At 64.5% G+C, this 230,686-nt stretch carries 173 protein-coding genes, 27 pseudogenes and 1 riboswitch (1 of these 201 cut by a window edge); of the genes and pseudogenes, 92 read left to right on the top strand and 108 right to left on the bottom strand.

Features of this window, described 5'->3' with window-relative positions:
- The 5 genes in view from ACVWW3_RS06505 to ACVWW3_RS06485 are tightly spaced (each overlapping or abutting the next) and all read right to left on the bottom strand, a layout consistent with a single transcriptional unit that may run on beyond the window.
- Positions 1-573 carry the 5' portion of a precorrin-8X methylmutase gene (locus ACVWW3_RS06505; RefSeq protein WP_456650564.1) on the bottom strand. It extends 57 nt beyond the left edge of the window, so the window shows 573 of its 630 coding nt (coding positions 1-573); it begins with the start codon at positions 571-573; its stop codon lies beyond the left edge, outside the window.
- Entirely contained in the window at positions 573-1,736 is a 1,164-nt protein-coding gene (gene cobG, locus ACVWW3_RS06500; RefSeq protein WP_456650565.1) for a precorrin-3B synthase, read from the bottom strand. The genes ACVWW3_RS06505 and cobG overlap by 1 nt, the downstream gene beginning before the upstream one ends.
- Positions 1,733-4,981: a cobaltochelatase subunit CobN gene (gene cobN, locus ACVWW3_RS06495; protein ID WP_456650566.1), complete on the bottom strand. Its 3,249-nt coding sequence runs from the start codon at positions 4,979-4,981 to the stop codon at positions 1,733-1,735. The genes cobG and cobN overlap by 4 nt, the downstream gene beginning before the upstream one ends.
- Positions 4,981-6,015 carry a cobalamin biosynthesis protein CobW gene (gene cobW, locus ACVWW3_RS06490; RefSeq protein WP_456650567.1) on the bottom strand — a complete coding sequence of 345 codons (1,035 nt, stop codon included), beginning with the start codon at positions 6,013-6,015 and terminating at the stop codon, positions 4,981-4,983. Before cobW ends, cobN begins: the two co-directional genes overlap by 1 nt.
- Positions 6,012-6,386 carry a DUF1636 family protein gene (locus tag ACVWW3_RS06485; RefSeq protein ID WP_247350160.1) on the bottom strand — a complete coding sequence of 125 codons (375 nt, stop codon included), beginning with the start codon at positions 6,384-6,386 and terminating at the stop codon, positions 6,012-6,014. Before ACVWW3_RS06485 ends, cobW begins: the two co-directional genes overlap by 4 nt.
- Positions 6,387-6,481: 95 nt before the next feature.
- Positions 6,482-6,701: riboswitch (cobalamin riboswitch) on the bottom strand.
- 40 nt (positions 6,702-6,741) lie between these two features.
- Here ACVWW3_RS06485 and cobO point away from each other — a divergent pair.
- Positions 6,742-7,377, top strand: coding sequence for a cob(I)yrinic acid a,c-diamide adenosyltransferase (gene cobO / locus ACVWW3_RS06480; protein WP_354105825.1), 636 nt, complete (start codon positions 6,742-6,744; stop codon positions 7,375-7,377).
- A gap of 10 nt (positions 7,378-7,387) precedes the next feature.
- Positions 7,388-8,836, top strand: a complete 1,449-nt coding sequence (locus ACVWW3_RS06475; protein WP_456650568.1) for a cobyric acid synthase — start codon at positions 7,388-7,390, stop codon at positions 8,834-8,836.
- Here the strand turns inward: ACVWW3_RS06475 and cobD are convergent.
- Together cobD and cbiB are read right to left on the bottom strand one after the other, a co-directional pair.
- Positions 8,825-9,790 (bottom strand): threonine-phosphate decarboxylase CobD, encoded by a 966-nt coding sequence (gene cobD / locus ACVWW3_RS06470; protein WP_456650569.1) that lies wholly within the window; start codon positions 9,788-9,790, stop codon positions 8,825-8,827. The two genes, ACVWW3_RS06475 and cobD, sit on opposite strands and share 12 nt — an antisense overlap.
- A gap of 11 nt (positions 9,791-9,801) precedes the next feature.
- Complete coding sequence (gene cbiB / locus ACVWW3_RS06465) at positions 9,802-10,743, bottom strand: adenosylcobinamide-phosphate synthase CbiB (RefSeq protein WP_456650570.1); 942 nt, start codon at positions 10,741-10,743, stop codon at positions 9,802-9,804.
- Between the two features lie 121 nt (positions 10,744-10,864).
- Between cbiB and cobU the strand changes: the two genes are divergently transcribed.
- Genes cobU through bluB form a run of 3 tightly spaced genes read left to right on the top strand, consistent with a single transcriptional unit; the run spans position 10,865 to position 12,784 of the window.
- On the top strand, positions 10,865-11,368 hold the full coding sequence (cobU, locus tag ACVWW3_RS06460; RefSeq protein ID WP_456650571.1) for a bifunctional adenosylcobinamide kinase/adenosylcobinamide-phosphate guanylyltransferase: 504 nt from the start codon (positions 10,865-10,867) through the stop codon (positions 11,366-11,368).
- Entirely contained in the window at positions 11,365-12,147 is a 783-nt protein-coding gene (gene cobS / locus ACVWW3_RS06455) for an adenosylcobinamide-GDP ribazoletransferase (RefSeq protein ID WP_456650572.1), read from the top strand. The genes cobU and cobS overlap by 4 nt, the downstream gene beginning before the upstream one ends.
- Positions 12,148-12,151: 4 nt before the next feature.
- A complete protein-coding gene (gene bluB / locus ACVWW3_RS06450) occupies positions 12,152-12,784 on the top strand; it encodes a 5,6-dimethylbenzimidazole synthase (RefSeq protein ID WP_456650573.1) in 633 nt (210 codons plus the stop codon).
- An 18-nt stretch (positions 12,785-12,802) separates the two neighbouring features.
- Here the strand turns inward: bluB and ACVWW3_RS06445 are convergent, their stop codons facing one another.
- The 4 genes and pseudogenes from ACVWW3_RS06445 to ACVWW3_RS06430 all read right to left on the bottom strand — a co-directional run bounded on the left by ACVWW3_RS06445 (position 12,803) and on the right by ACVWW3_RS06430 (position 31,683).
- The gene (locus tag ACVWW3_RS06445) at positions 12,803-13,507 is read right to left on the bottom strand and encodes a ShlB/FhaC/HecB family hemolysin secretion/activation protein (protein WP_456671907.1); all 705 of its coding nucleotides are present in this window, start codon (positions 13,505-13,507) and stop codon (positions 12,803-12,805) included.
- Positions 13,444-14,502: a ShlB/FhaC/HecB family hemolysin secretion/activation protein gene (locus ACVWW3_RS06440; protein WP_456671906.1), complete on the bottom strand. Its 1,059-nt coding sequence runs from the start codon at positions 14,500-14,502 to the stop codon at positions 13,444-13,446. Before ACVWW3_RS06440 ends, ACVWW3_RS06445 begins: the two co-directional genes overlap by 64 nt.
- An 11-nt stretch (positions 14,503-14,513) precedes the next feature.
- A pseudogene (locus ACVWW3_RS06435) lies at positions 14,514-30,873 on the bottom strand (leukotoxin LktA family filamentous adhesin).
- Between the two features lie 72 nt (positions 30,874-30,945).
- Positions 30,946-31,683, bottom strand: coding sequence for a hypothetical protein (locus ACVWW3_RS06430; protein ID WP_456650575.1), 738 nt, complete (start codon positions 31,681-31,683; stop codon positions 30,946-30,948).
- 293 nt (positions 31,684-31,976) lie between these two features.
- Here ACVWW3_RS06430 and ACVWW3_RS06425 point away from each other — a divergent pair, with 293 nt between their 5' ends.
- Together ACVWW3_RS06425 and ACVWW3_RS06420 are read left to right on the top strand one after the other, a co-directional pair.
- Positions 31,977-33,008, top strand: a complete 1,032-nt coding sequence (locus ACVWW3_RS06425) for an ABC transporter substrate-binding protein (protein ID WP_247350138.1) — start codon at positions 31,977-31,979, stop codon at positions 33,006-33,008.
- Positions 33,005-35,681 (top strand): annotated as a pseudogene (locus ACVWW3_RS06420) (ATP-binding protein). Before ACVWW3_RS06425 ends, ACVWW3_RS06420 begins: the two are co-directional and overlap by 4 nt.
- Positions 35,682-35,691: 10 nt before the next feature.
- On the opposite strand, the gene ACVWW3_RS06415 reads toward ACVWW3_RS06420, so the two are convergent.
- Positions 35,692-36,618 (bottom strand): LysR family transcriptional regulator, encoded by a 927-nt coding sequence (locus tag ACVWW3_RS06415; protein ID WP_354105815.1) that lies wholly within the window; start codon positions 36,616-36,618, stop codon positions 35,692-35,694.
- 129 nt (positions 36,619-36,747) lie between these two features.
- Here ACVWW3_RS06415 and ACVWW3_RS06410 point away from each other — a divergent pair, with 129 nt between their 5' ends.
- Positions 36,748-37,686, top strand: a complete 939-nt coding sequence (locus ACVWW3_RS06410; protein WP_456650577.1) for a ring-cleaving dioxygenase — start codon at positions 36,748-36,750, stop codon at positions 37,684-37,686.
- Positions 37,683-38,309: an alpha/beta hydrolase gene (locus ACVWW3_RS06405; RefSeq protein WP_247444925.1), complete on the top strand. Its 627-nt coding sequence runs from the start codon at positions 37,683-37,685 to the stop codon at positions 38,307-38,309. The genes ACVWW3_RS06410 and ACVWW3_RS06405 overlap by 4 nt, the downstream gene beginning before the upstream one ends.
- 43 nt (positions 38,310-38,352) lie before the next feature.
- On the opposite strand, the gene ACVWW3_RS06400 is transcribed toward ACVWW3_RS06405, so the two are convergent.
- The 32 genes and pseudogenes from ACVWW3_RS06400 to ACVWW3_RS06245 all read right to left on the bottom strand — a co-directional run bounded on the left by ACVWW3_RS06400 (position 38,353) and on the right by ACVWW3_RS06245 (position 74,494).
- Positions 38,353-39,327 carry a magnesium transporter CorA family protein gene (locus ACVWW3_RS06400; protein ID WP_456671905.1) on the bottom strand — a complete coding sequence of 325 codons (975 nt, stop codon included), beginning with the start codon at positions 39,325-39,327 and terminating at the stop codon, positions 38,353-38,355.
- Positions 39,328-39,688: 361 nt separating this feature from the next.
- Positions 39,689-41,185 (bottom strand): ABC transporter substrate-binding protein, encoded by a 1,497-nt coding sequence (locus tag ACVWW3_RS06395; protein ID WP_456650578.1) that lies wholly within the window; start codon positions 41,183-41,185, stop codon positions 39,689-39,691.
- A 53-nt stretch (positions 41,186-41,238) separates the two neighbouring features.
- Positions 41,239-42,244, bottom strand: a pseudogene (locus ACVWW3_RS06390) (ABC transporter ATP-binding protein).
- Complete coding sequence (locus ACVWW3_RS06385; protein ID WP_456650579.1) at positions 42,241-43,254, bottom strand: ABC transporter ATP-binding protein; 1,014 nt, start codon at positions 43,252-43,254, stop codon at positions 42,241-42,243. The pseudogene ACVWW3_RS06390 and the gene ACVWW3_RS06385 overlap by 4 nt, the downstream one beginning before the upstream one ends.
- Before the next feature lie 2 nt (positions 43,255-43,256).
- Positions 43,257-44,150 carry an ABC transporter permease gene (locus ACVWW3_RS06380; protein WP_247350121.1) on the bottom strand — a complete coding sequence of 298 codons (894 nt, stop codon included), beginning with the start codon at positions 44,148-44,150 and terminating at the stop codon, positions 43,257-43,259.
- On the bottom strand, positions 44,147-45,097 hold the full coding sequence (locus tag ACVWW3_RS06375) for an ABC transporter permease (RefSeq protein ID WP_456650580.1): 951 nt from the start codon (positions 45,095-45,097) through the stop codon (positions 44,147-44,149). Before ACVWW3_RS06375 ends, ACVWW3_RS06380 begins: the two co-directional genes overlap by 4 nt.
- Positions 45,098-45,386: 289 nt before the next feature.
- Positions 45,387-46,808 carry an amidase gene (locus ACVWW3_RS06370; RefSeq protein ID WP_456650581.1) on the bottom strand — a complete coding sequence of 474 codons (1,422 nt, stop codon included), beginning with the start codon at positions 46,806-46,808 and terminating at the stop codon, positions 45,387-45,389.
- A 126-nt stretch (positions 46,809-46,934) separates the two neighbouring features.
- Positions 46,935-47,870, bottom strand: a complete 936-nt coding sequence (locus tag ACVWW3_RS06365; RefSeq protein ID WP_456650582.1) for a carbohydrate kinase family protein — start codon at positions 47,868-47,870, stop codon at positions 46,935-46,937.
- A complete protein-coding gene (locus ACVWW3_RS06360; RefSeq protein WP_456650583.1) occupies positions 47,864-49,513 on the bottom strand; it encodes an FGGY-family carbohydrate kinase in 1,650 nt (549 codons plus the stop codon). The genes ACVWW3_RS06365 and ACVWW3_RS06360 overlap by 7 nt, the downstream gene beginning before the upstream one ends.
- Before the next feature lie 38 nt (positions 49,514-49,551).
- Complete coding sequence (locus tag ACVWW3_RS06355; RefSeq protein WP_456650584.1) at positions 49,552-50,325, bottom strand: SDR family NAD(P)-dependent oxidoreductase; 774 nt, start codon at positions 50,323-50,325, stop codon at positions 49,552-49,554.
- 41 nt (positions 50,326-50,366) lie between these two features.
- The gene (locus tag ACVWW3_RS06350) at positions 50,367-51,374 is read right to left on the bottom strand and encodes an ABC transporter ATP-binding protein (protein ID WP_247350112.1); all 1,008 of its coding nucleotides are present in this window, start codon (positions 51,372-51,374) and stop codon (positions 50,367-50,369) included.
- Between the two features lie 16 nt (positions 51,375-51,390).
- On the bottom strand, positions 51,391-52,221 hold the full coding sequence (locus tag ACVWW3_RS06345) for a carbohydrate ABC transporter permease (RefSeq protein ID WP_247444940.1): 831 nt from the start codon (positions 52,219-52,221) through the stop codon (positions 51,391-51,393).
- A gap of 3 nt (positions 52,222-52,224) precedes the next feature.
- Positions 52,225-53,097, bottom strand: a complete 873-nt coding sequence (locus tag ACVWW3_RS06340) for a carbohydrate ABC transporter permease (RefSeq protein ID WP_354044324.1) — start codon at positions 53,095-53,097, stop codon at positions 52,225-52,227.
- A gap of 91 nt (positions 53,098-53,188) precedes the next feature.
- Positions 53,189-54,502: an ABC transporter substrate-binding protein gene (locus ACVWW3_RS06335; protein WP_456650585.1), complete on the bottom strand. Its 1,314-nt coding sequence runs from the start codon at positions 54,500-54,502 to the stop codon at positions 53,189-53,191.
- Positions 54,503-54,828: 326 nt separating this feature from the next.
- A complete protein-coding gene (locus ACVWW3_RS06330) occupies positions 54,829-55,779 on the bottom strand; it encodes a sugar-binding transcriptional regulator (protein ID WP_456650586.1) in 951 nt (316 codons plus the stop codon).
- Between the two features lie 8 nt (positions 55,780-55,787).
- A complete protein-coding gene (locus tag ACVWW3_RS06325; protein WP_456650587.1) occupies positions 55,788-56,453 on the bottom strand; it encodes an HAD family hydrolase in 666 nt (221 codons plus the stop codon).
- Between the two features lie 115 nt (positions 56,454-56,568).
- A pseudogene (mmsB, locus tag ACVWW3_RS06320) lies at positions 56,569-57,761 on the bottom strand (multiple monosaccharide ABC transporter permease).
- Positions 57,758-59,336, bottom strand: a pseudogene (mmsA, locus tag ACVWW3_RS06315) (multiple monosaccharide ABC transporter ATP-binding protein). The pseudogenes mmsB and mmsA overlap by 4 nt, the downstream one beginning before the upstream one ends.
- Positions 59,337-59,566: 230 nt before the next feature.
- Positions 59,567-60,640 (bottom strand): multiple monosaccharide ABC transporter substrate-binding protein, encoded by a 1,074-nt coding sequence (chvE, locus tag ACVWW3_RS06310; RefSeq protein WP_247350094.1) that lies wholly within the window; start codon positions 60,638-60,640, stop codon positions 59,567-59,569.
- A gap of 72 nt (positions 60,641-60,712) precedes the next feature.
- Positions 60,713-61,591: an SMP-30/gluconolactonase/LRE family protein gene (locus ACVWW3_RS06305; protein ID WP_247350272.1), complete on the bottom strand. Its 879-nt coding sequence runs from the start codon at positions 61,589-61,591 to the stop codon at positions 60,713-60,715.
- Positions 61,591-62,668, bottom strand: a pseudogene (locus ACVWW3_RS06300) (aldose epimerase family protein). The gene ACVWW3_RS06305 and the pseudogene ACVWW3_RS06300 overlap by 1 nt, the downstream one beginning before the upstream one ends.
- A 2-nt stretch (positions 62,669-62,670) precedes the next feature.
- A complete protein-coding gene (locus ACVWW3_RS06295) occupies positions 62,671-63,597 on the bottom strand; it encodes a Gfo/Idh/MocA family protein (protein WP_456650590.1) in 927 nt (308 codons plus the stop codon).
- On the bottom strand, positions 63,594-64,370 hold the full coding sequence (locus tag ACVWW3_RS06290; RefSeq protein ID WP_456650591.1) for a FadR/GntR family transcriptional regulator: 777 nt from the start codon (positions 64,368-64,370) through the stop codon (positions 63,594-63,596). Before ACVWW3_RS06290 ends, ACVWW3_RS06295 begins: the two co-directional genes overlap by 4 nt.
- On the bottom strand, positions 64,367-65,347 hold the full coding sequence (yjfF, locus tag ACVWW3_RS06285; RefSeq protein WP_456650592.1) for a galactofuranose ABC transporter, permease protein YjfF: 981 nt from the start codon (positions 65,345-65,347) through the stop codon (positions 64,367-64,369). Before yjfF ends, ACVWW3_RS06290 begins: the two co-directional genes overlap by 4 nt.
- Positions 65,344-66,336 (bottom strand): ABC transporter permease, encoded by a 993-nt coding sequence (locus tag ACVWW3_RS06280; protein WP_247350086.1) that lies wholly within the window; start codon positions 66,334-66,336, stop codon positions 65,344-65,346. The genes yjfF and ACVWW3_RS06280 overlap by 4 nt, the downstream gene beginning before the upstream one ends.
- On the bottom strand, positions 66,333-67,877 hold the full coding sequence (locus ACVWW3_RS06275; protein ID WP_456652057.1) for a sugar ABC transporter ATP-binding protein: 1,545 nt from the start codon (positions 67,875-67,877) through the stop codon (positions 66,333-66,335). The genes ACVWW3_RS06280 and ACVWW3_RS06275 overlap by 4 nt, the downstream gene beginning before the upstream one ends.
- A gap of 121 nt (positions 67,878-67,998) precedes the next feature.
- Positions 67,999-68,964: a galactofuranose ABC transporter, galactofuranose-binding protein YtfQ gene (ytfQ, locus tag ACVWW3_RS06270; RefSeq protein WP_456650593.1), complete on the bottom strand. Its 966-nt coding sequence runs from the start codon at positions 68,962-68,964 to the stop codon at positions 67,999-68,001.
- 385 nt (positions 68,965-69,349) lie between these two features.
- Positions 69,350-70,522: a fumarylacetoacetate hydrolase family protein gene (locus ACVWW3_RS06265; protein ID WP_456671904.1), complete on the bottom strand. Its 1,173-nt coding sequence runs from the start codon at positions 70,520-70,522 to the stop codon at positions 69,350-69,352.
- Between the two features lie 111 nt (positions 70,523-70,633).
- On the bottom strand, positions 70,634-71,611 hold the full coding sequence (locus ACVWW3_RS06260; RefSeq protein WP_247350082.1) for a HEAT repeat domain-containing protein: 978 nt from the start codon (positions 71,609-71,611) through the stop codon (positions 70,634-70,636).
- A gap of 2 nt (positions 71,612-71,613) precedes the next feature.
- A complete protein-coding gene (locus tag ACVWW3_RS06255) occupies positions 71,614-71,847 on the bottom strand; it encodes a 4Fe-4S dicluster domain-containing protein (RefSeq protein ID WP_008141081.1) in 234 nt (77 codons plus the stop codon).
- A gap of 29 nt (positions 71,848-71,876) precedes the next feature.
- Positions 71,877-73,619, bottom strand: a complete 1,743-nt coding sequence (locus ACVWW3_RS06250; protein ID WP_247350080.1) for a fumarate reductase/succinate dehydrogenase flavoprotein subunit — start codon at positions 73,617-73,619, stop codon at positions 71,877-71,879.
- Positions 73,620-73,720: 101 nt separating this feature from the next.
- Positions 73,721-74,494 carry a ferredoxin--NADP reductase gene (locus ACVWW3_RS06245; protein ID WP_456671903.1) on the bottom strand — a complete coding sequence of 258 codons (774 nt, stop codon included), beginning with the start codon at positions 74,492-74,494 and terminating at the stop codon, positions 73,721-73,723.
- Positions 74,495-74,701: 207 nt separating this feature from the next.
- On the opposite strand from ACVWW3_RS06245, the gene ACVWW3_RS06240 reads away from it, so the two are divergent.
- The 5 genes from ACVWW3_RS06240 to ACVWW3_RS06220 all read left to right on the top strand — a co-directional run bounded on the left by ACVWW3_RS06240 (position 74,702) and on the right by ACVWW3_RS06220 (position 79,368).
- Positions 74,702-74,998, top strand: a complete 297-nt coding sequence (locus tag ACVWW3_RS06240) for a gamma-butyrobetaine hydroxylase-like domain-containing protein (RefSeq protein WP_456650594.1) — start codon at positions 74,702-74,704, stop codon at positions 74,996-74,998.
- Positions 74,999-75,233: 235 nt separating this feature from the next.
- Positions 75,234-76,007, top strand: coding sequence for a Crp/Fnr family transcriptional regulator (locus ACVWW3_RS06235; RefSeq protein ID WP_456650595.1), 774 nt, complete (start codon positions 75,234-75,236; stop codon positions 76,005-76,007).
- 165 nt (positions 76,008-76,172) lie between these two features.
- Positions 76,173-77,594, top strand: coding sequence for an ABC transporter substrate-binding protein (locus ACVWW3_RS06230; protein ID WP_456650596.1), 1,422 nt, complete (start codon positions 76,173-76,175; stop codon positions 77,592-77,594).
- On the top strand, positions 77,591-78,499 hold the full coding sequence (locus ACVWW3_RS06225) for an ABC transporter permease (protein ID WP_456650597.1): 909 nt from the start codon (positions 77,591-77,593) through the stop codon (positions 78,497-78,499). The genes ACVWW3_RS06230 and ACVWW3_RS06225 overlap by 4 nt, the downstream gene beginning before the upstream one ends.
- A complete protein-coding gene (locus tag ACVWW3_RS06220; RefSeq protein WP_247350070.1) occupies positions 78,496-79,368 on the top strand; it encodes an ABC transporter ATP-binding protein in 873 nt (290 codons plus the stop codon). Before ACVWW3_RS06225 ends, ACVWW3_RS06220 begins: the two co-directional genes overlap by 4 nt.
- Before the next feature lie 200 nt (positions 79,369-79,568).
- Here the strand turns inward: ACVWW3_RS06220 and ACVWW3_RS06215 are convergent, their stop codons facing one another.
- The 7 genes and pseudogenes from ACVWW3_RS06215 to ACVWW3_RS06185 form a co-directional block, all read right to left on the bottom strand.
- Complete coding sequence (locus ACVWW3_RS06215) at positions 79,569-80,627, bottom strand: YeiH family protein (protein WP_456650598.1); 1,059 nt, start codon at positions 80,625-80,627, stop codon at positions 79,569-79,571.
- A 130-nt stretch (positions 80,628-80,757) separates the two neighbouring features.
- Entirely contained in the window at positions 80,758-80,937 is a 180-nt protein-coding gene (locus tag ACVWW3_RS06210) for a hypothetical protein (protein ID WP_354107510.1), read from the bottom strand.
- A 202-nt stretch (positions 80,938-81,139) separates the two neighbouring features.
- Positions 81,140-81,853 (bottom strand): ABC transporter ATP-binding protein, encoded by a 714-nt coding sequence (locus ACVWW3_RS06205; protein ID WP_354044402.1) that lies wholly within the window; start codon positions 81,851-81,853, stop codon positions 81,140-81,142.
- On the bottom strand, positions 81,850-82,605 hold the full coding sequence (locus ACVWW3_RS06200; protein ID WP_456671902.1) for an ABC transporter ATP-binding protein: 756 nt from the start codon (positions 82,603-82,605) through the stop codon (positions 81,850-81,852). Before ACVWW3_RS06200 ends, ACVWW3_RS06205 begins: the two co-directional genes overlap by 4 nt.
- Positions 82,606-82,607: 2 nt before the next feature.
- A complete protein-coding gene (locus ACVWW3_RS06195; RefSeq protein ID WP_456650599.1) occupies positions 82,608-83,627 on the bottom strand; it encodes a branched-chain amino acid ABC transporter permease in 1,020 nt (339 codons plus the stop codon).
- On the bottom strand, positions 83,624-84,526 hold the full coding sequence (locus ACVWW3_RS06190) for a branched-chain amino acid ABC transporter permease (RefSeq protein ID WP_456650600.1): 903 nt from the start codon (positions 84,524-84,526) through the stop codon (positions 83,624-83,626). The genes ACVWW3_RS06195 and ACVWW3_RS06190 overlap by 4 nt, the downstream gene beginning before the upstream one ends.
- Positions 84,527-84,616: 90 nt before the next feature.
- Positions 84,617-85,877: pseudogene (locus ACVWW3_RS06185) on the bottom strand (ABC transporter substrate-binding protein).
- Between the two features lie 170 nt (positions 85,878-86,047).
- Here ACVWW3_RS06185 and ACVWW3_RS06180 point away from each other — a divergent pair.
- The 4 genes from ACVWW3_RS06180 to ACVWW3_RS06165 are packed head-to-tail and all read left to right on the top strand — an operon-like array spanning position 86,048 to position 90,750.
- Complete coding sequence (locus ACVWW3_RS06180; protein ID WP_456650601.1) at positions 86,048-87,541, top strand: AMP-binding protein; 1,494 nt, start codon at positions 86,048-86,050, stop codon at positions 87,539-87,541.
- The gene (locus ACVWW3_RS06175) at positions 87,538-88,185 is read left to right on the top strand and encodes a TetR/AcrR family transcriptional regulator (RefSeq protein ID WP_456650602.1); all 648 of its coding nucleotides are present in this window, start codon (positions 87,538-87,540) and stop codon (positions 88,183-88,185) included. Before ACVWW3_RS06180 ends, ACVWW3_RS06175 begins: the two co-directional genes overlap by 4 nt.
- The gene (locus ACVWW3_RS06170; protein ID WP_456671901.1) at positions 88,182-90,056 is read left to right on the top strand and encodes a flavin-containing monooxygenase; all 1,875 of its coding nucleotides are present in this window, start codon (positions 88,182-88,184) and stop codon (positions 90,054-90,056) included. Before ACVWW3_RS06175 ends, ACVWW3_RS06170 begins: the two co-directional genes overlap by 4 nt.
- 58 nt (positions 90,057-90,114) lie before the next feature.
- Positions 90,115-90,750: a DsbA family protein gene (locus ACVWW3_RS06165; RefSeq protein WP_456650604.1), complete on the top strand. Its 636-nt coding sequence runs from the start codon at positions 90,115-90,117 to the stop codon at positions 90,748-90,750.
- A gap of 9 nt (positions 90,751-90,759) precedes the next feature.
- Here ACVWW3_RS06165 and ald read toward each other — a convergent pair whose 3' ends face one another.
- Positions 90,760-91,875: an alanine dehydrogenase gene (gene ald, locus ACVWW3_RS06160; protein ID WP_456650605.1), complete on the bottom strand. Its 1,116-nt coding sequence runs from the start codon at positions 91,873-91,875 to the stop codon at positions 90,760-90,762.
- A gap of 133 nt (positions 91,876-92,008) precedes the next feature.
- On the opposite strand from ald, the gene ACVWW3_RS06155 reads away from it, so the two are divergent.
- From ACVWW3_RS06155 to ACVWW3_RS06140, 4 genes are all read left to right on the top strand, one after another.
- The gene (locus ACVWW3_RS06155) at positions 92,009-92,488 is read left to right on the top strand and encodes an Lrp/AsnC family transcriptional regulator (protein WP_247350047.1); all 480 of its coding nucleotides are present in this window, start codon (positions 92,009-92,011) and stop codon (positions 92,486-92,488) included.
- Positions 92,489-92,626: 138 nt separating this feature from the next.
- On the top strand, positions 92,627-93,118 hold the full coding sequence (locus ACVWW3_RS06150; RefSeq protein ID WP_247350046.1) for a (2Fe-2S)-binding protein: 492 nt from the start codon (positions 92,627-92,629) through the stop codon (positions 93,116-93,118).
- Positions 93,115-94,131: an FAD binding domain-containing protein gene (locus tag ACVWW3_RS06145; RefSeq protein ID WP_456650606.1), complete on the top strand. Its 1,017-nt coding sequence runs from the start codon at positions 93,115-93,117 to the stop codon at positions 94,129-94,131. Before ACVWW3_RS06150 ends, ACVWW3_RS06145 begins: the two co-directional genes overlap by 4 nt.
- 7 nt (positions 94,132-94,138) lie before the next feature.
- The gene (locus ACVWW3_RS06140; protein ID WP_456671900.1) at positions 94,139-96,343 is read left to right on the top strand and encodes a xanthine dehydrogenase family protein molybdopterin-binding subunit; all 2,205 of its coding nucleotides are present in this window, start codon (positions 94,139-94,141) and stop codon (positions 96,341-96,343) included.
- Between the two features lie 37 nt (positions 96,344-96,380).
- Here ACVWW3_RS06140 and ACVWW3_RS06135 read toward each other — a convergent pair whose 3' ends face one another.
- Both ACVWW3_RS06135 and ACVWW3_RS06130 read right to left on the bottom strand, forming a co-directional pair.
- A complete protein-coding gene (locus ACVWW3_RS06135; protein ID WP_247350040.1) occupies positions 96,381-96,593 on the bottom strand; it encodes a hypothetical protein in 213 nt (70 codons plus the stop codon).
- Positions 96,594-96,720: 127 nt separating this feature from the next.
- Positions 96,721-97,777, bottom strand: a pseudogene (locus tag ACVWW3_RS06130) (hydroxyacid dehydrogenase).
- Positions 97,778-98,043: 266 nt separating this feature from the next.
- Between ACVWW3_RS06130 and ACVWW3_RS06125 the strand changes: the two are divergent.
- From ACVWW3_RS06125 to ACVWW3_RS06115, 3 genes are all read left to right on the top strand, one after another.
- Positions 98,044-98,610: a thiamine pyrophosphate-binding protein gene (locus ACVWW3_RS06125; RefSeq protein WP_456650609.1), complete on the top strand. Its 567-nt coding sequence runs from the start codon at positions 98,044-98,046 to the stop codon at positions 98,608-98,610.
- A gap of 11 nt (positions 98,611-98,621) precedes the next feature.
- Positions 98,622-99,227, top strand: a complete 606-nt coding sequence (locus tag ACVWW3_RS06120) for a thiamine pyrophosphate-dependent enzyme (protein WP_456671899.1) — start codon at positions 98,622-98,624, stop codon at positions 99,225-99,227.
- 76 nt (positions 99,228-99,303) lie between these two features.
- The gene (locus tag ACVWW3_RS06115; protein ID WP_354107521.1) at positions 99,304-99,681 is read left to right on the top strand and encodes a VanZ family protein; all 378 of its coding nucleotides are present in this window, start codon (positions 99,304-99,306) and stop codon (positions 99,679-99,681) included.
- 42 nt (positions 99,682-99,723) lie between these two features.
- On the opposite strand, the gene ACVWW3_RS06110 is transcribed toward ACVWW3_RS06115, so the two are convergent.
- From ACVWW3_RS06110 to ACVWW3_RS06075, 8 genes and pseudogenes are all read right to left on the bottom strand, one after another.
- Complete coding sequence (locus ACVWW3_RS06110) at positions 99,724-100,107, bottom strand: DUF1236 domain-containing protein (RefSeq protein WP_354044452.1); 384 nt, start codon at positions 100,105-100,107, stop codon at positions 99,724-99,726.
- Between the two features lie 98 nt (positions 100,108-100,205).
- Entirely contained in the window at positions 100,206-101,108 is a 903-nt protein-coding gene (locus tag ACVWW3_RS06105) for a 2-hydroxy-3-oxopropionate reductase (protein ID WP_456650611.1), read from the bottom strand.
- 12 nt (positions 101,109-101,120) lie between these two features.
- Positions 101,121-101,906 carry a hydroxypyruvate isomerase gene (gene hyi / locus ACVWW3_RS06100; protein WP_247444984.1) on the bottom strand — a complete coding sequence of 262 codons (786 nt, stop codon included), beginning with the start codon at positions 101,904-101,906 and terminating at the stop codon, positions 101,121-101,123.
- Between the two features lie 11 nt (positions 101,907-101,917).
- A pseudogene (gene gcl, locus ACVWW3_RS06095) lies at positions 101,918-103,710 on the bottom strand (glyoxylate carboligase).
- A 151-nt stretch (positions 103,711-103,861) separates the two neighbouring features.
- Complete coding sequence (locus ACVWW3_RS06090; RefSeq protein WP_456650613.1) at positions 103,862-105,664, bottom strand: adenine deaminase C-terminal domain-containing protein; 1,803 nt, start codon at positions 105,662-105,664, stop codon at positions 103,862-103,864.
- 84 nt (positions 105,665-105,748) lie between these two features.
- Positions 105,749-106,542: pseudogene (locus tag ACVWW3_RS06085) on the bottom strand (NYN domain-containing protein).
- 110 nt (positions 106,543-106,652) lie between these two features.
- Entirely contained in the window at positions 106,653-107,501 is an 849-nt protein-coding gene (locus ACVWW3_RS06080; protein WP_247444988.1) for an IclR family transcriptional regulator, read from the bottom strand.
- A gap of 57 nt (positions 107,502-107,558) precedes the next feature.
- Entirely contained in the window at positions 107,559-109,688 is a 2,130-nt protein-coding gene (locus ACVWW3_RS06075; RefSeq protein ID WP_456650614.1) for an acetate--CoA ligase family protein, read from the bottom strand.
- Positions 109,689-110,038: 350 nt separating this feature from the next.
- On the opposite strand from ACVWW3_RS06075, the gene ACVWW3_RS06070 reads away from it, so the two are divergent.
- The 4 genes from ACVWW3_RS06070 to ACVWW3_RS06055 all read left to right on the top strand — a co-directional run bounded on the left by ACVWW3_RS06070 (position 110,039) and on the right by ACVWW3_RS06055 (position 114,419).
- The gene (locus ACVWW3_RS06070) at positions 110,039-110,731 is read left to right on the top strand and encodes a GntR family transcriptional regulator (RefSeq protein ID WP_456652058.1); all 693 of its coding nucleotides are present in this window, start codon (positions 110,039-110,041) and stop codon (positions 110,729-110,731) included.
- 78 nt (positions 110,732-110,809) lie between these two features.
- Entirely contained in the window at positions 110,810-112,543 is a 1,734-nt protein-coding gene (gene oxc / locus ACVWW3_RS06065) for an oxalyl-CoA decarboxylase (protein WP_456650615.1), read from the top strand.
- Between the two features lie 64 nt (positions 112,544-112,607).
- On the top strand, positions 112,608-113,885 hold the full coding sequence (gene frc / locus ACVWW3_RS06060) for a formyl-CoA transferase (protein WP_456650616.1): 1,278 nt from the start codon (positions 112,608-112,610) through the stop codon (positions 113,883-113,885).
- 351 nt (positions 113,886-114,236) lie between these two features.
- On the top strand, positions 114,237-114,419 hold the full coding sequence (locus ACVWW3_RS06055; RefSeq protein ID WP_247444991.1) for a hypothetical protein: 183 nt from the start codon (positions 114,237-114,239) through the stop codon (positions 114,417-114,419).
- A 66-nt stretch (positions 114,420-114,485) separates the two neighbouring features.
- Here the strand turns inward: ACVWW3_RS06055 and ACVWW3_RS06050 are convergent, their stop codons facing one another.
- The 3 genes from ACVWW3_RS06050 to ACVWW3_RS06040 all read right to left on the bottom strand — a co-directional run bounded on the left by ACVWW3_RS06050 (position 114,486) and on the right by ACVWW3_RS06040 (position 115,314).
- Positions 114,486-114,710 carry a hypothetical protein gene (locus tag ACVWW3_RS06050; RefSeq protein ID WP_354044482.1) on the bottom strand — a complete coding sequence of 75 codons (225 nt, stop codon included), beginning with the start codon at positions 114,708-114,710 and terminating at the stop codon, positions 114,486-114,488.
- A gap of 54 nt (positions 114,711-114,764) precedes the next feature.
- Positions 114,765-115,007, bottom strand: a complete 243-nt coding sequence (locus ACVWW3_RS06045; RefSeq protein ID WP_247350006.1) for a transcriptional regulator — start codon at positions 115,005-115,007, stop codon at positions 114,765-114,767.
- Positions 115,008-115,104: 97 nt separating this feature from the next.
- Positions 115,105-115,314 carry a cold-shock protein gene (locus tag ACVWW3_RS06040; protein WP_007593324.1) on the bottom strand — a complete coding sequence of 70 codons (210 nt, stop codon included), beginning with the start codon at positions 115,312-115,314 and terminating at the stop codon, positions 115,105-115,107.
- Between the two features lie 466 nt (positions 115,315-115,780).
- Here ACVWW3_RS06040 and ACVWW3_RS06035 point away from each other — a divergent pair, with 466 nt between their 5' ends.
- A complete protein-coding gene (locus ACVWW3_RS06035; RefSeq protein ID WP_354044488.1) occupies positions 115,781-116,224 on the top strand; it encodes an SRPBCC family protein in 444 nt (147 codons plus the stop codon).
- A gap of 126 nt (positions 116,225-116,350) precedes the next feature.
- Here ACVWW3_RS06035 and ACVWW3_RS06030 read toward each other — a convergent pair whose 3' ends face one another.
- Positions 116,351-117,682: an Hsp70 family protein gene (locus ACVWW3_RS06030; RefSeq protein WP_456650617.1), complete on the bottom strand. Its 1,332-nt coding sequence runs from the start codon at positions 117,680-117,682 to the stop codon at positions 116,351-116,353.
- 301 nt (positions 117,683-117,983) lie between these two features.
- Here ACVWW3_RS06030 and ACVWW3_RS06025 point away from each other — a divergent pair, with 301 nt between their 5' ends.
- From ACVWW3_RS06025 to ACVWW3_RS05965, 13 genes and pseudogenes are all read left to right on the top strand, one after another.
- Entirely contained in the window at positions 117,984-118,121 is a 138-nt protein-coding gene (locus tag ACVWW3_RS06025) for a hypothetical protein (RefSeq protein WP_247496438.1), read from the top strand.
- 236 nt (positions 118,122-118,357) lie between these two features.
- A complete protein-coding gene (gene oxlT, locus ACVWW3_RS06020) occupies positions 118,358-119,644 on the top strand; it encodes an oxalate/formate MFS antiporter (RefSeq protein WP_247350002.1) in 1,287 nt (428 codons plus the stop codon).
- A 255-nt stretch (positions 119,645-119,899) separates the two neighbouring features.
- A complete protein-coding gene (gene oxlT / locus ACVWW3_RS06015; RefSeq protein WP_456650618.1) occupies positions 119,900-121,222 on the top strand; it encodes an oxalate/formate MFS antiporter in 1,323 nt (440 codons plus the stop codon).
- Positions 121,223-121,405: 183 nt separating this feature from the next.
- Complete coding sequence (locus ACVWW3_RS06010; RefSeq protein ID WP_354107530.1) at positions 121,406-121,834, top strand: CBS domain-containing protein; 429 nt, start codon at positions 121,406-121,408, stop codon at positions 121,832-121,834.
- 234 nt (positions 121,835-122,068) lie between these two features.
- Positions 122,069-123,088, top strand: a complete 1,020-nt coding sequence (locus tag ACVWW3_RS06005; RefSeq protein ID WP_354107531.1) for a 2-dehydropantoate 2-reductase — start codon at positions 122,069-122,071, stop codon at positions 123,086-123,088.
- Positions 123,089-123,165: 77 nt separating this feature from the next.
- Positions 123,166-123,874, top strand: a pseudogene (locus ACVWW3_RS06000) (fumarylacetoacetate hydrolase family protein).
- Positions 123,875-124,131: 257 nt separating this feature from the next.
- Positions 124,132-125,538: a hypothetical protein gene (locus tag ACVWW3_RS05995; RefSeq protein ID WP_456650620.1), complete on the top strand. Its 1,407-nt coding sequence runs from the start codon at positions 124,132-124,134 to the stop codon at positions 125,536-125,538.
- Positions 125,539-125,748: 210 nt separating this feature from the next.
- Positions 125,749-125,949 carry a hypothetical protein gene (locus tag ACVWW3_RS05990; RefSeq protein WP_007608336.1) on the top strand — a complete coding sequence of 67 codons (201 nt, stop codon included), beginning with the start codon at positions 125,749-125,751 and terminating at the stop codon, positions 125,947-125,949.
- Between the two features lie 66 nt (positions 125,950-126,015).
- Positions 126,016-126,666 carry a hypothetical protein gene (locus ACVWW3_RS05985; protein ID WP_456650621.1) on the top strand — a complete coding sequence of 217 codons (651 nt, stop codon included), beginning with the start codon at positions 126,016-126,018 and terminating at the stop codon, positions 126,664-126,666.
- 1,019 nt (positions 126,667-127,685) lie between these two features.
- Entirely contained in the window at positions 127,686-128,681 is a 996-nt protein-coding gene (locus tag ACVWW3_RS05980; RefSeq protein WP_247349989.1) for an NAD(P)H-dependent flavin oxidoreductase, read from the top strand.
- Between the two features lie 25 nt (positions 128,682-128,706).
- Positions 128,707-129,678, top strand: a complete 972-nt coding sequence (locus ACVWW3_RS05975; protein ID WP_456650622.1) for a quinone oxidoreductase family protein — start codon at positions 128,707-128,709, stop codon at positions 129,676-129,678.
- A gap of 192 nt (positions 129,679-129,870) precedes the next feature.
- Positions 129,871-131,244, top strand: a complete 1,374-nt coding sequence (locus tag ACVWW3_RS05970) for a cation diffusion facilitator family transporter (RefSeq protein ID WP_456650623.1) — start codon at positions 129,871-129,873, stop codon at positions 131,242-131,244.
- A 225-nt stretch (positions 131,245-131,469) separates the two neighbouring features.
- On the top strand, positions 131,470-133,800 hold the full coding sequence (locus tag ACVWW3_RS05965) for a PAS domain-containing sensor histidine kinase (RefSeq protein ID WP_456650624.1): 2,331 nt from the start codon (positions 131,470-131,472) through the stop codon (positions 133,798-133,800).
- A gap of 3 nt (positions 133,801-133,803) precedes the next feature.
- On the opposite strand, the gene ACVWW3_RS05960 is transcribed toward ACVWW3_RS05965, so the two are convergent.
- The gene (locus ACVWW3_RS05960) at positions 133,804-134,697 is read right to left on the bottom strand and encodes a LysR family transcriptional regulator (protein WP_247349978.1); all 894 of its coding nucleotides are present in this window, start codon (positions 134,695-134,697) and stop codon (positions 133,804-133,806) included.
- Positions 134,698-134,919: 222 nt separating this feature from the next.
- Between ACVWW3_RS05960 and ACVWW3_RS05955 the strand changes: the two genes are divergently transcribed.
- Genes ACVWW3_RS05955 through ACVWW3_RS05935 form a run of 5 tightly spaced genes read left to right on the top strand, consistent with a single transcriptional unit; the run spans position 134,920 to position 140,888 of the window.
- Positions 134,920-135,396, top strand: coding sequence for a formate dehydrogenase subunit gamma (locus ACVWW3_RS05955; protein ID WP_456650625.1), 477 nt, complete (start codon positions 134,920-134,922; stop codon positions 135,394-135,396).
- Complete coding sequence (locus ACVWW3_RS05950; protein WP_456650626.1) at positions 135,393-136,949, top strand: formate dehydrogenase beta subunit; 1,557 nt, start codon at positions 135,393-135,395, stop codon at positions 136,947-136,949. Before ACVWW3_RS05955 ends, ACVWW3_RS05950 begins: the two co-directional genes overlap by 4 nt.
- Positions 136,950-136,959: 10 nt before the next feature.
- Entirely contained in the window at positions 136,960-139,833 is a 2,874-nt protein-coding gene (gene fdhF / locus ACVWW3_RS05945; protein WP_456650627.1) for a formate dehydrogenase subunit alpha, read from the top strand.
- A 4-nt stretch (positions 139,834-139,837) separates the two neighbouring features.
- Positions 139,838-140,665, top strand: a complete 828-nt coding sequence (fdhD, locus tag ACVWW3_RS05940; RefSeq protein WP_456650628.1) for a formate dehydrogenase accessory sulfurtransferase FdhD — start codon at positions 139,838-139,840, stop codon at positions 140,663-140,665.
- Positions 140,655-140,888, top strand: coding sequence for a formate dehydrogenase subunit delta (locus tag ACVWW3_RS05935; RefSeq protein ID WP_247349973.1), 234 nt, complete (start codon positions 140,655-140,657; stop codon positions 140,886-140,888). The genes fdhD and ACVWW3_RS05935 overlap by 11 nt, the downstream gene beginning before the upstream one ends.
- On the opposite strand, the gene ACVWW3_RS05930 is transcribed toward ACVWW3_RS05935, so the two are convergent.
- The 13 genes and pseudogenes from ACVWW3_RS05930 to ACVWW3_RS05870 form a co-directional block, all read right to left on the bottom strand.
- A complete protein-coding gene (locus tag ACVWW3_RS05930) occupies positions 140,845-143,832 on the bottom strand; it encodes a bifunctional [glutamine synthetase] adenylyltransferase/[glutamine synthetase]-adenylyl-L-tyrosine phosphorylase (protein ID WP_456650629.1) in 2,988 nt (995 codons plus the stop codon). The two genes, ACVWW3_RS05935 and ACVWW3_RS05930, sit on opposite strands and share 44 nt — an antisense overlap.
- A pseudogene (locus ACVWW3_RS05925) lies at positions 143,829-145,290 on the bottom strand (ATP-binding protein). Before ACVWW3_RS05925 ends, ACVWW3_RS05930 begins: the two are co-directional and overlap by 4 nt.
- Positions 145,274-145,954, bottom strand: a complete 681-nt coding sequence (locus tag ACVWW3_RS05920; RefSeq protein ID WP_038944287.1) for a response regulator transcription factor — start codon at positions 145,952-145,954, stop codon at positions 145,274-145,276. The pseudogene ACVWW3_RS05925 and the gene ACVWW3_RS05920 overlap by 17 nt, the downstream one beginning before the upstream one ends.
- Before the next feature lie 295 nt (positions 145,955-146,249).
- A pseudogene (locus tag ACVWW3_RS05915) lies at positions 146,250-147,832 on the bottom strand (Do family serine endopeptidase).
- Positions 147,833-148,057: 225 nt separating this feature from the next.
- Entirely contained in the window at positions 148,058-148,540 is a 483-nt protein-coding gene (locus ACVWW3_RS05910; protein ID WP_456650631.1) for a cytochrome c-type biogenesis protein, read from the bottom strand.
- Positions 148,541-148,544: 4 nt separating this feature from the next.
- Positions 148,545-150,527 carry a heme lyase CcmF/NrfE family subunit gene (locus tag ACVWW3_RS05905; protein ID WP_456650632.1) on the bottom strand — a complete coding sequence of 661 codons (1,983 nt, stop codon included), beginning with the start codon at positions 150,525-150,527 and terminating at the stop codon, positions 148,545-148,547.
- Complete coding sequence (gene ccmE / locus ACVWW3_RS05900) at positions 150,524-151,033, bottom strand: cytochrome c maturation protein CcmE (protein WP_247349965.1); 510 nt, start codon at positions 151,031-151,033, stop codon at positions 150,524-150,526. Before ccmE ends, ACVWW3_RS05905 begins: the two co-directional genes overlap by 4 nt.
- Positions 151,034-151,070: 37 nt before the next feature.
- The gene (gene ccmI, locus ACVWW3_RS05895; RefSeq protein ID WP_456650633.1) at positions 151,071-152,186 is read right to left on the bottom strand and encodes a c-type cytochrome biogenesis protein CcmI; all 1,116 of its coding nucleotides are present in this window, start codon (positions 152,184-152,186) and stop codon (positions 151,071-151,073) included.
- A 131-nt stretch (positions 152,187-152,317) separates the two neighbouring features.
- A complete protein-coding gene (locus tag ACVWW3_RS05890) occupies positions 152,318-152,587 on the bottom strand; it encodes a hypothetical protein (protein WP_247350265.1) in 270 nt (89 codons plus the stop codon).
- Positions 152,588-152,687: 100 nt separating this feature from the next.
- A pseudogene (locus ACVWW3_RS05885) lies at positions 152,688-154,086 on the bottom strand (hypothetical protein).
- 159 nt (positions 154,087-154,245) lie between these two features.
- Positions 154,246-155,622 carry an ATP-binding protein gene (locus tag ACVWW3_RS05880; RefSeq protein WP_456650634.1) on the bottom strand — a complete coding sequence of 459 codons (1,377 nt, stop codon included), beginning with the start codon at positions 155,620-155,622 and terminating at the stop codon, positions 154,246-154,248.
- Positions 155,623-155,743: 121 nt separating this feature from the next.
- Positions 155,744-156,415: a response regulator transcription factor gene (locus ACVWW3_RS05875; protein ID WP_247349962.1), complete on the bottom strand. Its 672-nt coding sequence runs from the start codon at positions 156,413-156,415 to the stop codon at positions 155,744-155,746.
- Positions 156,416-156,643: 228 nt separating this feature from the next.
- Positions 156,644-156,799, bottom strand: a complete 156-nt coding sequence (locus ACVWW3_RS05870; RefSeq protein WP_247447728.1) for a hypothetical protein — start codon at positions 156,797-156,799, stop codon at positions 156,644-156,646.
- A 236-nt stretch (positions 156,800-157,035) separates the two neighbouring features.
- Between ACVWW3_RS05870 and ku the strand changes: the two genes are divergently transcribed.
- The 3 genes from ku (at position 157,036) to ACVWW3_RS05855 (ending at position 159,018) form a co-directional block, all read left to right on the top strand.
- Complete coding sequence (gene ku, locus ACVWW3_RS05865) at positions 157,036-158,007, top strand: non-homologous end joining protein Ku (protein WP_456650635.1); 972 nt, start codon at positions 157,036-157,038, stop codon at positions 158,005-158,007.
- Between the two features lie 59 nt (positions 158,008-158,066).
- A complete protein-coding gene (locus ACVWW3_RS05860; protein WP_354047175.1) occupies positions 158,067-158,303 on the top strand; it encodes a hypothetical protein in 237 nt (78 codons plus the stop codon).
- A gap of 550 nt (positions 158,304-158,853) precedes the next feature.
- A complete protein-coding gene (locus tag ACVWW3_RS05855; RefSeq protein ID WP_247349953.1) occupies positions 158,854-159,018 on the top strand; it encodes a Flp family type IVb pilin in 165 nt (54 codons plus the stop codon).
- A 38-nt stretch (positions 159,019-159,056) separates the two neighbouring features.
- Here ACVWW3_RS05855 and ACVWW3_RS05850 read toward each other — a convergent pair whose 3' ends face one another.
- Entirely contained in the window at positions 159,057-159,440 is a 384-nt protein-coding gene (locus tag ACVWW3_RS05850; RefSeq protein ID WP_456650636.1) for a phosphatase PAP2 family protein, read from the bottom strand.
- Positions 159,441-159,579: 139 nt separating this feature from the next.
- Positions 159,580-160,026, bottom strand: coding sequence for a phosphatase PAP2 family protein (locus tag ACVWW3_RS05845; RefSeq protein ID WP_456650637.1), 447 nt, complete (start codon positions 160,024-160,026; stop codon positions 159,580-159,582).
- Between the two features lie 174 nt (positions 160,027-160,200).
- Between ACVWW3_RS05845 and ACVWW3_RS05840 the strand changes: the two genes are divergently transcribed.
- The 3 genes and pseudogenes from ACVWW3_RS05840 to ACVWW3_RS05830 all read left to right on the top strand — a co-directional run bounded on the left by ACVWW3_RS05840 (position 160,201) and on the right by ACVWW3_RS05830 (position 163,594).
- Positions 160,201-161,763, top strand: coding sequence for a hypothetical protein (locus tag ACVWW3_RS05840; protein ID WP_456650638.1), 1,563 nt, complete (start codon positions 160,201-160,203; stop codon positions 161,761-161,763).
- Positions 161,764-161,904: 141 nt separating this feature from the next.
- Positions 161,905-162,902: pseudogene (locus ACVWW3_RS05835) on the top strand (glycosyltransferase family 2 protein).
- Positions 162,903-162,910: 8 nt separating this feature from the next.
- Positions 162,911-163,594 (top strand): class I SAM-dependent methyltransferase, encoded by a 684-nt coding sequence (locus ACVWW3_RS05830; protein WP_456650639.1) that lies wholly within the window; start codon positions 162,911-162,913, stop codon positions 163,592-163,594.
- A gap of 1 nt (position 163,595) precedes the next feature.
- On the opposite strand, the gene ACVWW3_RS05825 is transcribed toward ACVWW3_RS05830, so the two are convergent.
- On the bottom strand, positions 163,596-165,041 hold the full coding sequence (locus ACVWW3_RS05825) for a hypothetical protein (RefSeq protein WP_456650640.1): 1,446 nt from the start codon (positions 165,039-165,041) through the stop codon (positions 163,596-163,598).
- 197 nt (positions 165,042-165,238) lie between these two features.
- On the opposite strand from ACVWW3_RS05825, the gene ACVWW3_RS05820 reads away from it, so the two are divergent.
- From ACVWW3_RS05820 to ACVWW3_RS05805, 4 genes and pseudogenes are all read left to right on the top strand, one after another.
- Positions 165,239-165,661 carry a hypothetical protein gene (locus tag ACVWW3_RS05820; RefSeq protein ID WP_456650641.1) on the top strand — a complete coding sequence of 141 codons (423 nt, stop codon included), beginning with the start codon at positions 165,239-165,241 and terminating at the stop codon, positions 165,659-165,661.
- A 195-nt stretch (positions 165,662-165,856) separates the two neighbouring features.
- On the top strand, positions 165,857-167,512 hold the full coding sequence (locus ACVWW3_RS05815) for a thiamine pyrophosphate-requiring protein (protein ID WP_456652059.1): 1,656 nt from the start codon (positions 165,857-165,859) through the stop codon (positions 167,510-167,512).
- 107 nt (positions 167,513-167,619) lie between these two features.
- Positions 167,620-170,122 (top strand): annotated as a pseudogene (locus ACVWW3_RS05810) (GAF domain-containing protein).
- Positions 170,123-170,140: 18 nt separating this feature from the next.
- A complete protein-coding gene (locus ACVWW3_RS05805) occupies positions 170,141-171,844 on the top strand; it encodes an alpha/beta hydrolase (protein ID WP_456650643.1) in 1,704 nt (567 codons plus the stop codon).
- A gap of 3 nt (positions 171,845-171,847) precedes the next feature.
- Here the strand turns inward: ACVWW3_RS05805 and ACVWW3_RS05800 are convergent, their stop codons facing one another.
- Positions 171,848-173,431 (bottom strand): MDR family MFS transporter, encoded by a 1,584-nt coding sequence (locus tag ACVWW3_RS05800; protein ID WP_456650644.1) that lies wholly within the window; start codon positions 173,429-173,431, stop codon positions 171,848-171,850.
- Between the two features lie 155 nt (positions 173,432-173,586).
- The gene (locus tag ACVWW3_RS05795) at positions 173,587-174,102 is read right to left on the bottom strand and encodes a YcgN family cysteine cluster protein (protein ID WP_354047161.1); all 516 of its coding nucleotides are present in this window, start codon (positions 174,100-174,102) and stop codon (positions 173,587-173,589) included.
- Positions 174,103-174,396: 294 nt separating this feature from the next.
- Here ACVWW3_RS05795 and ACVWW3_RS05790 point away from each other — a divergent pair, with 294 nt between their 5' ends.
- The 6 genes and pseudogenes from ACVWW3_RS05790 to ACVWW3_RS05765 all read left to right on the top strand — a co-directional run.
- The gene (locus ACVWW3_RS05790; RefSeq protein WP_247447743.1) at positions 174,397-176,685 is read left to right on the top strand and encodes a transglycosylase domain-containing protein; all 2,289 of its coding nucleotides are present in this window, start codon (positions 174,397-174,399) and stop codon (positions 176,683-176,685) included.
- Between the two features lie 9 nt (positions 176,686-176,694).
- The gene (locus tag ACVWW3_RS05785) at positions 176,695-177,273 is read left to right on the top strand and encodes a DUF1214 domain-containing protein (protein ID WP_247447744.1); all 579 of its coding nucleotides are present in this window, start codon (positions 176,695-176,697) and stop codon (positions 177,271-177,273) included.
- Positions 177,270-177,854: a DUF1254 domain-containing protein gene (locus tag ACVWW3_RS05780; RefSeq protein ID WP_247349934.1), complete on the top strand. Its 585-nt coding sequence runs from the start codon at positions 177,270-177,272 to the stop codon at positions 177,852-177,854. The genes ACVWW3_RS05785 and ACVWW3_RS05780 overlap by 4 nt, the downstream gene beginning before the upstream one ends.
- 939 nt (positions 177,855-178,793) lie before the next feature.
- Positions 178,794-179,975 (top strand): HlyD family secretion protein, encoded by a 1,182-nt coding sequence (locus ACVWW3_RS05775; protein ID WP_456650645.1) that lies wholly within the window; start codon positions 178,794-178,796, stop codon positions 179,973-179,975.
- A 61-nt stretch (positions 179,976-180,036) separates the two neighbouring features.
- Entirely contained in the window at positions 180,037-181,686 is a 1,650-nt protein-coding gene (locus tag ACVWW3_RS05770) for an efflux transporter outer membrane subunit (RefSeq protein WP_456650646.1), read from the top strand.
- Positions 181,687-182,317: 631 nt separating this feature from the next.
- Positions 182,318-182,566: pseudogene (locus ACVWW3_RS05765) on the top strand (caspase family protein); the annotation flags it as partial.
- A 157-nt stretch (positions 182,567-182,723) separates the two neighbouring features.
- Here ACVWW3_RS05765 and ACVWW3_RS05760 read toward each other — a convergent pair.
- From ACVWW3_RS05760 to ACVWW3_RS05750, 3 genes are read right to left on the bottom strand one after another with little or no spacing between them, the layout of a single operon-like run.
- Positions 182,724-183,317 (bottom strand): hypothetical protein, encoded by a 594-nt coding sequence (locus ACVWW3_RS05760; RefSeq protein WP_456650647.1) that lies wholly within the window; start codon positions 183,315-183,317, stop codon positions 182,724-182,726.
- 57 nt (positions 183,318-183,374) lie between these two features.
- Positions 183,375-184,283: a DUF1259 domain-containing protein gene (locus ACVWW3_RS05755; protein WP_456650648.1), complete on the bottom strand. Its 909-nt coding sequence runs from the start codon at positions 184,281-184,283 to the stop codon at positions 183,375-183,377.
- A gap of 17 nt (positions 184,284-184,300) precedes the next feature.
- The gene (locus ACVWW3_RS05750; RefSeq protein WP_247349925.1) at positions 184,301-184,534 is read right to left on the bottom strand and encodes a hypothetical protein; all 234 of its coding nucleotides are present in this window, start codon (positions 184,532-184,534) and stop codon (positions 184,301-184,303) included.
- Between the two features lie 459 nt (positions 184,535-184,993).
- Here ACVWW3_RS05750 and ACVWW3_RS05745 point away from each other — a divergent pair, with 459 nt between their 5' ends.
- Complete coding sequence (locus tag ACVWW3_RS05745; protein ID WP_456650649.1) at positions 184,994-186,073, top strand: Cj0069 family protein; 1,080 nt, start codon at positions 184,994-184,996, stop codon at positions 186,071-186,073.
- A gap of 20 nt (positions 186,074-186,093) precedes the next feature.
- On the opposite strand, the gene ACVWW3_RS05740 is transcribed toward ACVWW3_RS05745, so the two are convergent.
- The 3 genes from ACVWW3_RS05740 to ACVWW3_RS05730 form a co-directional block, all read right to left on the bottom strand.
- Entirely contained in the window at positions 186,094-187,275 is a 1,182-nt protein-coding gene (locus ACVWW3_RS05740; RefSeq protein ID WP_456672400.1) for an MFS transporter, read from the bottom strand.
- A gap of 115 nt (positions 187,276-187,390) precedes the next feature.
- Positions 187,391-188,755, bottom strand: a complete 1,365-nt coding sequence (locus ACVWW3_RS05735) for an NAD(P)-binding domain-containing protein (protein WP_456650650.1) — start codon at positions 188,753-188,755, stop codon at positions 187,391-187,393.
- 49 nt (positions 188,756-188,804) lie between these two features.
- Positions 188,805-189,122: an ArsR/SmtB family transcription factor gene (locus tag ACVWW3_RS05730; protein WP_247350255.1), complete on the bottom strand. Its 318-nt coding sequence runs from the start codon at positions 189,120-189,122 to the stop codon at positions 188,805-188,807.
- A gap of 139 nt (positions 189,123-189,261) precedes the next feature.
- Here ACVWW3_RS05730 and ACVWW3_RS05725 point away from each other — a divergent pair, with 139 nt between their 5' ends.
- From ACVWW3_RS05725 to arsC, 4 genes and pseudogenes are all read left to right on the top strand, one after another.
- On the top strand, positions 189,262-189,624 hold the full coding sequence (locus ACVWW3_RS05725; RefSeq protein ID WP_456650651.1) for an ArsR/SmtB family transcription factor: 363 nt from the start codon (positions 189,262-189,264) through the stop codon (positions 189,622-189,624).
- A pseudogene (locus tag ACVWW3_RS05720) lies at positions 189,617-189,775 on the top strand (arsenate reductase/protein-tyrosine-phosphatase family protein); the annotation flags it as partial. The gene ACVWW3_RS05725 and the pseudogene ACVWW3_RS05720, both read left to right, overlap by 8 nt.
- A gap of 15 nt (positions 189,776-189,790) precedes the next feature.
- A pseudogene (gene arsB / locus ACVWW3_RS05715) lies at positions 189,791-190,847 on the top strand (ACR3 family arsenite efflux transporter).
- A gap of 61 nt (positions 190,848-190,908) precedes the next feature.
- Positions 190,909-191,310: an arsenate reductase (glutaredoxin) gene (gene arsC / locus ACVWW3_RS05710; RefSeq protein ID WP_456650653.1), complete on the top strand. Its 402-nt coding sequence runs from the start codon at positions 190,909-190,911 to the stop codon at positions 191,308-191,310.
- A 14-nt stretch (positions 191,311-191,324) separates the two neighbouring features.
- Here the strand turns inward: arsC and ACVWW3_RS05705 are convergent, their stop codons facing one another.
- Together ACVWW3_RS05705 and ACVWW3_RS05700 are read right to left on the bottom strand one after the other, a co-directional pair.
- Positions 191,325-192,089 carry a hypothetical protein gene (locus ACVWW3_RS05705; RefSeq protein ID WP_456650654.1) on the bottom strand — a complete coding sequence of 255 codons (765 nt, stop codon included), beginning with the start codon at positions 192,087-192,089 and terminating at the stop codon, positions 191,325-191,327.
- Between the two features lie 16 nt (positions 192,090-192,105).
- Positions 192,106-192,294, bottom strand: coding sequence for a hypothetical protein (locus ACVWW3_RS05700; RefSeq protein ID WP_354107178.1), 189 nt, complete (start codon positions 192,292-192,294; stop codon positions 192,106-192,108).
- 254 nt (positions 192,295-192,548) lie between these two features.
- On the opposite strand from ACVWW3_RS05700, the gene ACVWW3_RS05695 reads away from it, so the two are divergent.
- A complete protein-coding gene (locus ACVWW3_RS05695) occupies positions 192,549-193,523 on the top strand; it encodes a DUF2336 domain-containing protein (RefSeq protein WP_456650655.1) in 975 nt (324 codons plus the stop codon).
- Positions 193,524-193,526: 3 nt separating this feature from the next.
- Here the strand turns inward: ACVWW3_RS05695 and ACVWW3_RS05690 are convergent.
- The 3 genes and pseudogenes from ACVWW3_RS05690 to ACVWW3_RS05680 all read right to left on the bottom strand — a co-directional run.
- Positions 193,527-193,865 (bottom strand): annotated as a pseudogene (locus ACVWW3_RS05690) (DUF1491 family protein); the annotation flags it as partial.
- 69 nt (positions 193,866-193,934) lie between these two features.
- Positions 193,935-194,637: pseudogene (locus ACVWW3_RS05685) on the bottom strand (peptidoglycan-binding domain-containing protein).
- Positions 194,630-196,510 (bottom strand): PAS domain-containing sensor histidine kinase, encoded by a 1,881-nt coding sequence (locus ACVWW3_RS05680; protein WP_456650658.1) that lies wholly within the window; start codon positions 196,508-196,510, stop codon positions 194,630-194,632. Before ACVWW3_RS05680 ends, ACVWW3_RS05685 begins: the two are co-directional and overlap by 8 nt.
- A gap of 407 nt (positions 196,511-196,917) precedes the next feature.
- On the opposite strand from ACVWW3_RS05680, the gene ACVWW3_RS05675 reads away from it, so the two are divergent.
- Together ACVWW3_RS05675 and ACVWW3_RS05670 are read left to right on the top strand one after the other, a co-directional pair.
- Positions 196,918-197,343 carry a DUF5330 domain-containing protein gene (locus tag ACVWW3_RS05675; RefSeq protein ID WP_456650659.1) on the top strand — a complete coding sequence of 142 codons (426 nt, stop codon included), beginning with the start codon at positions 196,918-196,920 and terminating at the stop codon, positions 197,341-197,343.
- A gap of 67 nt (positions 197,344-197,410) precedes the next feature.
- The gene (locus ACVWW3_RS05670) at positions 197,411-197,842 is read left to right on the top strand and encodes a SufE family protein (protein WP_247349912.1); all 432 of its coding nucleotides are present in this window, start codon (positions 197,411-197,413) and stop codon (positions 197,840-197,842) included.
- A 135-nt stretch (positions 197,843-197,977) separates the two neighbouring features.
- Here ACVWW3_RS05670 and ACVWW3_RS05665 read toward each other — a convergent pair whose 3' ends face one another.
- Together ACVWW3_RS05665 and ACVWW3_RS05660 are read right to left on the bottom strand one after the other, a co-directional pair.
- On the bottom strand, positions 197,978-198,394 hold the full coding sequence (locus ACVWW3_RS05665) for a MucR family transcriptional regulator (protein ID WP_036005917.1): 417 nt from the start codon (positions 198,392-198,394) through the stop codon (positions 197,978-197,980).
- 159 nt (positions 198,395-198,553) lie between these two features.
- Complete coding sequence (locus ACVWW3_RS05660) at positions 198,554-199,420, bottom strand: DUF308 domain-containing protein (protein WP_456650660.1); 867 nt, start codon at positions 199,418-199,420, stop codon at positions 198,554-198,556.
- Between the two features lie 313 nt (positions 199,421-199,733).
- On the opposite strand from ACVWW3_RS05660, the gene ACVWW3_RS05655 reads away from it, so the two are divergent.
- Together ACVWW3_RS05655 and ACVWW3_RS05650 are read left to right on the top strand one after the other, a co-directional pair.
- Positions 199,734-201,383, top strand: coding sequence for an ArnT family glycosyltransferase (locus tag ACVWW3_RS05655; protein WP_456650661.1), 1,650 nt, complete (start codon positions 199,734-199,736; stop codon positions 201,381-201,383).
- Between the two features lie 112 nt (positions 201,384-201,495).
- Positions 201,496-202,275, top strand: coding sequence for a class II aldolase/adducin family protein (locus tag ACVWW3_RS05650; protein WP_456650662.1), 780 nt, complete (start codon positions 201,496-201,498; stop codon positions 202,273-202,275).
- A 210-nt stretch (positions 202,276-202,485) separates the two neighbouring features.
- On the opposite strand, the pseudogene ACVWW3_RS05645 reads toward ACVWW3_RS05650, so the two are convergent.
- From ACVWW3_RS05645 to ACVWW3_RS05635, 3 genes and pseudogenes are all read right to left on the bottom strand, one after another.
- Positions 202,486-203,881: pseudogene (locus tag ACVWW3_RS05645) on the bottom strand (M20/M25/M40 family metallo-hydrolase).
- A gap of 17 nt (positions 203,882-203,898) precedes the next feature.
- Entirely contained in the window at positions 203,899-205,227 is a 1,329-nt protein-coding gene (locus ACVWW3_RS05640) for a glycosyltransferase family 87 protein (protein ID WP_456650664.1), read from the bottom strand.
- 147 nt (positions 205,228-205,374) lie between these two features.
- A pseudogene (locus ACVWW3_RS05635) lies at positions 205,375-207,001 on the bottom strand (helicase HerA-like domain-containing protein).
- 348 nt (positions 207,002-207,349) lie between these two features.
- On the opposite strand from ACVWW3_RS05635, the gene ACVWW3_RS05630 reads away from it, so the two are divergent.
- The 16 genes and pseudogenes from ACVWW3_RS05630 to ACVWW3_RS05555 all read left to right on the top strand — a co-directional run bounded on the left by ACVWW3_RS05630 (position 207,350) and on the right by ACVWW3_RS05555 (position 222,431).
- The gene (locus ACVWW3_RS05630) at positions 207,350-207,715 is read left to right on the top strand and encodes a DUF2267 domain-containing protein (RefSeq protein ID WP_247349904.1); all 366 of its coding nucleotides are present in this window, start codon (positions 207,350-207,352) and stop codon (positions 207,713-207,715) included.
- A 26-nt stretch (positions 207,716-207,741) separates the two neighbouring features.
- A complete protein-coding gene (locus tag ACVWW3_RS05625; RefSeq protein ID WP_247447773.1) occupies positions 207,742-208,149 on the top strand; it encodes a DUF4332 domain-containing protein in 408 nt (135 codons plus the stop codon).
- Between the two features lie 249 nt (positions 208,150-208,398).
- The gene (folP, locus tag ACVWW3_RS05620; RefSeq protein WP_456650666.1) at positions 208,399-209,259 is read left to right on the top strand and encodes a dihydropteroate synthase; all 861 of its coding nucleotides are present in this window, start codon (positions 208,399-208,401) and stop codon (positions 209,257-209,259) included.
- Positions 209,256-209,624 carry a dihydroneopterin aldolase gene (gene folB / locus ACVWW3_RS05615; RefSeq protein ID WP_426610100.1) on the top strand — a complete coding sequence of 123 codons (369 nt, stop codon included), beginning with the start codon at positions 209,256-209,258 and terminating at the stop codon, positions 209,622-209,624. The genes folP and folB overlap by 4 nt, the downstream gene beginning before the upstream one ends.
- Position 209,625: 1 nt before the next feature.
- A complete protein-coding gene (gene folK, locus ACVWW3_RS05610) occupies positions 209,626-210,117 on the top strand; it encodes a 2-amino-4-hydroxy-6-hydroxymethyldihydropteridine diphosphokinase (RefSeq protein ID WP_456650667.1) in 492 nt (163 codons plus the stop codon).
- Between the two features lie 81 nt (positions 210,118-210,198).
- Positions 210,199-212,071 (top strand): annotated as a pseudogene (locus ACVWW3_RS05605) (methylmalonyl-CoA mutase family protein).
- Complete coding sequence (locus ACVWW3_RS05600; RefSeq protein ID WP_456650669.1) at positions 212,068-212,532, top strand: GFA family protein; 465 nt, start codon at positions 212,068-212,070, stop codon at positions 212,530-212,532. Before ACVWW3_RS05605 ends, ACVWW3_RS05600 begins: the two are co-directional and overlap by 4 nt.
- Positions 212,533-212,555: 23 nt before the next feature.
- Complete coding sequence (gene scpA, locus ACVWW3_RS05595) at positions 212,556-214,712, top strand: methylmalonyl-CoA mutase (protein WP_456652060.1); 2,157 nt, start codon at positions 212,556-212,558, stop codon at positions 214,710-214,712.
- A 94-nt stretch (positions 214,713-214,806) separates the two neighbouring features.
- The gene (locus ACVWW3_RS05590; RefSeq protein ID WP_456671898.1) at positions 214,807-215,541 is read left to right on the top strand and encodes an RsiV family protein; all 735 of its coding nucleotides are present in this window, start codon (positions 214,807-214,809) and stop codon (positions 215,539-215,541) included.
- Between the two features lie 132 nt (positions 215,542-215,673).
- The gene (locus tag ACVWW3_RS05585; RefSeq protein ID WP_247447780.1) at positions 215,674-216,666 is read left to right on the top strand and encodes a tripartite tricarboxylate transporter substrate binding protein; all 993 of its coding nucleotides are present in this window, start codon (positions 215,674-215,676) and stop codon (positions 216,664-216,666) included.
- Between the two features lie 97 nt (positions 216,667-216,763).
- Complete coding sequence (locus ACVWW3_RS05580) at positions 216,764-217,258, top strand: tripartite tricarboxylate transporter TctB family protein (RefSeq protein ID WP_247349896.1); 495 nt, start codon at positions 216,764-216,766, stop codon at positions 217,256-217,258.
- 4 nt (positions 217,259-217,262) lie between these two features.
- Positions 217,263-218,777, top strand: a complete 1,515-nt coding sequence (locus ACVWW3_RS05575; protein WP_247447781.1) for a tripartite tricarboxylate transporter permease — start codon at positions 217,263-217,265, stop codon at positions 218,775-218,777.
- 51 nt (positions 218,778-218,828) lie between these two features.
- Positions 218,829-219,819 (top strand): annotated as a pseudogene (gene meaB / locus ACVWW3_RS05570) (methylmalonyl Co-A mutase-associated GTPase MeaB).
- Complete coding sequence (locus tag ACVWW3_RS05565; protein ID WP_456650671.1) at positions 219,816-220,469, top strand: pyroglutamyl-peptidase I family protein; 654 nt, start codon at positions 219,816-219,818, stop codon at positions 220,467-220,469. Before meaB ends, ACVWW3_RS05565 begins: the two are co-directional and overlap by 4 nt.
- A 92-nt stretch (positions 220,470-220,561) precedes the next feature.
- Positions 220,562-221,932 carry a TIGR03808 family TAT-translocated repetitive protein gene (locus tag ACVWW3_RS05560; RefSeq protein ID WP_456650672.1) on the top strand — a complete coding sequence of 457 codons (1,371 nt, stop codon included), beginning with the start codon at positions 220,562-220,564 and terminating at the stop codon, positions 221,930-221,932.
- A gap of 203 nt (positions 221,933-222,135) precedes the next feature.
- Positions 222,136-222,431 (top strand): annotated as a pseudogene (locus tag ACVWW3_RS05555) (GIY-YIG nuclease family protein).
- Between the two features lie 128 nt (positions 222,432-222,559).
- Here the strand turns inward: ACVWW3_RS05555 and ACVWW3_RS05550 are convergent.
- From ACVWW3_RS05550 to ACVWW3_RS05530, 5 genes and pseudogenes are all read right to left on the bottom strand, one after another.
- Positions 222,560-222,952, bottom strand: a complete 393-nt coding sequence (locus ACVWW3_RS05550) for a hypothetical protein (protein ID WP_456672455.1) — start codon at positions 222,950-222,952, stop codon at positions 222,560-222,562.
- Between the two features lie 59 nt (positions 222,953-223,011).
- A pseudogene (locus ACVWW3_RS05545) lies at positions 223,012-223,233 on the bottom strand (TIGR03809 family protein); the annotation flags it as partial.
- 469 nt (positions 223,234-223,702) lie between these two features.
- A complete protein-coding gene (locus ACVWW3_RS05540; RefSeq protein ID WP_456671897.1) occupies positions 223,703-225,415 on the bottom strand; it encodes a S8 family serine peptidase in 1,713 nt (570 codons plus the stop codon).
- Between the two features lie 16 nt (positions 225,416-225,431).
- Positions 225,432-226,127: a hypothetical protein gene (locus ACVWW3_RS05535; RefSeq protein WP_456650675.1), complete on the bottom strand. Its 696-nt coding sequence runs from the start codon at positions 226,125-226,127 to the stop codon at positions 225,432-225,434.
- On the bottom strand, positions 226,124-226,693 hold the full coding sequence (locus ACVWW3_RS05530) for a sigma-70 family RNA polymerase sigma factor (protein WP_247349887.1): 570 nt from the start codon (positions 226,691-226,693) through the stop codon (positions 226,124-226,126). Before ACVWW3_RS05530 ends, ACVWW3_RS05535 begins: the two co-directional genes overlap by 4 nt.
- A gap of 436 nt (positions 226,694-227,129) precedes the next feature.
- Here ACVWW3_RS05530 and ACVWW3_RS05525 point away from each other — a divergent pair, with 436 nt between their 5' ends.
- Complete coding sequence (locus ACVWW3_RS05525) at positions 227,130-228,287, top strand: GGDEF domain-containing protein (RefSeq protein ID WP_456650676.1); 1,158 nt, start codon at positions 227,130-227,132, stop codon at positions 228,285-228,287.
- A 63-nt stretch (positions 228,288-228,350) separates the two neighbouring features.
- Entirely contained in the window at positions 228,351-229,454 is a 1,104-nt protein-coding gene (locus ACVWW3_RS05520; protein WP_247447789.1) for a DUF2336 domain-containing protein, read from the top strand.
- Positions 229,455-229,464: 10 nt separating this feature from the next.
- On the opposite strand, the gene ACVWW3_RS05515 is transcribed toward ACVWW3_RS05520, so the two are convergent.
- Both ACVWW3_RS05515 and ACVWW3_RS05510 read right to left on the bottom strand, forming a co-directional pair.
- Complete coding sequence (locus ACVWW3_RS05515) at positions 229,465-230,103, bottom strand: NrsF family protein (protein ID WP_247349884.1); 639 nt, start codon at positions 230,101-230,103, stop codon at positions 229,465-229,467.
- Between the two features lie 2 nt (positions 230,104-230,105).
- Positions 230,106-230,651: a sigma-70 family RNA polymerase sigma factor gene (locus ACVWW3_RS05510; RefSeq protein ID WP_456650677.1), complete on the bottom strand. Its 546-nt coding sequence runs from the start codon at positions 230,649-230,651 to the stop codon at positions 230,106-230,108.
- Between the last annotated feature and the right edge of the window lie 35 nt (positions 230,652-230,686).

Genomic DNA, 230,686 nt, shown 5'->3' with positions numbered 1-230,686 from the left:
GAGGCGGCCCTCGACCGTGAGCGCCGGCACCGGCGGTTCGGCCATCAGCGCAGCCTTGGATTCGGCGGCGCCGACGAAGCCTACGGGACAGCCGATGATCGCCGCTGGCCGGGGACAGTCGCGGTCCTCCAGCATGTTGAGCAGATGAAACAACGCGGTCGGCGCGTTGCCGATCGCCACGATCGCGCCATCGAGATGCGGGCGCCACAATTCGAGAGCCGCGGCCGAACGGGTGTTGCGCATGGATTGCGCGAGCGCGGGAACGGTCTCGTCGCCCAACGTGCAGATGACAGCATTGGCCGCGGGAAGCCGCGCGCGCGTAATTCCTTCGGAGACCATGCGCGCGTCGCACAGGATCGGTGCGCCCTTCTGCAAGGCTGCGCGCGCGGCTGTCGCCATGCCGGGCGTGAAGCGGATATGCGCCTCCAGGCCAACCATGCCGGCGGCATGGATCATCCGCACCACCACCTGCTCCTCGTCCGGCGTGAAGCGCGCAAGATCGGCTTCGGCCCGGATGGCCGCAAAGGATTGTCGGTAAATCGCCGCGCCGTCGGTCTCGTACGAGTGCGGCATCAGTGTCCCCCCATCAGGATTGAGGGATCTCTGACGATATCGTCGCGGCTCAGCCCCCGCAGGATGGGCTCATCGCGTGTCGACCCACCGCGCACGAGATCGAAGCCTGCGCCGGTCGCGACCAGAGTGATGGCGGCCGCACCGGAATGGGCGCAGCCCTTGGCGCAACCAGAGACGTGGAGCCGTGCGGCCGCGCCGATGTTCGGAGCCAGGGCCGCGGCCAGATCGCGGGTATCGGCATGCGCCTCGCGACAGCGTGGCGCACCGCTGCAGGCGATCACGCGCAGCGCAGGATCGTGGGCCTCGGTGATCAGGCCAGTCGCGTTCGGCATCACGCGCTTGCCTTCGCTCAAAACCATCCGCCAGGGCGTCATGCGCAGCGCATGTCCGAAACCGGCGAACTGGTCGAGCGTCGCATGCGCCATCTGTCCGAAGGCGACGCCGACCATCGCACCTTGCGAATAGAGGCCGGGACGCGCCGCGGCCATGATCGGCGCCGGCTCGGCAGCGCCGAGCAATGCCGCCGGCAGGATTGCACCGGCGGCCAGATGCGCCGCCATCCGCCCTCGCCCGCCCCTGGCGCCGCCTGAGATCGCGAACCAGTTGGCGAGCGCGAGCGCGGTGGTCACGGCTTCGCCGCGCGCGACGGAGCGGCCGAGTTTGTCGCCATCGGCCCGCACCAGCAGTCCGCCGGATCGATCGCGTTCGATTCGTACGTCCGCGGAATCGCCCGCAAGCACGCGTGAGGTGCCGTCATCAATGGCGAAGCCGAACTTGGTTGGAAGTTCGAGCTTGCTGTCAGCGAGCGCCTCCTCAAGCTCGGCGGCGAGCGATTGTGTCGTGTCTCCGGCACGCCAGAACGGCGTCACAAGAATGTTGCGACGGGATTCGGTGTCAGAGTCGGGGTCGAGCAGCGCCAGTTCCGAAAGGCCGTCGAGCAGCAGCCTGTGGCTGGTGTCGCTGACGCCCCTGATCTGGAGATTGGCCCGACTGGTCACGTCGATCAGGCCGTTGCCATGGCGTTCGGCGAGACGGGCCAGTCCGGAGATTTGTGCAGCATCGAGCCGTCCGCCGAACGGACGTACACGAACCACGAGCCCGTCGCCCGATTGCATCGGGCGCAGCGCGCCGGGACACCAGCCCTTGACCACGGAAGCGCTCATGACGCCTCCCGCAGCGCAGCCGCGATCGAATTGCGGCGCGTTCGCCAGAGCGAGACCTCATGCAGGCGCGTGAAACATGTCTCCATCGCTGCCAGCGCTGCCGGATTTTCGCGGGCCATGAAGGCGCGGACGTCGTCATGGCCAAGCGTCGCATCATAGTAGAGGTCGAACAGATGCGGCGGCACCGCGCCGGCCAGATGCGCGAAGGCCGCCATGTGCTCGAGCGTTGCCGTGATCTCGGCCGCCCCGCGAAAACCGTGGCGCATCATGCCGGCGATCCAGGCCGGGTTGGCCGCGCGCGCGCGGACCACGCGCGAAATCTCCTCGGTCAGCGTACGCGCATGCGGCTGCTCGGGTCGCGTCGTGTCGAGATGATAGAGCGATGGTCCTGCCGCGCCGAGATGCGCTGCGGCCGCCGCAATGCCGGCTTCATGGGCGGCATAGTCGGCCGCGAGCAGAAGATCGGTTTCCGGCAAATCTTGCACGTGCACGAAAGCATCGGCGGATGCGAGCCGCGATTCGATGCCGGCGCGATCGGGCTTGATCGCGCCGTCCGCGGAGAACGCCCAGGACGATGCCGACAGCCAGGCTTCGCCGGCGGCTTCGCGCGTCTCGGGCGTGAAGGCGTCAGGGATCGCCGAGAGGCCGACGCCGTATTGTCCGGGGCGCGGCGCGAACACGCGCGACGTACGATGGCGATACGGATTTTCATCGCCCTCGTCCTCACGGGTCGCCAGCGCCTCGGAGGCGGCTTCGAACAATTGCGCGAGGCCGGCGAAGACATCGCGAAACAGGCCCGAGACACGCAGCGTGACGTCGATGCGGGGCCGGCCAAGCTCGGCCGGCGCGATGATGTCGTAGCCGGTCAGACGGCCGGAGGCGTGATCCCAGCGCGGCGAAAGACCGGCCAGATGCAGCGCCATCGCAAACTCTTCGCCCGCGGTACGCATCGTCGCCGAGCCCCAGAGATCGACGACAAGGCCCTTCGGCCAGTCGCCGTGATCCTGCAGGTGACGACGTAGCAATTCTTCCGCGAGCTTGACGCCCTGGGCATGCGCCGACGGCGTCGGCACCGCGCGCGGATCGACGGCAAAGAGATTGCGTCCGCTGGGCAGCACGTCCTGACGCCCGCGATAGGGCGAACCTGACGGCCCCGGCGCGACACGCTGTCCTGCAAGCGCGGCCCGCAAAGCGTCTCGTTCCGCGTCGCCGCAGGGTCCGCGGCCGAACACGTGCAGGCCGTCGCCGAACTGGCTTTCCTTGAGATCGCAGACGAAGCGGTCGATCCGCGGGATCGCTTCGGCCGGTGCGGCCGCAGCATCGAGACCAAGATCGTCTTCGAGGCCTGCCGCGCGCGCCTCATCGCGGATCGCGGCGATCAGACGCTGGCGGCGGGCGGGATCGAGGCCATCGGCCGTCGAATATTCGTCGAGAAGCTGTTCGAGCCTGCGCAGCCCGTCTGGCACCACTGATGCTGCCAGCTGTGGCGGCAGATGGCCGATCGTGACGGCACCCAAACGCCGCTTGGCCTGCGCGGCCTCGCCAGGATCATTGACGATGAAGGGATAGATGACGGGCAAATCGCCGATCAGGGCTTCCGGCCAGCACGTCTGCGACAGCGCCACGGATTTTCCGGGCAGCCATTCCAGCGTGCCATGCGCGCCCATGTGCACGACGGCATCACAGCCCTGCCCCCGCAGCCAGAGATAGAACGCGACATAGGCGTGGCGCGGCGTGCGGGCGAGATCGTGATAGTCGGAATCGCGCGTGGTCGCATCGCCACGCTCCGGCTGAACTGCGATGATCGACCGGCCGCATTGAATCGCGGCGAAATGGAACGCGCCGTCGCGACAAGACGGATCGGTCGCCGGTGCACCCCAGGCTTGCGCGAGATCATCCTGCAAGACTTGCGGAATGCGCGCGAGCGCCGCGCGGTAATCGGCAATGCTCCAGCTCAAGGTCTGCTTGAGCAGCGTTTCGCCGAGTCCATGGACCGGCGCGACATCGAAGCCGGCCTCCGCGAGGTCGGACAGCAACGCTTCGACCGAAGCAAGCGCATCGAGACCGACCGCATGCGCGATCTGGTGCGGACGACCCGGATAGTTCGAGAGCACGAGCGCCAACCGCTTGCCGGCAGCCGGCTTCTCGGCAAGGCGCCGCCAGGCTGCAACGCGCGCGGCGACGGCGTTCACGCGCTCTTCATCCGCGCGATGCGCAAGATGCGAGAATTGCAGATCGGGATCGCGCATCGCGGCCGATTTGAAGCTCACCACGCCCGCGAACAGGCGGCCGTCGACCTCGGGCAGCACCACATGCATCGCGAGATCGCCGGGCGACAGACCACGCAGCGACTCGGTCCAGTCCTCGCGCCGCACCGATGAGAGCGCGACCTGGAACACCGGACAGGATGCAGCATCGAACGGCGTCGTGCCGTCCTCGCCCATCGCCGAGAACGCCGTCGCATTGACGATCGCAGCCGGAGGGTTCTTCGCGAAATACGTCCCAAGCCAATCCGCAACGCCTGCAGCCTTCAGCGAGGTGACGAATACGCCATGCGCATCAAATCCCTTCTCGCGCAGCGCGGCAATCAGGGCATCGACCGGGGCGGTGTCCGCGGCGGTGAGATAGGAGCGATAGAACGTCACCAGCGCGCGCGGCTTCCCCTCGGAGGCCGACGGCGCCGCAATGACGCCCCGCCCGGGGTCGTAAAAACCCATCTCGGGAACGTTCATCTCGCCGATAACCGGCCCGGCATAGAGACCGGAGGCCAGCGCGAGCTGCGCGATCGCCGCCTGCGCCGCGACAGGACCGCCGGTGTCGCAGAGCACCTTGAGCCGCCGCAGCGTCGAGACCGGCAAGGTCGAATACGCATCCAGCCGCGTGTCGTCGCGGCCGTCGGCCGGCAGCACGGCCAGCACGATGCCGCGATCCCTAGCCAGTTGCTGCAGGGCCGCGAGCCCATACGCCCAATAGGACTCACCGCCGATCAGACGCACCAGAATGCCGCGCGCCTGCGACAGCGTGCGCTCGATATAAGTGTCGATCGAAAGCGGATGACGGAGCTCTGCGAGATTGACGAGCCGCAGCGATGGCAGAGTGTCGCGGCCACGGCGCCAGCCGGCCGCGAACGCCGCAAGATCGGAATCCGAATACGAGAGCACCACGAGATCGGCCGGATCCTGGCCGATGTCCCTTGGCGTCGCGGTCTCCTCGAGACCGCGGCTCTCGCGGAAGACGACGTGCATCAGATACCGAGTCCCGCCTTGATCGCGGCTTCATCAATATTTCCGTGCTCGCCGATCACGACGAGCTTTGACTGCCTGTGACCCGCGCCCCAGGGCTTGTCGAACTGGTGGCGGACGCGTTCACCGACTGCTTGCAACAACAAGCGCATCGGCTTGCCCGCAACCGCGATGTAACCCTTGGCGCGCAGCACGTTTTGCTCGCGTGCGAGACGCTGGACCGACGCGACCAGCGCATCGACATCGGCGACTTCAGGAAGATCGATCACGACCGAAGCAAAATCATCGTGCTCGTGCTCTTCCTCGCCGTCATGATGCGAGGGGCGCGCAGCAAGATCATTCTCGGCGGCAGCGCCGAGACCGAGGATGAGGCGCGCGTCGATCGCACCATCGGTCACCGGCAACATCGGCACGCAACGCGGCATCTCGGCGGTGATCGCCGCCTTGGCCGCTTCGAGGCCTGCCGCGCCCGCAAGATCCGCCTTGGTCAGCAGCACGATGTCCGCGCAGGCGATCTGGTCCTCGAACACCTCCGACAGCGGCGTCTCGTGATCGAGATTTTTGTCCGCCGCGCGCTGCGCTTCGACAGCAATCGCGTCGGGCGCGAAGCGACCAGCGGCGACAGCTTCGGCATCGGCCAGCGCGATCACGCCGTCGACCGTGATGCGCGAACGGATCTCCGGCCAGTCAAATGCCTTCAGCAACGGCTTTGGCAGCGCCAGGCCCGAGGTTTCGATCAGGATGTGGTCGGGCCTTACCGGCCGCGACAGCAACTTCTCCATGGTCGGAATGAAATCGTCGGCAACGGTGCAGCAGATGCAGCCATTGGCGAGCTCGATGATGTTCTCTTCCGGACAATTCGCGTCGGCACAGGATTTCAGGATCTCGCCGTCAACGCCCTGGCTGCCGAACTCGTTGACGAGCACCGCAAGCTTCTTGCCGTTGGCGTTGGCGAGCAGATGCTGGATCAGCGTCGTCTTGCCGGAGCCGAGAAATCCCGTGACCACCGTGACCGGGACTTTTGCGAGCGAATTCATTCGGCGGCCTCCGGCACGACGGCCATGGGGGGAATGCGGGCAAGCGATTGCTTGCGGAAGATCTCGGGACGGCTGCGCCAGGGCACGAGGCCGTCGGGCGCGGCGGCATAGGCGGCGGCGCCCGCGACCACGTCGGGCGCATTCGCATCCGACAGGCGACCATAGACATAAGACCAGCGGCCGGGCGCGCTGAGCGCGACCGAGCAACCCTGGCTGCATGCAGACAGGCATTCGACGGGAACTACATTGACGCCGTCGGGCACGCCGGCATCAAGGATCGCACCATGCAGGCGCTTGCCGGGTGTCGCCTCGCCCTCGCCGAGCGTCTCCCCGGCACGGCAGGTGATGCAGACGTGAAGTGTGACGGTCATCGCCTCTTCCAGAATAAATAGCGGGAAGCGAAGAGGCGCACGAACCATTCTTGCGAAGGCCCGCTTCCCCGTCGCGGAACACCCCGTCCGCCGGTCCAAAATCGTCCGCGCTGGCAGGTCTCCCGGCTTCCGGAGCAGGGTTTCCCCCTTCGATCCCCGCCTTCCCGATCCCCAAGGGGGTCAGTGGCTTCGGGCATCTCTCCGGTCACGGTCGCGGGGGCGGCTGCATTTTGGAACCAAATCTTGCCGATTCGGACCCTATCGCATTCCCTCTTCGCCTGTCGTAGGACAGGAACCAACGCCGGGCCACCATTTGCCCCCGGCCGCCTCTTGTCAAGCCGAAGGACCCCGTCCGATGACGCCTGAACCGGATACCCAAACGGTCGACGAGACCGACGCCCGCCACGCCTCGAAAATGGCGAAGAAGAAGGTCGCCCGCGACAAGATCATGGCGACCAAGAGCGGCGAAAAAGGCCTCATCATCGTCCATACCGGCGCCGGCAAGGGCAAGTCCTCCTCCGCCTTCGGCATGATCGTCCGCTGCGTCGCCCACGGCTTCCCCTGCGCGGTCGTGCAGTTCATCAAGGGCGCCTGGGATACCGGCGAACGCCGCATGCTCACCGGCCATTTCGGCGACCTCTGCCAGTTCCACGCCATGGGCGAAGGCTTCACCTGGGAGACGCAGGACCGCGCCCGCGACATCGCCGCAGCGCGCGCCGGCTGGGAGAAGGCCAAGGAGCTGATTCTCGACCACAACCTGCGCATGGTCGTGCTCGACGAGATCAACATCGCGCTGCGCTACGACTATCTCGACATCGCCGAGGTCGTCGATTTTCTGGCTACGCAGAAGCCGCCGATGACGCATGTCGTGCTCACGGGACGCAACGCCAAGGACGAGCTGATCGAGATCGCCGATCTCGTCACCGAGATGACGCTGGTCAAGCATCCCTTCCGCTCCGGCATCAAGGCGCAAGCCGGCGTCGAGTTCTGAGCACGACGCGATGGCGCGCGCATTGATGATCCAGGGGGCCGGCTCGGACGTGGGCAAGTCGCTCATCGTCGCCGGCCTCGCGCGCGCCTTCACGCGACGCGGCCTGCGCGTGCTCCCGTTCAAGCCGCAGAACATGTCGAACAATGCGGCCGTGACCGTCGACGGCGGCGAGATCGGCCGCGCCCAGGCGCTCCAGGCGCTCGCCGCCGGCGTCGAGCCGCACACCGACATGAACCCGGTGCTGCTGAAGCCCGAGACTGATGTCGGCGCGCAGGTGATCGTGCAGGGGAAACGCATCGCGACCGCGCGCGCGCGTGAATATGCGGCGATGAAGCCGTCATTGATGGGCGCCGTGCTGGAGAGCTTTGGGCGGCTGAAGGTGCGCGCCGATCTCGTGCTGGTCGAAGGCGCCGGCAGTCCGGCCGAGGTGAACTTACGCAAGGCCGACATCGCCAATATGGGTTTTGCACGCAAGGCTGACGTGCCGGTCGTGCTGGTTGGCGACATCGACCGCGGCGGGGTCATCGCGCAACTCGTCGGCATCAAGACGGTGATCGACCCGGACGATGCCGCGATGATCCAGGGTTTTGTCATCAACAAGTTCCGCGGCGATCCCACGCTGTTCGACGACGGCTACAAGCTGATCGAGCAGAAAACATCATGGCGCGGCTTCGGCGTGCTGCCCTGGTTCACGCGCGCCGGCGAGCTGCCGGCCGAGGATGCGCTGGGCCTGAGCGATGCGCGCAAGCCGGGGCAATGCAAGATCGCATGTCTCGCGCTGTCGCGGATCGCCAATTTCGACGATCTCGATCCGCTAAAACTCGAACCTGGCGTCGATCTCGTGATGGTGCGGCCGGGCGAAGCCATCCCCGGCGACGTCAGGCTCGTCATCATTCCCGGCTCGAAATCCACCCGCGGCGACCTTGCCTTCCTGCGCGCGCAGGGCTGGGACATCGATCTCCTGGCGCATTACCGCAGAGGCGGCCATGTGCTCGGCCTCTGCGGCGGCTATCAGATGCTCGGACGCAGCGTCACTGATCCCGATGGGATCGAGGGCTCCGCCGGCGACACACCCGGTCTCGGACTTCTGGACGTAGAAACGGTGATGAGCTCGGAGAAGACGCTGACGCGCATCGCGGCCGTGCACGCCGCCACCGATCAGCCGATCGAAGCCTACGAAATCCACATCGGCCGCACCGACGGGCCCGACCGCGCGCGGCCATTCGCAAAGCTGAATGGTGAACCGGAAGGCGCGATCTCGCGCGACGGACGTGTGCAAGGCAGTTATCTGCACGGCCTTTTCAGGTCGGATGATTTCCGCAAGGCGTTTTTGGCAAAGCTAGACATTCCCGCAGGCGACGAGCCGTATCACGCCAGGATCGAGAGTGCGCTCGATGCCCTCGCCGATCACATCGAGCAGCATCTCGACGTCGACGGCCTGCTCGCGCTAGCGCGCTAGAGCCGCGGCCAGACGCGTCCATTCGGATTCGCTGCCCGGAAGCCCGAGGCGTAGCCATGTCGGCTCTCGCGCGAACACGCGCGACCAGATCTGGCTACGCGCCAGCGTTTCCTGCGCGGCGAGCGCGTCGGGTGTCTCGTAGAGACGAAACAGTGGCGTCCCGCCAACGAGCGTCCAGCCTTGCGACTGCACCATGGCGTCGAGACGAACGCAGTCTCGCGCGAGCCGCGCGGACGTGGCTTCCGCCCAGGCATCGTCACGCAGAGCGCGGCAGCCAATCGCGATCGCCGCTCCCGAGACCGGCCACGGCCCCGACAACGCCGCGAGCCTGGCAATATCGGACGAATTGCCGAGCGCAAAGCCAAGCCGCAGGCCGGCAAGGCCATAGAACTTTCCGAAGGAGCGCAGGATCAGCAGCCCCGGCCGATCTGCTTCCGGCGCGAGCGACAGTTGCGGGTCCATATCGGCAAAACTCTCGTCGATGACGAGACGGCCGACGCGCGGCAGCAGCTCCAGCAAATCCTTTGACGGATGGCACCGGCCGTCGGGATTATTGGGATTGACGACAATGGCGAGGTCCGCGCCGGCCAGCGCCTCGAGCGCGCTGACCTCTTCCACCTTCCAGCCCGCAGCCGAGAGCACCCCGGCATATTCGTTGTACGTCGGCGCGAGGATGCGCGCGCAGCCGGGTGGTGCGAGTTGCGGCAGCAATTGAATTGCGGCCTGTGCGCCGCCAAGCGCAACGACCGCCGCGCTGGTGCGGTAAGCGTGCCGCGCCGCCTGATGCAGCGCCTCGATCTCGGATCGCGACGGTAAGGCATTCCATGCGCGCGAGCTCACCTCGCCCACGGGATAAGGCAGGCGGTTGATCCCCGTCGACAGATCGATCCAGTCCTCCGCGCGTCCGCCGAAACGCTGCTGGGCCAGATCGAGATTTCCACCGTGCTCGCGCATGCGCTGTTCTTTCACGCGAAGACCAGGATCGCAAGGATGCCGGCGAGCAGCAGCATGGCGCGGCGGTAAACCGTCAATCCCCGATCGACGTCGGCAGCAAGCGGATCGCGCGCACCTTCGTTCAGCCATGGCTCGTTCGTGGTGCTGCCGTGATAGATGCGCGGACCGCTCAGCCGCACACCAAGCGCGCCGGCCATGGCCGCTTCCGGCCAGCCGGCATTGGGCGAGCGATGTCGGCTTGCATCCCGCATCATGCACGACAGCGCCTCCGATCGTTTTGTTGCCAGCAGCACGAACAGAAACCCGGTCAGCCGCGCTGGAATGAAATTGGCGACATCGTCGATGCGCGCCGCCGCCCAGCCGAAGGCTTCGTGCCGTTCGTTGCGATGACCGATCATGGAGTCCAGCGTGTTGATCGCCTTGTAGCCCAAGATGCCGGGCAGACCGAACAGCGCGCCCCAGAACACGGGTGCGACAATGCCGTCGGATGCATTCTCGGCGAGACTCTCGATCGCCGCGCGCGCGATGCCGGCCTCGTCGAGCGTCATGGGATCGCGGCCAACGATGCGCGAGACCGCGTCGCGTGCGGCGGCGATATCACCGGCCCGCATGGGATTTGCGACGGCAGCAACGTGGTCGAGCAAGGAGCGCAAGGCGACCAGCGGCCAGGCCAGGACGCCGACCAGCACGACCTGGATCCAGCCCAAGGGAAGCAAGGACTGAAGCGCCCAACCGAGCGCGACGGCGAGCGCGATCACGACGAGTGCGCCGGCAACGCCCGCGGCCCGGCGAAGCGCCGGCGGATCGGACGCACGATTCCAGGCGCTGTCGATGGCAGAGATCAGCCGGCCCAGCCAAGTGACGGGATGGCCGATCCGCGCGAACAACCACGACGGCCAGCCCAACAGGGCATCCACCGCCATCGCCACGACCATCGCACCGGCAAAACCCACGCACGCCTCCTGTCCCGCCCCTGTTGCGCAAACCCCGGCCGGAGCGCAAGCCCCCGGCTGGCGGATTTCGGCTTTGTCTTTGCCCAAGTTTGGTGATTAGTGCTGGCCGACAGGAGACTTTATGGTCGTCATTTTGATCACCGGCGGAGCACGGTCAGGCAAGAGCAAGCGTGCGGAAATGCGCACGCGCTCCTTTCCCGGGCAGCCGGTCTATGTCGCAACGGCCGAGGCTCTCGATGCGGAAATGGAGGCGCGCATCGCCAAGCATCGCGCGCGCCGCGGAACCGACTGGATGGAACGCGAAGTGCCGCTCGATCTCGTGCCCGCGCTCGTCGCAACCGACGGCGGCGGCGCAAGGCTGGTCGATTGCCTGACGCTGTGGCTCTCCAACCTCATGCACGCGGGACGCGACTGGGAGCGGGAGATGACAGAGCTTGCCGGCTCCTTGCCCCGCCTGAAGAGCCCCGTCGTCTTCGTCACCAATGAAGTCGGCCTTGGTATCGTGCCCGACAACGCGCTGGCGCGCAGCTTTCGCGATGCCGCCGGAATCATGAACCAGGCCATCGCGGCGTTGGCCGACGAGGTCGAGTTCGTCGTCGCCGGCCTGCCGATGAAACTGAAATGACGCCGCGCGCCGAGCTTCTGCGGGACATCATCGCCGATCTCAGGATCGCGGCGTCCTTTGTCACGATCCTGCCGGCGGCATCGTCGAAGCCAGCCGGCGACGGGGCCATCGCGCGCGCGACCTGGGCGCTTCCCGTTGCGGGGCTGGCGGTCGGGCTTACCGGCGGTTTGGTTTATGCGATCGCCAGCCGGTTCGGTCTGACACCGAACCTTGCCGCCCTGCTCGCGCTGGCCACGACCGCGCTCGTCACCGGCGCGCTGCATGAGGACGGCCTCGCCGATACTGCTGACGGACTCGGCGGCGGCCGCACCCGCGAGCGCAAGCTCGAGATCATGCGCGACAGCCGGATCGGGACCTATGGCGTCTGCGCGCTGATCCTGTCGTTCGGTCTGCGCTGGAGCGCGCTCGCGGCGATCGCCAATCCGTGGGCAGTCATGCTCGCACTGTGCGCTGCGCACATCGCGGCCCGCGCGGGCGTGCCCGCCTTCATGTCGCTGGTCGCGCCTGCACGAACTGACGGCTTGTCGGCAAGTGCGGGATCTCCGCCGGGCCGCAGCATTGCCATCGCCATCGCTGTTGGAACGCTCGCGCTCGCCCTTACGCTCGGACCGGGCAAGGCGCTCGTCAGCCTGATCCTGCTCTCCCTCGCCGGCCTGATGCTGGCGCGACTTGCCATCCGCCAGATCGGCGGGCAGACCGGCGACATCCTCGGCGCGTTCGAACAGACCGGCGAGATCCTGATCCTGCTGGTTGCCGCATCCCTCCAGATCGGACGCTGACGTCATGGTCGAGTTCGACGACACCTTCCGCCAACACTTGCGCGAGCTGTTCGTGTGGCGCCGGGACGTGCGCCGCTTTCGCAGCGATCCTTTGCAGGACGGCGCCATCGATCGCCTGATCGAGACGGCCTGTCTCTCACCCTCGGTCGGCCTCAGCCAGCCCTGGCGCTTCGTCATCGTCGATGACGCCGCACGGCGCCGAGCCATGATCGACGACTTCAAAGCGTGCAACGCCGATGCGCTGAATGCCTACGCCGGTGAGCGCGCAGCGCGCTATGCCACGCTGAAATTATCGGGTCTCGAACAGGCCCCCGGCCACCTCGCCGTTTTCGCCGACAAGGCCAGCGACATCGGTCACGGCCTCGGCCGCGCGACGATGCCGGAGACGACGGAATATTCCGTGGTTGCCGCAATCACCGCGATGTGGCTCGCCGCGCGCGCCGAAGGCATCGGGCTTGGCTGGGTATCGATCCTCAATCCGGATCGCATCCACGCCATTCTCGACGTGCCTGATACCTGGAAGTTCATCGCCTATCTCTGCATCGGCTATCCCGAAGTCGAATGCGACCAGCCCGAGCTGGAGCAGGCGAAATGGGAGCAGCGCCGCGGCGCGGAAGAGTTCACGTTGCGGCGCTAAGCGCGTCCCCCATACGCCCTACGACTTGCTCCTGCCGGCAATTGCCGCCACCGGCGCGGGACTTTCCTGCTTCTGGAACATCAACAACGGCCGGAGAATGACGCGGCCATAGGCTTCGTAGTGGTTCTGGGTCGAGACGGCCATCTTCAGCGGCGTCGCATAATTGGCCTCGAACGTCAGGAACGACGCGTAGGTCCAGGAAAAGCCGACGCCGACCGAGCCCAGTTCGGTGATGCCGGGAAATGTCGTCGAATATACCGCGCCCCAGTCGGTGAAGATGTAGGCGTCAAATCCCCTGAGCCATGACGACCAATTGTAGTGCAGCTCGGCGTTGAAGTAGTAGCCGCTGTCACCGGACGCCGAGTTGGAGGGATAACCGCGCACGGTGGTGGGGCCACCGATCGAAAAAATCTGGTCGCCCGGCAGCAGCTTTTCCTGCGTGTATTGCCAGCTCGCCAGCACATTGGTGCTGAAATTCGCAGGCCCCGCGGCGCTGGTCGCGATCAACGAGCCGGTATAGGTGTTGAACGCGCGGTTGTTGCCAAGCACATGGTCTTGCCACTCGATGTAGTTCACGGCCGGCGAGACCGTGATCGAATAGGTGTTGCCGGAATTGGTCACCGAGAGGCCCGCCGTGGCCTTATCGTAATGATCCTGGGTCACGGCCACCGTGGCGAAGCGGCTGACCGTCTTGCCCTCGGTCTCCGCGGCGTTGAGCAGCACCAGCCAGTTCTGGGACACCCAGACCGAGGCTGGCTGAAATTGACCGCGGCCTGGCTCGAGCGTCCGGTGACGTCGAGCGCGACGAACGGGCCCTGGATGATCTTGATCTTGCCTTCGGTGTAGCTGACGCCGACGCGGCCACCCCAGGGATTGACCGGAACGCTGTAGGCGGCGTTGCCGTTGAGATTACCGTCGGAACGGACACCATAGAAGGTCAGGCGGTCGTCGACGCCGAACAGACCGTGGCGCTTGTAGAAGGCCCCACCCTCCCAACGCCCGGTGTTTTCCGCGCCCTGGTTGTCGGTGAAAAGCTGCAGGGTGTCGATCGGCGGCTCGATCACCACGAATTGGAGATCGGTCAGGCCGAAGCTCGTGCCGGGCTGGAGCAGCGCCTTGATCTGCACGTCGTTGGTTCGGTTGAACCAGATCACATCGCGATTGAGTTTTGGAACGTCGAGGACCTCGCCTTCAGGCTCTTTCACCCGCTGAAGGATGTAGTCGGTGCGGGTCTGCTTGTTGCCCTCGATGGTCGTCTTCTGGAGCCGGCCTTCGGTCAGCTTGACGCGGACGATGCCGCCCTTGGCATCCTGCTCGGGCAGCGTCGCTATGCCCGTGACGATGCCGCGCTCGGTGTAGATGGCATTGATGTCGGCGACGAGCTGCAACAGCGAGGCGATGTCGACGTTCTTGCCGACATACTTCTTCGCGATCTCGTCGAGCTCGGCCGGCGTGATGAACTTCGAGCCGTCGAACTCGACCTTGCGCAGGCGGAATTTGGGGCCGCCCGGCTTCAGGAGCTGGGACTTTTGCCGCTCACCGCCGATCACCGCCGGCCCGTTGAGCTTCGGCGGCGCGCTCTGCTGTTCGAGCTGCCGGCGCTGCCGGTCGACGTCGTTCTGGATCACGCCGGGATTGATCGAAGGCACCTGCGCGCGTGCGGGAGCGATGCAGCAAGCTGCCAGCCCAACCCCAAATGCTGCCCCCAGAATCCGCATTCCAAATCCCGTTACCATGCCTGTGCCAGACGGCCAATCGCCGGCCTCGCCGTCTCGACCGCCGCATCCTTCCAGCCCGCGCGCCCCACGCGCTGCCCCTGGCGGCGCAGCTTGCGCATGTCGTTCAGTCCTTCGATGTTGACGGCCGGGCCGGACCCGACGGTCTCGACCGGCCGCGGCGTCAGCAGCGCGTCGAGCCGCGCCTGACCGGACAGACCGAGCAGGTAGGTCGTCCCCCCGTCCTTCTTCGCGAGCCAGGTCTCGATGCTCTCCTTGCCCTCGCCGTCAACCGGGATGTTGCGCACCATGCTCGCGCCGGTGAAGTCGTTGCAGCAGGTGTGGGTCGAGCCGTAGTTGGTGACGGTCGCCGAGAGGTCGCCGGTGTAGAACACCACATAGGCGTTGCTGACATTGGCGTTGCCGACCTGGCTCATCGTGAACACGCCGCCCGGCTGATAAAGCTGGAGCGACGGCCCGTTCGTCGGTGCCGGCGAACGGTTGTCCAGCAGCACCTGCTGGGTGGCGGTGGTGAGCATGAGCTGGCCCGGCACATAGCCGTTCAGGATCGTCACGGAGTGCGCATCGGTCAGGAAGTTCGCGTCCACCACCTTGAACTGGTTGACGATGATGGTGTCCGGATCGATCGAGATGTTGGCGTATTTCGCGGTACCGCCATTGTAGCCGGTGATGTTCATGATCAGCGGAACCGACGGGTTCGAGCGGACCTGCTCGCCCTTGACGTTGATGGTATCGGCGGCGAGGTCGAGCTCCTTGACCACGCTGACCCAATTGATGGTCAGGTCGCCCGACGAAATCAGCTTGATCACATTGCCGCTGATCCGGTCGAACGAGACCCCTCCGGCCACATCGAAATGCGTATCGCCGTTGGCGGAGATCGATCCGCCGCGGAGCGAACCGGTGTCGGACTTGACGTCGATGCCGCCGGCATCGCCCGGGATCCCCGTCGTGGTCAGCTGGCTGAAGACGATGTCGTCCACGGCATGCAGGGTCTGCGTGCCGCCGCTCGTGGCGGTGCCGAGCGTGATCCCTCCAGCCGTCGCAGTGATGCCGAGCGTGCCGCCGACATTGAGATTGTCCCACCTGACAACGGTGCCCTGCAGAAGCGCGTTGCCGGTCGAAGCCGTGAGGTTATGACCGGTGTTCGCGCCCGCCGCGAGCAGTCTTGCCGAGCCGTTGGCCGAGACCGAACCCTGCGTCGTCACGCCGCCCGAGATCACCGTCTGCGCCAGGATGAAGCCATTATCGGCCGTGACATTGATGTTGCCGACGTCGCCGCTGTAGCCGGTTGCCGCGAGCGACTTGAACGTCACGTTCTGGGTGGCGTGGACCGTCTGCGACCCGCTGCTGTCGGCGGTGCCGATGACGATGCTGCCGTTGTTCGCCACGACGCTGAAGGAGCCGCTCGCGCCCGCCGCCGTGCCCGCCAGCACCTGGTCGAGCGTCAGGCCACCGGTGCCGAGGATGTCCACGCTGCCCTTGACCGCGGAGAGCAGGCTCGCCTCGGTGTCGGTCAGAGCCTTCAGGTAGATGCCGCCGGCACTCGTGCTTGCCGACAGCCGCGCGGCGCTGAGGATGAACCGGCTTGTCGCGTTGCCGATGCCGTTGGATGCGCTCAGCGCGACTTCGGCGCCCGAGCCGGGTGCGACGAACTTGGTCTGACCATCGCCGTTGTCGATGATCGCCCCCAGCGAGGCGACGCCGCCGGCGGTGACGATGATCGAAGGCGCGTTCGAGGCCGCCGCATAGGACAGCGACGAATTCAGCTGGCCGATGGTCGCGTCGCCGGTGGTGGTCACGGAGATCACGCCGGCCGCGTTGATGGCGGCGTAAGCTCCCATCGACAGTGTCGCGGCCACCAGTGTCACTCCGTCCGAGCTGCTGGCCGCCGTCACAGGCGCCGTGCTGGTGCCGGCCGCGAAAGTCATGCCGCGGTTGGCAAGCAGTTGCATCAGGCCGCCGCTGGTGATGTCCGCATTGATGGTGAGCGCGCCGCGCGGAACGTTCAGCGTCAGTGCTCCGCCAGCCGTCAGCGTTCCATAGGTGCCGCTCGTGCCGACCACGAGATCGCCGGTGACCGCGAGGATGCTGAGATCGCCGACCGCCGAGCCGGTCACGGCGCCGGAGATATTCACCTGCACGGGCTGGAAGGTCGAGCCGTTGAAGCTGATGCTGCCGCCGGCACGCAGATCGAGGTCGGTGCCCAGAATGTGGATTGCGGTACGGTCTGAGAAGCCGGCTTCGGCGTAGATGCTGCCGGTCGCCGCGAGCTGAATTGCATTGCCAGCGGCAATGTTGCCGAGGATGAGATCGCCGGTGGTCTGCTTCACATAGATGCCCTGCGCCGACGAGACCTGGTCGAGCTGATCGTTGCTCGGATCGGCGAATGCGATCTGGATCGCGTTTGCATTGGCTGCGGGATTGCTTCCGGCGGCCCCGGGGGCACCGACATTGCCGTGCTCGGCGATCAGGGTCAGGTTGCCGATATCGCCGGAGATCACGGGCGTACCGGTCACGCCGGCGGCGGCGGTGATGCTGGTCACGGCGTCGAGCTTGACGTCGCCGCGGCCGGTCACTTCGATGCCGTTGGCCTGCGCGGCCGCGACCGGGCCGTAGTTCGCAGTGATGCCGCCGAGTGTAAGGCTGTTCTTGCTGCCGAGATAGACATTCGTCAGCGCCTTGGCCGAGATCGCGATCGGGTTGTCGACAACGACGAGGTTCTGCTGCGACAGGCTGACCGTATATGTCACGACATGGGTCGTCGGGTCGGTGACCGCGCCGACAGTGAGCTGACCGGGGCCGGCGGTCGCGAGCAATCCCCTCTGCTCCGGCGTCAGCGACGAGGAATCGACGCTCGTGAAAGTGAACGCCTGCGGCGCGGCCGAATTGCCGACCGAACCGTGCGGCGCGTAGAGCATGATCTGGTTGGCGCTGACATTGGCCACGACGTTCTCGTCGATCGGCGGCGGTGCGGCGCCGACGGCCGACGACGAGACGGTGTAGGCGAGCTGGGCTCTGCGTCCACTGCGCGCCCGCGGTGATGATGCCGTAGACCCTCTCGGTCGATGCGAGCGTGTAAGTGTAATTCGCACTGTAGGTCGTGAGCGCCGTTTGCAGCGCCGTATTGCTCGGCAGGCGCTGATTGGCTGTCGTTACGCCGTCGAACAGCTTCGTGAACAGGGTCGACGACAACGAGCTGCCGAACACGGTCGCCAGCGGATCTGCCGGTGCGGTGCCGAGCAATGTCGTCAGCGAGGTCTTGAGCTCGTCGGTCGTGATCCTGCCGAGCAGGAACTGATCCCTCAGGAACCGCGTCGTGGCCTCGACCTTCATGTCCGTCGTCGAGACGTTCGCGGGGTCGATGCCGAGCTTGGCGGCCACTTGCGCCCGCAGCACCGTCAGCCCCACCGAAGTCGGGTTGTAGGTGCTGCCGTTCGTGAACGCGATGTTCTTGAGCTGGAAGTAGTCGTTGTAGGCCGACGTCACCATCGACTGGTAGCTGTTGACGGCGTTGGTGGCGGCGTTGCCGCTGAGCAGGTCGAGGCTGGCCCAGACATCCTGCAGATGCTGGCTCTGCGCCTGGGTGAGACCAACCGCGGTCCTTCCGTTCAGGATGCTCGCCTGGTTGCCGTCCGAGCCGGCGGCCTCCAGGAACACCGGGCCGCCGCTCGACTGGACCGTGCCGAGGCGCAAATCGCCCTTGGACTGCACGATGTAGGCGCCGGTGGCCGAGGCGCTGTCGAGAACCCCGCCGTCGATGCTGCCGCCGGCCTGCGTCGTGCCCGTCGCCTGGATCACCAGCGGATTGATATTGGTAAGCGTGCTCGCGCCATTGACGACGCTGCTCGTCGCGCCGATCGCGCCGGCGGTGGAGTTGATCTCGACGTTCTTGCCGATCACGACGGGGTTGGCGACGTCGTAGGGCGAGGCCGAGTTGATGTCCCCGGTCGCCGAGATAAAGACACTGCCCTGCGGCGTGCTGCCCGCCGAATTTACCTTCACCTGATTGATCGAAAGCGAGCCGATGGCCGCGATCGCGATGTCGTGGTCAATCGAACTCGCCGTCAGGCTGCCGCCATAGACCTGCACCTGGACGGGAACACCGTTCGCGCCGATCGTGCCGATGCCGCCATCCGCCGAGAGAATTACGCTCCGGCCCGATATCATCGGGTTGTTCGCATTCGTGCTGCTAGTGATGGCCGAATTGGCCCCGGTGGCGTTGACCGTCGTCGTGCCCGAGAGGTTGTTGATCGGACCGTTGACGACGATGCCGGAGTTCGAAGTGACCAGAACCGTGCTGTTGCCGCCGCCGCTGAACGAGATGTTGATCGGGTTCGACGCCTTGACCGTATTGGTCAGCGTCAGTGTCAGGTGATCGTAGATCTCCTGGTACCAATTGTACTGACCGTCCGCGCCGCAGCACTTCTCGGGATGGGTGTTGCCGCCGCCGGTGTGATAGGAACCGGTCGCGGTGACGACTTCCTGGAAGTTCGAGGTCTGTGGGCCAGTGCTGCCGCCGCCGCCCTGGGCCTGCTGCACGTCCGAAACCAGGCTGATGGTGCGGGTCCAGTTCTGCCCGGTGGCCGCGTTGGGCGTATAGTGCCAGCCGTAGTCGAACTGCGTTGAGTCCGTCGGACGATCCAGCGTAGCCGTATCGACCCACTGGTAGAACATGTTTGCCTTGGTCGCGTACTGGATGCCTGCCGTGCCACTGAGGCTGGTCAGCATCGTGTCGGTGTACTGGCTCGCATTGACGCCGCTCGTTTGATACGTCGATACCTGCTGGCCGCCCGCAGCGGAAGGATTGTAGACGTACCACGTCGTCTGCTGCTTGAGCTGATCGACGATCTCGATCACGCTCGGTGCGCTGACGCCGGTATTGATGGTGTTGGTGACGAGCTGCAGGCCGGTTGTGTTGTTGACCGTGATCGAGCCGGCGCCACCTTTGACCGCGATAGTGCCCTGGGAGACACCATCCTGGGTCGACGTCGAGATGATTTTGCCGTTCAGATAGACGTAGCCGCCCGAGCCCTGCACCACGCCGTTCACGAGGATCTGGTCGGTGAGCGCGTTGTACTTGACCCCGATCTTGATGTCGCCTGCGGCCTCCGTCGTCGCGGAGGCCGTGATGTCGTAATAGCTGCCGTTCCGCGCGTTGACCTGGGCCTGGGCAAAGTCCGCTCCCGCATTGCGGCTCTTGAGGTCGTTGATGGCGGTCAACGTGGTCCCGCCGATGTCGACCGAGTAATCGCTGCTCGTGCCGCTCTGGATCGTGCCGTTGATGTTGATGACCCCCGCCGAGATGATGATCGCCTTGCCGAAGATGAAGGGCGCGTTATCGGGCGTTTGGTACCCCGTGGGCGCGGTCGAGCTCCAGTTCGAGGACGAGTTGGATTGCGCGGTCCTCGGCGTGATCACGTCGGGCTGGATATTGACGACCTGGAAATAGGCAGAGCACCCCGCGCAATTGAATGGCGAGTAGAACGTAGACGTGTGGTTGGTGGTGGTGGTGTGTTGCCCTGGGAATCTGTCGAGGTCGTGGTGTAGTCGTAGGTCGAGTTGCTGTAGACGCCCTGGCCGGTATAGGTATCCCGCTCCCACGGCGCGGTGGTGATGGTCTGGCGCGTCGGCCCTTCCATCTGCCCGAGCACGGTGGTGCTCCCAACGCTGCCGGCGTTGGGGTTGCCGCTACCCGGCGCCCCCGATCCCATCGGCAGGAAGATCGCCGAATAGAGCGACAGGCCGTCGTAATACAGTTCCAGCATGCGCGCAGTGAAGATCGTGCTGTTGGCGGCCGTTTGCTGAACGCCGTTGTTGCCGTCGACGCAGCAGTAGTAGAAATACGGGTGACCGGCTCCCCCTGCGATATGCGGAGCGGTCGCGTAATCGCCATAGGCGCCGAGATAGGTCGCCGCCGCCATCACCGCCGTCAGCGTGTCGTCGTCAGCCGGCTTGAATTCGACGCCGGCCCATTGCGAGAGAACATCGTGGTTGGAGGTGTAAAAGCTGCCAATGCCGCCGAGGAAGACGAACGAGCCGTTGGGCGCCACCATCTGGACGGTCGCGGCATTGAGTGACTGCGACGCGACGATGCTGCCAAGATTGTTGGTGATCTTGAGCAGGCCGTTCTCGTTGTTGACGGCACCGTCGAAATAGATGTCGGGCGTGCGGGTCAGCTGGTTGCCGTTCTGGTCGACGCCGAGCCCGCTGGAGGGATCCAGTCGGTTGTAGGTGGCCGAGATGTCGATGATCGGCGTCGCGCTCGGCGTGGCGGTGAAGGTCACGTTGGAGTGCGAATCCGGGTCGACATGGTCGATCTGGCGGTAGGTGATGTTTCCTCCGGTTACATTGGTGACCGTGAGGTTGGCCAGGTCCATGAAGTCGAGACCCCTGTTCTCGATCTTGATCATCGGCGAACTGCGCGCGATCACCGCCGGCGCAGTCGGATTCGTGCCGCTGTTTCCAGTCAGCTTCTGCGCCAGGATCGAGACGTTGCCGGCGGACACCAGCATATCGCCGAATGCGAAGGCATTGCCGGTGGAGTCGGAGGTGTACGGCGCCTGCTGGATCAACGCGTTGATCTGGCGCTGGAAGTCGCCGGTCGGATCGGTGCCTGACGGCGACATCGTGGCGGGCGCCGCGGGCGTCGCCGCCGCCAGCTGTGAGCGAATTTGCGTCTCGGTCAGGCCGGTCAGCGTGACGAGCTGGTTGACGACGCTCTGGTAGGGATTGAAGCCGCCGACAATGGTGTACTGGACCACCTGGTGGTTCCAGCTCATCATCGGGTTGAAGTGGTCGACGTCGGCGACATATTCGAGGGTAGGTGTCGACGAACCGCCGGACAGCAGTGACGAGTAAGGACTCGTCGTGCTCGCGGTCGGCGCGCTCGCACCTATGTCGATCGTAATGGTGATATCGTTGTTGATGCCCGCCACCACCAGGCCATTGAGCGCGACATCGCCGGTTCCGCTGGTGTGGCTGTGGTTATCGCTGTTCTTGGCGCTGAAGATGTCCAGATACGGATTGTAGTTGCTGCCGTTGCCGGAGGCCGTGACCTGACCCTGGGTCGCTCCCAGGGAAATGTTCTGTACGCCGAGCACGCTCGAGGTGTTGGCGAGCGTCAGGCTTGTGGTGTCATCTGCATTGGCCGTGCCGCGGTAGAGCGTCGAAATCGGAATCGCGGTGTTGTTGTAGACAACCGTCGTTGCGGTTGCCTGCACGCTGCTGAAGATGATGGTATCGCCCGACATGCCGGCAAAAATGTTGATCTGGCCCCAGGCCTCGACCTTGGCGTTGTTGCCGACATTGACGGCCTGGTTGGCGTGCACCCAGGTGTTGGTGCTGGCGCCGACGCCGGCGATCGCGCCGTAGAGGCTGGCATTGGCATTGTTGGCCGCCGCCATCTTCGCCGCCGAACCAATATAGATCTTGCCGACGCTGAAGAGTTCGCGGGCGTTGATGTTGACCGCGAGCGTGGCGTTTGCCGTCATGTTGGATTCGGCGCCGCCGCCCGGCGAAGAAGCTGGCCGTGGCCAGGCTGGCAGTGTCGTTGGTGTTCAGCGTGTTGTAGGCCTCGATGTTGATCACCGCCGCCGAGGTCCGCGGATCGCCGTTGAGGCTCAGGACCGTGCCGGAGCCGATGTTGGTGGTGACGGTCTGGGTGACATGGGAGTCGCTGAGTGCGGCAGCGCCCGAGAACGTGCCGCCGGAGCCCGAACGCGCGCCGCCACCGGCCTGGTTGACGATGTCGTTGGAGATGACGACCATGTTGCCGCCGGCCGAATTGATGATCAGGTGGTTTCCGATCTCGGCAGTGGTGGTCGAGTTGACGTCGTTCTGCGCCTTGCCGGCGGCGACACCGGCCGTGGACGCCTGATAGGCGTCACCGCTGGCGGCATAATTCGTGGTGTGCTTGGCGTTGATGCTGAGGCCGCCGAAATAGACCGTGTCATCCGTCGTGCCACCGTCGAACCGCGCATCGGTGACGGCGGTCGAACTCGTGGTTGCGACCGCAGCGGCACCGGCGTAAGTGCCGCCCGCGCCGACCGTCGCGTTGGAGACGTTGGTATCCTTGCCGGTGGCCGTGATCTGGAGGATGCCGGTGTAGTCGGTGTGATTCAGATGAGCCGCGTCCATATCCACGGGCGCGCCCAGATAGGCGTAAGTGTGCGCGCTCGACGACGTCTGGGCGACGGTCGCACCCAGCGCCAGGAAGCCGGTCGAAAGGCCGGTCGCCTGGGCGTATTGGCTGCTGTCATTTTCGGCCGCAATGACCACGTCGCCGTTGGGAAGCGTAATCCCCGTTCCGCCGTACGCGCTGACCGTCGCGTTCTCGGAAGCCATGGCCAAGCTGCCCTGCGCGCCGATCAGCGAGCCGCCGCCACCTGCGAGCGCCCAGGCATAGGTCGTCGTGCCACTGGTCGGCACCAGCGCCATGGCGGTCACGGCGAGCGCACCGCCCGAGAAGACGGCATTGTCGCCGACATCGGCCGTGACCGTGGCTCCGACCGTGGACTTGGCGACGGCGACGCCGACCGCGCCGCCGCCGACCGAGACGCCGATCGCGGTGCTCGACAGATTGGGCGTGATCGACGCCGTCACGAGCGTACCGACGCCGGCCGCGGAGGTCGTGATCGAGGAGCCCGAACCGATCTCCGCAAGCACCGTCGAATTCTCGTGAGCCTCGGCGTCCGCACCGACGCCGGCGACGATACCGCCGCCAAGCGCCGTCGAGGTCGTGGTCAATTGGCCGGCGCCGGACGCGCCAACCGCCAGGGTCGAGGTATTGACGACGGCGTCGTCAAGAACCTTCGCCGCGACCGAGCTCGATCGTCCCGCGGTGGCGATCGAAGCGCCGACCGCCACGGCACCGCCGGTGACGCCGCCCGTGAAGACGACCTGGGTCGACGAGTCCAGCGCCATGACGGCGACGCCGTCGCCGCCCGTGCCGGTGATTTGGCCGCCGAGCTGCGCGGTCACGGTGTTGGCAACGTTGCCGACCGCCACGGCTGCGTCCGCGCCGAAGTAAAGCGCGGCACCGCCGGCGATCGCCTCGGTGTCGATGGTCTTGCCGGCATAAGGTCCGGTGCTGGCGTCCTTGACCACCGCAGCAACAGCCACGGAAGGCGCGGATACGACCGCGCTCAGATTGGCGAGCACGCTGCTGCTGACGCTGGTGTAGCCGATGCCGGCGCCGATACCGACGTTCTTCGCAAAGCCGGCGCCGAGCAGATACATCTTGGCCGCGTTGGCGCTGGTGGCGGCGACATTGACCTGCGTGCCCGTGACGTTGCCGCCCGCGATCTGCGCCGTGACGCCGTCATTGCCGCCGGTCAGCACGCTGCTGACGTCGTAGGTCGAGGTCACGTTGGCATTGTTCGGATTCCCGGCGGTGCCGCTCGCGACCGCGTTGCTGCCATGCGAAGAATTGGTGCCGGCGTTCACCGACGCGATGGTGCCGTTGCCGCCCTGATTGAGCTGGCCGGTCTGCTCGCCCTGCGTATCCGGATCGGCGGTATTGGTGCCGATGATGATGACGCCGACGGTCGCACCGATGCCGACGCTTCCGCCGATGCCGGCGGTGACCGCGTAGGACAGCACTTCCTTGGTGCTGAGCGCCCCGACATTGATCGCGCCGGACGAATTCAAATTGCTGTTGCGGCTTTCCGCAATGGTCTGGCTCTTGAAGACAATGACGTTCGCCGCGGCACCAACGCCGACGCCGCCTCCGCTGGCCCCGATCGCGAGTGCACCCGCGATCTCCTTGATCGCCACGTCCTCGTTCGCGTTGATAGTGACCGCGCCGGCCGCGCCTCCCGTGGGCGATTGCAGCGTGGTGTCGTAGACGCCGGCGATGGTGGTGTTGTTTGCGATCTCGACGTTCGCCATGCCGGCGATCGCCGCCGTCCCTGTCGAAAGCGCGCCGCCGACTGCATAGGCCTCGAAGCGGTTCTTCGTTTTGGCCTCGACGTCGAGCGCGCCGGTCAGATTGACCGCGGTCGTATGCGCCGCGCCGTTGCCCTGGTAGTGGAATTCGTCGCCGACATAGGCCTCGGTCCGGTTCGCCGAGACCTGGACCAGAAACGCCGCGCCGATCGCGGCCTGGCTGCCATAGGCGCCGGAGCCGTTCGCGGAAAAGATGCTGGTGTTGTTGTTGGCGTTCACCGTCAGTGACGCGGCCGTCAGCGCGCCGCCGTCGACATAGGCTTCCGTCGTGGCCTGGAACACGTTCAGCCCGACCGAGCCGGTGTTGAACCCGATCGCGATCGAGGACGCGTCCTGCTCGGCGTTGGCCTTCACGGTGACGGCGCCGACCGTCGGGCTCGGCGACTGGACGCCGCCGACGGTGGCATTGGTGATGTAGGCGCGCGTGTCGCGCGACATCGTCGTGCTGATGATCGTGGCGCCGCCGCCGCCGTTGCCGGTGGGCGGAATGATGCCGACGCCGAGCGTGCCGGAATAGGAGAAGCTCGACGCGGCCACCTCGATCTGCGGCGCCAATGTCGAGGAGGTCAGGCGCGTGTCGATGGCTGCGCTGTCGATATAGGCCCTGGTCGCCCCGCTCATCACATTGGTGATCGGGTTGATCATGATGGCGATGCCGCTGCTCGCGGCGAGCGACGCAACGTTGGCCACGACCGCCTGGTGCGAGCTTGCCACGACGGCGAGGCCGCGCAAAGCGTCCTGGTTTTCAGAGAGGTCGGGCGTGCTGTCGCTCGGCGCCTGGGCGGTGCCGAGATCGAAGGCATGGACGAGCGTGCCGTTGTTGACCGACAGCGTATCGGTCGCGCTGGTTCCGCGCGCATCGACCTTGGTGTTCGCCCCGCTGATATAGGCCGCGGTGGCCCCGGTGATCTTGTTGGTCACCAGCGAACCGGCGGCGCCGCCCGCGCCCTTGCTGATCGACACGGCGCCCGCGAACACCGCCGCCTTGTCGTTGTTGCCGGCGATCACGCCGACGTTGTTGGCGGCGATCACGTCGGCGCCGTTGATACCGTTGGTGCCGGCAGCGGTGATGTTGGCGGTGACGTTGGTCCCCATCAGATTGGTGGCGACCGAACCGGCCAGGCCGACCTGCGAGGACATCGCGATACCAACGGCGATGGTCGAGATACTGGCGTTCGAGTTCGCGCTGACGGCGACGCTGCCGGAGGCGGTCAGCTTGGAGCCGGTGACGCCGGCGCTGACATTGTTGGCGATGCTGCTGTAGACAAGCGCCAGGCCTGCGGCGCTGCCTTGCGTCGAGGCGCCAGCGATAGCGGCGGCTCCGGTGATGCTGGAATTGTCGCTCGCGCTGACGGAGATGTTGGAGGCCGTCACGGTCGATTGCGTCGGGTCGGACTGGTTGTTGCCGATAGCCGCCGTAACGGTATTGGCGATCGAGCTGATCGTCATGCCGCCGACGCCGGCAAACTGGCTGGTCGCCAGGCCGAATCCGATCGTGACCGACTGAATCTTCGTGGTGTCGAGCGCACTCACACTGACACTGCCGAGGGTCGACATCCGGACGTTGGCGATATAGGCCGAATGCGTCGTCGCGATGGTATCGTACACCATCGAGGCGCCGACATTGTTCTTGCCGGCCTGGATGGTGCCCGCAACGGAGACGATGCTGGCGCCCGGACCGTTACCCGTGCCACCGTTGAGCGCCGCCGCGCTGAAATCGATGCAGTTCTGCGTGCCATTGCCGGCGGCAGCCGTGCACGTGTCCGATGCGAGATGATTGTTGTTCGACTTCTTGACGAGATTTCCGAGCGCCGTATCGAGATCCGACACAGCGCCGCTGTCCGCCAGCACCGTCACGCGCCCGACGTTGATGTTCACCGTCGAGCTGCTGCTGATATAGGCCGTCGTCGTGGGCGTAATCTCGTCCACCACGATCGCACCGGCAAGCCCGTTGCCCCCTGCCCCGCCCGTGGCCGCACCGGCGGCAATGACGCTGGCGCTGTCGGCCAGCACCAGCAGGCTGTCATAGTTCGAGATCGACGTGCTGCGGATATGCGCGTCGGTGGCATTGCCGCCCGCGGGATCGGCAATCGACGCGTAAGTCAGCCCGATGCCGACACCGGCCTTGCCGCCGGACACGTAGAGCGAGCCGCCGCCGATTGCGATGTTCGTGGTCTGGTAGGCATCGACCTCGATCGCGCGATTGGTCCCCGTCGCGTAGCCCGTGATGGTCGAGCTCTCGATATAGGCGTTGGCGCTGTCCGTCATGATGCCGACCGACCCCGACAGCGCGGCCGCATTGGCTGACGTTCCGCCCGCTACGCCGATGGCGACGACGGTTTCCGACCCGCCATTGAGCGCCTGCACCGTCACAGACATCTGGTTCTGCATCGTGGTGCCGTAGATATAGGCGAGCGTGGCATTGTTGGACATCGCAGCCGCGATGGCGGCGCCGATCGCGGCTCCCTGAGACGACGACCCGGACATGTTGGCCGCGGCGGAGCCGGAGCCGTTGCTGAGGATCGTGTCGTTGAGCGCCTGCACGATCGTATTCGTGTTCACCGCGGTCGCCGTGGTGAATTTGTTGACCGACGTATTCCTTATATAAGCACTGGTTCCGAGCGAGACGTCGCTCACGGACGAGCTGCCCGCGAGGTCCATGGTGAAGCCGTTCGTGCTCGATCCCGAGCCCGAGCTGATCTTGTTCGCAGCCAGCGCAATCCCGGCCGGACCTCCGGTCGCGGCGGCACCGGCGGCGCCCGCCTTGTCGGCGAAGCTGGACAATGACGGCTCGGTAATCGAAGCCGCGACGGCCGCTGACGTGATCCGGCCTGAGGTGGTGGCGCTGATCGTGAGGTTGTCGACGTTGACCGAGCCGCTTCCGCCGCTGTTGCCGGCAAACGGATCGTCCGTGCTGAACGGCCCGGGCCGGATGTCGGAATGGTTGTCCCCGATATAGGCGGACGTATCCATATTCGCGCCCAGATAGGCAACGGACAATCCAACCGCCGAACCGCCGCCGACATTGACCGCGCCGGCGATCGTCACGACCGACAGATCCTGTTGCGCCAGGATGTTGAGCGTCGGAGAAAAGACGCTGGCCTGGCTTGAGATCGAGGCGTGCGTCGTGTTGTTGAGGAAGCCGAGCGAGGTGATGCCGTTCAGCGCCAGCGCGCCGGCGGCCTTTCCGGACGACGGCGCGACGGCGATGAACTGATCCGAGGTGATCGCGTTGACGGCGATGTCGTCCGCCGCCCGCAGCGACGCACCGTCCGAAACGCCGGCGATCGTACTGGTGTTGAACTGGACGAAATTGAGCGAGCCGCCCACCGAGGAGCCGCCGGACGTGTTGCCGGGCAGGAAGCCGAGTGTACCGACATTGCCGGCGGCGTCGATCGACGCCGTCGTCGTCGTCGCCGCGATCTGGATGCTGGCGTCGTAGGTGTGGACGTCGCCGTTGTTCACCGTCGCGGACCAGCTGCTGCCGCAAGCCGCCGTGCATGTCGCGGTCAGGCTGGCGCTGCTGGCCACCCACGCCGTGGTGTCGTTGTTCACGACGAAATGGTTCATCGAGCCGGCGACGGCGGCGGTATCGCCCGCGTCGGCCGTGGCGTTGGCATAGCTGGTCAGGATGTTGCCGCCGACGCCGAGATTGCCGTTGAGGTGACTGAGAACCTCGGTCAATCCGTCCCACTTCAGCCAGGTATTGGTGATCGGCATCCAGGTGCTGGCGTCGACGGCGATGTTGGCCGCATTGATCACGGTGCCGCCGCCGATATAGGCGTTCGAATTGTGGTTGAAATTGCCCCATGCGACCGCGGCGCTGATCGCGACTCCCTCGCCGCTCGTGGGGTCCGAGGCGATCGCAGAAGCCGTGGCGTTGCTGCGCACGCCGCGGTCGATGAGAGTGCTGACGACAGCGACATTGCCGCTGACATAGAGGCTTGGCGCGCCGCCGCTCGGATTCTGCCCGATCGACGCGGTGGCGTTTTCGGTGCTGTTGGCCAGCGACAGCGCGGCGGCGGCCTTCAGATCGAAATTCACCGGCATCAGCGGGATCATATGCTGAGCGATGATCGAGCCCGGGCTGGCCGTGGAGACCATGAAATCCTGGATCGCGCCGATCACGGCCGGCGTACCGACGATGGTCGAGGCCATGGTCGAGTTGCTCGTGGTGTTCGACGTCGCCTCGACCATCACGGAGCCGTTCATCCGGGACGACGCGCTGGTGCCCAGTGACGAGCCGAGCTTTGCGGTGGCAGACGTGGTGACGTCGCTGATGGCGAGCGCCCCGCCGATGCCGCCGCTCGCGTTCGGCGTGCTTAGCGCGACCGCCGTGGCACTGGTCGAGAACGAGTTGTTGTTGATCGCACGTACCGTCAGCGAGTTGCCTGATGCAATCACGTTGCCGACGGAAAGGTTCGCACCGGTCGCGACATTGGCCGAGGTCGAGACCGAGCCGGTGGAATAGGCAACGGTCGCGACGAATTGCGCGCTGGACGTCGCCGCGACCGCAGTCACGTTCAGCGTGGCGTCATTGATGGCGTGGATGTTGAGGTTGCCGCCCGCGCTGATCGTGGCGCCGGAGGCCACGTTGGTGGTGACGTTGCCGTCGAGCTTGCCGACGACAGCGGCGGCGCCGATCGGCGAGCCGCCGAGCAAGGTGCTCGCCAGCGCCGGATCCTGCGCCGTTTCCGAGCCGTGCGACGTGATGTCGACGTTGCCGGCGCCGTTGATGTTGGCGTTGCCATTGATGTTGACCACCGCCGTGGCGCTCGCCGCCACATAGCCGCCGTTGAGGCCGAGCAGCGAGGCCGCAAGCGTGGTGCCGACCAGCGTGAAGAGGCCAGGGACCGAGCTCGTGAAGCTCGATGTCGCCGTCGAGGTCGCGCCGATCGAGATGTCGCCGCCAGTGATCTGGCCATCGATCGTGATTCCAGTGGTCGCGGTGGCTTGGCCCGACAACTTGGTGTCGTTCGCCGTCGCCGTCAGCGTGACGCTGCCGCTGGTGTAGGTCGTTCCACTAATATTGATCGCCTGGGCGAGAATCTTCGCTCCGTTGACGATGCTGATGGTCGGCGCGTCGATCTCGACATTGATGGCGTTGCCGACGGAATGAGTCTTGGCGGCGTCGAGGTTGCGGGCATCGATCACCGCATGCGCGGCCAGCGTGACCGAATGGTCGGCCTGAACCAGATAGGTGCCGCTGGCGCTCAGCGCCGCGATGGCGTTGGCGACGGACGTGTTCCCGAGGGTTACGCCAACGTCGCCCTGGCTCATGTCGCCGATCACCACATCGGTCGGGTCGATCAGCAGCGTGCCGGCCCGGCCGTTGGGCGCGGCGAGGTTGATGGTAACACCGCGGCCCACGTCGATGACGCCGTTTCCGCTCAGCTCGACCAGACCCGCGTTGCCCGCTTTCGAGCTGGCATTGATCTTGGCGCCGCTCTTGACGGTCACGTCGTTGCCGGCCTTGACGAGAACGCCGCCGGCATCCGCAGTCTTGCTCGCCGTGCTCAACCGCGCATTCTTGCCGAGCTCGGCCTTGTTGCCGGCCACAACGGTGATGCTGCTCGGCGTCGTGCTCTTGCTGCGTGCCGTCAACCGTCCGTTCACGGTGGCGTTGTTGACGGCGCCGATGTGAATCGAGCCATTGCGCACGGTAATCGCCGCGGCGCTGCGCAGCCCCTTCGAATTGACCGAGGCCGAAAATTTGGCGGCGTGATCGAGATTGGCGATGTCGCGCTGGCTCGCGCCCCCGCCGACGAAGATGTTCTGCCCTGTCAGGCGGACACCGTCCTGGGCGTTGATCCGGCCGTAAATACGGATATTGCCGTCAGGCGAGACCGGGAACGACCCCGCCATCAGATTGCCGACCGCCGAGCCGTTGATCTGGCCCCCCGCGCCGATCAGGCTGTCGGTGAACTCGCGCGTCGGCGTCGAGACGCTGAGGCTGCCGACATTGACCGTGCCGCTGCGGCCGACCACGAAACCCTTGGGATCGGCGAAATAGACGTTACCGCCGATCGCACCGTTCATGTAGGAGTTCAGTGTGCCGTTGACGTAGACCGGAGCGTCGCGAACGATATTGACGAGATTCTGCGTCCCGGTCGGCAGCTGCAAATTGACGGTGTTGCCCTGGCCGACGCTGAACTGCGAGAACGAGTTGAAGGCGCTGTTGCCGGACACCGTCGACGTCGTGACGTTGGTTACGCTGCCGGAGGTCTGAAGGCTGGTCCCGGTGCGGCCGTCCGGCGTGATCACGTTCGCCGGCTGCGCCTGAAGGCGGACGCTGAACACCGGCAGGAAGACCATCTGCATCGCGCAGAGCAGTGACATCGAACGGAAACGCGCAAGTCGGCGCAGCGTCAGCTCGTCATTGTCTCGCTTTGCAGATGGTCGGCGCATTTCAGATCCTCTTCATCGGCATTGGCGCCGATCCACAACCGTGTGGGAGAATGTCGTGGAAACGTTCCGGCATCAGAACTGGCCGGGCGGCAGCTTGAAGATGTCAGGGCTCTTGGCATCGGCGACGTAGAACAGCAGCAGGCTGGTCGGCGTCAGCACACGCTGGTTGTTCTCCTTGTTCTCGAACGTGCCCTGGAGAAGCAGGATGACCGAACGATCCTTGGCGTCGCTGCCGCGGAACATCACGATGCCGCCGCTGACGGGCATGTTGACCGCGATGGAGTCGGGCTTGAAGCCCTCGCTGAGGAAATGGGCGCGCAGGATGTTGGCGTTGGAGAACAGCTTCTCCGCCGTGATCGCCGCGTCGGTGCCCTTCGACCAGACCGCGCCGATCTGGATCAGCGACTTGGACTTGTAGCCGAACACGTAAGACAGCTCGGCGGTGCCGCCGTTCGGCAGCAATTCCGGAACGGAGAGCAGGACGCTGCGCGTCAATTCGGACGCGTTGTCCTGAACCTTGATCGCGTCGGACTTGGCATTGAAGTCCTTCGTCATCGCCGCGCGCACGTCGGCCTCGTTCATGCCGAACTTGGCGGAGCGGAAGCCGTCGATCGCCTTGATCTTGTCGTCTGGGGCTGGCGTCTCGGCGGCGGCGGCCGACGTCGCGCCGGCAGCGACCGGCGTACCGGCAGCGGCCCTCGGTGCCGGCGCAGCTTTCTGCTTCGGCACAGCGCCCTGGGCCGCCAAGGGCCCGGTTGCAACAGAGATGAGCAGGCCAACGAGGGCCGGAACGAGATAGATTTTGCGCATAGGAAACCTTCGAAAAAACTTGAAACAACGATTCAAAAATCGGCAGCTACGAATTGGCTTCCCCGAACCGTCATCGCAACCGAGACGGAAAATGTTGCAGCGCCGCAATGCGTTACAAGGTGTCACGGAGTAGACAGGGTTCGAAACAGCGACTCTTTGGCGGCGTAGGAATACGGTATCGGGCTGCCAAACGCTGCGAATGAACAGTCACAAACGCATTTTTTCATCAATTGTGGATGCCGGCCGTTCGCGCTAAGCATCGGCTTGGGGCAAACCATCATGCAAAGACTTTCATGACCGAACGGCCTTCCGCTCTCGCGGTCGATCGCCGCGGGTTCATTCGCCTTGCGGGCACAACCGCTGCGGGATGGCTGGCGCTCGGCGCAACATCTGATCGCATGCGGGTGGTCGCATCGCTGACCGCATTGCGGCTCGACGACGAATTGACCAGAAGAAGCATGATCGACAGCCCGACCTCTCGCCTGGGTGGCCTCATCGTGGGCTTGAGGCAGCGAGGTTGGGTCGAAGGCGTCAATTTCCGCTTCGAGCTCCGTTCGACTTTCGGCGCACCGGATAGACTGAAGACCGCGGTCCAGGAGTTGCTCGAGCTTAAGCCGGACGTGATCCTGACCGGCTCGACAGTCGAAACCGGGGCCGTCCTCGCAGTCACCAAAACCATCCCGATCGTCTTCGCGACCTCGAATGACCCTGTCGGCAATGGCTTCGTCCAAAGCCTCGCACATCCCGGCGGCAACGTCACAGGCTTCACCAGCAGCACCGCCGAGATGGGCGGCAAATGGCTTCAGCTCGTCCGGGAGGCCGTGCCGGATATCGCGCGCGTTGGTGTCCTGTTCAATCCGGCGACCACGCCCGGCGCCGGACGATTCTACCTCGACTCCCTCGAGCAAGAAGCCGCGGCGTCCGGAGTGGCGGTGGTGCTCGCGCCCGTCAGCACGGCAGCGGACATTGACGGGGCGATCAGCCGCTTTTCCGAACCGCCAAGGGCGGCGATGATCGCGCTCGTCGACAGCTTCCTGGTGGTCAACCGGCAGGCGATCGTCGCGGCAACCGCGAAATACCGCGTGCCCACGATTTACCCGTTCCATTATTTCATGGATGCGGGCGGGCTGATGAGCTATGGGCCGACGCTTGAAGTGCGCTCAGCCGACTATGTCGATCTCATCCTGCGCGGCACCAAGGCCGGCGATCTTCCGGTGCAATCGCCGCGGAAATACGAGCTCCTGATCAACCGCACGGTCGCCCGCGCGCTGGATTTGACGATCCCATTCACGCTGCTCGCACGCGCCGACGAGATCCGCGAGTGAACGAGACGATCGACCACGGACATTTGCGGACACCTCCCGGCCGGCTGTTCCGAAAATACCTCTACTCGATCGCCGCCCTCGCCTTCGCCGCGCTTGCCATCAACACCGGCTTGGACGTCTGGTTCTCATATCGCGAGCAGAAGCAGCTTCTGGCGGCGACCCAGCGCGAGCAGGCAGCGTCCGCGGCCATTCAGATCGGCCAGTTCATCGGCCAGATCGAAAGCCAGATCAGATGGCTCTCCCGCCTGCCCCCCGAGCTGTCCACGAACGAGGACGATCGTCTGAACGCCATCCGCCTCCTGCGTCTCTCGCCCGCGATCGCGGAAATCGCCGAGCTCGACGCGCAGGGCCGCGAGCAGGTGCGCGTGTCGCGCCGTGTCGCGGACAGGATCGGCAGCAAGGCCGATCTCTCCACCTTGCCCGCCTTTCGCGGCGCCAACGAAAGCCGCGCCTATTACGGACCGGTCTACTTCCTCGGTGACACCGAGCCGTTCATGACGCTTGCCACACGCGGAACGGGCCTCGCGCCGAATGTGATTGTCGCCGAGGTCAATCTTCGCTTCATCTGGGACCTCGTCGCCGGAATCAGGGTGGGCAACACCGGCAAGGCCTACGTGGTCGATCGGATGGGGGTGTTGATCGCACATCCCGATTTGTGGCCGGCACTGCGTCGCAGCGACCTCTCCAGCCATGCGGACGTCCGCGCCGCACTCGATGGCGTGGGGCCGCCCTCGGGCGGCCTGGTCAAGGAGGATCTGTCCGGTCAACGCGTGCTGTCGACCTATGCGACGGTCCCTTCACTGGGCTGGCTGGTGTTCGTCGAGCTCCCGCTCAGCGAAGCCTACGAGCCGATCTATGCATCGATCGGACGTTCGACATTTCTTCTGGTCATTCTGCTGGCCTGTGCGGTGCTCGTCTCTTTGTTTCTCAGCCGGCGCATGACCGTGCCGATCCAGATCCTGACGCAGGGCGCGCGGCGGATCGAGAGCGGCGACCTCGGCCTGCGGCTCGCGATCAAGAACCGGCGACGAGCTGGAGGCGCTCGGCGATCAGTTCAACCGGATGGCCGCTCACTTGCGCGAATCCTATGCGACACTCGAACGCAAGGTGATCGAGCGCACCTCGGAGCTGGAGAAGACCCGAGACCAGGCGCTTGCCGAGCACGACGCCGCCGAGCGCGCGCGCAGCGCGGCGGTGGCGGCCAACGAGACAAAATCGCGCTTTCTCGCGGTCGTCAGCCACGAGCTGCGCACGCCGTTGAACGGCGTCATGGGCGTGCTGCAACTGCTCGACGACGGCAGCCTCGGTGAAGCGCAGCGGCGCGGCCTCACGACCGCGGCTGCGTCGGGGGAAACGCTGATCGCGCTGGTCGATGCCATCCTGGAATATGCACGCCTGGAGGCCAGCGCCGAAACTCTGGAAACGCGTGATTTCCGGCTCGACCAGCTCATCGAAACGGCCGTCGATCTGATGCGGCCGCAGGCCTTCGGCAAGGGACTGACCTTCGACCTCGCCTGCGATGCGACAGTCAATACCTCGGTGCACGGCGATCCCGTGCGACTCAATCGCATCCTGCTCAATTTGATCGGAAACGCGATCAAGTTCACCCCGCGCGGCGGCATCGGCCTGAACGCCGCCGCCGAGCATCATGACGATCGTGCCCTGCTGCGCATCACCGTTCGCGATACCGGCATCGGCATCGCGCCCGACATGCACGAGCGGATTTTCGAGGATTTCGTCCAGGCCGACGACAGCATCGCGCGGCGGTTCGGCGGCACCGGCCTGGGGCTCGCAATCGCACGCCGCCTTACCCGCCTGATGCGCGGCGAGTTGACGGTGGCGAGCACGCCGGGTGCAGGCAGCTCATTCATGCTTGAAGTGCCGCTCGGTATTGCCGCGAGCGGCATCGCACAAGGCGCGGTTCAGCCATCATCGCGGCAGCTTCGCGTGCTGCTGGTCGACGACGATCCCGTCAATTGCGAGGTCGGCGAAGCCATGCTGAAGAGGCTCGGCCATCACCCCACGATCGCCACGAACGGCGCGTCGGCTATCGCACTCGCCCGCGACCAGGCGTTCGACATCATCCTGATGGATCTGCACATGCCCGACATGGACGGCGTGGAGGCGGCGTCACGGATCGGCAGGCTTGGTCTGCCGAGAATGCCGCGCATCATCGCCGTGACGGCCGACGTGTCGCGCCGCGCCCGCGAACGGCTTGCAGGGGCAGGCATCGCCAAGATCGTCAGCAAGCCTATCCTGATCAACGCGCTGCGCGAGGCGATCGAGGACGAACCGCAGGACGAGCCGGCAGCAGTGCGACTTGCCGCGGGCGCGTTGATCGACCGGCATTTCCTCGACGAGCAGAAAGAGCTGCTGGGCGCGACGCAAATCGAAAAGCTCCGCCGGCTTCTGCATCAAACGAGCGAGCAACTGATCGGCGACATCGCCAAGGCCGCCGAGATTGGCGAACACACGCAGTTCGCGCGTTGCGCGCATCAACTCGGCAGCGCCGCGAGCGCGCTCGGCCTCGTCCGCCTGTTCGAGCGCTGCCGCGAGATCGAGCTGGCAGCAGCCACGATGTCACCGTTCGAATGCCAGAGTGCCGCCAGCGAGCTGGTCGCGCTTCGGCAGGCCTCGATGAGCGCGCTGGACGAATTGCTCCGGCCGGCCTAACAGCGTCCGGTCAACTGGCCGCGGCGGGTTTGCGCTCGCCTGCTTCGTCGTCCTCTCGCCCAAAACGTTCGACCAGAAAGTCGATGAACAACCGCACCTTCACCGACAGGTGCCGGGTCGGCGGATACACCGCATAGAGCGCGAGCGGCGGCGCTGAATAGTCGTCCAGCACCGTCCGCAGCTGGCCTTTTCGCAACGCATCGGCGGCGATGAATTCGGGGAGCAGTGCGAGCCCCCTGCCCTTGATCGCGACATCGCGCAGCACTTCGGCATTATTGACGCAGAGCGACCAGGCCGGCTGGATCCAGTGATCGCCATCGGCGCCGGTCAGCTTCCACTGATTGCCGGTGAGCAGGAAGCCGTAGGTCAGCGACGCATGCTCGCGCAGATCCTGCGGATGTTTTGGCGTGCCGTGACGTGCGAGATAATCGGGCGAAGCGCAGATCATGCGCGCCACTGGCATGATTTTTCGCGCGATCAGGCTCGAGGACTCCAATTCCGCGATCCGCAACGTCACGTCGAAGCCGTCCTGGACGGGATCGAGCAGGTCGTCGCTGAGGACCAGTTGGAGCTGCAGCTCCGGATACCGCGCCATGAAATCGGCAAGCACCGGCCCGAGCCGCATCGTGCCGAACGACATCGGCGCGTTGACGCGCAACATGCCGCGCGGCGCCGACTGGGCTTGCGTCACCGCCTGATCGGCGGCCTCGATTTCCGAGAGGATCACGACCGCGCGCTCGAAATAGCGCTGGCCGTTCTCGGTCGGGCTCGCATGCCGCGTGGTCCGATTCAGGAGCTGGACGCCGAGGCTCTCCTCGAGGTCGGCGATGTATTTGCTGATCGCCGAGCGCGACAGCCGCAACTGGCGGCCGGCCTCGGCAAAGCTGCCGCTTTCGACAACTTTCACGAAGGCCCGGAGGCTGACCACCTTATCCAAGGGCAGGCCCCCGGGATTGTTTCCAAATTGTAGACATAGACGTCATATTTGCATGGATTGTCTCCAATCCAAAGCGGCACGATATTGACAGCCAGAGCAAGACCGCTCCCCGAGTTTTGGAGGACGACAATGTCTGGACTGCACCACGTCACCGCAATTGCCGGCGATCCCATCAGGAATTTCGGGTTTTACACCAGGGATCTGGGCCTGCGCTTCGTCAAGAAGACGGTCAATTTCGACGATCCCGGCACCTACCACTTCTATTATGGTGACGAGACCGGCCGCCCCGGCACCATCCTGACCTTCTTCCCGTGGGCCGGCGTGCCGGCCGGGCGCCGCGGCGTCGGCGAAACGCACCAGACCGCCTTCCGGGTGCCGCAACGCTCGCTCGGCTATTGGACGCAGCGCTTCACCGAGAAGGGCGTTGCTTACGAGGCGCTGGAGAAGCGCTTTGGCGAGTCCGTGCTGCCGTTCACCGACCCTGACGGCATGGCACTCGCGCTTGTCGGCGTTCCCGGTGCCGAGAACGAGCCCGGCTGGAGCAACGGCGACGTGCCGGCCGAGCACGCGATCCGCGGCTTCCACGGCGTGACATTGCTGCTCGACAGCGCGGCGAAGACGGCCGCCGTCCTCACCGACGTGTTCGACTTCAAGGAGACCGGCCGCGAAGGCTCCGTGATCCGCTTCAAGGCGCCAGGTGCTGTCGAAGGCAGCGTCGTCGACATCTACGAGGCCAAGGGATTTTTGCGTGGGCATCAGGGTGGCGGCTCCGTGCACCACATCGCCTTCCGCGCTGTCGACGACGCCGAGCAGGGCAAGATGGCGCAAAAGCTCGTGAGCAATCACGGCCTGCATCCGACCGAGCAGAGGGACCGCAACTACTTCCGCTCGATCTACTTCCGCGAACCCGGCGGCGTGCTGTTCGAGATCGCGACCGATATCCCCGGTTTCGCCGTCGACGAGCCCGTCGCGACGCTCGGACATGACCTGAAGCTGCCGAGCTTCCTCGAAGCGCAGCGCGAGCAGATCGAGGGTGTCCTGCCGAATTTGGAAGAGAGGGTGTCGTGACCGAGAATTCATTCATCCATCGCTTCGAGCCCGCGACCAGCGCGGGCTCGCCTCCTCTCCTGCTGCTGCACGGCACCGGCGGCGACGAGAACGATCTGCTCGGGCTTGGCAAAATGATCTCGCCCGGCTCCGCCCTGCTCTCGCCGCGCGGACGCGTGCTGGAGCACGGCATGCCGCGCTTCTTCCGCCGCCTCGGCGAAGGTGTATTCGACGAGGAGGACGTTCGCCGCCGCGCCCTCGAACTCAGCGACTTCGTCGCGGATGCACGGCAGCGCTACGGCCTCGCCGCGCCTGTCGCGGTCGGCTTCTCCAACGGTGCCAACATCGCCGCCGCGCTGTTGCTGCTGGAGCCGGATGTGCTGGCAGGAGCGATCCTGCTGCGCGCGATGGTGCCGCTGTCCGCGCCGCCGAAGGCCGAGCTTGCGGGCAAGCCGGTCCTGCTGTTGTCCGGGCAAGGCGACCCGATCGTGCCGGCGAGCAATTCGGCACGGCTCGCCGAGTTGCTGTTGCAAGCTGGCGCGGGCGTGACACACAAGATCCTGCCGGCGGGCCATCAATTGTCGCAAGCCGACGTGACGCTCGCCCACGACTGGATCGGCAAAATCGCTGCCGAAGTCGCCTGATCCCGAAAAGCGGCGCATCGTTTTCGGACGCTGCGCCGCCGCTCTACTCGAACCAGCCGCGCCGCTTGAACCAGATCAGCGGCAGCACGCCGCTTGCAATGATGGCGAGCCACGCCAACGGATAGCCGAACGTCCAGTCCAGCTCCGGCATGTGCTTGAAGTTCATGCCCCAGATGCCGACCAGGATCGTGGGCGGCACACCGACGACCGAGACGATCGTCAGGATCTTGAACAGCTCGTTCTGCTGGATGTTGATGAAGCCGAGCACGGCATCGAGCAGAAGCTGGATTTTGTCGGTCAGCCGCGTCTCGTAGTCGCCGAGCGAAACGACGTCCTTCGATACGGCGTGAAGCCGCTTCTTCGATGCCTCCGTGATCCATTCGCTTCCGACGTCGCCGGCAAACGACGCAATTCGCCCGACGCCTAGCAGGACGTCGCGCGTCTTGGCGAGACGGTCGGCCAGTTCACCGATGTTTTCCAGCGCCTCGCGCATCCTGCGGCTGGACCGGATCGGCCGCTTGGTGCGAACCAGTCCGCCCCTGAAGACGCTCCGCGACAGCGTATCGACTCTCACGGCGAGATGCTCCAGAGCATCGGCGCCGCGGTCGATCATGGCCTCGAGCAGGCTGGTGAACACGCACATGCCGTTCTCGAGGGTGTCATCGGAGCCGACGCGCTGGCTGACCTGGTCGAAGATGGGCAGCTCCGCAAAGCGCACCGTCACCAGCACATGCGGGCCAATGATAAAACCCACCGGCGTAATCTCGGCCTCGTTGTCCTCGTTGAGCCGGACCGCGGGCGAGCCGAGATAAAGCGTGCCGTGATCGAAGATCAGGCGGCTCGACGCCTCGATCTCGCTGAGCGACTCCGCGGACGGAATGCGTATCTTCAGCAATCGCTCGACGAATTGCTTTTCCTGCGCGGTCGCATCCAAAAGATCAGCCCAGATGATCTCGGACGGCATTTCCGCGCCAATGTTCTGCCACTCGTCGGATGGCCACCTGTACAGTTTGAGCAAGAACCGAACTCCGCATACCCTAGCGCCGGATCGCACGGCATGCGGCCATCCTGCGCTGAGCTAACGCATGAGGGTTCCGATCGTTCAAAGCCGGGGAGCATCAGAGGCGGCGTAATCCAACCAAGAGGGCGCGGCCTCCTTCGACGATGCCATCATGCCGGTGTTTTGCCCGACGGGTCAATGGCATCGCGGAACGCGCAGCGCGCAAACCGGTGAATCACGCTACGCGCAAACCATTGAAATGATTATCCCCGGCTACTGTGCATGGGGTTGTTTTTCCGGTTTTTGTTTGGACCGGGTCGTGACGATCTCTTCCGTTGGGAGAGATCGTCACCGAAATCACGCAATCGAGCTGCCCGACCTACTCCCACGCCCATGTCGAGAAATCGTTCTCGTACTGGGGCACGTGCCTCCAGACGCCCTTCAGCTTCTTGTTGGTGATGGTGATCAGCTGCGGCTGGTACAAATAGCCGGAGACTGCGTCGGTTGCCAGCATGCGCTGCGCATCGCCGAGAAGCTTTGCGCGGGCGCCTTCTTCCGGCGTCGACACGATCTGCTTGTAAAGCGCGTTGAACGCCGCGTTGTTGTAGCCGAGGTAGTAGTCCGGCTCGGTGATCTTGACGAGGTCGATCGGCTCGACATGGCTGACGATGGTGAGATCGAAATTGTGCGGACCGTTGCCGGCGAACACCTGCGACAGCCATTGCGCCCATTCGACGTTCTCGATCTTGGCGATGATACCGACCTTGGCGAGCTGAGCCGCCAGGATCTCGCCGCCCTGCCGCGCATAGGACGGCGGCGGAAGTTTCAGCGACAGCTCGAGCGGCGTGGTGATGCCGGCTTCCGCCAGCAGCTTCTTCGCCTTCTCGGGGTCGTAGGGATTGATGCCGGTGGTGTCGACGAAGCCGAGCGCGCCCGGCACGTAGAAGCTGCCGATCGGCGTGCCGAAACCGTCAACCGCGCCGTCGATCATCGCCTTGCGGTCGATCGCGGCGAGGATGGCACGGCGCACGCGGACGTCGTCGAGCGGCTTCTTGCGCTCGTTGATGCCGACGATGGTCTTGGCGCGGGAGCCGCCGACCATGACGTTGAAGCGTGGATCGGCCTTGAACTGGGCGATAGTGCGCTGGGCCGACACGCGTGGGAACGCATCGACGTCGCCGGAGAGCAGCGCCGCGGTCTGCGCCGCCGGATCGGAAATGAAGCGGATCGTCACCTTCGACAGCTTGATCGCGGCGGCGTTGCGATAATCGCCCCATTTGTTCAGTGTGATCGAAGAGCCCTTGGCCCAGGCCCCGAGCTGATAAGGCCCGGTGCCGACCGGCTGCGTGCCGTTGGTGGGTGCGCTCTTCGGCTCGACGATCGAGCCGCTCGCCTGCCCCAGCAGGAACGGCAAGTTCGGCTCGGAATATTTCACCGAGATCACGACCGTATCGGCGTCGGGCGCATCGACCTTCTCGAAGGCCTGGAACAGGCTCTTGTCCTTGTTGGTGCTGGTGGCGACAGCGTTGCGCTCGAACGAGAACTTGACCGCCGCGGAATCGAACGCCTCGCCGTTGTGGAATTTGACGCCCTTGCGCAGCTTGAACGTATAGGTCTTCAGGTCGGGCGAGGCGGTCCAGCTCTCCGCCAGCAACGGCGCGACGGTGCCGTCCTCGTTGATCTTGGTCAGCGTCTCGTAGATGTTGTAGAGCGTGACTTCGGCGATCGCGGCAGCGGCGGCGTTGGTGGGATCGAGGCCGGGTGGCTCCAGCGCCATCGCCATGACGACGCTGTCCTTCTTGCTCTGCGCCAGCACCGGCAAAGGGGCCGCGGCAAGCGCGGCGGCGAATGCAACGATCGATAATTTCCTCAACATGCGTAACTCCCGGCCTTCTCTATTCCCAGCCTACGCTAATCCCGCCGCGGACGCTAACCTTCCACGGGCAATGGCGGCAACGCCATCACGGCCTCCGCCTTGTGGCAGGCGGCGAGATGCGTCTCGCCCACCTTGCGTAGCTCAGGCAGAACCTCGCGGCAATGCTGGTCGGCGAGCGCGCAACGGGTGACATAGGGACATCCGCTCGCGGCCGCCGATTGCGAGGCGATCGCCTGGGCTCCGCGCCGGCGCCGGCCACCGCCGGCGCGCGCCCGAGGCACGGCATCCAGCAATGCTCGGGTGTAGGGATGGGCACAGCGCTCGAACAAATCCTCGGGACGGCCCCTGCTCGACGATCCGGCCGAGATACATCACCGCGACCTCGTCGCAGAGATAGTCGACGACGGCGAGGTCGTGGCTGATCAGGACATAGCTCAGGCCGAACTGCTCCTGGAGATCCTGCATCAGGTTCAAGACCTGCGCCTGCACGGAGACGTCGAGCGCGGAGACCGGCTCGTCGGCGACGATCAGCTTCGGTTGGGTGATCAGCGCGCGCGCAATGGCGATGCGCTGGCGCTGGCCGCCGGAGAACTCGTGCGGATATTTCTCCATGTCGGCGTCGCGTAAACCCACCTGCCGCAGCACCGCAGCGACGCGCGCGCGAAAAGTCCTACGATCGGCGTCTTCCAGCATGGTGAGCGGTTCGGCAACGATGCGCGCGATGGTCTGGCGCGGGTCGAGCGATCCGTAAGGGTCCTGGAACACCATCTGGAAATCGCGGCGGGCGCGGCGCAATTCGTCGGCGGAGATGCGGTTGAGGTCGCGGCCAAGCAGCGCGACCTGGCCCGATGTCGGCCGCTCCAGCGCCATCACCATCCGCGCGAAGGTCGACTTGCCGGAGCCCGACTCGCCGACGATTCCAAGGCTCTTGCCGGCATCGACCCGCACACTGACACCATTGAGCGCGCGCACCTGCCCCGGCGGACGGAACAGGCTCTCGCGCGGCAACGTGTAGCGCTGCTCGAGATCCTTCACGTCGAGAAGAGGCGCCGTGCTCATGCGGACAGCGCTCCGACATTCGCGGCCATGGACACGTCCGTCCGGATGCAGCGCACGAAGTGGCCAGGTCCGACGTCCACCATCGGTGGAAGCGCGGTCCGACACGACTCGATCACGAGCGGACACCGATCGGCGAAGGTACAGCCGGAAGGCAGATCCGCGAGCTCCGGCACCGTGCCCGAGATCGTCGTCAGCCGCGTCCCCTTGCGTGCGCCGAGCTTCGGCCGGGCGCGGAACAGGCCCTGCGTGTAGGGATGTCCCATCCGGCGGAACACCTCGTCGGTCGGCCCGCTCTCGACGACCGTGCCGCCATACATCACCATCATCCGCTGCACGTTCTCGGCGATGACGCCGAGATCGTGCGAGATCAGGATCATCGACATGCCGCGTTCATCGACGAGGTCGGCGATGAGGTCGAGGATCTGGCCCTGGATAGTGACGTCGAGCGCCGTGGTCGGCTCGTCCGCGATCAGAAGGTCCGGCTCGCAGGCGAGCGCCATCGCGATGGTGACGCGCTGGCGCTGGCCGCCGGAGAATTGGTGCGGATAGGCATCGATGCGCCTGGCCGGATCGGGTAGCCCGACGCGGTCGAGCAAGGCGATCGTCTCTTTACGCGCCTGCGCCGCCGAGTATTTCTTGTGACGGCGCAGCGGCTCGGCGACTTGATGGCCGATCGTGTGCATTGGGTTGAGCGCGGTCATCGGCTCCTGGAAGATCATGCTGATGCGGTTGCCGCGCAGGCTGCAATAATCCGCATCCGAAAGCCCGACGAGCTCGCTTCCATCCAGCTTGATGCTGCCGGTGATGACCGCGCTGTCGGGCAGCAGTCCCATCAGCGACAGTGCGGTCACCGACTTGCCGCAGCCGGACTCGCCGACGAACCCGAGCGTCTCGCCGCGTTTCAGGACGAAGCTGACGCCGCGCACCGCCTGTGCCGGCCCGCGGCTCGTGTTGAGGTGTACGCCGAGATTTTCGACCTCGATGAGCGGCATGGTCGAGCGCTCGCTCATCGTCATCGCTCCCGTGCCAGTCGTGGATCGAGCAGATCGCGCAATCCGTCGCCGAGGAGATTGAGGCCGAGCACGGCGACCGCGATCGCAGCGCCCGGATAGACCGCGAGCATCGGCGACTGGAATAGCAATGTCTGTGCGTCGTTCAGCATGCGGCCCCATGACGGCTGCGGCGGCTGCGTACCGAGCCCGAGATAGGACAGCGCGGCCTCCGCGAGGATCGCGAGCGCGAACTGGATGGTAGCCTGCACGATCAGGATCGACAGGATGTTGGGCAGGACGTGCTCGATGGTGATGCGGAAAGATCCCTTCCCCGCCGCGCGCGCGGCCAGCACGAATTCGCGCGCCCAGATCGCGTTGGCCGAGCCGCGCGTCAGCCGGATCAGCGTCGGAATCTGAAAGATGCCGATGGCGACGATCGAGGTCACCATGCCGGGCCCGACGACCGCGGAGAGCATGATCGCGGACAGCACGGCCGGAAAGGCGAAGGTGAAATCGGAGAAGCGCATGATGATCTCTTCGGTCCAGCCGCGCCGGGCCGACGCCACCAGGCCGAGGCAGACGCCGAAGGTGAGACCGATGCTCACCGCAATGATGCCGACCATGATGGTGGAGCGGGCACCCGCGAGCAGCAGCGAGACGATGTCGCGGCCGAAGACGTCGGTGCCGAGCCAGTGCGCGGCCGAGGGCGGCCGGAGCTTCGAGGCGATGTCGATCTCGTAGGGTGACCACGGCGTCCACACCAGCGAGAGCAGTGCGGAGGCGAGCACCAGCAGGCTCAGCGCACCGCCCAGGACGAAGCTGCGATGGCGCAGCGCGCGGCGCCAGAAGGTCCGGGCCGGCAGAGCACGCGTTGCAGCCGGCGCGTCGACGAGGGTGGTCAGTGGCGCGCTCACAGGTCGTGGACCTTGATGCGGGGATCGACGAAAGCATAGAGCACGTCGACCACGAAATTGACGATGACGACCATGGTCGCGAGCAGCATCACGCAGTTGCGCACCACGATCAGATCGCGATTGGCAATCGACTGGAAGATCAGGCGGCCGAGACCCGGCAGATAGAACACGTTCTCGATCACGATGGTGCCGGCCAGCAGATTGGCGAATTGCAGCCCCATCACCGTCATCACAGGGATCATCGCGTTGCGCAGCACGTGGCGCCACAGCACCTCGCGCTTGCCGAGCCCCTTCGCGCGCGCCGTGCGGACGAAGTCTTCGCGTAGCACTTCCAGCACCGCCGAGCGCGTGACACGCGCGAGGATCGCGGCCTGCACCACCGCGAGCGAGACCGCCGGCAGCAGCAGCGACTTGATACCGAGCCAGATGCCGTCCTCCCAGCCGGGAAAACCGCCCGCGGACAGCCATTGCAGCCGCACCGAAAACAACAGCACCAGCAGGATCGCGAACCAGAAATTCGGCAGCGCGATGCCTACCTGCGTTAGCGACATCACGCCGACATCGCCGACCTTGTTGTGGTTGGCCGCGGTGTAGATGCCGGCCGAGAGCGCCAGCGTCACCGTGATCAGCATCGCCATGATCGCAAGCGGAATGGTCAGCACCAGCCGCTCCGCGATCAGGCTCGCGACCGGCGTGCCATAGACATAGGAGTTGCCGAGATCGCCGACGAGAAGGCCCTTGATCCACTGCAAATAGCGAACCGCCAGCGGCTGGTCGAGCCCGAGCTTGACGGTGAGCGCGCGCACCGCGTCGGCCGAGGCATCGGCGCCCATCAGCATCTGCGCGGCATTGCCCGGAAGAGCATCCAGCACCAAGAAAATGATCACGGATGCGCCGACCATCGTCGCCAGCAAAGTCAGCAGACGTCGGAGGACAAATACGCTCATGCGCTCACGAGCTCCGACGTCGTCCTGGCGAAGGCCAGGACCCATAACCCCAGGGCACGATTTGGCGAAGACTGGTCGTCCGGTACTGTCACCGCCCGCCACCGATAGGTTCCGCGGTATGGGTCCTGGCTTTCGCCAGGACGACACCGAGGGGGTTGCGGGCGCCATGCCGCATTGGGACAAATACGCTCATGCGCGCTCGGATTCAGGGATCGTCCGCGGCACGATCAACACGTCCGGGCGCCGGAGGCAAGTCCTTTGCAAACAAGTCCTTTGCATCCCCAACTCCTCAACCCGGCCAGCGGGACAGAAGGTCGTGCGAAGCCTCGAACAGCGCGCTCACGCGCAGCAAGTCCGCATCGCTGCGGAAGCGGCCGACGAGTTGAAGGCCGATCGGCAGGCCGTCGCGGCCGAAGCCGCACGGCAGACTGATGGCGGGGTGTCCGGTCATGTTGAACGGCATGGTCCAGGGGAACCAGTGCGGCCGGACGCTGTCAAAGTGCTTGCCGTCGATCTCGATGGTGCCGAACAGGTCTTGATCGATCGGCAGCGCGGTGCGCGTGAGGGTCGGCATCGCCAGCAGGTGCCCGCGCGCAAGCAGGGATTGCACCCGGCGGAACAACGCCGTGCGCGCGAACATCGCTTCCTGATAGGTGACGCCGCTGACGTTGGTCGCAAGCGCGACCTGCTTGACGAAGGCTTCGCTGAGGGCGTCGCCGTGCTCGGCCACGAGCTTTGAAAAGCGCGTGCGCCAGACGGTGTGATTGATGGCGCGCCAGATCGGTTCGATGTCGAACCCCTCGCCGGAAAATTCCTCGAGCTCGGCACCGAGCCCGGCGAGCCGGTCGAGACTCGCCTTGAAGCCGGCGTCGACATCTGCAGAGACAGGGCGTCCGGGCGGCGACAGGCAGTACAGGATTTTCTGCCCACGCAGATCGCCGCGCGGGGCGGCGGTGCCGATGAAGTCAGGCACGGGAACGCCGATCGACCAGGGATCGCAGGAATCCTCGCCGGCCATCGCCTGCATCATCAGCGCGGTGTCGGCGACGGTTCGCGTCATCGGCGTGACATAGGTCTGGTTGCCGAAGGCATCGAGCGCTTGGCTGTGCGGGATGACGCCGTTGCTCTGCTTCAGCCCGACCACGCCGTTGCAGGCGGCGGGAATCCGTGTCGAGCCGCCGCCATCGGTCGCGATCGCAAGCGGCGCGATGCCGCTGGCAACGGCGACCGCCGCGCCGCCGCTGGAGCCGCCCGACGACCGCTCCGCGCTCCAGGCGTTGCGGGTGCGGCCGAACAGCGGCGAGTCGGTCAGGCACTTGCTCCCGAATTCCGGCGTGGTGGTCTTGCCGATCAGGATCGCGCCTTGCGCACGCAGCCGCGCGACCGCCACGGCATCCTCGTTCGGCACATTGTCCTTGTAGGGAACGGCGCCGAAAGTGGTCTTCACGCCTCTGGTGTTGACGATGTCCTTGACGGTGACGGGGATGCCGTGCAGCAGGCCGAGTGGTTCGCCAGCCATCATTTTGCGCTCGGCCGCGCGCGCCTCTGCCATCGCCTCGCCGCCACAGAGCGTGATGAAGCAGTTCAACCGGGGCTGGAGCGCCTCGGCGCGCGCGAGCACGGCGCCGACAAGTTCGACGGGGGAGACTTCCTTGCGGTCGATGCGCGCGCGCATTTCGGTGGCGGACAGGAAACAGAGATCATCGTTCATAGAAGGACCGCCTCGCGTCAGGATGCGCGGACCTTGCCAGCGTGCACCGATCCTGTCCATTTCGGCTTGCGCATGGCCGCAGTCCACCGAGACAACTCGGAAATGGGGCGAGGCCTGACGCGCTAGCTACCAGCTCCAATTGATCTCGTGGCTCCACGGCGGATCGGCACCGGGACGGGTGCAGGTCAGGCCGGCGCAATTGGCGGCAAAGGACAGCGCACGGCGAAGCTCGTCCGCGCCGATGTCCTTCAACTGTTGTCGGGCGAGACGCCCCTGCTTGTGCAGGGCGAACAACAGCGCCGCCTGAAAACTGTCGCCCGCGCCGATGGTGTCGGCCACCTCGACCTTGGGAGCGGCGACCTCGATCTGCCCTGCACCCGCATGCCACGCGATGGCGCCGCTGTTGCCGCGGGTGATGACGACAAGTCTCGCGCCCCGTGCGAGCAGCGTGCCGGCGCGCTGGTGAAACGGCTCGTCGCCGAACAGGTAGGCGAAGTCGACGTCGGACATCTTGATGAGATCTGCGCTGTCGGCGAACTCCGCCATGCGCGCGAGATAGGCGGGCTTGTCCTTGACGAGGTTGGGCCGGGAGTTCGGATCGAAGGAGATTGTCGACAACGCCCGTGCGTCCGCGATCAGGGCCTTGGTCTCGTCGGCACCCCGGTCATTGACAAGCGTGGTCGAGCCGACATGGACGGCTTCGACGGTCGCGAATGGAATGGTGCCGCGCCGATAGGTCCAGTTCCGCGTCGCAGTCTCGGCATCGTAGAAGGCGTAGTGCGACTCGCCCGCGACGATGCGAACGAAGGCGAGCGTGGTCTGGTGATCGCTGCTTGTGGCGAGAGCGAGTTCGACATTCGACGCTGTCGCGTGATCGGCGATCATGTGCCCGAACAGGTCGGTCGAGATGCCGCCGACGAAGCCTGTCGGCGCGCCCAGCCGCGCCATGCCGATCGCGACGTTGAGGCAGGAGCCGCCGACGGCCGGCATCACCGCTTCGCGCCCGTCGGTGTTTCGCGTCGGGACGAAATCGATCAGCGCATCGCCGCAGGTAATCAGCATTCGCTTCGACCTCTGGCCATCGCTGCACGGCTGCAGCGATCAACCTCGCGCAGCAGCTTGTAGACCTCGCGCTTGCGGGCGTGAAAGGCGGCGATGTCGGGCGCGGTCGGCTCGCTCTTTCGTCCCAGCGTCGACATTTTGGCCATGGTCTCGCCGATCGAGGCATAGGCGCCGCCGGCGACCGCGCCGAGCATCGCGGCGCCGAGCAGCACCGGTTCTTTGGTCTGCGGCAGCGCGACCGTGAGGCCGGTGGTGTCCGCCATGATCTGCCGCACCAGCGGGCTACGGCTCGCTCCTCCGCCCATGATCATGATGCTGGAGCGAACGCCATGCGCGGCAAAGGCCTCGATCACCTCGGCAAGCCCATAGGCGAGCCCGCACAGGCCGGCGACGAACAGCCGTTCCATCGAGGCGATATCGGTATCGAGATCGAGGCCTGCGATCACCGCGCGCGTGTCAGGATCGGCGTAGGGCGAGCGGTTGCCGATGAACTCGGGAAGGACATGGACGTCGGAGGCCAGCAGCGCGGCGCGGCTGGCGCCGCCTGCGCGTGCGATGATGCGGCGCTCGAGGAACTCGATGAGGTCGACGCCCTCACTGCGCGCCGCCGCGCTCGCTTCAGCAAACCCGGGATGCGATTTGAGGAGATGATCGATCGCCGCGCCCGCAGCCGACTGACCGCCTTCGTTGAGCCAAAAGTTCGGCACCATACCGGAATAGTAAGGACCCCAGACGCCAGGCACGAAGCACGGCTCCTTGGTCGTCGCCATGATGCAGGCCGACGTTCCCATGATATAGGCGAGCCGGTCGCTGACATCGGTCGCGCCGTCCGAGTCATCACGACCGCCAATCGCGCCGATGCCGCCGGCATGGGCATCGATCAGGGACGCACCGACCGGTGTGCCCACAGCCAGGCCGAGGTCTGCCGCGGCAGTGCGGGTGAGACCTGCACCCAGGCGCGTACCGGGGGCGACGATCTCGGTGCCAATCCGGGCATATTTCTCGGCGACGAAATCCGAGAGGCCGATGCGCTGGAAGAACGGCACGCTCCAGCCGCCGCCATCATGCGCGAGGTAGTTCCATTTGCAGGTGACGGTGCAGGTCGAGCGCTGCAGCGAGCCGGTCGCGCGCCAAGTCAGGTAATCCGCCAGATCGAAGAAGTGACCGGCGGCATCGAAGCTCGCGCGCATGTGCCGCTTCAACCACAGCAGTTTCGGTATCTCCATCTCGGGTGAAATCGAGCCGCCGACGTAACGCAGCACGGCGTCCTCGGTCTGGTTGATCACGCGCGCCTCGGCCGTAGCGCGGTGGTCCATCCAGACGATGACGTTGCGTTGCTTGTCGCCGGAGGCACTGACCGTGACCGGCTCGCCTTGCCGGTCGAGCACCACGAGGGAACAGGTCGCGTCGAAGCCAATGCCGCCGACGCTGTCGGGCGCGATGCCAGCCTCCGCCATAGCGGCGCGCACTGATCTCACGCAAGCGTCCCAGATATCCTGGGACGACTGTTCGACGATGTCGCCGGCCTCGTGCCAGGTCCTGATCGGATGCCGTGCGATCGCCAGCAAGGTGCCGGCCTCGTCAAACACCCCTGCCCGCGTGCTCGTGGTCCCTACGTCGACGCCGATATACGCTCGCGGCATTGTCGCTCCCGGTCGCTCTCGTCAGTTTTGACGCAAGCCTACCAGCAAGTGTAGCCGCCATCCACCAGCACAATGCTGCCGGTCATCAGGCTCGCCGCCTCTGAGGCAAGGAACAGTACGACGGAGGCGATCTCATCGACCTGCCCCATCCGCGCCATCGGGGTTCCACCAATCCAGGCATCGTACATTCTCGGATCGCTCTTCACGAAGGCATTGAGGGGAGTCTCGATATAGGTCGGCGCCACCGCGTTGACGCGGACGCCGCGCGCGCCCCACTCGGCGGCCAGCGATTTGGTGAGATGGTGCACCCCTGCCTTGGAGGCATTGTAGAAGCACTGCTCCTGCGGCTTGTTGACGATGAAACCCGACATCGAGCCGACATTGACGATGGCGCCGCGCTTGGCGTTGAGCATGTGCTTGCCGAACTCTCGGCAGCACCAGAAGGTGCCGTTGAGATTGACGTCGATCACATTGAGCCAGTGCTCGTCGGTCACGGTCTCCGCCGGCGTCTCGCTGCGGGCAATGCCGGCATTGTTGACGAGGATGTCGACATTGCCATAGCGGGCAACGAGGTCGCTCGCGACCTCCGCCACGCGCTTGGTGTCGGTGACGTCCATGATCGCCGTCTCGGCGTCGTAGCCCTTCGCCTTCAGGCTCTCGTTCGCGCTGTCGGCGACCTTGCTGTCGCGATCGCCGATGACGACCCTGGCGCCGGCTTCAGCCAGCGCCTCGGCGCAGGCGAACCCGATGCCCTGCCCGCCACCCGTGATGAACGCGGTCTTGCCAGTCAGCTTGAATTTTTCCAGGTACATGGTGGTATTTCCGTTTCTTTGCCGTTTCTTGCGGTCTCTTGTCAGCCTCGAATGGCGTTGCCGCTCGCGTCGAAGCGATGGATCCGTGCGGGGTCCGGCACCAGCGACACGTGGTCGCCGGCGTGCAGGCTCAATTCACCGATGTAGCGCGCCGTCAGCATCCCGAGCTCACCGGCATCGACATAGAGGAAGGTGTCGCTGCCGAGATGCTCGGCGACCGCGATCGTGCCCTGCCAGCCGCCAGTGCCGTCGCGTTCGATCTTGAGATGCTCAGGCCGTACGCCGATCGTTGCTGCGCCCTTCTGCAAGGCGTGCCCGCCGGTGACGAAGTTCATCTTGGGCGAGCCGATGAAGCCGGCGACGAAGAGGTTGGCCGGCTTCTCGTAGAGATCCAGCGGCGAGCCATATTGCTCGATCTTGCCGCCGTTGAGCACCACGATCTTGTCGGCCATGGTCATGGCTTCGACTTGGTCGTGGGTGACATAGATCGCGGTAGTGCCGAGCTGCTTCTGGAGCCGCGTCACCTCGATGCGCATTTGCACGCGCAGAGCCGCGTCGAGGTTGGAGAGTGGCTCGTCGAACAGAAACGCCTTGGGTTCGCGGACGATGGCGCGCCCAATCGCGACGCGCTGGCGCTGGCCACCGGAGAGCTCGCGCGGCTTGCGGTCGAGATAGGGCGTGAGGTTCAGCGTCGCGGCGGCAGCCTCGACCTTGCGGTTGGTCTCGTCCTTGGAAAGGCCCGCCATCTTCAGGCCGAAGCCGATATTGCCGCGCACGCTCATATGCGGATAGAGCGCATAGGATTGGAACACCATGGAAAGCCCACGCTTGGCGGGCGGCGTGTCGACGACGTTCTTGCCGTCGATCAGAATCTTGCCGCCGCTGACATCTTCAAGCCCGGCGATCAACCGCAGCAGCGTGGTCTTGCCGCAGCCCGAGGGACCTACGAACACCACGAACGACCCGTCGGCGATTTCAAGGTCCGCACCCTTGATGATGTGCACGGGACCGAAGGATTTTTGCACGTCCTGAAGTGTGATCTGACCCATGATCCGGCAGCCCTTCTTACTTTACCGCGCCAAAGGTGAGCCCGCGTACGAGCTGCTTCTGGCTGAACCAACCGAGGACGAGAATGGGCGCAATCGCCAGCGTCGAGGCCGCCGACAGCTTTGCCCAGAACAGCCCTTCCGGGCTCGAATAAGACGCGATGAACGTGGTGAGCGGCGCGGCGTTCGAGGTCGACAGATTGAGCGTCCAGAACGCCTCGTTCCAGGCCAGGATCAGGTTCAGCAGCATGGTCGATGCGAGCCCTGGGATCGCCATCGGCGTCAGGACATAGATAAGCTCGCGGCCTATTGTTGCGCCGTCCATGCGCGCGGCTTCGAGGATGTCGCGCGGGATCTCCTTGAAATAGGTGAACAGCATCCAGATCACGATCGGCAGATTGCCGAGGCACAGGATGAAGACGAGGCCGATGCGGGAATCGAGCAAGCCGAAGGTCTTGTAGATCAGGTAGATCGGAACCAGCACGCCGACCGGTGGCATCATCTTGGTCGAGAGCATCCAGAGCAGGATGTCCTTGGTGCGCTTGGTCGGCGAGAACGCCATCGACCAGGCCGCGGGGATGGCTATCAAAAGCGCAATCAGGGTCGAGCCGCCGGCGATGATGATCGAGTTCAGCGCGTGGTGAAAATAGTCGCTGCGCTCCTGCACGGTCGCGTAGTTCTCGGTGGTCCAGTGGAAGAACAGGAAGGATGGTGGAATCGCGAAGGCCTCAAGTTCGGTCTTGAAGCTCGCCAGCACCATCCAGAGGATCGGGAAGAAGATCAGGAACCCGAAGAACCACGCCCCGATCGTCGAGACCGCCACCCGCCGCCTCGTCGCCATACGCGCCATGTCTCATGCCTCCAGATTGCGGCCGACGATGCGGACCAGGAAGAAGGCAACGACGTTCGCGATCACCACAGCGACCAGGCCGCCCGCCGAGGCGGTACCGACGTCGTACTGGATCAGTGCCTGCGAATAGATCAGGAAGGCGATGTTGGTGGTTGACAGTCCCGGGCCGCCGCCCGTGGTGACGTAAATTTCAGCAAAGACGGTGAGCAGGAAGATCGTCTCGATCAGGATCACCACCGTGATGGGACGCGCGAGGTGCGGCAACGTGATATAGATGAAGGTCGAGACCGCGCTGGCGCCGTCCATTTCGGCGGCTTCCTTCTGCTCCTCGTCGAGCGACTGCATCGCAGTGAGCAAAATCAGCGTCGCGAACGGCAGCCATTGCCAGGACACGATCAGGATCACCGCAAACAGCGGCGCGTCGGTAAACCAGTCGATCGGCGTCAACCCGAACATCGAGGCGATCCAGGCAAACAGCCCGGATACCGGATGCATCAGCAGGTTCTTCCAGACCAGCGCGCTCACCGTCGGCATCACGAAGAACGGCGCGATCACCATCAGCCGCACGATGTTAAGGCCGATCACGGGCTGGTCGAGCAGCAGCGCCAGCGGAATTCCGAGCAGGACGGTCAGCGCCAGCACCGAGCCGACCAGCACCAGCGTATTCTGGAGCGACGCGAGGAACGCGGGATCGGTGAGGAAGTAGCGGAAGTTTTCCAGCCCGACGAATGATTCCGAGCCGGGATCGAGCAGACTGTAGTGCAGCGTCGAGAAATAGAGCGTCAGCGCAAGCGGGACGATCATCCAGATGAACAGCAGCCCGACCGCAGGCGTCAGGAGCGTCCGTGCGAGAAGCTGCGTCTGCCGGGTTGCCATTCTTGGCTTCTCCGCTTGCGGGAAGAAGGCGGCCATCCATCCCTAGCGGGTGGATGGCCGCAAGTCTGAGCTCAGGAGGGAGAGCTCGGGTTCACTTGATGTAACCGGCCCGCTTCATCTCGCGCTCGGTTGCGGACTGCGCGGCGGCGAGCGCGGCATCGACCGTCATCGAGCCCGCAAGCGCGGCCGAGAACTGCTGGCCGACCTGCGTGCCGATGCCCTGGAATTCGGGGATCGCCGCATATTGCACGCCGACGTAAGGCACCGGCTTCACGGTCGGCTTGTTCGGATCGGCCGCATCGATCGAGGCCAGCGTCAGCTTGGCGAATGGGGCGACCTTCAGATAATCCGGGTTCTGGTAGAGCGAGGTCCGCGTGCCCGGCGGCACATTTGCCCAGCCTTCCTTCGCGGCGACGGTCTTGGTATAGTCCTTGCTCGTCGCCCAGGCGATGAACTTCTCGGCCGCTTCCGTCTTCTTGGAGCCCGCGGGGATCGCGAGATTCCAGGCCCACAGCCAGTTGGCGTTCTTGCCCAGGCCCGTGTTGGGCGCGAGCGCGAAGCCGACCTTGTCGGCGACCTTGGAGTCCTTCGGGTTGGTGACGAAGGACGCCGCGACCGTGGCGTCGATCCACATCGCGCACTTGCCGGCATTGAACAGCGCGAGGTTCTCGTTGAAGCCGTTCGAGCTCGCACCGGGAGGGCCGGCCTGCTTCATCAGGTCGACATAGGTCGACAGCGTCGCCTTCCATTCCGGGGTGTTGAACTGCGGCTGCCACTTCTCGTCGAACCAGCGCGCGCCGTAGGAATTGGCCATGGCGGAGAGGAACGCCATGTTCTCGCCCCAGCCGGCCTTGCCGCGCAGGCAGATGCCGTAGACACCCCCGCTCTTGTCAGTGAGCTTCTTGGCGGCGTCGATGACGAAATCCCAGGTCGGCTTTTCCGGCATCTTCAGGCCGGCCTTGTCGAACAGGTCGGTGCGGTACATCACCATCGAGCTCTCGCCGTAGAACGGTGCGGCATAGAGCTTGCCATCGACGGAGACGGCATCCTTGATCTTGGGCAGGAGGTCGGCGACGTCGTAATCGGCGCCGAGATTGGCGAGCGGCACCAGCCAGCCCTTCTTGGCCCAAATCGGCACCTCATAAGTGCCGATGGTGAGCACGTCGAACTGGCCGCCCTTGGTGGCGATGTCGGTGGTGACGCGCTGGCGCAGCACGTTCTCCTCAAGCGTCACCCATTTCACGGTGATGTCGGGGTTCTTCTTGGTGAATTCAGCCGTCAAACCCTGCATGCGGATCATGTCGCCGTTGTTCACGGTGGCGATCGTCAGGGTCGTTTCGGCCATCGCGGGGACGGCCAGCAACAGGCAAGACGCGCCGCAGACGGCGCCAACGACGTGTTTCACGGGTGACCTCCCTAGGATCGCGCTTTTGAGCATATGCCCACGCGTTGGGCGTATGTTCAACCGAGGGCGGACCGTTGTCAAGCAGGCGCGAGGGCGTTCGCGCAACTTATGAGTGCTGCGGTGCGGGAGTGACTTGTCATGTCGTGCACAAATATGGCGGCTTGCTCACCTCTCCCGCTTGCGGGAGAGGTCGTATCGCATCGAAAGATGCGATACGGGTGAGGGTTCTCTCCTCTCGGGGAGTCTTGCAAGCGGAGAGACCTCTCCCCGGCCCTCTCCCGCAAGCGGGAGAGGGAGAGCAGCGGCGCTGTCGCGCTAGCTCTGCCTCAGCGCTCCAAAATTGCCCTTGCGGTCGTCTCGTCGGTAATGAGCCCGTTGATCAACCGCCCGTTCAGCGCCGCCGCGATCGCCGCCACCTTGGCCGCACCGACTGCGGCGCCGATCGTCGTGGTTTTTGCCGGCACTTCCGGCGGAATGCTGGTCAAGCGTTTGTTGGTGCCGGCTTTGAGCAGGCGGCCCTTGGAATCATAGGCCCAGCCGGTGATTTCGCCGATCGCCCCTTGCCGCATCATCTCGAACAATTCGTCGCGGGTGACGAAGCCGTCGACGTGGACCTGCGCCTTCTGGTCCATCTGGCCGATGCCGACGAGGCGCAAATCCGCCTTGATCGCGACCGCCTTTACCTTGGCGATGGGCTCGATCCGCACCATCTTGTTGCGCTCGTCCTCGGACGACATCAGGAACGGCAGCGGCATCGGATAGTGCCGCGCGCCGGTGCGATCGGCGAGCCGGCCGACAGTATCGTAGAAGCTCGCAGAACCGTCGGCGGAGATGTTGCCGACCAGCGAGACGATCTGGTGGTTGGGCCGGTCGATCGGCGTGACGCGCTCGACCGCGGCGCGCACCGCCCGGCCCGTGCCGAGCGCGACGATGACGGGCGTCTCCGAACGCAGCGTGGCATCGAGCAGATTGGCGCAGCGTTCGGCAATGCCCGCTGTGGCCTGCGGCGCCGCCGGATCGGCCGGCACCACCTCGCAATGGACGAGATCAAACCGTTCCTTCAGCCGCGCCGCAAGTTCCATGCAGGCTGCGATGGGATGTTCGAGCCGGAAGGTAATGAGCCGCTCGGCGAGACACAGCGAGACCAGCCGCTGCGCCGAGGCGCGCGAGACCTGGAGCATTTTTGCGATTTCGTCCTGGGTGTGACCGGCAATGAAATAGAGCCAGCCGGCGCGTGCGGCGTCATCGAGCCTGGACTTTTCGTTCTCAGCGGCCATGGCGGGCGTCAGGCGTCCTTCCAGAAATCGATCATGCGCGCGAACACCCGGTCGGCCCCCGCACCCGACAATATAGCCTGCCCGTCGCGGCCGCGATAATGGCTGCCGCCGACAAATCCCCAGACGGTCATGCCGGCCGCCTTTCCCGCCTGCACGCCGCTGGCGCTGTCCTCGATCACCAGCGTGCGCGCGGGCTCCGCACCCATCTTCGCCGCCGCGTGGAGAAACAGATCGGGCGCCGGCTTGCCGTGCCTGACCATCTGCGCGGTGTAGACCCGGTCGCCGAAATGCGCCCGCAGGCCGGTGACGTCAAGAGACAACGAGACGCGGTCGATGTCGCTGGACGACGCCACGCAAAACGGCGCGCGCAAATCGGAGATCACATCGGCGACGCCGGGAATTGATTGAAGCGTAGCCGCGAACGTCGTCAGTACATGCGACTTCAAGCGCGGCAGAAAGCCTTCCGGCACGGCCTGTCCGAGATCCCGATAATGCTGCTCGACCGCCTTGGTGCTGCGCCCGAGGAAGAGTTCGAGCGCCTGCTCTACGCTGAGCGCGATGCCGCATTCGGCCAGCACGTCGGACAAGCAGCGACAGCTCAACAGCTCACTATCGACCAGCACGCCGTCGCAGTCGAAGATGATCAGATCGGGTTTTGGCCGGCCCTGGTCCATCCGGCCATTCGATCATATACCCAACTCATGGGCAATAGCTCAGCATGCGGCGACCCTCCGCAACCAATGCCGCGGCAGGAAACCGTAGCCCGGGCTCCATCCCGGCTGCGCGGCGTCACCTGCGCTGATTATACACGTCGATGCACACCGCCCCGAGCAGGACCAGGCCCTTGATGACCTGCTGGTAGTCGATGCCAATGCCGAGGATGGACATGCCGTTGTTCATCACGCCCATGATCATGGCGCCGACCACGGCGCCGCCGACGCGGCCGACACCGCCATAGGCCGACGCGCCGCCGATGAAGCAGGCGGCGATGACGTCGAGCTCGAAGCCGAGACCCGCCTTGGGCGTCGCAGTGTTGAGGCGCGCGGCGAAGACGAGGCCGGCAAGCGCGGCAAGCACGCCCATGTTGACGAAGGTGAGGAAGGTCAACCGTTCCGTCTTGATGCCCGACAGCTTTGCGGCTTTCGCATTGCCGCCGACCGCGTAGACCTGCCGACCGATCACGGTGCGGCGGGTGACGAAGCCGTAGAGCGCGATCAGCGCGGTCATGATGACCAGCACGTTCGGGTCATGCCGCGATGCGAGGCGATCAGATAGGTGAAGTAGAGCACGGCGCAGGCCAGAAGAATGCTCTTGCCGAGGAAGAACGCGTAAGGCTCGACCTCGATGCCGTGCAATTGCTCGCGCGAGCGACCCTTGGCGCTGGCGTAGACGAGGCCGAGCGCGAGCACGGCACCGATCAGCATGGATGTCGGATGCAGCGTGCCGGCCTCGGGCAGCATCTCCGGAATGAAGCCCGACGACAATTTCTGGAAGGTCGCCGGAAACGGTCCGAGCGACTGGCCCTGCAACACCGCGAGTGCAAGTCCCTTGAACACCAACATGCCGGCCAGCGTCACGATGAAGGACGGGATCTTGAAATAGGCCACCCAATAGCCCTGCGCCGCGCCGATCGCCGCGCCCAACAGCAGACAGGCGATGAAAGCGAGCGTGTAGTCGATCTTGTACGTCACCATCAGCACGGCGGCCACCGCGCCGACGAAGCCCGCGACCGAGCCGACCGAGAGGTCGATATGGCCGGTGACGATCACCAGCAGCATGCCGAGCGCCATGATGACGATGTAGCTGTTTTGGAGCACCAGATTGGTCAGGTTGAGCGGCTGCAGCAGCGTGCCGCCGGTCATGACCTGGAAGAACAGCATGATCGCGACCAGCGACATCAGCATGCCGTAATTGCGCAAATTGTTCTTGATGAAGCTGCCGTGCCGGCGCTCCTCGGGCAGCGATACCGTCTTGTCGGTCATGGCTGCGATCCTCCCATCTCCGCGCCCGCAAGGACGCTGCTTCCATAATTTCTATCGTTGCGCATGATGGCGCGCATGATCTTTTCCTGCGTCGCTTCAGTGCTCGGGAACTCGCCGACGAAGGCGCCGTCGTTCATGACACAGATGCGGTCGCAGATGCCGAGGAGCTCGGGCATCTCCGAGGAGATCACCACCACGCCGCGGCCGGCTTCCGCAAGCTCGTTGATGATACAGTAGATCTCGTATTTGGCACCGACGTCGATGCCCCGCGTCGGCTCGTCCAGGATCAAGACCTTGGGGTCCGTCATCAGCCATTTCGACAGCACGACCTTCTGCTGGTTGCCGCCGGAGAGCTGGCCGGTCTCCTGGTAGACGTCCGAGCAGCGGATGCGCATCCGGTTGCGGTAGTCGCTGGCGACCTTCAGCTCGGCGATGTCGTCGATCACCCGGCGAGGCGCGACCTGGTCGAGGCTTGCGAGCGTGATGTTCTTGCGAACGTCGTCGGCGAGGATCAGCCCGAGCTGCTTGCGGTCCTCGGTGACATAGGCAAGACCCGCGTCGATCGCGGCCGCGACGTTCGGCAGCACGATCTCATGGCCCTCGAGCCGGATGCGACCGCTGATGGTAGTGCCCCAGGACCGACCGAACAGACTCATGGCGAATTCAGTGCGGCCGGCGCCCATCAATCCGGCAATGCCGACGACCTCGCCGCGCTTCACGCCGAAATCGATGTTCTTGATCACCTGCCGCTCGGGATGGATGGGGGTGATAGACCGACCAGTTCTCGACGGTGAGGACGGGCTCGCCGATCTCTGCGCTACGCTCCGGGAAACGGTGGGCGAGATCGCGGTTGACCATGCTGCGGATGATGCGGTCTTCCTGGATCGGCTCGGCGCGGCAGTCGATGCCGTCGACGGTGCGGCCGTCGCGCAGCACGGTGATGTGGTCGGCGACGCGGGCGACCTCGTTCAGCTTGTGCGAGATCAGGATCGAGCCGATGCCCTGCTCGCGGAAGGCCACGAGACGTTCGAGCAGCGCGGCACTGTCAGCCTCGTTGAGGCTGGCGGTGGGCTCGTCCAGGATCAGCATCCGCACCCGCTTGGACAGGGCCTTCGCGATTTCGACGAGCTGCTGCTTGCCGACGCCGAGATCGGTGATCAGCGTATCCGGCGATTCCTTGAGGCCAACCTGCGCGAGGAGTTCCCGCGTGCGCCGATACACCTCGTCGCGATCGACGACGCCGAGTCTTGAAGGCGGATGCGACAGGAAGATGTTTTCGGCAATCGACATCAGCGGGATCAGCGCCAGCTCCTGATGGATGATGATGATGCCGAGCGCCTCGGAATCGTTGATGTCGCGAAAGCGCCGCTCCTCGCCGTCGAAGACGATGGTGCCCTCGTAACTGCCGGCCGGATACACGCCGCTGAGCACCTTCATCAACGTCGACTTGCCGGCACCATTCTCGCCGACGAGGGCGTGGATCTGCCCGGCGTCAACCGAGAAGTTAACGTCGCGCAGCGCCTGCACGCCGGAAAAGCTCTTGCTGACGTTGCGCATCTCCAGCATTGCGGCCATCGTCGTTGTCCCTTGTTCAACCTCTCCCCATCTTGCGGGGATGATATCGCGGCATCCACATCGTCATTGCGAGCGCAGCGAAGCAATCCAGACTCTCTCCGCGGCGGAAGACTGGATTGCTTCGCTGCGCTCGCAATGACGGAGTGCATAGCAATCACTGCCCGTAGGGAGATGGCCCCTCACCCCGCCCTCTCCCCGCGAGAGCGGGGCGAGGGCGAAGGAGAAAAGTCTTACTGGAATTGCGACTTCTTGTAGTAGCCGCTGTCGATCAAGACCTTCTCCCAATTGTCCTTGTAGACCACGACCGGCTTGAGCAGGTAGGACGGCACGGTCTTGGCGCCGTTCTCGTAGGTCTTGGTATCGTTGACGGTGACCTGCTTGCCGGCAAGCGCGGCGTCGACCATGTCGGCGGTCACCTTGGCGAGATCGCGGGTGTCCTTGAAGATGGTCGAATACTGGTCGCCGCGCAGCATCGCCTTGATCGATGGCACCTCGGCATCCTGGCCCGAGATGACAGGCATCGGCTGGCCGGCGCTGCCATAACCGACGCCCTTCAGCGAGGAGATGATGCCGATCGACAGGCCGTCATACGGCGACAACACCGCGTTGACCTTCTTGTTGCCGTAGTAGGCGCTGAGCAGATTGTCCATGCGAGCCTGCGCGGTGGCGCCGTCCCAGCGCAAGGTCGCGACCTTGTCCATGCCCATCTGGCCCGAAGCCACGACGAGCTTGCCGCTGTCGATGTACGGCTTCAGCACGCTCATCGCGCCGTTGTAGAAGAAGTAGGCATTGTTGTCGTCGGGCGAGCCGCCGAACAGCTCGATGTTGAACGGACCCTTGCCATCCTTGAGGCCGAGGCCCTGCACGATCGACTCGGCCTGGAGCACGCCGACCTGGAAATTGTCGAAGGTCGCATAGTAATCGACGTTCGGCGTGCCGCGGATCAGGCGGTCATAGGCGATCACGGTGATGCCCTTGGCCTTGGCCTGCTTGAGCACGTCGGAGAGCGTGGTGCCGTCGATCGCGGCGATCACCAGCGCCTTGGCGCCCTTGGTCACCATGTTTTCGACCTGCGAGAGCTGGTTCGGAATGTCGTCCTCGGCATATTGCAGGTCGGTGTTGTAGCCGCGTTCCTTCAGCACCTTGACCATGTTGTTGCCATCGTCGATCCAGCGCGCCGACGATTTGGTCGGCATGGCGATGCCGACCGTTGCTTTGTCCTGGGCTGAGGCGGTGACGCCCGCGGCCATCGTCGCGGCGCCGGCCAGCGCCAGCGCGAGGAATGTCGTCTTCAGTTTCAGCATGTTTCACTCCCTTATGGTGTCAGACTGTTTCTTGGCTTCGTCGAGAACGTGCGATGAGCTGCTTCGGGCCTCCTATGCGAGCTTGACGTCCGGCTCCGCGCGACCATGCGCGGAGGCCTCCAACAGAAAGGTGCAGCCGGCCTGCGGATCGGCGGCGCGCGCCGCCGCGTCCATGTCCTGCCACGCCGAGGTGACGAGAATGCGCGATAAATCAGGGCCGACGAAAGCGGGGCAGCTTGCCTGCTTGGCCGGCACGCTGATCGAGCGCAGGCGCTCGCCCTGCGGCGAGTAGACATCGATGCGGCTTGCGCCCCAGCACGCGTTCCAGATCTGGCCATCTGCGTCGCACACCGAGCCGTCGAGGCCGCCGATGCCGGTATGGCGCAGCAGCACCTCGGGCTCGCCGCGCGGCAGGCCGGTCGCGGGATTGAGCGGCACGGAATAGAGCACGGCGCGTGCGGTGTCGGTGAAGTAGCCTGTGGCGCCATCGGGCGAGAAACAGATCGAGTTGGGAATGCTGATACCGGGAAACAGCGTCGATATCTTGCCGCGATGGAACGCATAGATCGCGCCAGCCCCTCGCTCGGCCTTGCGGCCCATGGTGCCGATCCAGAACGTGCCGGATTGGTGCACGCGGCAATCATTGGAGCGCGTCGCGGGATTGTCGGCTTCGAGCGGGCAGAGCAGCGCCATCGCACCGTCGGCGAGCTTGCGGATGTAGAGTCCATCTTCCGCAACGATCAGCTGGCGCTCGGCATCGATGCGCCCGAGCGCGCTCGCCATCCGGCCGAGCGCATGGACGCGAATGCTGCCACGGCCGAGCTGCGCCTCGAACAGCCGCCCCTCGCGGATGTCGAACCACCAGGCCGTGTCGGTGGTCGCGTCATAGGTCGGTCCCTCGCCGAGATGGCAGGGATCGTCCGAGAGGACAGACGTCGGCACCTGCTCCATCATGGCGACCTCACCGCAAAGCGATAGACGGTATGATGGCGATAGACCCCGCCTGGATCGAGGCGCGGGCTTGGAAAATCCGGCCGGTTTGGTGAATTGGGCCACATGTGCGGCTCCAGGCACATCGCGTCCGACTGGCGATACAGCTTGCCGCCCTTCCCCGAGATCGTGCCGTCGAGATAGTTGCCGGAATAGACCTGAAGACCGGGCTGATCGGTGAGCATCTCCATGATCCGCCCCGAGCGCGGCGCCTCCAGCCGCGCCGCGAGCGCAAGCTTGCCGTCGCGGCCAAGACAGTAGGTATGGTCGTAGCCCTTGCCGTTCTGTAATTGCCGATCGCTCTCGCGGATGCGCGCGCCGACGGGCTGGGCGCCGCGGAAGTCGAACGGCGTGCCGGCAACGCTGCGCGGCGGCTCAGGAAGCGGAATGGCGGTAGGATCGATCGCCAGGAAATGTTCGGCGGCAACCGTCAGCTTGTGATCGAGAATGGGCAAGCCCGACGTCGCGCCTTCCAGATTGAAGAAACTGTGGTTGGTCAGATTGACGATGGTCGGCCGGTCGGTCCGCGCCTCCATGGTGAGCGACAGCTCGCTCGGGCCGGTGACGCGATAGGTCAGGCGCACGTCGAGCCGGCCGGGATAGTTTTCCTCGCCATGCGGGCTCGTGTAGGTCAGCGTCACCGCCGACTCGGCGCCGTCGTCGATCTCCGCAATCTCCCAGAGCTTGCGGTCGAATCCGTCGAGGCCGCCATGCAACGCGTTCGGACCGTTGTTGACGGGAAGCTGAACCGTCTCGCCGTCCAGCGAAAATTGTCCGTTGGCGATGCGGTTGGCGTAGCGGCCCACGGTGGCGCCAAAAAACTTCCGCTCGGCGAGATAGCCGGCGAACGCATCGTGACCCAGCACGACATCGTCGTAGCCGCCCCTCGCGTCCGGCCGCGATCAGAGCCTGAATCACCGCGCCGTGGGTGATGATGCGCGCTTCGAACCCACTCTCCCCGCGCAGCACGATGCGCTCCACGCTGCGGCCGTCCGGCAGTGTTCCGAAGACGTCTTTTTCTATTTTTGCGCCAGCCATGTCTAATCCACAAATGGTTCGACGATATTGCGCCTGCCGAGCAGGAAGGCATCCGCGACGAGACGAAGCGGTGCCAGATCGACGTCGCGGGCACCTGTTGCGGCAAGCGTGACGAAGCGCCGGTACAGCTCCCGATATTCCTCATCGGGCGCCTCGGCAACGGTCTTGCCGTCGATCGCCATGATCCGGCCGCCGCGGGATAGCGTCATCCGGCCCTGGTCGGTTTCGACGAGGATATCCCAGCTCTGCGGCCCGGTCTGGCGGAAATCGAACTCGGCGGTAACTCGCAGGCCATCAATATCGGCCAGCGTCAGGTTCGCGGCGATCGGCGCCTGGCGATTGGCGGGGAAGGCGAGCTCGGCCGCGGTGACGAACACCGGCTTCGGCAGGATCCTGGTCAGGATCGACAGCGCATTGATGCCGGGATCGAACACCCCGAGCCCGCCGGGCTCCCAGATCCAGATCTGCCCGGGATGCCAGACGCGGACGTCCTCTTTCCAGTTGATGTGCACGGAGGTGATCCGCCGCGCGGCGAGCCATTGCCGCGCCGGCTCGACGGCCGGTGCATGGCGCGAATGCCAGGTCGCAAACAGCGTGCGCTTCGCATCCGCCGCCATCGCGATCAAGGGATCGAGCTCGGCAACGCCGGTGCCGGGCGGCTTCTCCAGCATGACATGCTTGCCGGCGGCGAGTGCCAAGGCAGCCTGGGTGCGGCGCACCTGCGGCGGCGTGCACAGCGACACCGCATCGATCGGCGGCCCCCTCTCCAGCAATTCCTCGATGGTGGCAAAGTGCGGCAGCCCCGGCAGCGAGGCGTTGCGGCTGGCAACGGCCGCGAGCGTCGCACCCGGCACCGCGGCGATCGCGCCGACATGCTGGTCCCGCGCGATCTTGCCGAAGCCGACGATGGCGATGCGAAGTTCAGTCACGATCTCTCTCCAGTGTCCGCGGACGGCAGCGCCTCGGCCTGTACAGTCTCGGTCACTGTACCCTCATGGCGGCGCATGCCGTTGTGAATGACGTAGACCATCGCCTCCGACGCAGTCGCGGCATCACCCGTCGCGATGGCATCGACGATCTTCTGATGCCAGAGCAGTACGGTGTCGCGGTCCTCCGGTTCGACAGGTGCGCTGAGCAGGAACGAGGCGCGCAAGGCGGCCTCGATGACGTGCCCGATCGAGCGCATGAACAGATTACCGGACGCACGCGCCACGGCGACATGAAGCGCGAGGTCGGCATCAGCAAAGCCGACGGAATCGGAAGCCTCATCCCGCATCCGCTCCATGCAGCGACGCAGCTCGACCAAGTCCTGCTCCGACCGCTGCGCCGCTGCCAGTACGGCCGCGCGCGGCTCGACCGCAAGGCGGATCTCGGCGAGGTCGTTGAGGAAGCGCTTGTCGATGCCGGCGTCCAGATGCCAGGCCAGCACGTCGGCGTCGAACATGTTCCAGGCGACGCGCTCGCGCACGACGGTGCCGACCCGCGCCTTGGTGGTGAGCAGGCCCTTGGCAACCAGCGTCTTCACGCTCTCGCGCAGCACTGGCCGGGACACGCCGAACATCGCGATCATCTCGGCATCGCCCGGAAGGCGCGTCCCTTCCGCGTAACGGCCGGCGATGATGTCGACGCCGATCGAGCGCGCCACTTCCGCGTGGTTAGAATGGGCCCGGCGCGTGGGGATGACGACGATGCGCGAGGTCATGAGACGGCTCCCGCGCGCTTCGCCACCGGCCGGCGCGCGAGCGCGACCAGTCCTTGCTGCAAGGCGATGAAGGCGAACAGCAGCACGCCGGTCGCGATCTTAGTCCACCAGCTCGACAGCGTCCCGTCGAAATTGATGTAGGTCTGAATCATGCCCTGGATCAGCACGCCGAGGAAGGTACCGATCACCGAGCCCTGCCCGCCGGTGAGCAGCGTGCCGCCGATCACGACCGCCGCAATGCTGTCGAGCTCGACGCCGACGGCGGAAAGCGAGTATCCGGCGCTGGTGTAGAAGGAGAAGACGATGCCCGCGATGCCTGCGAGCAGGCTCGACAGCATGTAGATCTTCACCGTCATCCTGCCGACGGCAACGCCCATCAGGCTCGCGGCCTGCCGGCTGCCGCCGAGCGCATAGACGTTGGCGCCGAACCGGGTGAGACGCAGCAGCAATGCGCCGCCGATCGCGATCGTAAGCATGATGATCGCGACCGCGGTCAGGCGCCCGCCGCCGGGTAGCCGCAGCGCGAAGTCCGACACGGTGGAATAGACCGGCGCGGTGATCGGCACCGATTCCGTCGAGAGCAGGAAGCTGGCGCCACGGGCCAGGAACATGCCGGCGAGAGTCACGATGAAAGGCGGCAGATCGAAGACGTGGATCATCGCGCCCATCGCCGCACCAAAGGCTCCCGAAAGCGCGAGGATGGCGACGAAGGCGACCAGGGGCGGAATGCCCCAGCGCTCGATCGCCAGCGCGACGAACACAGTAGTGAAGCCGATCACCGAGCCGACCGAGAGATCGATGCCGCCGGAGATGATGACGAAGGTCATGCCGGTCGCGACGATGCCGAGGAAGGCGTTGTCGGTGAGGAGATTGCCGACCACACGGGTTGAGGCGATGTTGGGGAATTGCACCGCGCAGAGCGCGAATCCCGCGACGAGCACGATGGCGGTGATGAGGACGGGCGGCAGGCCTTTCACGCTTTGGCCCTCCGCAGCCGCGCCACGACACCGGCAACGCCGGACAGTTTCGGTGATTGCAGCAGCAGCACGGCGATCACCACCACTGCCTTGACCAGCAAATTGAACTCCGGCGGATATCCCGATAGCAAAATGCCGGTGTTCATGGTCTGGATGATCAGCGCACCTAACACAGCAAGAATTAGGCTGAAGCGGCCGCCGAACAGCGAGGTCCCACCGATCACGACGGCCAGGATCGCGTCGAGCTCGAGCCAGAGGCCGGCATTGTTGGCATCGGCGCCCATGATGTCGGCAGCCGCGATCACGCCGGCGAGCGCAGCACAGACACCGCACCAGACATAGACCGCCAAAATCATGGCGCGCGTGCCGACGCCAGCGAGTTCGCTCGCCCGCGCATTGCCGCCGGTGGCCTCGATCAGCAGTCCGAGCGCCGAGCCGCGCACCACCGCGCCGGTGAGGATCAGCATGCCCAACGCAATCGCGACTGGCACCGGCACGCCAAGAATGGCGCCATTGCCCAGCCAGACCAGATCGGGCGAGGAGAAGGTCACGATGCGACCCTCGGTGATGAGCTGCGCGATGCCGCGTCCCGCCACCATCAGGATCAACGTCGCGACGATCGGCTGCATGCCAAGCACCGCGACGAGAAATCCGTTCCACAAGCCGCAGATCAAGCCCGCGCCGAGCGCGGCTGCCAGCACCACGGCCAGACTGTGGCTGTCGGCGAGGCTCGCCGCGATTGCGCCCGAGATAGCCATGATCGCGCCGACTGACAGATCGATGCCGCGCGTCGCGATCACCAGCACCATGCCGAGCGAGAGCAGCGCCACCGGCGTGCCGCGGTTGAGCACGTCGATCAGGCTGCCGAAGAGACGGCCGTCCTGGAGACGCAGGTCGAAGAATTGCGGCGACACCACACGATCGACCGCCAGGATAACGATTAACGCAAGGATCTGGGCAAGGCCGCGGCGCGGCAATAGCGCTGTCATGCCCGGCCCTCATGCGCGACACTGCCGCCATCGGCGGCGATGGCGGCGAGAATGCTGCCGACGTCGATCGCCTCCCCCGCGAGCTCCTCGACATGGGCGCGATCGCGCAGCACCACGACGCGATCCGAATAGGTCACGATCTCATCGAGCTCGGAGGAGATCACGAGCAGCGCCAGCCCGTCGTCGCAGAGCTCGCGGATCAGGCGGATGATCTCGGCATGCGCGCCGACGTCGATGCCGCGGGTCGGCTCGTCGAGTACCAATAGTCGCGGCGAGGTCGCGAGCCAGCGTGCCAGCAACACCTTTTGCTGATTGCCGCCGGACAACAGACCAACGGGACGCTCCGGATCGGGCGGGCGGATGTCGAGCATCCTAACGTAACGACTTGCGATCTCGTCCTGCTCGCGCCGCGACAGCGGCCGATGCAGACCGCGCTTGGCCTGGAGCGCGAGCGCGATGTTCTCGCGCACGGTGAGCTCTGCGACGATGCCGTCGGTCTTGCGCTCCTCCGGGCAATAGCCAAAGCCGTGGCGCACGCCGTCGCGCGGCGACTGAAGCCGGACAGGCACGCCTTCGACCCTCGCCTGCCCGCCATCGGCGCGCTCGGCGCCGAACACCAGCCGCGCCGTTTCGGTGCGGCCCGAGCCAAGCAGACCGGCGAGGCCGACGACCTCGCCGTGGCGCAGCTCGAGATTGAACGGCGCGACGTAGCCGGCCTTGCCGTAATTCTCGAAGCTCGCACAGACGTCACGCGTCTTCTGCGCGCCTGCTGATGCCCGGGTGCTGGTGGTCTCCGCAAGCTCGCGGCCGAGCATCATCCGGATCAGCTCGAGCCGCGACAGAGACGCGGTCTCGCGCTCGCCGACCAGGCGGCCGTTGCGCAAGACTGTGATGCGATCGGAAATCTCGTAGACCTGGTCGAGGAAATGGCTGACGAAAACAATCCCGATACCGCGCCCGGCGAGCTGGCGCATGATGCGAAAGAGGATCTCGACCTCGTGGCGGTCGAGGCTCGCGGTCGGCTCGTCCAGGATCAGCACGCGCGCCGAGAGATCGACGGCGCGCGCGATCGCGGTGACGTGCTGCACGGCGACGGAATAGCTGCCGAGCGGCGCCGATACATCGATATCGAGACCGAAATCCGCGAGCAATGTCTTCGCGCGGCGTCGCATCTCGCCTTCGCGCACAATGCCGAAGCGCATCGGCTGACGATCGAGGAATAGGTTCTGCGCGACCGAGAGGTTCGGCAGCAAATTGACTTCCTGGTAGACGGTGGCAATGCCGGCTTGAAGTGCGGCCTTGGCCGAACGCGGCGCGACCTCTTCGCCACTGATCATGACAATGCCGCCATCGCGCGGGAACACGCCGGTGATCACCTTGATCAGCGTGGATTTGCCGGCGCCATTCTCGCCGAGCAGCGCATGGATCTCGCCGGCGCGGAGCGTGAAGTCGACCTCCTGCAACGCATGCACAGCACCAAAACTTTTGCTGATCCCGCGCACTTCCAGCAGGAACGCAGCAGGATCCGAGCTGTTCTCCATCGTGATGTCACTCCCACCGGCGCCCGCTGATGATGCGGACACCCGGCCCATCCGTTCGCGCAGCAGTTTCGAAGGGGGCCGCCGGACTGCCGAAACACGGCCGTCCGGCGACGCACTCGCCTCAGTAACCGAGGCCCTTCTTGCTGTCGTAGATCTTCTGCGGATCGTCGGTGGGCGTGTAGAGCTTCGAGTCGGTCTGGATCCATTTCGGCGGAACCGTGCCCTTGTCCTTGAACGCCGCTATGGCATCGAGGGCGGGGCCCGCCATGTTCGGCGTCAGCTCGACCGTGGCATTGGCTTCGCCTGCGACCATCGCCTTGAAGATGTCGGGGACCGCGTCGATCGAGACGGTGAGGATGTCCTTGCCGGGCTTGAGGCCCGCTTCCTTCATCGCCTGGATGGCGCCGACCATCATGTCGTCGTTGTGCGCATAGACCGCGCAGATCGACTTGCCGCCACCTTCGGCCTTGATGAAGCTTTCCATCACTTCCTTGCCCTTGGCGCGGGTGAAGTCGCCGGTCTGGCTGCGCACCACCTTCAGGTTCGCATGCTTGGCGATGGCGGTGTCAAAACCCTTCTTGCGGTTGGCGGCCACGCTGGCACCGACAGTGCCCTGCAATTCGACAATGTTGCAGGCCTTGGCCCCGACGGTCTTCGCCAGCCAGTCGCCGGCGACCTCGCCTTCGTGCACGCTGTCGGAGGTCACGGCGGTGAGATAGAGCTCCTTGCCGGAGGGATCGATGTCGCGGTCGAGCAGCACGACCGGGATCTTGGCCTCCTTCGCTTCCTTCAGCACCGAGTCCCAGCCGGTCGAGACGACAGGCGCGAGGAAGATCGCATCGACGTTCTGCGCGATGAAGGAGCGGATCGCCTTGATCTGGTTCTCCTGCTTCTGCTGCGCGTCGGCGATCTTGAGATTGACCTTGCGCTTGGTAGCCTCCTGCTTGGAGACCGACGTCTCGGCCGCGCGCCAGCCGGATTCCGATCCGATCTGCGAGAAGCCGATGGTGAGTTCGGCGGCGTTGGCCGGCAGCGCGAGCAGCAACGCGGCGGTCGCGCTGGCCGCAAAGAGGGCTTTGAGGGTCATCAGGCGTGTCTCCCAAAATGTTATCCGGGCGCGCCGATTGGTAGCATGGCACCCGCAGACCGCCCCCTTGGAGGCGGCGGGAGGGACTATTTCACGGAAGTTTGGTTCCGACTAGTCATATTATCTGACTATTTGCGCTGAACACGGCAGTCGGCGGGGAGGGCCATCGTATGACACGCCCAGCGCGATTTTGTTCCGCGGATGCAACGGGAAGATGAAAAGAATGTGTGCGGCCCATCCTTCGAGACGTCCGCTGTTTGCGGGCTCCTCAGGATGAGGTTCATGTTGGCAGCTAAATCCTGAACCTCATGGTGAGGAGCGCCGCTTGCGGCGCGTCTCGAACCATGAGGCCCCGCAAGTGAGATGAAGCGAAGCGAAGCCGGCGCTAGATCAGCTTCCGCTGCGCCAGATTCGTCATCAGCGCACCGATGCCAAAGGTCCAGGGCTCGCACTCGTCGCTGGTCCGCATGCGGTTGACGAGCTTGCCGAGTTGGGGCGCCGAGATCGTGACGATGTCATCGCGCTTGTGGGTGAACCCCTGCCCCGGTGCATCGCGATCCTTGACCGGCGCGAACATCGTGCCGAGGAACAGTACGAAGCCATCAGGGTATTGATGCACCTTGCCGATCGTTTGCTCGACCAGGTCGGTGGGATCGCGGCTGATCATGCTGATCGAGGAGTGGCCGTCGAGGACAAATCCGTCCGCCCCTTTCACGTTCAGGCTGATCTCCAGCTTGCGCGCGTCGTCGAGCGAAAAACTGTCGTCGAACAGACGCAGCAGCGGGCCGATCGCGCAGGAGGCGTTGTTGTCCTTGGCCTTAGACAACAGCAGCGCCGAGCGGCCCTCGAAGTCGCGCAGATTGACGTCGTTGCCGAGCGCGCCGCCGACGATCTTGCCGCGGCTGGAGACGAACAGCACCAGCTCCGGCTCCGGATTGTTCCAGGTCGATTTCGGATGCAGCCCGGCATCCATGCCGGTGCCAACCGAGGACAAGGTCGGCGCCTTGGTGAAAACCTCTGCGTCGGGGCCGATGCCGACTTCGAGGTATTGGCTCCAGGCGTTCTGGTCGATCAGCACCTGCTTCAGGTGTATCGCCTGATCCGAGCCCGGCTTGAGTTTTGACAGATCATCGCCGATCAGCCGCGTCACTTCTTTGCGGATCGCTTCCGCCGAGGCCGGATTGCCTTTCGCCCGCTCCTCGATCACGCGCTCCAGCATCGAGATGGCGAAGGTCACGCCGGCCGCCTTCAGGGTCTGGAGATCGACCGGCGCGAGCAGCCACGGCTTTTTCGAATCGCGCTGATCCGGCGCCGTGTTGGCGACGATGGCATCGAGATCGCCGATGCGCTCACCCCTGGTCGCGGCAAGCGCCTTGGCCGGCTCGTCCTCTTCGCAGAGCGCGCTGATGGTCGGGAATTTCGCGGTGACGTCGAAGACACCGTCGCCGCGCACGGCGACCACGGCCGGGCCATTCGCCTGCGGCAGCCAGACGCGGCCGACAAGCGTTCCCCGCGTGCCGTCCTCGGGGAGAAGGTCCTTAACCGTCAATGTCGTCATGGGCGTGTCCTCGCTCTTTTCGGATCGGCCGCACTCGAATAGGCCGATCACGTTGGCGAAGACCAATAAACGTCTGGGACGGGAAGTCCAGAGCGGCAGCCTGCCGCGCTTCTATGCCTCCGCCCGCGCCTTTCGGGCCGCGATCTGCTGGAGCGCCCAGCGCGCATTCTTGCGCACGTCGGGATCGGCATCATCGGCGATGACGGCGAGGAACGCCTCGCCGTCGGGATGGGCGATCTCGCCGAGAGCCGCGGCCGCCTCCTTCCGCAAGTTCGCTTGCTCGTGATTGACGCAATTGCCGATCGGGCGCACCGCGCGCTCGATCTTCATTCGACCAAGACTGCGGATCGCCTTCAGCCGCACCTGCCAGAATTCGTCGCCGAGCGAAGCGACCAGTTGATCGGCGGCGATCGAACCGTTGACGTTGAGACCCAGCGTCTCCGCCGCCATCTCGCGCACCATCCAGTCCGAATCCTTCAGCGCACGCGTGATCGTCTCGGCCGCCGGCTTCAGCTGCGAGAAGGCGAGCGCGCTGACGGCAGCACGGCGCACATGCGCGTCGGGATCGTTGATCAGCGCGGTCAGCGCCGGAATTGATTCCTCCAGTTTGAGGAAACCGATCACACCGATCGCCTGGACGCGCACGGCGGCGTCCGTATCCTGGAGCGCCTCCAGCGCCGGCTTCAGCGTATCCTTGCAGCGCAGCTCCTTGAGCGCACGCAACGCGCCCATGCGCACGAAGGCGTGGGCATGCTTGACCAGCGGCAGGATGATGTCGGCGCAGGCTGGATCCTTGAACTCGGCCATGCTGTCGGCCGCGGCGGCGGCGACGATCCTTTCGGGATCGACCAGCAGCTTCACGAGCGCACTGGCGGCCTCCGGCCCGTCGAACTCGCCGAGCGCCATCGCCACCTGCTGGCGCACGCCGGCATCGGGATCGGCGACCATGCTGGCGAGATGGCCGACCGCTGCGGGATCGCCGGAATGGCCGAGCGCGATGATCGCGACGCGGCGCTCGGCGGGATCTGCGGCCTGCAAACGCTCGTCGGCGTCTTCGAGGTCGTCGTAGGATTCGAATGGGCTCGACATGATCACCTCAACAGATAAGGAATGTTGACGGTGACGGCGCCGGTCGGGCAATCCGCCTCGCAGGGCATGCAGTACCAGCATTCGTCATAGGCCATGTAGGCCTTGCCGGTCATGTCGCTGATGCGCAGCACGTCGAGCGGGCAGACGTCGACGCACACGGTGCAGCCCTTGTCGGCGATGCATTTGGCGTCGTCAACGACCACCGGAACCGATGTCTGATAGGAAGCGAGAGGCATCGTATGTCTCCTGTTACTCGTGCGGGGGGTCAGGCTGTCGCGCGAATGCGTTGCTTGTCGTAGAGATCCTTCTCGTCGTCGGCGATCGGCACGACGTAGGGCTCCACGGCACGCTTCTCGCTGGTCATCTTGTCGTTCTGCTTGGACAGCAGCGTGTGGCAGAACCAGTTCTCGTTGTCCTTCTCCGGGAAATCCGTGCGCCAATGATAGAGGCCCCAGCGACTTTCCTCGCGGTAGAGCGAGGCATGCACAGCCATGTCAGCGCAGTCCATGATTGATTGCACTTCGAGGGCGCGGAGCAGTTCATGCGCGTTGCGCGCGATCATGTGCTCCTGCATGTCCTCGCGTGCCTCGGCGAGGCGGCGCATTCCGAGCTCGTATTTGCGCGTGACTTTTGGCGGCTGGAGATAGTCGTTGACCAGGCGCCGGGTCTTGTACTCGATCTGGTTCGGCGGAATGCCATCCTCGCGCTTGGTCGGCGCCATCACGCGGTCGCGTTCCCTAGCGACATCGGCTGCATCGAACTCCGCAAAGTCGTGGTTCTCGGCAAACTCCATCGCGTCGATGCCGGCGACCGCCCCGTTGGTGAAGGCGCCCAGCATGTAGTTGTGCGGCACGCTCGCCATATCGCCCGCGGCATAAAGGCCGGGCACAGTGGTGCGCGCGTTGTCGTCGACGAACACGCCGGAGGCGCTGTGACCCGAGCAAAAACCGATCTCGGAGATGTGCATCTCGATCGACTCTTTGCGGTAGTCGATGCCGCGCCCCTGTTGGAACAGGCCGCGCGTCGGCCGCTCCACCTTGTGCAGCGTGGTTTCGATCTCCTCGATCGTGTTCGGATGCAGATGCTTGAGCTGGAGGAACACCGGACCCTTGCCCGACAGGAGTTCATTGTAGAACTCCAGCATCATCTGCCCCGACCAATAGTCGCATTCGATGAAGCGCGATCCCTCGTTGTTGGCGGTGAAGGCGCCGAAAGGACCGGCGACGTAGGCGCAGGCCGGGCCGTTATAATCCTTGATCAGCGGATTGATCTGGTAGCATTCGAGGTTCGCGAGCGCGGCGCCGGCATGATAGGCCATCGCATAACCGTCGCCGGAATTGGCGGCGTTCTCGTAAGTGCCGAACATGTAACCGGAGGTCGGAAGACCGAGGCGACCGGCTGCGCCCATGCAGAGGATCACGGACTTGGCTTTGATCACCAGGATTTCGGCCGTGCGGGTATTGACGCTGATCGCGCCGGCGATGCGACCATCCGCGGACTTCAGCAGCCGCGTTGCCATGTAGCGGTTGGAGATCAGGATGCGGGCGCGGCGAAGCTGGCGATACAACGCTTTCTTCACCGTCTCGCCGTTCGGCATCGGCAAAACATAGCTGCCGATATGATGCACTTTCTTGACGGCGTAATCGCCGTTCTCGTTCTTCAGGAAGCGAATGCCGAAGCTGTCGAGCTCCTCGACGATCTTGTAACAGTTCTGCGCGTATTTATAGACCGCCTTCTGATCGACGATGCCGTCATTGGCGATGGTGATTTCCTTGGTGTACTGCTCGGGCGTCGCGTAGCCGGGGATGACGGCGTTGTTCAAGCCGTCCATGCCCATCGAGATCGCGCCGGAGCGCTTGACGTTGGCCTTTTCGAGCAGGACGACATTGGCCTTCGGATTCTTCAGCTTCGCCTTGAGTGCCGCCATCGGGCCGGCGGTGCCGCCGCCGATCACGAGCACGTCGCAGGAAACCTCCGAAAGTCCGTCGACGATCTGATCTAGTGCCATCGCTTGCTCCTGGTCCGCCGATAGTCGGCGCCTTTGCGTCAGATTTGTTCAGGTGGCTTTCCGGCGATAGCAATTAGTTGTCGCCGGGCCGCGATTTGGCCTCAGCGCTCGACAAAGGCCTTTTCGATGACGAAATGGCCGGACTGGCTGTGATTGCCCTCAATGAAGCCGCGCGCGGAAAACATCGCCGGGAGCTCCTCCAGCATCGCGGGGCTGCCGCACAGCATGATGCGGTCGGTCGTAAGATCGAGACCCGACTGCCCGATATCGTCGAAGAGTTGATTCGAGGCGATCAGGTCGCTGATGCGGCCCCGATTCCTGAACGGCTCGCGGGTGACGGTCGGGTAGTAGACGAGCTTGTCGCGGATCAGCGGCCCGAAAAACTCGTGATCGCGCAGGCCTTCGACGAGGTGCTCGCCATAGGAGAGCTCGGAGACCTGGCGGCAGCCATGGGCGAGCACGATGGTCTCGTAGTTCTCGTAGACCTCGGGGTCCTTGATCAGGCTGGCGAACGGCGCAAGCCCCGTTCCGGTCGAGAGCAGCAACAAGCGCTTGCCGGGAATGAGATTGCCCGTGATCAGCGTGCCCGTCGCCTTGCGGCCGACCAGAATGATGTCGCCTTCCCTGATCTTCTGGAGCCGCGAGGTCAGCGGTCCGTCTTGTACCTTGATCGAGAAGAACTCGAGCGCCTCCTCGTGATTGGCGCTGGCCATGCTGTAGGCTCGCAGCAACGGCTTGCCCTCGACTTCCAGTCCGATCATCGCGAACTGGCCGTTCTGGAAGCGGAAGCCGGGATCGCGCGTCGCGGTGAAGCTGAACAGGGAATCGGTCCAGTGCCTGACCGACAAAACCGTTTCCTTCTGAAATGCGCTCATTGTCTCTCCTGACCTCGATTGCGCCCAAGGTTTCGGAGAGACGGGAATCGGGCAACGCCGAATTGAAATTCCCGGTCGATTAGTTTCACATTTCGTGGGCGGTGATCGAAGAGGAGGCAGCGAAGATCAGCACGCCGCGCCTGCGCCGGCAATTAGTTGCTATCGCGGTGGCGTCACGACGACATAGAGAGAGGTTAGAGATACGTCATGACCTTGGTGGCACCGACCGTGGCAGATTACGAAGCAAGCGCCGACCTCGCCACGCTCCGCGTTCGCACCGCTGGGGACGACGCGCTGGAATTGCCCGCGGAAACACTCCGCCTCTCCTGCAAATGCGCCCACTGCACCCGCGCCCGCTTCGACGGCCGCTTCCCAGAGCGGTTTCCGGGGATCGCGATCACTGAGATCGGCGATCTCGGTTATGGGCTGAACATCTCGTTTTCGGATGGGCACAACCGGGGGATTTACCCCAAGCCGTATCTGTTGAGCCTGGCGGGGCGGTAGGACGGCTTGATCGTTCCTCTTGCTCCGCTGTCATTCCCCGCGCAAGCGGGGAATCCAGTACGCCGTGGCCTATCGGTATCCCACTGACGCCTCTGGAATACTGGATCGCCCGGTCTTCGCCGGGCGATGACGGCGGAGTGAGGGGCACCGCCTCCCCACAAACGCGCTTCCGATCACCCCATCTGGCACGGACATTGCTCTCTTTAGAACGATTTCAACGTTCCGGAGGCAGACGATGTTGCAGGCGGCGAATGCGGTTCGGGGGGCTGGTCCCCCGGCAGTCCGGCCTGCCGGCAGTTCCTCGCTGCTACTCACCGAAAACCAGCAATGGATCGGCGGACCGCCGCCATTGATGGACAAGCTCAGCCAGCGCGAGCGGGAGCTGGTGCTGAAACAGGGCCGCCGGAAAGTGCTCAACCGCGGCCAGACGCTGTTCAGCCAAGGCGGCAAGCATGACGGCATCTGGCTGATCGAGAGCGGCCGTATCCGGGTGTTCTATACCTCTCCGCTCGGCCGCGAGATCACGCTGGCTTACTGGCATGTCGGCAATTTCGTCGGCGGGCCCGAAGTGTTCGAGGGCACCGTGCATCAATGGTCCGGCGTTGCATCCAGCAATTGCAGCGTGGTGCATCTGCCCGGAAAGGAGCTGCGGTCCCTTGCCGTAGAGATCCCGAACCTCGCGATCGGCCTGATCGAGGGCCTGACCTTCAAGGGCAAGTGCTATTCGGCGCTGGCCCAGATGCTGGGAACGCGCTCGATCATACAGCGCCTTGCGCATCTGTTGCTGCATCTCGTCGATCTCTACGGCGTCGAGGACGCCGACGGCCGGGTGATCGCAGCTGCCTTCACCCATGCCGATATCGCCCACATGGTCGGTGCCACCAGGCAATGGGTCACGATCAGCCTGAAGCGCATGCAGGAGAAGGGAATCGTGCTGACCAAGCGCTCGCAGATCGTGGTCTGCCGGCCCGACGTGCTGGAAGAGATGCGGGGGCATGTATCTGAGTAGGGCCGATGCCCAGGCAAGCGGCTTTATAGTGCAGGACTGCTCAAGGAGTATGCAATCAGCTTTTCCCGGCAACTAATCGACTGCGGCGGACATTCCGGATTTGCCCTGTCGGCGCCCTCACCCAATCATGGCAACCACAGCACATCCAACCGAATGAGGATGAGAATGGTCCGCCGTCTTTCCACGCACTCGATCACGATGTCGGTGACGTCGCTGGCGCTTCTCCTCGCGCAGCCGGCCTCGGCGGAAACCGTCACGCTCGGCATCGGAACGCAGGATACCACCACCAACACGGTGACCGCCGGCGTCGTCATCCGCCAGCTCCATCTCCTCGAAAAATATCTCCCGAAGGACGGCAAATACGCCAACATCAAGTTCGAGCTGGAGTGGCAGAACTTCACCTCCGGCCCACCCGTCACCAACGCGATGATGGCGAACAAGCTCCAGATCGGCATGATGGGCGACTATCCGCTGATCGTGAACGGCTTCACCTTCGACAGCAATCCGGAGAGCAAGAGCCGGCTGATCGGCATCGCCGCCTACAGCCTGTCCGGCTCAGGCAACGGCATCGTCGTTCACAAGGATTCGCCCTACTACGATCTCGCCGATCTCAAGGGCAAGCTCGTCAGCGTGCCGTTCGGCTCCGCCGCGCACGGCATGGTGCTGAAGGCGATGCAGGACCGCGGCTACACCTCCGATTTCTTCCAGCTCGTCAGCCAGAGCCCGGAGGTCGGCTCGACCAATCTCCAGGAGAAGAAGATCGACGCGCATGCCGACTTCGTCCCCTTCGCCGAGCTGCTGCCGTTCCGCGGCTTTGCGCGAAAGATCTTTGACGGCGTCGAGACCAATCTGCCGACCTTCCACGGCATTGTGGTCCGCACCGACTTCGCGGAGAAATATCCAGAGGTCGTCGTCGCATATTTCAAGGCTCTGATCGCCGCCAACCAGTGGCTGCGCGACGATCCCAAGCTTGCTGCCGAAAAAATCCAGGAATGGACCGGCATCAACAAGGAAGTCGTCTACATCTTCCTGGGGCCCGGCGGCAACATGACCACCGATCCCACCGTCAAGCCGGCCCTGATCGATGCCGCCACCGCCGACGTCAAGGTGCTGCAGAACCTCGGTCGCATGAAGGAGTTCGATCCCAAAAAATGGGTCGACGACAGCTACATCCGCAGGGCCTATGCCGAGATGAAGCTCGACTATGACGCGCAGCTCGCCAGCACCAAAAATTACGAGATCTCCGGCGAAGACGCTTTCTGCAAGAAACCGATCGCCGATCCGCGCAAGGCCGGCGAGATATGGGTCGACGATTCAGGCATTCTGCCCTTCGCGTCGGCCGCCTGCACGCTCGGCGCCTATGCCGACTTCAAGGCCATGGGCAAGAAGATCAACGTCGCCTACGTCTTCGATACCACCCGCGGCATCAAGCTGTTCGCCGACCAGGCCTTCTTCGCAGTCGGCAATGGCGAGGTTGCGCCGTTCCTGCTGAAGAAGGACGCCGAAGCCTACGCTGCGAAAATCAGCGGCAAGGTGCTCGGCTTCGACGATGCCGTGAAGGTGGCGGTCGGCGGAGGCAAGACGTGAGCAGTCCCGCCCTCCTCAGACATCCCGAGGACAGTATGCCGGCAAGTGCAATCGCGGAAACGACCTCCGTGCCCGCCACCACTCCACCCGCGGCACCGCCCTCGTTCGGCACGCTGGCGCTGCGCTGGTACCGCCTCAACCGGGGCGGGCTGCGCGCGACCGCGATCGGCATCATCTCGCTGCTCGCCTTTCTGCTGGTCTGGCATTTGCTGACGACCAATCGCGTCGTGTTCTTCGTGCGCTTCACCAACGTGCCCTCGCCGCTCGCGGTCTATGCCAGCTTTACCAAGGCGATCCACGATCCGAAATTCCTGCTGCACGTGCTCTTGAGCTGCCGTCGCATCTTCTTCGGCTTTTCGATCGCAGCGATCGTCGCCGTGCCGCTCGGTCTGATCATGGGCCGCTTCAAGCTTGTCCATGAGATCATCTTCCCCGTGGCGGAGGTGCTGCGGCCGATCCCGGCGATCGCCTGGGTGCCGATGGCGATCATGCTGTGGCCGACCAACGAGCAAAGCATCGTCTACATCACCTTCCTCGGATCGTTCTTCCCGATCCTGGTCAACACGCTGCACGGCATGTCGCTGGTCGATCCCGTGCTGGTGCGCGCCGCGCAATGTCTCGGCGCGCGGGAGCGCTGGATCTTCCGCGATGTGTATTTTCCGGCCTCGCTCCCGCACATCTTCACCGGCCTCACCGTGGGCATGGGCGTGGCATGGGTGTCGCTGATCGCCGCCGAGATGATCTCGGGGCAATACGGCATCGGTTACTTCACCTGGGAGGCCTATTCGCTGGTCCAGTATGCCGACATCGCACTCGGCATGATCGCGATCGGCGTGCTCGGCCTCGGATCGAGCATGTTGATCCGGGGGGCCGGACAATTGGTAATGCCGTGGAGATCAAGATGAGCGAGATCGTCGTCAAAGCACCGCAAGGCCATATCGAGGTCAGGAACTTCTCCCTCAGCTACGATAGCATCGAGGGGCCGGTCGAAGCGGTCACCGACACCCAGATCCATGTGAAGCCTGGCGAGTTCGTCTCGATCGTCGGGCCCTCCGGTTGTGGAAAGTCGACGCTGCTCAACGCGGTCGCGGGCTTCCTCAAGCCGACCACGGGCATCGTCACCGTCGACGGCGAGAAGGTGAACGGCCCCAGCGCCGAGCGCGGCATGGTGTTCCAGCAATATTCGCTGTTTCCCTGGAAAACCGTACGGGAGAATGTCGAGTTCGGCCTGAAGATGCGCGGCATGCCGCGTTCGCAGCGCGAGCGCGCCGCGCGGACGTTACTGGGGCTTGCGGGCCTCGAAGCCTTCGAGAAGCATTATCCGGAAAAGCTTTCCGGCGGAATGAAGCAGCGTGTCGGCATTGTCCGCGCGCTCGCGACGGGACCAAAGGTGCTGCTGCTGGACGAGCCCTTCGGCGCGCTCGACGCGCAGACGCGCGTCATCATGCAGCAAATCCTCACCAACATGTGGCAGCGGCTGAAGATCTCGGTGTTGTTCGTCACCCACGATATCGACGAGGCGATATTTCTGTCCGACCGCGTCTATTGCATGACCGCGCGCCCCGGCTCGATCAAGGCGGAGATTCCGATTCCGCTGGAGCGGCCGCGGCAGCAGTCGATGATGATGTCGTCGGAATTCCTGGCGCTACGCCGCGGGCTGATGTCGCTGATCCGCGAGGAAAGCATCAAGGCTATGGGCGGGGAGCTCAACGACATGGGCATGCAGGGGCTGAACATCGAGCTGCACGGGCATTCGCTCGCGGATGTGATTTAGCTCTTCGACACTCGCGAGCAGCCTTCCCTTCTCACCTTGCGGGAGAAGGTGGCGCGAAGCGCCGGATGAGGGGTTCTATCGGCGCGTTCGAAACGAGAGAGAGGCGTTTGCAGATACAGACCCCTCATCCGCCTTGCCTTCGGCAAGGCACCTTCTCCGCAAGGGGAGAAGGAAGAGGAATTCGCGATCGCGGCTCAATCTCACTTGAACCAGTGCACCAGCGCGATGCTGATGCCGAGCAGCAGCATCAGTGACAACGTCACGGCCGCCGTCACCCGCCCGCCGACGTTCGCCAGTACGCGCACATCGACGCCGAGACCGAGGGCCGCCATCGACACCACCGTGAGAAAGCTGGTGATCTTCGTCACCGGACCGACCACCGTGCCCGGCACGATCTCCAGCGAGCGCAATGTCGCCAGCGCAAGGAAGCCGAGAATGAACCACGGGACCAGGCGGAAGAAGCCGACATTGGTCTTCTTGGCGTCGCTCTGCCAGCGCGAGGCCGTCAGCGAGAGGCCGACAACGACCGGTCCGAGCATCAGGACGCGCATCAGTTTCACGAGCGTGCCGATCTGCGTCGAGACGAGCCCAGCCGGCACCGTCGCGGCCAGCACCTGCGGCACGGCATAGACGGTCAGGCCTGCGAGGATGCCGTATTGCGTGGCCGACAGCTGCAGCAGCGGAATCAGCAGCGGCAGGCCGAGCACCATCATCACGCCGAGGATCGCGGTGAAGGAGATCGAGGATGCGATCTCGTCATTGTTGGCGCCGATGATCGGCGCCACCGCTGCAATCGCTGAATTGCCGCAGATGGAGTTACCGCAGGCGATCAGGATCGAGAGCCGCGTCGAGAGACCGAGCAGGCGGCTGATGCCGAAGGAGACGCTGAGCGCGACCACGACGACCGCTGCGATCGATGCCAACAGCGCGACGCCGGACGCTGCGATGGCTGCAAAGCTGATCGAGGCCCCCAGCAGCATCACAGCGACTTCGAGCAGCTGCTTGGCGCTGAATGCGATGCCCGCCTGCCAGCGCGGCGCGGGCTTCCAAAAACTGCGCAGCGCCATCCCAAGCAGAATCGCCATCACCAGCGCTTCGACATAGGGATGCTCGAACACGCCCAACTCGGCCCGCTCCAGCAGGGCCGAGAGACCGGCCACGACGATGCAGAGAAGGATACCCGGAAGCAGCGCGACGATACGGCCAATGGCCGTAGACGGCTTGGCGTCGGCTGGGCTGGATGCTTGATTCTGCGACACAAATCTCTCCCCGAGGAGAAGGATTTATACGCAGCGCCGCTTCGTTGGGGAATAAGTTTTCGACATATCAGGGCCGAGGGAAAGTTCTGTCCTCAGCCTGGAATAGACGGCTCAGAAGATCAGGCCAGCCTTAGAAGAACAGGTTCTTGGCCAGCGAGGCAACACGGCTGAAGCCGTCATAGACGCCGGGCTCGAAGAAGGCCGCACGCGCGAGCACGATGCCGGCGACCAGCGACCAGAACAGGCCGGTGCCAACCCGCAGGAGCAGCTTTGACCCGCGCGAGCGCGGCTGGGTGTCCGTTGCGGACACCAACTGCTCGCCGAAAGGTTCAAATCCAGAGCGTTCCATAGCCGTCGATCCATCGATTTCTGAAGGAAATGTCGTCGTTTCGGCCCGAAACAGCAATGGAAGCGATTGGCTTTTTCGTGCCTCGGAGGGGAAACTCCTTCCGCCGGAGCGACGCGGGGCAATGGTTTTCTTCTTCCGGCCTATCTGGGCACCGGCGCACCGGCTACAACGCCAGATAGCGGCGGCGGATCGACTCGTTGGCCTTCAGTTCGTCGATCCCGGCGGCATAGACGATCTGACCCTTGTCGATGACGGTGGCATGGCTCGCCAGCCCCAGGCAGAAATGCATGTTCTGCTCGGCGATCAGCACGGTCGAACCGATCTTACGGAGTTGCCGCAACAACTCGCCGATCCGCTGCACGATGATCGGCGCGAGACCCTCGCTCGGCTCGTCGAGCAGCAACAGCGCTGGATTCCCCATCAGCGTGCGCGCGATGGCGAGCATCTGCTGCTCGCCGCCTGACAGGCGTCCGGCGATACGGTGGCGCAACGGCTCCAGCAGCGGGAAGACGTCGTAGATGCGCTTGATCGGCCATTCGTCCTGGCCCTCAGGCCCGCGCTTCCTGCCGATGACGAGATTGTCCTCGACCGTGTGCTCCGGGAAAATCTGGCGGTCCTCCGGCACGAAACCGAGGCCGGCGCGCGCGATATGGTGCGGCTTGCGGCCGGAGATCACCGCTCCGCGCAGGCTGATTTGGCCCCGTCGCGGCGGCGCCAAACCCATGATCGCCTTCATGGTCGTGGATTTGCCCGCGCCGTTGCGCCCGAGCAGCGCCATGGTCTCGCCCTGCCGCACCGCGAGGGCGACGCCGAACAGGATCTGGCTGGTGCCGTAGTAGACGTCGAGATCGGCGACTTCGATGACGGCAGCACTCATGCGGCGGCCCCCGCATGCTCGGTGCCGAGATAGGCCTCGATCACCGCGCTGTTGTTGCGAATCTCGTCGGGCGTGCCGGTCGCGAGGATGCGGCCGTAGCAGAGCACTACGATTTTCGGTGCAATCTTGAATACGATGTCCATGTCGTGCTCGATGAAGACGACGGTGATCTTTTGCGTTTCCCAGAGCTCGCGCACCTTGTCGATCATGCGCCAGCGCTCCTCCGGGCCCATGCCGGCGGTCGGCTCATCGAGCAGCAGTACCTTCGGCTCGAGCACCAGGGCGAGTGCGATGTCGAGCAGCTTCTGGTCGCCATGCGACAGCGTCGCCGCCGTGCGATTGCGTTTGCCGGCGAGCCCCAGCAGTTCCATCACATGCTCGGCCCGGTCACGGGTCTCGGGTAACGGAAAACGTTTGTGCAGGACCGCCGAGGAGCGCTGGTCGGCGCTGACGGCGGCGAGCATGGTCTCCTGCACCGTCAGCGATTTGAAGATGCTCGCGACCTGGAAGGCGCGGCCGATGCCGTGTCGCACGATCTCCGGCGGCGAGCGGCCGGCGAGATCGACGCCGTCGAGCAGAACGTGGCCGGAATCCGGCCTCAGCGCGCCGGTGATCAAATTGAAGAAGGTGCTCTTGCCCGCACCGTTCGGGCCGATCACGGCCGTGAGCGAGCCGTCGGGAAAGTCGAGAGAGACGTCGTTGGTCGCCTTCACGCCGCCAAAGGACTTTGCGAGCTTGCGGATCTCGAGCATGGCTAGCGCCCCTCGCCCGCATTGCGCCGGTGCGAAAACCATTCGGCGACGAAATCGAGCAAACCTTTGCGCAAGCCCAGCGCGAAGAACAGGATGACCACGCCGAGCACAATGCCGTGGTACTCGGTGAAGCGCGTCACGGTGTCGTTGAGCAGCAGCAATAGCACGGTGCCGACCATCGGTCCGAGGAAGGTCGAGACGCCGCCGAGCATGTTGATGAAGATGCCCTCGCCGGAGATCGTCCAATAGGCGAATTCGGGATAGGCGCCGGAGACGAACAGCGCCATCACCATGCCGCCCATCGCCGCGAACAGCGCCGCGAGCACGAACACGGTGAGTTTTGCGCGCCAGACGTCGATGCCGAGGAAGCTCGCGCGCGCAGCGTTGTCGCGGATCATGCGCAGCGTGTAGCCGAACGGCGATTGCGCGATCTGGCGCATTGCCAGCAGGCCAAGGATGAGAAGCGCACAGCTCGCGACGTAGAGATGGACGTGATTGGCGAGATTGATGCCGAGGAATGCGGGCCGCGGAATGCCACCTCGCAGGCCCTGGTCGCCGCCGGTGAAGGAGGCCCATGACAAAATGGTGGAATGGATCAGCATCTGGAAGGCGAGCGTGACGAAGGCGAAATAGATATCCTTCAGCCGCACGCAGATCGCACCGATGACGGCGGCGATCACCGCGGTGATCGCGAGCGTCGCGACGAAGGCGACCGGAATGGGCACGCCGAGCTTCTGCATGATGAGGCCAAAACTGTAGGCGCCTAAGCCGAAGAACATGCCGTGGCCGAATGAAGTTAGGCCGGTATAGCCGACCAGCAGGTTGAGCGAGGTCGCGAACAGGCCGTAGGCGGAGCAGCGAATGACGAAATCGAGCAGCGCCTTGCTGCCGGTGAACAGCGGCAGGCTCGCCAGCACGGCGAAGGCGATCAGCGCGATCAGGACATCGCGATAGCGTTGCAGCACCGCGCCGTTGCGCGCCGGCACTAGCGTCCGCGCGCGCCCGGCCTCCAGCTCGGTCATGCCGCCTCCTTGCCGAACAGGCCGGTGGGCTTGGAAACCAGCACGATCACCATGAACAGATACATCAGGCCTTCCGTGAACAGGGGAAAGCCGAGCGAGCCGAACGAGCGGATCAGGCCGAGCAGCAGCGCACCGACCAGCGCGCCCACAATCGAGCCCATGCCGCCGATCACGGTGACGATGAAGGATTCGATCAGCACCGAGAATCCCATGCCGGGCGTGAGCGATCGCACCGGCGCGGCGAGCGCGCCGGCGAGGCCGGCAAGCCCGCCGCCGAGCGCGAACACGCCGCCATAGATCAGGCCGGTATTGATGCCGAGCGCGGAGACCATGCCGGGATTATGCGCCGCGGCACGGATCACCTTGCCGATGCGGCTGCGCGAGAGCCCAATCCCGAGCACGATCGCCGCGACCAGCGCCACGCCGATCAGCAGCAGATAATAAGGCGGCACCACGCCACCTGCGATGAACAGCGGCATCACCTGGAACGCCGCGGGCATGCCCATCGACTTGAATTCCGGACCCCAGATCAACCGCACCACATCGTCGAAGATCAGGACGAAGGCGTAGCAGACCAGCAGCTGCATCAGCACGTCGGCGCCGTAGACGCGGCTCATGAAGACGCGCTCGAAGATCAAGCCAAGGACCGCGGTGCCGGCTGCACCGGCAATCATCGCGAGCGCGAAGCTGCCGGTGAACTGATAGGCGGTCATCGCGAAATAGGCGCCGAACATGTAGAAGGCGCCGTGGCTGAAATTGACGATCTTGAGCACGCCAAAAATCAGTGTCAGCCCAACCGCGACCAGGAACAGCAGCATGCCGATGATGAGGCCGCTGGTGGTTTGCGTCACCAGGCAGGCGGAGCTGGAGAGGCAGCCGGCGAGCGCGTCGAGATCCACGGGAGCACTTTCATTGCGGCGCGCCTGATACGGCGCGGAGAACCAAACGAAACAGGCGGAGACGGTCACCCATCTCCGCCGCGTCTCAGGTCAGGTGTAGCCCTTGCTCTTCTTCCACTCGGCTTCGAGCTCGAAGATGGTCTTCCAGTCGCCGGCCTTGACCTCGGGGACATAGGGCTCCTGCGGGATCGTGGTGCCCCAGCCGATGGCGTAGCCGACCAGCGTGTGGTCGTCGCCGCGCATGGTCACGGTGCCGTCGGCGCCGAACGGGCACTTGATGGTGAGACCCTTCAAGACTTCCGCGATCTTCTTGCCGTCGGTCGAGTTGGCCTTCTTCGCGGCTTCGCTAAGGAACATCACCGCGGTCGCGTTCTGCCATGACCAGTTGGTCGGATACTCGTTGTACTTGGCCTTGTAGGCATCGCCCCAGGCGGCGTTTTCCGGCGTGGTCGGGAACGACTTGATGTAGCGATTGCCGGAGTGGATGCCCTTCGGCAGGTTCTTCACCACGGTGAGCGCGGTGTAGTCGGCCATGTTGACCGCGAACACCTCCATCTGGCCGAACATCGCGTAGATATTGGCCTGGTCGATATAGGAGGTGAGATCGCCGCCCCATAGACAAGAGTACAGCGCCTGCGGCTTGGCCTGCAAAATCTTGGTCACCACTTCGGTGTAGTCGGGCTGGAACAGCTTTGGCCAGGACTCGCTGATGATTTCGACGTCGGGCGCGAAGCGCTTCAGGTACAGAGTGAACTCGCCGGTGGTGTCGCGGCCATAGGCATAGTCGGGCGAGCAGGTCGCCCATTTCTTCAGGCCCTTGGCCTTGGAGATCGACGCGGCGTAGCTGCCGCCGACGATGGAATCGTGGATGCCCTGGCGCACGCAGCGGAACGCGTTCGGGATGTGCTGCTTCGGGTCGGCCGTCAGCGACGACGCTTCCGAGCAGGTGTGGACGCAGAGCACGCCGAGATCGCGCGCCACTTCGTGGACCGCGAACGATCCCGGACGAGGCCTCGCCGTCGATCAGCCATTCGCAGCCGTCGGTGTTGACGAGTTCGCGCGCGACGCGTGCAGCTTCCTGCGGCTGGCCCTTGGAGTCGCGGATCACCATCTCGATCTGCCGGCCGGCGAGCCCGCCGGCTGCGTTGACCTTATCGACCTCGAGCATCACCGCGTTGCGCGACGACGTGCCGAGCTGCGCGACCCGGCCCGACAGGATCGTCGGCATGCCGATCTTGATGGTCTTGGCTTGCGCACGCGCCACCCACGGCGCGGCAACACTGATCGCACCGGCGCCCATCAGCGCCAATGTTGAACGGCGGCTGATGCCCGGCGTGCGGGTTCTCGTCATTTTCCCCTCCCTCTGTCGGGTCGGCGTGTCCTGATCCCTGCCGGAGATCGTCTCGTCTCCGTGTGTCGAAGGATTTCAGAGGGAGGGGGTGACGTCAAGCCAAAGATGAATTATGAGTCATAATTCATCGAAGAGGAAACGGCCCCGGAAATCGGCCCAAAATCCGCGCAATGATCAACCTGTCGAGCTTCATCGCCTTTCATGCCCGGCGCACGCCGGACCGGCCTGCGCTGAAATATCGCGGCGAGGAGATTTCCTACGCGGACTTCGACGCGCGCGTCGGGAAGGTCGCTGGCTGGCTCGCGGCACGAGGCATCGGCGCCGGCGATATCGTGGCCGTGCTGATGAAGAACAGCGCGGCATTCCTGGAGTTGGTCTTTGCCACCAGCCATCTCGGCGCGGTGTTTTTGCCGATCAACTTCCGCCTCTCGCGCGACGAGGTCGGCTACATCGCCGGCAATGCCGGCGCGCGGCTGCTGATTGCCGACGAAGAGCTGGCTGCGAACGCAGCTGGTGCAACCTTAGTCGTACTCGACGAGGCCGCGCAGCAGAGCGTGATGCGCCTCGCGAGCGAAGCGCCGCCCGCCCCGATGCACGTCCGCCAGCCGTCAGATCTGATGCGGCTGATGTACACCTCGGGCACCACCGACCGTCCCAAGGGCGTGATGATCAGTTACGACAATTTCTACTGGAAGTCCGCCGACCAGACGATCGCGCTGTCCTTGAGCGCGGAGACGCGGCTCCTGATCGTCGGCCCGCTCTATCACGTCGGCGCGCTCGATTTGCCCGGCATCGCCGTGCTCTGGCATGGCGGCTTCATCATGATTGAACGCAACTTCGAGCCGGAAAGCGCGCTTGCCGCGATCGCGGAGGACAAGCTCAACGCCGCCTGGTTCGCGCCTGTGATGACCACTGCGATGCTCACCTGCCCCACCCGTGAGCGCTACGATGTGTCGAGCCTGAAATGGGCGATCGGCGGCGGCGAGAAGACGCCGGAGCTGCGCATCCGCGCCTTCGCGGAGTTCTTCCGCAATGCGCGCTACATCGACGCCTACGGCCTGACCGAAACCGTGGGCGGCGACACCTTTATGGACGCAGGCCGGGAAATCGAGAAGATCGGCTCCACGGGGCGCGCCATTGCTCATGTCGAGATCGAGATCCGCGATGAGGATGGCAGGACGCTGCCGCCGAACGTGAACGGCGAGATCTGCCTGCGCGGGCCAAAAATCACGCGCGGCTATTGGAAGGATCCGGAGAAGACGGCGGCCGGCTTCTTCGGCGACTGGTTCCGCAGCGGCGACGTCGGTTATCTCGACGACGATGGCTTTCTGTATCTGACCGACCGCAAGAAGGACATGATCATCTCCGGCGGCGAGAACATCGCCTCCTCCGAGGTCGAGCGCGTCATCTACGATTTGCCTGAGGTGCGCGAGGTCGCGGTGATCGGCCTGCGCGATGCGCGCTGGGGCGAGCGGCCGGTCGCCATCGTCGTGCTGGCTGACGGCGCGAGCCTCGAACTCCCTGCCCTCACCGAGCACTGCCGCACGCGGCTGGCGAGCTTCAAGGTGCCGAAACAGCTCATCATCCGCGGCAGCCTGCCCCGCAACCCGTCCGGAAAGATTCTCAAGCGCGTGCTGCGCGCCGAACTGGAGACCGTGGCATGACGCAAGGCCCCGCCACCGAGAAAATCACAAAACTCAACCGCGTCGAGCGCAACGCCTGGACCAAGCAGAAGATATTCGAGGCCGCCACAAAGGTCGTCGGCAAGCATGGCTATGCCGAGGCCTCCGTCGCGCGCATCACCGAGCAGGCCGGCGTCGCGCAAGGCACCTTCTACAATCATTTCGAGAACCGTCAGGAGTTGCTCGACCAGCTGCTGCCGAAGATCGGCCTCGACATGGTCGAGTTCATCCGCGCCCGCACCGGCACAGCGGATGCGGCACGGCAGGAGATCGAGCGTTTCTCAGCATTCTTCGACTTCATCCGCGAAGTGCCGGAATTTTTGCGCATTCTCAACGAGGCCGAGTTCTTCGCACCTCCCGGTTACCAGAAGCATCTCGACAACATCTCGGTCGCCTATGTCCGCATTTTGCGTCGCGCGCGACGCTCAGGCGCCATCGAGAATTACAGCGACGAGGAGTTCGAGGCCATCGTCCACATGCTGATGGGCTCGCGTGGCTATCTCAGCCGGCGCTACTCCTATTCCGCCGATGGCGTCACCGCCGTACCCGAGCACGTCATCTCCGCCTATCGCAAGCTGATGACGCGCGGCCTCTTCATTGCATCCGGAGATCAGGACACGCCATGAACATCGAATCTCCGCACAAGGCGCTCGACCTCACCTCGACGATTGAAGAAGGCGACGTCCGCTGCCTGCTGATGGTGCTCGTGCATATGACCGGCGACGAGCGCTGGCTGGAGCCGCCCTATCTGCCCAAGCGCGACATCCGCCTCATCCCCGATCCCGAGGCCGGCGTGCCCAGAGAAGTCCAGGACGAAATCCGCGCCGCGGTCGTCAAGCTCTTTGCCGATGGCCCACCCAAGCCTGTCATCACCGATCCCGGCGATGAACTGCTGCTCAAGATGATGCGCGCCTGTCTCGGCGAGAATGTCTCGCCGGAATACGCACCCCTGATGCGCGAGGAGATGGGTTTTGTGCCGCGCGAGGCGCGATGGGCCAAGCGCCCTTCAGACGAAAAACTGGCCGAGCAGCATGTGCTGATCGTCGGTGCCGGCGTCTGTGCCATCGCGCTCGGCGTAGCGCTCGGCCATCTCGGCATTCCTTACACCATCGTCGAGAAAAACGAGGAGCTCGGCGGCACCTGGTGGATCAATCGCTATCCCGGCTGCGGTGTCGACACGCCGAACCACTCCTATTCCTACTCCTTCGGCTCGGGCAATGCATGGACCCGTTACTTCTGCCAGCGCGAGGAGCTGCACGGATATCTGCTCAAGGTCGCGGACGAATATGGCATCCGCAAGCATCTGCGCGTCAACACCGAGCTGACGTCGTCGCGCTGGGACGAAGGCAAGCGTCGCTGGATCTCGACCCTCAGGACTGAGAATGGCGCCGAAACCTTCGAATCCACTGCGCTGGTGAGTGCGATCGGCCAGCTCAACGATCCCTCACGCGCCCGTTTCGAGGGCGAGGAAGACTTCAAGGGAACGATCCTGCATTCCGCGCTGTGGTCCAGCGATACCAACATCGACGGCAAGCATGTCACCGTGATCGGTACCGGCGCGACATCGATGCAGCTCGTGCCGGCGATTGCCGGCCGCGTTGCCTCGGTCACCGTCTACCAGCGCAGTGCGCAATGGGCGCGGCCGGTGCAGGGCTATGCCGATCCGATCAGCGAAGGCGCGCGCTGGCTGCTCGCGCATCTGCCGTTCTATGTGCAATGGTACCGCTTCAACATGTTCTGGCGTTACGGCGACGGTCTGCTGCCGTTCCTGCGCAAGGACCCGGCCTGGCCGCATCCTGAGCGCGCCGTCAACAAGGGCAACGACCGGCACCGCCAGGAGCTGACCGACTTCATCCGATCGGAATTGAAGGACCGGCCGGACCTGATCGAAAAATGCGTCCCGACCTATCCGCCCTATGGCAAGCGCATCCTGCTCGACAACAACTGGTTCAAGACCTTGACGCGGACCGAACGTGGAGCTTGTCACCGACGCGATCGATCATTTCGACCAGGGCGGCATCGTCACCGCGGACGGCAAGCATCGCCCCGCCGACGTCATCGTGGTCGCGACCGGCTTCAAGGTCACGGAGATGGCCGCGCGCCTCAACATCAGCGGCCGCAACGGCAAGGATTTGCGCGAGGCCTGGGGCAACGACAATCCGACCGCGTTTCTCGGCCTCACGGTGCCCGATTTCCCAAACTTCTTCTGCATGCTGGGCCCGAATTCCGGTCCCGCGCATGGCGGCAGCGTCATCTTCCAGTCGGAATGTCAGAGCCGCTACATCTCCGCCTGCCTCGCCGACATGATCGAGCACGACGTCGCAGCGATCGACGTCCGCAAGGACGTGCTGGACGACTACGTCCGGAAGGTCGATGCCGAGCACGAGACGATGATCTGGACTCATCCCGGCATGAACACCTACTATCGCAATTCGAGCGGCCGCGTGTTTTCCGCAATGCCCTGGCGCTTCGTCGACTACTGGCGCATGACGCATGATCCTGATCTGCGGCAGTACAGACTGACGAAGGCGTGAGCTTAAGGGAGGGAGTTGGCTATGCCGAAGCCACGCGTGCGCGTCTACACCGATTACAAGAGCCCCTACGCGTTCGTGGCCAACAAGCGTCTGTTCGAGCTTGAGGAGACGCACGGCGTCGAGCTCGAATGGCGGCCCTACACGCTGCGCGTCGCCGAATTCATGGGAACGGTCGAAGAGCGCACGCCGCATTTCTGGCGCAAGGTGCGCTACGCCTATATGGACGCGCGGCGCTATGCCAATGCGCAAGGGCTTGTCATGAAAGGGCCCCGACGGATTTACGACGCTTTCCATTCCAGCGTCGGCATGCTGTTCGCACAGGCGCACGGCTTCTTCCGTCCGTATCACGACACGGTGTTTCGCCGTTTCTGGAGCCATGAACTCGAAATCGACGACCTCGCCGCAATCACTGACGTCATCAGATCGTGCGGCGGCTCGGCGAGCGAATTCGAAGCCTACGTCCACGGCTCCGCGCGCGCCGAGCATGACCGCATCATCGACGAGGCCGAGGCGCTCGGCGTGTTTGGCGTTCCAACCATGGTGTTCAACGGCGAGCTGTTTTGGGGCGGCGACCGCATCGACATGCTGATCGAACGCATCGAGAAGCCCGAGACGATCGAAGCCGCGCTCGGCAGCCGCCATCGCAAGCCGGTATGAGCAGCAACGCTACGCCGCCAGTCCGCTCTCCACCGGAGCAAACTCCAGCCCGAGGCTTTCCGCCACGGCCTTGTTGGTGATGCGGCCGCGATACACATTCAGTCCGTTGCGCAGATGTGGATTTTCCAGCACCGCGGCAAAGCCCTTGTTCGCAAGCATCAAGCCGAACGGTAGCGTCGCGTTGTTGAGCGCGTGGCTTGACGTCACCGGCACCGCGCCGGGCATGTTGGCGACGCAATAATGCACGATGCCGTCGACCACATAAGTTGGTTCTGCATGTGTCGTCGGGTGCGAGGTCTCGAAGCAGCCACCCTGATCGATCGCGACGTCGACCAGCACGGCGCCCGGCCGCATCGATGTCAGCATCGCACGCGTGACGAGCTTTGGTGCGCTGGCGCCCGGCAGCAGCACCGCGCCGATCACGACGTCCGCGGCGAACACCTCCTCCTCGACCGACTCGATGGTCGAGAACCGGGTGCGCACGCGGCCGGCAAAGAGATCGTCAAGTTCGCGCAACCGTGGAATCGAGCGGTCGATCACCGTGACCTCGGCACCGAGCCCTGCGGCCATGCGCGCAGCCTGCGTTCCCACCACCCCGCCGCCGAGCACGACGACCCTTGCCGGCTGCACGCCGGGAACACCGCCCAGCAGCAGCCCGCGGCCGCCGGCCGAGCTTTTGAGCGCGGCGCCGGCAGCCTCTATGGCAAGGCGGCCGGCGACTTCGCTCATCGGCGCAAGCAGGGGGAGGTGACCGGCCGCGTCGGTGACGGTTTCATAGGCGATCGCAGTACAGCCGGAGGCGAGCAAACCTTTGGCTTGTTCGGGATCCGGCGCGAGATGGAGGTAAGCAAACAGGATCTGGCTTTCGCGAAGCTGGGCCCATTCGCTCTTCTGCGGCTCCTTCACCTTCACGATCATGTCGGAGTTCGCGAAGATGTCGCGCGCGCTCTCGGCAATGATGGCCCCTGCCCGCCGATAAACCTCGTCAGGCGCGCCGATGCCGCCGCCCGCGCCGGTCTCGACCGTCACCTGGTGCCCGGCGGCGATATATTCGCGGACCACACCCGGGGTGAGCCCGACGCGATATTCCTGCACCTTGATCTCCTTGGGCACACCGACACGCATCCTGGGCTCCTTTTGATTCACCTCCTGATCGTAGCGACGGGGCCGGTTTGGTTTCGTGCAAATATCCGCTAGCTTTGGCCTCCCCGCGCCGATTTCCGGCGCTCAAACGCCCTTTCACGCTGGAAACGAAACCTTGGCCCTCGACCGGAAAGATCTCGCCATCCTCGCGGAACTCACGACCAATGCGCGGGCCAGCCACACCGAGCTCGCCAACAAAGTCGGCATGTCCAGCACGGCGCTGGCACGGCGGCAGAAGGCGCTGGAGGACGACGGCTACATCCAGGCCTATCAGGCCGCGCTCGACCTCGCGCAATTCGGCCTCACCACCACGGTGCTGGTCCGTATCGCGCTGGAAAGCCAGAGCGACGAGGCGTTGAAGGCGTTCGAGGCGGAGGTGGTGAAATGCCCCTCCGTGGTGCGCTGCTTCCTGATGTCGGGGACCGACGACTACATCCTGATCGTGCTCGCCCGCGACATCCAGGATTTCGAACGCATCCACCGCACCGAGTTGTCGCGCCTGCCGCGCGTCGCCCGGGTACAATCGAGCTTCGCACTGCGCGAGGTCGTCAACCGCGCCGTGCCGAATGTGGTGTTCGGGGAAGCAAAGCGCTGACTGCGGCCTCTCGGAAAGGCGAACTGCCGCCAAGGAACCAACCGGCCGGTGGTCCGTTGGGCGCTATTGGCCGGCGGAGGCGTCCCCCGCGTCAACACGACTGACGTCCGGCATCGTCGCCGTCGCAGGGAGCAGGACATGGGCGATCTCACGCATCAGATTCCCGAACGCATTCCGATCCATCTTGTCGTCAACGGCGTCAGTCACACGCTTGATCTCGTGCCCTGGACCACGTTGCTCGACGCCTTGCGGGACCATCTTGCGTTGAGCGGCACCAAGAAGGGGTGCGACCATGGTCAGTGCGGCGCCTGCACGGTGCTGGTGGACGGCCGGCGCGTCAATTCCTGCCTCACGCTCGCCGTCATGAATGACGGCGCGGAGATCACGACGGTCGAAGGTCTTGCCAAGGACGGTACGCTGCATCCCCTGCAACAGGCTTTCATCGACCATGACGCCTTCCAGTGCGGCTATTGCACGCCGGGACAGATCTGTTCGGCGGCCGGACTGCTCGTCGAAGGCCGTGCCCGGGATGCCGACGAGATCCGGGAGCTGATGAGCGGAAACCTCTGCCGCTGCGGCGCCTATCCGAACATCCTCGCCGCCATCCAACAGGCAATGGGCCAGCCATGAACAACTTCCAGTATGCCCGAGCCACGGACGTTACCGACGCGATCCGCCTGCTCGCCGCCGATCCCGGCGCCAAACTGATTGCCGGCGGCACCAATCTGATCGACCTGATGAAAGAGAATGTCGAGCGCCCCTCCCGGCTGATCGACATTTCCCGCCTGCCGCTCCGCAAGGTCGAGGAGACGGCGGACGGATCCTTGCGCATTGGCGCCCTGGTGCCGAACTCGGACCTCGCCTACCACCCGCTGATCGAGCAGCGCTATCCTCTGCTCGCCAGCGCCATCCTGGCCGGTGCCTCGGCGCAACTGCGCAACATGGCGTCGGTCGGAGGCAATCTGATGCAGCGAACGCGCTGTGCTTACTTCTATGACACGGCAACGCCCTGCAACAAGCGACGTCCCAGCAGCGGCTGCTCGGCAATGGACGGCCTCAACCGCAACCATGCGATTCTGGGTACGAGCGCCTCCTGCATCGCGACCAACCCGTCCGACATGAGCGTGGCGCTGGCTGCGCTTGGGGCGCTGGTGCACATCGCAGGCCGCTCCGGCGAGCGCACCATCGCGCTGACCGATTTCCACCGGCTTCCCGGCGACACGCCTCATGTCGATACCAATCTCGGCACCAGCGAGATCATCACGGCGATCGAGATCCCGGCCTGCGGCTTTGCTCAAAACTACAGCTATCTCAAAGTTCGCGATCGGATGTCCTATGCTTTTGCTCTGGTCTCGGTCGCCGCCGCGCTCGAACTGGAAGGCAACGCGATCAGCGGGGCACGGATGGCGCTCGGCGGCGTGGCTCACAAGCCCTGGCGCAGCCTCGAAGCCGAAGCGGCGTTGCGCGGCCAGGCCGCGACGCCCGATCATTTCTCGCGCGCCGCGGATCTCTTGCTCCAGGGAGCTACGACCCGCTCACATAACGGCTTCAAGGTCGAGCTCGCGCGCCGCGCCATCGTGCGGACGCTGACGCAGGCGGCGAATGCCACACCGCAATCCCAGGCCCACAAGAAGATCGCGTGAGGGACCGATGAACACCTATATCGGAACGCCAACGTCGCGTGTCGACGGCCGGGCCAAAGTCACCGGGGCCGCCAAATACGCCGGCGAATTCCCGGCCGACGGACTCCTCCATGGCTTCGTCGTCGAGGCCACCATTCCATGCGGCCGCATTGCCCGCCTCGACACCAGTACGGCGCTGCAGGTCAAGGGCGTGCTCGACGTGTTTACGCATGCGAACCGTCCGCCGCTCGCCGACAAGGACGAGGCGTGGAGGGACGAGGTTGCACCGGAGGGTTCGCCTTTCCGTCCACTCTACGACGACACGGTCAAGTTCAACGGCCAGCCGATCGCGTTGGTCGTGGCGGAGGACTGGGAAACCGCGAAATTCGCGGCCACACTCGTGCGGGTCGAGTATGAGCCGCGCGGCTTTGCGACCGACCTCGAAGGCGAGCGCAGCAAGGCTGCCGAGATGGACAAGCCGCATAAGCCTCGCGGCGACGCCGCAGCAACTCTTGCCAAAGCCGGCGTGCGCCACGAGGCGGAGTACGTGATACCGACCGAGCATCACAACCCGATGGAGCTCTATGCGACCACGGCGATCTGGGACAGCAATGGCAAGCTCACGATCTACGACAAGACGCAGGGCGTTCAAAACGTCCACAAATTTCTCTGCGGCGTGTTCGACAAGAAGCCGGATGACATTCGCGTGGCCTCGCCTTACGTCGGCGGCGCCTTCGGCTCCGGCTTGCGGCCGCAATACCAGGTGGTGCTGGCAACGCTTGGCGCGCTCGCGCTGAAGCGGTCCGTTCGCGTCGTGCTGACGCGACAGCAGATGTACGGGCTCGGCTACCGGCCGATGACGATCGAGCGCGTCGGGCTCGGCGCAAAATCCGACGGTACGCTCGACGCGGTCACGCACGAGGCGATTGCCGTCACCTCCCGCTACGAGGATTTCGCACGCAACGACGCCGGCTGGGCCGAACAGCTCTACAGCAGCCCGAACAGCCGTTTCTCCCACAAGCTCGTCCACCTTGACGTCTCCACCCCCTGCGACATGCGCGCACCGGGCGCGGCGTCGGGCGTCTGCGCCCTCGAATGCGCCATGGACGAGCTCTCCGTCGCGCTCAAGCTCGACCCGATCGAACTGCGGCTGAAGTGCTATTCGGATCGCGACCAGAGCGAAAACCTCCCCTACACCAGCAAGCAGTTGCGCGAATGCTACGCGCGCGGCGCGGACGCCTTCGGCTGGAGCAGACGCAATCCTGCGCCGCGCTCGATGCGCGATGGCAAAGAGCTGGTCGGCTGGGGCATGGCGACGGGCGTGTGGGAAGCGTTGCAGATGCCGGTCGCGGTGCGCATCGTGCTGACGTCGAACGGACATGCCGAAGTGTCCTGCGCCGCATCCGACATCGGCACGGACGGTACCTACACCATCGTGGCGCAGGTCGCGGCCGATGCGCTCGGCCTGCCGATCGAGAACATCAGCGTCCGGCTTGCCGATTCCACTCTGCCGCAGGCGCCGGTCGAGGGCGGCTCCTGGATGGCCGCATCGAGCGCGCATGCGGTGCTCGCAGCCGCTGAAGAGGTGCGCAAGGAGCTGTTGCGCTTGGCCGGGAAAATGCCTGGCTCGCCGCTCGCCGGCGCCGAGTTGGCCGATACGGTGCTGACCGACGGCAGCATTGCCAGGGCCAGCGACAACCGCCGTGCGGTCTCGATCGCCGACGCGATGCGCCATGGCGGCGTCGAACGTATCGAGAAGGAAAAGCTCAACCAGTTCGGTGAGGACAAGAAGCACGCGCGCAATACCCATTCGGCCGTCTTTGCCGAGGTCAAGGTGGACGAATTGCTTGGCGTCATCCGCGTCACGCGGGTCGTGAGCGCAATCGCGGCCGGGCGGATTCTCAACACCAAGACCGGCCGCAGCCAGATCATGGGCGGCGTGGTCTGGGGGATCGGGATGGCCCTGCACGAGGAGACGGTGATGGACCACCGCTTCGGCCGGATCATGAACGCGAACATCGCCGAGTACCACATCCCGGTGAATGCGGATGTTCACGACATCGACGTGATCTTCGTCGACGAGCCGGACGCGCACATCAACGCGCTCGGCATCAAGGGACTGGGCGAGATCGGCATCGTCGGCGTCCCCGCCGCGATCGCGAACGCCGTCTATCACGCCACCGGCAAACGCATTCGCCGCTTCCCGATTACATTGGACAAAGTGCTCGACTGAGACGTTGCAGCGGTGGCTCGGAGCCGGCCGCTAGACCTCACGACGGAAAGTCAGCCGGCCTGACCTGGATGCGGTCGGCATGCAGCGACCAGTGGTGCAAGGCCTGGTCCTTGCAAAACCTCGCCTTCGCCCGCTCCCTGGCCTCGTTCTCGTCGGTGGCGTCGATCTCGAGCGAGCCCTGGCACACCTCGATCTGCCGGCCGTACTGGCCGAGCACGTCCTTCATGAATCTGACGACATAAGTTGACATGGGACCTCCTGCTGCCATGGCCAGCCCCGGCGACACTCTAATACCATTTAGCCTGAATGAGGGAGGGAGAATTTGACGCGCATCAAGGCCGGTAGGCGGTTCCACGCTGCCCCGGAATGGCAAGCTCCTAGCCCTGCCCCGGCGTTACCCCGAACGCCTGCTTGAAGCGCTCGGCATAGCGCGGCCAAACCTCGGGATTGATGATGCGCGGCGGGCGTTTGCCGTCGAGCGTGTCCAGCACCTGCTCGGCGGCGATGCGGCCCATGTTCTGGCGCGCCTCGATCGTGACGCCTGCGGTATGCGGGCTCGCCAGCACGTTGTCGAACTGCAGCAGCGGATGCTCCGGCGGCGGCGGCTCCTTGGACCAGACGTCGAGGCCGGCACCCGCGATGCGCTTGTCGCGCAACGCCTGGAGCAGCGCGTCCTCGTCGTGAATGAAGCCCCGGGCCGTGGTGACAAAATACGCATGCGGCTGCATCAGCGCGAACTCGCGCACGCTGATCATGTTGCGGCTGCCCTTGTTGAGGGGACAGGAGATCGAGACGAAATCGGCGCGGCGCAGCAGCTCGTCGAGTTCGACCTTCTCCCCGCCTCGCTCGGACATCACCTCGGCCGTGAGATACGGATCATAGGCCAGCACCTTCATGCCGAGCAGGCCCTTGCACAGCGCGGCGATGCGGCGGCCGACATTGCCGAGCCCCACGATGCCGACGGTCTTGTGCTCGACCTCGTTGCCGACGAGTTCGTTGCGATTGACGTTGGCCTCCCTGCGAAGCTTGCGGTCGGACTGGATGATACGCTTGGACAGCGTCAGCATCATCGCCAGCGCATGCTCGGCGACCGAATGCGCGTTGCCGCCGGACTGGTTGACGACGAGCACGCCCGCATCGGTGCACGCTTCGGCGTCGACAGGATCGAAGCCCGCGCCGTTGCTGGGAAACGAGCAGGAGGTTCGGCGTACGCTTCAGGAAGGCGGCGTCAACATGGAAATGCGGCGCGAGTTCATCGCGAGCAGCCCCGATCTGGTAGACATGGGCCGCGCTCAGGATCGGCGCGTAGAAATCCGCGGGGCTTTCGTTCTCGATGCGATCGAGCCGGACGTCGGGCCGCGCCTTCAGGATGTCGATATAAATCGGATTGGCCAGATATTTGACGTAGAAGACACGCTTGCTGTTGACGGACATCAGGACCCTTCCGGCTCTCTCCAGGAGATCCGCAGGGCCAGCGCAGCGCGCGCTCCTGTCATGCGTTCCTCCGTTCTCTTGTTATTGCCGCTTATGACACGTCGGTACCGGTCGCGGCAGGCCGTCTGGCGCAGATCACGGTGCAGCCCGGACATGTTGACAATCCCGCCCGCCGCGTCAAGTTCGGAGGACCGCCGCGACGGCCAAGACGACGCCTCAGGCAATGGCCAAGACCAAGAAGCATGCGCGGCTGAAGGGAGAACGCAATGGCGATTGCGGAGCAACATACCTCGTCCGAGGCGGCGCAGACCTCCAGTGACAAGAGCTGGCACGGCATCGTCCTGCAAACCCTGAAGCGGAACGAGATCAGCCTCATCCCTTACGTGCCCGACCGCGTGCTGACGCCGCTGATCAAGAACCTGCACGCCGATCCCTTCTTCACCACCTTTGCCACCACCCGTGAGGAGGAAGCCGTCGGCATCGTCTCGGGCGCATGGATGGGCGGACGGCGGGCTGCGGTGCTGATGCAGACCTCCGGCTTTGCCACGCTCGCCAACGTGCTGGCCTCGCTCGCGGTGCCCTACCAGATCCCGCTGATCATGTTCGTGTCCGAGCGCGGCACGCTCGGCGAGTTCAACTACGGCCAGTCGCTGGTCTGCCGCACCATGCGTCCGGTCCTGGATTCGCTGGCGCTCGAGCATCACACCATCACCCGGCTCGACGAGCTCGAATTCATCACCGACCGTTCGATCAAGCAGGCCGTCACGACGCAGGCGCCGGTGGCGCTGATCCTCAACCCGCTGCTCACGGGCGGCAAGACTTTCGACAAGTGAGGCCCGTCCAAATGAATACAGACGCGCGCAACACCAAGGTGATGAACCGCTTCGACGTCACCTCGCGCCTGATCGCGAAACTCGAGCACGAGGAAGCCGTGATCGGCGGCATCGGCAACACCAATTTCGATCTCTGGGCCGCCGGCCACCGTCCGCAGAATTTCTACATGCTCGGCAGCATGGGGCTCGCCTTTCCGATCGCGCTGGGCGTGGCGCTGGCGCAGCCGGACCGGCGCGTCTTTGCGCTCGAAGGCGACGGCTCGCTGCTGATGCAGCTTGGCGCGCTCTCGACGATTGCGGCGCTGAAGCCTGAGAACCTCATCATGATCGTGATGGACAACGGCATCTACCAGATCACCGGCGCGCAGCCGACACCGGCCGCGAACGTGGCTGACATCGTCGCCATCGCCACCGGCTCGGGGTGGCTTGCCAACAGCGCCTGGGCCGCGGACGAAGAAGATTTCGAGCGGCTGGTCGAGGAAGCCATGTCGGCCTCCGGGCCGAGCCTGATCGCCGTCCGCATCGACGACAAGCCGGGCGTCGGCGCCACCCGGCGCGATCCCGTGCAGATCCGGGAACGCTTCATGCACGGCCTTGGCGTGCGCGAGGCACTTTAACTTTTCGTCATTAACTACACGGCGATCTGATCCCCGCCTCACTGCAGGCGCGGCAAATCCGTGCTAAGCGGTGCGTATGTCCATTTTCATCCGCTTTTTTGCCTGGCTGCTCGCAGCCGCCGTCACTTTCGCAACACTCGGCCCGCCCGGCCTGCGGCCCCGCTCCGACCTCGGCCAGGACGGCGAGCATGCTCTTGCCTTTGTTCTGGTCGGATTAGCCTTCGGCCTGGCTTACCGGAACCGTCGCTGGGCTGTGGCTGCCGCGGCGGTAATTCTGATCGGCGTGCTCGAACTGATGCAATTCTGGGCGCCGGGTCGGCATGCGCGGCTGGAGGATTTTTTGGTCGATGCCGGCACCGCCTGCATCGGGTTTGCGTTCGCGGCCGCCGTCGATTGGGTCATGACGCGCTTCCGCGCCAATTCGGCCCTTACAAGCGAAGGCCCCGCGGAGTGACGCTCCGCAGGGCCCAACTGTTCAAGCCTAGGCTCTGATCGATCAGTCGATGATCTTGACGACGCGGCGTGTGCGCGGCTCGACGATCACGCGGCGATCATTGACGACTGCATAGCGATACTCGGTGTAGTTCGGAACGGGGCGCAGCACAACGGTCGGCGGCAGCGGCTCGCCGACAACGACGCGATCCTCGACGACGACGGAATCGCTACGCGGGATTCCGCCCAGGATCGCATTCGGAATTTCCAGGCCGGCGCCGACCGCTGCACCGACGGTGCCGCCGACCATCGCGCCAACCGGGCCGCCGATATCGCCGCCCGCACGTGCACCGTTCGCGGCGCCCTCGGCGGTCGTCGACTGAGCAAAGGCTGCGCTTGACACCAGCAGCGACGCGGCAGCCAACGAAATCGCAAGACGGGTTTTCATGTCCTGACGTCTCCAGTGATTGTTGTGCGCCTTCAACCGCGGGGCCGGAGCATTGTTCCGGTTTCCCGTAGCGAAAGACGCGCCGGAACCGGAGACGGTTACCGCGTAACAGTTCGGGCCGCAGCGATCTCGTGGCCAGCCATCAGTTCCAGCGCCCGCACCATCGCCGAATGATCCCAGCCCTTGCCGCCATGCGCGGTGCAGGACGAGAACAATTGCTGCGCCACCGCCGTGCTCGGCAACGACAGGCCGAGCGCGCGAGCGCCTTCAAGCGCGAGGTTGAGATCCTTCTGGTGCAGCTCGATGCGGAAACCGGGATCGAAATTGCGCTTCACCATGCGCTCGCCATGCACTTCGAGTATCCGCGACGAGGCAAAGCCGCCCATCAGGGCCTGCCGCACCAGTGCTGGATCGGCGCCGGCTTTCGACGCGAACAGCAGCGCTTCGCTCACCGCCTCGATCGTCAACGCGACGATGATCTGGTTGGCGACCTTCGTTGTCTGGCCGTCGCCATTGGCGCCGACCCGGGTGACGTTCTTTCCCATCCGGTCGAAGATCGGCTTCATGGTATTGAAGGCGCGCTCGGGCCCGCCGACCATGATGGTGAGGCTTGCCGCCCTGGCACCGACCTCCCCGCCCGAAACCGGTGCGTCGAGATAATCCGCGCCGAGCGCCTCGATCCTCTTTGCGAACTCCTTGGTCGCCAGCGGCGAGATCGAGCTCATGTCGACCACGATCTTGCCCTTGGAGATGCCGCTCGCGACGCCGTCCGTGCCGAACAGCACGGCTTCCACATGCGGCGTATCGGGCACCATGATGATGACGGCATCCGCCTCCTCTGCGACCTCCTTGCTCGACTTGCAGGCAATGCCGCCAGCCGCGATCAGCTCCGGCGCGACAGGCGCGACGTCATGCAGGAGAGCGCGATGTCCTGCGGCCAGAAGATGGCCGGCCATCGGTCGTCCCATGGTGCCAAGTCCGATGAAGCCAATGTCGATCATGCCCAAATATCCTCAGGTCTCGAATGTCTGCGCCGCGTGCCAGGACAGGCCTTCCAGCGTCGTGGTGCGCGGCTTGTACTCACAGCCGACCCAGCCGCGATAACCGATCGCGTCGAGATGGCGGAACAGGAAGGGATAGTTGATCTCGCCGGTGCCCGGTTCGTGGCGGCCGGGATTGTCGGCGAGCTGGATGTGGGCGATTTGGGGGAGATATTCCTGCATGGTACGGGCGAGGTCACCCTCCATGATCTGCATGTGATAGATGTCGTACTGGACGAACAGGTTGTTCGACCGCACCTCCGAGATGAGCTGCACGGCCTGCTCGGTGCCGTTGAGGAAGAAGCCGGGAATGTCGAGCGTGTTGATCGGCTCGACCAGCAGCTTGATGTTCTCCCGCGCCAGCGTCGAGGCCGCGAAGCGCAAATTCCCGACCAGCGTCTCGTTCAGCTCGCGCGGATCGGCGTCCACTGGCGCGATGCCGACGAGGCAGTTGAGCTGCTCGCAATCGAGCGCCTTGGCATAGTCGATGGCGCGAAACACGCCGTCGCGGAATTCGGCGACGCGATCGGCCAGGATCGCGATGCCGCGCTCGCCTGCGGCCCAGTTGCCGGCCGGCAGATTGTGCAGCACCTGCGTCAGCCCATGGCTGTCGAGCTGCTCGCGCAAAAGCGCCTTGTCGAAATCATAGGGAAAAAGATATTCGACCCCGGAGAAGCCCGCCGCTTTCGCCGCAGCGAAGCGGTCCACGAACGGCATCTCGTTGAAGAGCATGGTGAGGTTGGCGGCGAATTTCGGCATGATGCTGTTCCCTATTCCGCCGGCTGCAGGACGCCGGACCGCGCGCTCGCGACCTCGTCGAGCGGCAGATCCAGCACCTCCTCGAACTCGACGATGTTGTCGATCTCCGTGCCCATCGCGATGTTGGTGACGCGTTCGAGGATGAACTCGACCATCACGGGCACGCGGTACTTCGCCATCCATTCGCGCGCTGTGGCGAACGCGGCCTGCGCGTCCTTGGGATCGGTGACGCGGATCGCCTTGCAACCGAGGCCTTCGGCGACCCCGACGTGATCGACGCCGTAGCCACCGAGCTCGGGCGCGTTGATGTTATCGAAGGAGAGCTGGACGTGATAGTCCATGTCGAAGCCACGCTGGGCCTGGCGGATCAGCCCGAGATAGGAATTGTTCACGACGACGTGGATGTAGGGCAGATTGAACTGCGCGCCGACTGCGAGCTCCTCGATCAGGAACTGGAAATCGTAGTCGCCGGAGAGCGCGACGATGTCCCGATCCGGGCACGCCGCGCGCACGCCGAGGGCGGCGGGCAGCGTCCAGCCGAGCGGCCCCGCCTGCCCGGCATTGATCCAGTTACGCGGCTTGTAAACGCCGAGGAACTGCGCGCCGGCGATTTGCGACAGGCCGATCACCGAGACGTAGCAGGTGTCACGGCCAAACGCCTTGGTCATCTCCTCGTAGACGCGCTGGGGTTTGATCGGGACGTTGTCGAAATGGCTCTTGCGCAGCATCGTCTTCTTGCGATCGCGGCAGGCCGCGGGCCACGCCTGGCGCTCGCGCAACCTGCCTGACCGGCGCCACTCCCTGGCGACGGTGACGAACAGTTCGAGCGCGTCCTTCGCGTCCGAGACGATGCCGAGATCGGGATTGAACACGCGCCCGATCTGGGTCGGCTCGATGTCGACGTGCACGAAGGTGCGGCCCTTGGTGTAGGTTTCGACCGAGCCGGTGTGGCGATTGGCCCAGCGGTTGCCGATACCGAGCACGAAATCGGATTCGAGCATCGTGGCGTTGCCGTAACGATGGCTGGTCTGAAGACCGACCATGCCGGCCATCAGCACGTGGTCGTCGGGGATGGCGCCCCACCCCATCAGCGTCGGCACCACCGGAACATTCGCGATCTCGGCAAAAACTCGACCAGCAGGTCCGAGGCGTCCGCATTGATGACGCCACCGCCCGCCACGATCAGCGGCCGCTCGGCGGCGTTGAGCATCTCCAGCGCCTTCTCGACCTGCTTGCGCGTCGCGGCGGGCTGGTAGACCGGCAGTGGCTCGTAGGTCTCGTCGTCGAACTCGATCTCCGCGAGTTGCACGTCGAGCGGCATGTCGATCAGCACCGGCCCCGGGCGGCCGGAGCGCATCACGTGAAAAGCCTGGCTGAACACGCGTGGCACCAGCGCGGGCTCGCGCACGGTCACCGCCCATTTGGTCACGGGCTTTGCGATCGACTCGATGTCGACGGCCTGGAAATCTTCCTTGTAGAGCCGCGCCCGTGGCGCCTGCCCCGTGATGCAGAGGATCGGGATGGAATCGGCGATCGCCGAATAAAGCCCGGTGATCATGTCGGTGCCCGCCGGCCCAGAGGTTCCGATGCAGACGCCGATGTTGCCGGCCTTGGCCCGCGTGTAGCCCTCGGCCATGTGCGAGGCACCCTCGACATGCCGCGCCAGGATATGGCGGATCGAACCGCGCTTCTTCAGCGCCGAGTAGAGCGGATTGATCGCGGCCCCGGGAACGCCGAAGGCAGTCGAGATGCCTTCCTTCTCCAGAATTCGCACGGCAGCATCGATGGCTCGCATTTTCGCCATATCGGACCTCGCTCGGTTGCATTGGCTGAGCGAGATCATCGGGCGCGCAGGATACGATCTCAACGAGATCGATTTTATTTTCCACGATGCGGCAGCCGCGGAAAAAACGCGGCGGTCTCAATCGGTTAGGTCGAGAAACGCGTGAAAGCGCTCACTCGAACAGCGGCGCCAGCTCCATCTGCGGCACCAGCACGAGACCCTTGTCGGTGATGCGAATTTCCGGAATGACCGATAGCGGAATCAAATTGAAGCCCATGTAGGGGATGGTGCAGCCGGCCTCCGCCCATTCCTTCTTCAGAGCTTTGACCTCCTCGGCCACCTCCGTGACGCGCTTGTCGGACAAGAGCCCGGCGATTGGCAGCGGCACCAGCGCCCTCACCTTGCCGTCGGCGACGACACAGACGGCGCCCTGCTGTGCCTTGATGGCCGATATCGCCGCCTGCATATCGGCCTCGTTGGTTCCGGCAACGATGATGTTGTGGCTGTCGTGCCCGACGCTGGAGGCTACCGCCCCGCGCTTCAGGCCAAAATCCTTCAGCAGGCCATAGGCGACGTTGCCGGCCGATTTGCCGTGGCGCTCGACCACCGTAACGAAGCACAGGCCGTAGCGCGCAAACAGCGACGGCCAGTCTTTTGCGGACTCGATCGCGATCTTCTCATGGATCAGCGTGATGCCGGGCAGCGCGGTCTTGATCGCGTTGACGGTACAGGCCTTCGCCGGCAACTCCGGCGTCAGCTTGACCTTCTCGGGCAGCTTCACGGTCGCATATGCCGCCCTCGGATATTGATAACGCTGCGACAGCGCCTGATCGAGCTTCGGCGTGATCTTGCGGTGCTCGACCACGAGTTCGCCGCCGTACCAGGTGCATTGCGGCCTGAGATTGTCGTCCATCAGCACCAGATCGGCGCGACGACCGCCGCCGAGCCCGCCGATATCGCCATCGACGCCAAAACGCGTCGCACCATGCAGCGACCCCATCGACCAGGCCTGCTCGGGCGACATTCCCGCCTTCACCGCCTCCCGCACCACCCAGTCGAGGCCGAACAGCAGCAGATCATCGGCGTCGCGGTCATCGGTGCACACGGCGGTGCGCTTGTGCGAGGCGCCGAGCTCGGTGATGGTGCGGATCGCCTGCGGCAGCGAGTGCCATGGCGTGGTCGGCGGGCCGCCGCGCAAAAACACCCAGACGCCGGCATCGAGCAAATCGTCGGCGATGTCGCGGTCGATCGCCTCATGGGTGTCGGTGACGCCGGATGCCGCATAGGCCGCAACGAATTCGCGGCCATAGACATGGCCGGACACCGGTCGCCCGCGCTTCAGGGCGGCGGCGAGGATGGCGTGGCTGCGTTCATCGCCCATGGTGACAGGCACAAAATCCATCTTCTCGCCGAGCCCGACTGCTTCCGGCCAGCGGTCGAACAGGCCGGCGATCTTGTCCGGCGTGAGGTCGCCGCCCGCAGTCTCCAGTGCGGCCGAGGTGGCCGGTACCGTGCTCGGCACCGTCAGGAAGATCGAAAGCGGGGCTTCGCGCGCGTCCTCCAGCATGGCCTCGACGCCGGCGACGTCCATGACGTTGCCGATCTCGTGGCTGTCGCAGAAGATCGTGGTGGTGCCGTTGAGCAGAGCCGCCTCGGCATAGGCGCAGGCCGTCACCATCGAGGATTCGATGTGGATGTGCGGATCGACCAGGCCCGGCGCGATGATGCCGCCGGCGGCGTCGTACAGCGGCACGTTGCCGAAGAACCGCTTCGCAGCACCCGCCGGCTTCACCGCCGCAATGCGCCCCCCGGTAATCCAGACCTCGCGGTTCGCGTGGATGCGCTCGGAATAGGTCGAGAGCACCCGCGCACCTGATATGACGAGATCGGGCGCGACGCGCGCGGAGGCGACATCGGCCAGACGCCGCGTCATCGCGTGCAGCGGTGCGACGGCAAAGCGGGTGAGTTTTGTCATGAGCGCTCTCGCGGGATGTTACGGCCCCGCGATGGTTACGCCCTGAGCCAGACCGGGCAAGCTCAAATATAACAGCACGCCTGCTTACGCCTTGGGTGGAACGCCTGCCGTCCCTGACCTTCTGCGCGGGTTCCGCGTTTTCGACGGTGGTGCGGCAGCGGGCTTGACACGAATCCGCATCGACCGCCCCTTCGGCTCATCGATCTCGAAGGAGTTTGTCTTCCGCACGAGGTCACTCAGCTTGCGGAAACCGAACGTCCTCGGATCGAAATCGGACGCCAGATTGGCAAGCTGCCGCCCGACCTCCCCGAGCGTGACCCAGCCGTCTTCGCTCTCCATCTGGGTAATGACCCTCTTGATGATGGGGGTTGCCCCATCGGGCGGCTGAAGTGGCGCTGACCTCGCCGCCGCATCCTGCGTGTTCGCGGGGGCGGGAAGCAGGTTCTCCGTATAGACGAACCTTCGGCAGGCCTGCCGGAAGCTTTCCGGCGTCTTCTGCTCGCCGAACCCAAAGACATCGACGCCCTGCTCGCGGATACGGGCGGCAAGACGGGTAAAGTCGCTGTCGGACGACACCAGGCAGAAGCCATCGAACCGGCCGCTGTGAAGCAGGTCCATCGCGTCGATGACCAGCGTTATGTCGGATGCATTCTTTCCCGTCGTATAGGCGAATTGCTGCTGCGGGATGATGGCGTGTTTCGACAGGATGTCGGCCCAGCCCCTGGACCTGGCATTGGAGAAATCGCCGTAGATACGGCGGACGCTGGCCTCGCCGATCTTGGCGATCTCCTCGAACAGTCCATCCGCGATCTTGGCCGAAGCATTGTCGGCATCAATCAGGACAGCGAGACGGGGCGAAAACGGAGCTCTGACGGCATGACTTTCCCCAAAAGGACGCGACAACGCTGGACGGATATACCGATGTCGGGGCTCCCGCCGCCAGCGCTGATTTCTTTTCAGGGGGGTGGCGGTGGAGCGCAAGCCTGGCTCAACCCGGCTTTACCGCCGGCATCACGCCGCCAAGTGCTGCCGTCAGTTCCGCCGCGACGTCCCGCACGACGCGGCCGATCTCGGGCAGCCGGGCATCGGTGACGCGGCTGGTCAAGCCGGACACCGAGATCGCGGCAAGCGGCTCGGCGCTGGGGCTGTAGACCACGGCTGCGACGCAGCGCAGACCCATCTCGGCTTCTTCATCATCCACCGCAAAACCCTGCTTGCGGATGGTCGCGAGCTCCCTGAACAGATCGCTCGGTCGCACGATGGATTTCTCGGTCAGGCGTGGCATGCCGTGATGGCGGATGACGGCACCGACGTCCTCGTCCGAGTAGGTCGCAAGCACCGCCTTGCCGACGCCCGATGTCACCATGGCGACGCGGCCGCCGACCTTGGTCAGCGAGCGCATGATCTCGCGGCTCTCCATCCGGGTCAGCACGATGATGAACTCGTCGTCGACGACGGCGAGATTGGCGGTCTCGCGGGTGAGATCGCGCAACTTGCGCAAATAGGGAATGGCCTGGGCACTGAAATTGCGCCGCCGGGCAAAGCTCGCGCCAACCGTGAAGCTGCGCACGCCGACATGCCATTTGGATTCGGCGCGGTCGAATTGCACGAAGCGGCGGCTTTCCAGCGTCGCCAGCAGGCGGTGCACGGTTGAGGCCGACAGGCCGGTGCGGACGGCGAGATCGCTGAGGCGATAGCCTTCGTCGTCCTCGGCCAGTGTCTCGAGGATCGACAGCGCGCGGCCGACGGACTGCACACCGCCGTCGCGCGCATCGTGGTCAGCCTCCGATGACGATCGAGGCTCGAGCGATTTACGCCGGATCACGTTCTTGCCCATCGCGACCTGACAATTGTCACCTCTCTCCGCGTGCGGAGAGAGGTGAAAGTCCTCGTGTCAGAGCAGCCCTGCCCCGCGCGCCCATTTGTACTTGGCGCCCAGAACCTCGACCGGCAGTTCAGTCGAATAGGCATAGGCCGGGATGCCGTTCTGGTAGAGATATTCGGCGGCTTCCTCGACCTCGACGTCGCCGGCCAGCGAGGCGACGATCGGCTTCACAAAACCCTTCGCCTCCATCTCCTTCTTCACCTCGACCATGTTACGGGCGAACACCATCGGCGGCGTGACGATAGTGTGCCAGTAGCCGAGGATCAGCGAATGGATGCGCTCGTCCGTCAGGCCGAGCTTGACCGTGTTGACGTAGGTGATCGGCGGCTCGCCACCGGTGATGTCCACAGGATTTCCGGCCGCGCCGAACGGCGGGATGAACTTGCGGAAGGCCGCATCGAGATCCGGCGGCATCGACATCAGCGACAGGCCGTTGTCGACGCAGGAGTCCGACAGCAGCACGCCCGAGCCGCCTGCACCGGTGATGATCAGGACGTTCTCGCCCTTGGGCGTCGGCAGCACCGGCACGCCGCGCGCGAACTCGAGCAGCTGCCGCAGCGAGCGGGCGCGGATCACGCCGGACTGCGCCAGGACGTCCTCGTAGATCTTGTCGTTGCCGGCGAGCGCGCCGGTGTGCGACGAGGCTGCCTTCGCACCGGCGGAGGTGCGGCCAGCCTTGAGCACGATGACAGGCTTCTTCTTGGAGACGCGTTTTGCGGCTTCGGCAAAGGCGCGGCCGTCCTTGAGATCCTCGCAGTGCTGCGCAATCAGGTTGGTGTTCGGATCCTGCTCGAAGAAGGCGAGCAGATCGTCCTCGTCGATATCGGACTTGTTGCCGAGACCGACGATGGCCGACACACCCATTTTTGCCGAGCGCGAAAAACCGATGATGGCCATGCCGATGCCACCCGACTGCGATGACAGCGCCGCGTGGCCCTTGACGTCGTAGGCGGTGCAGAAGGTCGCGCAGAGATTGGCCGGCGTGTAGTAGAAGCCGTAGATGTTCGGCCCCATCAGGCGGATGTCGTATTTCTTGCCGACCTCGACGATCTCGGCCTGGAGCTCCGGCGCGCCGGCTTCCGCGAAGCCCGACGGGATCAGAACCGCGCCGGGAATTTTCTTCTCGCCGCATTCGGTCAGCGCCGCGGCCACGAACTTCGCGGGAATCGCGAACACCGCGGTGTCGATCACGCCCGGCACGTCCTTGACGCTCTTATACGCCTTGTAGCCGAGGATTTCGGCGGCCTTGGGATGGATCGGGTAGATGTCGCCCTTGTAGCCGCCGTTGATGAGGTTCTTCATCACGGAATTGCCGATCTTGCCGTCTTCGGCAGAGGCACCGACCACGGCAACCGCCTTCGGCTGCATGATGCGGCTCATGGCCGCGACGATCTCTTCGGTCGGGCGCGGCTTCGGCTTGGGCACGTAAGCGAAGTCGACGACGATGCGGACGTCGGCGGCGATCGCGTCCTTTGCCGTCGCGAACACCGGGTTGAGATCGAGCTCGACCATCTCGGGGAAATCAGTGACCAGCTGCGAGACCTTGACGATGATATCCGCAAGCGCCGTGCGGTTCACCGGCTCGCCGCCGCGAACGCCCTTCAAAATCTCATGCGCCTGGATGCCGTCGAGCATCGACAGCGCGTCTTGCTTGGTCGCGGGCGCGAGGCGGAAGGTGATGTCCTTCAGGACCTCGACCAGCACGCCGCCAAGGCCGAAGGCAACCAGCTTGCCGAACGAAGCGTCGGTGATCGACCCGACGATCACTTCGGTGCCGCCGGCCAGCATCTGCTGCACCTGGACGCCCTCGATCTTGGCATCGGACTTGTATTTCTTCGCGTTGCCGAGAATGGTCTCGTACGCCTTCTCGGCGTCTTCGGCCGTCTTGAGGCCGACGATGACGCCGCCGGCTTCGGTCTTGTGGAGAATGTCCGGCGAGACGATCTTCATCACCACCGGGAAGCCCATGGACGAGGCCATCTTTCCGGCCTCGCCGGCCGACTTCGCCACGCCCTCCTTCGGCACCGGAATGCCGTAGGCGTCGCAGACCAGCTTGCCTTCCGGCGCGGTCAGGTTGGTGCGGTTGTCCGCCTTGACCTGGTCAAGCACCTTGCGGACGGCATCTTTGGAATTGGACATGTGGCTTCTCCCTGGACCTTGGTTCTTGCGTTCTCAAAGCGCGCGCGTGTTGCGGCTGCCCGTGATGCTTGCCAATCGCCGCGCTCTGTTCCATGTCGCGGAACGGAGTGGCTTAAGCCTGAGACTACTCCGCCGCTTTGGATCAAAAATGGCTGGCGATGGCATTTGGTATGCCAGAAGCCAACTTGTCAAGCTGCAGTGCACCTTAGAATGCTGCAAAAAATAGGCAGCTTGACATTCTGGTATTTGGTATGCCAAAAACTTTCCGGTTAATATTCCTGTAAAAGACGACTCCCACTGGAGGAGATTCGTCGTGTCACTGCGGAAACCAACCAAAGGCGTTGCCGAACATGGCCGAGGCAGATATCGCAATCGTTCGTATTGCCCCGGAGAGCAGCTTCAAGAACAAGGCGTATGACGCCTTGAAGCAAGCTATCCTCAAGATGGACATCTACTCGACGCCCGAGCCGGTGATGCTCGACGAGCGCGCGCTATCCGAACGTCTGGGTGTGAGCCGCACGCCGATCCGCGAAGCCATCGCGATGCTCGAGCAGGACGGTTTCGTGAAAACGGTTCCGCGCCGCGGCATCATGGTGGTGCGAAGGACCAAGACCGAGATCGTGGACATGATCCGCGCCTGGGCGGCGCTGGAGAGCATGGCGGCCCGCCTCATCACCACCACCGCGCGCAAAAAGGACATCACGGCGTTGCGCGACTACTTCAAGGATTTCGGCAAGGACCGCCTGCCCGAAGATCACGTCGAGGAATATTCGCGCGCCAACATCGCCTTCCACCAGGCGCTGATCTCGCTGTCGGAATCGCCGGTGCTGGTCGATCTCACCAACGACCTGCTGCTGCACGTGCGCGGCTATCGGCAGCTGACGATCGGACGGAAGGACCGCACCGCGACGTCGCTACCCGAGCATCTCGGCATGATCGAAGCCCTGGAGGCGCGCGATACCGAACTCGCCGAAAAGCGCGCCCGCGACCACACCCTTGGCCTTGCCGCTTACGTCGAAGCGCATGGTCAGGAACTCTTCTAGCCAGCAACGTTCACCAGAAGGGCGAGGCATTCGCCCCCAAAGCCGAAACGGCATCTTGAGACCAGGGAGACAAGGCCCATGCTGAATACCGCGACCAAGTCCGAAGCACCGGGCACCGAGCAGGAATTGACGGATGGTTTTCATCTCGTTATCGACGCGCTCAAGCTGAACGGCATCAACACGATCTACAATGTGCCGGGCATCCCGATTACGGATTTGGGCCGCATGGCGCAGGCGGCCGGTATTCGCATGATCTCGTTCCGCCACGAGCAGAACGCCGGTTATGCGGCGGGTATCGCCGGCTACCTCACCAAGAAGCCCGGTATCTGCCTCACCGTCTCCGCGCCCGGCTTCCTCAACGGTCTCACCGCGCTCGCGCACGCCACCACCAACTGCTATCCGATGATCCTGATCTCGGGCTCCTCCGAGCGCGAGATCGTCGACCTCCAGCAGGGCGACTACGAAGAGATGGACCAGCTCGCGATTGCCAAGCCGCTGTGCAAGGCGGCTTATCGCGTGCTGCACGCCCAGGACATCGGCATCGGCCTGGCCCGCGCCATCCGTGCCGCCGTCTCCGGCCGTCCCGGCGGCGTCTATCTCGATTTGCCGGCAAAGCTATTCGGCCAGGTGATGAACGCCGATGCCGGCCGGAAGTCGCTGGTCAAGGTGATCGACGCGGCTCCCGCGCAGATCCCCTCGCCCGCTTCGATCAAGCGCGCGCTTGATGTTTTGAAGAACGCAAAACGTCCGCTCATCATCCTCGGCAAGGGCGCGGCCTACGCGCAGGCCGACGAGGAGATCAAAACCTTCGTCGAGAAGAGCGGCGTCCCCTTCCTGCCGATGAGCATGGCCAAGGGCCTCCTCTCCGACACCCATCCGCTATGCGCAGGTGCTGCTCGCTCGACGGTGCTGAAAGAATCCGACGTCGTGCTGCTGATTGGCGCCCGGCTGAACTGGCTGCTCTCGCACGGCAAGGGCAAGAACTGGGGCGAAGCGCCCAAGAAGTTCATCCAGGTCGACATCGAGCCCAGGGAAATGGACTCCAACGTCGAGATCGTCGCACCGGTCGTCGGCGACATCGGCTCGGTCGTCTCCGCCTTCAACCAGGCGATGGCTTCGGGCTGGACCGTCCCGCCGACCGAATGGACCAAGGCGATTTCGACCAAGCGTGAAGAGAACGTCGCCAAGATGGCGCCGAAGCTCATGAACAACAAATCGCCGATGGACTATCACGGCGCGCTCGGCGTGCTGAAGAACGTGATCAAGGATCATCCCGAGGCGATCCTCGTCAACGAGGGCGCCAACACGCTCGATCTCGCCCGCGGCGTCATCGACATGTACAAGCCGCGCAAGCGTCTCGACGTCGGCACCTGGGGCGTGATGGGCATCGGCATGGGCCAGGCGATCGCGGCAACGCTTGAGACCGGCCACCCCGTGCTCGCGGTGGAAGGCGACAGCGCGTTCGGCTTCTCCGGCATGGAGGTCGAGACCATCTGCCGCTACAATTTGCCGATCTGCATCGTCATCTTCAACAATGACGGCATCTATCGCGGCACCGACGTCAACGGCGCTAATTCCGATCCGGCGACGACGGTCTTCGTCAAGGGTGCGCGCTACGACAAGATGATGGAAGCCTTCGGTGGCGTCGGCGTGAACGCGACCTCGCCGGACGAGCTCAAGCGCGCCGTCAACGAGGCGATGGCCTCGGGCAAGCCGACGCTCATCAACGCGGTGATCGATCCGGCTGCAGGTTCCGAGAGCGGCCGCATCGGCAACCTCAATCCGCAGAGCGTTCTGCAGAAGAAAAAGTAAGTCCTCCCCTTCAACCCTTTATTCCCTGCGGTTGGCAGGGGCAGACAGAGTACGGAGCAACACGATGACCAAAGCGCTTGAGGGCGTTCGCATTCTCGACTTCACCCACGTCCAGTCCGGACCGACCTGCACGCAGCTGCTGGCCTGGTTCGGCGCCGACGTGATCAAGGTGGAACGTCCGGGCGTGGGTGACATCACCCGTGGCCAGCTGCAGGACATCCCGAACGTGGACAGCCTGTATTTCACCATGCTCAACCACAACAAGCGCTCGATCACGCTCGACACCAAGAACCCCAAGGGCAAGGAAGTCCTCACCGAGCTGATCAAGAAGTGCGACGTGCTGGTCGAGAACTTCGGCCCCGGCGTGCTCGACCGCATGGGCTTCCCGTGGGAGAAGATCCAGGCGATCAACCCGAAGATGATCGTCGCCTCGATCAAGGGTTTTGGTCCCGGACCGTACGAAGACTGCAAGGTCTATGAGAACGTCGCGCAGTGCACCGGCGGTGCCGCCTCCACCACCGGCTTCCGCGACGGTCTTCCGCTGGTCACCGGCGCACAGATCGGCGACAGCGGCACCGGTCTGCATCTGGCGCTCGGCATCGTCACCGCACTCTATCAGCGCACCCATTCCGGCAAGGGCCAGAAGGTCACTGCCGCGATGCAGGACGGGGTGCTCAACCTCGCGCGCGTCAAGCTGCGCGACCAGCAGCGCCTCGCCCATGGCCCACTGAAGGAATACAGCCAGTTCGGCGAAGGCATTCCGTTCGGCGATGCCGTGCCGCGCGCCGGCAACGATTCCGGCGGTGGCCAGCCCGGCCGCATCCTGAAGTGCAAGGGCTGGGAGACCGATCCCAACGCCTACATCTACTTCATCACCCAGGCCCCGGTCTGGGAGAAGATCTGCGACGTGATCGGCGAACCGACCTGGAAGACTGATCCGAACTACGCCAAGCCGGCCGTCCGCCTGCCGCGCCTGAACGAGATCTTCGGCCGCATCGAACATTGGACGATGACCAAGACGAAGTTCGAGGCGATGGAAATCCTCAACAAGGACGACATCCCCTGCGGCCCGATCCTGTCGATGAAGGAGATCGCCGAGGACCAGTCGCTGCGCGCGACCGGCACCGTGGTCGAGGTCGACCACCCTACCCGCGGCAAGTACATCTCGGTCGGCAACCCGATCAAGCTGTCGGACTCCCCAAGCGACGTGGCGCGCTCCCCGCTGCTCGGCGAGCACACCGACGAGATCCTGCGCAGCGTACTCGGCTTCTCGGACCACCAGGTCGCCGACATTCACAAGTCCGGCGCGCTCGATCCGCCGCAGAAGCAGGCCGCGGAGTAAGCGGAGCCACCCGAGAAAACAGAAGGCCGCCGGTTTCGGCGGCCTTTTTGCTGGCGCCGAGATGAACCATGTCGCGCAATCGGCACGTTTCCTGGGTTGACCCGCCAAAGCGAATAAGGACTAATCTTGGGGAACCGATGCGGCAGCCGGCCGTTGTTATCTCGACCGGTGTGCTCTCAAATGCGGGCGTGCCGCGGCCATAGCGAGTGACTGAACGCCTCGCAAAAGACCTGCATACCGCTGAAGAACTGGCCGCCTTCTCCCTGGAAGGCGAGGCCTAATCATGCAGGATGCGAGACGAAGGCGTCGCGTCCCGGTCGAACCACGAACGTTGATGAAAGTGAGATCGAAATGTTGAAAGATCAATCCCCTGATCGCGCCAAGCGTGAAGCCAACAAGGCGTTCAAGCCAACCACAACCCAAAAGCCGGTGAATGATTATGCGAAGGACCAGAACTCCTTCAACGAGAACCGGGAGCGGCTGAAAGCCGAGCGATTGGCCCGCGAAGCCAAGCCGGGAAAAGATTCCGATTAGGAGCCGCTCTGAACCAGCTTCCGATCGCAAACGCGCTGGAAGCCTGGCATCGAAATCGACCCCGATCTAAAGCATCGAGAGCACGACGATCCCGTCTTCAAGCTCGCCTAGGGCCAGCCGAGTCCGCGCGACGCGCTCTAATTCCGTTCGGTTCTTTTGAAGATAGCTGAAGGCCTGCTTCTGCGTCAGGAACGTGGTGGCAAGTCGACACATTTGCCGGCCCGCGCCAAGCGCGAGAAAGAAAGTGATTGTGCCACCGCTGTCCGACTTTATTCTAGGCACGACCCGCACTCTTTGGCATGTGACCGGCCCTCTCCAGATTTTCGTCGGCGCTTTTAGTGCCGGCTATGGCGGCAGCTTCTTCTTGCGCTTCGCGGGGGCAGGCGCCGGCAACGACGCTTGAAGGGTCGCGTCGGCCGCTTCCTTGGCCCGGCGCAGCTCTCGAAGCCGCGCCATGTTCTTGCGAACATCGACGGCTTGCTTTTCGGCATCCGCCATGGCTCGCACGCCTTCTTCGGCAGCCAAACGCTGACGATTGGTGCGCGCGATGGCTTCAGGTGATGGTTCGGCCGATTTCCTGGCGCTCATTATTCACCCTGCTCTGCAACAGACAAAACCCGCTCAATCCTGGGATCGAGCGGGTGGCGTGGCCGTTTCAGTACATCCGTGAAACGGCACCAGGGCTTTAAGCCAGCGAGAGATTCTCTGCGCTGACCTTGCCCCGCATCTTGTCGGTCTTGAGCTCGAAGTTGACCTTTTGGCCCTCTGCGAGACCCGCAAGACCAGCCCGTTCGACCGCGCTGATGTGAACGAACACATCATTACCACCGTCGTTCGGCTGAATGAATCCAAAGCCCTTCTGGCCGTTAAACCACTTCACAGTACCTGTTGTCATTTTCTTCTCCAAAGCGCATACGCGCGCGCCCCGCGCGATAGTCACGCAGAACCAAGTCAATTCGTCGATGTCTATGGAAAAGGAGCCCGCGGGCGCATTCAACAAGGCACAGCGGCTGAACGAACAGCTCTAACGTATACCACATCTGCCTCATTTGCAAGGCTTGGGCGGATTCCAAGGCGCTTGGCCAGCCTTCATGGCTTGGCCAGCCTTCAAGGCTTGGCCGGATTCAAGCATTGGCCGGACCCCATGCCTCAGGAACTCGACGGCGAGATACGCCCGCGTCAGGACGGACGGAGTAGGCACGATGCCGCAGGATGGCGGCAGTCTGCCAGCTCTCGCCAGGCATCCCCTATAGAAATTCGAGACGCCCTGTCGGATCGGAACTATCTCGTTCGTCATCTAGACATGAATGGGCAATAGACGCTGAGGTCGAGCCCGGCGATTTTCATGAGGAAGAACGATCATGCCCAGCACTGTCCGCCTGCACCGCGTTCTCTCGACCAGCCCCGAGAAAGTCTATCGCGCTTTTCTGGAGGCGGATGCGCTGGCGAAATGGCTTCCGCCGAATGGCTTTACTTGCACCGTGCATCATTTCGAGCCGAAGGTCGGGGGCACGTTCAAGATGTCGTTCCGTAACTTCACGACGGGCAACAGCCACGCCTTCGGCGGCGAATATCTCGAGCTCATCCCCGGCGAACGTCTCCGCTACACCGACAAGTTCGACGACCCCAATCTGCCGGGTGAGATCCAGGTGACGGTGTTGCTGAAGAAAGTATCCGTCGGCACCGAGGTGGATATCACGCAGGCCGGCATTCCCGACGTCATCCCGCCGGAGGCCTGTTATCTCGGCTGGCAGGAGTCGCTGCGGAATCTGGCGAAGCTCGTCGAGCCCGAGATCAACCAGTAGCGTCCCAAGCGGAGCCGAGCGCGCGCCAAAGGCGGGCGTCTCGAAGGATGGGCGGCAGAGAACAGCCTTGAATGCGATAGTCCTGTCCGGAAGCGGGGCAAGCAATCGAGCCCAGTCTCACAGCGCTTACGCGCCCACCCTCGACTCCAGCCCGCCGCTTGCGGTCCAGCGCTCCGGGTCGGGACTGTGTCCGATCAAGGCCAGGCCGTAGGCAATCGACTCGAATTGGTCGCCCGACATCAGCCGTTCGTTGCCGAACCGCTCGGCGAACAGTTTTCGGACAGCGGGCACGAAGGACGTGCCGCCGGTCAAAAACACCTTCTCAATTTCGCGCGCGGTGATGCCGGCTTCGCCCAGCACCTTGTCGACGGTGGCCCCGAGCCTCGCGATATCGTCGGTAATCCAGGCTTCAAAATTCTTCCGTGTAATGGTCGAGCCAATGTCGACCCCGCCGCCCTTGAAGCGGAACTCGACCTGATCCTGCGCCGACAACGCGACCTTGGCGTCGGACACCGCGCGGTACAGCGAAAAGCCGAGGTCGAGATCGACGATGGTGATGAAGTCCTCGAGCAGAGCCGGCTTCACCGCCGTGCGCGCAAGCTCCCGGAGCTCGCGCAGGTCGCCGTTGCTCTTCATCATCGCGAGCTGATGCCAGCGCGCGAGATTGGTGTAGTGGCCGGTGGGGATCGGCAGCACCTTGTCGAACGAGCGGAAGCTGGAGCCTTTGCCGAGGCGCGGCGAAACGACGTGGTCGACGATGCGGTAATCGAAGGTGTCGCCCGCAATGCCGATGCCGGCATGGCCGAGCGGCTCGGCACGCAAGCTGCCGCCTTTGCGCGAGAAACGCATCACGGAGAAATCGCTGGTGCCGCCGCCAAAATCCGCGACCAGCACGGTGGCGTCGCGCTCCAGCCGGCGGGCGAAGGAGAACGCGGCGCCGACCGGCTCGTAGACATAGCGTGCGTGACCGGCGCCAAGGCGCTCGAACGCGGCCCGGTAGCGCTGCATCGCCAGCGCTTCGTCGGGATTGCCGCCGGCGAAACGCACCGGGCGGCCGACCGTGATGGTCGACGTCTCGAAGCCGAATTTGTCGCCGCCATGGCGCGCCAGCGTCCGCAGGAACGCCGCCAGAATATCCTCGAATTTGTAGCGCTGCCGGAACACCTGGGTGGTGTTGAAACTGCTGCTCGCTGCGAAGGTCTTGAACGACTGGAGGAAGCGGTAGACGTGGCGCCCTTCGAGGAACTGCTCGATCGCCCAGGGGCCGCCTTCGGCCTGGGCCCCGGCTCCCGGCCGGTCCTCCCAGAAGCACAGTGCCGAGACAAAGACGCTGTGGCGCTGTCCGCCATGGTCGAAGCGGATGGCCTCGACCCGGCGGTCGTCCGCTGCAATCGCTACGACCGTGTTGCTGGTCCCAAAATCGATGCCGATCGAGACGGCGGGCGAGGCGCTCGACATGAACCACTCTGACAGATGATTGGAAGGGGGCAGACCACTAACGGCTTTGCCTTGCCCTGCCAAGACCTTGCCCTCTCAAGACCTTGCCCTGCCAAGACCCTGCCGGACCGCCAAACACCGCGTTTCGGCTGTCCAGGAGGACTTTAAGCGCGAAACGGGTCCCGTTAACCCCGTGTCATGCTGCAATGCGGGATGACGTATGCTGCTATGCAATGGCATGCATAGACAGTGGCATCTGGTATACATAGATTGATCTTCGAAATGAGACAGCAATACTGACCGTCTCAAGAAGGGATCTCCAATGTCCAAGTCGGCTGCCGTCGCTCTCGCACCGTCCTCCTCGCTGTTCGCCCGCCTGATGGCCACGATCGACCGCCTCCTGATGGCGAGCGCGGAGATTTCGAATCACAACGGCGACCTCCCCCGTTTCGGCCTGTAAGCCCGCGCTGCCGAGCAGCGCGACGGTTTCAGACCGGTTCGCATACTACTTTTGATGAATGGCCCCGCAGGACGGGGCCATTTCTACTTGTGCTGGCCTGAGTCACAGCCGCAACCGGTCAAGGTACTGCGGCATTTGCGCACGGTGACCGGACCAGCGCTTGAAGCTTGGCATAATGCATACAAGAATGCCGTCCCAGCGCTCGCAGAAAAATGAGAGGCGCCACGGGAGGCTTTATGACGGACATGGTGCAAGCAACCGCCCCTACAGCTGCGCGCGTTAGCGACACGTATCGCTGGACGCAACTGGCGGTCGGGGTCGGGGCGATGGTGATGATCGCCAACTATCAATACGGCTGGACGTTCTTCGTCCCCGACATCCAGAAGAAATTCGGCTGGGATCGCGCGTCGATCCAATGGGCCTTCACACTGTTCGTGCTGTTCGAGACCTGGCTCGTGCCGGTCGAAGGCTGGTTCGTCGACAAATACGGCCCGCGCCTCGTCGTACTCATCTGCGGCGTGCTGTGCGCCATCGGCTGGGCGATCAATGCCCAGGCCACCACGCTCAACGGCTTCTATCTCGGCATGATCATCGCGGGCATCGGCGCGGGCGGCGTCTATGGCACCTGCGTCGGCAACGCGCTGAAATGGTTTCCTGACAAGCGCGGCCTTGCCGCCGGCATCACGGCTGCCGGCTTCGGCGCGGGCTCCGCGCTCACGGTCGCGCCGATCCAGGCGATGATCAAGGATAGTGGGTTCCAGACCACCTTCCTCTATTTCGGTCTCGGCCAGGGCATCGTCATTTGCATCCTCGCCTTCTTCCTGCTCGCGCCGAAAGCAGGTCAGGTGCCGAGCGTGGTCGCGAACGCCGCGCTGGTGCAGACGCGCCGCAACTACCAGCCGACCGAGGTCCTGCGTCAGCCGATCTTCTGGCTGATGTACTTCATGTTCGTGATCGTCGGCGCCGGCGGCCTGATGGTGACGGCGAACCTGAAGCCGATCGCGCTCGACTGGAAGGTCGACAACGTGCCGGTCACGCTGATGGCGGTGACGATGACCGCGGTGACTTTCGCGGCCACGATCGACCGCGTGCTCAACGGCCTGACGCGTCCGTTCTTCGGCTGGATCTCCGACATGATCGGCCGCGAGAACACGATGTTCATCGCCTTCGGTATGGAAGGCATCGGCATCTGGATGCTCTACCTCTGGGGCCACGATCCGCTCTGGTTCGTGCTGCTCTCGGGCTTCGTGTTCTTCGCCTGGGGTGAGATCTACTCGCTGTTCCCCTCGACCTGCACCGACACGTTCGGCGCCAAGTTCGCGACCACCAATGCGGGCCTGCTCTACACGGCGAAGGGTACGGCCTCGCTGCTGGTCCCGATCGGCAACTACATGCAGCAGTCGTCGGGCAGTTGGGACCACGTGTTCATCATCGCGGCCGGCGCCAACATCCTGGCCTCGGCGCTGGCGATCGCGGTGCTCAAGCCCTGGCGCAAGGTCGTGGTCGCGCAATCGACTATCTGACACACGCTCCAAAAGCGCTTCTTGCGCAAAACGCCCGGCCTCAGGCCGGGCGTTTTCGTTTTGCGCGAAGCTTTCGCGAGCCCAATTTTTCCCAATGGAACCCGCCTTTTGTCACTAGGGCGCCAAGTTAGGGCTTGCAATCTGGAATATGGTATACCAAGATCCCCGCCGCGCTTGCGACGATAAGCCACAATATTGCGACATCAGGTCATCTTGCAACCGGTGTCGAACAGACAGGCGCTTGGGAGGTTCTTGATGATTTCCGGCACCGACGGCGCCGTCACGGCCGCGCCTCTTCGCACAGGTTTCCGTTGGCTCCAGCTCGTCATGGGCATCGTCTGCATGGCGATGATCGCCAATCTGCAATACGGCTGGACGCTGTTCGTCGATCCGATCGATCATACGCACCACTGGGGCCGCGCCGCGATCCAGCTCGCTTTCACCATCTTCGTCGTCACCGAAACCTGGCTGGTGCCGATCGAGGCCTGGTTCGTCGACAAATACGGCCCGCGCCTCGTCATCATGTTCGGCGGCGTCATGATCACGCTGTCGTGGATTCTCAACTCCTACGCCGATAGCCTCACTTTGCTCTATGCGGCCGCGATCATCGGGGGCATGGGCGCGGGCGCGGTGTACGGCACCTGCGTCGGCAACGCGCTGAAGTGGTTTCCCGATCGCCGCGGTCTTGCCGCCGGCGCAACTGCCGCCGGCTTCGGCGCAGGCGCCGCGCTCACCATCGTGCCGATCGCGACCATGATCGCAACGAGCGGCTATCAGCACGCGTTCTTCACCTTCGGCATCGGCCAGGGCGTGATCGTCTTCGTGCTCGCCTTCTTCATCCAGCCGCCGCGGATTTCGATCCCGCCGAAGAAGAGGCAGCTCAATCTGCCGCAGACCAAGATCGACTTCACCCCGCCGCAGGTGCTGCGCGCCCCTATTTTCTGGGTGATGTATCTCGTCTTCGTCATGGTCGCCTCCGGCGGCCTGATGACCGCGGCGCAGATCGCCCCGATCGCGCACGACTTCAAGATCGCCGACACGCCGGTGACGCTTGCAGGCTTCCAGATGGCGGCACTGACGTTCGCGATCTCGCTCGACCGCATCTTCGACGGTTTCGGACGCCCCTTCTTCGGCTTCGTCTCCGACACGATCGGCCGCGAGAACACCATGTTCATCGCCTTCGGCACCGCCGCGCTGATGTTGCTGACGCTGTCGTCCTATGGCCACGTGCCGGTCGTCTTCGTGCTCGCGACCGCTGTCTATTTCGGCGTGTTCGGCGAGATCTACTCGCTGTTCCCCGCCACCTGCGGCGACACCTTCGGCTCGAAGTTCGCAACCACAAACAACGGCATGCTCTACACCGCGAAGGGCACGGCATCCCTGCTCGTTCCGCTCGCCAGCGTGATCTCGGCGACGTACGGGTGGAAAGCCGTGTTCGTGGTCGCGGTGGCGCTGAACGCGACGGCGGCGCTGATGGCGCTGTTCGTGATCAAGCCGATGCGCCGTTCCTTCATCCTCGGCAAGGAAGCCGAGAGCGTCAACGCCGCGACGGCTAACGCCAAGACCGAGACGGCGTAACGGCCACACACCTTGCTCGGTTGAGACAGGGGCGCAGCGATGCGCCCCTTTCTTTTTGCTTTTGGGGAACGGCAAACGTCAGCAGTGCTGCCGCAAGATTTTTTCGGATCAGCCAAATCCAACGCTTGACCATTGGCATTATGTATACCACACTCGCCTCAACATTCACCCAGGGAGGTTGCAATGCTGGTCGGAGACATTCTGCGCAAGAAGACACCGCGCGTTGTCACGGTGCGAATGAACGAAACGGTGGGTATCGCCGCCAAGCTGATGCGCGCCAACAATATCAGCGCACTGGTGGTGAAGGACGTGGTCCGCTCCGAGGGTAACACCGCGGTCGGCATGTTCACCGAGCGCGACGTCGTGCGCGCCGTCGCCGAGCACGGCGCCAATGCCGTCAACGTCAAGGTCTCGCAACTGGTCTCGGTGCAGCAGCTCGTGTCCTGCACGTCGAGCGACACGATCGAGCACATCCGCCATCTGATGAACCAGAATCACATCCGCCACCTGCCTGTCATCGACGATTACAGTCTGGTCTCGGTCGTCAGCATGCGCGACATCGCCGCTGCCATGGACGAAGCGATCAACCGCACGCCGCAAGCAGCAGCCTGAAGGCGTCGCCGCACTTCCTGAAACTGCAGCCACGGAAAAAGGGCGCCCCCTCTCCCGCTTGCGGGAGAGGGTTGGGGAGAGGGTCTCTCCGCTAGGAAGACTCCCCAAGAGGATAGAGCCCTCACCCGCCGTGCTCTTCGAGCGCGTCGACCTCTCCCGCAAGCGGGAGAGGTGCAGAGAGCCTGTGGCGTGAACGATCGAACGAACGACCAATTTTGGTCCCGCGAGGATTCCATGAAGATCTGCATCTACGGCGCCGGCGCGATCGGCGGATATCTCGGGGTTCAGCTCGCGCGCGCTGGCGCCGACGTCAGTCTCATCGCACGCGGCGCCCACCTCGCCGCGATGCGCGAGCGCGGCTTGACGCTGCTCGCGGGCGAGGAGAAGCACACCGTGCATCCGCGCTGCACCGACGATCCCGCCGAGCTCGGCGTGCAGGATTACATCATCATCACGCTGAAGGCGCACTCGATCACCGGCGTGATCGAGAAGATGCAGCCGCTGCTCGGACCCCACACCCGCATCGTCACCGCCGTCAACGGCATCCCCTATTGGTACTTCTACAAGCACGGCGGCCAATACGAGAACGCGACGCTGGAGAGCATCGACCCCGGCGGACGGCAGTGGCGCGAAATCGGCGCCGGGCGCGCCATCGGCTGCATCGTCTATCCCGCCACCGAAATCGAGGCGCCCGGCGTGATCCGCCACGTCTACGGCAACAATTTCCCGCTCGGCGAGCCCTCCGGTGAAATCACCCCGGACGTGCAACGCCTCGCCGATCTCTTCGTCGCCGCCGGGCTGAAAGCGCCCGTGCTCGACCGCATCCGCGACGAGATCTGGCTGAAGCTGTGGGGCAATGTCTGCTTCAACCCGATCAGCGCGTTGACCCACGCAACGCTCGACGTGATCTGCACCGATCCGGCCACCCGCGCGCTGTCCCGCGCGATCATGATGGAGACGCAAGGCATCGCCGAGACGTTCGGCGTCAAATTCCGCGTCGACGTCGAGCGCCGCATCGAGGGCGCGCGCAAAGTCGGTGCGCACAAGACCTCGATGCTCCAGGATCTCGAGCGCGGCCGTCCGATGGAGATCGACCCGCTCGTCACCGTCGTGCAGGAGATGGGCCGCCTCACCGGCGTCGCCACCCCCGCGCTCGACTCCGTGCTCGCAATGGTGACCCAGCGCGCCCGCATCGCCGGTCTCTATGACGGTATCACGACGCCATCAGATCCGCGCGCACTGGCGGTGGCATGATGGCCGGCGAGATGAAACAATGGCTCCGCTTCCGCAACAGCGGTGCGACCGGCTTCGGCACGTTGAATTCGTCAGGCATCAGCGTGCACGAGGGCGAGATGTTCGGCCGCCATGCAGCCACCGGCAAGACGCTGGCACTGTCGGAGGTCGAGCTGCTCGCGCCCTGCGCGCCCAGCAAGATCGTCGCGCTCTGGAATAATTTTCACGCGCTCGCGGCCAAGCTCAACCAACCTGAGCCACCGGAGCCGCTCTATCTGCTGAAGGCCATCACCAGCATCACGACACCTGGCGCCGTGATCCGCCGTCCCTCTTATTACGACGGCAAGACAACATATGAGGGCGAGCTCGGCATCGTCATCGGCAAGACCTGCGCCCGCGTCTCGCCGGCGGAAGCAGACAGCTTCATCTTCGGCTACACCTGCGTCAACGACATCACCCGCCAACGACATCCTGACCAGCGATCCCACGTTCCCGCAATGGGCTCGCGCCAAGGGCATCGACGATTACGGCCCGTTCGGCCCCGTCATCGCCACCGGTCTCGATCCGGCCAAGCTGGTGGTCCGCACCATCCTCAACGGCGCGGAGCGGCAGAACTATCCGATATCGGACATGATCTTCACCGCGCAGGAACTGGTCAGCAAGATCTCCCACGACATGACCCTGCTCCCCGGCGACCTCATCGCGGTCGGCACCTCCGTCGGCGTCGGCGTGATGAAAGAGCCAGTGAACACGGTGACCGTCGCGATCGACGGCATCGGCGAGTTGACCAACGAGTTTCGGCTGTAGCGCAATCTCTGTCGTTCGATGGATTCCGGGCTCGGCGCTACGCGCCGCCCCGGAATGACGGCCAAGGGGACCTGACGTCGCCCGCTCCAATTCGGGAAAATCCGGTACTCTCCACCGCCCCTCCACCGATCGGCTGACGCAACCAGCCGTGGATCGCGCTACCGGAAACGTCCGGGAAAGCCCCGCGACCCTTGATCTCGGTTCCGCTCTCCAATAGCAACTATGGCGATAATGTGTGCCGGCGTGAGGACGTCACGATGTGGCAGTTTTTCCTGGTTGCCTGGTTTGTTCTGATCGCCGCCATAGCGATCTTCGCCCAGCAGGCGCTCGGTTATGATGTCGGCCACCTGCCCGCCTGGTTCGGCGGCCTTCCCGTGCCGCAGCGCATCGCGACCGGCGCGATCTTGGCGCTGGTCCCGGCACTGATCGGCGCCTCTGCCTGGCAGCTTTCGCGCCAGGACCGGCGCCTCGACAATTTGCGCGACCGCCTCAAGAAGACCCGCGAAGACGTTGTCGTCGCCCACGCCCTGCAGAATCACCTTGATGCCACCATCCAGCACCTGATCGAGAGCGATCCACGGGAGGCCGTCTCCGCCCTCCACGACAAGCTGGGCGAGACCGAGCAGCGCGCGCTGCTCCAGCAGGGCCGCAACGAATCCACCGACATGCACGACCAGCTCGCCGAAATCCGCCGCCGCCAGCAGGAGGTGCGCGATATGGTCGGCAAGGTCGCCGATCAGCGTCGCGCAGTCGAGCCCGTCTTCACCGAGATCCGCGATCGCCAGAACCAGCTCGAACGCTCTCTGCACGACCTCGAGACCGACGATCGCAAGAACAACCTCGCCGACCGGCTCAAGGACATCGCTCGCGACGTATCGACGCTGCTGTCGCGGGTGGGCACGGTCCAGGACACCTTTGCCACCCTCAATCAGTACAAGGAAGATCTGGCGAAATCGCACGCGGAGCTGGTGCCGCTGCGATCAACGGACGCCGGCATCAATGCCCTGATCGGCGAGCTGAGCCTCAGCCATGAGCGCCTCGCCAAGAGCGTCGACGAGCTTGAAACCGGCGGCGACGCGCCGCTCGGCAGCCGCGTCGAGACGCTGTCGAATAACAAGATCGAAATCGAGCAGCGCTTGGCCCGCATCGACGACAGCTTCAACATTCTCACAAGCATCCGGCTCGATTTCGAGGAGCTCGGCCAGCGCCGGACTCAGCTCGAACGCTCGCTCGCCGGTATCGAGACCGACCCCGACGGCAAAACGCTTGCCGACCGCCAGAATGCGCTGAACGATTTCGTTCTCCAGTCGCGCCAGCGCCTCGGCGCGTTGCAGGAGACGCTGGCGACGCTGAACGGCTTCAAGACGGAGCTGTCGAAGTCGCAGGCCGACCTCGTCCCGCTGAAGGCCCCGGTGTTCGGCATCGAGGCTCTGATTACGGACGTCGGCACCACCCGCGACCTCCTCGCCAAAACCGTCGGCGAGATCGAGGCGAGCGGCGACGTCACCCTCGCCTCGCGCGTCGACGCGCTCACCAAGAGCAAGCGCGAGGTCGAAGACCGCCTCGCCCGCATCTTCGACAATTTCAACGCGCTCGACGGATTGCGGAAAGACATCGGCGGGATTTTCTCGACGATTCGGAGCAGCCTGAACCGGATCGGGTGAGGCCGAGCTGCGCAGGATGGTTTCGCTGCGTTCAACTCATTCTGCGAGCCGCGTGCTCCGAAACGTTCAGACACATCACATCTCCACGCGCCCGGCAGATGCCGCCAACATGTCGCGCGGATGCCGCACTGTGGACGCATTCGGCCGCCCTTCTGTGAGGCGTGTCTGGGGGCACGGCGGTGCCGTGTTTGGACCAAACCTTCTAGGGGTATGACTGTGAAGAAGATTGTATTTGTCGTGGGTGCTACGCTTGCTCTGGTGACGGTTGCGAATGCTGCGGATCTGCCGCGGCGCCAGCCCGTTCCCGTCTATTCGGAGCAGGCGCCGATCGGCAAGATGCCGATTGGCAAGAGCCCGGTTGGAAAGGCCCCGATCGGCAAGGCGCCCGGCCCGGTCGCGGCGCGCTACTGACGCGTTAGCGAAGTACGCGCAGAAGCGCAGACTTGGCCTAAGCAGCCGACAGTCGAGGGGCACAGCGTGACGAACAAACCTGATCGATCGGGACCCTGCATCCTTGCGGGATTTGCGCTCGCGGCCATGATCGCGTGTACGACACCCTCGGCCTCGGCCCACGAAGCGAACAAGCGCGTTGCTGACGCAAACGCGCTTGCCACCACCGACACCGTATCGCAGCCGGCGCCGCCATCGACGCGGCGCGCGGTCGCGCGCGCGGAGAAAGGTCCGTATTACGTCGATTTCCGCGCCCGCACGGCCGCGAGCTGGGGCCACGCCTTCGTCTGGTACGGCAAGACCAGCGAGCGCGCCGTCGAGGTGGCAGGGCTCACGCCCGCCGGCGACACCTGGGCCTATGTGCTCGGTCACGTCACCTGGGTGCCGGCGGAGACCGGCGCGAGTTACGGCGATCTCGACCCGGACTATCTGACCGCGAACTACCGCGTCTATTTGAACGAAGCCGACGCCAAGCGCGTGTTTGCCTATATCAAGAAATTGCAGGCGAGCTCGCCGGTCTGGAACGCCGAGACCACCAACTGCACCGGCTTCATCGGCGACATCGCCGAGTACATGGGATTGAAGGTCCCCTACCGCTGGCAGCGGCCGGAAAACTTCGTCAACAGCCTCAAGGAAATAAACGGCGGCCGCCAGATGGTGCGGCTGTCGGCGGAGTAGCCGCAGCCTTGTCACCCGTCGGGCAAAACACTCCGCGCAATTCCCCCACCTCGCTTGTCAATCCTCCGCGCCAAAAATATTCCATTTTACCGAAATTCTGATTTACCGTACACACGAACCACCCTGTCCGAGACAAGGGACGGATCGCGATCGTCACGAACGGCGGGCAGGGTAGCGATGGACGCGACGGCGTCGGGCGCGATCGGAATTGCAGGGCGGCCTTGCCGTGAGCAGTCACCACCGCGCGTACGACACGATGCCGACAGCGTTTTCGCATGGCTTCGGGCGTGAGCACACGCCAGCTCTCGAAGTCCCAGCGAGGATGTGCGCGGACGGTCAAGTCGTGTGGTCCTGACGCCCGGGGTCTGTGCGTCAAGTCCAGCGGTGATGTTGCTGCCCGACCGGGCGTGCACATCAGCGATCCGCTCGGCGACGGGGGCAATAGTGCATCGCTCCCCGAGGAGAGCACGAAGTAAGCCGTAAACCATTGCGCAGGGAAGGCCGGGCGATTGGCTGACCTGTGGTCCACCCCGTGTGCATCTTCCTGCGCACGGACCTGGGTGCCAGCCGGCGCCCGGCCTTCCCTGCGCCCTTGTCACGACGAGGGCGATGCGATCAGGCAAAGCTCGGGCGAAATGCGCCGCGAGGAGGCGAAGGTGTGTCCACTGTTTGAAAGTTGGGTCGGGATTGATCCGCAGACGGTTCGTCCGTGCCCCGGATGCAGCGCAGCGTCCCCTCGACGGTGCCCTGCAGAGCCGGGGCCCATCTTTCAGAGTGCTCGCGGGGCATGGGTCCCGGCTCTGCGCCGCAACGTGAAGGACGTTGCAGCGCGTCCGGGACACGAGACGAAGCGACGCTGTCGCCCACACTCATCGCGCCCCAATTATCCGCCCCACGGAATCCCCCACTCCCCCGCATGATCGCCCTGTCCGACCTCGCAATAGACTTTTCCCGACCCGGGCGGCATCCTGCCGCCATCAACCGATAACAGAGCGCCACGCAGGCGGGGGAAACAGGTCATGTTGCAGACACGGTTCACGAAACTCGTCGGTGTCGAGCATCCGATCGTCCAGGGCGGCATGCAATGGGTCGGCCGTGCCGAGTTGGTCGCCGCCGTCGCCAATGCCGGGGCGCTCGGCTTCATCACGGCGCTGACCCAGCCGACGCCGGAGGACCTCAGGAAGGAGATCGCGCGCTGCCGCGACCTCACCGACAAGCCGTTTGGCGTCAACCTCACCATCCTGCCCGCGATCAAGCCGCCGCCTTATGCCGAATACCGCGCCGCCATCATCGAGAGCGGCATCACGGTGGTCGAAACCGCCGGCAACAAGCCGCAGGAGCATGTCGACGAGTTCAAGAAGCACGGCGTCAAGGTCGTGCACAAATGCACCAGCGTCCGTCACGGGCTCTCGGCTGAGCGCATGGGCGTGGACGCCATCTCGATCGACGGGTTCGAATGCGCCGGCCACCCCGGCGAGGACGACACCCCCGGGCTGATCCTGATCCCGGCCGCCGCCAACAAGATCAAGATCCCGATGATCGCTTCCGGCGGCTTTGCCGACGCCCGCGGCCTCGTCGCCGCGCTGGCGCTGGGCGCCGAAGGCATCAACATGGGCACGCGTTTCATGGCCACCAGGGAAAGCCCGATCCACCAGCTCATCAAGGAGAAGATCGTCGCCAATGACGAGCGCGAGACCGAGCTGATCTTCCGCACCATGCGCAACACCTCCCGCGTCGCCAGGAACGAGATTTCGACCAAGGTCGTTGCGATGGAGAAGGAAGGCGCCAAGTTCGAGGACATCCGCGAGCTCGTCGCCGGCGCCCGTGGCAAGATGGTCTATGCGACCGGCAACTCGGACGAAGGCATCTGGTCGGCGGGCCAGGTGCAGGGCCTGATCCATGATATCCCGAGCTGCGCCGAACTCGTCTCCCGGATCGTGCGCGAAGCCGAGGCCATCATCCGCAGCCGGCTCGAAGGCATGATCGTTCATCCGACAGCGCAAGCTGCTGAATAGTCACTGTAAGAAGCGAGAGCAATTTATGAAGGCTTATGTCTACGGCCCTGGTGGCGCTACGATTTCCGACGTCGCTCAACCAAAACCTAAAGGCACGCAGGTGCTGGTCCGCGTCCGCGCCTGCGGACTGAATCGCGCCGACACCGGCATGCGCAAGGGCCACGCCCATGGCGCGGCCGGCGGCGCCGGCACCGTGCTCGGTATGGAATGGGCCGGCGAAGTCGCCGAGCTCGGACCGGATGCCAAGGGCGTGAACGTCGGCGACCGCATTATGGGCTCGGGCGGCGCGGCGTTCGCCGAATACACGCTGGCCGATCACGGCCGGCTGTTCCGCGCGCCCTCGAACATGAATTTCGAGGAAGCCGCCACCCTCCCCGTCGCGCTCGCGACCATGCACAACGCCGTCGTCACCGTCGGCGGCGTGCAGCCCGGGCAAGCCGTGCTGATCCAGGGCGCAAGCTCCGGCGTCGGCCTGATGGCGATGCAGATCGCCAGGCTCAAGGGCGCCAAACTCGTGATCGGCTCGTCGACCGATGCCACTCGCCGCGGCCGGCTGAAGGAATATGGCGCCGACCTTGCTGTCGATTCCTCCGATCTCACATGGGTCGACGAGGTGCTGAAGGCGACGAACGGCGAAGGCGTCGACCTCATCGTCGACCAGGTCTCAGGCCAAGTCGCCAACCAGAACCTCGCCGCGACCAAGGTAAAAGGCCGCATCGTCAATGTCGGCCGGCTCGGCGGCACCCATGCCGATTTCAACTTCGACCTGCACGCGGCGCGCCGCATCGACTATGTCGGCGTCACCTTCCGCACCCGCACCATCGAGGAGGTCCGCGAGATTTTTGAGGAGGTCCGCAGAGACATATGGGGCGCGGTGGAATCGCGCAAGCTGCAGCTGCCGATCGACAAGGTGTTTGCCTTCGACGACATCGACAAGGCATTCGAGCACATGGAGACGAACAAGCACCTCGGCAAGATCGTGGTGACGGTGCCGTAGCGGTCCCAGTCTTGCGGGGTGGGCAAAGCGAAGCGTGCCCACCACAAGCGGTTGATCAGGAGACGCCTGTTGGTAGGCACGGCGCCATGGCGCCTCTGTCCACCCTACGAAAAGGTGCTCCTGCAACTCACTTGCGACTACGTCTGTGGACTGCAGCTTGATGTTCACCCGTGGCCTGCTAAATCCCACGCCATGAGCTCCCAACACAACAAGACCTCGGTCGCGGCGATCTCGATCTTCGCCAGCGGCGGCATGGCGGCGGCCAAGTTCGCAGTCGGGATCGCGATCGGCTCGCTGGCGCTGATCTCCGAGGCCCTGCACTCCTCGGTCGACCTGGTCGCCACCATCATCACCTGGGCGGTGGTACGGGTGTCCGACAAACCGGCGGACGAGGAGCATCATTACGGCCACGGCAAGCTCGAAAGCATCTCGGCGCTGGGCGTCACGGCCCTGCTCTACGTGCTCGCCGGCGGCATCCTGGTCGAATCCTACAGCCGGCTGCGCGAGGGAACCCCGCCACCGACCATTTCGGCCGTGCCGTTCGTGGTGCTGGTGATCGACATCGTCGTCAATCTCTGGCGCGCCCGCGCCCTGCACCGCGCCGCGCGGGAGACGCGGAGCCAGGCGCTCGCCGCCGACGCGCTGCATTTCGCCTCCGACGTGATGGGCTCTTTCGCCGTGATCGTGGGCCTGATCCTCGCCGCCCTCGGCTTCTGGTGGGGCGATGCAGCCGCGGCCGCCGCGGTCGCCGTGATGATCGCCCTGCTCGGATTGCGCATGGCCGGCTCGACCGTGCAGACGCTGCTCGACCGCGCCCCGGAGGGCGCGCAGGAGAAGGCCACGGCCGCGATCCGGGGCGTGTCCGGCGTGATCGACGTCGAACGGCTGCGCGTGCGCATGGTCGGTGCGACCACCTTCATCGACACCATCGCAAAGGTGCCGCGGACCTATCCGATCGACCGCGTCGAGGAGATCAAGCGCAAGGCGCAAGCGGCCGTCGACAAAGCATTCGGCGAAACCGACCTCACCTTCACCGCGGTCCCTGTCGCCCGCGACAACGAGACCGTCCGCGACCGCATCATGGTGATCGCGCATAATTCGGGACTCGCCGTCCACCACGTCACGGTGCACGACCTCGGCGGCAAGCTGATCGTCAGCATCGACCTCGAGGTCGACGCCGGAATGCAGCTCGACGCCGCCCATGACGTCGCCAACACGCTGGAGCGCAACATCCAGGAGGAGTTCGGCGCGGACGTCGAGGTCGACGTCCACATCGAGCCGTTGGAACCTGAACTGCCGTTCGGGGTCGATGCCGCACCGGAACGGGTGCAGGCCATCGCCGCCGCTCTGACGGAATACGCCGCCGGCGGCGAGATCCACGACATCCACAATGTCCGCGTCCGCAACACCGACGCCGGCGAGATCGTCAACTTCCACTGCCGCGCCGAGCCGTCGATGAGCGTGATCAAAGTGCACGAGCACGTCGACGCGATCGAGCGTGCGCTGCGGCGCGCGTTCCCGAGCGTGAAGCGCGTGATCAGTCACGCCGAACCGCCGCGCGCATGATGCAGAATATGCGAGGAGTCACACGTTCCCGTTTCGGACTCGTAACGCACGTCAATTTACGGACGCGAGAGGCGCGAACTCTCCATTGGATAAGAATTATTCGGCATTAACGATTCATTGACTCTCGACAGGCCGCGAAAACTGGATTCAAATCGCTGTGATTCGAAAGCGATGTGGGGCTGCTTTCGAAATCAGTCGCAGCAGAGTTTCCAGGGGGCCTAGGGCATGGCGCGTGCAGACGCCGCGAACGCGTGCGTGCAATCCGATTCGATCAAAGGATTGGCGCAATCGATCGCGAAACCTGCCTACCATCGGCTGCTGATCGCGGAGCCGGCGCTGCGCCGCGCGGTGCCGACGCTCATCATCGCGTTCCTGATCACGATCTGCCTCGGCGCGTTCGTGCAGGTCGTCGATCAGACGCGCCAGAAGCGGCTGGTGATCCGCCACGACATGTCGGCGCTCGCTGACCTGCTCGCCGAGCGCATCGACCGCCTCACCTCGGCGCGACAGGAGCGGCTGAAGAACATCGAGAACCTGCCGACGCTGCTGTCCGATCTCATTCCGTCCTGGGGCACCGCCTCGGGCCGCCACGTCATCGTCACCTCGGCCGGCCTCGATCGCCGCATCCTCGCCCGCATCCCGGTCGACAGCGATCCCTCGGGCAACGATCGTCTGCTCGACGCAATCACGACGGCGCAACTGCTGGCGGCGCCGCCGCGAGACGGCAACATCTCCGACATGACGCTGCCGAACGGCAACGCCGCGATGGCGACCTCGCGGCAGATCAAGTCGCTGCCCGGCTTCGTCACCGTGATCCAGGAGCGCATCGAGCCGATCTGGGGCTCGGACGCCGCGCTGTCGGTGACGCTGTCGGCCACCACCGGCTTCGTCGTCCTGATCCTCGGCTTCGCATTCCACTGGCAGTCCACCCGTGCCCGCGAGGGCGACTTGATCAACGACGCCGTGCGCGGCCGTATCGACACCGCGCTCAACCGCGGCCGCTGCGGGCTCTGGGACTGGGACCTGTCGCGCGGCCGCATCTTCTGGTCGCAGTCGATGTTTTCGATGCTCGGCCTCGACGGCCGCAACGAGCTCCTCACCTTCGGCGAGGTCAACGCGCTGGTGAAGTCCGACGACATCGACCTGTTCGAGATCGCCGACCAGCTCATCTCCGAGAAGATCGACCACATCGACCAGACCTTTCGCATGCAGCATGTCGACGGCCACTGGATCTGGCTCCGCGTCCGCTGCGAAAAGACCCACGGCGCGACCGATTCCACCGTGCACCTGATCGGGATCGCCGTCGACATCACCGAGCAGAAGAGCCTCGCCGAGCGGACCGTGGAAGCCGATCTGCGCCTGCGCGACGCGATCGAGACCATTCCCGAAGCCTTCGTGCTGTGGGACGCCAGCGACCGCCTGGTACTCTGCAACTCGCACTTCCAGCGCCTGCACAAGCTGCCCGACAGTGCCGTCATCTCCGGTACCTCTTACGAGACCGTGCTCGAGGTCGGCCGCATGCCGGAGGTGCGAACCCGCCACAACGAGACCGCCAGCCAGGGCCCCGGCGCGCGCACCTTCGAGGCGCAGCTCGACGACGGCAGCTGGCTGCACATCAGCGAGCGCCGCACCAAGGACGGCGGCTACGTCTCGGTCGGCACCGACATCACCCGCATCAAGGAGCACGAGCAGAAGCTGGTCGACAACGATCTGCGCCTGCGCGCCACCGTCATCGACCTGAAGCGCTCGCAGGCAGCTCTGGAACGACAGGCAGGCGAGCTCGCCGATCTCGCCGAAAAATACCAGCGCGAGAAGACCCGCGCCGAGGAGGCCAACCAGACCAAGTCGAAATTCCTCGCCAATATGAGCCACGAGCTGCGCACGCCGCTGAACGCGATCATCGGCTTCTCCGAGATCATGGGCTCGGGCATGTTCGGCGAACTCGGTTCGGAAAAGTACCAGGAATACTGCCACGACATCCTGACCAGCGGGCATTATCTGCTCGAAGTCATCAACGACGTCCTCGACATGTCCAAGATCGAGGCCGGCCGCATGAAGCTCGACATGGAAGAGCTCGACCTGGCGCAGACGCTGGCGGAATCCTTGCGGGTCGTCACCGGCCGGGCGCAGGACAAGCACCTGACGCTCGACGCCGACATCGAAAAATCCCTCTCCGTCGTCGCCGATCGCCGCGCCACCAAGCAGATCATCGTCAATTTGCTCTCCAACGCCGTGAAGTTCACGCCCGACGGCGGACGCATCGTGGTGCGCAGCCGGCAGTTCGACGACAGGATCGTGCTGATGATCGCCGACACCGGCATCGGCATCGCCCCGCATTCACTGGCGCGGCTCGGCCGCCCCTTCGAGCAGGTCGAGAGCCAGCTCACCAAGACCTATCACGGCTCGGGACTGGGGCTTGCGATCGCCCGCTCGCTGGCGCAGCTCCATGGCGGCTCGATGCGCCTGCGCTCCAAGCTCGAAGTCGGCACCGTCGTGCGCGTGACCCTGCCGCGCGACGCGATCAAGGCGGCGTCCGGAATATCGGCCGCGGCCTGAATCCTACGATTGCAGCGACGGCGCGACTTCGCGCGCGACATTGACCAGCGCCGCAATCAACGGCGTCATCGGATCGCGCTGCGGGATCACCATGCCGATGCTGTAATTGACATCCGGATCGGTGATCGGGATCGAGCGCACTGTATCGGAGAGGCCGAGCGTCTCGGCGAGCTTGGCCGGCATCACGCTGGCCCAGCGTCCCGTCTTCACGTGCGTGAACAGCACCAGCAGCGAGTTCGACGTCAAGGTCGGCGTCGCCTCCGCGCCGACCGAACGCAGCGCGCGGTCGATGATGCGGCGGTTCTGCATGTCGGGCGTCAGCAGGCACAGCGGCACCTGCCCGACCTCCGTCCACGTTACCGTCTCGCGATCGCCGAACATTCCATCCGGCGCGGTGAGCAGGCGATAGCTCTCGTTGTAGAGCGGAATGGTGCGCACCTTGCCGATCGGCTCGTTCTCGATATAGGTCAGCCCCGCGTCCACCTCGAGATTTTCGAGCAGCCCCAGCACCTCGGACGAGGTGGTGGACCGGATGCTGAAGCGCACCTCGGGATGCCTGGCGCGGAACGGCGTCGTCAGCGCGGCGACCATGCCGAGCACGGTCGGGATCGCGGCAATACGTATCTCGCCGGAGAGCTGATGCTTCAGCCCATTGATCTCGTCACGCATCGCGCGTGCATCGCCCACGATCCGACGGGCCCAATCCAGCGCCCGCTCGCCTTCCGGCGTAAAACCCTGGAAGCGAGAGCCGCGCTGGACCAGCATCACGCCGAGAATCTCCTCGAGCTGCTTGAGCCCGGTCGACATCGTCGGTTGCGTCACGCCGCACACCTCTGCGGCCCGGCCGAAATGCCGCTCTTTCGCCAGCGCCAGCAGCAATTCAAGCTTGTCGAGCAACCGTTATCCCCTCGGATTGTGTGGTGGCAGACAAGCTAGCATGCCCTACCCCGCCCAACACGTAAAAACCGCCCGGCAGACAACTCCGATTGCAATTTCAAATCAACTGATTGCCAACGCAAATCGATCGGAATTCGCGATCGCAGCATGAGACAGCTTTATTGATCTTCGAATGATTCCAAATAGTTTGCGATGAGTAGACGCTCTGGTTGAGAACGAAGAATGACAGCGGTTTTTGAGCCTTGGGACGAAATGCGCGCCGCCGATATCATCGCCGAACATAGCAAGCCGGAAGGCGCGACGCTGGTGATCCTGCACGCGCTCCAGGGGGCATTCGGCTACGTGCCGGAAGCAGCCATTCCGATGGTGGCGCAAACGCTCAATCTGTCGCGCGCCGAAGTGCATGGCGTGTTCACGTTCTATCATGATTTCCGCCACAAGCCGGCCGGCCGCCATGTGCTGAAACTCTGCCGCGCGGAGGCCTGTCAGGCGGCGGGCGGCGATGCGCTGGCTGCGCGTGCCGAGGCAAAGCTTGGCGTCTCGCTCGGCAACACGACGGCCGACGACCGCGTCACGCTGGAGCCGATCTACTGCCTCGGCCTGTGCGCGACCGCACCGTCCGCGATGCTCGACGGCCGGCTCATTGGCCGGCTCGATGAAAAGCGTATCGATGCGCTTGTTGCGGAGGCGCAGCGATGAAGATGCGGATATTCGTCCCCCGCGATGCGGCTGCAGTCGCCGTCGGCGCCGATGACGTGGTCAGGGCGCTCGAACGGGTCGCGGCACAGCGCGACCTGCCGATTGAGATCGTCAGGACCGGCTCGCGCGGGCTCTGCTGGCTGGAGCCGATGATCGAGGTGGCGACCCCCGGAGGCCGCATCGCCTACGGCCCCGTCGGCCCGGAGGATGTTGCCTCCGTGCTCGATTCGATGGCGAGCAATGGTTCTCATCCCCTGCGGCTCGGCGCCGCGGATGAAATCCCCTGGCTGAAGCGCCAGACCCGCCTCACCTTCGCGCGCTGCGGCGTGATCGACCCGCGCTCGCTCGACGACTACCGCGCCCATGGCGGCTACAAGGGCCTTGAGCGTGCGCTCTCGCTCGGCTCGGATGCGATCCTGAACGAAGTCACCGCATCCGGCTTGCGCGGCCGCGGCGGCGCAGGCTTCCCGACCGGCATCAAGTGGAAGACGGTCGCGCAGGCGAAAGCGGATCGTAAATTCATCGTCTGCAACGCCGACGAAGGCGACAGTGGCACCTTCGCCGACCGCATGATCATGGAAGGCGATCCCTTCCTCGTCATCGAAGGCATGACGACCGCCGGCATCACCGTCGGCGCGACCAGGGGCTACATCTACATCCGCAGCGAATATCCGCACGCGGTCGAGGCGATGAACGCGGCCATCACCGCGGCTAGACGCGGCGGCTATCTCGGCGACAAGATCGGCGGCTCCACATACAGCTTCGATCTCGAAGTACGCGTCGGCGCCGGCGCTTACGTTTGCGGCGAAGAGACCTCGCTGCTGGAGAGCCTCGAGGGCCGCCGCGGCCTCGTGCGGGCAAAGCCGCCGCTGCCCGCGCATCACGGCCTGTTCGGCAAACCGACCGTCATCAATAACGTGCTGTCGTTCGCCGCCATCCCCTTCATCCTGGCCGAAGGCGCCAAGGCCTATGCCGATTTCGGCATGGGTCGCTCGCGCGGCACGATGCCGATCCAGCTCGCCGGCAACATCCGCCAGGGCGGGCTGTTCGAGACCGCATTCGGCGTTACGCTCGGAGAGCTCGTCGACGACATCGGCGGCGGCACGTTCACGGGCCGTCCCGTTCGCGCGGTTCAGGTCGGCGGCCCGCTCGGCGCCTACTTCCCGCGCGCGCTGTTCGATACCCCGTTCGACTACGAGGCCTTTGCCGCGCGCGACGGCCTGATCGGCCATGGCGGTATCGTCGTGTTCGACGACAGCGTCGACATGCGCAAGCAGGCGCGCTTCGCGATGGAATTCTGCGCCGTCGAATCCTGCGGCAAGTGCACACCGTGCCGGATCGGTTCGACCCGCGGCGTCGAGACCATCGAGAAGATCATGCGCGGCGAGCGCGTGAGCGAAAATCTGGCGCTCGTCGAAGACCTCTGCAACACCATGAAATTCGGCTCGCTCTGCGCACTCGGCGGCTTCACGCCCTACCCTGTGCTCAGCGCATTGAAGCACTTCCGGGAAGATTTTATCCCGGCCCCGACCACGCTTCAGGCCGCGGAATAGGAGAACGACAATGTCTCTGATCGAAGAAATCGACTTCGGCACGCCGCGATCGAAATCGGAAACGATGGTGACGCTGACCATCGACGGCAACCAGGTCACGGTGCCCGAGGGCACCTCGATCATGCGGGCTGCGATGGATGCGGGCCACCAGATCCCAAAACTCTGCGCGACCGACATGGTCGATGCGTTCGGCTCGTGCCGCCTTTGCGTCGTCGAGATCGAGGGCCGCGCCGGCACGCCGGCCTCCTGCACCACGCCCGTCATGTCCGGCCTCGTCGTGCACACCCAGAGCGAACGGCTGAAGAAGCTGCGCAAGGGCGTGATGGAGCTCTACATCTCCGACCATCCGCTCGATTGCCTCACCTGCGGCGCCAACGGCGACTGCGAGTTGCAGGACATGGCCGGTGCCGTCGGCCTGCGCGACGTGCGTTACGGCTATGAGGGCGAGAACCACGTCTTTGCCAAATCCAATGGCGAGATCAACGCCGCCTGGATGCCGAAGGACGAGTCGAATCCGTACTTCACCTATGATCCCTCCAAGTGCATCGTCTGCTCGCGCTGCGTCCGCGCCTGCGAGGAAGTCCAGGGCACCTTCGCGCTGACGATCTCCGGCCGCGGCTTCGACAGCCGCGTCTCGCCCGGCATGAGCGAGAGCTTCCTCGGCTCCGAATGCGTCTCCTGCGGCGCCTGCGTGCAGGCCTGCCCGACCGCGACGCTGACCGAGAAATCCGTGATCGAGATCGGCCAGCCCGAACACTCCGTCGTCACCACCTGCGCCTATTGCGGCGTGGGCTGCACCTTCAAGGCCGAAATGCGCGGCGAGGAAGTCGTCCGCATGGTGCCGTACAAGGACGGCAAGGCCAATCGCGGCCATTCCTGCGTCAAGGGCCGCTTCGCCTGGGGTTACACCAACCACAAGGAACGCATCCTCAGGCCGATGATCCGCGAGCGGATCGAGGATCCCTGGCGCGAAGTGTCGTGGGACGAGGCATTCTCGTTTGCCGCCGACAGGATGCGCGGCATCCAGACGAAGTACGGCCGCGACGCCATCGGCGGCATCACCTCGTCCCGCTGCACCAACGAAGAAACCTATCTGGTGCAGAAGCTGATCCGCGCCGGCTTCGGCAACAACAATGTCGACACCTGCGCCCGCGTCTGCCACTCCCCGACCGGCTATGGCCTGTCGACCACGTTCGGTACGTCCGCCGGCACACAGGATTTCGACTCGGTCGAGGACACCGACGTCGTCGTCATCATCGGTGCCAACCCCGCTTCGGCCCACCCCGTCTTCGCCTCTCGCCTGAAGAAACGGCTGCGCCGGGGCGCCAAGCTGATCGTGATCGATCCGCGCCGCACCGAGATGGTGGAATCGCCGCATGTGAAGGCGCTGCACCTGCCGCTGATGCCCGGCACCAACGTTGCCGTGATGACGGCGCTGGCGCATGTGATCGTGACTGAAGGCCTCGCCAACGAAGCCTTCGTGCGCGAGCGTTGCGACTGGAGCGAGTTCGAGGAATGGGCGGCGTTCGTCGCCCAGCCTAACAACAGTCCGGAGGCCACCGCCATCCTCACCGGCGTCAATCCGAAGGATCTGCGCGAAGCGGCCCGCATCTACGCCACCGGCGGCAACGGCGCGATCTATTACGGCCTCGGCGTCACCGAGCACAGCCAGGGCTCCACGACTGTGATCGCGATCGCCAACCTCGCGATGGTCACGGGCAATATCGGCCGTCCCGGCGTCGGTGTGAACCCGCTGCGCGGCCAGAACAACGTGCAGGGCTCCTGCGACATGGGTTCGTTTCCGCATGAGCTGCCGGGCTATCGTCACATCGCGGACGATGCCGTGCGCGAGCAGTTCGAGGCGCTGTGGAACGTCAAGCTCAACCCCGAGCCCGGCCTGCGCATCCCCAACATGTTCGACGCCGCGGTCGAAGGCACGTTCATGGGCATCTACGTGCAGGGCGAAGACATCCTGCAATCCGATCCCAACACCAAGCATGTGGTGGCTGCACTGTCGGCGATGGAATGCGTCATCGTCCATGACCTCTTCCTGAACGAGACCGCGAACTACGCACACGTCTTCCTGCCCGGCTCGAGCTTCCTCGAGAAGGACGGCACCTTCACCAACGCCGAGCGCCGCATCCAGCGCGTTCGCAAGGTGATGACGCCGAAGAACGGCCTCGCCGACTGGGAGGTCACCATCGGCCTTGCCAAGGCCATGGGCTTCGAGATGAACTACAGCCACCCTTCCGAGATCATGGACGAGATCGCCGCGCTGACCCCGACCTTCGCCGGCGTCTCCTACGCCAAGCTCGACGAGCTCGGCTCGGTGCAGTGGCCCTGCAACGAGGAGGCGCCCGAGGGCACGCCGGTGATGCATATCGACGGCTTCGTCCGCGGCAAGGGCAAGTTCGTCGTCACCGAATATATCGCGACCGACGAGCGCACCGGCCCGCGCTATCCGCTGCTGCTCACCACGGGCCGCATCCTCAGCCAGTACAATGTCGGCGCGCAGACCCGGCGTACCGAGAACGTGGTCTGGCATGCCGAGGACCGGCTGGAGATCCATCCGCACGATGCCGAGCAGCGCGGCGTGCGCGACGGCGACTGGGTGCGGCTGAAGAGCCGTGCCGGCGAGACCACGCTGCGTGCGGAGATAACCGATCGCGTCGCGCCGGGCGTCGTCTACACCACCTTCCACCATCCGGACACGCAGGCCAACGTCATCACGACCGACTATTCCGACTGGGCGACCAACTGCCCCGAATACAAAGTCACGGCGGTGCAGATCTCGCCGTCGAACGGCCCGTCCGACTGGCAGAAGGCCTACGACGCGCAGGCACGGCACTCCCGCCGTATCGCGCCGGCCGAGGCGGCGGAGTAGCGGCATGCACGTGCCGGTCCAGGCCATCGACCGCGAGATCTGGCGCGACGGTATCGCATCCGAGGGGACACGGCTGATTCCGGAGGAGACGCCGCTGGCGCTGACCTACAATGGCGGCACCTACGCCGTCATGATGGGGACGCCGCAGAACCTGGAAGATTTTGCGGTCGGCTTCAGCCTGGATGAAGGCATCATCAAATCGGTCGACGACATCAAGTCGCTCGAAATGGTCCGCCTCGACGACGGCATCGAGTTGCGCATGTGGCTGGCCTCGGAAGATGCCGCGCGCATCGGCGAGCGGCGCCGCCACATCGCCGGCCCGACCGGCTGCGGCATTTGCGGCATCGATTCAATCGCCGAAGCCGTGCGGCCTGCGGCAGTCGTGCCGCAGGGACAGACGTTTACGCCCGAACAGGTCATGGCGGCGATGCAGACCATCGCACCGCTGCAATCGATCAATTTGCAAACCCGCGCCGTTCACGCCGCCGCGTTCTGGTCGCCTGCCGGCGGTATCGTCACGCTGCGCGAGGATGTCGGCCGCCACAATGCGCTCGACAAGCTCGCCGGTTCGCTGGCGCGCAGCCGCACGGTTGCAAGCGGCGGCATCGTGCTGCTGACCAGCCGCGTCTCGATCGAGATGGTGCAGAAGACCGCCGCCATCGGCGCGCCGGTGATGGTCGCCGTCTCTGCGCCGACCGCGCTCGGGGTGCGCACCGCTGAGGCCGCCGGCATCACGCTGATTGCCATTGCCCGCCAGGACGGGTTCGAGGTGTTTTCGCATGGCGGCCGCGTTGTCGCGCGTCATGCCACGGAGATTGCCGATGTCGCCTGACCGCCTGATCTACATGGCCAACCAGATCGGCACGTTCTTCCGGAGCCAGGGCCACGACAAGGCCGTGCCGGGGATCGCCGATCATATCAAGAAGTTCTGGGATCCGCGGATGAAGCGCGCGATCTTCGCCCATCTCGATGCCGGCGGCGTTGGTCTGGAGCCGAACGTGCGCGAGGCGCTCACCTCGCTGAAGCCGGCGACGTCCCTTCCAGCAGCGCCCTGAAGACACGGCGCACCTCGCTCTGCGTCTCCTTCACGCGCGCCTCCAGCGAGGAGAAATCCGGTGCGTCGCCGGCGCGTGCCATCACGCGCAGCAGGTCGGTGCCGGCTGTTTCCGGCTTGAAGCGGTCGCTGACGCAGAGCCGCAGGATCTGCGTCAGGTCGTGATAGAGCCGCGCTGCGGCGCGCAGTATCTCGGTCTCCGATTGTGCGAGCACGCCGAGCCGACATGCATTTTCCAGCACCTGCATGGTGCCGACGTCGAGAATCCCCGGCTTCTCGTGAGCATGTACGAGCTGGAGATATTGCGCGATGAAATCGATGTCGACCATGCCGCCGGCGGCGTATTTGAGATCCCAATGGTCGGTCTCGCCCTTCTCCTGCGCGATCGCGCGCCGCATGTCCGCGACGTCGTTGGCGGTGATTCCGGGATCGCGGCGGCGGGTCAGGACATCGCGGATGACGTGCTCGATCCGTTCCCGAAATGCGGGCGAAGCCGACACGACGCGCGCGCGCGTCAGCGCCATGTGCTCCCAGGTCCAGGCCTCGTTGCTCTGGTAGTCCGCGAAGGAGACGAGGCTCGACGCCACAGGGCCGGCACGCCCCGAGGGGCGCAGCCGCATGTCGATCTCGTAGAGCACGCCGTAATTGGTACGCGTCGTGAAGGCGCTGATCAGGCGCTGGGTGAAGCGGGCGAAGTAGTGTGCACCTTGCAGTGACTTCGCACCGTCGGAGTCAGGGTTGTCGCTGTCGAAATCGTAGAGCAGGATCAGGTCGAGATCGGACGAGGCCGTCATCTCTCGGCTGCCGAGCCGGCCCATCGCGATCATCGCGGTCTCTTGTCCCTTGATCCGGCCGTGCTGGGCGGCGAAGCGGTCGGCAACGAGGCCGTGCACGGTATGGACGATGCCCTCGGCGACGTCGGCAAAGGCCGTGCTCGCCTGCTGCGCCGAGACCGTGCCGGACAGGATGCGCGTGCCGATCAGGAACAGGCTCTCCTGCCCGAACAGGCGCAGGCGGTCGAGGAACTCTTCATATGAGCCGGCATCCTGCACCGTCGTCGCGAGCCGCCCGGACAATTCCTGCCTGTCGGGCATGGCGCCGAAGAAGCGCGGATCAATCAGGCCGTCCATGAGCTGCGGCTGCCGTGCCAACATCTCGCCGAGCCGCGGTGCCGCACCCAACACCAGCGCCACCAGCGCGACGAGATCGCGGTTCTGGCCGAGCAGCGTGATCAGCCGGCCGCCGCGCTGGAGCGCCCCAAGGAATTGATCGAACGCCACGACCGCCCGATCCGGCTCTTCGGCATGAGCGAGACCGTCGATCAGGGCCGGCACGAATTCGACGAAGGCGCTTCGCGTCGCCTCATTGCGAAACACGCGGTAGTCGCCGGTGATCCAGTCACGCACGGTCTGCGCAACCGCGGCGGGCTTCTTGAAGCCGAGCGCCGCCAGCTGCTGAAGCAGCCGCGGATCGTCGGGACCCACACTGTAGTCGAGTGCCGGCAGCCTGGCCGTGCCGGTCGGATCGTCGCCCTCGAACAGCTTTTCGTAGTGACCCTGGACGATTTCGAGCTGGCGCAAGAGGTCGCCGGCAAAGGCCTCGCGATCCGGATAACCGAAGAACCAGGCGAAACGCTCGACCGCCTCCTTGTCCTCGGGCAGCGTATGGGTCTGCTCGTCGGCGATCATCTGGAGCCGATGCTCGACCCGGCGAAGGAATTCGTACGCCGTGGCCAGTTCGTCGCGCGCTGCGAACGTGATCCAGTTGCTGGAAGCGAGAATATTGAGCGCGGCGAGCGTCGGCCGCACGCGCAGCTCGGGATGGCGGCCGCCGGCGATCAATTGCTGGGTCTGGGCGAAGAACTCGATCTCGCGGATGCCACCGCGCCCGACCTTCACGTTATGCCCTTCGACCGCGACCTCGCTCTGGCCGCGATAGGTCTGCATCTGCCGCTTCATGTCGTGGACGTCGGCAAGCGCGGCGAAATCGAGATGCTTGCGCCAGACGAAGGGCGCGATCTCCGCGAGCAGCGCCTCGCCCGCTTTGGGATCGCCGGCGCAGGCTCGCGCCTTGATCATCGCGGCGCGCTCCCAGGTGCGCCCTTCCCGCTCGTAATAGTTCAGCGCGGCGTCGCGCGAAATCGCCACCTGCGTCGAGGATGGATCGGGACGCAGGCGCAGATCGACGCGGAAGACATAGCCGTCATAGGTGCGCTGCTGGAGAATGCGTGCCATCCCCTGCGTCACCCTCACGAAGAATGGCTGGGGTTCGATATCCGCTGCCAGCGTCGTATTGTCGGGATCGAAGAACACGATCAGATCGATGTCGCTCGAATAGTTCAGCTCGCCCGCGCCCATCTTGCCCATCGCAAGCACGATCAGCCCGCAGCCTTCCTCGGGCGCCTCGGGATTGGGCGGCAAGAGCTTGCCGCGTGCGGCTTCCTGCCGCAGCAGGTACTGAAGCGCCGCCTGCACCGAGGATACCGCGACATCGGTGAGAGCTGCGGTCACCCGCATCACCGGCCAGACGCCGCCGATGTCGCACAGCGCGGTCAGGAGCGCGGCCTCCGCCTTCATGCGGCGAAGCAGCCGCATCACCTCGGCCTCGTCGGATGCCGCAAGCACCGCACCGCTCGCCTCCGCGATCAGCGTGGCGAGATGCGCATCCGGATCGCATTCCAGCAGCCGGATCAGGCGCAAGGTATCGGCACGCGCCAGTTCGAACAGATAAGGCGAAAATTCCGTGATTCCGGACAGGATGTTCCGCGCCAAGGGATGAGCCAGCAGCGCTTCAAGACGGGCGGATTGCGCGGGCTCGAGCCCGGCCAGCCAGCTTTCAAAACGTCCTTGGTCAGTGACGGAAGCGGCAATATGGGGAGCCTCCGCGAAGCGTGCGGCCAGGCTCTCACCATGCTTGTCCGCGTTTCCCGGCGCGGAATGGTTCATGCCACCTTCTGTGGCACATCCTGCATTGACGGAGCAACCCTGTCGCCGGCCCCCGCGCGCGCCGGCAGCACCAGCGTGGCGACAAGCCCGGGCTGGGCGTCGCCCAACCTCAACTCGCCGCCATGCAATGTCGCAACCGCCGAGGCGAGACTGAGGCCGAGCCCGGATCCGGGCAGCGTACGGCTCGCTTTCCAGCCGCACAAATCGTTCCACGACGTGCTTGCGGTCGGCTTCGGGGATGCCGGGACCGCGATCGGTGACGCTGAGCAGCACCTGATCGCCCTCGCGCCTGGACTCGATCGTGATCTGCCGGCTGTCCATGCTGACCACGGTTCCAGCCGACTGCGCGATCGGTTTGCCGTATTTGATCGCATTCTCGACAAGATTGGCGAGCGCCTGGCTGATCAATTCGCGGTTGGCGTGAACCGGCGTCGGCTCGCAGCTGACCTTCAAGATCATGCCGTCGTCTTCGGCCAGCGGCTCGTAGAGCTCGTGGATGCCGCCCGCGACGTCGGCGGCGTCGAAATCATCCATGTTGCCGCGCGCCTGTCCGGACTCGGCACGCGCGATCATCAGCAGCGCGTTGAAAGTGCGGATCAGGCCGTCGGATTCCTCGATGGTCCGTTCCAGGGCGGCGCGGTAATCGGCCTCGCCGCCCGATTTCGCCAGCGCCTCCTCGGCGCGGTTGCGCAAGCGCGTCAGCGGCGTCTTGAGATCGTGGGCGATGTTGTCGGAAACCTCCTTCAGTCCCGCCATCAGCGCCTCGATCCGCTCCAGCATGGCGTTGAGGTTTTCGGCGAGGCGGTCGAGTTCGTCACCGCTGCGTCCCACCGGCAGGCGTTCGCTGAGATCACCGGTCATGATGCGATGGGCGGTGCCGCTCATCGCATCGATGCGCGTGAGCACTCGGCGCGCCACGAAGATGCCGCCGCCAAGGCCGAGCACCACGACGATCAGGATCGACCATTGCGCGGCCTTCGCCACGATGCCGAACAGCCGTCGCCGCTCGGCGAGATCGCGTCCGATCAGAAGCCGGAAGCCGTTTTCCAGTTCGGTGACGCGAACCAGCGCAAGATGGTCGCGATCATCGGTGTCCTCGATCCGCCGGTAGGCGGTCTCGGACCAGCCGCGCGTCGCCATCACGCCGGGCGCGAGCGAGCCGACATTGCCGGCGATCGACTGGCCGGTCGGCGTCGTCACCAGATAGAGGTTGGCGCCCGGCCGCAGCGCCCGGTACTCAATGGCAAGGACGAGACCGCGCAAGCCGCGGCGGCCGTAGATCTCGTTGATCTCCGACGTCTCGGCATTGACCGTCTGCGTGATCTCCTCGGTGATCAGCCGCCGTGTATTCCAGGCGAAATAGGCAAGCAGCGAGGCCGCGAACATCGCGAACAGCAGCAAATAGACCAGCGTCAGCCGGAATGCCGTGGTGCGGACGAGTTTACCGAATGCCGTCACGGATCATGTACCCGGCGCCGCGGATGGTATGCAGCAGCGGCCGCTCAAAACCCTTGTCGATCTTGGAGCGCAACCGCGAGATGTGCACGTCGATCACGTTGGTCTGCGGATCGAAATGATAGTCCCAGACGTTCTCCAAGAGCATGGTGCGGGTCACCACCTGGCCCGCATGCTTCATAAGGTATTCGAGCAGGCGGAATTCACGCGGCTGGAGCGTCAGCTCGTCCTTGCCGCGAGCGACGCGATGGGAGAGCCGGTCGAGCTCGAGATCGCCGACCCGGTACAGCGTGTCCTCGGCCGGACCGCCGCGGCGGCGTGACAGCACCTCGACCCGGGCCAGGAGCTCGGCAAAGGAATAGGGTTTTGGCAGATAGTCGTCGCCGCCGGCGCGCAAGCCCTTGATGCGGTCGTCGACCTGTCCAAGCGCGGAGAGAATCAGCACCGGCGTCGAATCGTCCTTGTCGCGGAGCGCGCCGATCAGCGACAGGCCGTCGCGCTTGGGCAGCATGCGGTCGACCACCAGCACGTCGTAATCGCCGTTCTCGGCCATGGCGAGGCCTTCCTCGCCGTCGGCGGCGTGGTCGGCAATGTGCCCGACCTCGCGAAACGCCTTCACGAGATAGTCGGCGGATTCGCGGTCGTCTTCAATGATGAGGAGGCGCATCGTGCGTTCGGCGACGGTCAAGGGAGGGAACCTTCTCTAAACATGGCGCGAGCGGCAATCGCATGCAAGCCGAGTGAGAGACTCTGGCAACGAGAAAAAGGCGGGCGGTGAAGCTGGGGGGACCTCACCGCCCTAGGCCTTCCGACGGAGGGGGGCGTAATTCCACCGGAAGGTAGACAGGGGAAGCAAACGTTGCGCTGCTTCCCCGAAGGACGCCGTCGGCGGGGGCGACTGATGCCGGCGACACCCTTCATCTCGTGGGCCTCCTGAGGCCTGTCCCTTGGTTAGCCCTTGGTTAACCCTTGGCGATGGGCACGGCGACGAAGCGCGACTGGCCGCCGCTCTTGACCCGCATCAGGACGCTGTTCTTGTTGTCGGTCCGCGCCGTGGTGATGGCGTCGCGGACTTCGCCGGCAGTGCTCACGCTCTTGCCGCCGACTTCGAGAATCACGTCGCCTTCCTTGAAGCCGCGTTCGGCTGCGGCGCTCTTCGGATCGACTTCTGTGATCACGACGCCCTCCTTGCCGGCGCCGGCCACAGAATCGGCGGGCGCGACGGTCATCCCGAGCTTCGGCACGTCGGTGCCGCGGCTCGCGCCCTTACCGGTGTCCTTGTCGGTGTCGGCTTTGGCCTCGACCGTGTTCGGCAACTGGCCGAGGGTCAGGTTCACGACCTTGTCCTGGCCCTTGTGCAGCACGTTGAGCTTCACGGTCGCGCCGGGCGCCAAACCGCCAATGGTGCGGGCGAGCTCGCGGGCGTCCTTGACCGATTCGCCGTTGACCGACGTGATCACGTCACCGGACTCGATGCCGGCCTTGGCCGCCGGGCCATTCGCCTGCGGCTCGGCAACCAGCGCACCTTCGGCCTTCTTCATGCCGAGGCTGTCGGCGATGTCGGAGGTGACCGGCTGAATCTGCACGCCAATCCAGCCGCGGCTGACCGAGCCCTTGTCCTTGAGCTGCGCCACCACACTCTTCACGGTGCTCGCGGGAATCGAGAACGCGATGCCGACGCTGCCGCCGGAGGGCGAGTAGATCGCGGTGTTGACGCCCATCACCTCACCGTTGGTGTGTCGAAAGCCGGACCGCCGGAATTGCCCTTGTTCACGGGCGCGTCGATCTGGATGAAATCGTCATAGGGACCGTTGCCGATGTCGCGGCCGCTGGCCGAAACGATGCCCGCGGTCACGGTGCCGCCGAGGCCGAACGGATTGCCGACCGCGAGCACCCAGTCGCCGATCCGTGGCTTGCCGTCGGCAAGCTTGGCGAACGGGAAGTTCGAGCTGCCCTCGACCTTGATCAAGGCGAGATCGGTGCGCTGATCGGTGCCGATCACCTTGGCGGTGTAGGTCTTGCCTTCGTCGGTCGTGACCTCGACCTTGTCGGCTCCGTCCACCACGTGGTTGTTGGTCACGGCGAAACCGTCGGCCGAGATGAAGAAGCCGGAACCCTGGCCCTGCACGACGCGGCCACGGCCGCCCCCCTTCTGACCCGGGAAACCGTCCGGACCGCCGAAGCGGCGGAAGAAGCGCTCCATCGGCGAGCCCGGCTGGAACGGCGACTGCGCGTCATCGCCGTCATCATTGCTCGCGGTCTTTTCCTTGATGTTGACTTTCACCGAGATCACTGACGGCTTCACGCGCTCGACGATGTCGGCGAAGCCGATCGGACGCTCGACCTTGCGGACCTCGTTGTTGACCTGCGCATGCGCCGGGGTCGAGAACAGGTCGGCTGGCGAGGTCGACGGGCCAAAGCCGTAGACGGCGGCACTGAGCCCGGCGACGACCGAGGCCATCAGCGCGATCTTGCGGGCCGAGAAGACCGATCGGCGGGGCTGCCGGTAGGACGGAAGGTTCGAGAGGTCGGGACGGTCGGTCATGCAGAGATCTCCAGGGCCTTGAAATCCATTTGGTGCCTGATGGCGGCACCTTACGGAGCTGAAGATGGGGGCTCCCGCCTTACCGTGCGCTGGCGGCGGGGTTAAACTTTTGTAATGAACGGCAATGCGAATGCGGCAGTTCATCGCAGGACGAAAGTTGTGATCCCGTAGGAACTTAACGAGGTTCCGCTTCGGAGTGTCGGCTTGACGCGCGAAGCGACGCAACTAGGGCGATGAGGCTTCGTCCGACATCAATGCGGCCAGCCGCGCTTCCTCATCGGGCGTGAGCGGCGGAGCTGGCACGTCTGCACCGCTTCGCGAGCGCCGGCGGATTTGCAGCCACAGCGCCAGGCCGCCGCCCATCAGCAGCAGCGGCGCGAGCAGCCACAACAGCATGGTGTTGCGCTCGAAGCGCGGCTTGAGCAGCACGAACTCGCCGTAGCGCGTGACCAAAAAATCGAGCACTTGCGAATTGCTGTCGCCGGCGGCGATGCGCTCGCGCACCAGGAGCCGCAAATCGCGCGCGAGCGGCGCATCGGAATCGTCGATCGACTGGTTCTGACAGACCATGCAGCGCAGCTCGCGCGACAAGTCGCGCGCGCGCGACTCCTTCGCAGGATCCGACATGATCTCGTCGGGCTGCACGGCGTGCGCCGCAGGCAAGGCCAGCAGCATCAGGGCGACGAACGCAACCATCATCCGGCGCATCGGATCACTCCGCCGGCTGCAGGCGCTGCTTGGCCCGCGCCGGGCTTGGCGCGCCGACCCGCAGGCGCCGGTCGGACAGCGACAGCATGCCGCCGAACGCCATCAGCACCGGTCCCCACCAGATCAATAGCACCAATGGCTTGTGATAGATGCGCACGGCGATGGCGCCCTCGGCGTTGGCGTCTCCGAGAGAGACGTAGAGCTGGCTTGCGCCACGCGTCAGCAGCGCGGCCTCAGTGGTCGACGAGCCGCGGGTGGTGAAGCTGCGCTTGGACGGCGTCATCACGCTGAGCTTCTCGCCGTCACGGCTGACGTTGAATTCGGCGATCATCTCGTGGAAGTTCGGCCCTTGACGCTGAAACAGGCCGTCAAGCTTGACGTCATAGCCGCCGACATGGGCGACGTCGTTCTGCTTCATGGTCGCGATATATTCGCTGTTCCAGGTGGTCTCGCAGACGATTCCGATCAACGCGACGCCGAGGCCAGCATGCGCGAACATCGAGCCCCAGGCCGAGCGTGGCAGACCCCGGGCACGATGCAGCGTCGTCGCGAACGGCAGGCGAAACAAGCCGGTTCGTTCAGCCAGATCCGTCGCGGCACCGGCAATGACGAAGACGCCAAGTCCGATTGCCAATGGCGCCAGCGCGCTGCCGCCGCGCGCCCAGCCCCAGACCATGGCGACGGCGACGAGCCCGGCAACGCCGGCCGCGAGCAGCCGTTGCGTCACGCCGAGCAGATCGCCGCGTTTCCACGCCAGCATCGGCCCGAACGGCACGGCGAGCAGCAGCAGCGTGAACAGCGGAGCGAAGGTGAGATTGTAGAAGGGAGCACCGACCGACATCTTGAAATCGGCGAGCATCTCCATCGCCAGCGGATAGAGCGTGCCGAACAACACCACCGCGCAGGCGACCGTGAGCAGCAGATTGTTCAGTACCAGCGCGCCCTCGCGCGAGATCGGCGCAAACAGGCCGCCCTGCTTCAACGACGTCGCGCGCCCCGCAAACAGCGACAGGCTGCCGCCGATGAACAGGCAGAGGATCAGCAGAATGAACACGCCCCGGGTTGGATCGGTCGCAAAGGCATGCACCGAGGTGATGACGCCCGAGCGCACCAGGAAGGTGCCGAGCAGCGACAGCGAGAAGGTCAGGATCGACAAGAGGATGGTCCAGACCTTCAGCGCATTGCGCTTCTCCATCACCAGAGCCGAATGCAGCAGCGCGGTGCCGGCAAGCCACGGCATCAGCGAGGCGTTCTCGACCGGGTCCCAAAACCACCAGCCGCCCCAGCCCAGTTCGTAATAAGCCCAGTACGAGCCCATGGCGATGCCGAGCGTCAGGAAGATCCAGGCGACCAGCGTCCACGGCCGCACCCAGCGCGCCCAGGCGGCGTCGATCCGTCCCTCCAGCAGCGCTGCGATCGCGAAGGAGAACGAGATCGAGAAGCCGACATAGCCGAGATAGAGCATCGGCGGATGCACGGCGAGACCGATGTCCTGAAGTACCGGATTGAGATCGCGTCCCTCGATCGGCGGATTGGCGATGCGCAGAAACGGGTTCGAGGTCACCAGGATGAAGAGATAGAAGGCGCTGGCGATCCACGCCTGCACGGCCAGCACATGCGCGCGCAGCGACAGCGGCAGATTGTTACCGAAGGCTGCGACCAATCCGCCGAACAGCGCGAGGATCGACACCCACAAGAGCATCGAGCCTTCATGGTTTCCCCACACGCCGGTGATCTTGTAGAGCAGCGGCTTCATGGAATGGGAATTCTCGTAGACGTTGACGACGGAGAAGTCCGAGTCCACGTGCAGCATCACCAGCGCGATGAATGACGCACCGACGAACAGAAGCTGCGCCAGCGCGGTGGAGCGCGCCACATTCATCAGCGCATCATCGCGCAGGCGAGCGCCGATCAGGGGCACGATGGACTGGATCAGTGCCAGTCCGAGCGCCAGCACCAGCGCGTAATGTCCGGCTTCCGCAATCACCGCACAGCTCCCTGCGAGTTTCCCTGCGCCGTCGTAGCCGCAGGCTTTACGCTATCAGAAGCCTTGGCGTCATAATCATCCTTCCAGTGCCCCTGCTTCTTCAGGGCATCGGCGACGTCCTTGGGCATGTAGGTCTCGTCGTGCTTGGCGAGCACGGTGTCGGCCTTGAACACGCCATCGGCGTCGAGCGCGCCTTCGGCGACGACGCCCTGCCCTTCGCGGAACAGGTCGGGCAAAATGCCCTTGAAGGCGACCGGAAGCTTGGCGCCGCCGTCGGCGACCTCGAAGGTCACTGCGAGATTGTCGCCGCGCTGGAGCGAGCCGGGCTGCACCAGGCCGCCGAGGCGAAACCGCTTGCCGGGCGCGACGTGCTTTTCGGCGACCATGGTCGGCGTCGAGAAGAACACGATGGAGTCGCGCAATGCGTTGAGCACCAGCGCGGCCGCGAGCGCGAGCACGGCGAGCGAGCCGCCGATGATGGTCATACGTCGCTGCTTGCGCGTCATGGCGTATCCGTTCCCTGCTCGTCTCGCCCTGACGTCGTCATCCGTCGAGCCCGAGTGTCTTGAGGCCTTCATTGAGCTGGCGCAGCCGCGCTGTATCGTTGGCAACCGCCTGGCGGGCATCGGTTGATGCGCCCACCGCCTTGTCGCGGTCGCCCATCACGAGATAGGCGCGCACCAGCCGCAGCCAACCCTCGACGTCGTCGCCGTTCTGCCTGAGGCGCGTGGCGAGCCGTTCGACCATACCGCGAACCATGGCGTTGCGATCACCCTCCTTCATGTCCTTGGAAGCTGCAAGGGTCTCATCCGACAGCGCCGGCATCGTCGCGCCACCGCCGCCGACCCGCGCGAGCGAGGTCTGCACGAGTGGGCGCCACGGCGCATCCGCGGGCGCTTTCGCCAGCAGTGCGCGCCAGATATTGGCGGCATCGTCCTTGCGGCCGTCCTGCTCGGCGGCGAGACCGAGGAAATAGTTCGCCTTGGGATCGTCGGCGCTGAGCGCGCGCGCGCGCTCGAACTCGGTCTTGGCTTCGGCGGTCACGACGCCACCGGCCGCGGCCGACATCGCTTCGCCGAGATCGGACCGGCGCTCCGCGCTCTCGCCATTGTAGGTGAGCGAGTTGCGATAGGCGCGCACCGCGTCGTCGAAGCGACCAAGCCGCTCCAGCACGGGCGCGATCACGTTCCAGCCACGCCCGTCGGTCGGATTCTTTTCCAGATGTTGCTCGACCTGCACGACCAGATTCTCAAGCGACTGCGCCATGCCGGACCCGGATCCGCGCTCCCGCTGTGCCAGCGGAAAATCCTGAAGCCTGGGCGAGCCGAGCGGCATGTAGACGCCGATCGCAACCAGCGGCAGGCCGGCAAGCGCCAGCACGGCCGCCGCGCGGCGCCATTTGAGGTTGGATTTCGGCGCTAGTGCGGGCTCACTGCCGGCCGCGGCGAGCAGCCTGCGGCTAACCTCGACGCGCGCGGCTTCGGCCTCGGGCGCTGCGATCAGCCCCGCGGCAAGATCACGGTCGATCTCGGCCAGTTGGTCCTTGTAGACCACGACCTCGCTGCCTTGATTTTGCGCGTGTCCGCTACGGCCGAGCGGCAGAAGCACGGCGAAAATCGCCGCGACCGTCATCAGCGCGAACACGAACCATAGCGTCATCTGGCAAGCTTCCGGCAGCGCGCGAGCCGCGCCCACCCGTGGCTTTACACCACGGCCGGACGATGCGGCAATTGACAATTGTCAATTTGACGCGACCGCGCACAGTCCCGAAACGGTGAGAATCCAACGGCTTAGCCGATCTCGAAGTCCACGCTTTGAGCGGCATCCTCGCCGTGCCCATTGAAGGCCTTCAGGAAGTATGTTCCCGGCTCGATGGCGTCGGGCAATCTGATGCGCAACGCCCCGACGGGAACCGGCGATGCAACCCTGGTGAGGGTCTCAGGCAGCTGCCGACCGCTTGCCTTCTCGACCAGCACTACCTTCGCGCCGACCATCAATCTTTGATACTTGGCAACGATGACGCGATTCTCGATTTCGATAGAGCTGATAAGGGATTTCATGCGCCCACAGATAGAAATTCCAAAAACTTGTACGGGGACCGTAGGGCCCGTCACCGGCATCGTCAACCACAAATTGTGATCACTGAAAGATACGCCCGGATCAGCTCGCGCGCGACGATTTACGCTCGCCCGTGGCCGCGTTCTCCGCGGCGCGGCTCATCAGCGAGGCATAATCATCGCCGAACAGCACCTGGCAGAAGCGGATCGCAGCCTGCACCTGCTGCTGCCGATAGGTGCGAACCTTGTGATCGGCCCCGCGCAGCGACTGCACCAGCTGCTCGGTCGAACGCTCGACATATTGCTGGAGGTCGGAATAGGTGCGCAGTGTCACCTCGTTGATCGCAAGCTCGCTCGCATAATTGCGGCAGGTCGCGACAAAATCGATCAGCGCCACGGTTTCCTCGACCTCGGTGCTGTCGATCCGCGCGCCCGGCGGGAATGTCCTTCTCGGCGCGCTGGCGCAGGATGCGGCGGACGCGGCCGGGAACGCTGTCGATCTCGGATTGCAGCGCGTTGGAAATGTCGGCCCGGATCGAGGTCAACTGCTTGCCCCAGGCGGAATCGTTGCGGAGGTCGAGCTCGGTGCGCAGACCGCGTACGCCGTCGTGCAGCGTCTTGAGATTGCCGGCCACGTTCTCGAAACGGCTGCGCTTGATGTCCATGCGCAGGATCGCGGCGACACAGGACAGATCATGCAGCGCGATCGTGACGGCGACGCCATAGGGCGTTGCCGCGACGCGGATCTCGTCGTCGGAGGCGGCAATCTTGATGGCGAGGCGGATGATCTGCCACGGCGCGGTCATCCGCTGCATGACGATCGACAGCGCGAAGGGCAGCATCTGCGGCGTCTGAAGGACGGGAGTGTTGAGCGCTGAAGTCACCGAGACGATCTGCGCATCGCCGAAGGCGCGCAGGGCGCGCGGCAGCTTCTCGTTCAAGGTGGCGACGGCCTCGCGAACCGCGAGCACCGCCCCGATCGAATAGAGGTCCTCGATCACGTTGGGGGGCCCAACGCGGGCGAGCGCACGCGACTTGTCACCGCCGCCGGGCCCCGTCAGCTCGAAGATGGCCTCCGCGGCGACCGCCTGGAGCTTCGAGGCCAGCGCTTCGACCTGCCCACTGTCGGCCGGCATGCGCGCCAGCGCCGCCTCGAATTCGTTCAGCTTGTCTGGAGCACCGTCGCGGCCGAGCCATTGCCAGATTGGAGCCAGCGAGGAACGGCGGACCTGCCCGACCCGGATCGGGGTACCCGCTTCGATGAGGAATGGTTCCAGCACCTGGAACAGCAGCCGCGACAGATCGTCCGTACGCGGCGGCGGGGCCTCGTCGGCTTCGGTCTTGCGGACGACCTTGCGCAGCTGATCAAGCACGAGGGTCGCCACAGCCGTGTCCTGACCACGCTCCAGCGCACGCTCGAACTCCCGCATCAGCAGCGCCTGCGCCTGCGGCGGGAGCTGCGCGAGATATTCCCTCAGCCGCTCGATCGATGTCTGGCTCATGCGCCCGGGTAATGCACGGTAAATGGCGGACATGGGATGCGTCCGGGCGCGATCTTAGGAGGTCCCACTTAAGAAGCCGTTTAGCAAGTGGCTCCGAATCCCAGCAGTCCCCTTCGGGTGGGTGTTGATTGCGGCGAATAAGCCCATGGGAACAAAGGATTATATTCCGGGCAAGACCAGCTCAGCCCGCAAGCCCCCGGTCGGCGCCCCGCCGAGCGAGAGGCTGCCGCCGTAGAGCGCGGCGAGGTCGGTCACGATCGACAGCCCCAACCCCGATCCGGGCTTGGACTCGTCAAGCCGCTGGCCACGTCGCGAGACCTGGGCGCGCTCGGCCTCCGACAGGCCGCGGCCGTCGTCGTCGACGATGATACGCAGCCGCGGACCGGCGCCCGCTTGGTGCAGCGTCTCCACCAGAACTTCGATGAAGACCCGCGAGGCGGCCCATTTGCAGGCGTTGTCGACGAGATTGCCGACCATTTCCTCCAGATCCTGCCGCTCGCCACGAAATTTCGCCGACGGATCGGCCTCGGCCTCGACCACGATGCCACGGTCGCGGTGGATCTTCTCCATGGTCCGCCGCAGCGCCTCGATGGCGGGGGCAACCTCGGTCACTGTTCCGACGACCGAGACCCGCGCCGCGATGCGTGCGCGCTCCAGATGATGGGCGAGCTGGTCGCGCATCACGTTCGCCTGCTCCATCACCTTGGTCGCGAACGGATCGATGGCATGCGCGCCGGCCTCGTTGACGATGACCGAGAGCGGCGTCTTGATGGCGTGGGCGAGGTTGCCGACATGGGTGCGTGCGCGCTCGACGATTTCGCGATTGGCGTCAATCAGCGCGTTGGTCTCGCGCGCCAGCGGCGCGATCTCGACCGGGAATTCGCCCTCGAGCCGCTCCGCCCGCCCCGAGCGAATGTCGGCGATGGATTCCGAGATGCGCTTGAGCGGCGCGAGGCCGAAGCGGACCTGGAACACGGTGGTCAGCAGCAGCACGATGCCAAGCGCGGAGAAGGTGCCGCCGAGATAGTAATCGAAACTGCGCGTTTCGTCGAAAATCTCGGTGTCATCACCCGCGACGCTGACGAGAAATTTGCCGTCCGCGCCGAGATCGACCGGCCGCTCCACCATGCGCAGGTTCTGTCCCTCGGGACCGTCGACATAAGCGATCCGGATGCCGGCAGCGGTGAGCTCTGTGCCCTGCTCTTCCAACTTCGGCAGCTTCTTGTCCCAGAGCGAGCGGGAGGAGCGCACCTCCGGCTTTTCTGTGTCGGTCCGCGTGATCTGCCAGTACCAGCCGGACAGCGGCAGGTCGAACAGCGGCTCGCCGAGCGACTGGAACTGGCGGTCCGGCGGCTCGTCAGGGGTGGCGACCTCGGCGATCAGCGTGCGCAGATAGAGATTGAGCCGGCGGTCGAAGGCGCGCTCGGTGGCGTTCTTGTAGACCGACGACAGCACCACGCCGGTTATGGCCAGGATCACCACGAGCCACGCGGTCGCCGACAGGAACAGGCGGTTCGCAAGCGAGCTGGCGGGCATCTGAATGATCCCGGAGGCGCGGGGCGGCATGGCATCGGAACTCATGACCCGACCAAGGCCCGCGCCGGGCCGCCCGTCAAGCCAAGATACTTCCAGACAAGATACTTCGAGACAACACGCTTCAAGCGCCGGGGGCCGGCGGGGTCAGGAGATAGCCGAGGCCACGGACGGTCTGGATGATATCAACGTCGAGCTTCTTGCGGATGCGACCGACGAAGACCTCGATGGTGTTGGAGTCGCGGTCGAAGTCCTGGTCGTAGAGATGCTCGACCAGCTCGGTGCGGGACACGACGCGCCCGGAATGGTGCATCAGGTAGGCCAGAAGCCGATATTCGTGCGAGGTCATCTTGATGGGATTGCCAGATACGCTGACCCGGCCGGTCCTGGTGTCGAGCGTGACGGGGCCACAGCTCAGCTCGCTCTGGGCATGGCCGGTGGAGCGGCGCAGCAGCGCGCGGATGCGTGCCAGCACCTCCTCCAGGTGGAACGGCTTTGCGACATAGTCATCGGCGCCGGCATCGAAGCCCTGGACCTTGTCGCTCCAGCGGTCGCGTGCGGTGAGGATCAGGACCGGCATGGTGCGGCCGTTGCGCCGCCAGGCTTCCAGCACCGAGATGCCGTCCTTCTTCGGCAGGCCGATGTCGAGCACCACGGCGTCGTAGGGCTCGTTGTCACCGAGATAATGCCCCTCCTCTCCGTCGAAGGCGCGATCGACGACATAGCCGGCGTCGGTCAGCGCCTTGGTGAGCTGGCGATTGAGATCGGGGTCGTCCTCAACGACGAGCAGGCGCACGCTTCTCTCCAGAATTAGGCCGCATGAACACCAGCAGAGATGAGCAATTCCGGCGTGAACTGAATATGAACGCGGGGAACCGGCGGCGTTACTTTTTGGTCATATACGACCTGTTCGCGGCCAACGCACTGCGCCCGCCGGGCCACCGGACGAACGGGGCACGGCGGGCGCAATGTGCCGCGTTACGCGGCGAGTCGGAAGATACGAACCGTCCGGTCGATGTGCCGGTCAGGTCCGGAAGAACACGAACCAGACGACGGCAAGGATCAGGATCGCGAGCCCGGTCGAGATGGCGAGCAGCGCGGCCACTGACGGCCCGGGTTCGCCCTGACGGGCCTCGGTCGCAGTTTCAACGATCTGACGTTGGTCTCGCGTGGTTGCCATGGTGACCTCAAATCTCTGGCTGTCGCGTCGGATGGCCGCGACCTCCTCGCAACGTGATGTCCCGTGGTAACGCGTGATTGGATATGATGTTCCGGTTTTTACGGCGGGATCAGGCTGCAACCGCGCACCGGGCGGCCGGTTAACGCAGTTGCAAGATTCTGCAATCCGCCTTGCTATGATTCGTTGTTCCCCGATGGTATCTTCGTCTTCTGTCCCCGTTGCGTTTGGAGTAGCCCATGGCCCCCCGTGCCAATTGGAAGGGTTTTTTGCGCCTCTCGCTCGTGACCTGCCCGGTCGCGCTCTATCCGGCCACTTCGGATACCGAGAAGGTCTCGTTCAACCAGATCAACCGCAAGACCGGTCACCGGATCAAGTACCTCAAGGTCGACGCCGAGACCGGTGACGAGGTGACCTCCGAGGACATCGTCAAGGGCTACAAGGTCGACACCGACACCTATATCGAGGTCACCAAGGACGATCTCGACGACATCGCGCTGGACTCCACGCACACGATCGAGATCGACGAGTTCGTGCCGAAGACCGACATCGACAGCCGCTATCTGATCCGCCCCTATTATCTCGTGCCCGACGGCAAGGTCGGCCACGACGCCTTTGCGGTGATCCGCGAGACCATCCGCAGCATGGACAAGGTCGCGATCGGCCGCGTGGTGCTGACCAACCGCGAGCACATCATCGCGCTGGAGCCGCTTGAGAGCGGCCTGATGGGGACGCTGCTGCGCTACCCCTACGAGGTCCGCGGCGAGAAGGACTATTTCGACGACATCCAGGACGTGAAGCTGACCCAGGACATGCTCGACCTTGCAAAGCACATCGTCGAGAAGAAGTCTGGCGCGTTCGAGCCCGAGCTGTTCGAGGACCATTACGAGACCGCGCTGATCGATCTCATCAACAAGAAGCGCAGCGGCGCGCCCATCACCGCGAAGGCCGCGCCGAAGACCGGCGGCAACGTCATCAACCTGATGGACGCCCTGAAGAAGAGCATCGCGAACGAGAAGGAGGCAAGCCCCGCGGCGAAGACGGCCAAGGACGCCACCAAGGGCAAGAAGCCGAAGAAGCGCGTCGAAGGCCAGCGCGAAATGCTGCTGCCGATCGCCGGCAAGGGTGGCAAGGACGCCGCAGCGAAAGCCGCTCCCAAAAAGGCCGACAAGCCGGTGCGCGCGCCGACGCGAGCGAAGAAGGCCGGCTAGCAGCATCGCAGCTCTCGATCTCGCTGTGATGCTTCCCCTCGCCGACCGGCCGACCTGACATGCCCTGGTCGACAGCGTTCGACGACCCCATTTCGTTACGAGGCGGGCGCAAGCTGCGGACGTTGCAAGAGGCTGCCGATCACATCATGCGACTGCCCGAGGATACCCAGCACGCGAGCCATTGGCAGACCGCGATCGAAACTCTGATCAGCGCGGCCGAGACCGGCGGCGGCTGGACGATGTTCGCCCGCATCGCAATGTTACGGGCGCTGAATGCGGACGGTCGGCGCGAGTGAGCCCCGCGCCCCGCTCAAGAACAGGCTCAACAATCCGTTAAGACGAGCCCGCGCTTTCAGCGCCCACCTGCGGTCGCGGGGGCGGCACGTAATCCTACGGAAGACAAAATTAACCGCCGGTTCCCGCTCAGCGCAGCATGGTCGCCCCTCGATTGAACCCGGGGTTTGCAGGCTCGTGCAGCAGCAGGACGCCAGAAAGAACTACATCGGCCTCGTGAACGGACACGGCCGAGGAAGAGAGCCTGGCCGGCAACTCCGCGCGGGCGCAGCCGCGCGTGGTGAGCTATCTGGCCGGACGCCTTGCTGCGGTGCTGAAACGCCCCGGCAAGGCCGCGCCGGAACGCCCGATCTCGTCCTGAGACGGGACGACGACCTCGGCAAATGCTTCTGAATTGGGTGACGGAACCTTAAGTCAATCGATGACACCATACAAACCGCAGGTGAGGACCATCCGACCTGCGTTTTGACGCGCCCACGAAAAATTAATGAATCACTTTACCATTCCGATAACGGCACCAGCCTACGTTGGACGGATGAACAGGAGTTGACGATGACTGTGATCAGGTCATTTCTTGCCGATGAAAATGGTGCCACCGCCATCGAGTATTGCCTGATCGCCGTCGGCATCGCGCTCGCGATCATCACGGCCGTGAACAATACGGGCAGCGCACTGCTGAGCGGCAAGTTCAACTCGATCGACGCGGCGGTGAAGTAACCGGCATCGCCGGCGCTCCACAATTCCGGCAGTGCGGGCTAAGACGGGCGCAAATGCAACTGGCGACCGGCTTCCATTCGCTCTCCCGCGGTGAGAGCACGCTGAACCGCGATCCAGCTCAGGAGCGCGACTGCCAGACCTGCGGCCACATCGCAAAAGTAATGGCTTCCGTCCACCGGGGTCGCCGCAATCATCGCAACATTGAGCAACGCGGCGATCCAGCCGAAATATCTGACCGGCCAAAGCGCCAGCGGGAACAGAAGTCCAAGCGCCGCGTGCAAGCTCGGAAAGCTGATGATTCCTTCGGCCCCCTCCGCGATCAGATGGCGGAAAGTCCCGTCTCGCAATCCAAAGAATACGGGAAGGGGTAGATCTCGCGTCACCGGTACGATGGCGGGAGAATCAACTATCGACAGATGCAAGTAACCCCAAAACTCCCTGCGCCGGCATCAGACTAGAAACGCCGATTGTCAGAAGCGTCGTCAGCACGAAGCTCAGCATGAAGATGCGCAATCGCAGGGCGTGCCCTGTCGCAGCCAGTAAGACGACGACGGCCGTCGTCTACACGGTAAAGCTCGCATACGCAGTCGCCAGTATTCGATGCAGAAGCGGCGCAGCGTTCATCGCGGCAAGCCATGCCATCCAGTCAAAGCCGAGGCGCTGATCCAGTGCGGCGAGGTCGCCGTCCCATAGCGGAAATGCCGCGCCTGCCGCGACATACGACAGAGGCGCTGCCACCGCCGCAAACGCAATGATCTGGGCGGTGCTGATCAGCGCGCCGGCAAGAGCCGCGTCCCTCCTGATGGTTGCGTAGAACCAGCTCATCAAGATGAGCAGACCGGCAACGAGGGTGGGCTTCCGGAATGAAAGCCATTCAATTTGGAAGGACCCAAGCGTCGACGCGATCAACACGGCGCCGGCCGTGGCGCCGATCGCGATCCAGACGACACGATCGGCCTGCTTCGCCCGGTCGAGGTGGATATCAGCCGGGCTCAGCGTGTCGGTCATGGGGCATCCGATCGCCGGCCTGTTCGTCACGGCTCTCTTGTCACGCTAGCGGGGCAAAATTGCGCCTCCGTTAATGCGGTGGCCCTAAGTTGATTTTTGCGAGCTTCGCAGTATGGCGTTGTGTCGTGCAGTTGCGCCATCGTCGAGCGCAGGCTCAAACCCCAGCGGCCCGACATGGTGTCTTCCGATAGACCAATCTTGAAAATCCCGGCTTCCCCTGGCCTGGACCGGTCCGTGACTTTGGTCGTTTTTGCTGTGCTGGCGGTCGCCTCGTTCCTTCCTGTGCTGCTGACCCCCATTCCCGCGATGGTCGATTATCCCAATCACCTCGCCCGCATGTACATTCTGAGCCAGAACGGCACCCCCGACGCCAATCCGCATTACGAGGTGGCCTGGGCCTTCTATCCCAACCTCGGAATGGATCTGCTGGTCCCGCAGATGGCGCGTCCGATCAGCGTCGAGAACGCCACGCGGCTGTTTCTGCTCCTGAGCCAATTATTGATCGTCGGGGGCGCGCTTCTGGTCGAATGGGCCCGCAAGGGACGGATCCATCTCGCCGGCTTTGCGGCGCTCGCCTTCCTTTACTGTCTGCCGTTCAGCTGGGGCTTCGTCAATTTCGAGTTCGGACTGGGCCTCGCTCTCTGGGGCATCGCCGTCTATCTGATGCTGGCGGAACGCCGATGGCCACTGCGTTTCGTCGTCAACATGGTCTTCGTCGCGGCGCTGTTTGCGGCGCATTTCTTCTCCCTCGGGATCTACGGCGCGACGCTTGGCCTTTACGAGCTCTCGCGCATTTGCGATCGGCGAACATCGTACCGGGTCGCCGCCGCGCGGCTGGGCGCGTTGGCTCTGCCGGCGCTTGTTCTATTTGGGATCATGCGCATGACCGCGGGATCGATCGGAAGCGAAGGTACGAGCTGGTTCCTCGAATTCAAGCCGATCTGGCCGTTGCGGATCATGAACGGCTACAATTTGACGGTCGCGGCGACGACCGGGCTGGCGCTGATGATCTCGCTGCTGTTCGCCGCAAGACGCGGCGTCCTCAAGCTCGAGCCGGCCGGGATCTGGCTCGCGATCGGCTTTGCGCTGCTGTACGTCGTCATTCCCTCAAAGCTGTTCGGGACCTCGTTCGTCGACCTCCGCGTGATTCCCGCGGCAGCTCTGATCCTGCCCGCCTTCTGCTCGCTGTCGCTGCCCAGTCGGACATGGCGAATGGCTGCGCTCGCCGCGATCAGCGGCATCACATTGATCAATCTCGCCGTGGTCTTCGCGGTGTGGTTGCCTTACCGCACCGACTATGCGGCCATCGTCGAGTCGTTCCACAAGATCGATCGCGGCTCACGCATCCTCGTCGCCAGCACGGTCGACAAGGGAGACCCGCCCTTTGCCGACCTCACCTCGTATCCCATGTATTATGCGCCGACGCTGGCCGTGCACTATGCCGACGCATTCGTGCCAAATCTATTCACGGAAGCGGGCAAGCAACCCGTGCGACCACGCGAGGCCGTGCGCCGTCTTGCCATTCCCTACGGGGGGCCGGTGCCGTTAGCCGTGCTGACCGCGATTGCGGCAAGCCAGCCGCCGACGGAGGTCCCTCCGTTCGTCCGAACCTGGCACCAGGATTACGACTATCTCTATGTCCTTGGACCGCCGGCTCCAAACCCGCTGCCAGACCTGCTGGAAGCGCTGGACGCCTCCGAGCGATTTGTCCTCTACAAGATCCGCCGCAGGTCCTAGGCCGAAGCCGCCTCTGCCCAGCGTGGTTAATCGGGCGTTACTAGTCACTCAAGCGCCCTATATCCTTGACGGTTGTGGCAAGACCGCCTTAACCGCCGCCGACATAGACTTCCGCTTCTGCAACGAGTTGGACCCTCTCGCATGGCGGCCAGTTTCCAGTCGATCCGCTACAGCCTCGTCATCCCCGTGTTCAACGAGGAAGCCGTGCTGCCGGTCCTGCTGCGCCGGCTCGACCTGGTCTTGTCCCGGCTCGACGGGCCGGCAGAGGCGATCTTCGTCGACGACGGCAGCAGCGATTCCAGCTCGATCGTGCTGCGGGCGCTCGCCACGCGCGACCCGCGCTATCGCTATATCGGCCTGTCGCGAAATTTCGGCCATCAGATCGCCATCACCGCCGGCATGGACGCCGCGCAAGGTGAAGCGATCATCGTCATGGATGCCGATCTGCAGGATCCGCCCGAAGTGATCGAGCAATTGATCGCAAAATGGCAGGAAGGCAACGACATCGTCCACGCCCGCCGCCTGTCGCGCGAGGGCGAAAGCCAATTCAAGCGCGCAACCGCGCATCTGTTCTACCGGCTTCTCGGCAGGATGTCCTCGGTCGGCATCCCCGCCGATGTCGGCGACTTCCGCCTGATCGATCGCAAGGTGCTCGACGCACTTCGGCAGATGCCGGAGCAGGACCGCTTCGTACGCGGCATGATCGCCTGGCTCGGCTTCCGGCAGACCGAGGTCGCCTTCCACCGTCTCGAGCGTGCAGCTCAGGCGAGACCAAGTACCCGCTGTTCAAGATGGTGCGGCTCGCGACGAACGCCGCGCTCGGCTTTTCCGATCTGCCCTTGCGCTTGGCAATCTGGTGCGGATTGACGGTGTCGGGACTCGCGCTGCTCTACGGCGGCTGGGTGGTCCTGTTGTGGCTCAGCAAGGACAGTCATCTCGTCACCGGCTGGTCCTCGACGATGGTCGTCGTCTCCCTGCTGTGCGGAATGAACATGCTGATGACGGGCATCGTGGGGCTTTATGTCGGCCGCATCCATGCCGAGGTGAAACGTCGCCCGCTATACGTGGTGCAGACCCGCGCTGGCTTCGATCGCAACGAAACGGCGGCCGCACCCGCGATCCACGCCGTCAACGAGTGACCGAGCGCATGACCGAGCTCTTCGACGGTTATCACGACAACTACCGCGACGTGGTCCAATCCTCGATCGACTTCTCCGGCTTGCCGCATCATTTCTTCGTGCGCGCCAAGGCCGATCTCCTGGGCAATCTGATCGCGCAGCGGCTCGACACGGACAGGCCCGAAATGCTGGACGTCGGCTGCGGCGTGGGCAGCCTTCATCCCCTGCTGCGGGGCATGGTCGGCCGCTTGAGCGGTATCGACGTTTCTTCGGCCAGCCTGGCACAGGCCCGCGCCGACAACGGTGGCGTCGACTACCGCGAGTTTGACGGCCGCACCTTTCCTTTCGACGATGCCAGCTTCGATCTGGTCACCGCCGTCTGCGTGATGCATCACGTCGCGCCGGCCGAATGGGCGCAATTCATCGCCGAGATGCGGCGTGTGACGCGCCCCGGGGGGCTCGTCTGCGTCATCGAGCACAATCCGTACAACCCACTGACACGCCTTGCCGTCGCGCGCTGTGAGTTCGACCGGGACGCCGTGCTGCTCGGTGCCGGCACAACCCGGAAGTTGATGGCTGCCGGCGGCTTGCGCGAGATCGGTGCGCGCCATTTCCTGCTGCTGCCCTGGGACACCAAACCGGCGCGACGTCTCGAAGATGCCCTGAGCGGCGTATGGCTCGGCGGCCAGTACGCCGCTTTCGGGACCGCTTGATCTATCTTTGCGGCGTATCTCGCCGCTTGTGCACGACCGCCACGCCGTCGCTGTAGACGCGCTGCCACTGGGGCAGCCGGTCGAGCATCGCTATCGCCGGCGTCTCCGGCGCGAGCAGCGTCGCGCCGATGTTGTATTCGTCGAGCAATTTGAGAAAATCGCCGAGGTCGACCAGCGCCAGGGCGCGATTGTAGCGGTTGATGAACGCTCCCCCGTACAGTTCGCCGCGACCGTCGATAAAGCTGGGAATGCCGGCAAAGATCAAATAGCCACCGAAGGAATAATCGTTGAGCACATGCGCCGTCTTGGCGAGGTTGGCTTCGGCGATCGCAGCCTGAGGGGTGATGACCGGAGCCGGCCGTATGTCACGCGCCAGCGCCGCTGCGCTCGCCACGATCAACACACCGAGCGCGGCCAGGTTCACGCCGCGCGACGAGCCGGCCGCATCTTGCCCGGTCGACCCGCCGAACTTTCGCCCCAGCGGAGCCGCCAGATAGAGCGGCGCCAGCAAGGCCAGCAGATCCGCATTGCGGACCTGCGCCAGCGCGAAATGAAGCAACCCGATCACGACCAAGGCCCGCACGACCGGCAGCGTCACGCCGCGCGAGAGCGCAAGGATGCCGGCCAGCAGCAGCAACTCGAAGAAACCGACGTGGCTGAAATCCTGCGGCCGCCATTCCGAGATCCAGCCGAGCGCGGGGCCGAGGCCGAGTGTCGTCAGCGGCATCAGCAGCGGTTCCGGCCCGTACGGCGTCAGGCAGGACGCTGCGACGGCGAGCGCCGTGAATGGTAGCCACCGCAGGAACACGCGCGGCCATTCGCTGCGCTTCTCGCGCAGCAGCGCCTCGAGCCCCGCAGGGCCAATCAGTCCAAGCGCCAGCACCACACTGCCGTGCAGATTGGCCCACACGACCAGCAGCGGCAGGGCCCAGTACGGCGGCGGCCCTTCACGATCCATGCAGCGCACCAGGGCAGCCGCCCAGGTCACCATCACCGGCAGCACCAACACGTGTGGCCGCGCCAGCATATGCGGCGCCAACAGGATGACGGCCGCGATCACCATGAGCAGCGTCTGGACTGGCGAAAGCTCGCGCACCAGGAAGAACGTGAACAGGCCGAAGGCGAGCGCTATCGCCGCGGCGGCCAAGACGACGACGCCTGGCCAGCCGGCAAGCGCGTAGGCTCCGGCGTAGATGATCTCCGAGAGCCATTCGAAAGTGATCCAGGGCGCGCCGTGCATCGAAAAGGAGTAAGGGTCGCTCGCCGGCAGCGAGCCGTGCGCGATGATCCAGCGCCCGACCTCGATGTGAGAATAGCTGTCGGGATCACTGAGCAGCCGCGGTCCAAGGATCAGCAACAGGACATAGACGCCAAGGCCCACCAGCCAGGGAAGCGCCGCACGCGCCGAAAACGGTTGAACCTCGCTGTGGACGACCTGGTCACTCATGGCGAGCGCAAGTTAAGGCGCAAGCGTTAAATTCCTCTTTGACACTCACCACGCCTGGCCCTGTGCGGGCGGGCCGGTCACTCTTTGTGAACCATATTCCCGGCAGCGAAATTCGGGCTGCGGCGCTTTGACGACCATGTGAGTCCTGATACTCTTGCACCGTCGATCGACGAACCAAAGCTGCTTGAAGGATGCGGATGAGAAGCGCGACGCTCTTGGCTTTCACCCTCATCTTTGTCGGCGTCTGGTCGCAGGACAGCACGAGAGGACAGACTTCGGCCGCGCCGCCGGTTTCGCTTTCTCCGCCCGATGCATCGCCGCCGCATGCGGGCGCCAAAAATTCCAGACCTCCGCCGGCAGCATCCATCAGAGAGGCTTCGCCGCCGGTGATCGGCGGGCTTCCATCGGCGCCGAACCCGGCCGCCGACTACGATGGCTTCAGCGCAGGCGCCGGCGACGACAATGACATCTCGAGTCAAGTAGTCCCGCCTGTGAGGTCACACACTGCAAAGCGCTCCAGGGCCGATCAGGGTCCTAAAGGCGGCGCGGCTGAGCAATTGATCGATCAAGAAGACGAGGCGTTGAAACGCAAGCTGATGATCTGCCAAAGCTGCAAGTAAGCGGTCGTAGTCCGGATGGAGCGCAGCGAAATTCGGCTCCGATCTATCCGGGTGGAATGGCCCCCGAATTGCGCTGCGCTCCATCCGGCTACGGCAGCTCGCTGCATAGCTGATCTACCGCGGCTCTCATCCGCTCGCGCTTTACCCTCTCCCCGATTCCTGATCCTCTATCCCTAATCAGCCGGATCAACCGGCCTGCCCAGGGAGAGAGACGCTATGAAGCTCGGCACCGCGATTGCGGAAATCATGAAGCGCGAGGGGATCGAGATCCTCTGCGGCTATCCCGTCAACCATTTGATCGAGCATGCGGCGAAGGCCGATATCCGCCCGGTGATGGTACGGCAGGAGCGCGTCGGCATCCACATGGCGGATGCGATCTCGCGGGTGACCTCGGGACGCAGCATCGGCGCGTTCTGCATGCAGCATGGCCCCGGTGCAGAGAACGCGATGGGCGGCGTCGCGCAATGCTACGGCGAATCCGTTCCCGTGCTGGTGCTGCCAATGGGCTATCAGCGCCGGCTTGCGCATATCGAGCCGAACTTCAGTTCCAGCGAGGCGATGAAGCCATTTTCGAAATCATCCGAGCCGATCATCCTGGCCGCCGAGGTCGCCAATATTTTTCGCCGCGCGTTCACGAAACTAAAGAACGGCCGCGGTGGTCCCGTCATCGTCGAAATTCCTGCTGACATGTGGAACGAGGAGGTGCCGGAGCCGCTGAACTACACGCCGGTGCTGCGCACCCGCTATGGCGCCGATCCCGTTCATGTGAAGGAAGCTGCCGCCCTGCTCGTCAAAGCCAAGCGCCCCGTGATCTATGCCGGCCAAGGCGTGCATTACGCCCAGGCATGGGCGCAACTGAAACGGCTCGCCGAGCGGCTCGCCATTCCCGTCACCACCAGCCTCGGCGGCAAATCGTCCTTCCCGGAAACGCATCCGCTCTCGCTCGGCTCCGGCGGCCTTGCGGTGCCGCGGGCGGTGCCAAAATTCCTCGCCGAGGCCGACGTCATCCTCGGTATCGGGTGCTCCTTCACCGAAACCAATTTCGGCATCGCGATGCCGAAGGGCAAGACCATCATCCATTCGACGCTCGATCCGAACCATCTCAACAAGGACGTGGAAGCCAGGATCGGCCTCGTCGGCGATGCCGGGCTCGTGCTCGACGCGCTGCTGGAGGAGATCGGCAGGACCGCCACCGCGGATCGCGACGCATCGGCGGTCGCAGCCGAGATCGCGGCCTCGCACAAGGAGTGGCTGGCCAAATGGATGCCAAAACTCACCAGCGATGACGCGCCCTTGAGCCCCTATCGCGTGCTGTGGGATTTGCAACATACCGTCGACGTCAGCAACACCATCATCACCCATGATGCCGGCAGCCCGCGCGACCAGCTCTCGCCGTTCTGGAAGTCGATCGAGCCCCTCACCTATCTCGGCTGGGGCAAGACGACGCAGCTCGGCTACGGCCTGGGCCTTGCGATGGGCGCCAAGCTCGCAAAGCCCGACAAGCTCTGCATCAATGTCTGGGGCGATGCGGCGATTGGCTTTACTGGCATGGATTTCGAGACCGCGGTGCGCGAGCGCATCCCGATCATGTCGATCCTCCTGAATAATTTTTCGATGGCGATCGAATTGAAGGTGATGCCGGTCTCGACCGAAAAATATCGTTCGACCGACATTTCCGGCGACTACGCCGCGATGGCGCGCGCCTTCGGCGGCTATGGCGAGCGGGTGACGAAGCCTGAGGACATCATTCCTGCGATCAAGCGTGGCATCCAGAAGACGCGGGAAGGCGTTCCGGTGCTTCTGGAGTTCATCACTAGCAAGGAGACCGAAGTGTCGCGGCCGGGCACGTGAGGCGGGCCGGGTTTTGGCGGCAAACTCGCGGGCGCTGGCTCCGGCCGCAGGAGATGTGATAATCCGCCCTAGTGCCGCGCATGTCGCTGCATCAAGCCGGATTGCGAATGACCAGCCCTACCAACGACATTGAGGAACTCGAGCGCCTGTTACAATCGGCCTCAGCCGAAAACGCGCAGCTTCGCAGCGAGCTTGCGATTGCGCACGATCGTCAGCGCGCCAGCGCCGGGATCTTGCGCACCATCGCGGCCTCTCCGTCCGATGCCCGGCCGGTCTTCGAGGCGATTGCGTCCAGCTCCAGGCATTTGCTCGGCGGCTTCTCCGCCACCGTGCTTCAATTCATCGGCGACGAGCTGCACCTCGTGGCGTTTACACCAACGAGCCCCGAGGCGGACGAAGGGCTCAAGGCCTCGTTCCCGCGCAGGATTGCCGACTTTCCAACCTTCGCCCTGGTGCGTGGCGGCGAGACGATCCAGTTTCCAGATAGCGAAGCTGCGGACGTCCCGGAGCTGAACCGGAACCTTGCACGGCTGCGTGGCTTCCGCAGCGTGTTGTTCATGCCGCTGATGAACCGGGGTGCTCCAGTCGGCATGATCAGCGTCACGCGCGCCGAGCCCGGCGCGTTCGCGGCCGACCTCGTGCAGCTGCTCCAGACCTTTGCCGACCAGGCCGTGATCGCGATCGAGAATGCGCGCCTGTTCAACGAGACGCGCGAGACGCTGGAGCGCCAGACTGCCAGCGCCGACATTCTGAAAGTGATGGCCGCCTCACCGTCCGACGTACAGCCGGTGTTCGACGCCATCGCCGCCAACGCCAACCGGCTGATCGGCGGCTTCTCCACCGCGGTGCTGCGCTATATCGACGGCGCCGCGCACCTTGCGGCGTTCACGCCGACCGATCCAGCCGGCGATCGCGTGCTCCAGTCCTCGTTCCCGGTGCCGTTCGCGCAGTTCCCGCCCTACCAGCTCGTGGCCCATGGTGCGGCGGCGCAATTGCCCGACACCGAGCTCGAACCCGGCGGCCCGCGACATCGCGCGCGCCCGCGGCTACCGCAGCATGCTGTTCGCACCCTTGATGAGCGACGGCGAGGCCATTGGAATCATCATCGCCACGCGGCGAGCGACGGGCGCTTTCGGCGAGCATCATGTGCGGCTGCTGCAGACCTTCGCCGACCAGGCGGTGATCGCGATCAAGAATGTCAGCCTGTTCAACGCCACGAGGGAAGCGCTGGAACGGCAGACCGCGACCGCCGACATCCTCAAGGTGATCGCGGCCTCGCCCGCGGACGTGACGCCGGTGTTCCAGGCGATCTCCGACAGCGCCAAGACGCTGATCGGCGGACATTCCTCCACGGTCACCCGCGTCATCGACGGCCTGCTGCATCTGGCGGCCTTTACCACTGACGTTGAGGCCGGCAACGCAGATCTGCTCAGCTCGTTCCCCGCGCCGCTGTCGGCATCCGGCATTCACAGCCGGGTGGCGACGAGCGGAGAGTTCGCATTCCGAAGCGACATGCAGAACGAGCCCGACCTCACGGACGCCATGAGGGAACTGGCGCGGACCAGAGGCTATCGCAGCATCCTCGTGATCCCGATGCTGCGCGACGGCGTTGCGATCGGCACTATCGGCGTGACGCGGCCGGAGGCCGGTCCTTTCCCGGATAAGGCGGTCGCCTTGCTCAAGACCTTTGCCGACCAGGCCGTGATCGCCATCGAGAACACGCGGCTGTTCAACGAGGTGCAGGACCGCACCAGGGAGCTCGCCAAATCGCTCGACGATTTGCGCGCCGCCCAAGACCGGCTGGTCCAGACCGAGAAGCTGGCCTCGCTCGGCCAGCTCACCGCCGGCATCGCGCACGAGATCAAGAACCCGCTCAACTTCGTCAACAATTTTGCGTCGCTCTCCGCCGAGCTGACCGACGAGCTGAACGAGGCGCTCGCGCCTGTCCCGCTCGCGGACGACGTCCGTAGCGAAGTCGACGAGCTGACCGGGCTTCTGAAGGACAACCTCGCGAAAATCGTGCAGCACGGAACGCGCGCCGATTCTATCGTCAAGAACATGCTGCTGCATTCCCGCGAGGGCGGCGGCGAGCATCGGCTGAGCGACATCAACGCGCTGGTCGAAGAGAGCCTCAACCTCGCCTATCACGGCGCCCGCGCCGAGAAGCCGCAGTTCGACGTGACGCTGAAGCGCGAGCTCGATCCCGCGGCCGGGCAAGCGGAAGTGTTTCCGCAGGAGATTACCCGGGTGCTGCTGAACCTGATCTCGAACGGTTTTTACGCGGTCGCCAAGCGCAAGGCGGACAATGGTGCCGGCGACTACGATCCGGTCGTGACCGCCACGACGCGCGATCGCGGCGACAGCATCGAGATCCGCATCCGCGACAACGGCACCGGCATCCCGCACGAGGTGAAGGAGAAGATGTTCAATCCGTTCTTCACCACCAAGCCGGCCGGCGAAGGCACCGGCCTCGGATTGTCGATGAGCCACGACATCGTGGTAAAGCAGCACGGCGGCACGATCGACGTCGCGACCGAGCCCGGCGCGTTCACGGAGTTCAGGATTCTGCTGCCGCGCAAGAGCCGCTTTGCGGAGAACAACAAGGGATAGCGTTACCGGGAGGGTGTCTTGAAGGGTCTCGCGTGGTTCTTTCGGCGGCAACTGCTCTCGCTGTCCGGCGTCGGCCTCATTCTGGGCGCGCTGTTCTTCGCGGCCGCGCTCACGCCAACGCTGATCCCGCGCAGCTATCTCACGCAAGGTGCGCTTGCCGGCGGCTGCTTCGCGATCGGCTACCTCGCCGGCGTCCTGTGGCGCCGGCTGTGGCACTATCTCGAATTGCCCGAACCGTCGGCGCGCGCACGAACAATTGCGAATGCGCTGGCGGCAGTCGGCTGCCTGCTCCTCGTCATCGTCTTCCTCTGGCGCACAACCGAATGGCAGAATTCGATCCGCAGTGTGATGAAGATGGCCCCGGTCGAGACCGCGCATCCACTCAAGGTCTGCGTCATTGCCATAGTCACGTTCGCGGTGCTGCTGGCGCTGGGGCGGCTGTTTGTGCTTGTCGCCCGCTTCCTTGCCGCACGCAAACGGCGCCTCATGCCGCGGAGGATCGCGAACGTCATCGGCGTGCTCGTTGCAGGCCTGCTGTTCTGGGCGATCGCCAGCAACATCCTGGTCCGCATGGCGTTCAACGCGCTTGATTCGTCCTTCCGTGAACTCGATGCCTTGCACGAGCCCGAGCGGCCGCAGCCGACCGATCCCGGTCGAACAGGAGGCGCGGCATCGCTGGTAAATTGGAGAGAGCTCGGGCGTACGGGCCGCCGATTCATCGCCTCAGGTCCGACCGCAACAGACATCGGTGCAATCACGGGAAGGCCTGCGCAGGACCCTCTGCGCGTCTATGTGGGCCTCGGCAGCCGCGACACCGCGCAGGCGCGCGCCAGGCTTGCGCTCGACGAGCTCAAGCGGCAGCACGGCTTCGACCGCAAAATCCTGATCGTCATCACGCCGACCGGCACCGGCTGGATCGATCCGTCCGCAATCGATACCGTCGAATATCTCCACCATGGCGATGTCGCAAGCGTCGCAATGCAATACTCCTATCTCAATAGCCCGCTGTCACTGCTGTTTCAGCCAGAATACGGCGCGGAGGCTGCGCGCGCGCTGTTCGCGGAAATCTACGGCTATTGGACGACGCTGCCGAAGGAAAAACGGCCGAAGCTGTATTTGCATGGGCTTAGCCTTGGCGCCATGAACTCGGAGAAATCGGCAGAACTGTTCGAGACGATCGGCGATCCCATCGCCGGCGCGCTCTGGAGCGGGCCACCGTTCGAGAGCCGCATCTGGCGCTCGGTCACCGCGAACCGCAATCCGGGCTCGCCGGCATGGCTGCCGCAATTTCGCGACAGCCGCTTCGTGCGCTTCATGAATCAAAATGGACCGACGGTGCCGGTTGACGCGCCCTGGGGTCCGATGCGGATCGTCTATCTGCAATATGCCAGTGACGCGATCACGTTCTTCGCCTACCGCGACGCCTATCGGGCCCCGGCCTGGATGAGCGCACCGCGCGGGCCGGACGTGTCGCCGGAACTGCGCTGGTATCCCATCGTCACGATGCTGCAGCTCGCCCTCGACATGGCGGTCGCAAACGGCACGCCGATGGGCTTTGGCCATGTCTACGCGCCCGAGCATTACGTCGATGCCTGGGTCGCGGTCACCGATGTCCGTGATTGGTCCGCCGACGCACTGGCGCGGCTTAAAGAGCAGCTTGCGGCGAAGGCGCGGAAGACGGGCGACGCCGGGGACGATCCCTACGACGATCGCGGCGGCTAATCCCTACTCCGCCATCTCGACCTGCTGGGCGACGGTGGGGCCGGCCAGCGGCCGCTCTTCCATCATGATCAGGCAGAGGGCGGCGCCGGTCATCAGCGCCGTCGCGGCGCCGAAAACGTAGCGGAACGCGTGGCGCATGTCGTCGGCCGGGATTGCGACGCTCCCCGCGACGTGATGCTCGCCGGCGAGCGGAATGTCGGCACCGAGCGCGATGAGCAGGATGGCCGCGAACGCCGCGACCGTGAACGAGGACATCAGCGAGCGGAAGAAGTTCAATGCGCCGGTGATGGTGCCCACCTGTGGACGCGAGACCGAATTCTGCACCGAGACCACGCAGACCGGAAAGGTGGTGCCGAGGCCAAGCGCAAACGCAGCCATCAGCGTCAGCAGGGCCCATAGCGGCAGCGTCGTCAAGGTGAGGCCGAGGCCGCACAGCGCAGCCCAGGACGTTCCGACGATGGCGACGCGCTTGTAGTGCTTGGCGCGCGCCATGGTGCGGCCGGCGACGGCCGCACCGATGGTCGAGACGGCCGCGAGCGGAATCAGCGCAAGGCCCGCCTCGCTGGCGCTGAGATGATACACCGCCTCGTAATAGAGCGGGAGCTGCACCGTGAGGCCCGTGATCGCACCGAGCGCGCAACCGCCGGCCGCCAGCCCGAACGGGGCAACCGATCCTCCGAGAAGCGGCAGCGGCAGGAACGGCTCGTCCGCACGACGCGCATGCCACACGAAGGTGACCGCGAGCGCGACGGCGCCGCCCACCATCGCAAGCACGGTCGGCGAGAGCCACGGGAAGCGCGTGCCGCCCCAGGTCAGCACCAGCATGAAGACGACGGCGGAGGCCATCAACAACACGCCGCCGAGCCAGTCGACCTTGCGCTTGCGGTGGAACACCGGGATCTTCTTCATCCTCGGCAGCAGCAGCGCGATCGCCGCGGCCGCGAGCGGCACATTGATCCAGAAGATCATCGACCAGTGCAGATGCTCGGCGAACACGCCGCCGATGACCGGGCCAAGAATGCCGCCCACCATCCAGACGCTGGAGAAGTAGGCCTGGTACTGGCCGCGCTCGCGTGGGCTCACGACGTCGGAGATCACGGTCTGCACGACAGGCATGATGCCGCCGCCACCCAGTCCCTGAAGACCGCGCGCAAGAATCAGCATCGGCAGGTTCGGCGCGATCGCGCACAGCAGCGAGCCCGCGACGAACAGGCTGAGCGAGATGATGATCATGACGCGGCGGCCGTAGATGTCGCTCAGCGACCCGAACACCGGCGCAACCGCGGTCGAGGCGAGCAGATAGGCGGTGATGACCCAGGAGAGATTGGAGACGTCGTGGAACTGGCGTCCGATGGTCGGAAGCGCGGTGGCGACGATGGTCTGATCGAGCGCAGCCAAAAACATCGTCAGCATCAGGCTGATGACGATGGTGCGGACCTCGTCCTGTGACAGCGGCGCCGGCGGCGCCAGTGACGGAGCGTCATCGACGCTCAAGACCTCGGACGGCAGGCGGGACAATTCCTCGGCGATGTCGTCGGGCAATGTCTGGATGTCGGCAGAACTGCTCTGCCGCTCGAACTTGTTCATCTCGACCGGAAGCCATGAGGCGGCGCAACGCCGCGAAGGATTCGTTCTATGCAGCCCAATGTAGACAGCAAAGTTCTTCTCGGGCAGGCACTGCCGCGCATGGGTGCATCCCACCTCACGGTCTTCCCGAAGACGTGATCCAAATCCCCGCCGGATCAGTCCTTCGGACGTCGCTTCAGGCGCGCCCGCTTCGGCAGTTGCGCCGGCCATTGCACGATGTGGTTCTCGAGCTCGTCGTCCGGGATCTGCTCCTCGCTGCCCTCGACCCGTCCGCGTACGGAGACGCCGGCCTCGTGCACGGTGTTCGGATCACCTGACACGAGCGGATGCCACCAATAGAGGTCGCGGCCCTCGGCGACGAGCTTGTAGCCGCAGCTCGGCGGCAGCCAGTTCAGGGTGCGGACATTGGCGGGGGTCAGGCGAACACAGTCAGGAACCTTGTCGGAACGATTCGGGTAGTCCTTGCAGCCGCAGGTCGCCCCATCGAGCAGCTTGCAGCCGACATGGGTGAAATAGATGTCGCCGGTACCCTCTTCCTCGAGCTTGTTCAGGCAGCAGCGGCCGCAGCCGTCGCACAGGCTTTCCCATTCGGGCCCCGACATCTCTTCCAACGTCTTGGTTTTCCAGAAGAATCCTTCCTGGCCTGAAGGTCGTTTGGGAGCTGCGGTCATGGGCCTCAACAAAAGTTCGAAAGAGCTACGGTTCATGTCATCTAGGGCGTGCGGCCGTGGGGCTGCAAGCAGCGCCCGCGTGAGGCCCGTAATGAACCGGGGTCAATTAGGCCTGTTATTCAAAATCGCGAGCGTGACCATTGGTTTATAGGCCCTGCTCGGCTAGAAGGAACAGCAAGTCCCCCGAGGCGCTAGCCGGGCGCCTTGGGTTTGCCGCAACACTCCCGCAAGACGTCTCGATGCCGCCCCGGCCGGGTGCTTGAACGCTTTCGAACCAAGCCTCAAGGGTTCTAGGTGCGCCAGATCATACCATCGCATTGGAAGCAGAAAGTCCGGAATTTCTTCCTGGACCTCGATGCGCGCATCGACTCCTCGCTGTTCTCCTCGGCCAAGGGCATCCGCGAGCTCTACGAGCGCTACTCGACCTTCATGGACCGCTTCTATGTGGGGCGATGGAAGCGCTGGGTGTTCATCGAGCCGCTGTCAGAGGCTGCGACCATCGGACTCGGCGGTCTGGTCGTGATGCTCACGCTCGCCATTCCCGCCTTCCGCGAGACTGCGGACGAGGACTGGCTGAAGAAGTCCGACCTCGCGGTGTCCTTCCTCGACCGCTACGGCAATCCGATCGGCAGCCGCGGCATCAAGCATAACGACTCGATCCCGCTGGAAGATTTTCCGGACGTGCTGATCAAGGCGACGCTCGCGACCGAAGACCGCCGCTTCTACGAGCATTTCGGCATCGACATCGCCGGCACCGGGCGCGCGCTCGTCACCAACGCCCAGGCCGGCGGCGTCCGCCAGGGCGGCTCCTCGATCACGCAGCAGCTCGCCAAGAATTTGTTCCTGAGCAACGAGCGCACCATCGAGCGCAAGGTCAACGAAGCCTTTCTCGCGGTCTGGCTGGAATGGCGCCTGACCAAGAACGAGATTTTGAAACTGTATCTCGATCGCGCCTATATGGGCGGCGGTACCTTCGGCGTCGACGGCGCCGCGCATTTCTACTTCAACAAGTCGGCGCGTGACGTGACGCTTGCCGAAGCCGCGATGCTCGCCGGCCTGTTCAAGGCACCGACCAAATACGCGCCCCACATCAACCTGCCCGCGGCGCGCGCCCGCGCCAACGTCGTGCTCGACAACCTCGTCGACGCCGGCTTCATGACCGAGGGCCAGGTGTTCGGCGCCCGCCGCAACCCCGCCTTCGCGGTCGACCGCCGCGACGAGGCGTCGCCGAACTATTATCTCGACTACGCCTTCGACGAGATGCGCAAGCTGGTCGACACCTTCCCGAAATCCTACACCGAGCGCGTCTTCGTGGTGCGGCTTGCGATCGACGCCAATGTGCAGAAGGCGGCTGAAGACGCGGTCGAGAACCAGCTGCGCCAGTTCGGCCGCGATTATCACGCGACCCAGGCCGCGACCGTCGTCTCCGATCTCGACGGTGGCATCCGCGCCATGGTCGGCGGCCGCGACTACGGCGCCAGCCAGTTCAACCGCGCCGCCGACGCCTATCGCCAGCCGGGCTCGTCGTTCAAGCCCTATGTCTACACCACCGCGCTCCTCAACGGCTTCACGCCGAATTCGATCGTGGTCGACGGCCCGGTCTGCATCGGCAATTGGTGCCCGCAGAATTATGGCCATTCTTATTCCGGCGCGGTGACGCTGACGCAGGCGATCACGCGCTCGATCAACGTGGTTCCCGTCAAACTGTCGATCGCGATCGGCCAGAAGGAGCAGCCGAAGGCGCCGAACCCGGCCAAGATCGGCCGCGCCAAGATCGTCGAGGTCGCCCGTCGCTTCGGCCTCAAGGCGCCGCTGCCCGACACGCCGTCGCTGCCGATCGGCTCGGACGAAGTCACCGTGCTCGAGCATGCCGTCGCCTATGCGACGTTCCCGAACCGCGGCAAGGCCGTGACGCCGCATTCCGTGCTGGAAGTGCGCACCGGCGCCGGCGATCCGGTCTGGCGCTGGGACCGCGACGGTCCGAAGCCGCGGCAGGCGATCCCCGCCTCCGTCGCCGCCGACATGGCCGGCATGATGAGCCACGTGGTCAGCGAAGGCACCGCGCGCCGTGCAGCCCTCGACGGCATTCCGACCGCGGGCAAGACCGGCACCACGAATGCTTATCGCGACGCCTGGTTCGTCGGCTACACCGGCAACTTCACCTGCGCGGTCTGGTACGGCAATGACGACTATTCGCCGACCAACCGCATGACCGGCGGCTCGCTGCCGGCGCAGACCTGGCACGACATCATGCTCGCGGCGCATCAGGGCGTCGAGGTCCGGGAAATCCCCGGCGTCGGCATGGGCCAGAAACTGCCGCGGGAGCCAATCGCCAACGCGCAAGCCAACGCGTCACCGAAGGTGCTGGAGACCAAGCCCGGTCCGCCGCCGGTGCTGACCAAGCGCGGCGCCGACGTCCTTGTTCGTGTCGAGAAGCTTTTGGATGACGCCGCCAAGACCGCGACCAAATCAACCAGCAACGACCCCAAGGCGGCCAACCCCGCCTCGGCGACAAGCGCGCTCGCCTTCCCGCAGAACTATGCGGAAGAGAATGCGAACGCATCCGTCCCGCGCAAGAACTGATCGAACCAAGTGCGGCTGATCCTGATCACATTGACGGCCCTTCTGCTCGCAACCGTCGTGGGCGTCGGCGCGACCTGGATGACGACGACACGCGGCACCGAGATCGGCGCGCTGACCATCGGCCCCTGGACCGCGCGCCCGCGCACCGGCACTGCCGACGTCGATCCCTATTCGCGCGCCACCATCGTGCGCAACGGCGAGCTGCCGATCGGTACCGGCGACGGCGTCGCCTTCACCGCAACCGCCGACGACAAGAAGAAGGTGCTCGACGGCCGCTGCGATGTCGTGGTCTCCGGGGTGACGCCGCCGGCGCGGTTCTGGACGCTGACGCTGTACGACCGCAAGGGTCATCTGGTCGCCAATTCGCTGCAGCGCTACGGCTTCACCAGCCAAGAGATCGTGCGCCAGTCCGACGGCTCGTTCGAGATCCGCATCGCCTCGCGCTCGCGCGCCGGCAACTGGCTGCCGACCGGCGGCATCGAGCGCTATGCGCTGATGCTGCGGCTCTACGACACCCCGGTCGGCGTTGCCACGCGCACCCAGCGCGATGCGCCGATGCCCACGATCACGACGGTGGGCTGCTCATGATCCGGCTGCTGTTCACCATCGTTACCGGCGTGGTGCTGGGCCTCGTGGTCCATCTGGTCAGCGTGCTGGCGCTGCCGCGGATCGCGACCCAGGACGCCTATTCGCGGCTGACGCCGATGACAAAGCTCAACGCCGTCACGCAGCTTCCCCTCGCCGATCCCAACACCTCGCCGATGCCGTTCATGGACCCAGCCTTTGCGCTCGCGATCTGCCGCTACGACCTGTCGAACGGACCGATCAAGCTGACCGTGCCCGTCAGCCAGGCCTACACGTCGGTGTCGTTCTACACCCGCAACGAAATCGCCTACTACGCCATCAACGATCGCTCGGCCGGCAAGAAGGTGATCGAGCTCGACCTGATGACCGAGCCGCAGCACAACGAGCTGCCCGAGGACGAAGAGATCACCGCCGCCGACCGCCTGATCATCGATTCCCCTGCTACCACCGGCCTGATCGTGATGAAGGCTTTGGCGCCCGAGCCGGGTCTGATGCAGCAGGCGCAGGCAACCCTCGCTGCCGCAAGCTGCGGACCGCAGACCGAGCAGCCGGCCAAGGCCGAAGCGCCGCGCGGACGGCGCTGACGCGCACCGCTTCGGCACCGCAAAAATAAAAACTGAAAAACAACCCCATGCACAGTAGCGCGGGCACTGAAATCATTTGCAATTCTGAGCTCGTGCCGAGCACCCGGTCTCGGACTAAGCCGGCCGTGCAGAGCGCCGCGCCGTTCAGCTTTGACACGTCGGGCAAAACACTGGCAGAATGCCACTATCGAGAATTCGTAGAACCCGCGCGGAGAAATCCGCCGCGGGTTTTTTCATGCCGGAGCAGCTCCAAGCTGATGTCAGCCTTTGACCCCGAACCGGACAATTGAAGCGTTCCCTCATGGCCCTCGAACGATAATTATGTCGTCGGCCGAAAATGCATAGCCCCGGAAGGCGGTTGTCCTCCATCATTGCTGTGGCCCGCGGGCATGGCCGCAGCGCGGCCTCTTCAACGTTGCGGTTTTTTTCCGAAGCGCAGGAGTTCGGTATGACCATTCCTCGACGAGGCTCAAAGATGGTTCTGGTCGGGTATGTCCTTCGTCAAACCAAAGCGCACCCGTATTAAGCCAATCCTCGGCTGGCTCGGTCGACGGGATTGAACTGCGAGTAATTGCGCCGAATCCGATGGCTTAGTCCTACTTGGAGTGCTGGCAGTGGATTCTTCGTTCGGTGCATTGGACGCATTCGCGTTTGTCGTATTCGCTGTTCTGATCTTTGTTGGCGTCCTAATCGTCGTCAATCTAGGCAAACTTCCAGGCCAGCTCGCTCGCAAATGGAATCACCCCAAGCCAGCGCGATCAATGCCATGAGCTGGGTCGGGATCGCGACTGGTGGGTTGCTGTGGCCGGTAGCTTTCGTATGGGCGTTCACGAAGCCGTTCGGACTGAAGTCTGGAAAGAACGCCCCTGAGCCGGGTAACGTCGAAAGAGACGCCGTGGCAGCCTCACGGCAGCACTCGGTGGAGAGGGAGACACGACCGTGATCGCAATCCTGATCATCGTCTACGTTGCACTCGTTCTCGTACTGTTCAAGGTCCTGCGCCTCAAGCCCACGGCCTATCTGATTGCAGGCTTGATCGTCGCAGGTGTGTTCATGATCGGCGGCGTCGTGGTGGTCTGGACGCAGTCGGCGCCGATTACGGACAAGATGGTGACCAGCCAGTACGTGGTGCAGCTCGTCCCTTACGTCAAAGGGCAAGTCAAGGTGATCCACGCCGAGGCAAATCAACGAGTGAAGAAAGGTGACTTGCTGCTGGAAATCGATCCGGCGCCGTACAAGTACACGGTGAACCAGGTCGAGGCGCAGTTGGCTGCATCGAAGGCCAACGTAAGGCAAGCCGAAGCTGCGCTCGCGACCGCAAAGACGGCCATACCGAATGCGCAGGCCAGTCTCGTAAAAGCGAAGGCTGCTGACGAACTTGCAAAAACCCAGGAGCAAATCGCCCTCAACATTCAGCGCGCGGACAAAGCGGCCATTAGTCAGCTTCACGTAGCCAAGGCAACGCAGGAACGTCAGGAGGCGGAAGCCGCCGTTCAACAGGCCGAAGCGGCCCTTGCGCAAGCGGAGGCTTCTGCGCAACAGGCCGAAGCCGTTGTGCAAACGGCTCAAAGCAACGTTCCGGCCGTTGAAGCGCAACTCGATGACGCGCGGTTCAACTTGGCCCAGTGCAAGATGACGGCGCCAGGCGATGGATATGTTACCAATTGGCAGGTGCAGATCGGAACCATGCTTGTGCCGATGCCGCTTGCTGCAGCCGGAACATTCGTCAACGTGTCCGATACGGCCGTAGCCGCCGTGTTTCCGCAGAATTGGCTCTCGAATGTCGAGCCCGGCGATGACGTGGAAATGGTGCTCAACCCGTATCCGGGCCGCCTCTTCCTTGGAAAAGTAGACTACGTGATTCCGGCAACTGGGGGAGGTCAATTCACAACCAGCGGCACAATACCGAACGCAGCGCGGATCGGATCCGACGGGCTTTATGCAGTGCGGATCAATTTCAGCGACGATGCCATAGCCCGCAAGCTGTCACTTGGGTCAGGCGGATCAGCGGCGATCTATACGCAGAAGGGCAAGGCCACGCACGTCATTTCGAAGGTCACGATCCGGATGAAGAAGTGGCTGCTGTACGTCATGCCCTCAGTGGAAAAGCCGCCGTCCTGACGTGCAATACAACAACAAAGAGATACACACGAGTCTGGCCGACGCGTAGGGAGAGAAAATCTTGGAGCCTCAGTATCAGGCAACGTTTGGGCGGCCGCACGATGCCGGCGCTATTGCTGGCTGGTCAATTCATGGGTTGCTTGTGGCTGCGCTTCTCCTGCCAACCGTAGCATGTACGATTGGGCCGGATTTTACAGCGCCTGTCGCTCCGCTTGCCGAAAAATTTCGTGGCGCAGGCAATCGCGCGGTTAAATCCGGCCCGCTCGAGTATGAATCCTGGTGGGAAGGCTTTCGCGATCCGACGCTCAATCAGCTAATAAAAATTGCGTATAACCAAAATCTGACGCTGGAGAGCGCGGGGACCAAGGTGCTGCAAGCACGTGCCGTGCTGGGAATAGCCATCGGCATAACCTATCCGCAGGTCCAACAGGGAGTGGGATCGGTCATTTACAATCGGACCAGTGCCGCGACGCCGCTGGCCGGTCCAAATGCGACGCCACAGTACTTCTGGACCGATGGCCTGGCCGCACAGGCGGCCTGGGAGTTGGACTTCTGGGGCAAGTTTCGCCGTGGAGTCGAATCCGCCGATGCCGTGTACCTGGCGTCGATTGCGACTTATGACGGCGTTCTGGTGTCGCTTCTAGCCGATGTTACCGCAACTTATATCGGTATACGCACAATAGAGCAGTTGATCGGGATTGCACGGGCCAATGTCCGCAGGCAGGAACAGGCGCTTAGTATCGCAAAGGCGAAGTTCTCGGGCGGCGGAACTTCGGAGCTTGATGTTTTCCAGGCGACAAATGTCCTCGAGCAGACCCGTGCGGCAATACCCCAATTGACGATACAATTGCAGCAGGGACAAAACGCGCTTTGCGTCCTGCTCGGCGTTCCGCCGCAGTCGCTCGGCATGATGCTTTCACGCTCGATCGGCCGGATACCGTTGCCGCCCGCCTCCGTCGTTGTCGGTATACCCGCGGATCTGTTGCGCCGGAGACCGGACGTCCGAGCAGCAGAGCTTGCCGCCTTGGCACAGAGCGCGCAGATTGGAATCGCCACGACGCAACTCTATCCGGCAATCAGTATTACGGGCACGTTCGGCGGCTCGGCGAGCACCGCCAATGGCCATAATCTAGGCCAGGTCGTCAGTTGGAAGGGCGTGGCGTATGCTGCGGGCCCATCGTTTCAATGGAATCTTCTGAACTACGGGCAAATCACCAACAACATCCGTTTGCAGGATGCCAAGCTGCAGCAATTGCTGATCGACTATCAGAACACCGCGTTGAGCGCCCAGCAGGAGGTGGACAACGGTCTTGCGACATATCTACAATCGCGAAACCAGGCCGCGTATCTGCGTCGCAGCGTTGAAGCGGCAAAGGGAGCCCTCAAAATCGCACTTGAGCAATACGAGCAGGGCGGGACATCATTTACCACCGTACTGACGGCGGAACAGAATCTCTTTCAGGCACAGAACAGCCTGGCCGGCGCTTCGGCCAACGTTCCGCTTGGCCTGACTGCGGTGTTTCGGGCGCTCGGTGGCGGATGGCAGATACGGGAAGGTGGCAACTTCGTCACCGCCGCAACCCTTGAACGGATGCGTGCACGGACGGACTGGGGAAATTTGCTCCCGCCGGCAAACGAGCAACAACCGCTGGCGCCAGGTCTGCCTGGTCCTCAAGATATCGGGCCGACGATCCGGCCTCCCGAATGGTGATGGGCCTGTGAACCGCGCGCCGGCCGTGTCGTGGGGATTGCGTCAGCAGCCAGGGACGATGCGAAAACGAACCTGTCCCGCTCCCGCTGGCCTGCCATTTCTGTCCGATGCGCGACACTCCAACCTTGGCCGTGTTTTTCAACCCAGAAAGGACCCAGAGCCATGACCTCTAGCAATCGACCGTTTGCCGTCGCCTTCGTACTGCTTGCATTGCTTCTCTCATTAGGTTCGGGAACGCTCTACGCGCGCGACGCCGATCTCGCCTCTTTCACCTTCGCGGCGGCACACACCGCTAAACAGCAATGTCTAAACATCTGTCGTGCGCGATATCGCGACTGCCTGTCCTTGAAGCAAATACCATCCTTCGAGTGTCGCGGCATATACCAGGATTGCAACCGGTTCACTTGTTATGCTGTGCGGGGATGACCGACGTGCTTGTGACTCAGCGAGCCAGCGGCGGGCACCAGCGCTCAGCTCACGATTCCCCCGACCTTGCTCACCGACAATGATCGCGTGACTATGGAGGCGCCACTTCCGATCATGGCCCACTGAATGTGATCATTGTCACAATACCGAAGCTTGCCTTTTGGCAGGCTCCCCCTACGCTGCGGACATGCTATTCGCGGCTGCGATGGGCATCTTTCGGCTGTTTTCGTTGTTTGTTGTTATCTTGCTGGCTTGTGGTTCAGCGCATGCTGAGCGGCGCGTTGCACTGGTGATCGGCAACTCCGCCTACAAGAGCGTGCCTAGACTCGGCAACCCGGTGAACGACGCGACCCTGGTCGGTGGCATGTTCAAAAAGGCCGGTTTCGACTGGGTGGACATCAAGACCGATCTCAATATTGCCGAGATGCGCCAAGCCCTGCGCGAGTTTGGTGGACCGTGCGCAAGATCGAGCGCCAGTTCCGGATCGAGTGATTTGAACGCGACCAAACCTTCTTCCGCCCGTAGTGGGCAGATCGACGCAATCAGCAGGGCCGTCGCAACCGACAGGCATCGAACATTCTTGGCAATCTCCGGCGTAGGTGACCAAACGCCTATTTGATCTCACCATATGTCAGATCATCGAACAGGGTCACGCTATCCGCCTTGGTCCACAGGCCGATCATGCCCGCATGCGCAATCGTGGCGTCCTCTACCTCGAACAACGGCTGTCCGTCATAGGTCACCTTGAACCGACTTCCCGCGAAGTCGCAGCGCAGCACGTGCCATTGCCCGGACGACACCGGCGCGCTGACGCCATACCCGCCTCTGCGACCCACGATCTCAAGTGACCTTCGAACGCCATTGATCGTCTTGTACAGCACGACATTGTCCTCCAGCGCGTTGGCGCGGACCACATAATAATTATCGGCATCCTTCGCCCGCCAGATGACTCCGGCGGCGCGATCCTCGGACCCGGCGACGGCCTTGAATTTCACCTCAACGAAGCCGTCGCGGATGTTGGTATCGCGCTTGATGGCGAGGGGAAACGTCGCCCGTCCGGATTGCTTGAGAACGTTCGGCTTGCTTGGCGCCGTGGACTCGGCCTCGACGGTCCATTTCGGCTCTCCTTTGCCGGTCATCGTCAAGGTCCACCCGTCGGGCGAAGTTCCGGCAGCAGCATTGTCGAAATTCAGGGTCTCGGCCACCGCGTTCCCTCCCCCTAACAAAGCCAGCATAAATGCCAGTGCAAGCCTTCCCATGCCTCAGCTCTTCGTGCTCGCCGTCTTGTCGAGCGCCGCACGGAGACCTTCAGCAAGCTTGACGGCATCGTCGTTCGCCCAGAAATGCATGAAGAAGAGCCGCGGCTGCTCATCCAGCATGTGGCTGTGCAGTGCCGTCACCTCGATGCCGTGCGTCCGAAGCGCCAGGATGACCGGGTTTACCTCGTCGCTGGTCAGCACGAAGTCGCCGGTGATGGCCGCCTTGCCTTCGCCAGTCGGCTGGAAATTGATACCGATTGCGACGCCCATCGCGGCGACGGGGGTCAACAACATGCCGTCTTCCGTTATCGGGTCGCGCCGCTTCACGTTGAACTGGTAGACGCCGCCATTCGCTTTCCCGTTCACCCCGATGATCCGGTCGAGCTTCGCCGTGTCGAGGTCGACGGCGGGTGGCGGGTTCGCCGGCGCCGCGACCGTCAGCGGGGTCTTGCTTTCGGCGAGCGCATCGCGGATCGCGGAGGCCAGCTTGACGGGATCGCCATGGCCGGCGACGTGCATGTAGAACGTTGCCGGGCTCGCACGCAGCAGATGATTGTGCACGGCGGTGATTTCGAGGCCGCTCGCGATCATCTTCGCCATCACTGGATTGATCTCGGTCTCAAGCAGCACAAGGTCGCCCATGACCATTGCGCCGCCATGCGCAGGCTTGAATGCGACCCAGCCGCCCAGCGCCAACGCCGGCTTGATCGTGACGCCGTCCAACGTCACGGAAAGATCGCTGCGGGGAAAGCCGTAACGGCGGACGTCGTCCGAGACGGCAGGCTTGCGGCCCAGGGTCTCGTCCACCTTCTGCCATTCGGCATCTTGGGCGTATGCCCGGATGAAGGGGCCGAAACCAAATGCAAGAAGGCAGATGCCAATGCCGACCATGGCCCAGATGATTCTTTTCATCGTGCTACTCCTCGCCTTCAGTTTCGCTCTTTGATTTGGCCGCTGCTGTCGACGACGAGCGTCACAGCCTTACCGTTCCTCGCCGCCTTTGCGGTGATGCCTTCGGCCGTCGACTTGACGTCGCTCACCTGCGAGTAGCCTGCCGCCTGGATCTTGGCGATCAGCTCCTCCTGGGTCAGGGCGTGGACCGGCGACAGCCCGCCCGCGAGCGCCAACAGCAGGACCGTGTGAAAAATTGTGCACCTTCGCATGTTCATTCTCCTGGTTGTGTCCCTGCCCCAGGTGAAGTCCGTTCACGAGCTTGTCCCTATCTGGCGCCCAAGGGGCGCGGCAGGACGCCGGCATTGACGCGCATGTCGACGAGCGTCGGCGCGGCCAACGTACCGACAGGTCGAGACAATCTGTGGGATGAAATCCGGATGTATGATGACATGCTGCGCCCTTGCTGATCAGGACGCGATTCTTGGGCATGTCGCCTCGCGAGGAGATCGCACTTCCCCGTCCCGCAAATAGAAAGCCTCGAGCGCGAAGCTGTCAACCGTCATGTGTTCGGGCGTCACGAAGAGTTCACTGTCCGAGCGGAACCGCGCCGACCACCGTCTTGAAACTTGCGGATGGCCTTATTAATGTCGCTCACGAGGGGACGAAGCAGACTCCCCGTGAGGCCTCGGTCCAAGCTCTGCGCAGCACGCCATTCGTGGAGCTTGCGCATGGATACCGAACGACACCCTTCTCACCAACACACCGTCGCCATCCTCTCACGCGGAGACGCTGTCGCGCGGCGGGATGCGACGGCGCAAAACAGCCGTTTCGTCCGGGTCTTCGAAGCACTTGCCGCAGTCGGCATCGAAGCCCGGCCGGTGATCTACGACGAAAGCTTTGCCGGGGAGGTGCGCGATCAATTGCTCGCGACCAGCGGCGTTCTCGTCTGGGTCGATCCGATCCACCAGGGCAAGACGCGTGCTGAGCTTGATCCCCTGCTCCGTGATGTTGCGGCGCGGGGATCGTGGGTGAGCGCGCATCCGGACGTCATCCTGAAGATGGGCGTCAAGGACGTGCTCTTCCGCACGCGTCATCTCGGCTGGGGCGCCGACACGCATCGCTATGACACCGCGGCATCCTTCCGCGCCGAATTCCCGTCGCGCCTGCTTGCGCACGGCCCGCGCGTGCTGAAGCAAAATCGCGGCAACGGCGGCCAGGGCATCTGGAAGGTCGAGGCTCTCTCGAACGCGGACGCCATGGTTCGGGTGCTCCATGCGCAGCGCGGCAGCCAGCCCGAGGACGTGCCGCTCGACGCCTTCCTCGCCCGATGCGAGCCGTATTTCGGCTGGGGCGGCTGTATCATCGACCAGGCGTTTCAGCCTCGCCTGCCCGATGGAATGATCCGCTGCTACATGAGCGGGTCGAAGGTCGCAGGCTTCGGGCACCAACTGATCAAGGCCTTGATCGCGCCGCCGCCGGAAGGTGCGGACTCGCCCGAGGCCCAGCCGGGCCCGCGAATGATGCACGGCCCCGATGCGCCGCAATTCCAGGTGCTGCGAAGGATGATGGAGGAGGAGTGGACCCCGGGAATGATGAAGACGCTGGACATCGACGACGGCTCGCTCCCGGTCATCTGGGACGCGGACTTCCTGTACGGTACGAAAGATGCGGCCGGTGCCGACACCTACGTCCTGTGCGAGATCAACGCGAGCTCATGCTTTGCGATCCCCAAGGAGGCCCCGGCGGCGATCGCGCGGACGGCAAAACATCGGCTCTCGCGGACGCAAAGGGCTGGTTCGGCCAAATAAAAACGCCGGGGCGAGCAGCGTCATCTCGCGCTGCGGCTCGGGGACGGTCGCGCCCGCGCCCAGAGCAGCGCCAGTGGACCCACCGCGATCCCGGCCGAGAGGACAATGAACGCCAGCAGCCAGCCGTTGGCGCTCTGCGGGCCGCCGGCTGCGTCGAGCGCGGCGCCGGTACCCCAGGCGCCGACAGCTGACAGCCCAAAGCCAACGGTGGAGTGCAAGGCCAGGGTCGCGCCGCGATGATCGGACACTGCAGCGGCCGACATGCCGGCGGTCAACGCGCCGGAATCGGCCGGCACCGTCAGGCCATAGATCATCAGCAGCAGCGCGAGCAGCCATGCCGGGGCGGTCGCGTTCAGCCCGATGACCAGCCCAACACAAGCCGATGCAATCATCACAATCGTGATTGCCCGATGACGCCCGAACTTCAGCGCAGCCTCATTGCCGAGGATGCTGGCGGGCATCGAGATCACCGCGAAGCAGAAGCTCAGCACAACGGGGCTCAACCAGGAAGGCGCGCCTTGATGTGAGATGACGAAGGTCCAGAACCCGACCAGCCAGGTGCGAATGCCGTAGAGCTCGAAGCAATGGGCGCCGTAACCGAATATGTATCCGAGCGCCTCGCGATTGGCGAAGACGGGCGCGAAGTTCAAAAGACGTCCCGTCTTCGGCGCGGGGCGCTGCTCCTGCATCAGAAGGCACGCGACAACCATCGCAATGGGACCGAAGCCAGTCACGAGGAAGGCGGTCCGCCACCCCCATTCGTCAGCGATGATCTGCGCCACCAGGAACGAGAGGCCGACACCAACTGAAAAGCTCGACGTGTACAGAGTGACGGCCCGTGAAGTGTCGCCGGCGGGAAGCCGGTCCGTCAGCGCCTTCAGGCCCGGCATGTAGGCGCCCGCAAATCCAAGTCCAGCAAGGGACCAGATCGCAGTCGCGGACCAAAACCCTTGCGCGAAGATTCCGAACGCCAAGGTCGCCAGCCCGCTGAGGATCGAGCCGCAGAGCAGGACGAGTCGCGCATCGATCCGGTCGGTCAACGTCGTCAACACGGGCACCGCGAGCATGTAGCCGAACGCATAACCGCTTGCCATCAGCCCGCCTTCGGCGGCGGAAAGCCCCCAAGCCGGCATCAAATGCTGCGCAAGGTTCGCGGATAGCGTCACATGCGGCAGCAGATTGCCGACCTGGCCGATGCACATCACCGCGATCAGCGACCGACCGCTCAAGTTACGAATGCTGTCCTCCCGCCCCCAAGCCGAAACGGCGCACGAACCACGGTGGGAGAATCTCCCGCTTCACCTGCAAGAACCAAATTCATGAACAACCGCACCCCGAAGCGCCGGCCTTCTTCGCCGATTCATCGGCCGCGCAACAGGCCGTTGGTTCCTGCTTCGCCGGCCCACCGCAGCATCCTGATGCCGCTTCAGTGGACTCGACGCCGCCGCGCGTGCAGACGCCGGTCTCCGGCAGCACGAGCTCCACCCTTGCGGCGGCTTCCTTGTCGCCGGCGAGATCGGCCGCAATCGAGCGGACCTGCTCATACCCTGTCATCATGAGAAAGGTCGGCGCGCGGCCATACGACTTCATGCCCGCCATGTAGAAGCCCGGCTCATCGTGCGAGAGCTCGCGCGCGCCGTGCGGGCGCACCGTGCCGCAGCTGTGCTCGTTGGGATCGATAAGCGGCGCCAGGGCGACCGGCGCCTCGATGGCGGGATCGAGCCGCAGGCGCAATTCGGACAGGAACGAAAAATCGGGACGAAAGCCCGTCGAGACGATCAGCTCGTCCACGATCACACGTCGCGCGCCGGCGCCGGCCGCGATCTCGAGGCAACCTTCGGATTCCGAGAGATGCGTGACGCCGAATTCGGATTCGACCTTGATCTTCCCGGAGGCAACAAGCGCAGCGAAGGCGCTGCCGAGCTGTCCGCGTGCAGCAAGCTTGTCATTCCGGCCGCCGCCAAAAGCCTTGGCGGGATCGGCGCCGCGCAACAGCCAGATAGCTTGCGTCCCCGGCACCTCGTCGGCGAGTTGCGCGAGATCGATCAGCGTGCCTACCGCGGAATGGCCGGCGCCGAGCACGGCGACGGTCTTCCCGGCATATCTGGCGCGATCGGCTCCCCGCAGATCCGGCATGCCGTAGGCGATGTGGCTGGCGCATTCACGCTCGCCGATCGCCGGCAAGCCGTTGCGGCCCCCCGGATTGGGCGAGAACCATGTGCCTGATGTATCGATCACGGCATCCGCGCGCAGCACTTCCGGACCTCCGCCGTTCTGATAGCGGATTTCGAAGGGCGCCTGCTCTCTTCCCCTGGTCTTCGCCTTGTCGAAACCGACGCGGCTGATGGCCGAGACGCGACTGGATGTCCGGATCACCTCGCGCAGTGGCGTTCGCGTCGCAAGCGGCATCAAATATCGATCAAGCAGTTCGCCACCGGTCGGATAGGCGCTTGGGTCCGGCGAATTCCATCCTGTCGGTGCGAGCAGGCGCGCCGCGGCCTTGTCGATATTGTACTCCCACGGCGAGAAGAGCTGGACATGCTGCCATTGACGCACCGCGTGCGCGGCTTCGGGCCCGGCCTCCAATACGACGGGCGACATGCCGCGTTCGAGCACGTGCGCGGCCGCAGCCAGGCCGACGGGCCCTGCCCCGATGACAGCAACCGTTTTTCCACCGCTCATTTCACTTCTCCCATCATTCTAGAAGCATCGAATAACTGAGACCAAAAAATCACGCCGCCGTTTTGGCATTCTTGCATTCGGTTTCGTCGGCACAGCATTCGGACACCAGGAAGTCCACCAAGCCACGCATGCCGTCGTAGTTTGCATGACAGACCAGGGTCGTGGATTCCCGAACCTGACTGATGAGCCCGACTGCGACCAGAGACTTGATGTGATGGGACAGCGTCGATGCGGGGATCTTCAGCTTGTCCTGCAAGCGACCAACGGGCATGCCCGATCGTCCAGCCCGGACCAGGGCCCGGTAAATCTGAAGCCGTGTCCGGTTGCCCAAGGCTTCCAGGCGTGCTGCTGCGTCGTCAATCTTCATGGGCGCCATCATGCGCCGATCGCCAGTTGCTGTCAACGGTATTTCTAGAATGTTCGAAATACCACTTCGATCAATCTGTGTGGAGCGGCACGGATTTCCGGATTGACTTTCCCCCCAATATTTCCATAAATCTGGATATATGGAAGCAGAAGAAGCCGTTCTTGCGCTCGCAGCCCTCTCGCAGTCGACCCGTCTGGAGGCCTTCCGGACGCTCGTAAGGCACGAGCCCGACGGCCTTTCGGCCGGCGATCTCGCCCGCCTGCTGGACGTCCCGCCGAACACGCTGTCGGCCCATCTGTCGATCCTGACACGCGCGCGCCTTGTCACCTCCGAGCGACACAGCCGCTCGATCGTCTACCGCGCCAACCTCGCCGAATTCCGGGACGTTGCGGTCTTCCTGCTGCGGGATTGCTGCGGCGGGCGGCCGGAAGTTTGCGAGCCGGTCGTCGATAGCCTTCAGGCCTGCTGCTCGCCAAAACGAAAGGAGCGAAGCCGTGCCTGACCAGATGTTCAATGTGCTGTTCCTGTGCACCGGCAATTCGGCGCGCTCGAGCTTCGCCGAGTCGATCCTCCGCAAGGACGGTGCCGGCCGGTTTCGGGCGTTCTCCGCCGGCAGCAGGCCGAAAGCCGCGGTGCATCCGCTGGCGCTGCGCGATGTGGCGTAGCCCATGGGACTCTTCGAACGATACCTTACTCTCTGGGTTGCGCTTTGCATCGTGGCGGGCGTAGCGCTGGGACATGTCTTGCCAGGCTTCTTTGCTGCGGTCGCGACCGCTGAGGTTGCCAAGGTCAACCTGCCGGTTGCGGCGCTCATCTGGCTCATGATCGTGCCGATGTTGCTGAAGATTGATTTCGGCTCATTGGGCCAAGTCCGTGAGCATTGGCGCGGCGTGGGCGTTACCCCTTTTCATCAACTGGGCCGTAAAGCCATTCTCGATGGCACTGCTGGGCTCGTTGTTCATCGGCCATGTGTTCGCACCGATGCTGCCGGCGGGCCAGATCTCGTCCTACATCGCGGGCCTGATCCTGCTGGCCGCCGCGCCTTGCACCGCCATGGTGTTCGTATGGTCCAACCTGTGCGAAGGGGAGCCTCACTACACTTTGAGCCAAGTCGCGCTCAACGACGTGATCATGGTTTTCCTGTTCGCACCGCTCGTGGGACTGCTGCTCGGGGTGGCCTCCATCAGCGTCCCCTGGGGTACGTTGCTCCTGTCGGTCTTGCTATACATCGTGGTCGCCGTGATCGTCGCGCAAGTGTGGCGAAGGGTGTTGCTGCAAAAGGGGGGAGCTGCATTCGCCCGCAGCCTGCGGACGCTGCAACCTCTTTCGCTCGTTGCGCTTCTGGCGACGTTGGTTCTCCTATTCGGCTTTCAGGGAGAGCAGATCGTCAGGCAGCCGGGCGTGATCGCGATCCTCGCGGTGCCGATCCTCGTCCAGGTTTATTTCAATGCGGGCCTGGCGTATTGGCTCAGCCGGCGGTTTGGCGTGGCCTGGTGCGTCGCCGCTCCAGCAGCGCTGATCGGCGCGAGCAACTTCTTCGAGTTGGCAGTCGCTGCCGCGATCAGCTTGTTCGGTCTGGACTCCGGCGCAGCGCTTGCAACTGTGGTCGGCGTTCTTGTCGAAGTACCGGTGATGCTATCCGTCGTCCGCATCGTGAAGGCGACCAGAGGCTGGTACGAGGCAGGCGCTGGCAAGGCGGCCACTGCGGTTGAGGTTCGGCAATGACGACACTATCTATTCGCTGTGCCGACGTGCGCGAGCCCGCAACTGTCGTGGAGGCCCGATCATGAGCGTCACGATCTATCACAACCCCGCCTGCGGCACCTCGCGCAACACGCTGGTGATGATCCGGCAGAGCGGCGCCGAGCCCGTCGTCATCGAATATCTGAAGACGCCGCCATCCCGCGCAAAGCTGGTCGAGCTGGTCAAGGCCCTGAGCATCTCCGCTCGCGCGCTGCTGCGGGAGAAAGGCACGCCCTATCGCGATCTCGGCCTCGACGACCCGAAATGGACGGACGACGAGCTGATCGACCAGATGCTCGCGCACCCCATCCTGATCAACCGCCCGATCGTGGTGACGCCCAGGGGCACACGCTTGTGCCGGCCCTCGGAAGCCGTCATCGATCTCCTGGACAATCCCGTCGGCCGGTTCGTGAAAGAGGATGGCGAGGTGGTCGAGGCCAAGTAGGTTCGCGAGAAATTCTAGCCCTTCGAGACGACCGCGCGGCCGTACGGCGGCGGCTGGGCCGCGACCGGCGGGTTGGCGGTCTGGGCGGCGAGTTCGCCGATCAGCCGATCGGCATCGGCGGCCATGCCGTCGGGCGCCTGGATCACCAGCCGCTCCAGACTCCAGCGATACGACGAGACACGCTGCTCGAGGCATTGCTGCACCCACTGGATGATCAGCGAATTCTCCTGCATGCGCTCGACCGCGTCCTCCTTCTCCTTCGGCGAGAGGCTGGAGACGCGCGCCATGCTGGCGTTGCGCTTCTTGTCGAGGTCGATGACGCGGATCGCAGAGCCGAAGAACGGCTCGAAGCGAGTGATGTCATTGCGCACGTCCTCGATCAGCTGCGCATAGCGAGAGGAATGCGAACGGTGCGGCTCGTCGATCAGCGTGCGTCCATACATGGTGCGGTCGAACACGATCTTTTGCCGCCAGGGCGAGGGCAGCGCTTTGTAGTCGCCGAACACGCTCTTCCAGGCGGGCCGCGACAGTGGCGGCTCGATCAGGGGATAGGCGAGGTCGCGAAGCTGGCGCTCTTCGTCGGTGAGCTGGAATTGCGACGGCTTCAGGCCGATGCTGGAGGTGACTTCAGCGCCCAGCCAGCGATGCATGTCGTCGCTGCGCATGTCGGCGCGGGTCCGGCCGAAATCACCGCCACTACAGGCGGCGAGCGCAGCGCCCAGCGATACGAGCAGGATGGCCGTTACGACGGGCCGGATCTGGCGGAGGTTTTCCGGCATTGCAAAAGGCCGGATGTTAGCGGCGACGACGACGGCGCCCCGGCGCTGTGCCCTGCTCCGGCCCGTGATCGCCGCTGGGCTCGTCGCTCTCGCGCTCGATGCGGATCACGGGGAGAATCAAAATCGTTCCCATGTCCGCGCGCGGAACCACGTCACCCGACGCGCCCACCCGGCGACCGGCCGGAAATTCGATAATGGTCCCCATGATCAGCTCTCTATCAATTGCCGCGCGACCCGGCGCGCTCATGCAACATGCATTCATTAAGATCAGTTCATGGTTAACGGGGTGTAAACGTGCCGGCCGGACCGTAACCGCACGGGCCGGACCTACCGTCCCCTTGCGGCACGGAACGCTTCAAAACGCGCGTTGGGCTTCACGCCTCGTTTTCCTTAACGAGCCTTTAAAGGAGCCCGCGATAGGCTGGCTGCCAGTATCTTTTCCAGGTCGCGTATCTCTCCATGACCAAGTCGCTGTTTCCAGGATTCGACGGGCTGATGTCCCTCTCCCGTCGCGAAGGCGTCGATGTTCGTCCGACGCTGCTGCGCGTGCTGACCGACCTCTATGTTCAGTCGAGCACCCACAGCGACGACGAGCAGCGCCAGTTCGTCGAGCTTGCCATGCGGTTGATCGACCAGGTCGACGACGCGACGCGCGCGGCCGTCAAGGCGCGGCTTGCGATCTATCCCTCGACGCCCGCCCCGATCGTGCAGAAGCTCGGACTGTCGGCCGCGCAGGAGGGCCGCAGGGTTCCGCTTGCGCGCGAAATCCCGGTAGCTCCGCCTGCCCCCTCCCCGGTTCGCACGCCAACCGAGGCCGAGCAGCGCATGGCCTCGAACATGGCGATGCAGCCAAAGGACGCGGCCGAGATCCACGACATGTTCTTCCGCGCCGGCGCCTCCGAGCGCGCGCTGATCCTGCACAATCTGGCGCAGACCCCGCTGAAGGCCGCGCCGCGGATTCCGACCGTGCGTGCCAAGCGCGCCATCCAGATCCTGGAGATGGCGGCGATCGCGGGCGATGTCGAGAATTTCACCTTCGAGCTCGGCGACAGCCTGATCCTGCCCTCGCGCGTCGCCGCCCAGATCGTCGACGATGCAAGCGGCGAAGCGCTCGCTGTCGCGGCGCGCGCGCTCGACATGCCGAGTCCTGTGTTCCAGCGCATCTTGCTGTTCTTCAAGCCGGAGATCGGCAACTCCGTGACCGACGTGTACCGGCTGTCGCGGCTCTACGATCGCCTCAGCGATCGCTCGGCGCTGGTGTTGCTGGCCGCCTGGCGCGGCTCGACGCTCGCCGTCACCCGCGCGAAGTACCAGCCGTCGCTGCATGACAGCGATCGTCAGCGCGCGCGTGCGGGCGCAAGCCAGACGCGCCCGGGCGTGCAGCCCGGCTCCGCGCCTGCGGTGCGGACGGGCACCGACGGGTCGGATCGTTAGGCCCTTCGCCAGCTCGAGGAAATGCCGCCCGGCGCGGTCTTCGGTCTCGACGATCCAGACGTCCTGATCGAAGCGGATTTCCTTGGTCAGCCGTTCCTCGATGGTGTGCTCAGGCAAGGGCTGCGGCGCAACCGGCACGAAGAAGCGATCGACCGGCCGGCCGTCGTCATAAGAGGTCTGCGGCGCCGGCACGTAGAGCATCGCATTACCGTCGAGCAGCGAGACCTTCACGAACACCGCACCCGCCTCCTCCGCGCCGCGACGGCGCACCGCGCCGAACACGCCCTCGGTCTGGCACCGGCGCAGATAGGCTGAGACCCAGATGTTTGATTTTAATCGCATGGGCGCACGATAGGCCAGGGCTGCAATGAGCACCAGCCTTCGGGCTTCGGACCCTGCGAAGCCTGATGCTTATTCGACGGGGTGACCGATCGCGGCGCCGAGCTCGCGCAGCAGGCGGTCGGACACCTGACCGGTGACCTGCATCTTGTGCTCGCGCTCGAAATTTCTGGATCGCGGACTGGGTCTCGCCGCCCATCGCGCCCGTGACCTTCAAATTCCCGTAGCCGTATTCGGACAGCGCGCGCTGCACACCGGCGATACGCCGCCCAGCCGGGCTCTGCTGCACCGGAATCGGCGCCGGCGGACGCGCGATGGCGACGGACGGCGGCACCGACGCCGTTTGCTTGACCAGATTGGTCATGGGATCGCCCGAGCCCGGCGTCGATGAGGTCGCCTCAACCGGCTTCTCCGGCGCCTTCTCCGCAGGTCTGGGCTCGGCACGAAACTCCGTCGCTCTCGGCTCGAGCGGCGAGGTATCGGCGCCGACGGGACGCGGACGCGGCAAGGGGTTCGACAACGGCAGGGATGACGGCGCAGGAAGATTGATCACGGTGCCGAACATCGGCGCCGGATGCCGGCCGGTCTGGAGGAACAGCGCATTGGCAACGATCGCGCTGATGGCGGCAACGGCGACGAGACCGGCCAGCGTATCCTTCGGGCTGTGCAGCAGCACGCGCACCACGAGATTGCGCTCGGTTTCGACGTCGATCACCGCGGCCTTGGCGCCACGTCGGCGCGGAGCGGCTTCGTCCTTGGCAGACTTCTTAGGCACTTTTCTTCACCAGAGCGGGTTGGTCCTGAACTTGGTCGTGAGATTCCTGACGCGGCACCGGCGTCAGCGTCGCGATCTTGCTCTCGCTCGCCTCAGACGTCTTTTGATCAGAAGTCTTTCCATCGGAAATCTTGGTCTGTGGCGGCGTGTAGACGAGCGGCAGCTTGACGGTGACGGCGGTGCCCTCGCCAAGCCTGCTTTGTACCGTCAATTCGCCGAGATGCAACGCCACGAGGCTCTTCACGATCGAAAGTCCGAGGCCGGTTCCTTCGTGACGGCGCTGATAAGTCTTGCCGGCCTGGAAGAACGGCGCGCCGACGCGCTTGAGATCGTCAGGCGCGATGCCGATTCCGGTGTCGCTGATGCCTAGCGCAAGCTGCGAGCCCGACACCGCGGCTGTTACGGTGACCTGACCGCCGCGCTCGGTGAACTTGATGGCGTTGGCGACGAGGTTGAGCACGATCTGCTTGAAGGCGCGCGGATCGCCGGTCATGAAAGGCAGGTCCTGCGGCGCATCGGTGACAAGATCGACGCCGTTCTCCCGCGCCTTCAGCGCCAGCAGATTGCAGCAATGCATCAGCGATGCACGCGGCGCGAACGGCTCGGACGCAATCTCGAAATTGCCCGATTCCATCTTGGACATGTCCAGGATGCCGTTGACGACCGAGAGCAGATGCTGGCCGGAATCGTTGATGAGCTGGGCGTATTCCCTGCGCTGGGCCGCGCCCAGCATCAAGGTCTGCTCCTGCGCGATCATTTCGGAGAAGCCGATGATTGCGTTGAGCGGCGTGCGCAGTTCGTGGCTCATGGTGGCGAGGAAGCGCGTCTTGGCGGCGTCGGCATCCTCGGCGGCGCTGCGCGCCCGATCGAGTGCCTGCTCGGAAAGCTTGCGGTCGGTGACATCGCGCATCACGGCGACGACATCGGCCTCGCGCGTGGCATCACGGCCCGCATCCTGATCGAGCGGGCGACAGCGCAACTCGACCCAGATGAAATCAATTTGGCCACGCTCCGAGCCGACAGGCTCCCGGCGCAACCGGAACTCGACACTGCGTACGTCGCCGCGCGCGGCATCGGACAGCGCCGTCAGATACGCCGGACGATCGGCGACATGGACCCGGTCGAACAGGCCGTGGCCGAGCAGTTGAGCGACGGGCACACCGAGCATGGCTTCCACCGCCGGCGAGATGAACTGCACCGCGCCGTTGCGCCGATGCCGCGAGATGACGTCGCTCATGTTCCGCGCCAGCAGGCGGTAACGCTCTTCCTCACGCGACAGCAGCGCAAAGCTGGTGCGCGCGAGCGATTCCGCCCCGAAGGCGAGGCCTGCGGCATAGAGGGTCGCCGAGGCGACGCCGAACGCCATCAGCACGCCGCGCTCCGCGGCGCTGGTGTCGCCAATCGGCAGCCAGCCGAGCTGGCTGACAAGGATGAGGATGCCGGCGCAGGACAGCGCAAGCAGCGAGGCAAAGGCCGCGACACGGCGCGAGGCCGACAACGCAGCTTCGAGGGGAACCACGACCAGCCAGATCGCGGCGAATGATTCGATGCCGCCGGTCGTAACCGCAACCGCCATGATCAGGCCCGCGAGCGCCAGCGACGACAGCACATGCGCGCCTTCGTAGCGCCCGGTGCGCGACAGGAACCAGGACAACAGGATCGGCGCGATCAGCCAGGCGAAGGCGGCGACCTCGATCGCGCTCGGCGCGCCGCGCATGGCGAGATAGACCGGGAATGCGGCAAAGGCGGCCAGGCTGCCGAGCAGACGCGGCGCCATGAAGGCACGATGGCGTGCTCGCGTCAGCGCGTCGTAACGCGCGGAGGGATGCAGCAGCGCATCGAGACAATCGCGGATGATACTCAAAACTGTCACGGATCTCGCGCTTCGGCTTTACTCGTCGAGAAGACGTGCCGGAACGCCTCTCCTTATCGTGAGGTCACCGTGTCAGAGCGACCTTAAACGAACACTAAGGCGATGCGGCGTGCCGCCGGACACCGTGTCATCGCGGGGCTTTTTAGACGATTTGACGACGTCATCGGCAAGAATGGTGAACGCAGGGTTTCACCGTGATCCGCATGGTTTCGAAATGGTGGATGGGCGTGCCGGCAGAATCACGGGCGTAGGCGTCAATCGAAAATTTACGAGACCCTCGATTTCGAAGATTTTTGCGTAAATTTTCTGCGAATTAAGCGGAAGGCAATCACTTGCGATTTATCGAGAGTTGCTAGGTCCGACATCCGCGGAGATGCCGCGGCGGGATCTAACATACAGGTCGCAAGATGCGCTTTCTGCTTCGCATCACATTCTGGCTCGGGCTGGTGCTGGTGCTCCTGCCGCGGGACAAGACGCCCGAATCGGACAAGCTGCCGCAGATCGGCGCCGCCGACGCGGTGCAGGCTGCGACCGCGGCCGTCTCCGACATGACCCAGTTCTGCAAGCGCCAGCCCGCGGCCTGCGAGGTCGGCGGACAGGCCGCGACCATCATCGGCCAGCGCGCACAGGACGGCGCGCGCAAGATCTACCAGATCATCAACGACAAGAAAGAGCAGCTCGAGAAGCCCGACAAGAAGGCGCCCGACCGCACCGGCTCGATCGCGCTGGCCGGCGAAGGCGACACTGCTACGATCGAAGCGCCGCGCGACACCCTGTCCCAGGACGACCTTGCGCTGGAATGGCGCGGCCCGCCGCCTGCGCCAGCGAATTAGCCCCCAAACCCTATCGATTTCACGGCCTTGCGTCCCTATATTGGCCTGAACGGGAACACGGGCCAGCATGACGACGATCGACGAAATCAGGGACAATTTCGAGATTCTGGACGAGTGGGACGACCGCTACCGGTACGTCATCGAGCTCGGCCGCACCCTGGAACCGATGTCCGAGGCTGAGCATTCGGCCGAGAACAAGGTGAATGGCTGTGTCAGCCAGGTCTGGCTCCAGAAGCTGATCGATCATCGCCATGGCGGCGCGCCGATCCTGAAATATCGCGGCGACAGTGACGCCCACATCGTGCGCGGGCTGGTCGCGATCGTGCTGTCGCTTTACTCCGGCCGCACGCCTCAGGAGATTCTTGCGACTGACGCCATTGCCGTGTTCGACGAGTTCGGCTTTCGCGATCATCTGACGCCACAGCGTTCCAACGGCCTGCGCTCGATGGTCGAGCGTATCAAGACCGACGCGAAAGAAGCGCTCGCGGAAGCGTCATGAGGACCCTCATGGTGAGAGCGCGGAACGCGTGTCTCGAACCATGAAGGCCCCGCTCTCGCCCGCGGCCGTCCTTCGAGACGCCCGCTTTGCGGGCTCCTCAGGATGAGGGCCGAGTGAGCTGATGTAACAGCGGCTCTACTTCCGCTTCCGCTGCTGCTGCCCCAGTCCCATCTGCTTCGCAAGCTGCGAGCGGGCCACCGCATAGTTCGGCGCGACCATGGGATAGTCGGCAGGCAGGCCCCATTTCTCGCGGTATTGCTCCGGCGTCATGTTGTACTGGGTGCGCAGATGGCGCTTCAGCGACTTGAAGCGCTTGCCGTCTTCCAGACAGACCAGATAATCCGGCGCGATCGACTTCTTCAGCGAGACCGCCGGCTTCGCCGGCTCGAGCGGCGCTGTCTCGGTGCGGCCTGACGACACCCGCACCAGGGCGCCGTGCACCTGGCTGATCAGGTTCGGAATCTCAGCCGCAGGCGTCGGATTGTTGCTGAGATAGGCCGACACGATGCTCGCCGTCAGCTCAATGAAATTCTTAGCCCCGGCATCCGACATGGGCCCGACCTTTCTCGACCTTGCGTCTCACGGGATTGACGACGCGGAAGTATTCCGTGTCAACAATACGTTCGGCTGAAATGAGATGACTGACGAGGCTGGACTGATTTACTGGCGGTGCGACAAGAATAGCCACGCTTTACTTGCCTGCAGCAGATCTCAGGACCGCTGGTCGAGATGGGCGCGCAGCTCGTCGATCGAGGCAAAGCGCATCATGCCCTCGGGCATCTGCGCTTCGATCGAGCCGTCGGAATAGAGCGAATAGCCCATGCCATCGACGATGCCGGATTTGAGCACGGTCACGGGCGCCTGCTCGACCGCTGGAGCCGGCTCGGGTGCAGGTGGAGGAGCAGCCTCCGCGAAGGTCGACGGCGAGCGCGGCGGCGGGCGCCGCGAGGCGGCCGGCGGCTCCGGAGGCCTCATACGGTCCGGCTTCGGCCAGGCGTCGTCAAAGCTCGCAGGCGGACCATCCGGTGCGTCAGGCGCCGCCGACGGCTCCGCATGCGGCAGCGGCGGCACGCCCTCGCCGCCCTTCGCCTCCGCGCGCTCGCGCTCCTTGCGGGAGGTCGAGGCGAACATCAGGTTACGCCGGCGCGGCGGTTCCGCAGCCTCAGGCAGGACCGGCACTTCCGGCTCCGGCGACGGCTCGATGCGCGGACGCTCCCGCGCGGCCGCTTCGTTCTGCCACGGCGGCGGCCCTGAGGCAGGCAATGGCGGCGTCGGCTCGATCTTCGCTGCGCCCACCGGCTCGGGCGCGGGCGTTCCAGGCATCCCGGGGCCCGGCAGCACGGGCCTGACCCGAACATCGGACGGTGCGCCTGATCCAGCCAGCCGGCGCGCGATGCCCTTCAGTTCCGCGACCACGACGTAGAGGCCGGCCAGTAACATCCCGGAGCAGACGCCGATCGAGCCGGAGATTATGAGGGTGCTGCCGAGACTGAATTCCCTGACGGTAAAGCCAAACAGGATCGCAAGGAGGCCCGCCAGAACGGCGAAAATCCCCGCGATCAACAATACCAACGCCATCTAACTCACCCCCGGCCGCGCAGCCATACGCGACACCCGTCACGCCACGATACCGTCATACCGTGTTCCACGCCAACGTCGAATTGAAGCCTCTGTTCCTGAAGGGAAGGATATCAGGCACTTATTCACATTCCCTTCAGCTACGGATCGCTAGTTCTAAGTAGCTCTCAAGTTGGTCGGATTTGCTGCGTCGCATCAGGAATTTAGCCATAATGCCCAATTACTTGGTAATGGAACTGCGCTATAGGGATTCCGGGGAGCAGGCCCGCGCGCACCAGCAGGGCCAAGCGGGGATTCCGGGTCACCAATAGCCATGACATCCATCACGACTTCGGCGATCGAAACGCCTCTGCGGCGCTCGGTTGAACGGACTTGCGACGATCTCGCCATGCTGGTGCTGGCTGCGGTCGCCGTCATTGCAGGCTTGACCTTCCGCGACTACGGGCTCGGCTGGGACGACTACACCCACGCTGAATATGCCGACCTGTTGCTGCGCATGTTCGGTTCCGGTTTCAAGGACACCGCGGCACTCTCCTTCGCCAACCTCTACATGTATGGCGGCGGCTTCGACATGGTCGCGGCTCTCCTGCACAAGGTGATTCCGCTCGAGCTGTTCGAGACGCGCCGTCTGGTCGGCGCCGTCGTCGGCGTGATCGGGCTTGCGGTGACGTGGCGGCTCGGCCGCCGCATCGGTGGCCCCCTTGCGGGACTTGCCTCGCTCCTGCTGCTCGCACTCTGCCCGATCTTCTACGGCCACATGTTCATGAATCCGAAGGATGCGCCCTTCGCGGTGGCCATGATCATCCTGATGCTGGGTCTGGTCCGCCTCGCCGAAGAATATCCGCAGCCTTCGCCGCGCACGATCCTGATCGTCGGCCTTGGCGCCGGCCTCTCGCTCGGCACCCGCATCCTTGGCGGCCTTGCGCTGGTCTACGCCGTGATCGGCTTCATGCCGCTGCTTTTGGAGGAACTGCGTGGCGAGGGCCTGCGCGAATCGGTCCGCCGCTTCGCTCATGTCGTCTATTTGCTGCTGCCCGGCCTCGTGCTCGGCTACCTCGTGATGGGGTTGATCTGGCCGTGGTCGATCATGGAGCCCGGCAATCCCTTCGAGGCGCTGACCTACTTCTCGCACTTCTTCGAGAAGCCCTGGAAGGAGATGTTCGACGGCGCGATCGTGTCCGTGCCCGACATGCCCTGGTCCTATCTGCCGACGCTGTTCGCGCTTCAGTTGTCCGAGGTGATGCTGTTGCTGATGTTCGGCGCCGTGATCGGCACCTTCGCGATGCTGCCGCGCCGCGAGGTTCCCGCCCGCCGCAAGACCATCCTCTTGATGCTGACGCTCGCCGCGACGCTGCCGCTCGCGATCGCGATGGTGAAGCGACCGGCACTGTACAACGGCATCCGCCATTTCGTCTTCGTGATCCCGCCGATGGCGGTGCTCGGCGGCGTCGCCTTTGGCTGGGCCATCGAGCGCCTGCGCGCCAATCACCGCACCTGGCAGCCGGTCGTGCTCGCGACCTTCTGCTTTGGCCTTGCCCTCTCGCTCGCCGAGATGATCCGGCTGCATCCGTATCAATACACCCACTTCAACCACATCGCCGGCACCGTGCGCGGCGCCGACGATCGCTTCATGCTGGATTATTGGGGCCTCGCGCTGAAGCAGGCCTCCGACGAATTGCGTGAGCAGCTCGTCGAACGCCAGGAAGTGCCGCCGCGCAACCGCAAATGGAAGGTCGCCGTGTGCGGTCCGCAGCGCCCCGCCCAGGTCGCGCTCGGCCCCGACTTCACCATCGGCTGGGATTCCCATGCCGCCGATTTCGCCATGACGCTCGGTGAGTTCTACTGCAAGGGCCTCACCGCGCCCGTGCTGGTCGAGATCAAACGCGACGACGTGGTGTTCGCCCGCGTCTACGACATCCGCGGCAGCAGCATTTCCAGCCTGCTCTCGATCCCGGCGCCGTAATAATTTTCTCTATGCGGGCCACGCCTAACTGCCGCGCTTTCAGCGCCTTGCCGCCGGCCATCACCAAGACTACGCTCCCGCTCCGTAACAACGATGTTCGGAGAGATAACCCATGTCGCCAGCGGAAGCGCGTCTGAAGGAAGTGCCGTCGAACATGACGGAGGCCGAGTGGCAGCAACGGGTCAATCTCGCCGCCTGCTATCGGCTTGTCTCGCTCTACGGCTGGGACGATCTGGTCGACACCCACATCTCCGCGCGCGTACCCGGCCCCGAGCATCATTTCCTCATCAATCCCTACGGGCTGATGTTCGACGAGATCACGGCGTCGAGCCTCGTCAAGGTCGATCTGCACGGCAACCAGCTCTCCGAGAGCGAGTACAGCATCAACCCCGCCGGCTTCACCATCCATTCGGCGATCCACGAGGTGCGCGAGGACGCGATCTGCGTGCTGCATCTCCACACCCTGGACGGCACCGCGGTGTCGAGCAGCGCCGAAGGCCTGCTGCCGCTGAACCAGACCGCCCAGCTCGTCACCCACGACCTCGCCTATCACGACTATGAAGGCATCGCGCTCGACCATGACGAGCGGCCGCGGCTCCAGAAGGATCTCGGCGACCACAACCACATGCTGCTGCGCAACCACGGCACGATGACGGTCGGCCGCTCGGTCGCCTCGGCCTTCGAGCGCATGTATCACCTCGAGCGCGCCTGCTCGATGCAGGTGCGTACGCGCGCGCTGGGCACGCCGGTCTATCCGGTCGACGACATCGCGATCGACAAGAACACCGAGCTGCTCGCCAACCGCGACCGCGCCGAGTTGCGCGCCACCAACCTGGTATGGCCGCCGTTGCTCCGCAAGCTCGACCGCGAGCTTCCGGGCTACCGGTCTTGAAATTTTCCGGATTTGGTGTAAGGTAGGGGTCAACTAACCTCTACACCTTTTCGAATAAAACGCCGTCCAATTCCGGGCGGCGTTTTTATTTGGCACGGCTTTTTCCGCACGTCATTGCGAGGAGCTCTTGCGACGAAGCAATCCAGACTGTTTCCACGAAGCGATACTGGATTGCTTCGCTTCGCTCGCAATGACGGAGATAGAGCGTCCCTACTTCACTTCCGCGAGCGCGGCGAGGATGCGGGCCCAGGAGCGGATGCCTTTCTGGAAGCTGCGCAGGTCGTACTTCTCGTTCGGCGAGTGGATATTGTCGTCGTCCAGGCCGAAGCCGACGAGCAGCGAGTCGAGGCCCAGCGTGCGCTTGAAATCGGCGACGATCGGGATCGAGGCGCCCGATCCCATCAGCACGGTCTCCTTGCCCCATTCCTCGGTCAGCGCGGTCTTGGCCGCGGCGAGCGGCTTCATGTTCCAGTCGAGCGCAATCGCAGGCCCGGCGGAATGGTCGCCGAATTCAACTCTGCAATCTCCCGGAATCCGCGCCGACACATACTCGCGGAAAGCCTTGCGGATCTTCGCGGGATCCTGGCCTTCGACCAATCGGAACGACACCTTTGCCGATGCGTGTGACGGAATCACCGTCTTGGAGCCCTCGCCGATATAGCCGCCCCAGATGCCGTTGACGTCGCAGGTCGGACGCGTGGAAGCCTGCTCGACCAGGAGCCGGCCCTTCTCGCCGGCCGGTATCGATAGCCCAGACTGGTTTGAGGAACGTCGCCGGCGTGAAGTCGAGCTTCTTCCACTGCGCGAGAATTTCCGGCGGTGCGTCCTTCACGCCGTCATAGAATCCGGGGATGATGATGCGGTTGTCGTCGTCGAACAGGCTGCCCAGAATTTTGGTCAGCACCCGGATCGGATTCATCGCCGTACCGCCGAACACGCCTGAATGCAGGTCGCGATTGGCGGCGGTGATCTTCAGCTCTTCATAGAGCAGGCCGCGCAACGACGTCGTGATCGCCGGCGTGTCGCGATCCCACATGCCGGTGTCGCAGACCAGCACGTAGTCCGCGCCAAACTCGGCCTTGTTGGCTTCGATGAATGGCACGAAATTCTTCGAGCCGACCTCTTCCTCGCCTTCGATCAGGAAAGTGACGTCAATCGGCAGCGAGCCCGTCACCTTCTTCCAGGCGCGGCAGGCCTCGACGAAGGTCATGACCTGGCCCTTGTCGTCTTCGGCGCCGCGCGCGACGATGATCTTGCGGCCGTCGGCATGGTCGGTGACAACGGGCTCGAATGGCGGACGGTGCCATAGATCGAGCGGATCGACCGGCTGCACGTCGTAGTGACCGTAGAACAGCACATGCGGCCGGCCACCGGCGACACTCTTGCCGACGACCGCGGGATGGCCGGCGGTCGGCCTCACTTCAGTCGCAACGCCGAGGCTCGCGATGTCCTTGGCCAGATGCTCGGCCGCCGCCTTGCAATCCGCCGCGAAGGCGGGATCGGCGGAGATCGACTTGATCCGCAACAGCGCGAACAGACGCTCCAGGCTGTTGTCGAAATCCTTGTCGATGTGGTCGAGCACGGATTGAAGCTGTGCATTGGCCATGGTCGTGTTCCCTGCGTTCAAGATGTCTTGGCTTTTAGCGCTGCCGCGACCTTGGGACCAGCCGCATCCGGCGGATGGCGGATGTGCCATGCGAGGCTACCTGCGAGGACCGCCGTGGCGACGAGGTTATTGCCCCAGGCCTGAAAGACATTGGGAAACCACGGCAGCGACAGCAGCATGAGCACGCCGGCGGCGCCTAGGGCGAGCCAGGTTCCCAGGCGTACGTTCGCCCGCTCGTCGAAGGCGGCGCGATGCATCAGCACCGTCATTGGGAAGAACAGCCACATGAAGTAGTATTGCCGCGCCAGGGGCGATGCCACCGTCATCAGGCAGAACAGGATGCCGAGCTCTTCGGCGTCCGACCGCGCCGTTCGCCGCCCCTGCCGTGGCATGACCGCGACGAAGGCGAGTCCGAGCAACGCCGACAGCACCAGCACGATCCAGTTCGCCGTCCTGTAATCGACGTCGATGACATTCATCGTGCGCGGCGGCTTGTTGGCATCTTCCTGATTGTAGTTGATCGGCCGGACCAGCCGGTGCGTGACAGCAATGAGGGACTGGTTCACCCACGACCAGTTCTGCTCGTCGCGCTGGCCAAATCCCTTTTCCGAGCTCGACCCGACCATGCCCTGATACCAGGTCTTGAGCTCGGCGGCGTTGCGCTCGAAGCCGCGAATGGGTGCCGGCACGACATAGAGAAGCATGCCGGTGAAGGCAATTGTTGCAACGGCGGCCCCCCACTTCCGTCGCCAGACCAGATAGGGCAGCACCGCAATGGGAAACACCTTGATGGCGGTGGCGAGCGCGAACATGAAGCCTGCAAGCCAGGAGCGCTGATGCTGCAAGCTCCAGAAGCCGTAAAGCATCATCGCCAGCAGGACGAGGTTCGGCTGGCCGAGATCGAACATGTCGAACACGAAAGTCACGGTGACGAAAGCGGGCAGCGCCTCCAGCCAGGGGCCGGGCCTGTGGCCCGAACCGGTCATGGCGTTGGAAAACATTCCCGTGTACCACCACGCCACAATATTCAGGATCGACAGCACGGTGTAGAGCGCGACCTTGCCGAACCAGCTCGGGATCGCGAGCAGGATTGCCGGCAGCGGTGGGTAGATGAACTCGAAGTACTCATGGATGTCGTCGGGATAGAGCGGCCCGCCCTGCAAGACCTGCTGCCCGGCCCAGTACCACAGCCCGTAATCCTTGGTCTTGCCATGCCCGAAGATCTCGGGACCGAGGACGTCGGCGGCCAGGATGAAGCAGCAGAGCAGGAAGAGCAGGTCGAGCGGCGCACGCAGCGACAGTGTTCGGAGTGCGCCGGGTTCGGCGAAAGATTCAGGTGAGGTCACGGTGTGGTCCAGTCATGGGCCATAGCACCTAGCAGACCGATGGACGCTTGGAGAGTCCTGTTCACCCGAATTTGTTCCCGTCGCGCATCAGGCAACTTCCCGAAAACGGCCTGATACGGCGAACGGCCTAAAACAGCGACTGCATGCCTAGCGCCGCAGCAAGCCGCCGAGCGCGCCGCGGACCAGCGTGCGGCCGATCGAGCCACCGAGCTTGCCGGCGACCGATTTGCCGATATTGGCCGCCATCCCCCCTATCACCTGGTTGGTCACCGATCGGGTCATGTCGCGCGCGATGACCTGGCCCGTCGACAGGCGGCCGCGCTTGACGTTGGTGCCGAAGATGGTGCCGACGATCGAGCCGATCTGGCCGAGGATGCCGCCGCCTCCACCGCCCGCCGCGCCTGGATCGGCAGGCGCAGCCGTGCCGGCAATGCGTTTCTGGATCATCTCGTAGGCGGACTCATCATCAACGGCGGTGTCGTATTTGCCCTTCACCGGGCTTGCATCCATGATCGCCTTACGCTCTTCCGGCGTAATCGGTCCGATCCGGGCCGAGGGCGGCCGGATCATCACCCGCTCGACCATCGAGGGCGTGCCGTTGCCTTCGAGAAAGGACACCAGCGCCTCACCCTTGCCGAGCTCCATGATCACCTTGGCGGTGTCGAGCTTCGGGTTGGGCCGAAAAGTCTGGGCCGCGGCGGCGACCGCCTTCTGGTCGCGCGGCGTGAAAGCGCGCAGCGCGTGCTGCACCCGGTTGCCCAATTGCCCGAGCACGCGGTCGGGCACATCGACCGGGTTTTGCCGTCACGAAATACACGCCGACGCCTTTGGAGCGGATCAGACGCACGACCTGCTCGATCTTGTCCATCAGCGCCTTGGGCGCGTCGTTGAAAAGCAGATGCGCCTCGTCGAAGAAGAATACCAGCTTCGGCTTTGGCAAATCGCCGGCCTCCGGCAGCTCCTCGAACAGTTCTGACAACATCCACAGCAGGAATGTCGCGTAAAGCCGCGGGCTCTGGAGCAGCTTGTCGGCGACGAGAATGTTGACCATGCCGCGACCGTCGCGGTCGGTCTTCATGAAGTCTTTCAGCGTCAGCGCCGGCTCGCCAAAGAATTTGGTGCCGCCCTGGTTCTCCAGCACCAGAAGCTGGCGCTGGATGGTGCCGACGGTGGCCTTGGTGACGTTGCCAAAACCCTGCGCGGCTTTGCGAATCTCGGCGAGCGGATCCGCCGCGGCGTCCGGCCCCTTCTTGCCGCTGTCGGGCACGATGGCATCGAGCAGCGCCCGCAAATCTTTCATGTCGATCAGGACAAGCCCGTTGTCGTCGGCGACGCGGAAGGCGACGTTGAGCACGCCTTCCTGCACGTCGTTCAGGTCGAGCATGCGTGCAAGCAGCAACGGGCCCATTTCCGTGACGGTCGCCCGCACCGGGTGGCCCTGCTCGCCGAATACGTCCCAGAACACCGTCGAGAACTGGTCGGGCTGGAATGTCAGCCCCATCTCGGTGGCGCGCTTGAGGATGAAGTCTTTGGCTTCGCCAACCTCGGAGATGCCGGAGAGGTCACCCTTGATGTCGGAGGCGAAGACCGGAACGCCGGCGCGCGCAAATCCTTCCGCCATGACTTGCAGCGTCACCGTCTTGCCGGTTCCCGTTGCACCCGTGACGAGGCCGTGGCGATTGGCGAGCGCCAGCGTCAGCCACGCCTGCTCGTCTCCCTTGCCGACGAAGATCTTGTCGTCGGTGTCGCCGAGCTTACTGTCCTGTGCGGTCATTATTCTCTCTGATCTCTCTGCCGTGTTTCGCGTATCGAAACTCGAATGCACCAGTTCCGTACTTTAACGCATGTTGCGCGCCGATTAAAACCATTCCACGCGCTCCAAGCATGCGACATTATCGGAAACATGCGAGCGGCATCCGTCGAAAGTAGGAACGACGCATTCGCACCGCGGCATTTTTTCGCCGATTCCATCTCCGCTCTTGCATCGCTGCAACACTTGCCGCGCGTTCGAGAATGAATCGGAACGTTGGTGGCGTTCATCGCTTGTATTTCACATCGCACCGGCTCAAGATCATGTTCGAAAACAATACCCGGCATGTGAACCGGCTGAGGGGCAGGCCATATGGACGAGCTGATCGGACGGCTGGCGACAATCGCCAGCATAGATAGTGCTGACGCTGAAAAGACGATCGGCATTATCCTGGGCTTCCTCCGCAACGAGGGGCCTTCCGACAGTGTCCAGACCCTGATCGATCATATCCCCGGTGCGGAGGCCGCAATCGAGGCGTCCAGGAGCGGCGGCGGACTGTCGCGGCTGATGGGCGGCGGCCTGATGGCCGTCGGCACGCGCCTGATGGGCCTGGGACTTGGCATGTCCGAGATTCAGAACGTCGCCCGTGAACTTTTTCGCTTCGGCCGAGACAAAATCGGAGCGGATCAGATGGGCAAGATCATCGCGGGGACACCGGGCCTCAGCCAGTTCGCCTGAAGCTTGCGCATTTCATATCGAGTATCATGACATATCCGATCTCCGAGATTGAGGGCCTGTCGATCTTTGCCGCCAACAAGTTGAAGGCGCAAGGTATCCGCACAACCGACGCGCTGCTCGAAGCGGCCTCAACCGTGAAGGGCCGCAAGGCGCTCTCCGCCAAGACCGGCATCAGCGAGCAGCTGCTGCTGGAATGGGCCAACGTCTCCGACTACATGCGTATCCCCGGCATGGGCAGGGCCAAGGTCGGACTGGTCCGCGCCGCCGGCGTCACCACCGTGCGCGAGCTCTCTTATCGGAATCCGGCAAGGCTCGCACAGAGCATGCGCGACGCCAACGAAAAGAAAAAGCTCCTCCGCATCCTTCCTTCCGAAAAGTCGGTCGGCGACATCATCGCCAAGGCGAAGAAGCTGCCGCCGAAGATTTCGTATTGATGGTAGCTCCGTCATCCCCGCGCAACCGCGAAGCGGTTGTCGGTTGAGGTGCGAGGCACGGGACGCGACGCGTCCCGTGGAGAGCCTCGAAGGATGAACGGCCACCGCTGCCACCACTCGGAGAGCGCCGGGCCGTCGCCCTTCGAGGGCCGCTGAAGAAGCGGCCACCTCAGGACGGTGATAGAGTGGCACGTATTTGCGCCCCCTCCCTTCTTGACTCCCCCTTCCCGACCGCGCAAAGCGACGCGCATGAATGCCTCGCTTTCCCCATCCGTCCCGGCGGCCGGTTCAGTCGGGCCTGACGTGCTGCGGACGCTTCTCGAGCGGCCGATCCCGGCGGTGATGGGCGTGCTCAACATCACCCCGGATTCCTTCTCCGACGGCGGCGAATTCATCGCGCCCGAGCAGGCAATCGCGCGGGCGCGGGCGATGATCGAGGCCGGCGTCGACATCATCGATGTCGGTGCCGAGTCCACCCGACCCTACAAGGGTGCCCGGCCGGTCACGGCGGAAGACGAACTGGTACGGCTCAAGCCGGTGCTGGCAGGCGTCGTGTCGCTCGGCGTGCCGGTCTCGATCGACAGCATGAAGGCGGAGGTGGTGGCGTTCGCGCTCGCCCAGGGCGCTGCGATCGCCAACGACGTCTGGGGCCTGCAACGCGACGCCGGCATGGCGCCGCTGGTGGCCGCCAAAGGCGTCCCCGTCATCGTCATGCACAACCGCGACAGCGTCGATCCCGCTATCGACATCATCGCGGACATGACCGCGTTCTTTCAGCGCTCGCTCGACATCGCCGCACAAGCCGGCATCGCCCGCGACAAGATCGTGCTCGATCCCGGCATCGGCTTCGGCAAGACGGCCGAGCAGAGCATGACCGCGCTGGCGCGGTTGCGTGAATTCGACATGTTCGGCCTGCCGGTCCTGGTCGGCGCCTCGCGCAAGCGCTTCATCGCCTCGGTGTCACCGTCGGAGCCGAAAGAGCGGCTTGCAGGCTCGATCGCCGCGCATCTCATCGCCGCGCAGCGCGGCGCAAAAATCATCCGGACCCATGACGTCGCCGAGACTTTGCAGGCCCTGCGAGTGGCGCACGCAATCGAGAGCAAGCCATGACCGATACGATCTTCGTGACCGGCCTGTCGATCCATGCCCGCCACGGCGTGATGGAGCACGAGACCGAGGTCGGCCAGCGTTTTGTCATCGACCTCGAACTCTATACCGACCTGTCGGAGCCTTCGCGCAGCGACCGGCTCGCCGACACAGTGTCCTACGCCGAGGTCGTGGCGACCACGACGGCTGCGTTCAAGAACACCAATTACAAGCTCCTGGAGCGCGCGGCCGGCGCGGTGGCCGACGCGATCCTGTCGCACTTTCCGCGCATCCGTGCGGTCAAGATCACCGTGCACAAGCCGCATGCGCCGATCGCCGCGATCTTCGACGACGTCGGCATCATGCTGACGCGCTCGCGGCAACCCTGACATGGCAAGCGTGCTGATCGCACTCGGCGGCAATGTCGGCAATGTCCGCGCGACGTTCCAAAAGGCGATCGCCCATATCTGCGGCATGGCGCAAGCCGCGATGATCGCGCGATCCTCGGATTACGCGACGCCGCCTTGGGGCGACGAAGACCAGGATCCCTTCATCAACGCCTGCGTCGAGATCGAGACCGATCTCGATCCGCACGCGCTGCTGTTCGTAATGCAGAAGGTCGAGCAGAAATTCGGCCGCACGCGCGACAAGGAGCGGCGCTGGGGCCCGCGCACGCTTGATCTCGACATGATCGCCTATGACGATGTGTCGTTTCAGAAGCCCGATTTGACGTTGCCGCATCCGCGCCTGTTCGAGCGCGCCTTCGTGCTGGTGCCGCTGGCCGAGATTGCGCCCGACCGCGTGATCGCCGGCATTCGTGTGCGCGACGGGCTAGCCAGCGTCTCGACGCAAGGCATTGAGCGGCTTCCGGATACCGGTTAACCAAAAACAACCGTTTGCAGGGACGGCCGGCCGTGGCAATTTCGCCCGCGCACAACAAGATTTCCGGGAGCCCTTGGCCGTATGACCTCCGTGACTGACGACCTGCCGCTGGCGGCGGATTTTCCCAAGGCGACCGTCGAAGACTGGCGCAAGCTGGTCGATGGCGTGCTGAAGGGCGCGCCGTTCGAAAAGCTGGTCGGCAAGACCTATGACGGTGTCAGGATCGAACCGCTCTATCCGCGCGCCAAAGGCGTTGCGCCCGTGGTGGGGCGGCTGGCGGCGGCGCCCTGGCAGATCATGCAGCGGATCGACCATCCCGATGCAAGTGCGGCGAATGCGCAAGCTCTGACCGATCTCGAAAATGGCGCGACGGGGCTTGCGCTGGTGTTCGCCGGCGGCAATGGCGCCCACGGGTTCGGGCTGGAACCGACCGCAGACGCAGTCGCAAAGATCTTGAAGGACGTCCATCTCGATGCCGGCATCGGCCTCGAGCTTGAGATCGGTCCGCAATCGCGGATGGCGGCGATCCATCTCGCGGAATATGTGAAGGGCAACGGCATCGATCCCGGTGCCTGCGACATCCGCTTCGGGCTCGACCCGCTCGCGGCCGGCGCGGTGTGGGGCCACAGCCCTTATAGCTGGGAGGAGATCGTTCCTGCCGTCACCGGCGGCATCAAGGGCCTCGTCGCGCTCGGCTTCAAGGGGCCGTTTGCTTCGGCCGACGGACGCGTGATCCACGATGCCGGCGGCTCCGAGGCGCAGGAGCTCGCCTTTGTGCTCGCCTGCGGTGTCGCCTATTTGCGCGCGATTGAAGGCGCCGGCGTTCCGCTGGAGCAGGCGCAGGGCATGGTCTATGCGCGGCTTGCGGCGGATGCAGACCAGTTCCTCACCATGGCAAAATTCCGCGCGCTGCGGCTGCTCTGGGCGCGCATTGAGACGGCGTGCGGGCTCACGCCAAGGCCATTGTTCGTCGCCGCCGATACCGCCTGGCGCATGCTGACGCAGCGCGATCCCGATGTGAACATACTGCGCGCGACCATGGCGACGTTTGCGGCGGGACTCGCCGGCGCCAACGCGATCACCGTGCTGCCGCACACGCTGGCGCTGGGTCTGCCCGATCCCTTCGCGCGGCGCGTGGCCCGCAACACGCAAGCCGTGCTGCTGGAAGAGAGCAACCTCGCCAAGGTCAGCGATCCCGCGGCGGGCGCAGGCGGCATCGAGACGCTGACGGCGCAGCTCTGCGACGCGGCCTGGGCACTGTTCCAGGAGAGCGAGAAAGCCGGCGGCGCTTTTGCCGCGCTTCAGCAAGGCGTGTTCCAGAGCAAGGTCGCGGCCGCGCGAAAAGCGCGTGAGGCCAGCATCGCAAAGCGCCGCGACGTGTTGACCGGCGCCAGCGAGTTCCCGAACCTGCATTGAGCGCGAGACGGCGGTGCTGAACGCGACGCCGGTCGCGCTCGCGCCCTACGGCGAGCAAAAATACAAGTTCGACGCGCTGTCGCCGATCCGGCTGGCGGAACCGTTCGAGGCGCTGCGCGACAAATCGGACGCGGCGTTGAAGGCGCGCGGCGCGCGGCCAAAAGTGTTTTTGGCCAATCTCGGCACGCCCGCCGATTTCACGGCGCGGGCGACCTTTGCCAAAAGCTTGTTCGAGACCGGCGGCATTCAGGCCGTCGACAGCGAGGGCTTTGCCGATCTATCCCAGTTAGCTGCCGCGTTCAAGGCCTCCGGCGCCGAGTTCGCCTGCCTTTGTTCCAGTGACAAGGTTTATGCGGAACATGCCGAGGCAACGGCGAAGGCCCTGCAAACCGCAGGTAGCAGACTTATCTATCTGGCAGGCCGCCCGACGGATACCGAGGCGGCGCTGCGTGCCGCCGGCGTCACGGGCTTCGTCTTCGCCGGTGGCGATGCGCTTGCGACATTGCAGGACGCCTATCGACGGATGGAGCAGCCATGACGGAAGCAGGCAAACCCGTTCTCACCGGCGGCTGCCAATGCGGCGCGGTCCGCTTTGCGTTGACGGAAGCACCCAACAAGGTTTCGATCTGCCACTGCCGGATGTGCCAGAAGGCCAGCGGCGCGCCGTTCGCCTCCTTTGCCGACATCAACAAGACGGACTTTGCTTGGATCAAGGGGAAGCCGTCGTTCTTCCGCTCCTCATCCATCGCCGAACGTGGCTATTGCGCCGCCTGCGGCACGCCGCTGAGTTTTGGCCGCATCGACGGCGACCGGATCGAGATCATGACCGGCGCCTTCGACCGCCCCGACCAGATCGTGCCGACGCGGCAGTTCGGCACCGAATCCCGCCTGGGCTGGGTGGTCGGCATCTCCAATTTGCCGAGCCAGACCACGCAGCAGAATTACGGACCGGAGAAGATAGCGACCATCGTCAGCCATCAGCATCCGGACCATGATTGAGCGCCTATGATATGGTTGAAACCATGAGCCGCATTCCGAACTTCGCAGACATCGCCTTCGAGCGGACCACATGCGCCGCGCCATCAGGCAGCGCCGAGCCCTGGCTGACGCCCGAGGGCATTCTGGTGAAACCCGCCTATGGCGAGGCCGATCTCGCCGGGCTTGATTTCCTCGATACCTATCCGGGCATCGCGCCCTATCTGCGCGGCCCTTACCCGACCATGTATGTCAACCAGCCCTGGACCGTCAGGCAATATGCCGGCTTCTCCACGGCGGAGGATTCCAACGCATTCTACCGCCGCAACCTCGCAGCCGGACAGAAGGGGCTCTCGGTCGCCTTCGACCTCGCCACCCATCGCGGCTATGACAGCGACCATCCGCGCGTCGGCGGCGACGTCGGCATGGCCGGCGTTGCGATCGATTCCATTTACGACATGCGCACGCTGTTTGCGGGAATTCCGCTCGACCAGATGAGCGTGTCCATGACCATGAACGGCGCGGTGCTGCCGATCCTCGCGCTCTATGTCGCCGCCGCGGGCGAACAGGGCGTGGCGCCGGAAAAGCTCTCAGGGACAATTCAGAACGACATTCTGAAAGAGTTCATGGTGCGCAACACCTATATCTATCCGCCCGCGCCTTCGATGCGGATCATCTCGGACATTTTTGCATACACCTCGCAGAAAATGCCGAAATACAATTCGATCTCGATCTCCGGTTATCACATGCAGGAGGCCGGCGCGACGCAGGACCTCGAGCTCGCCTATACGCTGGCCGACGGCGTCGAATATCTTCGCGCCGGCCTGGCGGCGGGCCTCGACGTCGACCGCTTCGCGCCGCGGCTGTCGTTCTTCTGGGCGACCGGCATGAACTTCTTCATGGAAGTCGCCAAGATGCGCGCCGCGCGGCTGCTCTGGGCGAAGCTGCTCAAGCCGTTCAATCCGAAAGACCCGCGTTCGCTCTCGCTGCGCACGCATTGCCAGACATCGGGCTGGTCCCTGACCGCGCAGGATGTCTTCAACAACGTGATGCGCACCACCGTGGAGGCGATGGCGGCGACGCAGGGCCATACCCAGTCGCTGCACACCAACGCACTCGACGAGGCGCTGGCGCTGCCGACCGATTTCTCCGCGCGCATTGCCCGCAACACCCAGCTCTTCCTCCAGCAGGAGAGCGGCACCACTCGCATCATCGACCCCTGGGGCGGCTCGTATTACGTCGAGCGCCTCACGCGCGACCTCGCTGCCAAGGCGTGGAGCCACATCCAGGAGGTCGAGGAGCTCGGCGGCATGGCGAAGGCGATCGAGGCCGGCGTGCCGAAACTGCGCATCGAGGAAGCTTCGGCCAAGACCCAGGCCCGGATCGATGCCGGCAAGCAGGCCGTGATCGGCGTCAACAAGTACAAGCCGACGGACGAAGCCCCGATCGACATTCTCAAGGTCGACAACACCAATGTCCGCCGGCTCCAGATCGACAAGCTGACGCGGCTGAAATCCGAACGCGACCAGAAGGACGTCGACGCCGCCCTCGCAGCACTCACGCGCTCGGCCGGCGAAGGCAACGGCAATCTGCTCGCGCTCGCCATCGACGCCGCGCGCGCGAAGGCGACCGTCGGCGAGATTTCGGACGCGATGGAAAAGGTGTTCGGCCGGCACCGCGCCGAGATCAAGTCGATCACCGGCGTCTACAAGCGGGAGGCGTCCAGCATGGGTAACCGGGTCGAGAAGGTTCAGGCGCTGATCGACGCCTTCGAGGAAGCCGAAGGCCGCCGCCCACGCATCCTGGTCGCAAAAATCGGCCAGGACGGTCACGACCGCGGCCAGAAGGTGATCGCGTCGGCCTTCGCCGACATCGGCTTCGACGTCGACATCGGGCCGCTGTTTGCGACCGCCGACGAAGCCGCACGGCAGGCAGTCGAGAACGACGTGCACATCCTCGGCGTCTCCTCCCTCGCCGCCGCCCACCTCACGGCGGTACCGGAATTGAAGGGCGCGCTGAAGAAGCAGGGCCGCGACGACATCATGATCATCGTCGGCGGCGTGGTGCCGCCACAGGATTACGACGCGCTCTATGCGGCCGGCGCCGAAGCGATCTTCCCGCCGGGCACGGTGATCGCGGACGCGGCCGAGGAGCTGATCCGCAAGCTGAACGCCCGGCTCGGACATAGCGAGGCGGCGGAGTAGTGTCGCCGTCGATCTCAGGCAAGAAGGACATTGCGTGATATTTTCCGCGCCAACGTTCACGCACACACTGGCTGTGATCGCAGCTTGCGGCGCGTTGTTGGGTCCCTCTCTCGCCGCCGACCCCAAACCCGACGCCGTCATCAAAAACAAGAGCATCGAGGCGCGCGTCTTCCTCGACGACAAGATCAAGGCTGCCCCGACGCTGGCGGCGGATTGTCTCGCTGAGGGCAAAAAGTGGCTCGACAAGAACGCGGCTGAAGCTGCCGCCTCGCGCAAAGAGGATCCGCAGTTCTTCAAGGACGGCGGCTGGGACTTTGAGCGCAAATATGCGATCCGCTCCGTCGTCGCCGAGCGCTATGTCAGCATTCTCCGCAACGACTACATGGATACCCACGGCGCCCATCCCAATTCGGACGTGAACACGATCCTGTGGGACAAGGCAGAGAACAAGCGCATCTCGATCCGCCCGTTCTTCACCGAGACCGCCGACAACGGCCCAACCATGAAGGCGATGGTGAAGGCCGTGATCGCCTCGCTGAAGTTCGAGAAGAAGAAGCGCGATACCAGCGAGACCGCGACCGATGAATGGTTCAAAAGCGTGGAGCCGAGCCTGCTCAAGATCGGCGCTGTGACGCTCGCGCCTTCGACCGATGCGGGCAAGAGTTCCGGGCTCACCTTCCACTACCCGCCCTATGCAGTCGGACCCTACGCCGAGGGCGAATATGTCGCATTCGCGCCGTGGGAAACGCTGAAGCCTTATCTCACCGCGGAAGGCACCCGCATGTTCGGCGGCGCGCGCCCGAAGGCCGACGCGGAAGAGCCGCAGTGACCATCGTTTGAGCAGCGCCGCATTGCTCACAACGCGCTGGTAGCGCTACCTTGCAGCGGCGCTGCAAAGCCGACTAGAATGCCGCCATTGACAAGAGCGCCCGGTAATCACGGGCGCCGCTGGGAGGCATTCATGTCCAAGATTACGCGCCGCACCTTTGCGGCCTCAACTGCCGCGGTCGCGGCATCCGCCGCTTTCGGCCTCACTCCCGCATTTGCGCAAGCCTACCCGGCGCGGCCCGTCACCGTGATCGTGCCCTGGGGCGCGGGCGGCGGCACCGACGCGACTGCGCGGATTGTCGCAGCCCTTCTGGAAAAGGATCTCGGCCAACCCTTCAACGTGGTCAATCGCACCGGCGGGTCCGGTGTCGTCGGCCATACCGCGATCGCGACCGCGCAGCCCGATGGCTACACCATCGGCATGCTCACGGTCGAAATCTCGATGATGCACTGGCAGGGGCTGACCGAGCTGGCGCCGAAGAGCTACACCCCGCTGGCGCTGATGAACGAGGACCCGCCGGGTATCCAGGTCTCCTCCTCCTCGCCCTACAAGACGGTGAAGGAGCTCGCCGAGGCGATCAAGGCGGCCCCTCCCGGCAAGTTCAAGGCCTCGGGCACCGGCCAGGGCGGCATCTGGCATCTCGCGCTGGTCGGCTGGATGCAGGCAATGGGCCTGCCCGCCAACCAGGTCGCCTGGGTGCCGTCGAACGGTGCCGCGCCCGCGATGCAGGATCTCGCCGCCGGCGGCCTCGACCTCACCACTTGCTCGGTGCCGGAAGCCCGCGCCATCATCGAGGCCGGCAAGGCCAGGAGCCTTGCCATCATGGCGCCGGCGCGCAATCCGATCTTCAAGGACGTGCCGACGCTGAAGGAGGCGATGGGCATCGACTACGCGACCGGCGCCTGGCGCGGGATCGGCGCGCCAAAGAACCTGCCGCCGGAGATCGCGACGAAGCTCACCGCCGCGCTGAAGAAGGTTTATGACTCCGCCGAGTTCAAGGACTTCATGAGCAATCGCGGCTTCGGCACGGTGTGGGGCGATGCCGGCCAGTTCGGCAGCTTCATGGACAAGGGCGACGCTCAGATGGGCGAGGCGATGAAGGCGGCGGGTCTGAGCAAGGCGTGATCCGGCATCCGGCACCGGGATGATGCCGGGATTGCACGCGCTGATCGCCTCTTCCCGCGCGCGGGAAGAGGGAGAACATCTTTCATAGGCTCCTCCCATGCGTCTTCCCGACTCGGTCACGGGATCGTTTCTCGTCGTGCTCGGCGCAGCCTCTGCCTATGGCGGCTGGCTGCTGCCGCCGGTGCCGGGGCAGCCGGTCGGCCCCAACGTGTTTCCGCTCGTGATCGGCATCGGCCTTGCGCTGTGCGGGCTCGCGATCGTGTTCGGCATCGGTCACACCTTCGAGGAGGAGGAAGAGCTGATCCCGCTCGAGGACGGCCAAGCCGCCGCCGCAGCGCCGCCGCAGGGCAAGTTCTACAGCCTGCGCGCGCTGCTGCCGCCGGCGCTGCTGCTGTTCTACGTGGTCGCGGCCGACCGGCTCGGCTTCATCATCACCGCGGCAATCATGGTCTATGTCACCTCGACCGCGTTAGGGGCGAAGTGGAAGCTGGCGCTGCCGCTCGCCGCGCTGTCGCCCTTCGCCATCCATCTCATCTTCGGCAAGCTGCTGCGCGTGCCGCTTCCCGCCGGCCTGCTGCCGACGCCCTGGTGAATTCATGCTGAAAACCCTGATTGAAGCGTTCGCACTGATCTCCACCTGGGAGGTCATCATCGCGATGTTCGCAGCCTCCGTGTACGGGCTCGTGATCGGCTCGCTGCCGGGCCTGTCGGCGACGATGGCAACCGCCCTGCTCGTCCCCGTCACCTTCTATCTCTCGCCGATCGCGGCGATCGCGACCATCGTCGCAGCGTCCTCGATGGCGATCTTCTCCGGCGATATCCCGGGTGCGCTGCTGCGCATCCCCGGCACGCCAGCCTCCGCCGCCTATGCGGACGAGGCTTACGCCATGACCCGCAAGGGGCAGGCCGAGCTGGCGCTCGGGGCCGGCGTGTGGTTCTCGGCCGTCGGCGGCATCGCCGGCGTGCTGTCGCTGATGATCTTGGCGCCGCCACTGGCCGAGATCGCGCTGTCGTTCTCGACCTTCGAATATTTCTGGCTGGCGTTGCTCGGCCTGATGTGCGCGACGCTGGTGGCGCGCTCCTCGCCGGTCAAGGCGATCGCGGGCATGTTCCTCGGCCTGCTGGTGTCGTGCATCGGCATCGAAAATCCCGGCGGCGTGCCGCGCTTCACCTTCGGCCTCACGGACCTGTTCGGCGGCATTGAGCCGATCCCGGCACTGGTCGGCGTGTTCGCGGTGGCGCAGGTGATGCGCGCGATGCTGACGCCGGAGCCGCCGCCGCTGCCGCGGCGCAAATTCGGAAGCATCATGGCCGGCCAGTGGATGCTGACGAAGAAGTATCATTGGCAAATGACGCGCGGAAACATCGTCGGCATCATCATCGGCGTACTGCCCGGCGCCGGCGCCGACATGGCCGCCTGGGTCTCCTATGCGATGTCGAAGCGCTTCTCCAAGGAGCCGGAAAAATTCGGCACCGGCCATGTCGAAGGCCTGGTCGAGGCCGGCGCCAGCAACAACGCCAGCATCGCCTCGGGCTGGGTGCCCTCGCTGCTGTTCGGCATTCCCGGCGACACCATCGCCGCGATCGCGATCGGCGTGCTCTACATGAAGGGGCTCAATCCCGGGCCGACGCTGTTCACCGAGAAAGCGTCGAGCATGTACGCGATCTACCTGATGTTCATCATCGCGAACATTTTGATGATCCCGCTGGGCATCGCCATGATCCGGATCGCCGCCTACATCCTGCTGGCACCGCGCTCCGCAATCATGCCGATCATCATGCTGTGCTGCGCTGTCGGCTCGTTCGCGATCGGCAACAACATGTTCGGCGTCGTCACCGTCGCCGCCTTCGGCATCATCGGTTATGTGATGGAGGCCAACGGCTATCCCGTCGCCGCGATGGTGCTCGGCATCGTCATGGGCACCATGGTCGAGCAGGCTTTCGTGACCTCGCTGATCAAGTCCGACGGCAGCATCCTGCCGTTCTTCGAGCGCCCCGTCGCCGCCATCCTCGCCGCCATGGCGATCGGGGCGCTGCTGTGGCCGGTGATGGTCTGGGCGTGGCGGAAGCTGAAACCGGTACGGACGGGAGTGGCGGCGACATCCCGGTGATATCGGGCGAGCAACCCTCGCCTGCCCCGCCGGGGCGTTGTAAAGCAGGGCATGACTGAGAAGAAGGCCTCGCTGGACATCAAAACCCTCGCCCGCGATTTGCGCGTCGGCAGCCGCGCGGCGCTGGCGCGGGCCATCACGCTGGTCGAGAGCCGGCGCAACGACCATCAGGCGCTGGCGCGTGAGCTGGTGCAGATGCTCCTGCCCGACACCGGCAAGGCGGTCCGCGTCGGCATCACCGGCTCGCCCGGGGTTCGGAAAGTCCACTACCATCGATGCGCTCGGAACCCATCTGATCGAACAGGGCCACAAGGTCGCGGTGCTCGCTGTCGATCCGTCCTCGGCGCGCAGCGGCGGCTCGATCCTCGGCGACAAAACGCGGATGGCGCAGCTCTCGGCCTCCGACCACGCCTTCATCCGGCCCTCGCCATCCTCGGGTACCCTCGGCGGCGTCGCCGCCAAGACACGTGAGGCGATGCTGCTGTGCGAGGCAGCCGGCTTCGACGTCGTGCTGGTCGAGACCGTCGGCATTGGCCAATCCGAGACCGCAGTCTGCGACATGACCGATTTCTTCCTCGCTTTGATGCTGCCCGGCGGCGGCGATGAGTTGCAAGGCATCAAGAAAGGCCTGGTCGAGCTCGCCGATATGATCGCGATCAACAAGGCCGACGGCGACAATCTCAAGCGCGCCAACATCACCGCCGCCGATTATCGCGGCGCGCTGCATATCCTGACGCCGCGCTCCGAGCACTGGCATCCGCCGGTCGAAACCTATTCGGCACTGACCGGAGACGGCATTGCAAAACTCTGGCAGAAGGTCCTCGATCACCGCAAGGCGATGAACGCATCCGGCGAGTTCGCCGCGCGACGGCGCGAGCAGCAGGTGAAATGGATGTGGTCGATGCTGGAGCAGCGTATGCTGGCACGGCTGCGCAGCGAAGCGTCGGTGCGGACGAAGGTTCGGAAGATCGAGACCGAGGTGGCCAATGGCCATGTCACGCCGGCGATCGCCGCCGAGCAGATTTTGGAGTTGCTGCAATGAGCGACAAGCTCCGCATTCTCCTCACCGGCTTCGGCCCCTTCCCCGGCGCGCCCTACAACCCGACGCAGCCGCTGGTCGCCCGGCTGGCGCAATTGCGCCGTCCCGCACTCGACGATGCCGCGATCTCCAGCCACATCTTCCCGGTCACCTATGCCGCGGTGGATCGGCAATTGCCGGAGGTTTTAGCGAAAGAGAAGCCGGATGCGATGCTGATGTTCGGCCTCGCCGCACGTACGCCCTATCTGCGCATCGAGAGCCGTGCGCGCAACGCCGTCACCATGCTCTGGCCCGACGCCGCCAACACCCGATCAAGCAAGCGCGGCATCGCCGCCAATGCGGACGCGATGATTTTCGGTCCACACACGGCAAGGCTGCTGCGCGCCGCGCGCCTCACCGGCATCGACGCCCGCCCCTCGCGCGATGCCGGTGCCTATCTCTGCAATTATCTGAGCTGGCGCGCGATCGAGAACGTCAGGGGCGGCGGGCCGCGGCTGGCAGCATTCGTCCATATTCCCCTGCTGGCGCGCAGTGGCGCCGTGCGCCGCAAGGGCGCGCCGCGGATCACGTTGGAGGAACTGGTCGATGCCGGCGAGGCGATGCTGATGGAGATGGTGCAGTTGGCACGGAAGGGGCGGAACACAACTGCGTAAACATTTAACCCTACCGCGAACAATCCTCACGCCACCAGCCGCCCTGCGCTACCTAACCATCGCGGACCCCCGCGTCCGCCGGAGGACGCGTCATGGACCTCAATCGCCGCCATCTCATCGGAGCTTCGACCGCAGGCATCGCCGGCGCGCTGGCCATGCCGGCCGATGCTGCGCGCGCGGCGCCGGTGACGTCGTTGCTCGGCCGCGATGCCACGCAGTATGGTGTACGGCCCGGCAGCAGCGAGGATCAGACCCGTGCGCTCCAGCGTGCGATCGATGAGGCCGCGCGGGCTCAGACGCCGCTGGCGCTGCCACCCGGCGTCTACCGCACCGGACTGTTGCGCTTGCCGAAAGGCGCGCAACTGATCGGCGTGCGCGGCGCAACCAAGCTCGTCTTCACTGGCGGAGCCTCGGCGATCCAGAGCGACCGCTCCGATTCGATCGGCCTCACCGGCATCACCTTCGATGGCGGCGGCATTCCGCTGCCGGCACGACGTGGGCTGATCCACGTGCTCGGGGGGCGCGACGTCCGCATCGCCGATTGCGAGATCACGGGCGCCGGCGGCAGCGGCGTCTGGCTCGAGCAGGTCTCGGGCGACATCTCCGGCAACCTTTTTACCAACATCGCGGTGACGGCGGTGGTGTCGTTCGACGCCAAGGGTCTCAGCGTCTCCCGCAACACCATCACCGGCACCAATGACAACGGCATCGAGATCCTGCGCACGGCCATCGGCGAGGACGGCACGCTGGTCGCTGATAACCGCATCGAGGATATCAAAGCCGGCCCCGGCGGCTCCGGCCAGTACGGCAACGCAATCAATGCCTTCCGCGCCGGAAACGTCATCGTGCGCGGCAATCGCATCAAAAACTGCGATTACTCCGCGGTGCGCGGCAACTCGGCATCGAACATCCACATCACCGGCAACAGTGTCAGCGACGTGCGCGAGGTCGCGCTCTATTCGGAGTTTGCGTTCGAGGCCGCTGTAATCGCCAACAACATTGTCGACGGCGCCGCCGTCGGCGTCTCCGTCTGCAATTTCAACGAAGGCGGCCGCATCGCCGTGGTCCAGGGCAACATCATCCGCAATCTGATCCCGAAACGCCCAATCGGCACCGCGCCGGACGACGATGCCGGCGTCGGCATCTACATCGAGGCGGATGCGTCGGTTACCGGCAACGTGATCGAGAATGCGCCGTCCTACGGTATCGTCGCCGGCTGGGGCAAATATCTCCGCGACGTCGCGATCACGGGCAACGTGATCCGCAAGGCGCTGGCTGGCGTCGGCGTATCCGTCGTGCCGGGCGCCGGCACCGCGCTCGTCAACAACAACATGATCTCGGAAACCCCGCGCGGCGCCGTGGTCGGCCTCGATCACGCGCGCGCCGTGACGTCCGATCTGTCGGCGGACGGCGCCCAGCGGTTTGCGCAATTGGTGGTCGGCGGGAATGCGGTGCGGCGGTAGGCGCGCAGTCGGCAGACGGGCCATGCATCCTTCGAGGCTCTCCATGGGCCGCGTTGCGTCCCATGCCTCGCGCCTCAGGATGACGGGGTAAAAACGGAGCGCTGGGTCTTGATGCAATGTTGACAACAAACACGCGGCCGTCATCCTGAGGTGTGAGCCGTGCGGTGCGAAGCGCCGCGCGGGGAGCCTCGAAGGAGGACGTTGTGGGCATCTATGTCTACATGCTGCGATGTGCGGATGGCTCGTTCTACATTGGCAGCGCCACCGGCGACGCGTCGACGGGCACAATGCCGGCGCCTATCAGGGGTACACCTACTCGAGACGACCTGTCGTCCTGGTGTGGTCGGAGTATTTCGATCGGATCACTGACGGGATTGCCGCTGAGCGGCAGCTCAAAGGATGGAGCCGCGCCAAGAAGGAAGCGCTTATTCGATCGGATTGGAGATCGGTGAGCCAGCTTGCGCGACGGCGCGCGGGAGCGCCTAGGCCCCCGACGTAAGCGTCGATGCGGTCGGCAGACGGGCCGTGCATCCTTCGAGGCTCTCCATGGGCCGCGTTGCGTCCCATGCCTCGCGCCTCAGGATGACGGGGTTGGAGACATTGCGACGGCACTCTTGAACGTTCGCCTTAGAACGCGTTCCTCAGCAGCGGATACTTCGCCTCCAGGCCGTCGAGGCTGAAGGTGAACTCAACGAGGCGCTCAGGGGCTGCGACAATTTCGGTGGCGGGCGGAGAGAACTGCGGCAGAAGCGCCGCCATCGCAGCAGGCGCCCTGGGCGCTGCCATCGCGGCCGGTATCTTGGGTCCTGTCATCGCGACGGGCGCGGTAGGCGGCGCCATGGCAGCGGGCACTTTGAGCGGTGCCATCGCTGCAGGCGCGGCAAGCGGCACGATCGGGGCTTCGGTGATTTCGGCGAGAACGTCCGGTGTCGGATCGAGCCCAACCGGCACGGCGGTCTCGGGAGCGATGTGCACGGCCTTCGGCTGCATGACCTGCGCCTGTTGCTCGCGCGGGAGCATGCGGGGCATCGTCGCGGGCGACCAGCCGAATGCGGGCGACACGCTGGCGGCCGCCGTGGCGACATCAGCGCCCGTGGCGAGAGCGCGCGCCAGGTCTGAACGGCGCGCTTGGCCTCCTGGATGTTTTCGAGGAATGCGATCTCGGAGTGATAGCGGCGCCAGCGCCCGGTCTCGAACATTTCGGAGAGATGCACCAGCCGCTGCTCGGCGAGAGTGCACCAGCGTGCCGCAATGTCGCGGCCAATAGCCACGTCGCGAACAGCCTCTTGGCGATGTGTCATAACCCAGCCCGTCAGGAGAAAAATACGGACGCGACGCAACGCAGACGAATCAATCTAGACGCGACATGAATATTTTGTGGAAAAGTTCCGACTTGTCCAGCAACGACAGCCTTTTCGTCGTCAAACTCCGTAGTCGTGCGGAGATTCAAGGGGTTTTCGAGTCAAGCTTCGCACAAGCATGGCGCGCCTGCGGAGCGATGCCGATGACCGAGTCGCGATCTCTCAACCAGAAGCTGGTCTCGCGGAGGGCTTCAAGAAATCGGATGCCCCAAAAGAAAAGACCCGTCCGGGGGGACAACCGGACGGGTCGAGCCATATGGGCGCTTGGGGTGGATGGGCGCTCGCGCCTAATATGACTTATGGGGAGGGATGACCGCTCCCACATAATTTGGTCGTGGCAGCGGGCCGAACGTTCAATGCGGCGTTTGATTTTTCGACCTTCGCACCGCGCGCAAAGTTGTCGCAGCCGCTATCGCGTCGCCGGCCTATCCGCCTGAGAAACCGTGGCTTTATCGCCGGTGCTCGACAACGAGGGTTGCTCTATTGCGCGGAGGCCAGGCTCGTCGCGACGCTTCTCGATATCTTCACGTTTTGTTGTACCGGACGCAGCCGCAACCGGCGTCGCGCCGTTGGCGGGAACGGTCATGACCGCGGCAAACGCATCGGTCTCGCCATCGCCGAAAAGATCGTCACGCCCGGGTGCACCGAGGTCGCGCGCTGTCTTCGCCAGCGTCATGCGCAGCGCTTCCGGCTTCAAGGCGTAGTTGCGCTCGAGCAGCAGCGCCGCGACGCCGGAGACATAGGCGGCCGAGAACGAGGTGCCCGACGTCATCTGATATTTGCCGTCAGGCGCCGGCAGGAAGATGTCGACACCGGGTGCCGCGACCGCGATGTAATTGCCACGGTTGGAGGCGGTGAACAGCCGGTCCTGCTGGTCGGTCGCGCTGACTGCGATCACGTTGGGATTGGCCGCCGGATAGAGCGGCGGCGACTTCGCGCCGGCATTGCCGGCAGCCGCGATCAGCACCAGGCCACGCGCGGCGGTCGCCGCGATGGCCCGCTCGATCACCGCGTCTTTGGGACCGGCAAAGCTCATGTTGACGATCTGCGCGCCGTGCTCGGCGGCATAGTTCAGCGAGCGCAGGATGATGTAGGACGAGCTCTCGGCCCCGCCGGTGGTGCCGCCGAAAGCGCGGATGGCGATGATGCGCGCCTCGGGCGCGCTGCCCATCAGCTTGGCATGCGCCACGATGGCGCCGGCAACGCCGGTGCCGTGAACATGCGGGGCCTCGGCGCTGCCGAGCGCGTCGAAATTTTCGGCAATGGAATTGGCAAGTTCCGGATGTTGGGCGTCGATGCCGGAATCGATCACGGCAACAGTCACGTTGGCGCCATGCGCCAGCGCATGTGCCTGCGGCAGGCGGAGCTTGGCCAACGCATATTGCGCGGGATCTCCCTCGCTCGGCACCGACGATTTCTGGTCCTGGAGTACGTAGCGGAAGTTCGGCTGGACCGAGCGCACGCTGCCGTCGGCGGCGAATTCGCGCCGCACGGTCTCGTAAACGCGGCGGTCGGTGATGCGGAACAGTCCGAAGGTTGCCCCGATCAGCGGAAAATTCTCGGAGGACACGCGTGTCAGGCCATGGCGGCGCGCGAGCTCGTCGGCCTCGGCCAACGACAGCGCCCCATCGATCTCGGCGACGAATTGGTCGGCGAAGGTGCGCAAGTCCACGGCGGCCGGCGTGTTGTTGCCGCGCGCCTTGCCGGCAGTCTTCTTGCCCGATTTGCCCGCGCCGTCGCCGCCTGCGCTCGGCTGCGCCAGGCACTCGCCGCTGGCGTCGCGATAGGGCGCGGTACAGGCGGGATAGAGGTTCGGGGAGTAGCGCGCATAAGGCAGCACCGGCGTCGGTGCCATCCGCGCCGAAATCCTCGATGTCACAATCGGGCCGGGGCCGGGGCCGCGGCCGACGACCACCGCTCTGGCGGCAACACCCGGACTGACGCGCGCGGCGATGCCGGGAGAAATGGTCGGCATGCGCGAGGGGACGCTGATCGTCGGCGTGCGCATGATCGCCTGCGCCTGCGCAACCTCGACGCCGAGACAGGCGGCGAGCAGCAGCGTAGCTCCGACCGACGAAGCGTAGGCCCCGGCGCGTAACCTGCTCTCGGACTTGCGCATCATCGGTTCAGCGGCGCGTCTAGGGTGCCGCGACGGCCAAATTGACGAACTTCTCGCGCTGCATCTTGCCGAGCAGCGAGGTGAGTTCGTCCTGGCTCATCGCCTTGTCGAACTGGAGGCGGAACATGCCGCCCTTGGCATCACCGATGATCGAAGCCTGGTAGCTGTCGAGCAATGTCGTGATGTCGGCGACGCGCGCCTCGGGTGTGAAGCGCACCAGCGCGCGCGACGGCGCGGCAGTCGCACCGAGTTCGCGCGTGATCGGCGCGCTGGTCGAGAGCGAAGCAGTCTGGAAGGTCGCAGTCTGGTTCTTCGTCAGCACGGCGCCGATGATTCCGGCTTGCAGCACCAGCGCCATGGCGCCGAGGCTCGCCGACCAGGCCAGCGTACGCGGCGACAGGCTCGCAAGGAAGGTGGCGATGCGCGCCGACAGCGGCAGCGAACCGGCGGCCCGCGCCGGCTCGGCGTCGATGGCGGCGAACAGCTTCTGCATCGCGCGCGCCGACGGAGCACCCAGGCTCTCATTCAGATGAATGGTCTCTTCGTACTCGCCGCGGATCGCCGCATATTGCCTGGCGAGGTCGGGATCGCTCGCAAGCGCTTCCTCGACGCGGCGGGCGTCGCGCGCGTTCAGCGTGCCGGCGGCGTGCCACGGCAGCAGCATCTCGATCTCACTGGGTTCTCGCTCCAGCATCTTCTTGCTCAATGCCATCATGGCCAGCCTCGCTCAATGCCGGCTGCCTTCAGCAGTTCGGCCAATTTCTTGCGCGCATAGAACAAGCGCGTCTTCACAGTGTTCTCCGGGATGCCAACGATTTCGGCCACCTCTTCCACGGACTTCTCGTGGTAGTAGACGAGATCGACGATTTCCCGATGGTCCGGCGAGAGGCCCGTCAGACACTCCCGCAACGCTTCACTGGTATCCTTCTTCTGCACCACCGTTTCCGGATTGTCGGACGTGTCCTCGATCGCGTTCGCGGCGTCGTCGTCCAACTCAAAATCCTTTCTGCGCCGGAGCGCAGACAGGGCCTTGAATCGGGTGATTGCCAGCAGCCAGGTGGAAACGGCGGATCGGCCCTCGAACTTGCCGGCTTGACGCCAGACGTCGAGAAACACCTCACTGATGAGGTCTTCCGCCGCCTGCTCGTCCCGCACGAGCCGGAGACCGAAACGATACACCCTGACATGGTGCCGCCCGTACAGCACCTGCATGGCGAGCCGGTCGCCTTGAGCGATCCTGGCGATCAGGACCTCGTCCGAAGCCGCCTGTGTCACGCTCAACGGCCGTCTCGCAAGGTTGGTCGGGTCGATGCGGCAGACGGTTCGACGGGAGGGACGAAATTCTTCAGTCTACCGCAGTCATACGGGGGGCTGTGTGATCTACCCCACATGCGCGAAATTTCCTTTTGCCACCCGCGGCTGGCCGCCTCGCTCAATAACGGTAACATAGTAATGAAGCACTTTCCTGCGCAACGCCGTCCCAATTTGGACAGCACGACATGGCTGGAACCATAGCAGCCTTGCACGACGTATGTCTTCCGAAGCCATGCTTTGGCTCGACCGCATCGCACACGATCCCTAATCGACGACAAATCCTCGGCCGGTCGCGACCGTCCTCCGCTCCCGCGCTGGGCAGTGCGGATTCGGTTTCGGAGGATACCAAACCTAAAGGCTTGCCATGTAGATTTTTGGGCTGACAACTACCATTGGCGGGACCATGAGCACGGCCGCGACGTCCTTTCCCGAGAGGAATGCCGCTGAGGTCGCGGATCTCGTCCTCGTGCCCGATGCAGCTGCGCCCCAGGTGCGGGCGCGCCGGGCGCGGCAGCGCCGCCAGATGTATATCGGCCAAGTCGCCAGCTACTCGCTCGGCGCCTTCGTCCTGCTGCTCTACGGCTACGACGGCGCCGTTGCGATGAACGTTCCATCGTTGTTCTGGGTCGGCGGTCTCTCGATCATCGGCATCTTCGTCGTGATGTCGGAAGCGGGCGTGGGCGACAGGCAAACCGACCACTATCTCACCGTGTTCCAGATCTCGGCGCATATGGCGCTGCAATTCGTGTTCCTGCTGTCGGTGCCGACCATTGGCGTCGCCTTCCTCAGCGTGCTGTTCCTGATTTTCGCCTTCGGCACGCTGCGCATGACCTCGGCCCAGGCGATGCTGACCTGGGCAATCGCGACCGCCGGCCTCGCCGCCGTCTTCCTCGCCTCCGACCTGCCGATCGGCATGCCCGTTGCTACGCGGCTCCAGCGGACCGCCTCGATGCTCTGCTTCGTGCTGGTGATCGGCCAGTGCGCCTTCCTCGGCCTGTTCGGCGCCACGCTCCGCAAGATCCTGTACCGGCGCAGCATCGAGCTGAAGGCCGCCTATCAGCGCATCGAGGAACTGGCCGAGCTCGACGAGCTCACCGGCTCCTACAACCGCCGCTGCATCATGCGGCTTCTCGACGCCGAGATCGAAAAATCGCGGCAGACGTCGACCCCTTGCGCGATCGCACTGATCGATCTCGACTGGTTCAAGCGCATCAACGACGCCCACGGCCATCCCGTCGGCGACGAGGTGCTGCGCACCTTCGCGATCACCATTTTCGCCAATATCCGCCCGGCCGACTGCTTCGGCCGATACGGCGGCGAGGAATTTTTGCTGCTGCTGCCGGGAACGGATGGCGCGGCGGCGTCGCGCATGCTCGATCGGCTGCGCGGCATCGTCGCAGATCTGGACTGGAGCGCATTCTCCCTGGGCATGCGCGTGACCATTTCCGCGGGCGTCGTGACGCTCCGCGACTTTGATACTGCCGACACGTTTCTCGTGCGCGCCGACAGCGCGCTCTATTCCGCCAAGGCACAAGGGCGCAACCGCATCGCAACGAGCTGACCAATCCATTTTTTCCCGGCGCGACAGAAGCAATCGCCGGGCCGAACGCTCCAGGACAGGGCAATGAGATCGAAATCCCCAAAATCATCCGAGAATTTGCTCGAGGAACTGCAAGCTGCGCTCTCGCACGGCACAGTTGCGCGCCGGGTCGAGACGCTGCGCCGCGTCACTGATCTCTTCATCGGTAATGCGGTGGACTATTCAGACGACCACGTCCGCGTGTTCGACGACATATTCCAATGCCTGATCGAGCAGATCGAGACGTCTGCCAGGGCGCTGCTCGCCGACCGCCTCGCACCGATCGCGACTGCGCCGCCGAAGATCATCCGCACGCTCGCGCTCGACGAGGTGATCGAGGTCTCCGGCCCCGTGCTGTCGAAATCGGAACGGCTGGACGAAGCGACCCTGATCGAGATCGCGCGCACCAGAGGGCAGGCGCATCTCAAGGCGATCTCGCTGCGGCGGGTGCTGTCGGAAGCACTGACCGACGTGCTGGTGACCCGCGGCGACGAGGGCGTGGTGCAATCGACCGTTAGCAATCCGGGCGCGCGGCTCTCCGAGGGAAGTTTCACCGACCTCGTCACCCGCGCCGAACGCGACGATGATCTCGCCACTTGCATCGGCTTGCGACCCGATTTGCCGCGCCATCACTATCTGAAGCTGATTGCGAAGGCCTCCTTGAGCGTGCGCAGGAAGCTGGAAGCCGCGCATCCGGATCTCGCAGACGAAGTCTCCAGCGTGGTCCAGGAAGCGGCCCAGCGGGTCCGCGCCGCCGCCATGACCCGACAGACCGAAATGGCGCGCGCGCTGGTGAAGTCGCTGCACGAGGACGGCCGCCTCACCGAATTCCAGGTCGCCGCCTTCGCAGAGCAAGGCAAGTTCGACGAGACCAATGCGGGGCTCGCGGCGCTTGCGGGCGTCGCGGTCGAGACCGCCGAGACCATGATGATCGAAAGCCGGACCGAGGGCGTGATGATCCTCGCCAAGGTCGCGGCCATGCAATGGTCGAGCGTGCGCGCGATCATCGCCCTGCGCGAGAAGCTCTCAGGCGGCTCGCAGACCGACATGCTGACGCTGCGCGACGCTTACGAAGCCCTGCGCGGCTCGACCGCGCAGCAGGTGCTGCGCTTCCACCGCATGCAGCAGGGCCCGACGCCGGCGGCCTGAGGCCGGCGAGCTAATAGCGCAGAACCCTCGCCCCCACCAGCGCGCCGATCGCGGTCACCAGCGCGGTCGCGAGCGTGTACCAGGTCGCGACGAAGAGCGGAGAATCGTCGGTGCAGTGCGAGGCGTACAGCGTCGCGGCGAGCCCGGCCGACACCAGGCCGGCGAGCGCACCGGCGAGCGCGGGATGCGACGGCGCGCCGTGGCGCAGGCCGAACAGCGCCCCCGCAAGCAGCGGCAGCGACATCGCTGGGATTGCGAACAGACACACCCTGGAGTTCTTGCCCATCAATCGCATCGTCATCGGCATGGCCGGCGCCATCATCGCCTCACTGCCGATCGCCACCGCAAGCAGCCCGACGGGAAGCAGCAGCAACCAGCCCCAACCACGCAGCAACGCTTCGGGGCGCGACAGATGCAGGCTGACGATGATCGCGGGGATCGCGAGCGACAGCGTGACCGCGAACTTCATGTCGAAGAACGGGTTGTGCATCGCGCTCATCACGTCGTGACGTACGCCGAGAAATGTCGCGAAGATCAGGATCGACAGAGGCGCGGCGACCAGCAGCGCCATGGTCAGCATCGCGCCGACGCGCGGCGCGCGATGGGCGTTATCGGCCGCGAGCGAGCGAATGAGTTGATCGGTATCCATGACTAGTGGTCCCGCAGTTTGGCAGTCAGCGCCGCAAGTCCGCGATGCAGCGCGACCCGCACCGCGCCCTCGCTCATCGAATATTTCGCCGCCGTGTCCTTGATCGAGGTGCTGTCGACCGCGATCGACTGCAACACGTCGCGCTGGCGTTGCGGCAGCGTGTCGAGCTGGCTGGCGACCTCGCCCGCCGAGGCCGTCTCCTGCGGCACCTCGCCCGGCAGAGTCTCGGCGAAATCGTCGATGTTGACGAAAATTCGCCTGCCCCGCCGCCGCAGCATGTCGATCAGCTTGTTGCGGCCGATCGCAAACAGCCACGGGGCGAAGGGGGCCTCGCTGTCCCAGGTGTGCCGCTTCAAATGCACCGCCAACAAAATCTCCTGCACGATATCCTCGGCCTGGTCGGGAGGCTGCCCAGCCCGCGCCAGGCCGCGCCTGGCGGCAGCGCGCAGTACAGGCGTGACCGCCCTCAACAGGCGATGATACGCCGCGTCATCGCCTGCCATGGCCGACCGCATCAGGCCGGTCCACTCGTCCTCACGTCCGCGCACGCGCGCCCTCACCATGCAATTCGGCCGTTCTTTCA

It is taken from the genome of Bradyrhizobium sp. LM2.9 (genome assembly GCF_054056555.1).
This window is presented reverse-complemented; position numbering and strand designations above follow the sequence as displayed.

What these genes read in the sequence shown, in the direction of transcription:
- ACVWW3_RS06025 (WP_247496438.1), top strand. Translation starts at nt 117,984, where the DNA reads ATGTCCAAGTCGGCTGCCGTCGCTCTCGCACCGTCCTCCTCGCTGTTC.
- ACVWW3_RS06290 (WP_456650591.1), bottom strand. Translation starts at nt 64,370, where the DNA reads ATGACCTCGCGCATCGTCGTCATCCCCACGCGCCGGGCCCATTCTAAC.
- fdhF (WP_456650627.1), top strand. Translation starts at nt 136,960, where the DNA reads ATGTCTCTGATCGAAGAAATCGACTTCGGCACGCCGCGATCGAAATCG.
- cobS (WP_456650572.1), top strand. Translation starts at nt 11,365, where the DNA reads ATGACGCCGCGCGCCGAGCTTCTGCGGGACATCATCGCCGATCTCAGG.
- cobD (WP_456650569.1), bottom strand. Translation starts at nt 9,790, where the DNA reads ATGCGCGAGCACGGTGGAAATCTCGATCTGGCCCAGCAGCGTTTCGGC.
- ACVWW3_RS06430 (WP_456650575.1), bottom strand. Translation starts at nt 31,683, where the DNA reads ATGCGCAAAATCTATCTCGTTCCGGCCCTCGTTGGCCTGCTCATCTCT.
- ACVWW3_RS06195 (WP_456650599.1), bottom strand. Translation starts at nt 83,627, where the DNA reads ATGACCGAGCTGGAGGCCGGGCGCGCGCGGACGCTAGTGCCGGCGCGC.
- ACVWW3_RS05870 (WP_247447728.1), bottom strand. Translation starts at nt 156,799, where the DNA reads ATGGCAACCACGCGAGACCAACGTCAGATCGTTGAAACTGCGACCGAG.
- ACVWW3_RS06150 (WP_247350046.1), top strand. Translation starts at nt 92,627, where the DNA reads ATGGGCGATCTCACGCATCAGATTCCCGAACGCATTCCGATCCATCTT.
- ACVWW3_RS05700 (WP_354107178.1), bottom strand. Translation starts at nt 192,294, where the DNA reads ATGGGGACCATTATCGAATTTCCGGCCGGTCGCCGGGTGGGCGCGTCG.
- ACVWW3_RS05585 (WP_247447780.1), top strand. Translation starts at nt 215,674, where the DNA reads ATGTCCAAGATTACGCGCCGCACCTTTGCGGCCTCAACTGCCGCGGTC.
- ACVWW3_RS05740 (WP_456672400.1), bottom strand. Translation starts at nt 187,275, where the DNA reads ATGTGCATCGGCCAGGTCGGCAATCTGCTGCCGCATGTGACGCTATCC.
- ACVWW3_RS06440 (WP_456671906.1), bottom strand. Translation starts at nt 14,502, where the DNA reads ATGCGGATTCTGGGGGCAGCATTTGGGGTTGGGCTGGCAGCTTGCTGC.
- ACVWW3_RS05705 (WP_456650654.1), bottom strand. Translation starts at nt 192,089, where the DNA reads ATGCCGGAAAACCTCCGCCAGATCCGGCCCGTCGTAACGGCCATCCTG.
- ACVWW3_RS06370 (WP_456650581.1), bottom strand. Translation starts at nt 46,808, where the DNA reads ATGAACGATGATCTCTGTTTCCTGTCCGCCACCGAAATGCGCGCGCGC.
- ACVWW3_RS06035 (WP_354044488.1), top strand. Translation starts at nt 115,781, where the DNA reads ATGCCCAGCACTGTCCGCCTGCACCGCGTTCTCTCGACCAGCCCCGAG.
- cobG (WP_456650565.1), bottom strand. Translation starts at nt 1,736, where the DNA reads ATGAGCGCTTCCGTGGTCAAGGGCTGGTGTCCCGGCGCGCTGCGCCCG.
- ACVWW3_RS05825 (WP_456650640.1), bottom strand. Translation starts at nt 165,041, where the DNA reads ATGAGTGACCAGGTCGTCCACAGCGAGGTTCAACCGTTTTCGGCGCGT.
- ACVWW3_RS06010 (WP_354107530.1), top strand. Translation starts at nt 121,406, where the DNA reads ATGCTGGTCGGAGACATTCTGCGCAAGAAGACACCGCGCGTTGTCACG.
- ACVWW3_RS05930 (WP_456650629.1), bottom strand. Translation starts at nt 143,832, where the DNA reads ATGAACCATTCCGCGCCGGGAAACGCGGACAAGCATGGTGAGAGCCTG.
- ACVWW3_RS06275 (WP_456652057.1), bottom strand. Translation starts at nt 67,877, where the DNA reads ATGGAGAACAGCTCGGATCCTGCTGCGTTCCTGCTGGAAGTGCGCGGG.
- ACVWW3_RS06205 (WP_354044402.1), bottom strand. Translation starts at nt 81,853, where the DNA reads ATGAGTGCTGCCGTCATCGAAGTCGCCGATCTCGACGTCTACTACGGC.
- ACVWW3_RS06075 (WP_456650614.1), bottom strand. Translation starts at nt 109,688, where the DNA reads ATGTCCAATTCCAAAGATGCCGTCCGCAAGGTGCTTGACCAGGTCAAG.
- ACVWW3_RS05840 (WP_456650638.1), top strand. Translation starts at nt 160,201, where the DNA reads ATGGTGTCTTCCGATAGACCAATCTTGAAAATCCCGGCTTCCCCTGGC.
- folP (WP_456650666.1), top strand. Translation starts at nt 208,399, where the DNA reads ATGAATGCCTCGCTTTCCCCATCCGTCCCGGCGGCCGGTTCAGTCGGG.
- ACVWW3_RS05750 (WP_247349925.1), bottom strand. Translation starts at nt 184,534, where the DNA reads ATGCGAAGGTGCACAATTTTTCACACGGTCCTGCTGTTGGCGCTCGCG.
- ACVWW3_RS06345 (WP_247444940.1), bottom strand. Translation starts at nt 52,221, where the DNA reads ATGGCGCGTATGGCGACGAGGCGGCGGGTGGCGGTCTCGACGATCGGG.
- ACVWW3_RS06485 (WP_247350160.1), bottom strand. Translation starts at nt 6,386, where the DNA reads ATGACCGTCACACTTCACGTCTGCATCACCTGCCGTGCCGGGGAGACG.
- cobU (WP_456650571.1), top strand. Translation starts at nt 10,865, where the DNA reads ATGGTCGTCATTTTGATCACCGGCGGAGCACGGTCAGGCAAGAGCAAG.
- ACVWW3_RS05665 (WP_036005917.1), bottom strand. Translation starts at nt 198,394, where the DNA reads ATGTCGGATGCCGGGGCTAAGAATTTCATTGAGCTGACGGCGAGCATC.
- ACVWW3_RS05890 (WP_247350265.1), bottom strand. Translation starts at nt 152,587, where the DNA reads ATGAAATCCCTTATCAGCTCTATCGAAATCGAGAATCGCGTCATCGTT.
- ACVWW3_RS06170 (WP_456671901.1), top strand. Translation starts at nt 88,182, where the DNA reads ATGAACATCGAATCTCCGCACAAGGCGCTCGACCTCACCTCGACGATT.
- ACVWW3_RS06280 (WP_247350086.1), bottom strand. Translation starts at nt 66,336, where the DNA reads ATGACAGCGCTATTGCCGCGCCGCGGCCTTGCCCAGATCCTTGCGTTA.
- ACVWW3_RS05855 (WP_247349953.1), top strand. Translation starts at nt 158,854, where the DNA reads ATGACTGTGATCAGGTCATTTCTTGCCGATGAAAATGGTGCCACCGCC.
- ACVWW3_RS05660 (WP_456650660.1), bottom strand. Translation starts at nt 199,420, where the DNA reads ATGGCGTTGGTATTGTTGATCGCGGGGATTTTCGCCGTTCTGGCGGGC.
- ACVWW3_RS06255 (WP_008141081.1), bottom strand. Translation starts at nt 71,847, where the DNA reads ATGCCTCTCGCTTCCTATCAGACATCGGTTCCGGTGGTCGTTGACGAC.
- ACVWW3_RS06030 (WP_456650617.1), bottom strand. Translation starts at nt 117,682, where the DNA reads ATGTCGAGCGCCTCGCCCGCCGTCTCGATCGGCATCGATTTTGGGACC.
- ACVWW3_RS05625 (WP_247447773.1), top strand. Translation starts at nt 207,742, where the DNA reads ATGACATATCCGATCTCCGAGATTGAGGGCCTGTCGATCTTTGCCGCC.
- ACVWW3_RS05730 (WP_247350255.1), bottom strand. Translation starts at nt 189,122, where the DNA reads ATGAAGATTGACGACGCAGCAGCACGCCTGGAAGCCTTGGGCAACCGG.
- ACVWW3_RS06080 (WP_247444988.1), bottom strand. Translation starts at nt 107,501, where the DNA reads ATGGGCAAGAACGTGATCCGGCGTAAATCGCTCGAGCCTCGATCGTCA.
- ACVWW3_RS06135 (WP_247350040.1), bottom strand. Translation starts at nt 96,593, where the DNA reads ATGTCAACTTATGTCGTCAGATTCATGAAGGACGTGCTCGGCCAGTAC.
- fdhD (WP_456650628.1), top strand. Translation starts at nt 139,838, where the DNA reads ATGCACGTGCCGGTCCAGGCCATCGACCGCGAGATCTGGCGCGACGGT.
- ACVWW3_RS06395 (WP_456650578.1), bottom strand. Translation starts at nt 41,185, where the DNA reads ATGTTGAGGAAATTATCGATCGTTGCATTCGCCGCCGCGCTTGCCGCG.
- ACVWW3_RS06140 (WP_456671900.1), top strand. Translation starts at nt 94,139, where the DNA reads ATGAACACCTATATCGGAACGCCAACGTCGCGTGTCGACGGCCGGGCC.
- ACVWW3_RS05965 (WP_456650624.1), top strand. Translation starts at nt 131,470, where the DNA reads ATGGCGCGTGCAGACGCCGCGAACGCGTGCGTGCAATCCGATTCGATC.
- ACVWW3_RS06375 (WP_456650580.1), bottom strand. Translation starts at nt 45,097, where the DNA reads ATGAGCGTATTTGTCCTCCGACGTCTGCTGACTTTGCTGGCGACGATG.
- ACVWW3_RS05910 (WP_456650631.1), bottom strand. Translation starts at nt 148,540, where the DNA reads ATGCGCCGGATGATGGTTGCGTTCGTCGCCCTGATGCTGCTGGCCTTG.
- scpA (WP_456652060.1), top strand. Translation starts at nt 212,556, where the DNA reads ATGAGCCGCATTCCGAACTTCGCAGACATCGCCTTCGAGCGGACCACA.
- ACVWW3_RS05600 (WP_456650669.1), top strand. Translation starts at nt 212,068, where the DNA reads ATGACGGAAGCAGGCAAACCCGTTCTCACCGGCGGCTGCCAATGCGGC.
- arsC (WP_456650653.1), top strand. Translation starts at nt 190,909, where the DNA reads ATGAGCGTCACGATCTATCACAACCCCGCCTGCGGCACCTCGCGCAAC.
- ACVWW3_RS06410 (WP_456650577.1), top strand. Translation starts at nt 36,748, where the DNA reads ATGTCTGGACTGCACCACGTCACCGCAATTGCCGGCGATCCCATCAGG.
- ACVWW3_RS05975 (WP_456650622.1), top strand. Translation starts at nt 128,707, where the DNA reads ATGAAGGCTTATGTCTACGGCCCTGGTGGCGCTACGATTTCCGACGTC.
- ACVWW3_RS06220 (WP_247350070.1), top strand. Translation starts at nt 78,496, where the DNA reads ATGAGCGAGATCGTCGTCAAAGCACCGCAAGGCCATATCGAGGTCAGG.
- ACVWW3_RS05880 (WP_456650634.1), bottom strand. Translation starts at nt 155,622, where the DNA reads ATGCCCGCCAGCTCGCTTGCGAACCGCCTGTTCCTGTCGGCGACCGCG.
- ACVWW3_RS06340 (WP_354044324.1), bottom strand. Translation starts at nt 53,097, where the DNA reads ATGGCAACCCGGCAGACGCAGCTTCTCGCACGGACGCTCCTGACGCCT.
- ACVWW3_RS05655 (WP_456650661.1), top strand. Translation starts at nt 199,734, where the DNA reads ATGACATCCATCACGACTTCGGCGATCGAAACGCCTCTGCGGCGCTCG.
- ACVWW3_RS06200 (WP_456671902.1), bottom strand. Translation starts at nt 82,605, where the DNA reads ATGCTCGAGATCCGCAAGCTCGCAAAGTCCTTTGGCGGCGTGAAGGCG.
- chvE (WP_247350094.1), bottom strand. Translation starts at nt 60,640, where the DNA reads ATGCTGAAACTGAAGACGACATTCCTCGCGCTGGCGCTGGCCGGCGCC.
- ACVWW3_RS05845 (WP_456650637.1), bottom strand. Translation starts at nt 160,026, where the DNA reads ATGACCGACACGCTGAGCCCGGCTGATATCCACCTCGACCGGGCGAAG.
- ACVWW3_RS05920 (WP_038944287.1), bottom strand. Translation starts at nt 145,954, where the DNA reads ATGCGCCTCCTCATCATTGAAGACGACCGCGAATCCGCCGACTATCTC.
- cobN (WP_456650566.1), bottom strand. Translation starts at nt 4,981, where the DNA reads ATGCACGTCGTCTTCCGCGAGAGCCGCGGTCTCGAGGAGACCGCGACG.
- ACVWW3_RS06265 (WP_456671904.1), bottom strand. Translation starts at nt 70,522, where the DNA reads ATGACGACATTGACGGTTAAGGACCTTCTCCCCGAGGACGGCACGCGG.
- ACVWW3_RS05745 (WP_456650649.1), top strand. Translation starts at nt 184,994, where the DNA reads ATGGATACCGAACGACACCCTTCTCACCAACACACCGTCGCCATCCTC.
- ACVWW3_RS06120 (WP_456671899.1), top strand. Translation starts at nt 98,622, where the DNA reads ATGAATACAGACGCGCGCAACACCAAGGTGATGAACCGCTTCGACGTC.
- ACVWW3_RS05935 (WP_247349973.1), top strand. Translation starts at nt 140,655, where the DNA reads ATGTCGCCTGACCGCCTGATCTACATGGCCAACCAGATCGGCACGTTC.
- ccmE (WP_247349965.1), bottom strand. Translation starts at nt 151,033, where the DNA reads ATGACGCGCAAGCAGCGACGTATGACCATCATCGGCGGCTCGCTCGCC.
- ACVWW3_RS05780 (WP_247349934.1), top strand. Translation starts at nt 177,270, where the DNA reads ATGATCCGGCTGCTGTTCACCATCGTTACCGGCGTGGTGCTGGGCCTC.
- ACVWW3_RS05830 (WP_456650639.1), top strand. Translation starts at nt 162,911, where the DNA reads ATGACCGAGCTCTTCGACGGTTATCACGACAACTACCGCGACGTGGTC.
- ACVWW3_RS05970 (WP_456650623.1), top strand. Translation starts at nt 129,871, where the DNA reads ATGAGCTCCCAACACAACAAGACCTCGGTCGCGGCGATCTCGATCTTC.
- ACVWW3_RS06355 (WP_456650584.1), bottom strand. Translation starts at nt 50,325, where the DNA reads ATGTACCTGGAAAAATTCAAGCTGACTGGCAAGACCGCGTTCATCACG.
- ACVWW3_RS06425 (WP_247350138.1), top strand. Translation starts at nt 31,977, where the DNA reads ATGACCGAACGGCCTTCCGCTCTCGCGGTCGATCGCCGCGGGTTCATT.
- ACVWW3_RS05795 (WP_354047161.1), bottom strand. Translation starts at nt 174,102, where the DNA reads ATGACCGCAGCTCCCAAACGACCTTCAGGCCAGGAAGGATTCTTCTGG.
- ACVWW3_RS06240 (WP_456650594.1), top strand. Translation starts at nt 74,702, where the DNA reads ATGACCTTGGTGGCACCGACCGTGGCAGATTACGAAGCAAGCGCCGAC.
- ACVWW3_RS06115 (WP_354107521.1), top strand. Translation starts at nt 99,304, where the DNA reads ATGTCCATTTTCATCCGCTTTTTTGCCTGGCTGCTCGCAGCCGCCGTC.
- oxc (WP_456650615.1), top strand. Translation starts at nt 110,810, where the DNA reads ATGCTGAATACCGCGACCAAGTCCGAAGCACCGGGCACCGAGCAGGAA.
- hyi (WP_247444984.1), bottom strand. Translation starts at nt 101,906, where the DNA reads ATGCCGAAATTCGCCGCCAACCTCACCATGCTCTTCAACGAGATGCCG.
- ACVWW3_RS06090 (WP_456650613.1), bottom strand. Translation starts at nt 105,664, where the DNA reads ATGACAAAACTCACCCGCTTTGCCGTCGCACCGCTGCACGCGATGACG.
- cobW (WP_456650567.1), bottom strand. Translation starts at nt 6,015, where the DNA reads ATGAATTCGCTCGCAAAAGTCCCGGTCACGGTGGTCACGGGATTTCTC.
- ACVWW3_RS05955 (WP_456650625.1), top strand. Translation starts at nt 134,920, where the DNA reads ATGACAGCGGTTTTTGAGCCTTGGGACGAAATGCGCGCCGCCGATATC.
- ACVWW3_RS05950 (WP_456650626.1), top strand. Translation starts at nt 135,393, where the DNA reads ATGAAGATGCGGATATTCGTCCCCCGCGATGCGGCTGCAGTCGCCGTC.
- ACVWW3_RS06245 (WP_456671903.1), bottom strand. Translation starts at nt 74,494, where the DNA reads ATGAGCGCATTTCAGAAGGAAACGGTTTTGTCGGTCAGGCACTGGACC.
- ACVWW3_RS05860 (WP_354047175.1), top strand. Translation starts at nt 158,067, where the DNA reads ATGCCCTGGTCGACAGCGTTCGACGACCCCATTTCGTTACGAGGCGGG.
- ACVWW3_RS06110 (WP_354044452.1), bottom strand. Translation starts at nt 100,107, where the DNA reads ATGAAAACCCGTCTTGCGATTTCGTTGGCTGCCGCGTCGCTGCTGGTG.
- ACVWW3_RS06260 (WP_247350082.1), bottom strand. Translation starts at nt 71,611, where the DNA reads ATGTCGAGCCCATTCGAATCCTACGACGACCTCGAAGACGCCGACGAG.
- ACVWW3_RS05990 (WP_007608336.1), top strand. Translation starts at nt 125,749, where the DNA reads ATGACTGTGAAGAAGATTGTATTTGTCGTGGGTGCTACGCTTGCTCTG.
- ACVWW3_RS05630 (WP_247349904.1), top strand. Translation starts at nt 207,350, where the DNA reads ATGGACGAGCTGATCGGACGGCTGGCGACAATCGCCAGCATAGATAGT.
- cobO (WP_354105825.1), top strand. Translation starts at nt 6,742, where the DNA reads ATGACGCCTGAACCGGATACCCAAACGGTCGACGAGACCGACGCCCGC.
- ACVWW3_RS06235 (WP_456650595.1), top strand. Translation starts at nt 75,234, where the DNA reads ATGTTGCAGGCGGCGAATGCGGTTCGGGGGGCTGGTCCCCCGGCAGTC.
- ACVWW3_RS05540 (WP_456671897.1), bottom strand. Translation starts at nt 225,415, where the DNA reads ATGATGCGCAAGTCCGAGAGCAGGTTACGCGCCGGGGCCTACGCTTCG.
- ACVWW3_RS06475 (WP_456650568.1), top strand. Translation starts at nt 7,388, where the DNA reads ATGGCGCGCGCATTGATGATCCAGGGGGCCGGCTCGGACGTGGGCAAG.
- ACVWW3_RS05755 (WP_456650648.1), bottom strand. Translation starts at nt 184,283, where the DNA reads ATGAAAAGAATCATCTGGGCCATGGTCGGCATTGGCATCTGCCTTCTT.
- ald (WP_456650605.1), bottom strand. Translation starts at nt 91,875, where the DNA reads ATGCGTGTCGGTGTGCCCAAGGAGATCAAGGTGCAGGAATATCGCGTC.
- ACVWW3_RS06350 (WP_247350112.1), bottom strand. Translation starts at nt 51,374, where the DNA reads ATGGGTCAGATCACACTTCAGGACGTGCAAAAATCCTTCGGTCCCGTG.
- ACVWW3_RS05565 (WP_456650671.1), top strand. Translation starts at nt 219,816, where the DNA reads ATGAGCGACAAGCTCCGCATTCTCCTCACCGGCTTCGGCCCCTTCCCC.
- bluB (WP_456650573.1), top strand. Translation starts at nt 12,152, where the DNA reads ATGGTCGAGTTCGACGACACCTTCCGCCAACACTTGCGCGAGCTGTTC.
- ACVWW3_RS05535 (WP_456650675.1), bottom strand. Translation starts at nt 226,127, where the DNA reads ATGATGGCATTGAGCAAGAAGATGCTGGAGCGAGAACCCAGTGAGATC.
- frc (WP_456650616.1), top strand. Translation starts at nt 112,608, where the DNA reads ATGACCAAAGCGCTTGAGGGCGTTCGCATTCTCGACTTCACCCACGTC.
- ccmI (WP_456650633.1), bottom strand. Translation starts at nt 152,186, where the DNA reads ATGACGCTATGGTTCGTGTTCGCGCTGATGACGGTCGCGGCGATTTTC.
- ACVWW3_RS06145 (WP_456650606.1), top strand. Translation starts at nt 93,115, where the DNA reads ATGAACAACTTCCAGTATGCCCGAGCCACGGACGTTACCGACGCGATC.
- ACVWW3_RS05695 (WP_456650655.1), top strand. Translation starts at nt 192,549, where the DNA reads ATGACCAAGTCGCTGTTTCCAGGATTCGACGGGCTGATGTCCCTCTCC.
- oxlT (WP_247350002.1), top strand. Translation starts at nt 118,358, where the DNA reads ATGACGGACATGGTGCAAGCAACCGCCCCTACAGCTGCGCGCGTTAGC.
- ACVWW3_RS06055 (WP_247444991.1), top strand. Translation starts at nt 114,237, where the DNA reads ATGTTGAAAGATCAATCCCCTGATCGCGCCAAGCGTGAAGCCAACAAG.
- ACVWW3_RS06040 (WP_007593324.1), bottom strand. Translation starts at nt 115,314, where the DNA reads ATGACAACAGGTACTGTGAAGTGGTTTAACGGCCAGAAGGGCTTTGGA.
- ACVWW3_RS06070 (WP_456652058.1), top strand. Translation starts at nt 110,039, where the DNA reads ATGGCCGAGGCAGATATCGCAATCGTTCGTATTGCCCCGGAGAGCAGC.
- ACVWW3_RS05650 (WP_456650662.1), top strand. Translation starts at nt 201,496, where the DNA reads ATGTCGCCAGCGGAAGCGCGTCTGAAGGAAGTGCCGTCGAACATGACG.
- ACVWW3_RS06385 (WP_456650579.1), bottom strand. Translation starts at nt 43,254, where the DNA reads ATGAGCGAGCGCTCGACCATGCCGCTCATCGAGGTCGAAAATCTCGGC.
- ACVWW3_RS06330 (WP_456650586.1), bottom strand. Translation starts at nt 55,779, where the DNA reads ATGGCCGCTGAGAACGAAAAGTCCAGGCTCGATGACGCCGCACGCGCC.
- ACVWW3_RS06230 (WP_456650596.1), top strand. Translation starts at nt 76,173, where the DNA reads ATGGTCCGCCGTCTTTCCACGCACTCGATCACGATGTCGGTGACGTCG.
- ytfQ (WP_456650593.1), bottom strand. Translation starts at nt 68,964, where the DNA reads ATGACCCTCAAAGCCCTCTTTGCGGCCAGCGCGACCGCCGCGTTGCTG.
- ACVWW3_RS05560 (WP_456650672.1), top strand. Translation starts at nt 220,562, where the DNA reads ATGGACCTCAATCGCCGCCATCTCATCGGAGCTTCGACCGCAGGCATC.
- ACVWW3_RS05735 (WP_456650650.1), bottom strand. Translation starts at nt 188,755, where the DNA reads ATGAGCGGTGGAAAAACGGTTGCTGTCATCGGGGCAGGGCCCGTCGGC.
- ACVWW3_RS06105 (WP_456650611.1), bottom strand. Translation starts at nt 101,108, where the DNA reads ATGATCGACATTGGCTTCATCGGACTTGGCACCATGGGACGACCGATG.
- ACVWW3_RS06125 (WP_456650609.1), top strand. Translation starts at nt 98,044, where the DNA reads ATGGCGATTGCGGAGCAACATACCTCGTCCGAGGCGGCGCAGACCTCC.
- ACVWW3_RS05550 (WP_456672455.1), bottom strand. Translation starts at nt 222,952, where the DNA reads ATGCTCCCGCGCGAGCAACAGGCGCAGGTCATGCAGCCGAAGGCCGTG.
- ACVWW3_RS05580 (WP_247349896.1), top strand. Translation starts at nt 216,764, where the DNA reads ATGCGTCTTCCCGACTCGGTCACGGGATCGTTTCTCGTCGTGCTCGGC.
- ACVWW3_RS06250 (WP_247350080.1), bottom strand. Translation starts at nt 73,619, where the DNA reads ATGGCACTAGATCAGATCGTCGACGGACTTTCGGAGGTTTCCTGCGAC.
- folB (WP_426610100.1), top strand. Translation starts at nt 209,256, where the DNA reads ATGACCGATACGATCTTCGTGACCGGCCTGTCGATCCATGCCCGCCAC.
- ACVWW3_RS06175 (WP_456650602.1), top strand. Translation starts at nt 87,538, where the DNA reads ATGACGCAAGGCCCCGCCACCGAGAAAATCACAAAACTCAACCGCGTC.
- ku (WP_456650635.1), top strand. Translation starts at nt 157,036, where the DNA reads ATGGCCCCCCGTGCCAATTGGAAGGGTTTTTTGCGCCTCTCGCTCGTG.
- ACVWW3_RS06365 (WP_456650582.1), bottom strand. Translation starts at nt 47,870, where the DNA reads ATGCTGATTACCTGCGGCGATGCGCTGATCGATTTCGTCCCGACGCGA.
- ACVWW3_RS05995 (WP_456650620.1), top strand. Translation starts at nt 124,132, where the DNA reads ATGTGGCAGTTTTTCCTGGTTGCCTGGTTTGTTCTGATCGCCGCCATA.
- oxlT (WP_456650618.1), top strand. Translation starts at nt 119,900, where the DNA reads ATGATTTCCGGCACCGACGGCGCCGTCACGGCCGCGCCTCTTCGCACA.
- ACVWW3_RS05575 (WP_247447781.1), top strand. Translation starts at nt 217,263, where the DNA reads ATGCTGAAAACCCTGATTGAAGCGTTCGCACTGATCTCCACCTGGGAG.
- ACVWW3_RS06045 (WP_247350006.1), bottom strand. Translation starts at nt 115,007, where the DNA reads ATGAGCGCCAGGAAATCGGCCGAACCATCACCTGAAGCCATCGCGCGC.
- ACVWW3_RS05525 (WP_456650676.1), top strand. Translation starts at nt 227,130, where the DNA reads ATGAGCACGGCCGCGACGTCCTTTCCCGAGAGGAATGCCGCTGAGGTC.
- ACVWW3_RS05675 (WP_456650659.1), top strand. Translation starts at nt 196,918, where the DNA reads ATGCGCTTTCTGCTTCGCATCACATTCTGGCTCGGGCTGGTGCTGGTG.
- ACVWW3_RS05670 (WP_247349912.1), top strand. Translation starts at nt 197,411, where the DNA reads ATGACGACGATCGACGAAATCAGGGACAATTTCGAGATTCTGGACGAG.
- ACVWW3_RS05980 (WP_247349989.1), top strand. Translation starts at nt 127,686, where the DNA reads ATGTTGCAGACACGGTTCACGAAACTCGTCGGTGTCGAGCATCCGATC.
- ACVWW3_RS05800 (WP_456650644.1), bottom strand. Translation starts at nt 173,431, where the DNA reads ATGAACAAGTTCGAGCGGCAGAGCAGTTCTGCCGACATCCAGACATTG.
- ACVWW3_RS05520 (WP_247447789.1), top strand. Translation starts at nt 228,351, where the DNA reads ATGAGATCGAAATCCCCAAAATCATCCGAGAATTTGCTCGAGGAACTG.
- ACVWW3_RS05725 (WP_456650651.1), top strand. Translation starts at nt 189,262, where the DNA reads ATGGAAGCAGAAGAAGCCGTTCTTGCGCTCGCAGCCCTCTCGCAGTCG.
- ACVWW3_RS05820 (WP_456650641.1), top strand. Translation starts at nt 165,239, where the DNA reads ATGAGAAGCGCGACGCTCTTGGCTTTCACCCTCATCTTTGTCGGCGTC.
- ACVWW3_RS06325 (WP_456650587.1), bottom strand. Translation starts at nt 56,453, where the DNA reads ATGGACCAGGGCCGGCCAAAACCCGATCTGATCATCTTCGACTGCGAC.
- ACVWW3_RS05515 (WP_247349884.1), bottom strand. Translation starts at nt 230,103, where the DNA reads ATGGATACCGATCAACTCATTCGCTCGCTCGCGGCCGATAACGCCCAT.
- ACVWW3_RS06005 (WP_354107531.1), top strand. Translation starts at nt 122,069, where the DNA reads ATGAAGATCTGCATCTACGGCGCCGGCGCGATCGGCGGATATCTCGGG.
- ACVWW3_RS06165 (WP_456650604.1), top strand. Translation starts at nt 90,115, where the DNA reads ATGCCGAAGCCACGCGTGCGCGTCTACACCGATTACAAGAGCCCCTAC.
- ACVWW3_RS06305 (WP_247350272.1), bottom strand. Translation starts at nt 61,591, where the DNA reads ATGGAGCAGGTGCCGACGTCTGTCCTCTCGGACGATCCCTGCCATCTC.
- folK (WP_456650667.1), top strand. Translation starts at nt 209,626, where the DNA reads ATGGCAAGCGTGCTGATCGCACTCGGCGGCAATGTCGGCAATGTCCGC.
- ACVWW3_RS06180 (WP_456650601.1), top strand. Translation starts at nt 86,048, where the DNA reads ATGATCAACCTGTCGAGCTTCATCGCCTTTCATGCCCGGCGCACGCCG.
- ACVWW3_RS06360 (WP_456650583.1), bottom strand. Translation starts at nt 49,513, where the DNA reads ATGCCGCGAGCGTATATCGGCGTCGACGTAGGGACCACGAGCACGCGG.